The sequence below is a fragment of the Acinetobacter indicus genome (assembly GCF_009914475.1).
GTDB classification, from domain to species: domain Bacteria; phylum Pseudomonadota; class Gammaproteobacteria; order Pseudomonadales; family Moraxellaceae; genus Acinetobacter; species Acinetobacter indicus.
On sequence record NZ_CP045198.1, the window covers coordinates 1,210,004 to 1,440,689 of the forward strand.

The 230,686-nt window shown below is 46.1% G+C and carries 215 protein-coding genes, 3 tRNA genes and 5 pseudogenes (2 of these 223 cut by a window edge); 112 read left to right on the forward strand and 111 right to left on the reverse strand.

The window, feature by feature from the left end; genetic code table 11:
* Nucleotides 1–1,128: the 3' portion of an MFS transporter gene (locus GA693_RS06240; RefSeq protein ID WP_160241222.1), read on the forward strand. It extends 192 nt beyond the left edge of the window; only the last 1,128 of its 1,320 coding nucleotides appear in the window; its start codon lies off the left edge, out of view; its stop codon occupies nt 1,126–1,128.
* 4 nt (nt 1,129–1,132) lie between these two features.
* Nucleotides 1,133–1,768 carry a 2-polyprenyl-3-methyl-6-methoxy-1,4-benzoquinone monooxygenase gene (gene coq7 / locus GA693_RS06245; protein ID WP_005178679.1) on the forward strand — a complete coding sequence of 212 codons (636 nt, stop codon included), beginning with the start codon at nt 1,133–1,135 and terminating at the stop codon, nt 1,766–1,768.
* Nucleotides 1,769–1,937: 169 nt separating this feature from the next.
* On the opposite strand, the gene GA693_RS06250 is transcribed toward coq7, so the two are convergent.
* From GA693_RS06250 to GA693_RS06265, 4 genes are all read right to left on the reverse strand, one after another.
* Nucleotides 1,938–2,375 (reverse strand): 2-amino-4-hydroxy-6-hydroxymethyldihydropteridine diphosphokinase, encoded by a 438-nt coding sequence (locus GA693_RS06250; protein ID WP_005178682.1) that lies wholly within the window; start codon nt 2,373–2,375, stop codon nt 1,938–1,940.
* Nucleotides 2,332–2,712, reverse strand: coding sequence for a dihydroneopterin aldolase (folB, locus tag GA693_RS06255; protein ID WP_016659086.1), 381 nt, complete (start codon nt 2,710–2,712; stop codon nt 2,332–2,334). The genes GA693_RS06250 and folB overlap by 44 nt, the downstream gene beginning before the upstream one ends.
* A gap of 118 nt (nt 2,713–2,830) precedes the next feature.
* On the reverse strand, nt 2,831–4,129 hold the full coding sequence (locus GA693_RS06260) for an ABC1 kinase family protein (RefSeq protein ID WP_016659087.1): 1,299 nt from the start codon (nt 4,127–4,129) through the stop codon (nt 2,831–2,833).
* Nucleotides 4,130–4,188: 59 nt separating this feature from the next.
* On the reverse strand, nt 4,189–4,962 hold the full coding sequence (locus GA693_RS06265) for a HesA/MoeB/ThiF family protein (protein WP_160241221.1): 774 nt from the start codon (nt 4,960–4,962) through the stop codon (nt 4,189–4,191).
* 294 nt (nt 4,963–5,256) lie between these two features.
* Here GA693_RS06265 and GA693_RS06270 point away from each other — a divergent pair, with 294 nt between their 5' ends.
* On the forward strand, nt 5,257–5,757 hold the full coding sequence (locus tag GA693_RS06270) for a pyridoxamine 5'-phosphate oxidase family protein (protein ID WP_005178694.1): 501 nt from the start codon (nt 5,257–5,259) through the stop codon (nt 5,755–5,757).
* A 182-nt stretch (nt 5,758–5,939) separates the two neighbouring features.
* On the opposite strand, the gene GA693_RS06275 is transcribed toward GA693_RS06270, so the two are convergent.
* The 3 genes from GA693_RS06275 to GA693_RS06285 form a co-directional block, all read right to left on the reverse strand.
* A complete protein-coding gene (locus GA693_RS06275; protein ID WP_160241220.1) occupies nt 5,940–7,580 on the reverse strand; it encodes an AMP-binding protein in 1,641 nt (546 codons plus the stop codon).
* A gap of 298 nt (nt 7,581–7,878) precedes the next feature.
* Nucleotides 7,879–9,015 carry an acyl-CoA dehydrogenase family protein gene (locus GA693_RS06280; RefSeq protein ID WP_005178699.1) on the reverse strand — a complete coding sequence of 379 codons (1,137 nt, stop codon included), beginning with the start codon at nt 9,013–9,015 and terminating at the stop codon, nt 7,879–7,881.
* A gap of 178 nt (nt 9,016–9,193) precedes the next feature.
* Nucleotides 9,194–9,964, reverse strand: a complete 771-nt coding sequence (locus GA693_RS06285; RefSeq protein WP_005178702.1) for a 3-hydroxyacyl-CoA dehydrogenase — start codon at nt 9,962–9,964, stop codon at nt 9,194–9,196.
* Nucleotides 9,965–10,123: 159 nt separating this feature from the next.
* Between GA693_RS06285 and GA693_RS06290 the strand changes: the two genes are divergently transcribed.
* From GA693_RS06290 to GA693_RS06300, 3 genes are all read left to right on the forward strand, one after another.
* Nucleotides 10,124–11,143 carry an AraC family transcriptional regulator gene (locus tag GA693_RS06290; protein ID WP_016659091.1) on the forward strand — a complete coding sequence of 340 codons (1,020 nt, stop codon included), beginning with the start codon at nt 10,124–10,126 and terminating at the stop codon, nt 11,141–11,143.
* Between the two features lie 223 nt (nt 11,144–11,366).
* Complete coding sequence (locus GA693_RS06295) at nt 11,367–11,717, forward strand: hypothetical protein (RefSeq protein WP_005178707.1); 351 nt, start codon at nt 11,367–11,369, stop codon at nt 11,715–11,717.
* Nucleotides 11,718–11,866: 149 nt separating this feature from the next.
* Nucleotides 11,867–12,778, forward strand: a complete 912-nt coding sequence (locus GA693_RS06300; RefSeq protein ID WP_160241219.1) for a bestrophin family protein — start codon at nt 11,867–11,869, stop codon at nt 12,776–12,778.
* Here the strand turns inward: GA693_RS06300 and prmC are convergent.
* Both prmC and prfA read right to left on the reverse strand, forming a co-directional pair.
* Entirely contained in the window at nt 12,775–13,602 is an 828-nt protein-coding gene (gene prmC / locus GA693_RS06305) for a peptide chain release factor N(5)-glutamine methyltransferase (RefSeq protein ID WP_075166875.1), read from the reverse strand. The two genes, GA693_RS06300 and prmC, sit on opposite strands and share 4 nt — an antisense overlap.
* Nucleotides 13,602–14,690, reverse strand: a complete 1,089-nt coding sequence (gene prfA / locus GA693_RS06310; protein ID WP_005178710.1) for a peptide chain release factor 1 — start codon at nt 14,688–14,690, stop codon at nt 13,602–13,604. The genes prmC and prfA overlap by 1 nt, the downstream gene beginning before the upstream one ends.
* Nucleotides 14,691–15,048: 358 nt before the next feature.
* Here prfA and GA693_RS06315 point away from each other — a divergent pair, with 358 nt between their 5' ends.
* From GA693_RS06315 to GA693_RS06330, 4 genes are all read left to right on the forward strand, one after another.
* A complete protein-coding gene (locus tag GA693_RS06315) occupies nt 15,049–15,471 on the forward strand; it encodes a glycine zipper domain-containing protein (protein ID WP_005178713.1) in 423 nt (140 codons plus the stop codon).
* A 222-nt stretch (nt 15,472–15,693) separates the two neighbouring features.
* On the forward strand, nt 15,694–16,197 hold the full coding sequence (locus GA693_RS06320) for a glycine zipper domain-containing protein (protein ID WP_045794933.1): 504 nt from the start codon (nt 15,694–15,696) through the stop codon (nt 16,195–16,197).
* A gap of 150 nt (nt 16,198–16,347) precedes the next feature.
* A complete protein-coding gene (locus GA693_RS06325; protein ID WP_005178716.1) occupies nt 16,348–17,343 on the forward strand; it encodes an LLM class flavin-dependent oxidoreductase in 996 nt (331 codons plus the stop codon).
* Nucleotides 17,344–17,563: 220 nt separating this feature from the next.
* Nucleotides 17,564–18,133: an NAD(P)/FAD-dependent oxidoreductase gene (locus GA693_RS06330; protein WP_160241218.1), complete on the forward strand. Its 570-nt coding sequence runs from the start codon at nt 17,564–17,566 to the stop codon at nt 18,131–18,133.
* Between the two features lie 183 nt (nt 18,134–18,316).
* On the opposite strand, the gene ppsR is transcribed toward GA693_RS06330, so the two are convergent.
* The gene (gene ppsR, locus GA693_RS06335) at nt 18,317–19,153 is read right to left on the reverse strand and encodes a posphoenolpyruvate synthetase regulatory kinase/phosphorylase PpsR (protein ID WP_104488923.1); all 837 of its coding nucleotides are present in this window, start codon (nt 19,151–19,153) and stop codon (nt 18,317–18,319) included.
* 155 nt (nt 19,154–19,308) lie between these two features.
* Here ppsR and ppsA point away from each other — a divergent pair, with 155 nt between their 5' ends.
* The 12 genes from ppsA to alr all read left to right on the forward strand — a co-directional run bounded on the left by ppsA (nt 19,309) and on the right by alr (nt 31,902).
* Nucleotides 19,309–21,687, forward strand: coding sequence for a phosphoenolpyruvate synthase (ppsA, locus tag GA693_RS06340; RefSeq protein WP_160241217.1), 2,379 nt, complete (start codon nt 19,309–19,311; stop codon nt 21,685–21,687).
* 66 nt (nt 21,688–21,753) lie between these two features.
* A complete protein-coding gene (locus GA693_RS06345; RefSeq protein WP_075166879.1) occupies nt 21,754–22,548 on the forward strand; it encodes an RDD family protein in 795 nt (264 codons plus the stop codon).
* 297 nt (nt 22,549–22,845) lie between these two features.
* Nucleotides 22,846–23,922 carry a ubiquinol oxidase subunit II gene (gene cyoA / locus GA693_RS06350; RefSeq protein ID WP_104491605.1) on the forward strand — a complete coding sequence of 359 codons (1,077 nt, stop codon included), beginning with the start codon at nt 22,846–22,848 and terminating at the stop codon, nt 23,920–23,922.
* Between the two features lie 3 nt (nt 23,923–23,925).
* Nucleotides 23,926–25,908: a cytochrome o ubiquinol oxidase subunit I gene (gene cyoB / locus GA693_RS06355; RefSeq protein WP_104491607.1), complete on the forward strand. Its 1,983-nt coding sequence runs from the start codon at nt 23,926–23,928 to the stop codon at nt 25,906–25,908.
* 4 nt (nt 25,909–25,912) lie between these two features.
* Complete coding sequence (gene cyoC / locus GA693_RS06360) at nt 25,913–26,533, forward strand: cytochrome o ubiquinol oxidase subunit III (protein ID WP_005178726.1); 621 nt, start codon at nt 25,913–25,915, stop codon at nt 26,531–26,533.
* Nucleotides 26,530–26,859 carry a cytochrome o ubiquinol oxidase subunit IV gene (locus tag GA693_RS06365; RefSeq protein WP_171065104.1) on the forward strand — a complete coding sequence of 110 codons (330 nt, stop codon included), beginning with the start codon at nt 26,530–26,532 and terminating at the stop codon, nt 26,857–26,859. The genes cyoC and GA693_RS06365 overlap by 4 nt, the downstream gene beginning before the upstream one ends.
* A gap of 10 nt (nt 26,860–26,869) precedes the next feature.
* Entirely contained in the window at nt 26,870–27,748 is an 879-nt protein-coding gene (gene cyoE / locus GA693_RS06370; protein WP_160241216.1) for a heme o synthase, read from the forward strand.
* A 298-nt stretch (nt 27,749–28,046) separates the two neighbouring features.
* Nucleotides 28,047–28,436, forward strand: coding sequence for a 30S ribosomal protein S6 (gene rpsF, locus GA693_RS06375; RefSeq protein WP_005178734.1), 390 nt, complete (start codon nt 28,047–28,049; stop codon nt 28,434–28,436).
* An 11-nt stretch (nt 28,437–28,447) separates the two neighbouring features.
* Nucleotides 28,448–28,675, forward strand: a complete 228-nt coding sequence (gene rpsR, locus GA693_RS06380; RefSeq protein ID WP_004719336.1) for a 30S ribosomal protein S18 — start codon at nt 28,448–28,450, stop codon at nt 28,673–28,675.
* Nucleotides 28,676–28,684: 9 nt separating this feature from the next.
* Entirely contained in the window at nt 28,685–29,131 is a 447-nt protein-coding gene (gene rplI, locus GA693_RS06385) for a 50S ribosomal protein L9 (protein WP_005178742.1), read from the forward strand.
* Between the two features lie 209 nt (nt 29,132–29,340).
* Nucleotides 29,341–30,786 (forward strand): replicative DNA helicase, encoded by a 1,446-nt coding sequence (gene dnaB, locus GA693_RS06390; protein ID WP_005178744.1) that lies wholly within the window; start codon nt 29,341–29,343, stop codon nt 30,784–30,786.
* 45 nt (nt 30,787–30,831) lie between these two features.
* On the forward strand, nt 30,832–31,902 hold the full coding sequence (gene alr, locus GA693_RS06395) for an alanine racemase (protein ID WP_160241215.1): 1,071 nt from the start codon (nt 30,832–30,834) through the stop codon (nt 31,900–31,902).
* Nucleotides 31,903–31,972: 70 nt separating this feature from the next.
* On the opposite strand, the gene GA693_RS14940 is transcribed toward alr, so the two are convergent.
* The 6 genes and pseudogenes from GA693_RS14940 to GA693_RS06420 form a co-directional block, all read right to left on the reverse strand.
* Nucleotides 31,973–32,131: a hypothetical protein gene (locus GA693_RS14940; protein WP_267313208.1), complete on the reverse strand. Its 159-nt coding sequence runs from the start codon at nt 32,129–32,131 to the stop codon at nt 31,973–31,975.
* Nucleotides 32,132–32,185: 54 nt separating this feature from the next.
* A pseudogene (locus GA693_RS14945) lies at nt 32,186–32,407 on the reverse strand (BLUF domain-containing protein); the annotation flags it as partial.
* Between the two features lie 96 nt (nt 32,408–32,503).
* The gene (locus tag GA693_RS06405; protein ID WP_005178750.1) at nt 32,504–33,238 is read right to left on the reverse strand and encodes a proteasome-type protease; all 735 of its coding nucleotides are present in this window, start codon (nt 33,236–33,238) and stop codon (nt 32,504–32,506) included.
* Between the two features lie 30 nt (nt 33,239–33,268).
* Nucleotides 33,269–34,048: a transglutaminase family protein gene (locus GA693_RS06410; protein WP_160241214.1), complete on the reverse strand. Its 780-nt coding sequence runs from the start codon at nt 34,046–34,048 to the stop codon at nt 33,269–33,271.
* Nucleotides 34,045–34,647 (reverse strand): alpha-E domain-containing protein, encoded by a 603-nt coding sequence (locus tag GA693_RS06415; RefSeq protein WP_160241213.1) that lies wholly within the window; start codon nt 34,645–34,647, stop codon nt 34,045–34,047. Before GA693_RS06415 ends, GA693_RS06410 begins: the two co-directional genes overlap by 4 nt.
* Before the next feature lie 20 nt (nt 34,648–34,667).
* Nucleotides 34,668–36,218: a circularly permuted type 2 ATP-grasp protein gene (locus tag GA693_RS06420; RefSeq protein ID WP_160241212.1), complete on the reverse strand. Its 1,551-nt coding sequence runs from the start codon at nt 36,216–36,218 to the stop codon at nt 34,668–34,670.
* A gap of 245 nt (nt 36,219–36,463) precedes the next feature.
* On the opposite strand from GA693_RS06420, the gene GA693_RS06425 reads away from it, so the two are divergent.
* On the forward strand, nt 36,464–37,462 hold the full coding sequence (locus tag GA693_RS06425) for a helix-turn-helix transcriptional regulator (RefSeq protein WP_160241211.1): 999 nt from the start codon (nt 36,464–36,466) through the stop codon (nt 37,460–37,462).
* Nucleotides 37,463–37,785: 323 nt separating this feature from the next.
* Here GA693_RS06425 and mnmG read toward each other — a convergent pair whose 3' ends face one another.
* Nucleotides 37,786–39,666: a tRNA uridine-5-carboxymethylaminomethyl(34) synthesis enzyme MnmG gene (mnmG, locus tag GA693_RS06430; protein WP_160241210.1), complete on the reverse strand. Its 1,881-nt coding sequence runs from the start codon at nt 39,664–39,666 to the stop codon at nt 37,786–37,788.
* A gap of 261 nt (nt 39,667–39,927) precedes the next feature.
* Here mnmG and GA693_RS06435 point away from each other — a divergent pair, with 261 nt between their 5' ends.
* The 17 genes from GA693_RS06435 (at nt 39,928) to GA693_RS06515 (ending at nt 60,547) form a co-directional block, all read left to right on the forward strand.
* Nucleotides 39,928–40,287, forward strand: coding sequence for a hypothetical protein (locus tag GA693_RS06435; RefSeq protein WP_045794918.1), 360 nt, complete (start codon nt 39,928–39,930; stop codon nt 40,285–40,287).
* 162 nt (nt 40,288–40,449) lie between these two features.
* Entirely contained in the window at nt 40,450–41,334 is an 885-nt protein-coding gene (locus GA693_RS06440) for a bile acid:sodium symporter family protein (RefSeq protein WP_160241209.1), read from the forward strand.
* A gap of 77 nt (nt 41,335–41,411) precedes the next feature.
* Nucleotides 41,412–42,299: a bile acid:sodium symporter family protein gene (locus GA693_RS06445; protein WP_016659105.1), complete on the forward strand. Its 888-nt coding sequence runs from the start codon at nt 41,412–41,414 to the stop codon at nt 42,297–42,299.
* Nucleotides 42,300–42,416: 117 nt separating this feature from the next.
* Nucleotides 42,417–43,319 (forward strand): 50S ribosomal protein L11 methyltransferase, encoded by a 903-nt coding sequence (prmA, locus tag GA693_RS06450; RefSeq protein ID WP_005178769.1) that lies wholly within the window; start codon nt 42,417–42,419, stop codon nt 43,317–43,319.
* Nucleotides 43,320–43,337: 18 nt separating this feature from the next.
* Nucleotides 43,338–44,207: a DUF3426 domain-containing protein gene (locus GA693_RS06455; protein ID WP_160241208.1), complete on the forward strand. Its 870-nt coding sequence runs from the start codon at nt 43,338–43,340 to the stop codon at nt 44,205–44,207.
* A 368-nt stretch (nt 44,208–44,575) separates the two neighbouring features.
* Complete coding sequence (gene fis / locus GA693_RS06460) at nt 44,576–44,845, forward strand: DNA-binding transcriptional regulator Fis (RefSeq protein WP_001086304.1); 270 nt, start codon at nt 44,576–44,578, stop codon at nt 44,843–44,845.
* A 91-nt stretch (nt 44,846–44,936) separates the two neighbouring features.
* Nucleotides 44,937–46,511: a bifunctional phosphoribosylaminoimidazolecarboxamide formyltransferase/IMP cyclohydrolase gene (purH, locus tag GA693_RS06465; protein ID WP_005178775.1), complete on the forward strand. Its 1,575-nt coding sequence runs from the start codon at nt 44,937–44,939 to the stop codon at nt 46,509–46,511.
* Between the two features lie 155 nt (nt 46,512–46,666).
* Nucleotides 46,667–47,950, forward strand: a complete 1,284-nt coding sequence (gene purD / locus GA693_RS06470) for a phosphoribosylamine--glycine ligase (protein WP_160241207.1) — start codon at nt 46,667–46,669, stop codon at nt 47,948–47,950.
* Between the two features lie 217 nt (nt 47,951–48,167).
* Nucleotides 48,168–48,719, forward strand: coding sequence for a GNAT family N-acetyltransferase (locus GA693_RS06475; RefSeq protein ID WP_075174398.1), 552 nt, complete (start codon nt 48,168–48,170; stop codon nt 48,717–48,719).
* 506 nt (nt 48,720–49,225) lie between these two features.
* Complete coding sequence (locus GA693_RS06480) at nt 49,226–50,095, forward strand: MetQ/NlpA family ABC transporter substrate-binding protein (RefSeq protein WP_005178787.1); 870 nt, start codon at nt 49,226–49,228, stop codon at nt 50,093–50,095.
* Between the two features lie 75 nt (nt 50,096–50,170).
* A complete protein-coding gene (locus GA693_RS06485; protein WP_075174374.1) occupies nt 50,171–51,196 on the forward strand; it encodes a methionine ABC transporter ATP-binding protein in 1,026 nt (341 codons plus the stop codon).
* The gene (locus GA693_RS06490) at nt 51,193–51,888 is read left to right on the forward strand and encodes a methionine ABC transporter permease (protein ID WP_160241206.1); all 696 of its coding nucleotides are present in this window, start codon (nt 51,193–51,195) and stop codon (nt 51,886–51,888) included. The genes GA693_RS06485 and GA693_RS06490 overlap by 4 nt, the downstream gene beginning before the upstream one ends.
* A gap of 273 nt (nt 51,889–52,161) precedes the next feature.
* Nucleotides 52,162–55,728, forward strand: coding sequence for a DNA polymerase III subunit alpha (dnaE, locus tag GA693_RS06495; RefSeq protein ID WP_075174375.1), 3,567 nt, complete (start codon nt 52,162–52,164; stop codon nt 55,726–55,728).
* Nucleotides 55,729–55,757: 29 nt separating this feature from the next.
* Nucleotides 55,758–56,612 carry an RNA methyltransferase gene (locus tag GA693_RS06500; protein ID WP_005178798.1) on the forward strand — a complete coding sequence of 285 codons (855 nt, stop codon included), beginning with the start codon at nt 55,758–55,760 and terminating at the stop codon, nt 56,610–56,612.
* Nucleotides 56,605–57,414 (forward strand): serine O-acetyltransferase, encoded by an 810-nt coding sequence (gene cysE / locus GA693_RS06505; protein ID WP_005178800.1) that lies wholly within the window; start codon nt 56,605–56,607, stop codon nt 57,412–57,414. The genes GA693_RS06500 and cysE overlap by 8 nt, the downstream gene beginning before the upstream one ends.
* A gap of 107 nt (nt 57,415–57,521) precedes the next feature.
* On the forward strand, nt 57,522–58,430 hold the full coding sequence (locus GA693_RS06510; protein WP_160241205.1) for an ABUW_2363 family tetratricopeptide repeat lipoprotein: 909 nt from the start codon (nt 57,522–57,524) through the stop codon (nt 58,428–58,430).
* Between the two features lie 113 nt (nt 58,431–58,543).
* Complete coding sequence (locus GA693_RS06515; protein ID WP_160241204.1) at nt 58,544–60,547, forward strand: esterase/lipase family protein; 2,004 nt, start codon at nt 58,544–58,546, stop codon at nt 60,545–60,547.
* A 75-nt stretch (nt 60,548–60,622) separates the two neighbouring features.
* Here the strand turns inward: GA693_RS06515 and GA693_RS06520 are convergent, their stop codons facing one another.
* Together GA693_RS06520 and GA693_RS06525 are read right to left on the reverse strand one after the other, a co-directional pair.
* Nucleotides 60,623–61,696 carry a maleylacetate reductase gene (locus tag GA693_RS06520; RefSeq protein WP_160241203.1) on the reverse strand — a complete coding sequence of 358 codons (1,074 nt, stop codon included), beginning with the start codon at nt 61,694–61,696 and terminating at the stop codon, nt 60,623–60,625.
* Entirely contained in the window at nt 61,696–61,848 is a 153-nt protein-coding gene (locus GA693_RS06525; protein ID WP_155756624.1) for a hypothetical protein, read from the reverse strand. The genes GA693_RS06520 and GA693_RS06525 overlap by 1 nt, the downstream gene beginning before the upstream one ends.
* A 207-nt stretch (nt 61,849–62,055) precedes the next feature.
* Between GA693_RS06525 and mutS the strand changes: the two genes are divergently transcribed.
* The 4 genes from mutS to GA693_RS06545 all read left to right on the forward strand — a co-directional run bounded on the left by mutS (nt 62,056) and on the right by GA693_RS06545 (nt 66,869).
* A complete protein-coding gene (mutS, locus tag GA693_RS06530) occupies nt 62,056–64,689 on the forward strand; it encodes a DNA mismatch repair protein MutS (protein ID WP_104471029.1) in 2,634 nt (877 codons plus the stop codon).
* A gap of 205 nt (nt 64,690–64,894) precedes the next feature.
* The gene (fdxA, locus tag GA693_RS06535; RefSeq protein WP_005178805.1) at nt 64,895–65,218 is read left to right on the forward strand and encodes a ferredoxin FdxA; all 324 of its coding nucleotides are present in this window, start codon (nt 64,895–64,897) and stop codon (nt 65,216–65,218) included.
* 130 nt (nt 65,219–65,348) lie between these two features.
* Nucleotides 65,349–66,071: a D-Ala-D-Ala carboxypeptidase family metallohydrolase gene (locus GA693_RS06540; RefSeq protein WP_005178806.1), complete on the forward strand. Its 723-nt coding sequence runs from the start codon at nt 65,349–65,351 to the stop codon at nt 66,069–66,071.
* Between the two features lie 132 nt (nt 66,072–66,203).
* Complete coding sequence (locus GA693_RS06545) at nt 66,204–66,869, forward strand: O-methyltransferase (protein WP_005178807.1); 666 nt, start codon at nt 66,204–66,206, stop codon at nt 66,867–66,869.
* Nucleotides 66,870–67,011: 142 nt separating this feature from the next.
* Here the strand turns inward: GA693_RS06545 and GA693_RS06550 are convergent, their stop codons facing one another.
* The 16 genes and pseudogenes from GA693_RS06550 to hrpA form a co-directional block, all read right to left on the reverse strand.
* The gene (locus tag GA693_RS06550; RefSeq protein ID WP_005178808.1) at nt 67,012–67,854 is read right to left on the reverse strand and encodes a universal stress protein; all 843 of its coding nucleotides are present in this window, start codon (nt 67,852–67,854) and stop codon (nt 67,012–67,014) included.
* A 136-nt stretch (nt 67,855–67,990) separates the two neighbouring features.
* Nucleotides 67,991–68,608 carry an acyltransferase gene (locus tag GA693_RS06555; protein ID WP_104473705.1) on the reverse strand — a complete coding sequence of 206 codons (618 nt, stop codon included), beginning with the start codon at nt 68,606–68,608 and terminating at the stop codon, nt 67,991–67,993.
* A complete protein-coding gene (locus GA693_RS06560) occupies nt 68,601–69,200 on the reverse strand; it encodes an IMPACT family protein (protein ID WP_160241202.1) in 600 nt (199 codons plus the stop codon). The genes GA693_RS06555 and GA693_RS06560 overlap by 8 nt, the downstream gene beginning before the upstream one ends.
* A gap of 103 nt (nt 69,201–69,303) precedes the next feature.
* The gene (locus GA693_RS06565) at nt 69,304–70,488 is read right to left on the reverse strand and encodes an HlyD family efflux transporter periplasmic adaptor subunit (RefSeq protein WP_160241201.1); all 1,185 of its coding nucleotides are present in this window, start codon (nt 70,486–70,488) and stop codon (nt 69,304–69,306) included.
* A pseudogene (locus GA693_RS06570) lies at nt 70,485–72,624 on the reverse strand (type I secretion system permease/ATPase). Before GA693_RS06570 ends, GA693_RS06565 begins: the two are co-directional and overlap by 4 nt.
* Nucleotides 72,621–73,988, reverse strand: a pseudogene (locus GA693_RS06575) (TolC family protein). Before GA693_RS06575 ends, GA693_RS06570 begins: the two co-directional pseudogenes overlap by 4 nt.
* 237 nt (nt 73,989–74,225) lie before the next feature.
* On the reverse strand, nt 74,226–74,969 hold the full coding sequence (gene lptB, locus GA693_RS06580) for an LPS export ABC transporter ATP-binding protein (protein WP_075166901.1): 744 nt from the start codon (nt 74,967–74,969) through the stop codon (nt 74,226–74,228).
* Nucleotides 74,969–75,535, reverse strand: coding sequence for a lipopolysaccharide transport periplasmic protein LptA (lptA, locus tag GA693_RS06585; protein WP_005178815.1), 567 nt, complete (start codon nt 75,533–75,535; stop codon nt 74,969–74,971). Before lptA ends, lptB begins: the two co-directional genes overlap by 1 nt.
* Entirely contained in the window at nt 75,525–76,067 is a 543-nt protein-coding gene (lptC, locus tag GA693_RS06590; protein ID WP_005178816.1) for an LPS export ABC transporter periplasmic protein LptC, read from the reverse strand. Before lptC ends, lptA begins: the two co-directional genes overlap by 11 nt.
* Before the next feature lie 40 nt (nt 76,068–76,107).
* Nucleotides 76,108–76,647 carry a KdsC family phosphatase gene (locus tag GA693_RS06595; protein WP_005178818.1) on the reverse strand — a complete coding sequence of 180 codons (540 nt, stop codon included), beginning with the start codon at nt 76,645–76,647 and terminating at the stop codon, nt 76,108–76,110.
* A gap of 3 nt (nt 76,648–76,650) precedes the next feature.
* Nucleotides 76,651–77,628: a KpsF/GutQ family sugar-phosphate isomerase gene (locus GA693_RS06600; RefSeq protein WP_005178820.1), complete on the reverse strand. Its 978-nt coding sequence runs from the start codon at nt 77,626–77,628 to the stop codon at nt 76,651–76,653.
* A gap of 309 nt (nt 77,629–77,937) precedes the next feature.
* Nucleotides 77,938–78,013 (reverse strand) — tRNA-Gly (locus tag GA693_RS06605).
* A gap of 65 nt (nt 78,014–78,078) precedes the next feature.
* Entirely contained in the window at nt 78,079–79,500 is a 1,422-nt protein-coding gene (cysS, locus tag GA693_RS06610; RefSeq protein WP_127798772.1) for a cysteine--tRNA ligase, read from the reverse strand.
* 127 nt (nt 79,501–79,627) lie between these two features.
* Nucleotides 79,628–80,389 carry a lysophospholipid acyltransferase family protein gene (locus GA693_RS06615; protein WP_127798774.1) on the reverse strand — a complete coding sequence of 254 codons (762 nt, stop codon included), beginning with the start codon at nt 80,387–80,389 and terminating at the stop codon, nt 79,628–79,630.
* 10 nt (nt 80,390–80,399) lie between these two features.
* Nucleotides 80,400–81,515, reverse strand: coding sequence for a beta-ketoacyl-ACP synthase III (locus tag GA693_RS06620; protein WP_160241200.1), 1,116 nt, complete (start codon nt 81,513–81,515; stop codon nt 80,400–80,402).
* Between the two features lie 30 nt (nt 81,516–81,545).
* The gene (hrpA, locus tag GA693_RS06625; RefSeq protein WP_160241199.1) at nt 81,546–85,463 is read right to left on the reverse strand and encodes an ATP-dependent RNA helicase HrpA; all 3,918 of its coding nucleotides are present in this window, start codon (nt 85,461–85,463) and stop codon (nt 81,546–81,548) included.
* A gap of 467 nt (nt 85,464–85,930) precedes the next feature.
* Here hrpA and ahpC point away from each other — a divergent pair, with 467 nt between their 5' ends.
* Both ahpC and GA693_RS06635 read left to right on the forward strand, forming a co-directional pair.
* A complete protein-coding gene (ahpC, locus tag GA693_RS06630) occupies nt 85,931–86,494 on the forward strand; it encodes an alkyl hydroperoxide reductase subunit C (RefSeq protein WP_005178834.1) in 564 nt (187 codons plus the stop codon).
* Between the two features lie 156 nt (nt 86,495–86,650).
* The gene (locus tag GA693_RS06635) at nt 86,651–87,127 is read left to right on the forward strand and encodes a hypothetical protein (RefSeq protein WP_005178836.1); all 477 of its coding nucleotides are present in this window, start codon (nt 86,651–86,653) and stop codon (nt 87,125–87,127) included.
* 47 nt (nt 87,128–87,174) lie between these two features.
* Here GA693_RS06635 and GA693_RS06640 read toward each other — a convergent pair whose 3' ends face one another.
* A complete protein-coding gene (locus tag GA693_RS06640) occupies nt 87,175–88,275 on the reverse strand; it encodes a zinc-binding metallopeptidase family protein (protein WP_160241198.1) in 1,101 nt (366 codons plus the stop codon).
* 280 nt (nt 88,276–88,555) lie between these two features.
* On the opposite strand from GA693_RS06640, the gene GA693_RS06645 reads away from it, so the two are divergent.
* Nucleotides 88,556–88,765 carry a KTSC domain-containing protein gene (locus tag GA693_RS06645; RefSeq protein ID WP_160241797.1) on the forward strand — a complete coding sequence of 70 codons (210 nt, stop codon included), beginning with the start codon at nt 88,556–88,558 and terminating at the stop codon, nt 88,763–88,765.
* Nucleotides 88,766–88,789: 24 nt separating this feature from the next.
* Here GA693_RS06645 and GA693_RS06650 read toward each other — a convergent pair whose 3' ends face one another.
* A complete protein-coding gene (locus GA693_RS06650) occupies nt 88,790–89,011 on the reverse strand; it encodes a DUF1653 domain-containing protein (protein WP_005178842.1) in 222 nt (73 codons plus the stop codon).
* A 296-nt stretch (nt 89,012–89,307) separates the two neighbouring features.
* Between GA693_RS06650 and ahpF (GA693_RS06655) the strand changes: the two genes are divergently transcribed.
* A complete protein-coding gene (gene ahpF, locus GA693_RS06655; RefSeq protein ID WP_005179083.1) occupies nt 89,308–90,873 on the forward strand; it encodes an alkyl hydroperoxide reductase subunit F in 1,566 nt (521 codons plus the stop codon).
* 193 nt (nt 90,874–91,066) lie between these two features.
* A complete protein-coding gene (locus tag GA693_RS06660; protein ID WP_160241197.1) occupies nt 91,067–91,411 on the forward strand; it encodes a hypothetical protein in 345 nt (114 codons plus the stop codon).
* Nucleotides 91,412–91,484: 73 nt separating this feature from the next.
* On the opposite strand, the pseudogene GA693_RS06665 reads toward GA693_RS06660, so the two are convergent.
* A pseudogene (locus GA693_RS06665) lies at nt 91,485–92,077 on the reverse strand (IS5 family transposase).
* 198 nt (nt 92,078–92,275) lie between these two features.
* Here GA693_RS06665 and GA693_RS06670 point away from each other — a divergent pair.
* Complete coding sequence (locus GA693_RS06670; RefSeq protein WP_005178851.1) at nt 92,276–93,487, forward strand: YeeE/YedE family protein; 1,212 nt, start codon at nt 92,276–92,278, stop codon at nt 93,485–93,487.
* Between the two features lie 92 nt (nt 93,488–93,579).
* The gene (locus GA693_RS06675; RefSeq protein WP_104988459.1) at nt 93,580–94,281 is read left to right on the forward strand and encodes a VIT1/CCC1 transporter family protein; all 702 of its coding nucleotides are present in this window, start codon (nt 93,580–93,582) and stop codon (nt 94,279–94,281) included.
* A gap of 47 nt (nt 94,282–94,328) precedes the next feature.
* On the opposite strand, the gene GA693_RS06680 is transcribed toward GA693_RS06675, so the two are convergent.
* The 3 genes from GA693_RS06680 to GA693_RS06690 all read right to left on the reverse strand — a co-directional run bounded on the left by GA693_RS06680 (nt 94,329) and on the right by GA693_RS06690 (nt 96,948).
* Nucleotides 94,329–94,847: a hypothetical protein gene (locus tag GA693_RS06680; RefSeq protein ID WP_005178855.1), complete on the reverse strand. Its 519-nt coding sequence runs from the start codon at nt 94,845–94,847 to the stop codon at nt 94,329–94,331.
* Between the two features lie 62 nt (nt 94,848–94,909).
* Nucleotides 94,910–95,689: a TIGR03915 family putative DNA repair protein gene (locus GA693_RS06685; protein ID WP_160241196.1), complete on the reverse strand. Its 780-nt coding sequence runs from the start codon at nt 95,687–95,689 to the stop codon at nt 94,910–94,912.
* Complete coding sequence (locus GA693_RS06690) at nt 95,689–96,948, reverse strand: putative DNA modification/repair radical SAM protein (protein WP_160241195.1); 1,260 nt, start codon at nt 96,946–96,948, stop codon at nt 95,689–95,691. The genes GA693_RS06685 and GA693_RS06690 overlap by 1 nt, the downstream gene beginning before the upstream one ends.
* A gap of 209 nt (nt 96,949–97,157) precedes the next feature.
* Between GA693_RS06690 and GA693_RS06695 the strand changes: the two genes are divergently transcribed.
* The gene (locus GA693_RS06695; RefSeq protein ID WP_127800501.1) at nt 97,158–98,201 is read left to right on the forward strand and encodes an NAD(P)H-dependent flavin oxidoreductase; all 1,044 of its coding nucleotides are present in this window, start codon (nt 97,158–97,160) and stop codon (nt 98,199–98,201) included.
* A gap of 65 nt (nt 98,202–98,266) precedes the next feature.
* Here GA693_RS06695 and GA693_RS06700 read toward each other — a convergent pair whose 3' ends face one another.
* From GA693_RS06700 to GA693_RS06725, 6 genes are all read right to left on the reverse strand, one after another.
* On the reverse strand, nt 98,267–98,857 hold the full coding sequence (locus tag GA693_RS06700) for a hypothetical protein (RefSeq protein ID WP_160241194.1): 591 nt from the start codon (nt 98,855–98,857) through the stop codon (nt 98,267–98,269).
* A gap of 173 nt (nt 98,858–99,030) precedes the next feature.
* Nucleotides 99,031–100,098, reverse strand: a complete 1,068-nt coding sequence (locus tag GA693_RS06705) for an RNA-guided endonuclease InsQ/TnpB family protein (protein WP_160241193.1) — start codon at nt 100,096–100,098, stop codon at nt 99,031–99,033.
* A gap of 173 nt (nt 100,099–100,271) precedes the next feature.
* A complete protein-coding gene (gene dusB, locus GA693_RS06710; protein WP_242898263.1) occupies nt 100,272–101,249 on the reverse strand; it encodes a tRNA dihydrouridine synthase DusB in 978 nt (325 codons plus the stop codon).
* A gap of 273 nt (nt 101,250–101,522) precedes the next feature.
* On the reverse strand, nt 101,523–101,732 hold the full coding sequence (locus GA693_RS06715) for a cold-shock protein (RefSeq protein ID WP_005178879.1): 210 nt from the start codon (nt 101,730–101,732) through the stop codon (nt 101,523–101,525).
* 200 nt (nt 101,733–101,932) lie between these two features.
* Complete coding sequence (locus tag GA693_RS06720) at nt 101,933–102,154, reverse strand: hypothetical protein (protein ID WP_005178882.1); 222 nt, start codon at nt 102,152–102,154, stop codon at nt 101,933–101,935.
* A gap of 175 nt (nt 102,155–102,329) precedes the next feature.
* Nucleotides 102,330–102,406: transfer RNA gene (locus GA693_RS06725), tRNA-Met, on the reverse strand.
* Between the two features lie 439 nt (nt 102,407–102,845).
* Between GA693_RS06725 and GA693_RS06730 the strand changes: the two genes are divergently transcribed.
* Nucleotides 102,846–104,051 (forward strand): DUF1615 domain-containing protein, encoded by a 1,206-nt coding sequence (locus GA693_RS06730; protein WP_160232414.1) that lies wholly within the window; start codon nt 102,846–102,848, stop codon nt 104,049–104,051.
* Complete coding sequence (locus GA693_RS06735) at nt 104,018–104,665, forward strand: HAD-IB family phosphatase (protein ID WP_160241192.1); 648 nt, start codon at nt 104,018–104,020, stop codon at nt 104,663–104,665. The genes GA693_RS06730 and GA693_RS06735 overlap by 34 nt, the downstream gene beginning before the upstream one ends.
* A 503-nt stretch (nt 104,666–105,168) precedes the next feature.
* Here the strand turns inward: GA693_RS06735 and GA693_RS06740 are convergent.
* Both GA693_RS06740 and GA693_RS06745 read right to left on the reverse strand, forming a co-directional pair.
* Entirely contained in the window at nt 105,169–106,263 is a 1,095-nt protein-coding gene (locus tag GA693_RS06740) for a fatty acid desaturase family protein (protein ID WP_075166920.1), read from the reverse strand.
* Between the two features lie 15 nt (nt 106,264–106,278).
* On the reverse strand, nt 106,279–107,349 hold the full coding sequence (locus GA693_RS06745) for a ferredoxin reductase (protein ID WP_156189208.1): 1,071 nt from the start codon (nt 107,347–107,349) through the stop codon (nt 106,279–106,281).
* A gap of 207 nt (nt 107,350–107,556) precedes the next feature.
* Between GA693_RS06745 and fabR the strand changes: the two genes are divergently transcribed.
* Nucleotides 107,557–108,183, forward strand: a complete 627-nt coding sequence (fabR, locus tag GA693_RS06750; RefSeq protein ID WP_228151050.1) for an HTH-type transcriptional repressor FabR — start codon at nt 107,557–107,559, stop codon at nt 108,181–108,183.
* Between the two features lie 20 nt (nt 108,184–108,203).
* Here the strand turns inward: fabR and GA693_RS06755 are convergent, their stop codons facing one another.
* The 5 genes from GA693_RS06755 to GA693_RS06775 form a co-directional block, all read right to left on the reverse strand.
* The gene (locus GA693_RS06755) at nt 108,204–109,004 is read right to left on the reverse strand and encodes an alpha/beta hydrolase (RefSeq protein ID WP_016659144.1); all 801 of its coding nucleotides are present in this window, start codon (nt 109,002–109,004) and stop codon (nt 108,204–108,206) included.
* A gap of 108 nt (nt 109,005–109,112) precedes the next feature.
* Nucleotides 109,113–109,379, reverse strand: a complete 267-nt coding sequence (locus GA693_RS06760) for a PAAR domain-containing protein (RefSeq protein WP_005178913.1) — start codon at nt 109,377–109,379, stop codon at nt 109,113–109,115.
* A gap of 185 nt (nt 109,380–109,564) precedes the next feature.
* Nucleotides 109,565–112,402, reverse strand: coding sequence for an RNA polymerase-associated protein RapA (rapA, locus tag GA693_RS06765; RefSeq protein WP_075166923.1), 2,838 nt, complete (start codon nt 112,400–112,402; stop codon nt 109,565–109,567).
* Between the two features lie 139 nt (nt 112,403–112,541).
* Nucleotides 112,542–113,186, reverse strand: a complete 645-nt coding sequence (locus GA693_RS06770) for an RluA family pseudouridine synthase (protein WP_163145690.1) — start codon at nt 113,184–113,186, stop codon at nt 112,542–112,544.
* 141 nt (nt 113,187–113,327) lie between these two features.
* Nucleotides 113,328–114,026: a phosphopantetheine-binding protein gene (locus tag GA693_RS06775; RefSeq protein WP_160241191.1), complete on the reverse strand. Its 699-nt coding sequence runs from the start codon at nt 114,024–114,026 to the stop codon at nt 113,328–113,330.
* 327 nt (nt 114,027–114,353) lie between these two features.
* On the opposite strand from GA693_RS06775, the gene GA693_RS06780 reads away from it, so the two are divergent.
* The gene (locus GA693_RS06780; protein WP_160241190.1) at nt 114,354–114,986 is read left to right on the forward strand and encodes a hypothetical protein; all 633 of its coding nucleotides are present in this window, start codon (nt 114,354–114,356) and stop codon (nt 114,984–114,986) included.
* A gap of 53 nt (nt 114,987–115,039) precedes the next feature.
* Here GA693_RS06780 and GA693_RS06785 read toward each other — a convergent pair whose 3' ends face one another.
* The gene (locus GA693_RS06785; RefSeq protein ID WP_160241796.1) at nt 115,040–116,248 is read right to left on the reverse strand and encodes an IS256 family transposase; all 1,209 of its coding nucleotides are present in this window, start codon (nt 116,246–116,248) and stop codon (nt 115,040–115,042) included.
* A 226-nt stretch (nt 116,249–116,474) separates the two neighbouring features.
* Between GA693_RS06785 and GA693_RS06790 the strand changes: the two genes are divergently transcribed.
* The gene (locus tag GA693_RS06790) at nt 116,475–117,800 is read left to right on the forward strand and encodes an ISNCY family transposase (protein WP_160241189.1); all 1,326 of its coding nucleotides are present in this window, start codon (nt 116,475–116,477) and stop codon (nt 117,798–117,800) included.
* A 206-nt stretch (nt 117,801–118,006) separates the two neighbouring features.
* Here GA693_RS06790 and GA693_RS06795 read toward each other — a convergent pair whose 3' ends face one another.
* The 4 genes from GA693_RS06795 to GA693_RS06810 all read right to left on the reverse strand — a co-directional run bounded on the left by GA693_RS06795 (nt 118,007) and on the right by GA693_RS06810 (nt 121,372).
* The gene (locus tag GA693_RS06795) at nt 118,007–118,423 is read right to left on the reverse strand and encodes a GlcG/HbpS family heme-binding protein (RefSeq protein ID WP_104499001.1); all 417 of its coding nucleotides are present in this window, start codon (nt 118,421–118,423) and stop codon (nt 118,007–118,009) included.
* Between the two features lie 63 nt (nt 118,424–118,486).
* On the reverse strand, nt 118,487–119,788 hold the full coding sequence (hemL, locus tag GA693_RS06800) for a glutamate-1-semialdehyde 2,1-aminomutase (protein WP_075166927.1): 1,302 nt from the start codon (nt 119,786–119,788) through the stop codon (nt 118,487–118,489).
* 42 nt (nt 119,789–119,830) lie between these two features.
* Complete coding sequence (thiE, locus tag GA693_RS06805) at nt 119,831–120,451, reverse strand: thiamine phosphate synthase (RefSeq protein WP_016659151.1); 621 nt, start codon at nt 120,449–120,451, stop codon at nt 119,831–119,833.
* A gap of 537 nt (nt 120,452–120,988) precedes the next feature.
* Entirely contained in the window at nt 120,989–121,372 is a 384-nt protein-coding gene (locus GA693_RS06810; RefSeq protein WP_016659152.1) for a DUF962 domain-containing protein, read from the reverse strand.
* 236 nt (nt 121,373–121,608) lie between these two features.
* On the opposite strand from GA693_RS06810, the gene GA693_RS06815 reads away from it, so the two are divergent.
* Together GA693_RS06815 and GA693_RS06820 are read left to right on the forward strand one after the other, a co-directional pair.
* On the forward strand, nt 121,609–123,066 hold the full coding sequence (locus GA693_RS06815) for a CYTH domain-containing protein (RefSeq protein ID WP_160241188.1): 1,458 nt from the start codon (nt 121,609–121,611) through the stop codon (nt 123,064–123,066).
* 113 nt (nt 123,067–123,179) lie between these two features.
* Nucleotides 123,180–124,655: a CYTH and CHAD domain-containing protein gene (locus GA693_RS06820; protein WP_160241187.1), complete on the forward strand. Its 1,476-nt coding sequence runs from the start codon at nt 123,180–123,182 to the stop codon at nt 124,653–124,655.
* Nucleotides 124,656–124,677: 22 nt separating this feature from the next.
* Here the strand turns inward: GA693_RS06820 and GA693_RS06825 are convergent, their stop codons facing one another.
* Complete coding sequence (locus GA693_RS06825; protein ID WP_016659155.1) at nt 124,678–125,310, reverse strand: hypothetical protein; 633 nt, start codon at nt 125,308–125,310, stop codon at nt 124,678–124,680.
* A gap of 108 nt (nt 125,311–125,418) precedes the next feature.
* On the opposite strand from GA693_RS06825, the gene GA693_RS06830 reads away from it, so the two are divergent.
* On the forward strand, nt 125,419–125,814 hold the full coding sequence (locus GA693_RS06830; protein WP_005178954.1) for a DUF3144 domain-containing protein: 396 nt from the start codon (nt 125,419–125,421) through the stop codon (nt 125,812–125,814).
* A gap of 124 nt (nt 125,815–125,938) precedes the next feature.
* Nucleotides 125,939–127,006, forward strand: a complete 1,068-nt coding sequence (locus GA693_RS06835; RefSeq protein ID WP_160241186.1) for an amidohydrolase family protein — start codon at nt 125,939–125,941, stop codon at nt 127,004–127,006.
* Between the two features lie 141 nt (nt 127,007–127,147).
* Here the strand turns inward: GA693_RS06835 and GA693_RS06840 are convergent, their stop codons facing one another.
* Complete coding sequence (locus tag GA693_RS06840; protein WP_171502403.1) at nt 127,148–129,910, reverse strand: M16 family metallopeptidase; 2,763 nt, start codon at nt 129,908–129,910, stop codon at nt 127,148–127,150.
* Nucleotides 129,911–130,031: 121 nt separating this feature from the next.
* Nucleotides 130,032–130,859 carry a PhzF family phenazine biosynthesis protein gene (locus GA693_RS06845; RefSeq protein WP_005178958.1) on the reverse strand — a complete coding sequence of 276 codons (828 nt, stop codon included), beginning with the start codon at nt 130,857–130,859 and terminating at the stop codon, nt 130,032–130,034.
* Between the two features lie 135 nt (nt 130,860–130,994).
* Here GA693_RS06845 and GA693_RS06850 point away from each other — a divergent pair, with 135 nt between their 5' ends.
* Together GA693_RS06850 and GA693_RS06855 are read left to right on the forward strand one after the other, a co-directional pair.
* The gene (locus tag GA693_RS06850) at nt 130,995–131,573 is read left to right on the forward strand and encodes a flavin reductase family protein (RefSeq protein ID WP_160241184.1); all 579 of its coding nucleotides are present in this window, start codon (nt 130,995–130,997) and stop codon (nt 131,571–131,573) included.
* 107 nt (nt 131,574–131,680) lie between these two features.
* Nucleotides 131,681–132,859: a YbfB/YjiJ family MFS transporter gene (locus GA693_RS06855; protein ID WP_160241183.1), complete on the forward strand. Its 1,179-nt coding sequence runs from the start codon at nt 131,681–131,683 to the stop codon at nt 132,857–132,859.
* Between the two features lie 6 nt (nt 132,860–132,865).
* Here the strand turns inward: GA693_RS06855 and GA693_RS06860 are convergent, their stop codons facing one another.
* Nucleotides 132,866–133,435, reverse strand: coding sequence for a M23 family metallopeptidase (locus GA693_RS06860; RefSeq protein WP_005178963.1), 570 nt, complete (start codon nt 133,433–133,435; stop codon nt 132,866–132,868).
* A 217-nt stretch (nt 133,436–133,652) separates the two neighbouring features.
* Here GA693_RS06860 and GA693_RS14820 point away from each other — a divergent pair, with 217 nt between their 5' ends.
* Entirely contained in the window at nt 133,653–133,823 is a 171-nt protein-coding gene (locus GA693_RS14820) for a hypothetical protein (RefSeq protein ID WP_168379929.1), read from the forward strand.
* A 288-nt stretch (nt 133,824–134,111) separates the two neighbouring features.
* On the opposite strand, the gene icd is transcribed toward GA693_RS14820, so the two are convergent.
* Nucleotides 134,112–135,368: an NADP-dependent isocitrate dehydrogenase gene (gene icd, locus GA693_RS06865; protein ID WP_016659160.1), complete on the reverse strand. Its 1,257-nt coding sequence runs from the start codon at nt 135,366–135,368 to the stop codon at nt 134,112–134,114.
* A 406-nt stretch (nt 135,369–135,774) separates the two neighbouring features.
* Between icd and GA693_RS06870 the strand changes: the two genes are divergently transcribed.
* Both GA693_RS06870 and paaI read left to right on the forward strand, forming a co-directional pair.
* A complete protein-coding gene (locus GA693_RS06870; RefSeq protein WP_045794865.1) occupies nt 135,775–136,560 on the forward strand; it encodes an rRNA large subunit pseudouridine synthase E in 786 nt (261 codons plus the stop codon).
* 177 nt (nt 136,561–136,737) lie between these two features.
* Nucleotides 136,738–137,130 carry a hydroxyphenylacetyl-CoA thioesterase PaaI gene (paaI, locus tag GA693_RS06875; RefSeq protein ID WP_005178971.1) on the forward strand — a complete coding sequence of 131 codons (393 nt, stop codon included), beginning with the start codon at nt 136,738–136,740 and terminating at the stop codon, nt 137,128–137,130.
* 95 nt (nt 137,131–137,225) lie between these two features.
* Here paaI and GA693_RS06880 read toward each other — a convergent pair whose 3' ends face one another.
* A complete protein-coding gene (locus tag GA693_RS06880) occupies nt 137,226–138,929 on the reverse strand; it encodes a M61 family metallopeptidase (protein ID WP_160241182.1) in 1,704 nt (567 codons plus the stop codon).
* A gap of 179 nt (nt 138,930–139,108) precedes the next feature.
* Between GA693_RS06880 and GA693_RS06885 the strand changes: the two genes are divergently transcribed.
* From GA693_RS06885 to slyD, 3 genes are all read left to right on the forward strand, one after another.
* Entirely contained in the window at nt 139,109–140,419 is a 1,311-nt protein-coding gene (locus GA693_RS06885) for a D-alanyl-D-alanine carboxypeptidase family protein (RefSeq protein WP_160241181.1), read from the forward strand.
* A gap of 128 nt (nt 140,420–140,547) precedes the next feature.
* Nucleotides 140,548–141,834 carry an NAD(P)/FAD-dependent oxidoreductase gene (locus tag GA693_RS06890; RefSeq protein WP_160241180.1) on the forward strand — a complete coding sequence of 429 codons (1,287 nt, stop codon included), beginning with the start codon at nt 140,548–140,550 and terminating at the stop codon, nt 141,832–141,834.
* Between the two features lie 134 nt (nt 141,835–141,968).
* Nucleotides 141,969–142,451: a peptidylprolyl isomerase gene (gene slyD, locus GA693_RS06895; protein WP_005178991.1), complete on the forward strand. Its 483-nt coding sequence runs from the start codon at nt 141,969–141,971 to the stop codon at nt 142,449–142,451.
* A 76-nt stretch (nt 142,452–142,527) separates the two neighbouring features.
* Here the strand turns inward: slyD and GA693_RS06900 are convergent, their stop codons facing one another.
* The gene (locus GA693_RS06900; protein ID WP_160241179.1) at nt 142,528–143,172 is read right to left on the reverse strand and encodes an HD domain-containing protein; all 645 of its coding nucleotides are present in this window, start codon (nt 143,170–143,172) and stop codon (nt 142,528–142,530) included.
* Nucleotides 143,173–143,189: 17 nt separating this feature from the next.
* Nucleotides 143,190–143,969 (reverse strand): peroxide stress protein YaaA, encoded by a 780-nt coding sequence (gene yaaA, locus GA693_RS06905; RefSeq protein WP_005178997.1) that lies wholly within the window; start codon nt 143,967–143,969, stop codon nt 143,190–143,192.
* Nucleotides 143,970–144,104: 135 nt separating this feature from the next.
* Between yaaA and GA693_RS06910 the strand changes: the two genes are divergently transcribed.
* The gene (locus GA693_RS06910; RefSeq protein WP_005178998.1) at nt 144,105–144,737 is read left to right on the forward strand and encodes an alpha/beta hydrolase; all 633 of its coding nucleotides are present in this window, start codon (nt 144,105–144,107) and stop codon (nt 144,735–144,737) included.
* 114 nt (nt 144,738–144,851) lie between these two features.
* Here GA693_RS06910 and GA693_RS06915 read toward each other — a convergent pair whose 3' ends face one another.
* The 4 genes from GA693_RS06915 to pheA all read right to left on the reverse strand — a co-directional run bounded on the left by GA693_RS06915 (nt 144,852) and on the right by pheA (nt 149,829).
* Nucleotides 144,852–145,217, reverse strand: coding sequence for a hypothetical protein (locus tag GA693_RS06915; protein WP_005179001.1), 366 nt, complete (start codon nt 145,215–145,217; stop codon nt 144,852–144,854).
* 96 nt (nt 145,218–145,313) lie between these two features.
* Nucleotides 145,314–147,560: a bifunctional prephenate dehydrogenase/3-phosphoshikimate 1-carboxyvinyltransferase gene (locus GA693_RS06920; protein ID WP_160241178.1), complete on the reverse strand. Its 2,247-nt coding sequence runs from the start codon at nt 147,558–147,560 to the stop codon at nt 145,314–145,316.
* A 3-nt stretch (nt 147,561–147,563) separates the two neighbouring features.
* On the reverse strand, nt 147,564–148,655 hold the full coding sequence (gene hisC, locus GA693_RS06925) for a histidinol-phosphate transaminase (RefSeq protein ID WP_075166937.1): 1,092 nt from the start codon (nt 148,653–148,655) through the stop codon (nt 147,564–147,566).
* A 64-nt stretch (nt 148,656–148,719) separates the two neighbouring features.
* Nucleotides 148,720–149,829 carry a prephenate dehydratase gene (pheA, locus tag GA693_RS06930; RefSeq protein ID WP_005179005.1) on the reverse strand — a complete coding sequence of 370 codons (1,110 nt, stop codon included), beginning with the start codon at nt 149,827–149,829 and terminating at the stop codon, nt 148,720–148,722.
* Between the two features lie 486 nt (nt 149,830–150,315).
* On the opposite strand from pheA, the gene GA693_RS06935 reads away from it, so the two are divergent.
* Complete coding sequence (locus GA693_RS06935) at nt 150,316–150,837, forward strand: type 1 glutamine amidotransferase domain-containing protein (protein ID WP_005179007.1); 522 nt, start codon at nt 150,316–150,318, stop codon at nt 150,835–150,837.
* Between the two features lie 83 nt (nt 150,838–150,920).
* Here the strand turns inward: GA693_RS06935 and GA693_RS06940 are convergent, their stop codons facing one another.
* Together GA693_RS06940 and GA693_RS06945 are read right to left on the reverse strand one after the other, a co-directional pair.
* On the reverse strand, nt 150,921–152,063 hold the full coding sequence (locus GA693_RS06940; protein WP_075166939.1) for an acyl-CoA dehydrogenase family protein: 1,143 nt from the start codon (nt 152,061–152,063) through the stop codon (nt 150,921–150,923).
* A 150-nt stretch (nt 152,064–152,213) separates the two neighbouring features.
* On the reverse strand, nt 152,214–153,563 hold the full coding sequence (locus GA693_RS06945) for a dicarboxylate/amino acid:cation symporter (RefSeq protein ID WP_160241177.1): 1,350 nt from the start codon (nt 153,561–153,563) through the stop codon (nt 152,214–152,216).
* A gap of 40 nt (nt 153,564–153,603) precedes the next feature.
* Between GA693_RS06945 and GA693_RS06950 the strand changes: the two genes are divergently transcribed.
* Entirely contained in the window at nt 153,604–153,834 is a 231-nt protein-coding gene (locus GA693_RS06950) for a hypothetical protein (protein WP_160241176.1), read from the forward strand.
* A 156-nt stretch (nt 153,835–153,990) separates the two neighbouring features.
* On the forward strand, nt 153,991–154,992 hold the full coding sequence (locus GA693_RS06955; protein ID WP_160241175.1) for a glycosyl transferase family protein: 1,002 nt from the start codon (nt 153,991–153,993) through the stop codon (nt 154,990–154,992).
* A gap of 69 nt (nt 154,993–155,061) precedes the next feature.
* On the opposite strand, the gene GA693_RS06960 is transcribed toward GA693_RS06955, so the two are convergent.
* Both GA693_RS06960 and GA693_RS06965 read right to left on the reverse strand, forming a co-directional pair.
* The gene (locus GA693_RS06960; RefSeq protein ID WP_005179016.1) at nt 155,062–155,331 is read right to left on the reverse strand and encodes a YeaC family protein; all 270 of its coding nucleotides are present in this window, start codon (nt 155,329–155,331) and stop codon (nt 155,062–155,064) included.
* Complete coding sequence (locus GA693_RS06965; RefSeq protein ID WP_005179018.1) at nt 155,331–156,239, reverse strand: NAD(+) kinase; 909 nt, start codon at nt 156,237–156,239, stop codon at nt 155,331–155,333. The genes GA693_RS06960 and GA693_RS06965 overlap by 1 nt, the downstream gene beginning before the upstream one ends.
* A 189-nt stretch (nt 156,240–156,428) precedes the next feature.
* On the opposite strand from GA693_RS06965, the gene mrcB reads away from it, so the two are divergent.
* The gene (mrcB, locus tag GA693_RS06970) at nt 156,429–158,831 is read left to right on the forward strand and encodes a penicillin-binding protein 1B (protein WP_104472396.1); all 2,403 of its coding nucleotides are present in this window, start codon (nt 156,429–156,431) and stop codon (nt 158,829–158,831) included.
* 16 nt (nt 158,832–158,847) lie between these two features.
* The gene (locus GA693_RS06975) at nt 158,848–159,402 is read left to right on the forward strand and encodes a tetratricopeptide repeat protein (RefSeq protein ID WP_160241174.1); all 555 of its coding nucleotides are present in this window, start codon (nt 158,848–158,850) and stop codon (nt 159,400–159,402) included.
* Here the strand turns inward: GA693_RS06975 and GA693_RS06980 are convergent.
* Nucleotides 159,399–160,322, reverse strand: coding sequence for a thiamine phosphate synthase (locus GA693_RS06980; RefSeq protein ID WP_005179031.1), 924 nt, complete (start codon nt 160,320–160,322; stop codon nt 159,399–159,401). The genes GA693_RS06975 and GA693_RS06980 overlap by 4 nt on opposite strands.
* Nucleotides 160,323–160,460: 138 nt before the next feature.
* Here GA693_RS06980 and hemP point away from each other — a divergent pair, with 138 nt between their 5' ends.
* Entirely contained in the window at nt 160,461–160,631 is a 171-nt protein-coding gene (gene hemP / locus GA693_RS06985) for a hemin uptake protein HemP (RefSeq protein WP_005179034.1), read from the forward strand.
* 117 nt (nt 160,632–160,748) lie between these two features.
* Here hemP and GA693_RS06990 read toward each other — a convergent pair whose 3' ends face one another.
* From GA693_RS06990 to GA693_RS07005, 4 genes are all read right to left on the reverse strand, one after another.
* Nucleotides 160,749–162,089, reverse strand: coding sequence for a sensor histidine kinase (locus tag GA693_RS06990; protein WP_160241173.1), 1,341 nt, complete (start codon nt 162,087–162,089; stop codon nt 160,749–160,751).
* Complete coding sequence (locus GA693_RS06995) at nt 162,090–162,755, reverse strand: response regulator transcription factor (protein ID WP_005179040.1); 666 nt, start codon at nt 162,753–162,755, stop codon at nt 162,090–162,092.
* A gap of 118 nt (nt 162,756–162,873) precedes the next feature.
* Nucleotides 162,874–163,230: a NirD/YgiW/YdeI family stress tolerance protein gene (locus GA693_RS07000; RefSeq protein WP_005179042.1), complete on the reverse strand. Its 357-nt coding sequence runs from the start codon at nt 163,228–163,230 to the stop codon at nt 162,874–162,876.
* A 110-nt stretch (nt 163,231–163,340) separates the two neighbouring features.
* Complete coding sequence (locus tag GA693_RS07005) at nt 163,341–165,098, reverse strand: GspE/PulE family protein (protein ID WP_016659178.1); 1,758 nt, start codon at nt 165,096–165,098, stop codon at nt 163,341–163,343.
* A 191-nt stretch (nt 165,099–165,289) separates the two neighbouring features.
* Between GA693_RS07005 and GA693_RS07010 the strand changes: the two genes are divergently transcribed.
* Nucleotides 165,290–166,555 carry an MgtC/SapB family protein gene (locus GA693_RS07010; RefSeq protein WP_160241172.1) on the forward strand — a complete coding sequence of 422 codons (1,266 nt, stop codon included), beginning with the start codon at nt 165,290–165,292 and terminating at the stop codon, nt 166,553–166,555.
* Between the two features lie 129 nt (nt 166,556–166,684).
* Complete coding sequence (locus GA693_RS07015) at nt 166,685–167,725, forward strand: hypothetical protein (protein WP_160241171.1); 1,041 nt, start codon at nt 166,685–166,687, stop codon at nt 167,723–167,725.
* Between the two features lie 102 nt (nt 167,726–167,827).
* Here the strand turns inward: GA693_RS07015 and tsaA are convergent, their stop codons facing one another.
* Entirely contained in the window at nt 167,828–168,538 is a 711-nt protein-coding gene (gene tsaA / locus GA693_RS07020; RefSeq protein WP_160241170.1) for a tRNA (N6-threonylcarbamoyladenosine(37)-N6)-methyltransferase TrmO, read from the reverse strand.
* Nucleotides 168,539–168,643: 105 nt separating this feature from the next.
* On the opposite strand from tsaA, the gene GA693_RS07025 reads away from it, so the two are divergent.
* Nucleotides 168,644–169,423 carry a ferredoxin--NADP reductase gene (locus GA693_RS07025; RefSeq protein ID WP_005179053.1) on the forward strand — a complete coding sequence of 260 codons (780 nt, stop codon included), beginning with the start codon at nt 168,644–168,646 and terminating at the stop codon, nt 169,421–169,423.
* A 55-nt stretch (nt 169,424–169,478) separates the two neighbouring features.
* On the opposite strand, the gene GA693_RS07030 is transcribed toward GA693_RS07025, so the two are convergent.
* The 3 genes from GA693_RS07030 to GA693_RS07040 all read right to left on the reverse strand — a co-directional run bounded on the left by GA693_RS07030 (nt 169,479) and on the right by GA693_RS07040 (nt 170,780).
* The gene (locus GA693_RS07030; protein WP_075166949.1) at nt 169,479–169,664 is read right to left on the reverse strand and encodes a hypothetical protein; all 186 of its coding nucleotides are present in this window, start codon (nt 169,662–169,664) and stop codon (nt 169,479–169,481) included.
* 21 nt (nt 169,665–169,685) lie between these two features.
* Nucleotides 169,686–169,940 (reverse strand): hypothetical protein, encoded by a 255-nt coding sequence (locus tag GA693_RS07035; protein WP_016659182.1) that lies wholly within the window; start codon nt 169,938–169,940, stop codon nt 169,686–169,688.
* Nucleotides 169,941–170,159: 219 nt separating this feature from the next.
* Nucleotides 170,160–170,780 (reverse strand): cation transporter, encoded by a 621-nt coding sequence (locus GA693_RS07040; protein ID WP_160241169.1) that lies wholly within the window; start codon nt 170,778–170,780, stop codon nt 170,160–170,162.
* Nucleotides 170,781–170,854: 74 nt separating this feature from the next.
* Here GA693_RS07040 and GA693_RS07045 point away from each other — a divergent pair, with 74 nt between their 5' ends.
* The gene (locus tag GA693_RS07045) at nt 170,855–171,280 is read left to right on the forward strand and encodes a MerR family DNA-binding protein (RefSeq protein ID WP_005179057.1); all 426 of its coding nucleotides are present in this window, start codon (nt 170,855–170,857) and stop codon (nt 171,278–171,280) included.
* Here the strand turns inward: GA693_RS07045 and arsH are convergent.
* From arsH to GA693_RS07065, 4 genes are read right to left on the reverse strand one after another with little or no spacing between them, the layout of a single operon-like run.
* The gene (arsH, locus tag GA693_RS07050; protein WP_104472871.1) at nt 171,261–171,965 is read right to left on the reverse strand and encodes an arsenical resistance protein ArsH; all 705 of its coding nucleotides are present in this window, start codon (nt 171,963–171,965) and stop codon (nt 171,261–171,263) included. The two genes, GA693_RS07045 and arsH, sit on opposite strands and share 20 nt — an antisense overlap.
* Nucleotides 171,965–173,014, reverse strand: coding sequence for an ACR3 family arsenite efflux transporter (arsB, locus tag GA693_RS07055; RefSeq protein WP_160241168.1), 1,050 nt, complete (start codon nt 173,012–173,014; stop codon nt 171,965–171,967). The genes arsH and arsB overlap by 1 nt, the downstream gene beginning before the upstream one ends.
* Nucleotides 173,015–173,017: 3 nt before the next feature.
* On the reverse strand, nt 173,018–173,491 hold the full coding sequence (locus GA693_RS07060) for an arsenate reductase ArsC (protein WP_016659186.1): 474 nt from the start codon (nt 173,489–173,491) through the stop codon (nt 173,018–173,020).
* Between the two features lie 4 nt (nt 173,492–173,495).
* Nucleotides 173,496–173,813: an ArsR/SmtB family transcription factor gene (locus tag GA693_RS07065; protein ID WP_005179068.1), complete on the reverse strand. Its 318-nt coding sequence runs from the start codon at nt 173,811–173,813 to the stop codon at nt 173,496–173,498.
* Between the two features lie 84 nt (nt 173,814–173,897).
* Here GA693_RS07065 and arsC point away from each other — a divergent pair, with 84 nt between their 5' ends.
* The 3 genes from arsC to GA693_RS07080 all read left to right on the forward strand — a co-directional run bounded on the left by arsC (nt 173,898) and on the right by GA693_RS07080 (nt 176,120).
* Nucleotides 173,898–174,326 (forward strand): arsenate reductase (glutaredoxin), encoded by a 429-nt coding sequence (gene arsC / locus GA693_RS07070; RefSeq protein ID WP_005179075.1) that lies wholly within the window; start codon nt 173,898–173,900, stop codon nt 174,324–174,326.
* Between the two features lie 144 nt (nt 174,327–174,470).
* Entirely contained in the window at nt 174,471–175,862 is a 1,392-nt protein-coding gene (trhP, locus tag GA693_RS07075) for a prephenate-dependent tRNA uridine(34) hydroxylase TrhP (protein ID WP_075166953.1), read from the forward strand.
* 3 nt (nt 175,863–175,865) lie between these two features.
* Nucleotides 175,866–176,120, forward strand: a complete 255-nt coding sequence (locus tag GA693_RS07080) for a YfhL family 4Fe-4S dicluster ferredoxin (protein WP_127799989.1) — start codon at nt 175,866–175,868, stop codon at nt 176,118–176,120.
* Between the two features lie 135 nt (nt 176,121–176,255).
* Here the strand turns inward: GA693_RS07080 and ahpF (GA693_RS07085) are convergent, their stop codons facing one another.
* From ahpF (GA693_RS07085) to GA693_RS07115, 7 genes and pseudogenes are all read right to left on the reverse strand, one after another.
* Nucleotides 176,256–177,821 (reverse strand): alkyl hydroperoxide reductase subunit F, encoded by a 1,566-nt coding sequence (gene ahpF / locus GA693_RS07085; protein ID WP_005179083.1) that lies wholly within the window; start codon nt 177,819–177,821, stop codon nt 176,256–176,258.
* Between the two features lie 200 nt (nt 177,822–178,021).
* Complete coding sequence (locus tag GA693_RS07090) at nt 178,022–178,936, reverse strand: hypothetical protein (RefSeq protein WP_160241167.1); 915 nt, start codon at nt 178,934–178,936, stop codon at nt 178,022–178,024.
* 43 nt (nt 178,937–178,979) lie between these two features.
* Nucleotides 178,980–180,113, reverse strand: a complete 1,134-nt coding sequence (locus GA693_RS07095) for a toxic anion resistance protein (protein ID WP_045794839.1) — start codon at nt 180,111–180,113, stop codon at nt 178,980–178,982.
* A 20-nt stretch (nt 180,114–180,133) separates the two neighbouring features.
* Complete coding sequence (locus GA693_RS07100; protein ID WP_005179089.1) at nt 180,134–180,922, reverse strand: hypothetical protein; 789 nt, start codon at nt 180,920–180,922, stop codon at nt 180,134–180,136.
* 231 nt (nt 180,923–181,153) lie between these two features.
* Nucleotides 181,154–181,558, reverse strand: coding sequence for a nucleoside diphosphate kinase regulator (gene rnk, locus GA693_RS07105; RefSeq protein WP_005179090.1), 405 nt, complete (start codon nt 181,556–181,558; stop codon nt 181,154–181,156).
* A gap of 164 nt (nt 181,559–181,722) precedes the next feature.
* Nucleotides 181,723–182,976: a serine hydroxymethyltransferase gene (glyA, locus tag GA693_RS07110; RefSeq protein WP_005179092.1), complete on the reverse strand. Its 1,254-nt coding sequence runs from the start codon at nt 182,974–182,976 to the stop codon at nt 181,723–181,725.
* A 175-nt stretch (nt 182,977–183,151) separates the two neighbouring features.
* Nucleotides 183,152–184,410 (reverse strand): annotated as a pseudogene (locus GA693_RS07115) (alpha/beta fold hydrolase).
* A gap of 272 nt (nt 184,411–184,682) precedes the next feature.
* Here GA693_RS07115 and GA693_RS07120 point away from each other — a divergent pair.
* From GA693_RS07120 to GA693_RS07135, 4 genes are all read left to right on the forward strand, one after another.
* Nucleotides 184,683–185,381, forward strand: a complete 699-nt coding sequence (locus tag GA693_RS07120) for a putative quorum-sensing-regulated virulence factor (protein ID WP_005179094.1) — start codon at nt 184,683–184,685, stop codon at nt 185,379–185,381.
* A gap of 86 nt (nt 185,382–185,467) precedes the next feature.
* On the forward strand, nt 185,468–186,163 hold the full coding sequence (locus tag GA693_RS07125; protein ID WP_160241166.1) for a hypothetical protein: 696 nt from the start codon (nt 185,468–185,470) through the stop codon (nt 186,161–186,163).
* A gap of 216 nt (nt 186,164–186,379) precedes the next feature.
* Nucleotides 186,380–186,730: a hypothetical protein gene (locus tag GA693_RS07130; protein WP_016659196.1), complete on the forward strand. Its 351-nt coding sequence runs from the start codon at nt 186,380–186,382 to the stop codon at nt 186,728–186,730.
* A 132-nt stretch (nt 186,731–186,862) separates the two neighbouring features.
* Nucleotides 186,863–187,153 carry a hypothetical protein gene (locus GA693_RS07135; RefSeq protein WP_005179099.1) on the forward strand — a complete coding sequence of 97 codons (291 nt, stop codon included), beginning with the start codon at nt 186,863–186,865 and terminating at the stop codon, nt 187,151–187,153.
* A gap of 42 nt (nt 187,154–187,195) precedes the next feature.
* Here the strand turns inward: GA693_RS07135 and GA693_RS07140 are convergent, their stop codons facing one another.
* Nucleotides 187,196–187,414 carry a hypothetical protein gene (locus GA693_RS07140; RefSeq protein WP_005179101.1) on the reverse strand — a complete coding sequence of 73 codons (219 nt, stop codon included), beginning with the start codon at nt 187,412–187,414 and terminating at the stop codon, nt 187,196–187,198.
* Between the two features lie 659 nt (nt 187,415–188,073).
* Here GA693_RS07140 and GA693_RS07145 point away from each other — a divergent pair.
* Nucleotides 188,074–188,256 (forward strand): hypothetical protein, encoded by a 183-nt coding sequence (locus tag GA693_RS07145; protein WP_005179103.1) that lies wholly within the window; start codon nt 188,074–188,076, stop codon nt 188,254–188,256.
* Nucleotides 188,257–188,356: 100 nt separating this feature from the next.
* Here the strand turns inward: GA693_RS07145 and GA693_RS07150 are convergent, their stop codons facing one another.
* Together GA693_RS07150 and GA693_RS07155 are read right to left on the reverse strand one after the other, a co-directional pair.
* On the reverse strand, nt 188,357–188,575 hold the full coding sequence (locus GA693_RS07150) for a hypothetical protein (RefSeq protein ID WP_160241165.1): 219 nt from the start codon (nt 188,573–188,575) through the stop codon (nt 188,357–188,359).
* A gap of 548 nt (nt 188,576–189,123) precedes the next feature.
* Nucleotides 189,124–189,200 (reverse strand) — tRNA-Arg (locus GA693_RS07155).
* A 180-nt stretch (nt 189,201–189,380) separates the two neighbouring features.
* Between GA693_RS07155 and GA693_RS07160 the strand changes: the two genes are divergently transcribed.
* The 7 genes from GA693_RS07160 (at nt 189,381) to GA693_RS07190 (ending at nt 195,656) form a co-directional block, all read left to right on the forward strand.
* Nucleotides 189,381–190,316, forward strand: a complete 936-nt coding sequence (locus GA693_RS07160; RefSeq protein ID WP_005179107.1) for an ABC transporter ATP-binding protein — start codon at nt 189,381–189,383, stop codon at nt 190,314–190,316.
* Nucleotides 190,313–191,086, forward strand: coding sequence for an ABC transporter permease (locus GA693_RS07165; RefSeq protein WP_005179108.1), 774 nt, complete (start codon nt 190,313–190,315; stop codon nt 191,084–191,086). Before GA693_RS07160 ends, GA693_RS07165 begins: the two co-directional genes overlap by 4 nt.
* Complete coding sequence (gene queF / locus GA693_RS07170) at nt 191,086–191,901, forward strand: NADPH-dependent 7-cyano-7-deazaguanine reductase QueF (RefSeq protein WP_160241164.1); 816 nt, start codon at nt 191,086–191,088, stop codon at nt 191,899–191,901. The genes GA693_RS07165 and queF overlap by 1 nt, the downstream gene beginning before the upstream one ends.
* A gap of 20 nt (nt 191,902–191,921) precedes the next feature.
* Complete coding sequence (locus GA693_RS07175) at nt 191,922–192,572, forward strand: hypothetical protein (RefSeq protein WP_045795622.1); 651 nt, start codon at nt 191,922–191,924, stop codon at nt 192,570–192,572.
* Nucleotides 192,573–192,878: 306 nt separating this feature from the next.
* Nucleotides 192,879–193,880 (forward strand): lytic murein transglycosylase B, encoded by a 1,002-nt coding sequence (gene mltB, locus GA693_RS07180; RefSeq protein ID WP_005179112.1) that lies wholly within the window; start codon nt 192,879–192,881, stop codon nt 193,878–193,880.
* Between the two features lie 292 nt (nt 193,881–194,172).
* Nucleotides 194,173–194,784 carry a septal ring lytic transglycosylase RlpA family protein gene (locus tag GA693_RS07185; protein WP_005179113.1) on the forward strand — a complete coding sequence of 204 codons (612 nt, stop codon included), beginning with the start codon at nt 194,173–194,175 and terminating at the stop codon, nt 194,782–194,784.
* A 410-nt stretch (nt 194,785–195,194) separates the two neighbouring features.
* Entirely contained in the window at nt 195,195–195,656 is a 462-nt protein-coding gene (locus tag GA693_RS07190) for an Mpo1 family 2-hydroxy fatty acid dioxygenase (protein WP_016659199.1), read from the forward strand.
* A gap of 45 nt (nt 195,657–195,701) precedes the next feature.
* On the opposite strand, the gene GA693_RS07195 is transcribed toward GA693_RS07190, so the two are convergent.
* The 3 genes from GA693_RS07195 to rpsB form a co-directional block, all read right to left on the reverse strand.
* Nucleotides 195,702–196,184 (reverse strand): DUF3465 domain-containing protein, encoded by a 483-nt coding sequence (locus GA693_RS07195; protein WP_075175261.1) that lies wholly within the window; start codon nt 196,182–196,184, stop codon nt 195,702–195,704.
* 65 nt (nt 196,185–196,249) lie between these two features.
* Nucleotides 196,250–197,125 (reverse strand): translation elongation factor Ts, encoded by an 876-nt coding sequence (tsf, locus tag GA693_RS07200; RefSeq protein ID WP_005179118.1) that lies wholly within the window; start codon nt 197,123–197,125, stop codon nt 196,250–196,252.
* A 142-nt stretch (nt 197,126–197,267) separates the two neighbouring features.
* Nucleotides 197,268–198,014 (reverse strand): 30S ribosomal protein S2, encoded by a 747-nt coding sequence (gene rpsB, locus GA693_RS07205; RefSeq protein WP_005179120.1) that lies wholly within the window; start codon nt 198,012–198,014, stop codon nt 197,268–197,270.
* Nucleotides 198,015–198,222: 208 nt separating this feature from the next.
* Between rpsB and map the strand changes: the two genes are divergently transcribed.
* The 5 genes from map (at nt 198,223) to GA693_RS07225 (ending at nt 203,076) form a co-directional block, all read left to right on the forward strand.
* Nucleotides 198,223–199,050: a type I methionyl aminopeptidase gene (gene map / locus GA693_RS07210; protein WP_016659201.1), complete on the forward strand. Its 828-nt coding sequence runs from the start codon at nt 198,223–198,225 to the stop codon at nt 199,048–199,050.
* Between the two features lie 313 nt (nt 199,051–199,363).
* Nucleotides 199,364–200,422: an OmpW/AlkL family protein gene (locus tag GA693_RS07215; protein WP_104473685.1), complete on the forward strand. Its 1,059-nt coding sequence runs from the start codon at nt 199,364–199,366 to the stop codon at nt 200,420–200,422.
* Nucleotides 200,423–200,578: 156 nt separating this feature from the next.
* Nucleotides 200,579–201,793: an MFS transporter gene (locus tag GA693_RS07220; protein WP_160241163.1), complete on the forward strand. Its 1,215-nt coding sequence runs from the start codon at nt 200,579–200,581 to the stop codon at nt 201,791–201,793.
* On the forward strand, nt 201,786–201,920 hold the full coding sequence (locus tag GA693_RS14950) for a hypothetical protein (RefSeq protein WP_005179131.1): 135 nt from the start codon (nt 201,786–201,788) through the stop codon (nt 201,918–201,920). The genes GA693_RS07220 and GA693_RS14950 overlap by 8 nt, the downstream gene beginning before the upstream one ends.
* A gap of 190 nt (nt 201,921–202,110) precedes the next feature.
* Nucleotides 202,111–203,076, forward strand: a complete 966-nt coding sequence (locus tag GA693_RS07225) for a TauD/TfdA dioxygenase family protein (protein ID WP_160241162.1) — start codon at nt 202,111–202,113, stop codon at nt 203,074–203,076.
* Between the two features lie 132 nt (nt 203,077–203,208).
* On the opposite strand, the gene sthA is transcribed toward GA693_RS07225, so the two are convergent.
* Entirely contained in the window at nt 203,209–204,624 is a 1,416-nt protein-coding gene (sthA, locus tag GA693_RS07230) for a Si-specific NAD(P)(+) transhydrogenase (protein WP_005179136.1), read from the reverse strand.
* Between the two features lie 213 nt (nt 204,625–204,837).
* On the opposite strand from sthA, the gene lipA reads away from it, so the two are divergent.
* The 3 genes from lipA (at nt 204,838) to GA693_RS07245 (ending at nt 209,403) form a co-directional block, all read left to right on the forward strand.
* A complete protein-coding gene (gene lipA / locus GA693_RS07235; protein WP_005179140.1) occupies nt 204,838–205,851 on the forward strand; it encodes a lipoyl synthase in 1,014 nt (337 codons plus the stop codon).
* 440 nt (nt 205,852–206,291) lie between these two features.
* On the forward strand, nt 206,292–208,865 hold the full coding sequence (locus GA693_RS07240) for an acyl-CoA dehydrogenase (RefSeq protein ID WP_160241161.1): 2,574 nt from the start codon (nt 206,292–206,294) through the stop codon (nt 208,863–208,865).
* Between the two features lie 151 nt (nt 208,866–209,016).
* Nucleotides 209,017–209,403, forward strand: coding sequence for a carboxymuconolactone decarboxylase family protein (locus tag GA693_RS07245; RefSeq protein WP_005179142.1), 387 nt, complete (start codon nt 209,017–209,019; stop codon nt 209,401–209,403).
* A 13-nt stretch (nt 209,404–209,416) separates the two neighbouring features.
* Here GA693_RS07245 and GA693_RS07250 read toward each other — a convergent pair whose 3' ends face one another.
* Together GA693_RS07250 and GA693_RS07255 are read right to left on the reverse strand one after the other, a co-directional pair.
* Nucleotides 209,417–209,677 (reverse strand): hypothetical protein, encoded by a 261-nt coding sequence (locus GA693_RS07250; protein WP_005179143.1) that lies wholly within the window; start codon nt 209,675–209,677, stop codon nt 209,417–209,419.
* A 434-nt stretch (nt 209,678–210,111) separates the two neighbouring features.
* On the reverse strand, nt 210,112–211,455 hold the full coding sequence (locus GA693_RS07255; protein WP_160241160.1) for an amidohydrolase: 1,344 nt from the start codon (nt 211,453–211,455) through the stop codon (nt 210,112–210,114).
* Nucleotides 211,456–211,691: 236 nt separating this feature from the next.
* On the opposite strand from GA693_RS07255, the gene GA693_RS07260 reads away from it, so the two are divergent.
* The 7 genes from GA693_RS07260 (at nt 211,692) to GA693_RS07290 (ending at nt 222,462) form a co-directional block, all read left to right on the forward strand.
* Nucleotides 211,692–212,204: a tetratricopeptide repeat protein gene (locus tag GA693_RS07260; RefSeq protein ID WP_160241159.1), complete on the forward strand. Its 513-nt coding sequence runs from the start codon at nt 211,692–211,694 to the stop codon at nt 212,202–212,204.
* A 333-nt stretch (nt 212,205–212,537) separates the two neighbouring features.
* On the forward strand, nt 212,538–213,920 hold the full coding sequence (gene ahcY / locus GA693_RS07265; protein ID WP_005179150.1) for an adenosylhomocysteinase: 1,383 nt from the start codon (nt 212,538–212,540) through the stop codon (nt 213,918–213,920).
* Nucleotides 213,921–214,110: 190 nt separating this feature from the next.
* Complete coding sequence (gene metF, locus GA693_RS07270) at nt 214,111–214,947, forward strand: methylenetetrahydrofolate reductase [NAD(P)H] (protein ID WP_016659212.1); 837 nt, start codon at nt 214,111–214,113, stop codon at nt 214,945–214,947.
* 24 nt (nt 214,948–214,971) lie between these two features.
* Nucleotides 214,972–215,688, forward strand: coding sequence for a 16S rRNA (uracil(1498)-N(3))-methyltransferase (locus tag GA693_RS07275; RefSeq protein WP_005179155.1), 717 nt, complete (start codon nt 214,972–214,974; stop codon nt 215,686–215,688).
* Nucleotides 215,689–215,848: 160 nt separating this feature from the next.
* Complete coding sequence (locus GA693_RS07280) at nt 215,849–218,725, forward strand: EAL domain-containing protein (protein WP_035363240.1); 2,877 nt, start codon at nt 215,849–215,851, stop codon at nt 218,723–218,725.
* A 135-nt stretch (nt 218,726–218,860) separates the two neighbouring features.
* Complete coding sequence (locus tag GA693_RS07285) at nt 218,861–221,140, forward strand: NADP-dependent malic enzyme (RefSeq protein ID WP_104488292.1); 2,280 nt, start codon at nt 218,861–218,863, stop codon at nt 221,138–221,140.
* Nucleotides 221,141–221,229: 89 nt separating this feature from the next.
* Nucleotides 221,230–222,462 (forward strand): multifunctional CCA addition/repair protein, encoded by a 1,233-nt coding sequence (locus GA693_RS07290; protein WP_104488290.1) that lies wholly within the window; start codon nt 221,230–221,232, stop codon nt 222,460–222,462.
* Nucleotides 222,463–222,558: 96 nt separating this feature from the next.
* On the opposite strand, the gene epmA is transcribed toward GA693_RS07290, so the two are convergent.
* Both epmA and GA693_RS07300 read right to left on the reverse strand, forming a co-directional pair.
* A complete protein-coding gene (gene epmA, locus GA693_RS07295) occupies nt 222,559–223,533 on the reverse strand; it encodes an EF-P lysine aminoacylase EpmA (RefSeq protein WP_160241158.1) in 975 nt (324 codons plus the stop codon).
* Nucleotides 223,530–224,597 carry a 4-phosphoerythronate dehydrogenase gene (locus GA693_RS07300; protein ID WP_005179168.1) on the reverse strand — a complete coding sequence of 356 codons (1,068 nt, stop codon included), beginning with the start codon at nt 224,595–224,597 and terminating at the stop codon, nt 223,530–223,532. The genes epmA and GA693_RS07300 overlap by 4 nt, the downstream gene beginning before the upstream one ends.
* A 233-nt stretch (nt 224,598–224,830) precedes the next feature.
* On the opposite strand from GA693_RS07300, the gene GA693_RS07305 reads away from it, so the two are divergent.
* Nucleotides 224,831–225,463: a class I SAM-dependent methyltransferase gene (locus GA693_RS07305; protein WP_005179171.1), complete on the forward strand. Its 633-nt coding sequence runs from the start codon at nt 224,831–224,833 to the stop codon at nt 225,461–225,463.
* 69 nt (nt 225,464–225,532) lie between these two features.
* Here the strand turns inward: GA693_RS07305 and cueR are convergent, their stop codons facing one another.
* Complete coding sequence (gene cueR, locus GA693_RS07310) at nt 225,533–225,925, reverse strand: Cu(I)-responsive transcriptional regulator (protein ID WP_005179173.1); 393 nt, start codon at nt 225,923–225,925, stop codon at nt 225,533–225,535.
* 72 nt (nt 225,926–225,997) lie between these two features.
* On the reverse strand, nt 225,998–228,466 hold the full coding sequence (locus tag GA693_RS07315; RefSeq protein WP_160241157.1) for a heavy metal translocating P-type ATPase: 2,469 nt from the start codon (nt 228,464–228,466) through the stop codon (nt 225,998–226,000).
* Nucleotides 228,467–228,618: 152 nt separating this feature from the next.
* Here GA693_RS07315 and GA693_RS07320 point away from each other — a divergent pair, with 152 nt between their 5' ends.
* The gene (locus tag GA693_RS07320; RefSeq protein ID WP_005179178.1) at nt 228,619–228,813 is read left to right on the forward strand and encodes a heavy-metal-associated domain-containing protein; all 195 of its coding nucleotides are present in this window, start codon (nt 228,619–228,621) and stop codon (nt 228,811–228,813) included.
* 151 nt (nt 228,814–228,964) lie between these two features.
* Here the strand turns inward: GA693_RS07320 and GA693_RS07325 are convergent, their stop codons facing one another.
* The 3 genes in view from GA693_RS07325 to GA693_RS07335 are tightly spaced (at most 57 nt apart) and all read right to left on the reverse strand, a layout consistent with a single transcriptional unit that may run on beyond the window.
* Entirely contained in the window at nt 228,965–230,026 is a 1,062-nt protein-coding gene (locus GA693_RS07325) for an NADH:ubiquinone reductase (Na(+)-transporting) subunit F (RefSeq protein WP_160241156.1), read from the reverse strand.
* An 11-nt stretch (nt 230,027–230,037) separates the two neighbouring features.
* Complete coding sequence (locus tag GA693_RS07330) at nt 230,038–230,400, reverse strand: phenol hydroxylase subunit P4 (RefSeq protein ID WP_104511304.1); 363 nt, start codon at nt 230,398–230,400, stop codon at nt 230,038–230,040.
* Nucleotides 230,401–230,457: 57 nt separating this feature from the next.
* A protein-coding gene (locus GA693_RS07335; protein ID WP_075168172.1) for an aromatic/alkene/methane monooxygenase hydroxylase/oxygenase subunit alpha crosses the window boundary here: on the reverse strand, nt 230,458–230,686 show its end. Its footprint extends 1,298 nt past the window's final position; 229 of the gene's 1,527 nt are visible here — the last part of the coding sequence; the start codon falls outside the window, past its right edge; the stop codon is at nt 230,458–230,460.

Genomic DNA, 230,686 nt, shown 5'->3' on the forward strand with positions numbered 1-230,686 from the left:
TATTTTATTTTCTCGGCCACAGCCGGACAAATTGCCGATAAATATGAACGCTCGCAGCTGGTGCGTTATTTAAAACTGCTGGAAATTGCGGTGATGTTACTGGCCACGGTCGGCTTCCTGATTGGCAACTTATGGTTGCTGATGTTTGCCCTGTTTTTAATGGGTACCCAATCGACCTTTTTTGGTCCCATCAAATATGCGATTTTGCCAGAAATCCTGAAACCGAATGAGTTGATGTCGGGAAATGCGCTGTTCCAGTCCGGCACCTCAATTGCCATTCTGGTCGGGATGATTCTAGGCGGCGCGGTGATTTCCCTCTCCGCTGGTAATTTACTCTGGATCAGCCTGACCGTGCTGGCTATTGCCGTGGTCGGTTATCTTGCCAGCCGTTTTATTTTAAAACAGCCGATTGCTGCACCGCAGTTACAGGTGGACTGGAACTTTTTCCGTACCAGTATTCAAACCTTAAAATATGCCAAAAACCTGCCGCTGATTTTTCTGATTTTACTCGGTAACTCCTGGTACTGGTTTTATGGCGCGACGTATCTGACCCAAATTCCGCAGCTGACCCAGCAAAACCTGCATGCTTCTGAAAATGTGGTCAGCTTATTGCTAACTTTCTTCTCGGTCGGGATTGGTGTCGGTTCATTACTCTGTCGTAAAATTGGCGGCACCGAGGTAAATATCAAGATGGTACCGATTGGTGCGGTCGGTTTAACCGTATTTGCGTTTTATCTGGCTGCTACACTGGCCTTTGTACCACCACAAACTGGTGAACTACTGGGCTTAAGCGAAGTCTTTCAGCAAGGCTGGAGTTATTATCATGTGATGCTAGCCGTGACCTTGCTCGGTATTAGCGGTGGTTTTTATATTGTGCCCCTATATGCCATGATGCAGGCCTATTCACCGCGCTCGCATCGTGCCCGGGTGGTGGCAGCCAATAACATTTTAAATGCGATTTTTATGGTTTCTTCAGCCATCTTCTCGATTATTATTTTAAGCGTGCTGCAAATTGACCTTAAAATTCTGTTTTGTATTACTGCTGTTTTAAGCGCCATATTCACCATCTGGCTCTTGTTTAAACTCAAGTCTATGCTTGATACTGCAGCAGCCCCTCTGGAGGATTAAATTCATGCGTCATTACACCGGTCTCGACAAGTTTATTCATTCATTTGATCAGGCCTTACGCAGCCTGGTTCCGGGTGTCACCTCGGCTCAGCGCGATAATCCTGGGCAAAATACTCCAACTCAATTAGCAGTGAGTGAAGCGCGTCATGTGGCGGGATTAATGCGGGTCAATCATAGTGGTGAAGTTTGTGCGCAGGCGCTGTATCATGGTCAGGCACTGACAGCGAAGCTCCCGAATGTACGCCGCGAAATGGAACAGGCCGCCATTGAAGAACAGGATCATTTGGCCTGGTGTGAAGACCGTTTAAAAGAACTGGATAGCCATACCAGCCTGCTCAATCCGGTCTGGTACGGACTATCTTTTGGCATGGGCGCTATTGCCGGAATTGCCGGAGACAAATATAGCTTAGGTTTTGTCGCTGAAACTGAGCGTCAGGTCAGCCTGCATTTAGAAGATCATATTCGTCAATTGCCAGCACATGATGAACGCTCGCGCAAAATTCTGGAACAAATGAACGAGGATGAGCTGCATCATCGTGATACGGCGCTAAATGCAGGCGGGGTTGATCTCCCTGCGCCTGTACGTATTGCTATGACCGGTATTTCAAAACTGATGACCAAGACCAGTTATTATATTTAAGCGTTTTATCTTCATCATGTTTGATGAAAGATTCCAAAAACAGCCTGCATCCTCGCAGGCTGTTTTATCATGCGTGTGCAAGCTTAAGTAAAATCAACACGACCAATTTATCTACTTAATTTAAAAAGCCCGGTATAAAAACCGGGCTTGCTGATAAATCATGTCATCTTCACGCTGAACATTGAATTACAGGAAATGGATGGGGCTGATGAGCAAATGCCGCATTGTGCCACAGCTCGAACATCGGGATTTTTACATCCAGAGCCAGCGGTAATTTTTTCGGATTAAATTGCATTTGCTCCAGGCTTGTCCCCCAAGCAATTAAATCCACATCTAAACTGATTTGATGTGAAGGTCGTACCCGCCCGGAATCTGCTTCTAACTGTTTTAGCAAGGCCAGAATCTGCTCGACACTGTGTTCACTCTTGAGCAGACAGGCGGCATTCCAGTAATCCGCACCAATCCCATCCCGGCACGGAATCAGATAAATCGAGGAACACTGCAAACGCCCCAAACGCGACAGCGCAGCAAATGCCTGTTGAAAATGCTGTTCAGGATGAGAATTACTCGCCAGTGCTAGGGCGAAAATCGTTTCGGTGGCGTTCAAGACGAATTCCTACAGATTGGGCTTGCGGGATAATGGCAGGCTTGCGGATGCTAATCATAATCGATTCAACTGTAGGATAGTGAGCAAAAAGTGCATCCAGCACCAGCTTTGCTGCATGTTCAATCAATTTTGGCTGAGCGGCCTGAATCACTTGCGCAGAAATTTCGCAAATTTCGGCATAGTTCAGGGTATCTTCCAGTTCATCAGAACAGGCAGCCTGCTCCAGACTGCACTGAATGCTTAAGTCCAGCAGCAAAGGCTGGATAATCTGACGCTCCCAGTTAAAACAGCCCACCACTGTTTCGACCTTTAAGCCTTCAATAATAATTGCGTCCATCGGATTACTCGGGCGTGTATAACGTGAATCATCGCCTGCCTGCTACATTAGCATCACGTGTCACTTTGCGATGTAGCAGCAACAGCTTGTTATATAAAAGCTGGGCGATGTCTATAAATTAATGTTTGAGCAGCAGATTCGGGTCCATACTTTGTACCATCTGCAAGCGCTGGTCGGCATAAATGTCAGTATACGGCGCCAGGATACGCATGAAACGGTCAAAGTACAGCATTTGCTTGAACAGCAGCGCAAAATCACGCGGGAAACGGATGCCATGACGTTCACCAACCGCCACCATATCCATCATGATGTCATTTAAATCGGCCGGATTTGAACTGAGGATTTCCTGTGGATCGGCCAGCAGTACACCACTAAACAGACGTTCCAAATCTTGCGCCAGCACTTGGGTGTTAATCTGGGTATCGGTCATGCCCATTTTCAGCATGTTTTCCGCCATCAGCGTGTAGTCGGTATTCTGCAAGGCATCCATAAAGGCGATACAGGCCGTCCAGACTTCAGGCTTCAGCTGCCCGACAATACCAAAATCAATAAAACCGACGCGGCCATCTTCCAGCAGCATCAGGTTGCCAGCATGCAGGTCGGCATGGAAACTGTTACACATCATCAGGCTGCCAAACCAGGTATTCATGGCGGTAATTAACACCTGCGACGGGTCTTTGGCATACTGTTTTACCACTTCAAAATCGGTTAAAGGCACCCCGAAAAGACGCTGCATGGTCAACACCCGGCGAGTGGAATACTGATGATAAACCTTCGGCGCTGTTGCAGCCTGATTCTGGGTCAGGTTCAGATAATTGACAAAATCATCCAGGTTTTTGGCTTCTTCAATAAAGTCGACTTCGCGCACCATACGGACTTTAATTTCTTCGACAATATCAGCCAGAGAGGCGAATTTTACTTTTGGTACGGCTTTTTCCAGCAGCTTGGTGGCCCAGTGCAGCACATTCAGGTCGGTATATAAAATGGTTTCCACACCCGGTTTCTGGACTTTAATCACCACATCTTCGCCCGAGACCAGCTTGGCAGCATGCACCTGGGCAATGGAAGCCGAAGCCAGCGGGGTTTCATCAATCGAGGCAAAAATTTCGCCTAAATCACGCCCGGCGAATTCTGAAGCCAGCACCTGCTGTACATAGCTAAACGGCAATGATGGAGTTTGATCTAAACAGCCCTGAAACTCTTCCACATACTCACGTGGAAACAAAGATGGCGTGCTGGCAATAAACTGTCCCAGCTTGATATAGGTTGAACCGAGCGATTCAAAGGTTTCACGCATCAGTTTGGCGTTGCTGGGTTTTTCAGTCGCATATTTCAGGCCGGCTTTGGCCGCCACGACCGCCGTTTCGCCCATACGCGCCACGGAACGAAGGCCATCTAACCAGATATTGTTTTTCATAATGTCTTCGATGAAATTAAATTTGAGTCAGTGTAGCAAAAAATTGATGTCAGATAGATTTATCTTGCCTGACAGCATGGGCAATTTCGGTCTTTTTCAAACGCCAGCAGGCGCTGTTTTAAACTCAGCCCATCCCAGAGCAGCAGCTTCTGTTTTAACGCAGCAATTCCCAGACCTAAATAGATCAAGGTATGATGCGCCTGTAAACTGGCCATCACATTCGGAGTCGTGGCCAGCACACCAGAATCGGCGCAGCGCAGGCTTTCATTGACCTGATCTTCTTTTGGAAACAGGCATTCATAGCAGGCCGAATCACCTTCTACCATAAACAACTGGCCCTGAAAACCAATGGCCGAGGCACTAATCAGCGCCACCTGATACTGCACACAAACACGGTTGACCAGATAGCGGGTACTGAAATTATCGCAGCCATCCAAAACCAGATCCTGCTGGGCAATCAGTTCGGCGGCATTGCTGTCATCCAGTTTGGCTGTGATGGCATGTACCTGAATATACGGATTAATCTTTTGCAGACGCTTGGCCAGAATGTCGGCCTTATAGAAGCCTAAATCTTCTGCGCTATAGGCAATTTGACGTTGCAAATTACTGATTTCAATCGTATCGGCATCAATGAGGGTGATTTTTCCGACCCCGGCGCGCGCCAATAGTTCGGCACTGCTACAGCCTATACCGCCACAACCGACAATCAGCACATTGGCCAGTTTTAATTTTTCCTGCGCTTCGATATCCCAGCCATCCAGCAAAATCTGGCGACTATATAAATGCATTTCTGCATCGCTCAGTTCCTGCCAGTTATCCTCAAGTGTCACCATTTATCTTCCTGTTTTTTGCTGGCTATAGTGTAATTCGATTGATTTTTTTTAACAGCCTTACCCACTGTTTTTTCGGTGTTCGCCGCCCTTCGTTTTATGTATAACCTCTTGGTCTGGATGATATGTAAACAACTGTCTTGCCTGATGCGCTTTTGTTGAGCGCAGATATTGTTTTACCCTGAATCTGTATGAGTTAGGTGAGACCGCTACGCGAAGCACAAAAATCGTTTTACTCTGCTTGTGAATGAGTTCTTTTGCGTAAAAGCGCATTTACTGACATCAGGAGCAAAGCACATGAACGATCAACATAACCGCGACAAATTATGGGAACTGATTAAAGATGTACGCTTCACCATGATCAGTCACCACACCGAAACCCAAGAAATTCATGCACAGCCAATGACCATGCTCAATTCTGAAAAGCTGCATGAACGTCAGAATTTGTATTTTATTTTGCGTGACAGCAATGATCTGGTTACAGCAGTGACCAGCGGCCGTAACCAGATTGGTCTGGCGTTCTCCAAACCCTCAGACGGGATTTATGTGTCGATGAGTGCACATGCGCAAATCAGTACAGATCGTGCCCTGATTGATCAGCTCTGGAATCCATGGGCGGAAAACTGGTTTAACGGCAAGGATGATCCTTCGGTGCGTGTTCTGGTGGCAGAAGCGATTAGTGCCGAATACTGGAATGTCACCGACAATAAAGTCACCCAGTTATTTAAAGTACTGAAAGGCAATCTGACCGGTAAAACTGGTGAACCCAATTCTGAACACCAGAAAATGGATTTATAACAGCCACATATACGCCTTGAAATAGCCATAAAAAAAAGGCACGCTTTGACCTGTATTTTGCAGATTCTTGCGTGACTTTTTATAGATAAAAATAAAACTGATAAAAATCAATATCAAGAAACCAAATGTAATGACATACAAATTACATAAATTAAATAATTTTAATCGTCTTCTATCTCCTCTTAACTGACTTTTTCCAACAGTATCTGTTTATCAATTTCCTGCTGCTTAAGGATATTGCGTTGAATCTTGCCGCTGGAGGTTTTGGGTAAAGCCTCGACAAATTCAATCTCTTTCGGATAAGCATGTTTGGATAAACGTGAACGCACATAATGCTGTAGTTTTTGTTCCAGTGCCGGACTTGCAGCAAATTGTGCTTTTAGCACCACAAAGGCTTTAACGATTTCAGTACGTGCCGGGTCCGGTTTACCCACCACGGCTGATTCCAGCACTTCCTCGCATTCCAGCAAGGTGCTTTCGACATCAAACGGTCCGACCCGATAGCCCGAAGTTGTAATGACATCGTCTGCACGCCCAATAAAATCAATTCCGCCCAGCTCATTTAAACGCACCGTATCACCGGTTAAATAGTACTGGCCCACAAAGGATTTACGGTTATGTCCGGCATAGCCTTTAAACCACATTAATGGAGATTGTGATTCATCCAGCGCCAGCGTGCCAATTTCACCCGCGGCAACTTCCTGATGCTGTGCATTTAATACCGCAAAACGATGTCCCGGAATGGCATAACCGGCCGAGCCCACTTTTTTGTGATGTTCCAGCGCATGATGATTGGCAATCACCATGCCCAGTTCAGTTTGTCCGTACTGATCGTAAACATTGACCTCGAGATCCTGTTTAAACCAGTGAATAACTTCTGGGGTTAGTGGCTCACCGGCACTGCTGACCACGCGCAAGGTTTTAGGTACACCGGCAAATTTTTCTTTAAAGCCAAAGAACATACGAAAGGCTGTTGGCGAACCGGCCAAATTGCTGACCTGATATTTTTGAATGACTTCCAGTGCATGATCGACACTAAATGGTCGTTCATCCATGATAATACTATGCCCCAGACTGAGCGGCCCGGTAATGCCATAATACAACCCATAGGCCCAGCCCGGATCGGCCAGATTCCAGAACGAATCTTCAGCACGTAAATCGACCGCATGCTGCATATAACCTTTAAAGGCCAGCAAGGCTTTTAAAGGCACCGGTACCGATTTTGCCAGACCCGTAGTACCCGAAGTAAACATCATCAGGAAGTCATCATCAAAGCTGCGCAGTACCGGCTCAAAACTGGCAGAATGCTGATTCAGCTGCTGCCAGAAATCGGCATCACCTGTTCCAGCCGCTTCAGCACCGACGGTTAATATACCAATCTGCTGCAATGAACTGAGTTTGGCGCGTTGCTCGGTATGGGTCACAATAAACCGGGTATTGGCAGCCTCCAGCCGGTGTTCAATCGCTTTCGATTCAAATGCCGTAAATAGCGGCTGATAGACCGCGCCCATCCGCCAGGTGGCCAATACGGTAATCAGCAATTCCGGAGTTCTTGGCAGCAGACCGGCAATACAGTCGCCTGCTTTTAAACCCATGGCCTGAAAATAATTGGCCAGCTTGCCTGAAGCCTCAGCCAGCTGATCAAAGCTCCAACGAGCTGATTCACCCTGCTTACCTTCCCAGATCAAAGCGGTGTGCTGCTGTCCGCAATATCGACCACAGCATTCGGTATAGGCATTCAGCGCCTGTGCCGTTCCCTGTAACTGGGTAGCAATCAGTTGTTCCAAATTAAAATCTTGATAGGCGTCTTGCAACGTTTTCATGGGGGCAACCTCTTATCCTTCGGGGCGATTGATCTGCAAAAACATCCGTATTGCAGGACGTGTTCCTTGTTGTTTTCATGCCATCGGGCTGATGGTCTGCAGTCCATCCGACTGCAGGGTTATTTCTTATACTGCTATTTTTAGATTGTACCCATGCAAAGCGGTCTTCACATGGGAGATGGGTTAGATGATGAATAACATCTTATGCTTCAGTTCAGCATAAGGAGGGCACCACTGCAATTTCCATTGGCCTCAATCGTGATGCCGTGTTTGGACATATTGCTGTATCAACGCCGGTTTAAGACTGGGTCACAGCCCGGGCAATCACCAAACGCTGAATATCCGAAGCGCCTTCATAAATCTGGCTAACCCGAACATCGCGGTAAATCCGTTCTACCGGGAAGTCGGACACATAACCATAACCGCCATGAATCTGGATGGCATCGGAGCAGACGCGCTCTGCCATGGTTGAAGCAAACAGTTTGGCCATCGAAGCCTCTTTTAAACACGGTAAACCGGCATCTTTTAAGCTGGCTGCATGCAAAATCAACTGACGCGCCGCTTCAATTTGCGTGGCCATATCGGCCAGACGAAAAGCCACTGCCTGATGTTGCACGATCTCAACCCCAAAGGCTTTACGTTCATTGGCATATTCCACGGCGGCATCTAAAGCAGCACGCGCCATCCCCACCGATTGGGCAGCAATCCCGATCCGGCCTGACTCCAGATTGGACAAAGCAATTTTATAGCCTTCGCCTTCCTGACCGAGCAGATGATCAGCTGGAATACGGCATTGATCCAGCACAATAGTCGCCGTATCGGAACAATGCTGCCCCATTTTGTCTTCTAAACGCGATACGATATATCCGGGGTTCTCGGTCGGGACCAAAAAGCAGGAAATGCCTTTTTTGCCAGCAGATTTATCGGTCACAGCAAAGACCAAAGCCAGCTGGGCGTGTTTACCGGTGGTAATAAACTGCTTGGTGCCATTTAATATCCAGCTGTCACCATCACGTTCAGCCTTGCATTCGATGGCACTAGCATCGGAACCGACTTGCGGTTCGGTCAGGCAAAAACAGCCTAACCATTCACCGGTCGCCAGTTTGGTCAGATAATGCTGTTTTTGCGCTTCAGTGCCATAACGCTGAATGATGCCGCACGGTAAAGAGTTTTGCACACTCACAATCGTCGAAATCGCACCATCTCCTGCGGCAATTTCCTCTAAAGCCAGCACCAGCGAGATATAATCCAGACCGGCACCACCCCACTGTTCCGATACAGTCATACCCAGTGCACCTAAAGCGCCCAGCTCTTTCAGTTCCTGTGCCGGAAACTGTGCGGTTTTATCGCGTTCGGCTGCGGTCGGTTTCAATTTCTCCTGCGCATAGCTACGCATCATGTCCTGAACCATTTTTTGTTGTTCATTTAAAATCATTGCTTTCTCGTTCTCATTACGTTGGATTCGGCTGAAGTACGCTGGCTGATCTAAAAACTTGGGGGATGGTCTAGCTGCAGCATCAGCACGACAACCAGACCAGATGGGTTTATCTTATTTTTATTTACTTAGGCTATTTATTTAACCCAGCAAAGGGCTGCTTTTTTAAGCATTGTACTTATTTAGGCTGCATCCGGATCGCACCATCCAGACGAATCACCTCACCATTCAAATAGCCATTTTCAAAAATCTGTCCTACCAACTGGGCAAACTCATGTGGCTTAGCCAGACGCGGTGGATATGGCACCATCTGCCCCAAAGCATCCTGCACATGCTGTGGAAAGGCTTTCAGCATTGGTGTTTCCATAATCCCCGGTGCAATGGTCATCACGCGGATCGATTCACGGGCCAGTTCACGCGCTAGCGGCAAGGTCATCGCCACAATCGCACCTTTGGACGCAGAATAGGCCGCCTGACCAATCTGTCCTTCATACGCCGCCACTGAAGCGGTATTGACAATTACACCGCGCTCTTCTTCACCAGCTTGCAGTTGATATTTGGCCATCAGCTGCGCAGCAAAACGAATCATGTTAAAGCTGCCACTGACATTAATGTCCAGCACTTTCTGGAACATGCTTAAGCTATGTAAGCCTTCTTTGCCCAGCACTTTGGCTGAAGGTGCGATGCCGGCACAGTTGACCAGACCATTTAACTGGCCATAGTGCTGCTCAATCTCGGCAAAGAATTGCTCTACCGCGGCTTCATCGGTCACATCCAGCGCCTTAAACTGGGCTTTTTCACCCAATTGCTGTGCCATTTGCGTACCCAGCTCCTGATTCATATCGACCAGAATGACATTGGCCCCCTGCTCCACCAGATACTGTGCAGTAGCAGCGCCCAAACCAGATGCACCACCGGTAACCACACATACTTTTCCTTGAATCTTCATTTTATTTTCCCAAATAGTTTTGTTATCAATGACACATACTCGACTTAAGATGCAGAGTAATCAGACTCCAGCTTGAGTACAATTTCCAAATACAGCATCCTGCATGATGCCTTTGAACAATAGCATTTTTAACATAATTTTAAATTGAATAGACACGCGATGACGCCATCCCATTTGCATTATAGTAAAGGCACCATTTCTATTGCACTGGTGCATGAAGCACTGCAAGCCGCCCAGCAGCAAGGGGTGGAAATTCACTCCATTCTGACCCGGGCCGGTATTCCGCTGGAGCTGATGCATTCGGCCAAAGCGCGGGTGTCGGTGCTGCAATATGGGCAGCTGTGGATTGCCCTGGCCGATGCCATGAATGATGAGTTTTTTGGTATGGACAGCCATCCGCTGCGCCGTGGCAGTTATCGTTTATTGTCCAAATGGGTCTACTCTGCCGATACCATTGAAACCGCACTGAAAGAGATTCTAAAGTTTTTCAACCTGATTCTGGATGATCTGCGCGGGGAACTGCAGCTCAACAAAGATGCTGCTGTGCTGACCCTTCATGATCGGGCGCAGCCCAAAGCCATGTTCAGTTATGCGACTTATTTAATGCTGGTGCATAGCCTGATCTGCTGGCTCAGTGGACAGCGCATTGCCATTCAAAAAATCGAACTAAAATGCCCGGCTCCAAGCGATGATGCAGATTATCGGGTGCGCTTTTGTGAAAACATTCGCTATGAACAACCCGACAACCGAATCTATTTTGATGCGCAGGCTTTGGGTCTAAAAATCAAGCAGGATGAGCGCAGCTGGAAACGCTTTTTACAGCAAACCCCGTATAACCTGCTGGTGCGTTTTAAAAATCCGCATGCGTTAAGCACGATGATTCGCAAACAACTGATGCAGCGTCCGCCAAGTGAATGGCTGGAACTGCATGAACTGACCCGACAACTGAATATGTCAGGCGCCACTTTTCAGCGCCGTTTAAAACAGGAAGGTACCAGCTATCAGCAACTGAAAAATGAAATCCGCCGCGATACCGCGATTGAACTGCTCTCGAAAACCGAGCTATCGCTACAAGATATTAGTGAACGGCTGAATTTTCATGATCCAAGTGCCTTTCACCGAGCCTTTAAAAAGTGGACTGGCTTAAATCCGGGGGCCTACCGGCAGAATCAAAGCTAGCCGTTATTTATGCTGATATTTTTAACTCAGAACTTTTAAATATAAGTTGCAATATGAAGCACTTGGCATTTCAAGTGCAGTATTTGAACCGGTCATTCATCGTAACAGCATTGCCAATCACACCAAAATAGATTAATTTTCACTCAATTTATCGCATAGATTCTATGCAATTTTGGCTGTAATCCCTCCTCCTCCTTGTTGTACTCCATCTTTAGAGGTTCCCATGCTTAAGATGATTGATGTGCTTGCACAAAATCTGGTTCAAAATTTTAATCACGCACTTTCTACTCCTTCAGAGCAACTTGATGAATTGCTGAATCAAGGCATTCTCAACACCTCTGAAGATCAGTTACGTAATGCGATGGCGGCATTTTTTGATCGTGAAGATGCGCTAGAAGCGGCACAAGCCTTAGATATTCCTCAGGAAGATCTGCACGCCTTACAAGCAGGCTTAGCACTTAAAGATGAAAACCTGAGCGAAACGGCAAAAATTGTAGCGCTGTGTCTGGCTTTAGAAACCGATAGCCTGGCTCAGGTGGAAGTATCTGACTGTCTGCAAGATTATCCAATGTAAATCTTGAGCAGTTACCCAACGCCTTATTCAAGTGACGCTACGGCGTCACTTTTTTTGACTGGATTATACTGAATCATCCCAACGTATACGGCTTGCATTGCCTTGTCCGGCTATGGAACACTACGGCTGAGCATCCGCGCAGAAGCACTATGATTATTCGGGATAAAAGCAACAGTTTCGCATTACTTTTTGCATGGTCAGGCACCATCTTGCCCAAGGTCATGCCGGCCTTAATGATGGTGGTGTTCATTTCCACCGTGCTGGTCTATCTGTCCTCGCATCATTATGTACAGGCGCCGGCCGTGCCCGCGATTGGCTTTACCATTTTCGGGGTTATCCTGTCGATTTTCCTCAGTTTCAGAAATACTGCCAGTTATGAACGCTGGTGGGAAGGCCGCAAATTATGGGGGCAGCTGATTGCCACCTCACGCCATCTTACCCGTGATTCCTATGTGTTGCCGCCCGCCGAACGTCAGGTGCTGATGTATCGGGTAATGCTGTTTAGCAATTTACTGAAAAACCGGCTGCGCACCCAGAATGAGCCGATTGATTTTTATCATAACAAGGTCAATTTAAGCCCGGCCGATTATCAGGCGCTGTTTGGGCATATTAATGCCGCCCAGTTTATTCTGGAACAGATTCAGAAAGATCTGGTCAAGGCCCTGCACAGCGGCGAACTGTCAGATATTGTCTATCATGGCCTGAACAAGCACATTATCAGCTTAGGGGATATTCAGGCCGGTTGTGACCGGATTCTGACCACGCCGTTACCTTTTTCGTATTCGGTATTGCTACACCGCACCGTGTACTGTTTCTGCTTTATTCTGCCTTTTAGTTTAGAGGCGAATTTAGGTATCTGGACCCCCATTCTGGTGGGATTGATTGCCTATCTGTTTTTGGGCTTGGATGCCTTAAGCGAACAGCTGGAAGAACCGTTTGGCCTGCAAGACAATGACCTGCCACTGAGTGCCATGGTCCGGCTAATCGAACGGGAAATGCTGAGTGCCTTGGGTGAAGAATTACCTCCGGCCATTCAGGCGATTAAAGGCAACCTGACTTAATCGCCGAGTTGGCCGATAGTCACCCGATCATTACCGCCATAATCCAGAATGGTGCGTACCGCAACAAAACCGGCATCGTTAAAGATATTTTGCACAGCTACTGCCTGATCATAACCATGCTCTACAGCAATCCAGCCTTGCGGTTTTAACCAGTGCTTGCCTTGCTGAATAATAATCTCAAGATCAGATAAGCCCTGCTTGGCCGCCACTAAGGCCCGTTCAGGTTCGGTGGCCAAATCTTTCATATGTACATCATCAGCCGCAATATACGGTGGATTCGACACAATCAGATCAAACCTCGGCTCGGCAGGAACGCCTAAAGCAGCAAACCAGGCGCCCAGCTTAAACTCTACCCGCTCCAAGTTATGCGTCTGCGCATTTTCTTTGGCAACCGCCAGAGTCGGCGGATAAATATCGGTTGCAGTCACCTGCCAATCCGGACGTTCCGATGCCAAGGCCAAGGCAATCGCACCGGTGCCGGTACCCAAGTCGATAATCGCCGCTTGTGCCGGTAAATCCAGTTGCAAACAGCTTTCTACCAGTACTTCGGTATCTGGTCTTGGCACCAGGGTATCTGGTGTGACTTTTAAATCCAGTGTCCAGAATGGCTGTGAACCGGTGACATAGGCCAAGGGTTCACCTGCTTCAATCCGGGCAATACCCGCAAGATATTGCTGTTCCTGTTCTGGGCTTAGCTCACGATCGGCCTGATATTTCAGCGCCAAGGCAGATAAACCTAGAATATGCTCCAGTAGCCAGAGATTTTCCTGACGTTCGTAGCTGTCTGCTACGCCACGAATGGCCAGTGCATCGGCAATTTTCATTAGCCACCATTTTGCTGGGCAAGTAACGCCAGCTGATCGGCCTGATATTCACGGTGCAGGCTGTCCAGCAATTCGGTTAAATCACCTTCCATCACTGCATCTAACTTATATAAAGTTAAGTTAATACGATGATCGGTCATCCGCCCTTGCGGATAGTTATAGGTGCGAATACGCTCGGAACGGTCACCGGAACCGACCAAGTCACGACGCATTTCCGAAGTGGCAGCATCTGCTGCAGCACGTTTGGCATTTTCCAGACGTGAGGCCAATAAGGCCATGGCTTTGGCTTTGTTCTTGTGCTGCGAACGTTCTTCCTGACATTCCACTACCGTTCCGGTTGGAATATGGGTAATACGCACCGCAGAGTCAGTTTTGTTGACGTGCTGACCACCGGCACCCGACGCGCGGTAGGTATCAATACGTAAATCTGCCGGGTTAATATCCACCGTGGTATCGACATCAATTTCAGGCAAAATAGCCACGGTACAGGCGGACGTATGTACACGGCCTTGCGATTCAGTTGCCGGAACACGCTGGACACGATGTGCGCCACTTTCAAATTTCAGGCGGCCATAGACCCCGTCACCATTAACCAGACAAATCACTTCTTTATAGCCGCCGTGTTCGCCTTCGTTTTCTGACAGCACTTCAATACGCCAGCCTTGAGATTCGGCATATTTGCTGTACATGCGGAATAAATCGCCGGAGAAAATTGCTGCTTCATCACCACCGGTGCCGGCACGAATTTCCAGATAGGCCGAGTTGGCATCATTCGGATCTTTAGGAATCATCAGGATGTTTAAATCCGCTTCCAGCTGTTCAATCAGTGCCTTGTTTTCCTTGATCTCTTCCTGCGCCATCTCTTTAAAGTCAGGATCGGACAGCATTGCTTCAGCCGTTTCAATATCGGCTTCGGCCTGGGTATATTTGCCCCAGACTTCGGTAATTTCGCTCAGGTCATTGTGTTCGCGCGACAGCTGGCGAAAGCGTTTGTTATCGGAAATGACTTCAGCATCGGCCAAGAGTGCTGTTAATTCTTCGTGACGGTCAGAAAGTTGATCTAATCGTAAACGTAACGATTCTTTCATTGTGCAAATTATCTCAATATACAGGCTGTCGCCCTAATTCAATAAGGCCAGCGAAATCAAAAAATTGCCATAGTTTAACGATTCTGGCCAGCAAATAACATCTTTATTCGTAGCAGAAACTGCGTGGTTGATGGCCAAATCCGGCAAATACGCTACAGCGTGCAAGAGATGCATCCTGCCTCTTTCAATTTAAAGTCTGGGCTGCCGATAAAATCGACAGTTTTAATACAACTTATACAAAGCCGAAACCAAAGCACTGAATTATGAAGGTGCCTCTCCATATTTGCAGGGAATCCTTTTGTTACATTTACTGCCATCAAATGACATTAAAAAGTCCGCTCTTGGACATGGAGTGAATATGAAACTCAATGCTGTTTTATTAAGTGCAACGCTTGCTGCCACTTCTTTCATGACGGTGAATGCACATGCTGACAATGCGACCCGTGTAGCTGCAGCCAGTGCCTTAGGTAGTGTCGCAGGTACAGCCTTAGGTAAAAACATGGGCGGTACCACGGGTGCAACCATTGGTGCGGCTTTAGGTGGTGCAGGTGGCGCAGCTGTAGCCAGTAACAAACGCCATCGTACTGAATCTGCCATTGGCGGTGCCTTAGGTGGCGGTGCGGGTTATACCGTGGGTCAGAACATGGGCGGTACGAATGGTGGTTATATTGGTGCAGCGCTCGGTGCAGCCGGTGGTGCAGCGCTGGGTAACAAGATTTCCAAAGATAAAGAATACGACCGTTACCAGGAACGTAAATGGAAGAAAAAACGTCGTCGTTAATTCTCCCCTTGTAAAAAAGCATCTTCAGGATGCTTTTTTTACGCCTGGGATTTCATTTTTTCAGTAGATGGATGAGGAGGCAATTATGAAGAGATTCGACAGAAAAATTACACAGCGTTGACCAAAATTAGCATTTTGACACCTGTGCCCTCCACGATCTTTTCTCAAAGTTTTTCTACATTAAAGTCAAGACAAATTGAATGTGCTCTTTGGAGTGTAACCATGAAGATCAACAAAATTTTATTGAGTACAGTACTGGCCAGCTCAGCGCTTATGATGGGTACAGCACACGCCGACAACAACACCCGTGTCGCAGTAGGTTCCGCTTTAGGTGGTGTGGTCGGTGCAGCCATTGGCCAGCAAATGGGCGGCTCAACCGGTGCGTTAATTGGTTCTGCCTTGGGTGGTGCCGGTGGTGCAGCAGTCTCTGCCGATAAACGTGACCGCAATGGTGCAGCCATTGGTGCCGCTTTAGGTAGCGCTGGTGGTTATAGTGTCGGTAAAAACATGGCCGGCAGCAATGGTGGTTATATTGGCGCAGCCTTAGGTGGTGGTGCAGGTGCAGTGTTAGGTACCAAAGTCAGCGAAGATCGCCGTTATGATGACCGTTATGACCGTCGCTACGACAGCCGTGGCTACCGTTACAACGACTATCGTTATAATGACCGTTACCGCGGTGATAATGGCCTGCATCTGGGTCATTATAAAAACGGGAAACGCCGTTAATTTCAAAGTTCAAAATCTGAACCTATCACAAGCACCTTCGGGTGCTTGTGTTGTTTTACACGATGAAACCTTATATCGAAAAAAAGCGATATACAAACATCGGGACACAACGTATGCTGTGAGCCATAGATATGTGAATAGAGAACGCCAATGCGCAGTTTAAAAGACACACAATTTTCCATTCTGGAACTGGCACCGGTTCGTGACGATAAAACCATTCAATTTTCCCTGCATCATGCGCTAGAGCTGGCGCAACGGGCAGAAAAACTGGGCTATGCCCGCTTCTGGCTGGCTGAACATCATAATATGGACGGCATTGCCAGCTCGGCCACAGCGGTGCTGCTCGGCTACATTCTGGCCAACACCCAGACTTTAAAAGTCGGCTCTGGCGGGATTATGTTGCCCAACCACGCCCCTTTAGTGGTGGCAGAACAGTTCGGTACACTGGCTACACTCTATCCGGACCGGATTGAGCTGGGTCTTGGTCGTGCGCCCGGCACCGATCAGACCACCATGCGTGCCTTGCGCCGTGGCCGTCAGGAAACTGAAGACCAGTTCCCGCAAGATGTGCTGGAAATTCTGCACTATTTCAAAGAACCTGAACCGCAGCAACGCATTGTAGCGACGCCGGGACAAGGCACCCATGTTCCGGTCTGGTTACTCGGTTCCAGCCTGTTTAGTGCCCAGCTGGCAGCCCGATTGGGTCTGCCCTACTCGTTTGCCTCACATTTTGCGCCGCGGATGCTCGGTCAGGCCATTCAGCTGTATCGGGATAACTTCCAGCCGTCTGAATATCTAGATCGGCCTTATGTATCGATGGGCGTGCCAACGGTCGTGGCGGCCACCGATGAAGAAGCGCAGTTTTTGGCCACCAGTGCCTATCAGCGGGTTTTAGGTTTAATGCGTGGTCAGAGCCTGAAACTGAAAGCGCCAGTCGCCAGCATGGACGGTTTATGGTCACCGGCTGAAAAAATGTCGGTGGATAACTTCTATGCCATGGGTCAAATTGGCTCACCTTCGACTGTTAAAGCCGGCTTAGAACAGTTGTTGAGCCGTTATGAGGTCGATGAGTTTATCTTTACCTGTGATGTCTATGACACTGAAAAACGTCTGCAAAACTTTGACTACCTGATGCAGCTCAAATAAGTTTCATCGAGCTGTAATGGAGCCTGTAAACCGTGTGGATTTACAGGCTTTTTTTATTGTGACGGTGAATCTATTCTCGCCCCATCCTGCACTGATATTTTCGTCACCGTGACCGAAATGACTGGCCAGATAGTTAAAGCGCTTTACCTTCCAGCAAGAGCTGACTAAAAATAGAGTAAAACATCTAAATTGATAAAACCAAGAATGAAAGGATGCCCTCATGGTCGTTAAACAGCAGGATACCGGCAAAAGCGTTTTTGAAAATTGTGCAGCAGACTTTCATGCCTTTCAGGGGCTTTGCATCAGTGCCAAAGACAGCAAACAGCATGACTTCAGTCAACGCAGCGTGGTGATTATTGGTGCCAATCAGGACAGTGTCTCGCAGCTGGACAAAATTGCCCAGGTCGCCAGTCAGGTTAAAGTCTTTCAGATTGAACCGCATTTTGTATTACCGAGTACCGAACGCGGTATCCATCGTTTAATCAGCCATCCACTGGTATTTAAAAACCGCCGGCTGTTTAACAACCGGGTCAAGAATATTCTGGCCTTGCGCTTTTTAGATGCGCAGGTGGTAGATACCTGGCTAAAACGTCAGCTAACCCCGAATATTGCCGATACCCAGCACGCCTATTTTAAATCGGACAGTTATTATGCTGCGCTGCAACGTGACAACTGCCAGTTAATTACCTGGCCCATTGCCCGAATTGCAGAACACAGTATTTATACCATTGATGGCAGTGAATATAAGGTCGATGTGATTATTACGACTCACCGTAATCCGGAAAAGTAAATACAGGTACAAGTAAATTAAAAGAGCGGTAAATTAAGAGAAAAGTGTTATTAATTTTCAAGCCGATGAGAGCAATGGATGAAACAGGATTTTAGGCCGATTTTTTAGTTTTTTAATTTATTTTCAGTCTAATATCCACTGGAATACTGCAGCCTGTAGTATTCCAGCTTTAACAACAATTACTTAACCAATACGACGTTTTAGACCGGTCATTTGCAGGACACGGGTGGAAATTTCTTCAATCGACATTTCAGACACATTCAGGTATTTAATACCTTCAGAAATATAAATGCCTTCAATGGCACGTAATTCCATCTGGCACTGGTTAAAGCTGGCATAACGGCTATTGGCTTTACGTTCGGTACGAATTGCCACCAGACGCTCGGCATCAATCATCAAACCGAATAATTTATGTTTGTGTGGACGCAGCACAGCTGGCAAACGGTTATCATCCAGATCTTCTTCGGTCAGTGGATAGTTGGCCACACGTATACCAAACTGTAATGACAAATAAATCGAGGTTGGGGTTTTACCAGAACGGGATACGCCAATGAGAATCAGATCAGCTTTGTCATAGTGACGGGTACGTGCGCCATCATCATTGTCCAAAGCAAAATGTACCGCATCAATACGTGCCTTATATGACTCAGAATCTGTCACTGCGTGAGTTTGTCCAACCAAGGTGGTTGGTGGTGTACCCAATTCCTCTGAAAGCTTGCTAATTAAGCCTTCGAACACATCTAGGTTAATCGCTTTTGCAGTGTTAATAATGTCACGCACATATTGATCTACTAGCGTGTCAAAAACCAAAGGCAGTTGACCATCTTGCTGTGCACGCGCATTAATCTCAGTCACCACATTCATTGCCGCTTCTTCAGACGTAATATAAGGATGAATGTGAATATCAAAGTCTACATTTGGAAATTGCGCTAAGAGTGAATGTCCAAGGGTTTCAGCTGTAATTGCAGTTCCATCGGAAATAAAAAAAACACTCCGCTTAATTTGTTTACCTTCGGACATTAAAATTCTCCTTAAACATTTGTCTTAGTGCTATATAATCTTTATAGTAAACTGATCTTACATGACTGTCGCTTAGTTAAATCAAAAAGCTAAGCATATTCAATATAATTTCATGCCAAGATAGTGATTAATACTGCAAAAGTGGAGTAATAACTTTGGAAGCGCGCGTAATTGGTCTAGAAAAATTAGGGAAACACGACGTTGAGCTCGTAGGTGGGAAAAACTCATCTCTGGGCGAAATGATCAGCCATTTGTCTAATGCTGGCGTCTCTGTACCAGGTGGCTTTGCGACAACGGCTCAAGCTTATCGTGAATTTCTCGAGCAAAGTGGCCTAAACGCTAAAATTCAAGCCGAGCTTAAAACGTTAAATGTAGATGACGTCAATGCTCTTGCTGAGACAGGCGCAAAAATCCGTCAATGGATTATCGACACTCCGCTTACGGCAGAACTTGAAAAAGAAATCCGCGATGCTTTCGCAGAACTTTCTAACGGCAACCCTGACATCGCGGTTGCCGTTCGTTCATCTGCTACCGCAGAAGATTTGCCAGATGCTTCTTTCGCGGGTCAACAGGAAACTTTCCTGAACATCCGTGGCATCGACAACGTCCTGATTGCCATTAAAGAAGTATTTGCCTCTTTGTACAACGACCGCGCAATTTCTTACCGTGTACACCAAAACTTTGACCATGATGTTGTTGCCCTGTCTGCTGGCGTACAACGCATGGTGCGCTCAGAAACAGGTGCCGCAGGTGTAATGTTCACCCTGGATACAGAATCTGGTTTCCGTGATGCAGTCTTTATTACGGCTTCTTACGGTCTGGGTGAAATGGTGGTACAAGGTGCGGTCAACCCGGACGAATTCTATATCTCTAAGCCACTGTTAAGAGCAGGTAAACACGCAGTTCTACGTCGTAACCTCGGTTCTAAACACCAGAAAATGATTTATGGTGAAGAAGGTGCGGCTGGTAAATCTGTGGTTGTGGTTGATGTTGAAAAAGCCGACCGTCAACAGTTCGCCTTAAACGATCACGAACTGCAAGAACTGGCAAAACAGGCGTTAATCATTGAAGAGCACTATGGTGCACCAATGGACATCGAATGGGCCAAAGATGGTGATGACGGTTTAATTTACATTGTTCAGGCGCGTCCGGAAACAGTGAAAAGCCGTCAAAACGTGGGCACCATGGAACGCTACCTGCTGAAACAACGCGGCACTGTGTTGTGTGAAGGCCGTTCAATTGGTCAGCGTATCGGTTCTGGTAAAGTTCGCATCGTAACCTCGATTAAAGAAATGGACAAAGTCCAAGACGGTGATGTACTGGTTTCTGACATGACCGACCCGGATTGGGAACCAGTGATGAAACGTGCCGCTGCCATTGTCACGAACCGTGGTGGTCGTACCTGTCACGCTGCGATTATTGCGCGTGAATTAGGTGTTCCTGCAATTGTGGGTTGTGGTAATGCCACTGAAGTCTTGACTGACGGTCAGGAAGTGACAGTATCTTGTGCTGAAGGTGATACCGGTTTCATTTACGAAGGTGCTTTAGATTTTGAAGTACAACGTAACTCAATCGAGTCGATGCCTGCGCTGCCGTTCAAGATCATGATGAACGTGGGTAACCCGGACCGTGCATTTGACTTCGCGCAAATTCCAAACGAAGGCATTGGCCTGGCACGTCTTGAGTTCATCATTAACCGTATGATTGGTGTGCATCCAAAAGCACTACTGAATATTGACAGCTTGCCACGTGAAACACGTGCAGCCGTAATGGCACGTACTGCGGGTTATACTTCTCCAGTTGAATTCTATGTGGAAAAACTGGTAGAAGGTATTTCAACGCTGGCAGCCGCGTTTGCAGACAAGCCAGTCATCGTGCGTATGTCTGACTTCAAATCAAACGAATATGCCAACCTGATTGGCGGTAAGTTATACGAGCCGGAAGAAGAAAACCCGATGCTAGGCTTCCGTGGTGCAAGCCGTTATGTATCAGACAACTTCCGTGACTGCTTCGAGCTTGAATGTCGCGCACTGAAAAAAGTCCGTGATGAAATGGGCTTAACCAACGTACAAATCATGATTCCATTTGTACGTACTGTGGCTGAAGCGAAACGTGTGATGGAACTGCTGGCACAAAATGGCCTGAAACGTGGTGAAAATAGTCTGAAAGTGATCATGATGTGTGAATTACCAACCAACGCCCTGTTGGCTGAGCAATTCCTTGAACACTTCGACGGTTTCTCAATCGGTTCAAACGACTTGACCCAGTTAACCCTTGGTTTAGACCGTGACTCAGGTATTGTTTCTCACCTGTTTGATGAACGTGATGCAGCGGTAAAAGCCCTGCTGTCGATGGCGATTCATGCTTGCCGTAAAGCGGGCAAATATGTCGGCATCTGTGGTCAAGGTCCATCTGACCACCCTGACCTGGCAAAATGGCTGATGGAACAAGGGATTGAATCTGTGTCGCTGAACCCAGACTCAGTATTAGACACCTGGTTCTTCCTTGCTGAAGAAAAAGCTCAACAAGCTTAATAAAACATGTTAAAAAAGACCCAGTCATTGGGTCTTTTTTATTTATAGATTTGAGATTTAAACTTTATGCAGATTTACTTGGCACGAAATAATCAACAAGCCGGTCCATATACCCTGGAGCAAGTAAACCAGATGCTTGCCAGCCAGCAAGTGTTACTGACAGATCTTGCATGGCATCAAGGGATGACAGAATGGAAAGCTTTAGGTGAGCTCACCCAAGGTAAACTTGTATATCAACCTGAAGGCTACGAGCCTGCGCCGGCCGCACCGGAAGCATCACCGTTTCAGCAGCCGCAGAATACTGCCAGCTATAACAATTCAAGCCTGAACCAGCCGCAAGCAAAAGCCACTCAAACCGAACTGGCCTCTATCGGCACCCGTGCACTGGCGAAAATTATTGACCTGTTGCTGTGGTTACCGGCTGCCGCCATTCCATCTTTCTTTTTAACGCAGGACCAGTTTGGTCAACTGTCTGAACTGCAACAGAAAATGCAGTCAGCCACCAGCTCTGATCAGGCCGTGCAATTACAGTCAGAACTGTTTCGCCTGATTCCTGCCGATGCCTGGCAAATGATGGCTATTTACCTGCTGATTATGCTCGGGATTCAGGCGTTTCTGCTGGCCAAAAGTGGACAGAGTATTGGTAAACGTTTAACCAAAATCAAGATTGTCGATGCTGAAGACCACAGCAAAGTAGGCCTGACCCGCGTATTTGCCCTGCGTACCCTGGTTTTCATTATTTTGAATCTGTTATTCATGCCGTTTATTACAATTGCCGATTATATCTTCGCTTTGGGTGAAAAACGTCAGACCTTGCATGACAAACTGGCCAAAACCAAAGTCGTAAAGCAAGAAAAATAAAAGATCAAAAAAGGGATGAAATTTCATCCCTTTTTTATTCATTACATTGATATACAAATAAAAATATTTCGTAAAAAAGTTAATTCCGAGTGACAGAATCGGTTTTTATTACAGTCATTTAAAGCCGCTTTTTGAGTAGCTTAGTTTGTCGATATCAGGCATAATGCCCTACAACGTAGCGGTGTATCATGATTGACAAGGATTTTTGCGTCAAAAAAATACTTATCAATCATGCGACACTATAATCGCTATCCCATAATTAAATTAGGGAATGGGACTCTTCACCGAGGTTGTAAAATGAGACAAACGATTTTAGCTGTATTGTCTTTATCTACGATGGCTGCACTCTTAACCGGGTGTGGTGGTGATATGGTACTTCTAAACTCGCAAGGTCCAGTTGCTGAAGGTCAATCGAACCTGATGATGACTGCGATCTACTTGATGCTATTAGTGGTGATTCCTTCAATCATCATGGCATTATGGTTTGGTTGGAAATATCGCGCATCAAATAAAGATGCAGACTATAAACCAACATGGGCACACTCTACTGCGATTGAAATCGTGGTTTGGGGTATCCCGGTTATTATTATTGGTATTTTAGCTTGGTTAACTTGGTGGGGTTCCCACAAGTATGACCCATACCGTCCAATCGAGTCAGATAAGGCTCCATTAACTGTTCAGGTTATTGCCGAACAATTCAAATGGATCTTCATCTACCCAGAACAGAACATTGCGACTGTTAACGAAATCCGCTTCCCAGAGCAAACGCCGGTAAGCCTTCGTTTAACATCTAACTTTACAATGAACTCGTTCTTTATCCCTGCATTGTCTGGTCAGATTTATGCAATGGCGGGTATGCAGACTCACCTGAACATATTAGCGAACAGCACTGGTCAATACCGCGGCTTCTCGTCTAACTACTCAGGTTACGGTTTCTCTCAAATGCGCTTCCTTGCTCACTCTGTAACTGAAGCTGATTTTGATCAATGGGTAACTGCGGTTAAAGCCGGACAAGGCACAACGATCAATCCTGAAGCTGTTCAAAAAACAGTTCTAGATCAAGCTGAATTTGCATCTTTACGTGACGGTAACCGTTCACAGAAACAAATTGATGCAATGGTTCGTAACGCGAAAACAGAACTAGAGAAAAAACTTGCTGCAACTGCTGAAGCAGAAGGTCCTTATAAGACTCAGCCACATCCTGTGACTTATTACTCTTCTGTAGAGCAAGGCTTGTTTGAATCTGTGATCAATAAATACATGAGTAACTATCATGGTGCAGACCATTCAGCTCAAGCTGAAACTGCGCTTGAAGCGCCTGCTTCAGAAGCTCATGTAAACGTTGAACATGCGACTGCTTCTGTAGAGGAATAAGACATGTTTGGTAAGTTAGGACTAGATGCAATTCCGTACGATCCAATCGTACAGGCTACAGTTGTAATGATGATCCTGGGCGGTCTCGTTCTTGTTGCGGGTATTACCTACTTCAAGAAATGGGGTTACCTGTGGAATGAATGGTTCACATCTGTAGACCATAAAAAAATTGGTATCATGTATATCATCGTGTCTGTGGTCATGCTGCTGCGTGGTTTCGCCGATGCGATCATGATGCGTCTTCAGCAATTCCTTGCACGAGGTGGTGGCGAAGGTTATTTACACCCTGAGCACTACGACCAGATCTTCACCGCACACGGTGTGATCATGATCTTCTTCGTGGCAATGGGTCTTGTAGTAGGCTTGATGAACATCTCTGTACCTTTACAGATTGGTGCTCGTGACGTTGCCTTCCCATTATTAAACTCTTTAAGCTTCTGGCTGTTCGCTGGTGCTGCGGGTCTAATCATGGTTTCACTTGCAATTGGTGAGTTCGCTGCAACAGGCTGGATGGCTTATCCTCCACTGTCAGGTATTGAATACTCTCCAGGCGTAGGTATGGACTACTACATCTGGGCATTACAGATCTCCGGTTTAGGTACGCTTCTAACGGGTGTTAACTTCTTCGTTACCATCATCAAGATGCGTGCGCCTGGCATGAAATTAATGGACATGCCGATCTTTACCTGGACATCTTTATGTACAGCGGTACTGATCATTGCTTCATTCCCAGTGTTAACTGCAACAATTGCAATGTTAACGCTTGACCGTTACTTCGGTTTCCACTTCTTTACAAACGACATGGGTGGTAGCCCAATGTTGTATGTAAACCTGATCTGGACTTGGGGTCACCCTGAAGTTTATATCTTGGTATTACCAGCATTTGGTATTTACTCAGAAGTTGTTGCGACGTTCTCTCGTAAAACGTTGTTCGGCTACAAATCAATGGTGTATGCAACTGTAGCAATTACTGTATTGTCTTTCGTTGTATGGGTTCACCACTTCTTTACCATGGGTGCAGGTGCCAACGTTAACGCGTTCTTCGGTATCATGACCATGATTATTGCGATCCCGACGGGTGTGAAAATCTTCTCTTGGTTATTCACCATGTACAAGGGCCGCATCACCTACACAACTCCAATGCTGTGGACACTTGGCTTCCTAGTGACTTTCGGTATCGGTGGTTTAACAGGTGTATTAATGGCAGTTCCACCAGCGGACTTCCTGGTACACAACTCTTTATTCCTGATCGCTCACTTCCATAACGTAATTATTGGTGGTGTAGTATTCGCGATGTTCGCAGGTATCATTTTCTACTGGCCAAAAATGTTTGGTTGGAGACTGAATGAAACTTGGGGTAAAGCTGCATTCTGGTTCTGGTTCTTAGGTTTCTACTTTGCGTTCATGCCGCTGTATATCCTTGGTTTCATGGGTATGACGCGTCGTCTGAACACATATGACAACCCAGATTGGGACCCATATGTCATGATCGCGATGGTGGGTTCGGTAATGATTGCCATTGGTATTGCATGCTTCTTGATGCAAATCATTGTTGGCTTCTTGCAACGTAACCAGCGTCTTGACCACACTGGCGACCCTTGGGATGGCCGTACCCTTGAATGGGCGACTTCATCTCCTGCTCCGTTCTATAACTTTGCGCATCTTCCAAAGATCAATGGTATTGATACTTTCTGGACTGACAAAGAGAATGGCGTAGCTTACGCGAAACCAGCGAAGTACGAAGACATCCACATGCCAACCAACCGTGCTGCGGGCTTTGTGATTGCTATGTTTATCACAGTAATGGGCTTTGCACTTATCTGGCACATCTGGTGGTTAGTAGTTGTAACGTTTATCGCGTCTATCATTTCGTTCATCGTGAGCTCGTTCACGAAGAAAGTGGACTACTATGTTCCTGCAGCAGAAGTAGAACGCATTGAAAACGAACGTTATGCCTTACTTGAAAAACACTTGAAGAAGGACTAAGACAATGGCTGAGGTACTTCATCACGACAACCACGGACACGATGAGCATCATCATCACGATGATACTGACATCACTGTCTTTGGTTTCTGGACTTACTTGATGAGTGACTTGATCATTTTCGGTACACTCTTCATTGCATTCGCTGTATTAAGCAGCCACGTTCCAGTTGGTACTCCAAGTGCAAAAGATCTTTTTGGCGAGTCTTTAGGTTTCGTTTTAACTGAAACCTTCGCCCTGCTGATCTCTTCAGTAACCTTTGGTTTTGCAGTTCTGGCTGCATACAAAAAAGATGTTGCTAAAGTTTTAACTTGGTTAGGCATCACATGGATCTTCGGTGCGATCTTTATTGGCATGGAACTATATGAGTTCAATCATTTAGTTCACGCTGGTCATGGCCCAAGCGTTAGTGCGTTCTTATCTGCGTTCTTTACTTTAGTTGGTACGCACGGTATTCACGTTACTTCTGGTCTGGTATGGATGATCGTGTTAATGATTCAAATCAAGAAATATGGTTTGACTCTACCTAACATGCGTCGTCTTGCTTGCCTAAGCTTGTTCTGGCACTTCCTTGACATCGTATGGATCTGTGTATTCAGCGTCGTTTACTTGATGGGAGTTCTATAATGGGTCACGATCACAACGCTGCTGGCGCATCACACGGTAACTTCAAGCAGTACTCTGTTGGCTTTATCCTGTCTGTTATTTTAACCGTTATTCCTTTTGGTATGGTTATGGCAGGTGGTTTTAGCCGCGGTCTGCTGGTCACAGTTATTGCGATTACTGCGGTTGCTCAGGTTCTTGTACAGTTAGTTTACTTCCTGCACATGAACTCGTCTTCAGAACAACGCTGGAACGTGATTGCGTTTATTTATACAATCCTCTGTATCGCTATTCTGTTAGTCGGTTCAGTATGGATTATGAACTACCTTCACTACAACATGATGATCTAAACTGGTTGTCATGCTGAAAAAGTATTTATTCCTGACTAAGCCAGGAATTCTCTTCGGTAACTTCGTTACCACTTTGGGTGGCTACTTTGTAGCCACTCAAGGTTCTGTAGATTTCCTTCTCCTGCTTCTTACCCTTCTGGGCACTACCCTGGTAGTGGCATCTGGATGTGTGGTTAATAACGTAATTGACCAAGACATCGACCAAAAAATGCAACGTACACAAAATCGTGCGATGGTAAAAAAAACCATTTCAGTTCCGGTTGCTTTAGCGTTTGCTTTAGTACTGGGTGTACTGGGTTTTAGTATTTTATGGTTTGGGGTAAATGCGTACGCTTTCCTTTTTGCCGTGATTGGTTTTGTAGTTTATGTCGGCTTTTATAGCTTATGGACCAAACGCACCACCATTCATCAGACCATTATTGGTAGTATTTCGGGCGCAAGCCCACCGGTTATTGGTTATACTGCGGTTGCAAACCAGTTTGACCTGGCTGCCCTGCTTATTTTTCTGGGCTATGCACTGTGGCAAATGCCGCATTCCTGGGCGATTGCCATTTACCGCTTCGATGACTACAAAAATGCAGGTATTCCAATTTTACCTGTGGCGCGTTCTGTGTATCGCACCAAAGTAGAGTCGCTAATTTATGTGATTCTGTTTACAGTGGTCATGAATGCCTTATTTGTATTTGGATATGCCAACTGGTTATATCTGCTGATTTTAAATGCCCTGTGTATTTACTGGCTGTACATTGCCATCCTCGGCTTTAAAGCAGAAAATGATCAGCTGTGGGCAAAGCGCTTTTTCCTGTTCTCTGTAATTTTAATTACCGTGATCAGTTTAAGCTTCAGCATTACTGCGCAAGATCCTGCAAATTCAATCATCCTCTTTTAAAAGATAGAGCCCTCTCTATCTTTTAAGATGGGACTCCCCTTCTGCTTCCGGTTTTCTTTTCTTCGATCTCTTTTTTCTGATTTATAGATACTTACTCTCTATTAGTAAGCTTATTACCATAATTCCCCCACCTCACTCTTTTGTTGAAATAAGTGATCAAGCTCTTTGTTCAATGGCTTGTATTTCGTTAGCAAAAGCACTAAAATTCACGCTTCGCAATTTTGCGACACAACCCTGGTTGTGACTCCTTGCTTCTGGCTATTTGGTCAGGGGCTGCATAAACCGTAAGGAGCTGACAATGCGTCACTACGAAATCGTACTTTTGGTACACCCAGACCAAAGCGATCAAGTTGTGGGTATGGTAGAACGTTACCTGACTCACATCAAAGAAGCTGAAGGTCAAATTCACCGTTTAGAAGATTGGGGCCGTCGTCAATTGGCTTACCCAATTAACAAAATTCACAAAGCGCACTACATTTTAATGAACGTTGAATGTGGTCAAACGACTCTTGATGAACTTGAAGAATTGTTCCGTTATAACGACGCGATCCTTCGTAGCTTAATCATCCGTCGTGAAAACGCTATCACTGAAGAGTCTTTACTGGCTAAGAGTGCTGAAGAAAAACGTGCGCGTAAAGCTCAACGTGAAGAAGCACAACAAGTTAACCAAGACTCTGCTGAAGCATAAGGAGAACATCAATGGCACGTTTTTACCGTCGTCGCAAGTTCTGCCGCTTTACAGCTGAGAACGTTACGTACATCGACTACAAAGATATCGATACTTTAAAACAGTACATCACTGAAAACGGCAAGATCGTTCCTAGCCGTATTACAGGTACTAAAGCTCGTTACCAACGTCAATTAGCGCTTGCGATCAAACAAGCTCGCTACTTAGCGTTGATCCCTTACACTGACAATCATAAGTGAGGTTGAGCTGTGGATATTATCTTATTACAACGCATTAAAAACCTTGGTAAATTAGGCGATAAAGTATCAGTTAAAGCTGGTTACGGCCGTAACTTCCTTATCCCTCAAGGTAAAGCAGTTGCTGCGACTGAAGCAAACACTGCTGCTTTTGAAGCTCGTCGTGCTGAACTTGAGAAGCAAGAAGCTGAAGTATTGGCTGCTGCTCAAGCACGTGCTGACCAACTGAACGAAGTAAATATCGTAATCACTGCGAAAGCGGGTGACGAAGGTAAATTATTCGGTTCAATCGGTACTCGTGACATCGCTGACGCGTTAACGAACGCTGGTTTAGAAGTAGACCGTTCAGAAGTTCGTTTACCAAACGGTGCGCTTCGTCACACTGGTGAATTCAACATCGCAATCCAATTGCACCATGATGTTGTTGCTGAAGTTCTCGTTACTATCGTATCTGAGTAATTTCTCGCAAGAAAAAAGGGCATGCCTTGGCATGCTCTTTTTTTATTTCTGTAAAAATCTCCTCACCTTTTTGTAAGCCATCCGTTCTTAAAATCTGCTCGCTTTTTTTGCCAGAGCGCGTATGATTTGTGGTTACACCGTTTATTGAATTCATGCTATAAGACCACCGGTTTTATTTGGTATTCATCGTATTAAAATCAGGGAATTATATGTCACAGGCGCTGGCCAACACCAAACCAACTCCAGTCAAAACAGAGAGTTCCAGCAACGATTCCGGTGCACTCAAAGAGTTTCGCACCCCGCCGCATAACCTGGCCATTGAGCAGGCCGTTCTGGCTGCCCTCATGACCGTGGCCGAATCACTGGAACAGGTCGGAGATGTATTACAGGAATCCGATTTCTACGCCACGCGACACAAATATATTTACCGTGCCATTGATACCCTGGCCAAAGAAAACTCCCCTTATGATGCCGTTCTGGTCAATGACTGGCTGATCAAGCACAATCTGCTTGATGCCATTGGTGGTGAAGAATATCTCATGCAGCTGATGGCCGATTCACCATCGAGTTTCTATAACCTGGAAACTTATGCGGCTAAAATTAAAGAGTTTTCGACCTTAAGAAACATGATTAAAGTCAGCTCGGAAATTCTGCAAAATGCCTATGACACCAAAGGCCGCACTGTCAGTGAAATTCTAGACCTCGCTGAAACCAATATTTTCCAGATTGCCGAGCAGCACAATAACAACAAGAAAAATGCCGGTCCGAAAGCCATTAATACCGTCGTGGCCGATGTCTTCGACAAGTTAAATGAACTGTCGCAAATGGATGGCAACATTACCGGTCTGACCACCGGCTTTGTCGAGCTGGACAATAAAACTTCGGGGATGCAAGCTGGCGACCTGATTATTGTTGCGGCCCGTCCGTCAATGGGTAAAACCACCTTTGCCATGAACCTGGTTGAAAGTGTACTGTTCAATAACGACCTGCCGGCGCTGGTTTACTCCATGGAAATGCCAGCCGATTCAATTGCCATGCGTCTGATTTCCTCGTATGGCAAAGTGCATCAGGGGAATTTACGTTCCGGCAAACTCAGCGGCGATGAATGGTCCAAAGTCACCGGCACCATTTTACAGCTACAAGAAAAGCATTTATATATTGATGACTCATCAGCACTGCCTCCAACCGAAGTACGTTCGCGTGCGCGCCGGATTGCCAAACAGCACGGCGGCAAACTCGGCTGTATCATGGTCGACTATTTGCAGCTGATGAAAGTACCCGGCATGGGCGATAACCGTGTCGGCGAGATTTCAGAAATTTCGCGTAGCTTGAAAGCCTTAGCCAAAGAAATGCAGTGTCCGGTCATTGCCCTCTCCCAGCTCAACCGCTCGCTGGAAAACCGTCCCAACAAACGCCCAGTAATGTCCGACCTTCGTGAATCGGGTGCGATTGAGCAGGATGCCGACTTGATCATGTTCATTTACCGTGATGAGGTCTATAACAAGGAATCTAAAGAAGCCGGTACTGCCGAAATTATTATTGGTAAACAGCGTAACGGCCCGATTGGCACCGTGCGTCTGGCGTTTGAAGGCCAATACACCCGCTTTAGTAACCTTTCCCCTGAGTTTTATGCTCAGTACGATGATGATGAATAATTCAGCCATCATTGCCTTTCCATGACCCTGTAGGAGTAAATAAGGGTGCGCCAAGCTACAGTTTATATTGATCGCGCTGCGCTTCAATATAATTTAAACCGTGTCAGACAACTTGCCCCAACTGCCAAAATTGTCAGTATGGTCAAAGCCAATGCTTATGGACATGGCGTTAAAGACTGCTTAGCAGCCTTACAAGACAGCGATGCCTTTGGTGTCGCCTGTTTACAAGAAGCACTGGAAATTCGTGAACTGGGGTTCCAGCAACCCATCACCCTGATTGAAGGCGTGTTCACTAAAGATGAAATGCCAATTGTCATTGAACGGAATATCGAGATTGTGGTGCATCAGCCTGAACAGGTTGCATGGCTCATTGCACATAAAGATGCCTATATCTCTAAAAACCTGAAAGTCTGGGTTAAGCTCAACAGCGGCATGAACCGTCTGGGCTTTAAACTTGAGGTGATTAAAGAGGTCATTCAGCAATTAAAATCGGCTGGTTTTACCTGTGTTCTAGCCATGCACTTCGCCAATGCAGATGCCGATCATCCACTGAATGATGAACAGATCCGTCAGTTTCTGGAAGTGAAAAACGACTGTGCCCCAATTTTAGCTTCGTGCTGTAATTCTGCCGCCATCTATAAATATCCGGAACTGCATTTTGACTTTGTCCGTCCCGGTATCATGCTTTACGGCGCAACCCCGTTTGCAGATCGAGATATTCATGCGCTGGATTTAAAACCGGTGATGACCTTTAGCGCAGAAATTATTGCCTTAAATGAGATTCAGGCCGGTGAACAGGTTGGTTATGGCTCGACCTTTACTGCCGATAAAGCTATACAACTGGCTATTGTGTCCATTGGCTACGGTGATGGTTATCCACGTGCCTTCTTTGCGCAGAATTTTGTCGCCATTAACGGCCAAAAAGCAGTGGTAGTCGGTCGTGTTGCCATGGATATGATTGCTATTGATGTAACGGGATTGGATGTTCAGTTAGGCACGGAAGTCGAACTTTGGGGCAAGCAACGATTAGTGGATGATGTTGCTGCAGCCAATGGCACCATTGGTTATGAGCTGTTGTGCCGCTTAACCCAGCGTCCGGACCGTAAAATTATTTAATCTGCTCGATTAACAAAAGAACCTCAATGGAGGTTCTTTTTTTATTCTTTTTATAACGCAGGCAGCAGATTTAAGCCACCTCATCTACCACCGAATGATTTAGCGCCTCATATAGCACCTGAAGCAATCCATCAACCTGTGTGGCATTTAATTGATGCAGTAAAAATTGCGCATGACCGAGTTGCTGAAAATAGGCTTTGATCTCGCTATTACGCATCACATATTTCATGGCCCAATCCTGAAAACGCTGCTGGGCAACATGATTCTCGGTAAAAATTTGGATATTCTGATGACGCGGATCACCAACAATCCCGGCAAAAATTTCCTGAACGGCCTATTCATCACCTTGCAGACATTGAAAAAAATAACCCTCTGCATAGCACAGCACACCCGATACCTGATGCTGGGTATTAGCATTGCGCGCTTCGATCAGAATATTGCGTAAATCTTGCAGTAAATTTTCAGCCGTCGAGGTACTCTGGCTGGCATAGCAAAGCTGAAACATATTCAAGTCCTCATCATGATCTGTACGAATATTTTTTGATTTTCTTAAGGATTTATCATTCAAGGAAAACTTGATTAAAATAAAGGGACTGAGCTTTTAAGTCAAATAATCTTCGGTTGGCACCGGCAATTCCTGCAACCCGCGTCTTAAGGTATCGGACCACTGCTTGCTGATATATTCAAAGTACGGGTCTTCTTCGCAAATACGTTTGCCCAAAGGAATATGCAGGCTGTCTTTATGATAAACCATACAGTCCAGCGGCATACCCACGGACACATTGGAACGTAAAGTGGAATCAAAAGAAATCAGGCCGCAGCGTAAGGCATCTTCCAGCGACATATCATAGCGTAAGGCCCGGTCAAGAATTGGTTTGCCATATTTGCTTTCTCCAATCTGGAAAAACGGCGTATCACGCGTGGCGCAAATAAAATTGCCTTGCGGATAAATATGATACAGCTGCATCGGCTCGCCTTTAATCTGCCCGCCCACCAGCAAATTGCAATAATAATTATGCTGCTCGTCTTTATCGTCGGTAACATCCTGAATGACTTTTTTCAGCAAACAACCCACCAATTCTGCCACTTCAAACATGGTTTTGACACTATATAAATGCGGTTCCTGGTTTAAAGTCAGATGATTTTTTAAATGACCGATGACTGCCTGTGTGGTCGCTAGGTTGCCCGAGGTCTGAATGGTAATCAGGCGCTCGCCTTCCACCCCAAAGGTATACAGCTTGCGAAATACCGAAATGTGATCGACCCCGGCATTGGTACGCGAATCACTAATAAACACCAGACCATCTTTTAAACGCAGCGCACAGCAATACGTCATAGCATTATCCTTTTAATTGTCATCCATTACTTAGCAGGCCAGAACCTGCACCATGGTCTGCATGTGCTCGATGCCGCCTTTTTCTCTTACGCCACGGACCGGCGCCACATCCCAATAATCCCGCCCGACGGCCAGATAGACATGCGAGTCTGGCTGAAAAGCTAGATTGCTGACATCAAAACAGTACCAGTGCTGTTCTAAAAATATCTCTACCCAGGCATGGCTGGCAAGATGTGAACTGTTGCTGCTATATAAATAACCGGAAACATAACGTGCCGGGATGCCTAAAGATTTACACATGGCAATCAGCACATGGGCATGGTCCTGACAGACGCCCTGTTTGGCCTGAAAGGCTTCAATGGCGGTGGTCTGCACCGAAGTTTGGGCCGGACGGTATGGCATATGGCTTAAAATCGCTTCTGACAAACGGATCAGGTTGTCACGATTCACCTGCAACACATACTGCCGTGCAAAACACTGCATTTCAGGGCTGCACAGCGTGCTGGCTGTTGGTTGTAAAAATAGATAGGGATTCAGCTGATCTTGCAGGCCCCATCGCATCTGCGGACGCAACTCGACAATGCCCTGCGCCATAATACTCAGACTTTGATAGCTAAAGCGCTGGGTGCTGGTCATCCAGATATTCTGAAAAGCATCCTGTTTAATCTCGGATTCCCCTGGCACACTAATCGCCCAATGATGAACCTGTTGATGGGCATTGTTCGGCGGGGTCATTTTAATATATTGAATACTGTTACAGGCCGGTGCCGAATAATGATAATGGGTCTGGTGATTAATCATGAGCCTCATGCATCGGCCTCGAACAGTTGCTCGATATGGTCACTAAACTGGTAAAAATGCATGCTGTCGGGCTGCTGCTTCAGCTTCATCCAGATTTCGGGTAAAGAATCCCAGCCGGCTTGGGTCAATAACCCTACCACCACTTCAATATAATAGACCGTGCCCTGAATATCCTGCTTTAAGCGCAATTGCCGGTCCAGTTGCTCGAGATGCTGGCCCAATTTAAAGAACAGAAAAATATCAGATGCTTCAGCTTCTAAGACTTCATGACAATCTCCAACTACATCACAGATATAGGCCGGATTTTCTTTGGCATTTTTAATGTACTGGTTTAATTCGGCATAGGCATGTGCCGACAAGACCCCGCGTAAATCCTGAATATTATCTTTGGCATACTGAAACTGCTGATGAAAAGAGGCGGGCTGTTCCGGATTTAGAATCAGCTCATTTAAAGATGCCGCATCAAAGGCTGGCAAACAGAAGGCGTGTGCATACTGCAAGGCATCATCATTATATTTAAATGGAAACTGACTGCATAAATACTGGATGCGGGTCAAATAACGACCCAACCAGAAAATCTGCTGTGCATTACGACTCAGTAAAATCACATGATTCTCCTTGGGAGTTGTTATGAATGTAAGGGATCAACCACCCAGGTATCTTTAATGCCACCACCTTGAGATGAATTGACCACCAGCGAACCGGCCTGCATGGCTACACGGGTTAAGCCACCGGGAACAATTTCAGTACGATAAGGCGAGCTGAGCACAAAAGGACGTAAATCAATATGCCGTTCGGCAATGCCCTGTTCGGTTAAGGTCGGACTCACCGACAGATTCAGGGTCGGCTGGGCAATGTAGGCTTGCGGTGCGGCCAGAATTTTCATTTTAAACTCGGCCAGTTGCTCCTCAGAGGCTTGAGGACCAATCAGCATGCCATATCCACCTGAACCTTGTGCTTCTTTCACCACCAACTGTTCCAGATGTTCCAGCACATAGGCCAGATCATCTGCTTCGCGGCATTGATAGGTCGGGACATTATTTAAGATTGGTTGTTCACCCAAATAGAAATGAATCATTTTATCGACATAAGGATAAATGGATTTGTCATCGGCCACCCCGGTTCCCGGCGCATTGGCGATGACGACGTGATGCAGTAAATAGGCCGACATCAGGCCCGGTACACCCAAGGTGCTGTCCGGTCTGAAACAGAGCGGGTCTAAAAATGCATCATCTACCCTGCGATAAATTACATCAACCTGCTGTTTGCCCCGCACCGTTTTCACATAAACCTTGTCATTTAATACAAACAGGTCACTCGATGTTACCAAAGGTACACCCATCTCACGGGCTAAAAATGCATGTTCATAATAGGCACTGTTATAGCGCCCCGGGGTCAGCACCACAATAAAAGGCTGATCGACATAGGCATTTTCGGCCAGAATTTCTTTTAAAAGCTGCGGATAATGCTCGATGCCCTGAATATTATTCTGCTGATACAGCTCTGGAATCAGTTTCTGGCTAATCTTGCGGCTTTCCAGCATATAAGACACACCCGATGGCGTTCTTAAATTGTCTTCCAGCACAAAAAATTCACCGTGCTGATCACGAATAATGTCAATGCCACTAATCTGACTATAGACCTTACCCTTCAGACCATGACCAAGCATATGTGGCTGATAGGCTTCGTGGGTCAGCACCTGCAGTTCCGGTACGATACCGGCTTTTAGAATATCCTGTTGATGATAAATATCATGTAAAAACAGATTTAGCGCCCGGGTACGCTGGGCACAGCCCAAGGCCACTGTATTCCATTGCTGCCGGGCCATAACCCGCGGAATAATATCAAAAGGAATGGTGCGCTCGGTGCCTTCCTGATCGCCATACACGGTAAAGGTAATTCCCTGATACAGAAAATGTGCTTTGGCGGCATCATTCAGTGCTGTCAGTTCTTCTAAACTGTGCTGGGTCAGCCATTGTTCGATTTTCTGCGCGGCACTATCGGCAAGGCTCTGTTCGCCCGACAATTCATTAAAAAATTCAGATTTCAATTGTTCGAATAATACAGATGATTTTTGCTGCGGCAGCGAAATATCGGTCACCGAGACCTGCACCCGCTCTAAAAGATGGTCTGATGTTATTGTATCTATTGAATTTGTATCTTGATTTTCTTTCAGCATACAAACCTCATCATTGTTATCCTTTCTAATTTTATATAAGCAATTCCAGTGCCAATAATTGTGACTTGGTATTCACTCTTTCTTTATCGCCGATCTCTAGAGATAAAACAAATCTTATTTTGCTTCATCTTGTATCAATTTATCGCCAGACCTCGTGCCTGCCACTTGCCAAAAAGCATGACATTTCTTATTGTGTGGACTATAGCCATGTACTCTCCAATATTTATCTCAGCGCTGATTCCAATATGTCGACACAAGAAAAAGAAACGTCCAATAGCCTCTATCGCCAGTGGCAAATCCTGTCCCGCCTTTCTACCGGAAAATGGATGGGTACCCGTGAATTACAGGAAATTCTGCAACGTGAAGGCATTGATATCAGCCTGCGTACCATCCAGCGCGATTTAAACCAGATTTCGCAGCGCTTCCCGATTGAAAATAATGGCACCGTCCCGCAAGGCTGGCGCTGGCGCTCCGATGCACCGCTACAAAGCCTGCCGCACATGACCAGCTCACAGGCAGTCACCTTTATGATGGTGGAAGAACATCTCAAACATCTGTTACCACCTAGCCTGATTGAGGAAATGACTCCGTGGTTTGATCTGGCACGGCGCAGCCTGTCGACCCAGAACAATGTCCGCCAGTGGATTAACCGGGTGCGGATTGTGCCGGCCATTCAGCCGCTGATTCCGCCAGTGGTCGATAAAAGCGCACAACAGGCCATTTATGAAGGCTTATTGCAGGATAAACAGCTGGAATGTGTTTACCATCCACGTACCACCGCTTCGGAAGAAAAGACCTATATTCTGAATCCGCTGGCGCTGGTACAAAAAGGTGCAGTGATTTATCTGATTTGCACCCGACACGACAAAACCGATATTCAGACCTTTGCCCTGCATCGCTTTAAATCGGCGGAGGTATTAAATTCCCGCGCCCTGCATCCGGTTAATTTTGATATTGATGCCTATATTGAATCCGGCGCGCTGGGCTTTAGAGTCGATTACAGCAAGCCGACTGAAAATATCGAGTTGAAACTGACCATGTCAGAAGCCGATGCACATTATTTTGAAGAAACCCGTTTAAGCAAAGACCAGCAGATTATCCAGCTGGACAATAGCTTGTATCAGGTCATTTCCAATGTGCCGTTTACCTCGCAACTGGTGTGGTGGCTGCGCAGTTTTGGCAAAAAACTGGTACAGATTGAGCCGGCAGAAGTGTCTGACGCTGTGCATCAAATCAATGAATAAAAAAGGTCCCAAGTCTGGGACCTAACATTTACTTATTTTCTTTTCAATTTTGTTGTTATCGCTGCTGATTTTAGGGAAGTTGAACAGGATGCGATTGCCGTTAGCATGCCAGTTCAGCCGTATTATAACGAATGGTTTTTAAGGTCATCGTGCACTCCTCTCTGTTTGGATAAGATCACTGTAACGGCTCCAATATCATCTGTGAAATCATAAGATCTGCAGCTTAAATCTGTTTTTTCTTAACCTCAATTTCCACTTTATTTATTCAGCACATAAAAAAGCCCGCGATCTCAACCGCGGGCTTTTTCACAAATTAGGATCTTTTAAGCAGATTTACGGTCTTGGGCATTTTTACGAATGGTGATCATCACCAATTGAACTGCCGCAGGAGTCACGCCTGGAATACGACTGGCCTGTGCCAGAGTTTCCGGCAATACCTGTTTCAGCTTCATGGTGATTTCACGCGACAGACCAGATACGCCGTCATAATCAAAATCAGCCGGGATTTTGGTTTCTTCCAGACGTTTCATCTGCGCTACATCTTCATGCTGACGGTTGATATACCCTTCGTATTTCACCGCAATTTCAATCTGGTCACCGACTTGCTGCGATACTTCTGAACCAGTCAGTTCGGCAATTTGCGCAAAAGTGATGTTTGGACGTTTTAGCAGGTCAATTGCAGAACACTCTTTAGAAAGGTCTGCACCCGTCATTTCAACGAATTTTTTACCCATCGGGTTATTTGGCGCAGCCCACAAGTGCTGTAAACGGCCTTTCTCACGCTCAACTGCATCCATTTTTTCACAGTAAGCATTCCAGCGTGCATCATCCACCAGACCCAGTTCACGGCCAATCGCGGTTAAACGCTGATCTGCGTTATCTTCACGCAGCATTAAACGGTATTCGGCACGTGAGGTGAACATCCGGTACGGTTCTTTGGTTCCCAAGGTAATCAGGTCGTCAACCAGTACGCCCATATACGCTTCATCACGTTTTGGCGTCCACTGTTCCTGATCCCAGGCACGGCGTGCAGCGTTCAAACCTGCAAGCAGACCTTGCGCACCGGCTTCTTCATAACCAGTAGTCCCGTTGATTTGACCAGCAAAATACAGGTTATTAATGGCTTTGGTTTCCAAAGTGAATTTCAACGCTTGTGGGTTAAAGTAATCATATTCAATCGCATAACCCGGACGCAGAATATGGGCATTTTCCATACCACGGATTGAGCGTACCAATTCAAACTGCACATCAAAAGGCAGTGAAGTTGAAATACCGTTTGGATACAGCTCGTGGGTATCTAAGCCTTCAGGCTCCAAGAACACTTGGTGCGAATCTTTGTCAGCAAAACGGTGAATTTTATCTTCAATCGAAGGACAGTAACGTGGACCTACCCCTTCAATCACGCCGGTATACATTGGCGAACGATCCAAACCACCACGAATAATGTCATGGGTTTTTTCATTGGTATGGGTGATATAACAGTTAACCTGTTCAGGATGCATCGAGGCATCACCCATAAACGACATCACTGGAGACGGGAAATCCCCCGGTTGTGGGGTCATCACCGAAAAATCAACTGAACGTGCATCAATACGTGGTGGTGTACCGGTTTTTAAACGGCCCACTGGCAGTTGTAATTCACGTAAACGGTGTGCCAGAGAAATAGAGGGCGGATCACCGGCACGGCCACCGCTTGATTTTTCCAGACCCACGTGGATCACGCCACCCAGAAAGGTCCCGGCAGTCAGCACTACCGTTTTGGCATCAAAGCGAATGCCCATTTGGGTGACCACACCTTTTACAGTATCGCCTTCAACAATCAGGTCATCTGCTGCTTGCTGGAAAATATCCAAGTTTGCTTGGTTCTCAAGCGTTTCACGAATCGCGGCTTTATAACGAACCCGATCAGCCTGCGCACGTGTGGCACGCACTGCAGCACCTTTACGCGAGTTCAGAATACGGAATTGAATCCCGCCTTTATCGGCAGCCAGCGCCATCGCACCGCCCAAGGCATCAATTTCACGCACCAGATGCGATTTACCAATACCACCAATGGCCGGGTTACAGCTCATCTGCCCCAAAGTCTCAATGTTATGAGTTAAGAGCAAGGTTTGTCGGCCCATACGCGCCGCAGCCAAAGCCGCTTCCGTACCCGCGTGACCGCCGCCGATAACAATGACATCGTAAACTTTAGGATAATGCATAGTGGTAAATTGAGAGATAAAAAGAAATGACAGAATATTATAGCAAAAGCCGGCGTATAAGTTGACAGATTAAGTCAATTTTATTTGGATTTTCTCGTGGTTTTTCACCTGATTGATTGGCTGGCAATGTAAATGAACGTTGCAGATATACTGCAAATAAAAACATTTCATATTAAAAATTAACCAGATATAGGTTGTTTTATTTTGATTATTTTTTATCCTAAATCATGTACTCATTACAAACAAGCACAGGTACGAATTATGAATAAGAAGATACTCCTCTCATCCATCCTCTGCGGTTTATGTTTATCTCCATTTGCAGCTGTACAGGCAAATGACAAAGTTGAAAAAGTGTACGATTCACAGCGCTATCAGAATGTCTGTAAAGGCAAATCTCAAGGTGCTGCGGTCAGCTTTGCCTATCGTGGCATTATCTGGAACGGTACCTGCCAGCCACAGTTCTTCCCGGCAGACAGAAAACTCGATATTCAGGGTGATGAAGCTGCACTGTATACCACCTGTGGCCAAGACATGAATGCAACCACGGCAACCATTTCCGGTGCAGAAGTTCGTGGTAAATGTGCCCTTGGATTTACCCCGCCGCGTCCTGCTCAAATGTAAACTCCAACCCGATTCACATCTAGCCAAAATACGTGAACTCAATCAAGAAAACAGCCATTTATTACCAAGTAAATGGCTGTTTTTATTATTTTTATGGTTGATTTAAAACTCAACTCAATTACACTGAAACTGGGGAAAATAAGAATTAAATAGGATGATGCCATGCAAAGCGGCATTTTTACCTTCTTTCTACCGCTAACCTTGGCGGTATTAATGATGGGTTTGGGCTTGCTACTCAGCCCTAAAGATTTTATTCGGGTCAATCAGCAACCGAAAGTCATTTTTATTGCCTTGTTTACCCGGCAGGTCTTGCTGGTTGGACTGGCATTTATTCTCTGCCTGTTTTTAGAACTGCCTCCTTTGCTGGCAGTGGGGTTAATGTTGCTGTCAGCTACCCCTAGTGGTTCCACCTCTGCCCTGTTCAGTTATGTCTATAAAGGCGATGTAGCCCTGAATATTGTCGTGGTCGCCATCAATTCGGTGATGGCCATTTTAACCCTGCCTTTTATCATTAGCATTGCCATGCGCTATTTCATGGCCGATCAGACCGAAATCAACATGCCAATTGAACGGATTGCCTATACCTTCCTGCTAATTTTAGTACCAGTCTGTCTGGGAATGGCCATTCGCTCGTCTTTTCCAGAGCTGGCCAAACGGCTGAGTAAACCGATTCGGCGCATGTCGGTATATTTTATTTTTGCCCTGTTCTTTTTCGCGCTCTTTCAGGAGCGCTATCAGCTGGCGCAGTATATGGAACAGGTTGGACTGGCCACCGCCCTGTATGCTTTTGTCAGTCTGGTGGCCGGTTATGTGCTGCCACAGCTGATGGACATTTCCGAACAGCAGGCGCGCTCCTGCGGTTTCTTTATGAGTATTCATAACACCGCGCTGTCTTTAACCCTGGCACTGTCGGTACTACAAAGCACCCAGATTGCCATTCCTGCCGCCATTTACACCATCTTCATGTATATGTTTGCCTTGATCTTTGGACATTTACTGGCTAGACGAATGCCGTTAAATTCGGTAAAACAGAAAGTCATAGAGTAATTTGAATAAACAGTAAAAGATATTTTGCATGAAGCAACTGTCTTTTCTCACAAGGATAAATTTGACAGGAAGGTCATATGGATTCAGGCATTATTACCGTTATGCTGCCCTTGGCGCTGGCCATTATTATGGTTGGGCTGGGGCTGGAACTCACGCCCAAAGATTTCGCACGCGTTACCAAACACCCCAAAGCAGTCCTGGTCGCACTATTTTGCCAGCTGGTATTGCTGGTCGGGATTGCCTTTTTATTATGTAAAATTCTGGCACTACCGCCGTTACTGGCCGTCGGCATGATGCTGCTGGCTGCTTCGCCGGGTGGCAGTACCGCCAACCTGTTCAGTTATTTATTTAAGGGCGATCTGGCGCTCAACATTACCTTAACCGCAATTAACTCGGTGATTGCAGCACTGACCTTACCCATTATCGTCAATTTCGCAATTGCCCACTTTTTACAGGCTGACCAAAGCATTGGCCTGCAATTCAGTAAAATCTTGCAGGTATTCGGGATTATTATTGTGCCGGTGATTATTGGCATGTTAATTCGTCATTATGCCCCGCGACTGACCGAGAAACTGAACAAGCCCTTACGGATTTTTGCAGTGATCTTTCTGATTTTAATTATCATCGGGGCTATTGTGCAGGAGCGACACAATATCCTGAATTATATTGGTGATATTGGCCTGGCTACCGCACTGTTCTGTATTTCCAGTCTGGTGATTGGTTACTTCGTCCCACGCCTGTTTGGGATTAATAGCGCCCAGGCCCGTGCCAGTGCCTTTGAAATTGGGATTCATAACAGCACGCTTGCCATGACCATTGCCTTAACCGTTATGGCCAGTTCAACCGTGGCCATGCCGGCGGCAGTCTATTCTATTTTCATGTATATCTTCGCCGCCATTTTTGGCATGTTATTAAACCGCTTTGTGCCGATTGCCGAACCCAAGCCTGTGGTGGCAAACAGTTAAGTATTTTTTTCACCCAAGGATGTCGCGCTGGCATCCTTTTTATTTTGTACATTGGTAGGCGAAACCGATTGCCTTCCGCTACAATATCCTTTTGAAAAAACAAATTAGGTTATTCCTGTGAAGTGGTTACAAATACATATTACTGTTGATCAAGCTCAAGTCGACTTTACTGAAACATTACTCAGCTCACTTGGCGCCGTGAGTGTAACGCTGGATGATGCTGAAAATCAGGACTTGCTTGAACCACTTCCAGGCGAAACACCGCTGTGGAACAAGGTGATTGTGACCGGTATTTATGCACAGGACGAAAACGAAGAAATTGATGTGGCTGCGCTGGAAACTTTCATTCGCACTCAACTGCCAGATGCACCAATGCGTAGCGAATTCCTGGAAGATCAGGTCTGGGAACGCTCATGGATGGATTATTACGAGCCAATCCAGATTGCTGAAAAATTCTGGATTGTACCGGAATGGCTAGAGCCCCCTGAAGCAGATGCGGTGAATATTAAACTGGATCCGGGTCTGGCCTTTGGTACCGGTAACCATGCCTCAACGTTCCTGTGCCTGCAATGGTTAGGTAAAACCGATGTTAAAGATAAAATCGTCATCGACTATGGTTGCGGTTCTGGCATTTTAGGTGTTGCTGCCCTACTTTTAGGTGCGAAAAAAGTCTATGCCACTGATATTGACCCACAAGCGGTTTTAGCCACCCAGCAAAATGCTGAATTGAATGGCGTACTGGATCGTCTGTTTGTCGGTCTGCCTGAAGAGTTTAATGAAACCTTAAAAGATCAGAAAGCCGATGTACTGGTTGCCAACATTCTGGCTGGCCCGTTAATGATGCTTGCGCCTGAATTCGCAACTTTAACCAAATCTGAGGGAGAGTTCGCACTTGCAGGTGTAATCGAAGAGCAAGTTGCTGAAGTTTCTAGTGTTTATTCTGAATTTTTTGATATATTAGAGGTCGAAAAACGTGAAGAAAACTGGTGCCGAATTTCCGGGAAGCGCCAGCCGCATTAATCAACCTCTATAGATCTTATGAGTGAAAAGCAGACCAAGTGCCCCGAGTGTTTAACCACCTATAAAGTTTCTGTTGCACAGCTTACAGTGGCTCAGGGCATGGTTTGCTGTCCCAAATGTGCCTCTACCTTTAATGCACTCTCGCATCTGGTGCAGCCAAAGCCTGCGCCAACCCAGCTCGAATACAACGGTTTTACTGGTGGACAGGTCAGTTCGCCGGTTCTGGCCGATCATGGTCTGGCTTTTGACGACACACATGAAACCCATCTGCTGGATATTTTTGACCGTAAGGTTGAACATTCCAATATTGATTTAAAGACCTACTTAAATAATCTGAATTATTTCAGTACCGAACCGATTGCCAGTATTCCTTCGATGAATCTGTCTGAAAATGAACTGCAGCAAGAACGCAAGAAACATGGTGCGGGCTATTACACGCTGTGGGGTATTGTCAATTTTAGTCTGGTCGGTTTGCTGATTTTCCAGATTCTATGGTTTAACCCGAAATTCATGAACAACAGCCCTGCCCTGACTGTGGCTTTTAACGGGGTCTGCCAGCTGTTTAACTGTGAAACCTTTGAAAAGCAGTACAGCCTGATTTCAATTAACCGTGTGCGGGTGAAACGCTATGACCATGAACATACCTTGTTCTCCGGCGAGCTGATCAATTTTCATGACAAGAGTTTGGTATTGCCAAAACTGAAAATCACCTTAAAAGATGATAATGAAGAAGTGGCGTCCTATGTACTCGAACCGAAAGAGTATTTAATTAAAAGTCTGGCCAGCATTGAGCGGATTCCAAAAAATACCCCATTCAAGTTTCAAATTCAGCTGCCAGTGACCCGAAAAAGCTTTGATACCTATAATTTAGAAATTATCAAGCCTTAAAAATTAAAAAAAAATGTAAAAAAAGTGCAGTTTTCTTGCTCACTTTTTCTAAGACAATGGTATGATACGCGCCACGTAAGCTTAGTGCTGCATACTCCTCAGTAATTCAAAACAAATAGAAACTCGCAGAATGCGCCTTATTTTCAATAACGCGTATTGAGCAGGTTTTTTCGTTTCGATTTTTGGTCTGTAACAATTATTAATCTATTGTTACGCTTATTTTTCGACCAGCGCTGTGAGTTGTGGCAAGCTAAATGTTCCAGTTTTAGAACTCTCGTTTTAGGATCTAAAACGGGGTTCATTTATTTATAGACCACATTTATATATCACTTTACCCAAGTGATATCTGATTTTTCGGATTAATTCGCATGAATAGCAAATCTCCTATTTTTACTGCACAATCTGATGTCGCTCTTCGTATCCACGTTGATCGCGCAGTTCGCCATTACTTTGCTCAATTGCAAGGCGAGCAACCTTCTCAGGTGTATGACATGGTGCTAGCAGAAATGGAGAAACCTCTTTTATCTGTAGTTCTAGAATATACACGTGGTAACCAGACACGTGCTGCCGAGATTCTAGGCTTAAACCGTGGTACTTTACGTAAAAAGTTAAAAGCTCACGGTTTAATGAGTGAATAAATGATAAAATGCTCGCGGCTTTCGTGGGCATTTTTTTTAACCGCATTTTGCTAATGTTTTAATCTGTTTTTTGATAACTGTGACGAAAATCATGACTATTAAACGCGCTTTAATCTCTGTTTCTGACAAAACTGGAATTGTTGAATTTGCACAAAATCTAGTGGCTCTTGGGGTAGAAATTTTATCTACAGGCGGTACATATAAGTTGCTTAAAGACAACAATATCGCTGTAGTTGAAGTTTCAGAGCACACCGGTTTTCCAGAAATGATGGATGGTCGTGTAAAAACTTTACATCCTAAAATTCATGGCGGCATTCTGGCTCGTCGCGGTCTAGACGAAGCTGTAATGGCAGAACACAACATCGATGCAATCGATTTGGTGGTAGTGAACCTTTATCCATTTGCAGCAACGGTTGCAAAACCTGACTGCACCCTGCCAGATGCGATTGAAAACATCGACATCGGTGGTCCAACCATGGTTCGTGCTGCGGCGAAAAACCATGCGTCTGTCGGTATCGTCGTCAACGCATCTGACTATGCGACTGTTATTGCCGAGCTTAAAGCTGAAGGCAGCCTGTCATACGCAACCCGTTTTGACCTGGCAGTGAAAGCATTTGAACATACTGCACAATACGACGGCATGATCGCATCTTACTTAGGCGCTCGCGTAGGTAAAGAACAAGGCGAAGCAGACAAATTTGCGCGTACGTTCAATACACAATTGAACAAAGCACAAGATTTACGTTACGGTGAAAACCCGCATCAATCTGCTGCATTCTATGTAGACCCAGCGGCAACTGAAGCATCTGTTTCAACAGCTAAACAGCTGCAAGGTAAAGAACTTTCTTATAACAACATCGCCGACACTGATGCTGCGCTTGAATGCGTGAAATCATTCGCGAAACCTGCTTGTGTGATCGTAAAACACGCCAACCCATGTGGTGTTGCGGTATCTTTAGACGGCATTCAAGCGGCTTACGACTTGGCTTATGCAACCGATCCTGAATCTGCATTCGGTGGCATCATTGCATTCAACCGTGAATTAGACGTTGCAACTGCACAAGCCATTGTTGACCGTCAATTCGTTGAAGTGATTATTGCACCAAGCGTTGCTGAAGGTGTTTTGGACGTGACTGGCGCGAAGAAAAACGTACGTGTACTGGTCTGTGGCGAATTACCAGCAATTGACGAACGTGCGCCACAAATGGACTATAAACGTGTCAACGGTGGTTTGCTGGTGCAAGACCAAGACTTGGGCATGATCACCAAAGATGATCTTAAAGTGGTGACCAAACGTGCTCCAACCGAGCAAGAAATTGACGACATGATCTTTGCCTGGAAAGTGGCGAAATACGTGAAGTCTAACGCGATTGTGTATGCGAAAAACCGTCAAACCATCGGTGTGGGCGCAGGCCAAATGAGCCGTGTAAACTCTGCGCGTATTGCAGCAATTAAAGCTGAACATGCAGGCCTCGTGGTTGAAGGTGCAGTGATGGCATCTGACGCATTCTTCCCGTTCCGTGATGGTATTGATAACGCTGCGAAAGCAGGGATCAAATGCATTATCCAGCCGGGTGGTTCTATGCGTGATGAAGAAACCATTGCAGCAGCTGACGAAGCTGGTATTGCCATGGTGTTCACTGGCATGCGTCACTTCCGTCACTAATTAACTAAATTAATTAGAAGTCGTATTTAATCATCCCCCTAAATCCCCCTTTGTAAAAAGGGGGACTTTTCGCGTAAGAGAACAGTGTTTTTCGCGATTCCCCTCCCTTTCTTAAAGGGAGGTTGGGAGGGATTCAATTTTGAGGGATTTTTTAAATGAACATTTTAGTTTTGGGTAATGGCGGTCGTGAACATGCATTGGCATGGAAAATCGCACAAGATGAAAAAGTTGCTAAAGTTTTTGTTGCACCAGGCAACGCAGGTACAGCAACCGAAGCTAAATGTGAAAACATCAATTTAAGCATTTTAGACAATGCGGCGATTATCGACTTTGCAAAAAACAATGCGGTAGATTTAATCGTGGTTGGTCCTGAAGCACCGCTGGTCAATGGTGTGGTGGATGCTTGCCGTGAAGCAGGTTTAAAAATCTGGGGTCCAACCCAGTTTGCAGCGCAGCTTGAAGGCTCTAAAGCATTTGCCAAGCATTTCTTAAAACGCCACAACATTCCAACTGCATTCTATGACGTATTCACTGAAGTTGATGCAGCCAAAGCCTTTGTTGAAAAAAATGGTGCGCCGATTGTGATCAAGGCGGATGGTCTTGCTGCAGGTAAAGGCGTAATCGTGGCGATGACCAACGAAGAAGCATTTGCAGCCATTGATGACATGCTGGCAGGCAACAAATTTGGTGATGCCGGTTCTCGCGTAGTCATCGAAGAATTCCTTGAAGGTGAAGAAGCATCATTCATTTGTATGATTGATGGCGACAACATCTTGCCAATGGCCACTTCTCAAGACCATAAACGTATTTTTGAAGGCGACCAAGGTCCAAACACAGGCGGTATGGGTGCCTACTCTCCTGCGCCTGTGGTGACTGCAGACGTATTTGAGCGCGTGATGAAAGAAGTAATGCGCCCAACCGTTGACGGTATGAAAGCAGATGGTCACGTATACACCGGTTTCTTGTACGCTGGCTTGATGATTGATGAACAAGGTCAACCAAAGGTAATCGAGTTTAACTGTCGTTTCGGTGATCCTGAAACTCAACCAATCATGATGCGTTTAAAATCATCTTTGGTTGATCTGGTTGAGGCTGGTATTGCAGGTAACTTGCCAGCAGAAGCTGAATGGGATGAGCGTAAGACTGTCGGTATTGTTTTAGCATCTAAAGGCTACCCAGAAACGTCTAGCAATGGCGATGTGATTTCTGGTCTAAACACCGAAATGACCGATGCCAAAGTGTTCCATGCCGGTACTAAAGCCAATGAAAATGGTGAGATTGTCACTGCTGGTGGTCGTGTACTTTGCGTAACTGCACTAGGCAACACCATTGGTGAAGCACAAGCAAAAGCTTTAGAACTTTGCCAAAAAGTAACCTTCGACGGCGTTCAATATCGTAAAGATATTGGTTACCGTGCGATTGCGCGTGAAAATGCTTAATTCTCTCTTAGATTGATTAAGTAAAAAAACCCCGCTGAGTGCGGGGTTTTTTATGCTTCGAAGGTTTCCCTCTCCTCTCAGGAGAGGGTCAGGGAGAGGTGAAAACCCTCACCCTAAAGGCAGAAGGGATTTCATGTCTTATCTCATTACGGAAATTATCATTCTTTTCTTGATAAATGCATTTATGATGCATCAAGAGCTTATTAATCGTTTTAACATGAAAATCCACCTGCAAACCCCTCGCCTGATCCTCCGCCAATGGCAAGACAGCGACGCTGCCCCATTTATCCAAATGTGTGCCGACCCTGAAGTCATGCGTTATTTCCTCAATCCCTTGACCGAGCAGCAAAGTCTGGCTTTTATGCAACGCATCCAGAATTTTATTGCCACACACGGCTGGGGCCTGTTTGCTGTCGAACTAAAAAGTAGCGGTGAATTTATCGGGTTTATTGGTTTACATCAGCATCTAGAACACTATGATTTTGCCCCATGTATTGAAATTGGCTGGCGACTAGCCAAGCAATACTGGCACAACGGTTATGCCACCGAAGGCTCAAAAGCCGTACTGGATTATGCTTTTCGTGAGCTACAGCTGGACAACGTAGTTTCCTTTACTACCGTGCTCAACACGCCCTCGGAAAAAGTCATGCAAAAAATTGGCTTAAGCAAAGTCAAAACCTTTGCGCATCCGCTGGTGCCGGCAGATCATCCTTTACTCATGCATGTGCTCTATCAAATTGATCGCCAAAGCTATCTGCAAGCGCATTAAAAATCTCAAGTTTGGATGAAAACTGTCATAGGATTGAAGGAAATAATCATTATAAAGATCTATCATCCTACCCCATCTGTGCTATATCTATTTTTACGATTTAGATTGTATAATTTTTTATATAAACATCTATAAGATTTTTTCATAGATTTAGCCCTTTCAATTCAAAATAGTAAATTGATTTATTTATTCTTTTCTTATTTTATGAACTTTACTTATGAAAGAATACGGCTAAAGGTCTAGTTTCTATACACTATTTTGTATATCAATTTATTGTTATGATGTAGACCATTTTTTCGCTATCTTCTAAAAATAAAGTTTTCAATTACATGGCTTTAAGCGCTTTTAAAGTCAATTGAAAAATACAGCAGATAGCTGAAAGCCTAAACGAATTCGCGCACTGGATGGACTTGAATCTCGCCTCTTTCGGCTCAAGTGAAATCCCGGCGCTTAAAATTATCAATAAAGTAACAGCTTGGCTGCTTCACTTTATTTGGGATGGACACATGAAAAAGTTCCTTGGCCTGGTTCTAGGTCTTTCTGTTGGTTTAGCTGGCTGTGCAAAACAGGAAACGCCGGCAACTGACGCCGCACAAACTGATGCTGCAACTGTACAAACCGTCACCATGGCATCTACCGGTTCCGATGCTGACATCTGGCGCTATATTGCGACTTTGCCTGAAACTGAAGCGGCGGGTATCAAGCTGGAAGTAAAAAACTTCACCGATTACGTTTCAATGAACACCGCTGTGGCAAACAACGAAATTGATGTGAACGCATTCCAGTCTTATGCTTATCTGGTGGCTTACAATGCCAACAATGAGCAGAAGATTGCGCCGGTTTCGACCACCTATCTTGAGCCAATGGGTATTTACTCAAGCAAAGTGAAAAAAGTGGAAGAGTTCCAGAACGGCGCGACCATTGCTATTCCGAATGATGCAGCCAATGAAGCGCGTGCCCTGCTGTTATTGCAATCTGCAGGTCTGATCAAGCTGAAAGCAGACTTCTCTCCTGCAACGGGCACTCCAAATGACATTACTGAAAATGCCAAAGCAATTGTCATCAAGCCAATTCAAATGGCGACTGCAGTTCGTGTTAAAGATGAAGTGGATGCCATTGTGCTAGGCAATACCCTAGCGATGGAAGGCGGTTTAAACGTACTGAAAGATTCAATCTTCTACGAACCAATTGACCAGAGCACCAAGCTGAACGTCAACGTATTGGCAGTTGCAGAAGCACGTAAAGATGACCCGATCCTGAAAAAAGTCGGTGAGCTTTATCACACTGAAGCGGTGAAACAGTATGTAGATCAAAACTTCGGTGGCACAAAAGTTGCGGTAAATAAACCTGTCAGCTATTTAACTGAAACCAATTAAGCATATAATGCTGAGTTAACAAACAGGCAAAGTGTACTTTGCCTGTTTTTCATTTTTGTACAGTTTCTTGACGCTATGATCGAATTTAAGAATATTTCCAAACATTATCAGCTTAAAGGCCAGACCATTCGCGCGCTGGATCAGGTCAATCTGCAAATTCCAGATGGCAGTATCTTTGGAATTATTGGTTATAGTGGTGCAGGAAAAAGTACCCTCATTCGTCTGATTAATTTGCTGGAGCGCCCGAATGAAGGTCAGGTAATCATCAATAACACTGACTTTACCGCTTTAAGTGCCAAGGCGCTGCGTCAGGAACGTGCCAATATCGGCATGATTTTCCAGCACTTTAACCTGCTGCAAACCAAAACCGTAGCGGCCAATATTGAAATGCCGATGAAACTGCTCGGCTGGTCGGCGGCAGAGCGTGAAAAACGCCTGAATGAACTGCTCGAATTTATTGATCTGAAACATAAAAAAGATGCCTATCCAGATGAGCTGTCTGGCGGTCAAAAACAGCGGGTCGGGATTGCCCGTGCCCTGGCCAATCATCCTAAAATCTTACTTTGTGATGAAGCCACCAGTGCGCTGGATCCGCAAACCACGCAATCGGTGCTGGAACTGCTAAAAAAAATTAATCGTGAACAAGGCATTACCATTGTCATGGTCACCCATGAAATGGATGTAATTGAATCAGTCTGTGATTATGTGGCCGTTATGGAACATGGCCAGGTGATTGAAACCGGTTCTACCCTGGACATTTTTAGCCAGCCGCAGCATCCAACCACCAAGAATTTTATTCAAACCGTGCTGCAACAGCAGTTACCGGTGAATATTTTAAACAATCTGGAAAACCAGAATCAGCACAGTATTTACTGCCTGAAATTTTTAGGGAAATCGGCGCAGGAAACCGTGATTCAGGCAGTAATTAAACAGTTTGATTTAAGCCTGAATATTTTATTTGCCAACATGACTGAAATTAATGGCGCGGTGATTGGGCAGATGTTTATTCAGTTGCTAGGGGACCCGGCCATTATTCAGCAAGCACTTCAGTTCCTCGAACAAAATGGGGTTCAGGTTGAACAAGCAGGAGTACAAGGATGAGAGATTTAATTGTCCAGTGGCTCACCAGCCTGACCGCGCCGTTCTGGAAAAGCGCCCTGTCGATGGACCAGTTTGTCACAGCATTACAAGAAACTTTCCACATGGTGTTTTTTGCCATGCTGTTTGGCTGTATCTGGGGCTTTATTCAGGGGATTACCCTGGTCGCCACCCGTCCGGGCGGTATTTTACCAAACCGCACGATTTATCATGGCCTGAACCCGATTGTAAATGCGCTACGTTCCCTGCCATTTATTATCCTGTTAATTGCCGTTATTCCTTTAACCAAGTTTCTGGTCGGTACCTCAATTGGCACCTGGGCTGCCATTGTCCCGCTGACCATTTATGTCGGTCCATATATTGGCCGTCTGGTGGAAACCTCATTGCTGGAAGTGAATGAAGGGATTATTGAGTCAGCACAAGCCATGGGTGCGACACCGCTGCAGATTATTTTCAAGTTTATTTTGCCGGAAGCACGTAGCTCGCTGATTCTAAACCTGACCACCGCCACCATCAGCCTGATTGGTGCAACTGCAATGGCCGGTGCCGTCGGTGCCGGCGGGATTGGTGATCTGGCGATTTCTTACGGTTACCAGCGTTTTGATACCAGCGTGGTGATTCTGACCGTCATTGTACTGCTGATTCTGGTGCAAATTGTGCAGATGCTGGGTGAATGGCTGGCTAAACTCAGATAAGGGTTCACCTCTCTATTCTCTATCCAAAGCGAGATAGATTACTCGTCCTCAAATCAATCACCCTCTACGGAGGGTTTTATTTTGGCTGTTAATCACCCTCATAGCAGCCCGGAAACGCCGGTTTTCAGCCCATTCAGATTACTGTTCAAGTGATGAGAAACCAATCCGCTACGTTGGTTTACATATCTAAAACTTCGCCATTTCCCCTTAATTTCAAACTGAAAGCCAAAATCCCGTGCTAAAATGTGCAGTGGTTTTTGCAGGGACTGATTTATGCACTTTGTTCATCTTGGTATTCATACTGAATTTTCGATTACAGAATCTATCGTACGTATACCTGATTTAGTCAAAGCCGCAGCCAGTGAAGAAATGCCTGCCCTGGCCATCACCGACCTGTCCAACCTGCATGCCGCCGTCAAATTCTATGGCAAATGTCTGGGCAAAGGCATCAAGCCGATCATGGGTTCGGAAATCCGCCTGAATGATGCCGAACATCGCATGACCTTACTGGCCATGAACAATCATGGCTGGCGTAATCTGACCGAAATCGTGTCGCGCGGTTTTATTGAAGGCCAGCAGCTGGATATTCCCTGCGTACATAAAGACTGGGTCCTCGAGCAGCATGACGATTTAATCGCCCTGCTCGGCATTCACTCCGATGTCGGTAAAATGCTCTGCACCTCGAACCCGCAAAAAGCCGAACCTTTACTTGAAGAATGGATTGCCAAGTTTGGCAACCGGGTTTATCTGGCCCTGACCCGCACCAATCGCCCGAATGAAGAAGACTTCATTTATGAAGCGGTCCAGCTGGCGAAAAAATATAATATTGGCGTGGTGGCACATAATGATGTGCACTTCATCAGCCGTGAAGATTTTGAAGCGCATGAAGCGCGCGTCTGTATTGCCGATGGTTATGTCTTGGGCGATAGCCGCCGTCCGAAAAACTACAGCCCGGAGCAGTATTTTAAAACCGCCGCAGAAATGACCGAGCTATTTGCCGATATTCCGTCTGCCATTGAAAACACCTATCACATTGCCAAGCGCTGTAATGTGACGCTGCAACTGGGCAAATACTTCCTGCCGGATTACCCGATTCCGGAAGGCCATACCATTGAAACCTTCTTTGCGCATTTATCCAAGGAAGGTCTGGAAGAGCGCCTGAACCATCTTTATCCGGTAGCGCAGCGCGATGAAGACTGGCCTGAAATCCGCAAACCGTATGATGAGCGGATTGAATACGAAATTAATATTATTAACTCGATGGGATTCCCGGGTTACTTCCTGATCGTAATGGACTTCATTCAGTGGTCGAAGAACAACGGCGTGCCGGTCGGCCCGGGTCGTGGTTCGGGTGCCGGCTCGCTGGTGGCGTACAGTTTAAAAATTACCGATCTGGATCCGCTGCGCTATGAACTGCTGTTCGAACGTTTCCTGAACCCCGAACGTGTCTCGATGCCCGACTTTGACGTCGACTTCTGTATTGCCGGCCGTGATCGCGTAATTGACTACGTGGCTCGTACCTATGGCCGCGATGCGGTATCGCAGATTGCCACCTTCGGTACCATGGCCGCTAAAGGCGCGATTCGTGACGTGGCCCGGGTTTTGGGTAAATCTTATGGTCTGGCCGACCGTATTTCCAAAATGATTCCGACCAAACCTTTGGGTCTGAGTCTGGAAGAGTCGCTGGCGGCTGAACCGCAGTTAAAAGATATTGTCACCAATCCGGGTAACCCGGACTATGACGATGCTTCTGAAATCTGGGAAATGGCATTAAAGCTCGAAGGCATTACCCGAAATACCGGTAAACACGCCGGTGGTGTGGTCATTGCACCGACCAAAATTACCGACTTCTCTGCGGTACTGTGCGATGCCGATGGCACCGGCCGGGTGGCCCAATACGATAAAGATGACGTTGAAGCCGCTGGTCTGGTCAAGTTCGACTTCCTGGGGCTGCGTAACCTGACCGTAATTGAAGATGCGGTGCAGAATATTAATAAACGGGTTAAACCCGAGATCCCGCTGGATATTGCCCATATTCCGCTGGATGACAAAGATGCCTATTTGGTCTTTGCCAATGCCAATACCACCGCGGTATTCCAGTTTGAATCCGTGGGCATGAAAAAGATGCTGAAAGAAGCACGCCCAAGCAAGTTTGAAGAAATTATTGCCTTCGTATCTTTGTATCGTCCGGGTCCAATGGACCTGATTCCGGACTTTATTCACCGTATGCATGGCGGTGAATTTGAATACCTGCATCCGCTGCTCGAAGGTGTACTGGAACCGACTTACGGCATTATGGTGTATCAGGAACAGGTGATGCAGGCCGCACAGTACTGTGCCGGCTATACGCTTGGTGGTGCGGACTTGCTGCGCCGTGCCATGGGTAAGAAAAAACCCGAAGAAATGGTCAAGCAGCGTAAAATCTTTATTGAAGGTGCGGCCCAAAAAGATATTGATGAAGCCACCGCCAACCATATTTTCGACTATATGGAAAAATTCGCCGGCTATGGTTTTAACAAATCACACGCCGCTGCCTATGCGTTAGTGGCCTACCAGACCGCCTGGCTCAAAGCCCATTACCCGGCCGAGTTCCTGGCTGCCGTCATGTCCTCGGAAATGCAGAATACCGATAACGTGGTGTTCCTGATTGATGACTGCCGCCACAATGGTCTGGAAGTATTACCACCGTCGGTGAATATGTCGCTGTATCATTTCCATGCCACCGATGACAAAACCATTGTGTATGGTTTAGGCGCAATTAAAGGCGTGGGTGAACAGGCCATGCAATCGGTGATTGATTCGCGTATCCAGCAAGGACCATATAAAGACCTATTTGATTTCTGTCACCGGATTGACCTGAAAAAAATTAATAAACGGACCTTAGAGGCCCTGATTCGTGCCGGTGCGCTAGACTGCTTAGGCATTGAACGTTCCAGCCTGATGGCGCAGTTACCAGAAGCGGTGCAAGCCGCAGAACAGGCCCGTTCTAACCGTGAAACCGGGATTATGGACCTGTTTGGTGAAGTCGAAGAAGTGCAGCGCAAACCGGCCAAACCGGTTAAACCGTGGTCCGATGAAGTCCGCTTAAAAGGTGAAAAAGATACTTTAGGCCTGTACCTGACCGGCCACCCGATTGATGTATACCGGGCTGAGCTGAAATCCTTTATTCCGGCGCGAATTAATGAACTGAGTCCGACCCGCCGTGGGGTCACCACAGTCTTTGCCGGACTGGTGCTGGATGTGGCCAACTTCCCGAACCGGGTGGTGGTGACCTTAGATGATGGCACCGCACGAATTGAAGTATCAGCCAATCACGAGCGTTTCCAGCGCTTTAAAGACATCATCCAGGTTGAAAAAGTGGTGGTGATTGAAGGCGAAATTTATGAGCGCGAAGGTTTTGACCGTCCAATGGGGCGTCTGACCAAAGCCTTTAGCCTGAATGAAATCCGTCAGAAACGGGCTAACAGTATCAAGATTACGCTATCTGCCGAACATGACAGTAAAACGCTGAGTCGTGATGTACAGCAGATTTTGATGCCGTATACCAATATTGATATGAGCACGCATATTCCTGTGATTCTGTATGTAGATTATGGTTATGCCACTGCTGAACTGCATTTAGGCGTGCAATGGAAAGTCGCGCCAATGGATGAACTGCTGATCAAGCTACGTGATTATTTTGGTAAAGATGCTCTGCATATCGAATATCAGGTGAAATCTAAAGCCGCCCAAGCGGTTGCGCATGAGCCCAAGCCTGCCCACGTTCCGGCACCTCCAGCGGACATGAGCATGGATGATGCGCTCGATTTATATCAGGCCGAAATGGGTCAATATTCTTAATTTAAAATTTTCTTTATTCTGGACCTTGTATGAGTCAAGTCGACAATGCTGCCTTGTCAGCACATCTCTCCCATGTGCGTATTGTCATGGTCAATACCACTCTGCCCGCCAATATCGGCAGCGCCTTACGCGCCATGAAAACCATGGGCCTGTCCAAACTGGTGCTGGTCGCACCGAAGACCTATCCGCATCCGGATATTGACGCACTGGCGGCCGGTGCCACCGATCTGATTGAACAGATTGAAATTGTCGACACCCTGGAACAGGCCATTCAGGACTGTCATCTGGTGTTTGGTACCAGTGCGCGCAGCCGCACCATTCCCTGGCCGCTGCTGGATGTCCGCCCGGCTGCGGAAAAAGCCATGCAGGCCGTCACGGCATCGCATCAGGAAATTGCGGTGATTTTTGGCCGTGAAGATCGTGGTCTGACCAATGAAGAACTGGCCCTAGCCAATTACCATGTCACCATTCCGGTGAATAGCGATTACGGCGTGTTAAACGTGGCCCAGGCCATTCAGATTATCTGTTATGAAATGCGGATGGCAGCCATGGCCCGGGTAGAACAGCAGCCAGACCCTAAAGCCACCATGCAAGTTCTTGATGGTATCGAAATGGAATGGGATGAACCTTTAGTGACCCATGCCCAGATGGAACAGTTCTATCCGCATATTGAAAAAATGCTGGCCGAGATTGAATTTATGGATCCGAAAAATCCAAGATTATTACCTTTGCGCTTGCGTCGGCTTTTTGGACGTATACAATTAGATCGTATGGAATATCACTTATTACGTGGCATTTTTAGTCGCGTACAGGCATTGAATAACGGTTCATGGAAAAAATCATCAACAACATCGACACAGGACGAGGATCAAGATAATGCTTAAACAGCTCAAAGAAGATATACAAGCTGTCTTTGCGCGCGATCCTGCTGCACGCAATACCTTGGAAGTCTTAACCACCTATCCCGGCATTCATGCCCTGATCATGCATCGGGTTGCACATGAACTCTGGAACAAAGACTGCAAGGGTTCGGCGCGCCTGCTGTCTTCATTTAGCCGCTTTGCCACCGGTATTGAAATTCATCCAGGTGCGAAAATTGGTCGCCGTTTTTTTATTGACCACGGTATGGGTGTGGTGATTGGTGAAACAGCCGAAATTGGCGATGACGTAACCCTGTATCATGGCGTGACCCTTGGGGGGACCACCTGGAACAAAGGCAAACGTCACCCGACTTTAGAAGATGGGGTAATTGTCGGTGCTGGCGCGAAAATTCTCGGGCCATTTACCGTGGGTAAAAATGCCAAAGTCGGTTCCAATGCAGTGGTAACCAAAGCGGTACCAGCCAATACCACTGCGGTCGGCAATCCGGCACGTTTTATTACCAAAGATCAGCCAAAAGATGAAGCCGAAGCACGCCGCCGTGACTATGCCGAAAGCATCGGTTTCCAGCCGTATGCGGCTACCCAGGATCAGTCTGATCCGATTCTAGACGGTATGCGGGTCTTGCTCGACCGTATTCAGCACAATGAAAAACGCATGAATACCTTATGTCAGCGTCTGTCTTTACTCGACCCAAGTTTTAAAAAGCAGCAGCAAAACGAACAGCCATTTAGTGCTGAAGAATTAAAAATTATTGAAGATGTGCGCCGTGAATGTGAAGCACAAAGCAGTCAGTCCAAAGCTTAACAACACGGTAACAGCAAACTTCTTGCCTTCTCTTGCATGTTCGTCACAGATTTTTTAGACTGACGAACATGCTCAGCCATTTTAAAATAAATTAACGGATGAATATTATGACGCTTAAGCCTTTGGCATTTGCTCTGATTGCGACCACTTTAGTTTCAGCCTGTTCCACTGCACCAAAACAACAAAACCCAGCCAATGCACCAATTGTGTTTACCGAGCCTGATCTGACCCCTCCATTTTATGCTTTAAATCCGTTTAATTATGATGCACCTCCTCCATTTGAACTGAACCTGCGACAGGCTGCGGCCCAGCCAGTGACTAAAATGGAAGTAACTGCCCCGGATAATCCATCGAAAAAAATTACTTTAGACACCAACCGTCTGATTATTCCGACCATCAACAACAACCAGCGCAGCTTGAAGTTTGCGGTGCTGGCCGGTGAAAATGAAATTGACATCACCGAAATTGATGACTTTTTACAGATGGTCGAAGGTAAAGCACGTCACTATCCACCACGTTTTACTGACCGTCAGGAACGCCGCGGTTTTGAAGCTAAACTCAAAGAAGTCACCCAACAACTGGACAGCCTGGCGGTACAGGAAAATGCCTCTTTTGATGTGCTGATTCGTGCCTTTAAAGCCAGCGTAATGGCACGTAACCTGGACTTAGGTTCAATTTATACCACCCGTTCTCTGGCTTATGCGCAGCGCATCCTGAAAATTAACAAGGAAGATGCCGAAGCCAATTTCTGGTTTGGTTTTGCCCTGTCTGAAGGTGGCGGTCATCGTGAAGCAATTTCTTATTTAGATAAAGCCATGAAGGCTGGCGTACAGGAAGCCTATCTGGCTGCTGCCAACAACTATATTGCTTTAGAGCAGAAGAAAAATGCGGTACAGACCTTGAAAAACTACAAGATCAAGTATCCGCAAGAAGCAGCTGTGGCCGACCGTTTAATTACTGAAATTGAAAAACAGGGCCGCTGGAATGTCTGGCAAATCATGACACCGAAGGCTTAAGCCCGGTGCAAGAAAAAATAGGTCATGTTAGATGGCCTATTTTTTTGTCAATTGAAAAAACCAAGAAATTCAGTATGATTAAAAAAAACTTATAAAATACGATGCGAATTCACATGACCACTATGACGTATAAGATGATGCTGGCCACCGCGCTCAGCAGTTCCATTCTCGTTGGCTGCCAAACGGTCAGTGTTAAACAGCAAGCATTAAATGTCAGCATTGCCAACGAGCGGGAAAGTATTTTATCTCGTGACCGATTGAGCGAGGCCAGCCTCAATGTCTTGTCCATGACTGGCCGTGAAGCGCAAATCTGTACCGAAAACCCGAAACAGTGTATTGATGAACTGAAGCAGATTCCGGAAATTCTGGATGAACAGCTGCTGTCCACTGCCAGCGAAGTTTATCTGGCCAAAGCCATGCAACTGGCCGATTCTTCCAATTGTAAAATCGGAATTTTAAGCAAACACCAGTCCGAAGAAAAACAGCAATTACAGCAGCAGAACTATCAAAAATGCCTCGACCAGCAGCTGTTTATGCTGGATAAAAGTATCCGTTATAGCTATGCCTATATGTTCAAAACCGAACGGGCGCCCCAAGACCGGATTTTTGACAACCGTCAGGTACAAATCCGCGACTTTTATAATCAGGCCATTGCCAAACTGGTGTCCAGCTATACCCTGCGCTATCAACCAGATGTGGTGGCCAGCCAGATTCAGGTCGGTGAAAGTACCTATCATATTGACTTCAATTATTTTCCAACCTTAAAACAGCAAAAAATCGAGCAGTTAAGAGCCACCTATGACCTGAACTTTTCAGGCTTGCGTTCCATTACCCGTCGTGATGGTTTTGGCTCGGAATTTCTGGTAATTCTGCCGGAGCAACGCGCAGATCAGCCAGAGAAAGCCCGTTATATTATTGATCCTTTAAGCCATCGTTATCCAAACAATCAGAATCCGAATATCCATCAGGCCCGTTATCTGGCGGCAACCCTGGTGGCTGAACCGCAGCAGTTTGGCAATGTAGAGGATATCCTGAACAAGGATTTTCGCCTGCGCGCCTATGATCCCTATAAATATGAACAGGCCCGCATTGCCAATAAAAACTATCCGCTGGCGGCTAATTTTTCTGCGCCTTATGGACTGTGGCTGGCGGAAAATAATCTGCTGAAATCGGCTTATCTGTCACTGATTGACCGTGATGACAAGCTGACCATGCCGCATTTATATTTTCTGGAACCATATAATCCGAATAAAAAAGTGCTGGTTTTGGTGCATGGTCTGGCCAGTAGTCCGGAAGCCTGGATTCGCTTAACCAACGATATTATGGGTGATCCAGTGTTACGCGAGCATTATCAGGTCTGGCAGGTGTTTTATTCGACCAATATGCCAATTATTGAAAGCCGTTTCCAGATTCATGCCCTGCTGACCCAAGCCTTCCAGCAGGTCAACCCTAAAACCGCAGCAAAAAAAGATGCGGTGCTGGTCGGCCACAGTATGGGCGGGATTATTGCCCGACTCCTGGTCAGTGATGCCGATGTATCCAAAGAAGCCATGTCGATGATGAGTGACCGGCAACTGGCCAAATATCGCCGTATTCCCGTGATTCAGCAGCGCCTGATTATGCAGGATATTCCTAATTTTAACCGGGCGATTTTCTTGGCCGCTCCGCACCGCGGTACCGAATATGCCGACCGCTGGTTTACTAAAGTGGCGCGTAAAATTATCCGTTTACCGGGGGCATTTTTAAATGCGGCCACCGATTCGCTGTTAAATGAAGATCCGAGCCTGAAAGATCTGGTCAATGAACTGGATAAGAGTCTAATTCAAAATGGCCCGAGCGATTTAAGCCATCAATCCAAATTTATTGCCTTAACTCAAGATATTCAGCCACGTAAAGGACTGAAATATCATAGCATTATGGGCAATACCAGTCAGAGTAACGACCCTGCTCTCATCACCGATGATATTGTGGCCTATGAAAGTGCACATCTGAAACAGGCCCAGTCTGAAAAAATTATTACCGGCGGCCACTCGATTCAGGAAACCCCGGAGGCGGTATTAGAACTGCGCCGGATTTTACGCTTACATTTGCAGGAGCTGGGTTTATATAAACCTTAACCTGCCAATAAAAAACCGAAGCCTTCAACCGCTTCGGTTTTTTATCTCTGGAAGATGGCTACATATTGCCACATATTAAAGTGTGGCAGGAGGCAAACCGGCATAAGCCTGCAGCAACAGCTGCTTTAATTCATCATCGTCATATTCACGCGGATTATAATACGGCGAATCACAAATCATCCGGGCAATGTCCGCCGGGGCGTGTTCCGGTAACCCTAAGTCTTTTAAAGCCAGAGGAATCTGCAGGCGCTGGTTTAATTGATAGATAAAACGGCCCAGCTCCTCCCGACTGTCAACACCCAGTGCAGCGGCCAGTTGATCCATCGCCTGTACATCGGCATGGCGGTTATAGTGCACCGAATAGGCCAGCATAATCGCGTGGGTTTGCGCATGAGGCAGGTTAAAGGTGCCCCCTAGGCTATGACAGATTTTATGGTGAATCGCCATACCGACCGAACCCAGACAAATCCCAGCCAGCCACGCGCCATAGCTGACCTGTTCACGCAGTTGAATATCGTTCGGATGCTGTACCAGTTCCGGTAAAGCGGTGGCCAGACAGCGAATCGCCTCCAGCGCCATCAGGCTAATCACCGGATTTTTATTTTCTGCATACAAAGCCTCCACCGCATGCGCCATGGCATTCATGCCCGAACAGGCAGAAATCTCTGCCGGCAGATTCAGGTTAAGCGCTGGATCATAAATCACGATTTTCGGTAACACCTGTGCAGCTTTGCCGGTGGTTTTCAGCTGATTTTCCGTAATACCATATACTGGGGTCATTTCACTGCCCGCATAGGTGGTCGGAATTGCTACAATCGGCAGATGGGTGTTCAGAGCAATGGCTTTGGCTAAACCAATAGCCGAACCGCCACCAAACGCCAGACAGCAATCCACCTGCAATTCTTGGGCGGCCTGAATCGCCTGTCGTGCGACTTCTACCGGCACGTGCATTACCGCATGTGCATAAACCGTAACGGTCAAATCACCAAGTTGCCGGGCCAGCTGCTCAGCGGCCTTCTGCTGGCCGGGCGTGGCAATCAGCAGAATCTTGTGATAACCGGCCTGCTTGAGAATATCCTGCGTGCGCTTGGCTTCCCCCGCACCAAAATACACCTGTACTGGCAAAGCCTGATAATAGAATTTGGGCATCATGGGCTCATCTTCATGTTGTTCTTTACCCCAGTATAGAGTGCCTCTCCTGCTGCTTCGAGCGCATTGCTGCAACGCTGCTTTCCATATTTCCTGGTCTTCTCTGCTGCAATCTTCATCAGCTGTATTGCTCGCTTAATTTTCTCCGCCATAAGCTGCTCAGTTTCAGCACAGATTTTCCAGAATCGGTTTTTTCCGCCTAGCTAAATTTGTTAAGATGAAGCGCTTGTTGGGTCGTCAACAGCATCGACGTGCAGGATTTAAACACGATGTTTTACCTGCTCCAGCTGGCCCAAATGACATCCACGCGGTGAAAGCCATTCCAACACCCATGCGTTAATTGAAGGAACTGAATGTACATGAACATGCAAGAAATTGTGGCTGACTTATCTTCGCATACCCCGATGATGCAACAATATTTAAAAGTGAAGATGCAACATCCACATTCTTTAATGTTTTATCGAATGGGTGATTTCTACGAATTATTTTTTGATGATGCGCACAAGGCGGCCAAACTGTTAGGCATTACCCTGACCCATCGCGGTAAGGCCAATGGCCAGCCAATTCCGATGGCCGGCGTGCCCTATCATTCTGCCGAAGGTTATCTGGCGCGACTAGTCAAAAAAGGCGAAACCGTGGTGATCTGCGAGCAAATTGGCGAGGTAACTGGCAAAGGCCCGGTGGAACGTGGCGTAGTACGGATTATTACCCCCGGCACACTCACCGACGATGCCCTGCTCAACAGCTATCAATCTTCCAATCTGGTCGCGCTCTGTTTACAGCAGAACCAGATCGGGATTGCACTGCTAGATTTAAGTGCCGGTATTTTCAAGGTCCAGCAGCAGGAGTATCAACCGGAACAGCTGGCGATTGAACTGTCGCGTCTCATGCCAAGCGAAATTGTGGTCGATGAAGATATTGTCGATCCGAATATCATCGAGTCTGTTAAAAAACAGCTGGATTGCCCGGTTACCAAACGTCCAAATGTCGATTTTAACCTGAATAATGCCCAGAAAACCCTGTGTGACCAGCTAGGCGTAGCTACCCTATCTGGCTTTGGGATTGATCATTTGCCTTTGGCCAAAGCCGCCGCCGCCGCCTTGATTCACTATGCCAAAGAAACCCAAAGAACGGCGTTGCCGCATATCCGCTCGATTCAGCTGGAACAAAGTAGCGATTTTATTGCGCTAGACCCGGTGACCCGGCGTAATCTGGAACTGATTGAACCTTTATTTGAACACGGCACCTCACTGTTTCAGCTGATTAATGACTGCCAGACCGCGATGGGTGGTCGTCTACTTAGCCGCACCTTAATGCAACCGCTACGTGATACCGCACTGCTGGATGCAAGGCTGGATGCGACCGAAGCGATTTTAACCGGTTATCACGATGCACCAATTCGTCTGGTACTGAAAGAAATTAGTGATATTGAACGTGTGCTGAGCCGGGTCGCTTTAGGCAGTGCGCGCCCACGTGATCTGGTGCAGCTGCGTCAGGCCTGTGCCCAGATTCCGTATTTACGTCATGCCGTGCAGCCGATTGTCAGTGCCGGCCAATCCAAATATTTACAACAGCTGAATGAAGAACTGGGCGATTTTCAGGGCCTTTACCAGCGTTTAATGGCGGCCATTGTGGAACAGCCACCGGTGTTGCTGCGTGATGGTAATGTCATTGCCGAAGGCTTTGACAGCGAGCTGGATGAGTTACGTCAAATCCGTGATCATGCCGGCCAGTTCCTGATTGATCTGGAAATTCAGGAGCGTGAACGTACTGGCATCAACACGCTTAAAATTGGCTATAACCGCGTTAGTGGCTACTATATTGAACTGTCCCGTGCGCAGGCTGAACAGGCACCGGAGCATTATATTCGCCGTCAGACCTTAAAAAATGCCGAGCGTTATATCACCCCAGAACTGAAAAGTTTTGAAGATAAGGTATTGTCGAGTGAATCACGCGCGCTGGCACGGGAAAAAATGCTGTTTGAAATGCTGCTGGATGAGCTGCGTCAGGACATTGGCAATTTGCAGATGATGAGCAGCGCCATTGCCCAGATTGATGTGCTGGCCAACTTTGCCCATCAGGCCCGCCTGAAAAACTGGACCCGTCCGGAATTTTCACCGGAAATTGGAGTCAAGATTGTCGCCGGCCGTCATCCAGTGGTGGAAGCCTTGAGCAAAACCGCATTTACCCCAAATGACACCACACTGGATTTTAACCATCGTATGGCAATTATTACCGGGCCGAATATGGGCGGTAAATCGACCTTTATGCGCCAGACCGCACTAATTGCCCTGCTTGGCTATTGTGGCAGTTATGTGCCGGCTCAAGCTGCGGTGCTAGGTCCGATTGACCGGATTTTCACCCGGATTGGTTCGGCCGATGACCTGTCTACCGGTAAATCAACCTTTATGGTGGAAATGACCGAAACCTCGCAAATTCTGCATCATGCCACCAATCAGTCACTGGTGCTGATGGATGAAGTCGGCCGTGGCACCAGTACCTATGATGGCCTGTCCCTGGCCTGGGCCTGTGTGCTGGATTTAACCAAACGGATCAAATGCTTATGCCTGTTCGCTACGCATTATTTCGAGCTGACCGAGCTGGGCAAAGAATCAGGTATTGATAATTATCATGTTACGGCCAAAGAACTCAATGGCAACCTGATTTTACTGCATAAAGTCCAGCAGGGTCCGGCCAGCCAGAGTCATGGTTTGCAGGTGGCCAAACTGGCCGGTATTCCTGCCAATGTGATTAAAGAAGCACAAAATCGCCTGAAGATTCTGGAAAAGCAGTCACATCAGTCGGTACAAAAATCGGTCCAGCATGATTTATTCAGTGAACCGGTGGTAGAAACTGAAGTGATTGAACGGATTGTCGAAGTTGAAAAACCATCACCGGCCCTCGAAGCCTTACGCCAACTGGATGTCGATAATCTCACCCCACGTCAGGCTCTAGAGCAATTGTATGCCCTGAAAGAGCAGCTAAACGCCTGATTCAAGACTTGAATTTCATATATGGAAAGGCTCTCATTTGAGAGTCTTTTTCATTTATAAGTTTTTTTGATGGTTTTATAGCACTTTTATCAAATTTAGTAGCACTGTCTATATCAAATATCAGTAAAAGCAATTGTTAGTTCACATCATTTTTGCCTAAAATACAGCTTAGTTATTAGAACCATATTTTTAGGTAGCTGTCGCCATGACATTTGTTGTCACTGAAAACTGTATTAAATGTAAATATCAAGACTGTGTAGAAGTATGCCCTGTAGATTGTTTCTATGAAGGTCCAAACTTCCTGGTGATTAACCCGGATGAATGTATCGACTGCGCACTGTGTGAACCTGAGTGTCCAGCCAATGCGATTTTCTCGGAAGATGAGCTACCAGAAGGTCAGGAAGTATTTATCGAGCTGAATGCTGAACTGGCAGAAAAATGGCCAAATATCACGCAAATTGGTGAACAGCCTGCTGACCGTGAAGAATGGAATGGCAAGCCGGACAAATTACAATACTTAGAAAAGTAATTTTAAAAAGATCAGCAAAAGCTGATCTTTTTTTATACCTAAAACACACATTTGATTGCAATATTTTCAATTTTTACCGAAGCTTTTAGATTAGAATGCTTAGGATTTTAGTAAACGTTTGATTTGCATAATGACGCAATTTCTCAAGGCGGTGCTCTCGCTCAGCATCGTGCCCCTGATCATGCTCGGATGTACAACCACACCGCAGAAAGGGAAAACGATTCATTCGCCTGATGGAAAACGGATTTATATCCCACAAGAAAAAATCAGCTATGAACGCAAGGTCGCACCAAAAGTGGTGCCCTATGCCTATAACAGCTGGATTGCCGTGACCGATAACCTGCGCCAGGTCCGCGAATATGAAAAATTCCTGAATGCTGAAGGCGTCGGCAATATTATTCCAAGTTTTGAATTACTGCGCACCGCACGTGACTGGCAAAAATGTGGCCGCTCGCAATACATGGTGCCCAACCGCGAATTATGGCGCAATCAGATTCCAACCTTAAAAGTCTTTAAATATCTGGTTGCCTCCAAAGTCCTGACCGATTTTGAAGTCACTTCAGTCTATCGCGATTTACCGCTGAACCAGTGCGCCGGTGGTGCCAGTTCCTCACGGCATTTATATAATTCCGCTATTGATTTCCGGATTGGGCCGGAATTTCCACAGCCGCAAGATTATGCCTTTATTGAAAATACCAAGTTCAGACTGTGCCAGTTCTGGACCCAGTATGGTCAAAGCCTGAATATGGGCTTGGGACTGTATGCTTCAGGGCAAATCCATATTGATACGCAGGGCTATCGTACCTGGGGACCGGATTTAAGCCGCTATTCGTCAATGTGCTATTACGAATAAATCCGGATCTGAATACGGAGGTGCTGCGGCACCTCTTTTTATGTCTATTAATTCTGCAACTCTCCCGATAAAAATTGCACTCTAGGGGGAAAAGTTTAAAATGCATGCATTGCAACAAAGGTGCCCCCGACTATGAAACAAATGTGGACCGACCTCGACCACTACATCGAAACACATTTAATTCCTGAAGATCCGATTCTGACCCAAACCTTAAAACATACCGATGATCGGGGGTATCCGGATCACCTTGCTGTTGCGCCCAACCAGGGCATGCTGTTACAGATGTTAATTCAGATGAACGGCTGTAAACGTATTCTGGAACTTGGCACCTTTGCCGCCTATAGCACCATGTGGCTGGCGCGCGCTTTACCGGAAGATGGCTATATTCTGACTATTGAAGGCCGTGATGCACACGCCGCCGTGGCGCAGGAAAATATTGATCAGGCCAAGCTGAAACAGACTATTGATTTGCGTGTTGGCCGCGCCGCCGATATTTTAAAGAGCCTGCCGGCTGATACTGCCCCGTTTGACTTTATTTTTATTGATGCCGATAAACAGAGCTATCCGGAATATCTGGAACTGAGCCTGAATCTGTCACGCTCCGGCACCTTAATTTTCCTGGACAATGTAATTCGCGCCGGTGACATCATCAATCCGGACAATCACAAGCCTAGCATTGAAGGCATTCGCGAGATGTTTAAGCTGATGCAGGAGCATCCACGTTTATTGTCCTCAACTGCCTTGCAAACGGTAGGCAGCAAAGGGCATGATGGCTTTGCCTTGGCCATCGTTAAATAAGGCCCAAACAGAACAAAAAACACACAAAATAATATTTATTTTATTTTTTATAAACTTACATATACTGTCCATATAGTTATCCACAATAAATGCGGATAACCTTGGACAGTAATTCATCAGATGCGTGTAAGATATTTGGGCTTTATTTCACCACCAGTAACGGCACATTCGAATTCCGGAAAATGGTGGTGGTAATACTGCCTAAGAAAAACTGATGGATTTTGCTATGACTAAAGGCCCCAAGCAAAATTAGCTGAATACCATGTTCACGCTGATAATCCAGAATATTCTCCGCCACATCGCCATAACGATATTCCACCACCACATCTAAACCAGCGGCTTTTAAATACTGGGTCGGCTCATTCAATATTTCCGGATGATCACCCACATACAGCAAATGACATTGCAGCAGACGCAGCAAATCACTTTGGGTGATGCGCTTCATGATTTTTAAGCAGGTTGGTGAATATTCATAAGCGAAAATAAAACGGGTTGGCGGTTTAAACTGCTCGCCCACCGTCATAACGGCACAATTGGCCCCGCGGATAAAGTTTTCGACGTTACTGCCCAGGGCTTTATTGCGTTCGGCGGAACGCTCCCCAACCCGGCCGATGACCGCAATATCATCTTCTTGCAAGACATTAAAACTTTGTTCAAGAAAATCTCCTTTTTCCTGAATCTGGGTCGGCACGATATTATATTTTTGCTGCACCATCTCGGAAATATGACGCAGCAGATTATTGCTATATTCCAGCGCAATGTCGCTCTGCTTCTGTTCCAGCTCGGCCAGTTCCTTCAATAACATGGCATTGCTTTCAAAACCAATGACCCCGCTAATTTCACCTAAGTGATAACTGGCCGGATAATAGTCCAGCACCTGTAACAGCACCAGTTCCCGCTGGGTCTGCTTGGCTATCCACGCTGCGGCTTCCGCGAGTGCATTGATACAGGGTGAAGAATCAATACAGGCAATTACTCGTTTCATTGTCGCCTCTCTTGTTGCCTGTCTGCCAGGCTTTCGTTTTAATTGTTATCTAAAACTTAGCATAAGTCCTCAGCGGATGACATGACAAAATGTAAATAAAACACAGACATTTGAAGATAGAGAGCTATGTATGAGATTAATCACGATAACGAATCAAACGTGCCGGATTCCCCGCGACAATGGCCCGGCTTTCAATATCTTTGGTGACCATACTGTGCATGCCGACAACCGCATGGGCGCCAATTTTAATACCATCCTTAACGCCGACATGAGCACCCAGCCAGACATCGCGTTCAATTTCGATGCCCTGCGAACGCACCGGCTGCTGGTAAATCGGCTGAGCCAAATCCATGCCATGATCAAAGGCATATAAATGGCAATAGGCGGCAATACGCACCTGATCGTGAATCTTAATCCCGACCCGACCACCATCTAGAATACTATGATGATTAATCGCCACTTCACTGCCAATATGCAGCGGACCATGCAAGGTACAATCTGCAGCAATAAAAGTATTATCCCCGATGCTAATTTTACGTCCCGGTTCGGCAAAAATATGCGCCAGCGGTGAAATAAAGCAGTTCTCGCCAATTTCTACCGTTTCCATCTCCATCAAATAGGCCTGATAGTCTTTTTGCCAGGCTTCGGCCCAAACCCGGTTTTTCGGTTTCAGCGACCAGTACAGCCATGGCATATAATTCAGCCGATGTTTATGCTGTTCCCGATATTTCAGCAAAGGATCATGTTCAGTCATCTGCTGGCTCCTCCATGACTTTGAGCTGTTCCCGGCCGCGGGTAACGTCCTGAATTTTTAAGGCCAAAGGCTCAATCTGATGCACCTGTAATAAGGCATTGACCTGCACGCCATCTGCCCCATACTGTTCCTGAAACTCGATATTCTGGCTATTCAGTTCATATTGAAAAATGGCCCATTCATTAAACTGGCACTGAAACTCGACTTTTTTCTTTTCAATCAGTTCAATTTTTTCTGCCAGCAGCAGGCATTGCCCGGCACAACCGCCATAGGCACGCACTAGGCCACCGGTGCCAAGTTTAATCCCGCCATACCAGCGATTGACCAGCACCAGCACATTGGTCAGCTCATTGCCTTCAATAGTGGCCAGAATAGGCCGGCCGGCAGTGCCAGAAGGTTCACCATCATCATTAAAACGTACCTGATGGCCAATTTTCCATGCCCAGCATTGATGGGTGGTGGTCAGGTCTTTATTGGCTGCCAGAAAATCTTTAACCGCCTGTTCATTTTCCACCGGCACGGCAATGGCCTCAAAACGGCTCTTTTTAATGTCTTCTTCAAAGCGAACAAGGGAGGCAATGGTAAATGGCATAACACAGCTAAAATGTAATAATCTTTGAAATTATATCGTGTTTTCAGGCAAGTTTTGGCAATAAAAAAACTTCCCAAACTGGGAGGTTGAGTTGAATTGACGATTAACGCTCGCGTAATGCTTCCTGGGCCTTGTTAAACGGTTTAATCAGATAATCCAGTACGGTTTTAGAACCAGTTTTAATATCGACCGTGGCCACCATTCCGGGGGTAATACTGAACTGCTGGCCAGATTTATTGGTCAGTTTATCGGTATCAGTCCGGATATAGACCCGGTAATAAAACTGGTCCTGCTTGACTTCATCACGGATGGTATCCGGTGAAATCACCGTGACCTTCCCCTTTAAACCGCCATAAATCGAATAATCATAGGCGGTAATTTTGACCAGTGCTTCCTGGTCTGGGCGAATAAATGCAATATCCTGCGGCGAGATACGCGCTTCAATTAATAACTGTTCATCTAAAGGCACAATGGTCATTAACTTGCCATTTTGCGGCACGACCCCGCCAATGGTCATCACATCAATTTCCTTGACCACACCCCGTACCGGCGACTTGAATACTGTGCGGTTCAAAGTGTCGGACTTGCCACATACCACCTGTTGCTGGGTCTGTACATCGGTACTGGACTTGGACAGCTCTTCACGCGCTTTGACATAATACTGGTTACGAATATCATTCATCTGGTTGCGCAGGTCATTGGCCTCGCGTTTCAGACGCAACACTTCCACCTCACTGGCCGCACCTTTGGCCACCAAGGGTTCGGTCATACGCAATTCCTGCTCGACCAGCACAAGAGCCTGACGTAAACCGGCCAGCGATTCTTCCAGATTAGCCCGGCGCGAATCGTATAAAGCGGTTTCCTGCTGTACCAGTTTGGGCTCTTTTAACACTTCTTCCGGAAAAACCAGGGGTGTGCCATTTACTTCAGCGCGTAACCGGGCCGAAGTCGCCAAGGAAGATACCAGCAAAGATTCCGATTCCCCCACATTAGAAGCAAACCGGGTCGGGTCCAGCTGGGCCAGCACCTGCCCACGGTTAACAATTTCCCCTTCGCGGACATTCAAGGTGGTGAGAATCCCGCCTTCTAAGGACTGTACCACCTGCTCTTTCGAAGATGGCACCACTTTACCAGTGCCGGTAGATACTTCTTCCAGCTTGAACAGCCAGGCCCAGAGTAGCAAAACTGCCAGTCCAATACAGATAATCCAGATAAACAGACTGGCTTTAGGTAAAGGTGGCTCCAGCTCGGTCACCTGCATTGAACGTTTGCTTAATTGTTCACTCATGACTTCGCTCCTGCCATCTGACGTGGTTGAGATGCAGACTGATTAAGAATCTGGTCTCGTGGCCCGTCCATCACAATTTTCCCATCATTGACCACAATAATCCGGTCCACCAGCTCTAACACTGCACGGCGATGGGTGGTCACCACCAAAGTCCGGTGCCCAAGCCACATTTTCAAATGATCAATCAACTGTTTCTCGGAGACATCATCAATTGCAGCCGTTGGTTCATCCAGCAATAAAATATTCGGCTGACGCAGCAGCAAACGGGCCAGCAACAAGGCCTGTTTCTGGCCACCAGAGAACCCCACACCACCTTCCAGAATCAGATGGTCCAGCCCTTCTTTCTTTTCCTGCACAAAAGCCAGCGCACCAGTAATTCGAAGTGCCTGCAAAATATCGTCATCATTGGCCAACGGTGCACCCAAGGTCAGGTTTTCCCGCACTGTGCCAAAAAACAGATGTGCATTCTGATTCAAGAGGCCCATATCACGGCGTACATCAGCAGGATCAATCAGACCCAACTCTACGCCATCGAGTTTAATTTTGCCCTGATTCGGGGTTTGCATGCCGGAAAAAAGCTGCAACAAGGTAGATTTCCCGGCACCATTCCGGCCCAGAATAGCAATTTTTTCACCGGCTTTAATTTCGAGCTTGGGCACCATCAAGGTTGGTTTAGGATCATCTTCGCCATATTTAAAGCTGACCCCGCTTAATTCATAATGACCATTTAACACCGGACGATGAATTAAGTGGCTATGTTCCGGCTGATCAACCGGTTTTTTCATTAATTCATCCAGTCCCTGTTTCGCCACTTTGGCCTGTTGTAAACGGCCCAGCACGCCGGCAATCTGTGAAATGGGCGCCAGCATCCGTGAAGATAAAATTGAACAGGCCACCAGAGCACCCGTGGTCATTTCCCCATCCATCACCGTAAAACAGCCCACCAGCACCACAATCGCAAAGGTTAGCCCCTGAATTTTCTGGGTCCAAGCCGTCATCACCCCAACAATTTTACGCTGACGCATGGCAATATCGGCGGAAACTTCATTCATATGATTCCACTGATTCTGGAAGCGGGCTTCGGCGCGTAATAACTTGATGTCTTCAATGCCCTGTACCGATTCCACCAGCATGGCATTGCGGATTGCGCCTTCACGCATCCCCTCGTTGGCCAGTTTAGCCAGAGGCTTTTGCGCCAGAATGCCCGGAATAATCATGAGCGGTACCACAATCAGCATGACCCAGAACAGGTTCCCACCAATCACCCAGAACACGCCAAGGAACAGCAGGAAGAAAGGCAAATCAGCGATTGCAGAAATGGTGGTCGACGTCACCAGTTCACGCACCCCTTCTAGTTCACGGATTTGTGAAATAAAGGTCCCGGTCGATTTGGAGCGTTCACTGTTTTTAATCCGTAGCGCATGCCCATAGACCCGGTCTGAAATACGCAGATCAGCGCGCTTGCCGACAATATCGGAGAGATAAATCCGTGCGACCCTTAAACTAAACTCGAAAATGGCCGCAATCAGCACCCCGCCTGCCAATACCCACAAGGTTGGAACCGATTGCGCCGGAATTACCCGGTCATAGACATTCATCGAAAACAGGATGGTGGCCAGTGCCAGAATATTGGCCATCAGGGATGGCAAACATTACATCGATATAACGTTTCCAGTCCCGTAGCACAATTGACCAGAACCAGTTATCTTCATAGGGTTTGACATATTCATCTACCCGCGCATCGGGAACCGATTTTTCCGGGCGCAGGATATAGACATGCCACACATGCTCCGCCAAAGTATCGCTGGCCAGCGTTTGTGATAAACCCTGATCGCCACTGAACTGAATGCTCAGGTTGCCTTCGACATCGACCTTGTCAATTACGCCCACCTGACCATCCTGGAATTCAACCAGTACCGGCAAACGCCAGGGATTGATCACCTCGGCGCTAAAGTCGGTTTTGCGCAGACTTAGGCCCACCTGACGGGCGATCAGATTTAAAATATCATCAATGTTCTGGTTCGGATTCCAGTCCAGCTGCAAGCGGATACGTTCTGCGGATGGTTCAATCCGGTAATGCTTGGCAATGCTCAGCACTGCTTGAAGCCACGGTTGATAATTTATTTTAGTACTCATGGCTGAACTTCAAACCCCTGAATGGATATATGGTTTAAATCATAAATATCGCGTGTCCGTCCGGTAATGGAGATATAGCGCGCAATGGCGGCTTAAATATCAAAACGCGTATTTTCAATTTCCTTGGCGGCACTATGAATTGCCTGTTCGGCATTCAGTAAATCGACAGCTGAGCGCGTGCCTAATTTATATTGTTCCTGATACAGCTCTTTGGTCTGGATGGTGGTGGCCTGACGCTTGACCAGAATATTCATCTGGCGCTGCTTGTTCTGGATTTCTTCACGCAGCATGCGGGTTTCATCCAGCACCTCTAGATACACACTATTGACCCGTGCCTTGGCCGCTTCTTCTGCATAACCGGCCGCCCGGGTTTGTGACGCAATTGCGCCGCCCTGATAAAAGTTGCTATTGGCTTCCAGCATGATCGAATTATAGAGGCCATCATCTTCATTGTTATTTGGATTACGACCATTGATGGCCTGACTTATAGAACCTTTCACATTTAAAGTGGGATAGGCACTTAAACGTGATTGCTGCTTGCGTAATTTGGCCACTTCAACTTCAGCCTGAGCAGCGATTAGTCCGGGAATCTGCTGAAAAACCGGCTCTGAATATAATTGCGCCTCTTTCACCAGCCGCTCTGGAATCTGCCAGTTACGCTGATAAACCTCAAACCCGACCAAGGTGCGCAGCTTTTGCTGAAATTGGCGCAGCTGGGTTTGTTGCACAATTAAATTGGCTTCTGCAGCTTCCAGATTGGAACGGGCCTGAATCGGGTCGGCCTGGGTACTAATTCCGGCCTCGGCACGTAAATTGGTGATTTCCGCAATGCGGGCAATCCCCTGAATCTGCTCTTCGGCAATACGCGTAATTTCCTGATAGCGTTTGATATTAATCATGGCATTGGCAGTCTGGTAAGCAATATCACCAATACTGACCAGCACATTGGCCTGCTCTGCGGCTAAACGGGCTTGTTCCAAGTTGACACTGCTTTTGACCTTGCCGAAATCATAAAGCATTTGCGTGGCATTCAGGCTCAGCAGCTGACGGCCACGCTCGCCTTTGGTCAGGTCTGCTGTGGAAATGGCCTGGGAAATTTCAGGATGACGCTGAACAGCGGTCCGAATGGTGTCATTAAAACTCAAAGGCTGTTGCACAGAGGATCGGGCTGATGCCGCTGTTTCTGGAACAGATGATGCTGGTACGACCCGAGGCATTTCCTGAATGTTTTGTGTATCGAGCTGAAACTGGCTCAGTTCACTAATACGGACACGATGAAAATTCTGGTCAGATTGGGGGCTAAAAATAGAGGCAAAATGCTGTTTTAAAGATGAATCTTCATGCGTGGAACTTTGTTCGGCCATCGACGGTTCCGTCAGACCACTGAACAATAAGATTCCCCCAAATAGCATATACTTAACTTTATTTTTTGGCCTATTACGGCTCTTGTATTACTCATCATTATAATTAAACGAATACGATGAAATATTTTGTGAAAGTTTAATGCTTTTTTAATTTAATTTTTTATATTTTTTCAACTTTATGACATTTAACAGATAAAACACACATCACAGCGAACCATGATGTGTATATTTTAATAACTACACCCTAAAATCTTCACCTAGGTAGACCTGTTTCACAGTTTCATTTTCCAGAATTTCCTGTGGGGTTCCTTCGGCAATCACTGCACCTTCACTGACAATATAAGCACGCTCACAAATTGCCAATGTTTCGCGCACGTTATGATCGGTAATTAATACACCAATTCCGCGATCTTTAAGGGTGCTAATAATATCTTTAATATCCCCGACAGAAATCGGGTCTACCCCGGCAAAAGGTTCATCCAGCAACATGAATTTCGGATCGGCAGCCAAAGCACGGGCGATTTCTGCACGACGTCGCTCACCCCCCGATACACTCATGCCCAGTGAATCTTTAATATGGGTAATTTTAAAGTCGGCCAGCAGTTCGGTTAAACGTTGCTGACGCTGCTGCTTGTTTAAGTCTTTACGGGTTTCCAGAATCGACATGATATTTTCAGCAATGGTCAGTTTTCTGAAAATTGACGCCTCTTGTGGCAGGTAACCGATGCCTTTGCGCGCACGTTCATGCATGGCCAGGTCAGATAAATCCAGTTCATCCAGATGAATTTCCCCCTTGTCCATACGCACCAGGCCAACCACCATATAGAAGCTGGTAGTTTTACCTGCACCATTTGGGCCAAGCAAGCCGACAATCTGGCCACTTTGCATACAGAAAGAAACATCTTTCACCACCCAGCGCTTACTGTAGTTTTTGGCCAGGTGTTTGATTGTCAGAGTTTGTGGCTGTACGACCTGATCCATTAATCGCGTGCTCCCGGGAATGATTTTGAACTGGATGGTGGAATCACAATCTGTACGCGACCTGAAGATGATCCGGTGTTGTTTGGCGTACCAATGGCTTCAATATCGCCTTTGTTCATACTATAACGCAAGGTATTGCCGCGAATACTGGCCCCATCCTGCTGTAAAAATGCCCCGCCCGACAAAGTAATAATACCGGTTTCCGCATTGTAGACAATTTTCTGCGCCTGACCTTTGGCCAGACCTTTATTCGGGTCAGTCTTTTGCTGGAACTGTGCCGGACTACCATTGGCGGTAATGGTGCTGATTTCTTTTTTACTGTTCAGATTGGCCACAATTGAATTGGCCTGCAAACGCATTGTGCCCTGCTCGATAATCACATTACCGGTATAGGTGGTAATACCGGTACGCTCATTAAATGTCGCACGGTCAGCCACCAGGGTAATTGGCTGGTTCCGGTCTGAAGGCAAGGCCCAGGCTGTAGCTGAGGACAATACTGCCAAACCTACAAGCGCGGCTTTCTTCAGGAAAGTACGAGGTGTTGCAAGCTTCGGATTAACGTTCATATGTTCCTCGAATATTAAAAAATTCGTATTGACCATCATTCAAATTGGCTTTCAGTCCTTGGCTTACAAATTCAGCTTGTGGAGACTGCACCATCACCTGTTTATCGGTTTCAATTTCCCGACTGTCCGGATAGCCCGTCAATTCTGTCGTCTGCAGTTCTAATTGACCTTGCGCTAAGATTTTGGTGGCACGCACCTGGTCAGATAACACCACTTTTTCATTGTCATTATAGCCATGCGCCTGCTTGGCATAAAAAGTGGCATCAACTTTCCCTTCTTTATACATCGACGCATTCAGGTTCTGTAATTGAGAGGTCTGCTTTTGCATATCCTGCTCTAAACGGTCAACCTGAGCGCGAACATATAAATTCCCCTGTTCATCGGTTTGAGTCAGGTTAATCTGCTCCGCCGTATAGGTCATACTTCTGGAACCCTCGGTATCCAGTTTATTGCCTTTACCGCTGTAATAGTAATAACCACCACTTACAGCTGCAATTGCAATCGCAGTAATATATAAAACTCGGGTATCCATAAGTGGGGTTTTAACTCAACTCAATCAGAGGAATATCTTATTAATGAGGGATCGCGGTATACTTTTCAAGTAACTGTTCGTATACGCCTTTTGACATTAGGATCATATCGCAGATTTCACGTACCGCACCGCGGCCACCCTGCGCCTGAGTCACCAGATCAGCACGACGACGCACTTCAACATGACCATTCGGCACCGTGACTTTCATCCCGGCAATGGCAAAGGCAGATAAATCTGGCCAGTCATCGCCCATATACAGACAGTCTTCTGGTGCCAGATTCAGCTGGGCACAGGCTTCACGTAAAGCTACGCCTTTATCTTCACGGCCCTGATAAATCAGGTCCACACCCAAGGCATTCATACGTTTTTCAACAATATGGCTGGTACGCCCGGTAATGATGATGACTTTCACCCCGGCCTGCTGCACCAGTTTCATGCCCAGACCATCACGAATATCAAAGTTTTTAATTTCATCACCGCTATTGGTTAAGGTAACAAAGCCATCACTTAAAATACCATCGACATCTAAAACCAAAGCCTCAACGTGACGTGCCTGTTCCAATAAAATATACGATGCCATTTTTTAATTTACCCCGGCCTGAATCAGGTCATGCATACTGATCACACCAATCACCTGATGTGCATCATTGACCACTACAAATTGATTAATTTTTTTATCGCGTAACTGTGCCAGTGCTTCAACCGCACGGGCTTCCTGAGAAATGGTCGCAGGCTGCTTGATCATGACTTCAGCCACCGGCAGATGAATATCAAAGCCCTGCTGTTTGTCGATTAAACGGCGCAAATCACCATCAGTGAAAATTCCCAATAAGGTGTCCTGTTCATCCACCACCGTGGTCAGCCCCAAACGCTTGTCGGAAATTTCATACAGCACTTTGTTCATTGGGGTTTCTGGCGCGACTTTTGGCAGCTCGGCGCCGGTATGCATTAAGTGTTTGACATGCAACAGCAAGCGTTTACCCAAAGCACCCGCAGGATGGGAACGGGCGAAATCATCTGCGGTAAACCCACGCGCATCAAGTAAGGCCACAGCCAGTGCATCCCCTAAGGCCAATGTTGCGGTGGTGCTCGAGGTCGGTGCCAGACCCAGTGGGCAGGCTTCCTGAATGTTCCCTAAAGTTAAAGCCACATCGGCATTTTGTGGCATTGGGCCGCTGTCATCTCCGCTGATGGTAATTAACGGCACTTGCAGATGTTTGATGAGCGGCATCAGCATCATGATTTCATCACTTTTGCCAGAATTGGAGATGGCAATCAGCACATCACCCCGTACCAGCATGCCTAAATCGCCATGTCCTGCTTCGCCCGGATGCATAAAGAATGAAGGTGTACCGGTCGAGGCAAAAGTCGCCGCCATTTTACGGCCAATATGCCCGGATTTCCCCATACCGGTGATCACCACACGGCCTTTACATTGCAAAATAATTTCGCAGGCGCGGCTAAAGCGCTCATCAATTTGTGTGGCCAGTGTTTGCAAAGCTTGTTCTTCTATACGCAAGGTACTGAGCGCCACACCTTGAAAATCAATCGGGTTTGACATGTTTTCAGAATTCAAATTTTTAACCTTCGTTCAGGGCTGAACGGTCTTCATTCAAGCAGAAATTAATTTTCGCAATTTTAGCATATCTATGCAAATGTCACGTTTTTAAATGTATAAGATTTCACACGATTTCTTCATGATTCCGCCTGTTGCTGATAAACCACAGCACAGGAAGATGGTGAACATGAGTCTCATTTTTTAGCTCAGGCAGTTAAGCTAAGTTTGAGTGTAGATAATGGATAATGTTTCATATCTGGATAAAAACGCATAAAAAAAGCCTCAATCATTTGACTGAGGCTTTTAAAATTTTGGAGCGGGAAACGAGACTCGAACTCGCGACCCCAACCTTGGCAAGGTTGTGCTCTACCAACTGAGCTATTCCCGCAATATGGAAGTGCATTATAGAGAGTTTCATACAACTGTCAACTCTTTATGCTTCCAAGTGGCGATTTAATCAGCACGACGCCAAACGGTACCTTGACGGGTATCTTCCAGCACTACGCCCTGATCGAGCAAAGACTGACGGATTTCATCGGCACGGGCAAAGTTTTTGTCTTTTTTGGCATCTTTACGCTGTTGAATCAGATCTTCAATCTGTTCTTCAGATAAACCAAGTGCATCCTGGCCAATGTCTGACTTCAGGAATTCATCGACATTGTGCTGTACCAAACCAAGAATATTGGTCAGATGACGCAAGGTAGCATAGAAGATTGCTGCCTGTTCGGCATTTTCTTCTTTCACCGCGCGGTTCAGTTCTTTATTGACTTCAAACAGCACTGCAATCGCTTCCGCGGTATTAAAATCATCCCGCATTGCGGTATTAAAGCGTTCGACCAATGTGTCATCTAGCGTTTCTAACAGCTTGTCGCCATACACGGCCTGATAGGCTTTAAATGAATGATAGAAACGGGACAGCGCCGTCTTGGCTTCTTTTAGTGCTACATCCGAGAAGTTCACCGGACTACGATAGTGTGAAGACACGATGAAATAACGGATCACTTCCGGATGGAATTTCTCCATCACATCCCGAATGGTGAAGAAGTTGCCGAGCGATTTTGACATTTTCTCGCCATCGACATTAATAAAGCCCACATGCATCCAGTAATTAACATACTGCTCACCGGTAGAGGCTTCAGACTGGGCAATTTCATTTTCATGATGCGGGAACATCAGGTCTGAACCACCACCATGAATATCAAAATGATTGCCCAGGCAGCAGGTCGACATCGCCGAACATTCAATATGCCAGCCCGGACGACCTTTGCCCCACGGTGATGGCCAAGCCGGTTCATTTTCTTTAGCATGTTTCCAGAGCACAAAGTCAAATGGATGTTTTTTCTCTACTTCGACATCGACACGCTCTGAAGCACCAGCCTGCATATCTTCCAGTTTACGACCGGATAAACGGCCATATTTTGCAAATTTTTCAACCTGGAAATAAACATCACCATTTGAAGCCGGATAAGCGGTGCCCTTGTCAACCAGATTGCCAATCATGTTTTGCATCTGGTCGATATAGTCAGTGGCACGCGGTGCTTCATCCGGAGCCAGACAGCCAAGGTTTTCTGCATCTTCATTCATGGCCTGAATAAAGCGGTCGGTTAAAGCGGTAATACTCTCGCCATTTTCATTGGCACGTTTGATAATTTTGTCGTCAATATCGGTGATATTGCGTACATATTTGACTTTCCAGCCCTGACTCCGCAAGAAACGGATGATGTAGTCAAATGCAACCATGACACGCGCGTGACCAATATGACAGTAGTCATACACGGTCATACCGCAGACATACATGTCGATCTGTCCATCGACGCGTGGCACGAATTCTACTTTTTTGCGCTGCTCTGAGTTATAGAGAACAAATGGTTGCATAGCTGTTCAAAAGACTTCAAATAAAAGGATGGTTCATCTTAACCTAAGCATTATTTTTCATAAAGTTTTCTCGTTATTTTTATCAAAAATCACTTATGCGGGCTTAAACTCAGGCACAACCCGGCTATTATGAGGATGAGTGCCCAGTTGAACGGGCTTTTAGCTGCGCTAAGCTCTGGTAAATTTGCTGAGCGATTTCCTCTCGCAGCGTGGTCAAATCTTCAGAACCTAATCTCTGCCCGACCTCTACCGGTGGCAAAAACTGAAAATAAAAAGGTACCCGCTTGGGAATCAGGTGTTTCGGTAATGATGGAATCACATCGCCATGACGTAATAATTTATCCAGTTGAGGGACTTTGAGCAGTTTCTGAAACAGACGATGCTGCACCACGGTTCTGGCATCAAAACCAAACTCGAAAATATCATCAGGGCCAAAGGCAGCAAAAGGAATAATGTCGTACTGAAATTCCTGTGCCAACTGTAAAAAGCCGTAGCGCTGTTTCCAGATCAATTGATACTGCTCACCCGGATGTTTCAGCACTTCACGTCCGCCACCCGGAAAGACCAGAATCGAATAGCCCTGCTGCATCAAGGCACGCACATATTCACGCTGGCCATCGACTGCGCCGAACTTTTTGACAATATCGCGCCAGATTGGCAAATAAAAGTGGCTATGGTCAGCAATACTAACCACAGCCACCTGATGTTCATTGAACAAATAATCAATAATGACGGGGGCATCAAAAATCCCGTAAAGGGAATGATTGCCCACATACATGGCAGGTCGGGATGCATCAATATATTCACTGCCTAAAAAGGTCGGCGTGAAATAGCGCTTAGATAAGGCGCTCAGCGTCTTGATCCATTTTGCATCATGCTGGACCTGCAATCTGTACTCCTTAAACCACGTGTTTTTGTACCAGGATACAGCCCACCGAGTAGCCGGCACCAAATGAACATAACACGCCATATTCGCCATCATTCACTTCATGCGTAGTACGATGCAAGGCAATGATGACCCCGGCAGATGAAGTATTGGCAAACTCATCAAGAATAATTGGCACCAACGCCGGATCTGCTTCCGCAGCCGCTTTACCAACCACCAGTTTCAGAATCAGTTCGTTCATGCTGGCATTGGCCTGATGCAACCAGAAACGTTTTACATCGGCTGGTGCAATCGCATTTTTCTCCAGCTGCGCGGTAATCATTTTCGCAACCAGTGGACACACTTCTTTAAAGACTTTACGGCCGTCCTGACGGAAACGCTTGTCATCAATATCGGCATTTTCAGACAGATTCAGGAAACCGAAGTTGTTACGGATGTTGTTCGAGAACTGGGTAAATAACTGAGTGTCCACAATTTCAAAACCGGTTTTGCTGTCGGTGTCTTCAATAATTGACGCAGTGGCAACATCGCCAAAAATAAAGTGGCTGTCACGCGAACGGAAATCATTGTGTGCCGATGTAATTTCGACATTCACCAGCAAGACACGGCGCGCACCGCTTTTAATGGCATCATACGCCTGTTTTAAACCAAAGGTTGCTGCTGAACAGGCCACGTTCATGTCATAGGCATAGCCCTGAATCCCGAGTGCAGTCTGAATTTCAATGGCCACCGCCGGATAGGCACGCTGCATATTCGAGCAGGCCAGAATCACCACATCAATGTCTTCAGCCGTGACACCGGCATTTTCCATTGCCTGTTTGGCTGCAATTACGCCCCACTCGGCCTGAAGCGAGATTTCATCATCAGCGCGTTCTTTTAAATGTGGACGTAAACGGTTTGGATCAAGCAGACCGGTTTTCTCTGACACGTAGCGACGTTTCACGCCAGAGGCTTTTTCAATAAATTCTGCACTTGAGCCACGGCGTGCTTCTAACTCGCCCGCTGCAATTTTGTCAGCATTGGCCGAGTTATACTGTTCCACATAAGCATTTAAACTTTCAACTAACTCTTCATTGGTAATGACATCTTCAGGATGGAATAAGCCCGTACCGGTAATGCGAATGCCCATGTAAAACTCCTTTTTGAAATTCTCTCTATCTTAACCGATTCCCAGCTTTTCCCATACTTTTTGTAGCCGGTTTGGCGAAATTGGCATCTTGGTCTTCATTGGCTGCGAGAATAACGAGATGCGCAATTCTTCCACCATAAAGTACAATTCTTTCAAGCGGCTGTCATTTTTAAACTTGAACAGTTTGTCCATCCACGGGTCAATCTGCACAATGGCGGCATCATCACGTTGCAGGTTATTCGGCAAACGTTCCAAACGCAGCACCAGCGCTTTCAGATAACGTGGATATTCGCTCCAGACGTCTGCTGGCTTGTTATACACGAAATCGGCCAGGTTCATGAGGTCCAGCTGATCTTCAATATCATCCATATTTTTGGCAAAGACCGACTCATCCAGCATCAGCAGTTTACGGCGGATATCCTGCCATTGAATATAAATCTCATTAAAGCTGAACAGCGCTTTCTGTCCATGACTGAGGAATGATTTTTTTACCTCAAGTAGCAGCGTTTGGAACTGTTCAGCGTTGACTGGCAAGTCATCAATTGACATCTGCAAGGTGGCATAGACCAGCATCTGTTCCAGCTGTGCTTTATCGCCCAACGGAGAATAAGCCAGCGCCAGCGGTTTAGAAATCTGTTTTTTCAGCTGGCGGATTAAATCGCCCAGCTGCATATGAATCAGGCGAATCACGCCGGCCCGATGCTGTTTAATTGCCTCTGCCTGATCATTAAAGGTTTGAATCACCACACCAGATTCATCTTTCTGTTCCAGCGCAGCAAAGTCTTTGGTCGGTACCAGCGCCTGATACTGCTTGACCACCACGCCAGTGACTTTTTGCGAGGCTTCAAACACAAAGTTGTCAGGGAAGGTTTTAAATTCACCTTTCAGCTGTTTCACCGGACTATGGGTTTCGGTGCGGCAGCGGGCTTTCAACTCACTCAGGTCACGGCCCTGTTCGATGACCCGGCCTTTTTCATCAATCACTTTAATAAACGGCAGCAGATACTGATCGATCCGTTCAAAGCTAAAGTCTTTTTCAGTGATCTGTTCGCCGCGCAGCTGAAAAGCTAGGAAGCTGAAAATATGCTCACGCAGATGTGTCGCATCAATTCGCGCAGTCAGTTTGCGCGCAGTATCCGGAATTGGCACCAGGTTACGGCGTTTATCTTTCGGTAAGGCTTTCAGTAGCGCTTCAATCAGCTCTTCACGCCAGCCCGGAATCCCCCATGACCAGATATTTTCATCGACCTGTGGCAGGGCCTGAACCGGAATTTTTACCGTTGCGCCATCTTCATCATGGCTCGGATCAAAACGGTAGCTGGCCGCCAGACGCAATTCGCCATTACGCAGATAATCCGGGAATTGCTGCGTGGTCGGGCGATCATTCAGCCACAAGGCATCATCATCAACAAATAAATAACGTGGCTCTTTCGGCTCGACGGTCGCGCGCCAGTCTTCAAAAGAACGGCGGCTGGCCACATCTGTCGGCACTTTTGCGGCATAGAACTGATAGATGGTTTCTTCATCTACCACCAGATCGCGGCGGCGCAGCTTGTCTTCGACCCGCTCCACTTCTTCCAGTTTGAGTAAATTATGCTTTAAGAACGGCGGCATAATTCCCAAGTTACCGGTAGTCAAGGCATCGCGCAGGAAAATCTCATGCGCCGCCGGCTGATCGACCTTTTCATAATTCACCTGACGTTTCGGTTCGATGATTAAACCAAACAGTGAAATCTGATCATAAGCATTGACCACCCCGGCTTTTTTCGACCAGTGCGGCTCAAAATAATGATGTTTTAACAGATCACGCGCCGCCAGAAGAATCCACTCCGGCTCAATTTTGGCCAGGGTTCGCAAATACACCTGTGAGGTTTCCACCATCTCAAAGGCCATCACCCACGGGGTATTGGTCTTATGCAAGGTTGAGGCTGGGAAAACCCGCGCTTTTTGCTGACGCACCGCCATAAACACATTACGTTCATCGGTTTTATTGGCAATAAACGATAACAGTCCGGTTAATAAAGCCCGGTGCAGATTTTCATAACTGGCTTTCTTTTCATTGAAAGACAGTTTTAAACCCTGTGCCAGATCGACCAGCTGCTCATGGGTTTTCTTCCATTCACGTAAACGCAACCAGCTCAGGAAATGATTACGGGCAAAACTGCGGCGCTTGTTTTCACTCAAGTCACGATTGGCCAGCAAGGCATCCCAGAGTTTGAGATAAAACAGGAAATCGGAATCGGCTTCACGGAACAAGGCATGTTTTTGATCGGCCTGCATCTGTTTGTCGGCCGGGCGTTCCCGTGGGTCCTGCACCGCCAGTGCCGCCACAATTACCAGAATTTCATTTAAGGCACCAAAATGTGCCCCACCCAGAATCATTCGTGCCAGACGTGGATCAATCGGCATTTTTGCCATTTGCTGGCCAATTTTGGTTAAGGAATCTCCCCCAACCCCTCTTTTAGACAGAGGGAGATTATTATTTTCGTCAGTCGCTTTAGACGGATTCGCTTTCTTCTCCGTCATTGCGCCAAGCTCAATCAAAAGCTTGCGACCATCATTGACCAGTCGATGATCTGGGGGCTCGATAAAATCAAAATCTTCCAGCGAACCGAGGCCCAGACTTTGCATCTGCAAAATCACCGAAGCTAAGTTGGTGCGTTTAATTTCCGGTTCGGTAAATTCCGGACGGCTTAAGAAATCTTCTTCCGAATACAGACGGATACAGACACCCGGTGCAATACGGCCACAACGGCCTTTACGCTGGTTGGCTGCGGCTTGCGAAACTGCTTCAATTGGCAGACGCTGTACACGTGAACGATAGTTATAACGTGAAATCCGGGCAAAACCACTGTCAATCACATAGCGGATATTCGGTACAGTTAACGCCGTTTCCGCGACGTTGGTAGCAATAATAATCCGTCGGCCACCGCCCGATGGATTAAAGATTTTCTGCTGCTCGGCCAGGGCCAGACGTGCATATAGCGGCAACACTTCCGTATGGCGCGGGCCATGCTTGATTAAGGTTTCCTGTAATTCACGAATTTCCTGCTCGGTGCTGGCAAACACCAGAATATCGGCATGTTCAGGATGACCTTTTTCCTGTGCATCGGCAAAGCATTCTTCCACCGCCTGCACCACTGCACGCGGCAGGTTTTCTTCAAAGTCATCAAACTCATCATCATCACTGCCGCCAATGCTCAGTTCGGAAATGGGACGGTAACGTACCTCAACCGGATAGCTGCGCCCTTCGACTTCAAAAATCGGCGCGCCATTAAAGTAATTGCTGAAACGGTTTACGTCCAAAGTCGCTGAGGTAATGATGACTTTGAGATCTTTACGCCGTGGCAACAGCTGCTTTAAATAACCCATGATGAAGTCAATATTCAGAGAACGTTCATGCGCTTCATCAATAATAATGGTGTCGTATTTGCTTAAGTAACGGTCATTGGCCAGCTCTGCCAATAAAATACCATCGGTCATTAAGCGGACAAGCGAATCCTGCGAGCCCTGTTCATTAAAACGGACTTTAAAGGAAATGGATTCACCAAGTTTTTCACCGACTTCTTCGGCAATCCGCTGCGAGACACTGCGCGCGGCCAGACGACGCGGCTGGGTATGACCAATCAGACCGGTTAAACCGCGCCCGGCCAGCATGGCAATTTGCGGCAACTGGGTAGTTTTCCCCGAACCGGTTTCCCCCGCCACAATAATCACCTGATGTTTTTGAATTGCCTCAACCAGCTTGTCGGCATACTGGGTGACCGGCAAATCCTGATTCAGTTTGATGTTTGGAATACGGCCCAGGCGTTCCCGAACTTTCAGATTGGATTTTTCAAATAGCTCAGAATATTGTTTTTCATTTGCATCTTTTCCTTTACGCAGTCGATTTAAACGATGACGGTCACGCGCCATAACGAGTTGATCTACATTTAAATGACTCTGCACAGAACAAGATTCCTAATTTAAATAAAAAAATATCAATCGGCTATTTTACGCTGTAATGACAACCAGCGGAAGAATCCGCCCATGAAATGAACGAACAGACCCTCCAGCCTGTCTGCTTTTACAGCGAATCCGCTGTCCGCAAACTGAGTACGGTGGCTTCTAGATTGTGACGATGACGAACATTTCCAAGCAGTCTGCCTAAAAATAAAAAATATTTTTGCTTTACCCTTGAATTTTACCGAGCTTGACATCATGTTTGATGAGGAATGAAAAAGGTGTACTTTTTAATTGTCATGTGGTCATCATATTTTTCGGCTACATAATAATACACACCGCCTGAATATGGCTTAAACAATCATCAATTCGGTTTTTCCGATGGTGGTAATGTAAAAATACCATTTCAGCAATAAAGCAAATTTCTATAATCTAATTGAAATTCAAAACAAACCTCAATCATGGAGACAATGATGAGCTTAATTAATACTGAAGTTAAACCATTTAAAGCAAATGCCTACCACAACGGTCAATTCGTTGAAGTAACTGAAGCTGATCTTAAAGGCAAATGGTCAGTTGTATTCTTCTACCCAGCTGACTTCACTTTCGTTTGCCCAACTGAGCTTGGTGACCTTGCTGACAACTACGCTGAATTCCAAAAATTAGGCGTTGAAATCTATGCAGTTTCTACTGACACTCACTTCACGCACAAAGCTTGGCACGATTCTTCAGAAGAAATCAAAAAAATCCAATACGTAATGGTTGGCGACCCAACTTGGACACTGTCTAAAAACTTCGAAGTATTAATTGAAGCTGACGGTCTTGCTGATCGTGGTACTTTCGTCATCGATCCAGAAGGCAAAATCCAGATCATCGAAATCAACGCGGGTGGTATCGGCCGTGACGCGCAAGAACTTCTTCGCAAAGTAAAAGCTGCTCAATACGTTCACGCTCACCCAGGTGAAGTTTGCCCAGCAAAATGGAAAGAAGGCGACGCAACACTTGCTCCTTCAATCGACCTAGTTGGTAAAATCTAATCTGTATTAGATTAAACTGATTGAAAAAAACCACGCTTGATCGCGTGGTTTTTTTATTGATGCGCTTACATTTTTACTCAATTTTAGCTGCTGTAGATTCTTTTTATTTTCATCTGCGTTGATTAAGCTACTGAAAAATGCGCTATGGATAGACCGATGAAAACCCTATTAATTGCAGCCTTATTCACCACCCTGTCCCTGCCGGCCTGGGCTGATGTGCAGTGTAGCGGCAGCTTAAAAGATCGTTCGATTTCCGACAATATTTTCGTTGGCAAGCAATGCACCTTAATTAATGTGCAGGTCGATGGCAATGTCATGCTGGCCGATGGTGCCAAAGCCATTCTCCGAAACAGCCATATTGATGGCAATCTGGAATCCAAAGGCCGTTTTGCACAGCTGGTGGCGACCAATAACCGCATTGAAGGCAATATTCAACTGGAACGCGGCAAGCTGACCCAGCTGCACAATAACCGTGTAAATGGCAATATCCAGCTCAAAAACAATCGGGGTACGCTGAATATTAGCCGTAATCAGGTCGATGGCAATCTGGAATGTGAAAATAACGCGACACCACCGGTGGGTGGACGTAACACGGTACAGGGCGATAAAACAGGACAATGCCGCCGTTTATAAGGTGGGATGATTTTATGATAGATGAGGGTTTGATGATGGATCAAGCATTAACCATCTACAGGAATTGGATTGTCCGAAACTGGCGGCAAACCATGGATCACCTGATGAATCAGTTGTAATTTTTCCATCACCTTCGGACTAATCACAAAGGGATAAAAATCTTCCTGCCCCATACTCCGATTCACACTATTCATGGCAAAAGCCACTGGCAACCAGGCCTGAAAAATCTCGTTAAAGTCGGTCAAAAAATACGGATTTTCACGTTGCTTGAAGTACATAAAATGCTGCTCTTCATGCACAATTTGCGGATGAATACTCATGCCAAAAGAAGTTGCCGTTTCCAGCACATCAACAATATGTAAATAATGCGCCCAGCTTTCCGCCCAGTCTTCCCACGGATGCATGGTGGCATAGGCACTAATATAGGCATCCATCCAGTTGCTTGGTGCGCCGTGCTGATAATAGTCCTTCACCGCCTGCTGATAACAGGCGCGCTCATCTCCAAACAGTTGCCGAAAGCGTGCCAGATAATCACTGTTGGCCACCAGAACCTCCCAATAATAATGGCCAATTTCATGCCGGAAATGCCCCAGCAAAGTCCGGTACACTTCGGCCATATTCTGCTTGGCCATCATCCGCTCGACATCATCGGCTTCGGCAATATTTAAAGTAATCACCCCGCTGGCATGGCCGGTCATGACTTTGGGAGCACGATCATCATTCGGATTGGCCTTAAAGTCGAACACCAGCCCACGTTCAGGACTTTCCAGCTTGCTCAGTAAAGGCAAATTCCAGCGCAGCAAGGCATAGACCAGGCGATGCTTGGCCAACTCGATTTTTTGCCAGCGGCAGTAATATTGCGGCTGGTTTAAATCCGGGATAATCCGGTTTAAACGGCAGGCCGGACAAAACTGCTCCGGACTGTCAAACGGAATAATCCAGTTACAGACCTGATGCTGATGATTCTGGCAAAAACGGTAAGCCTTTTGCGTGACCGCTTCAACAAATTCCCCTGCCCGCTGACCCGGTTGCAACGCCAGCATATGCATATATTGCGCATCAAAACCTAAATGATGCTGGCACACGGTACACTGGGTATTGTCGAAATAAATCGGATGCTGACAATAACTGCACTGAAAAAGTTGCATGAGAATGGCTCAGTCGATTGTTTTTATTACAGAGATGCCGCTCAGCTTAGAAGATTCTGATTTTTCTGAGTGTAGTTTTTTGCAGTGAATGTTTAGTGTTGCTGCAACCGTGGTGCAGATTGTCCCCATACGCTGCGCTTTGACCGGGAGTGTTGGCACACAACACTCGACTTTCGCGGATAAAGTTGAAAATTCTTACAAATCAGTAATACATCCGGCTCTGCATTTGGCATATGGTCAAACTATAACGATTCCAAACACAATAAAGGAGGAATGGCTAATGGAAACTGTCCTGACTGTAACCTTCTGCAAATACAATACCTCAACACGCTACTTAAAAATATTTTATAACAATGGGTTGGCAGAGCTTTATCATCCTGTGCCAGAATTTATCTATAACAATCTGCTACGCAGTCATGATAAAGCTGCTTTTGTGCAAAAATATCTGGAGTACGATTTACACTTTAACAAGATCTCGTTGCGACCTTGAATTGAGGTGCAGCAATTTCACCTCTCACATCATTTCCTGAACCAGTTTAAAACGCGGTAATTCACGATCATCTTCCAGACTGATCGATTCGGTAAACATGCTCAGTGGTCGAACCCAAATGGAATAATCACCATATAAACACTGGTAGACCACCAGCTTTTCCTCGGTTTCACTGTGCGTGGCCACATGCAACACCTGATACAACTGCCCTTTATAATGCTGATAAATGCCTCGGCTTAAACTCATCTTGATACTCACCTTTGTAATTTTAAATGCCATTGCTCAGGATAATGCCTAGTTTTAGTCACAAATAGCAAATCTTTGATTTTCTTATTGTCAATTCTTGAAAATTCCAGTGACAAGCCACATCTTAGAAGATAAAGCCATACATTTTTATGTGCAACTTCCGCATAAATACATGATTTTTATTATTTGATTTAAAAAACCGATTGTTTTGATAAAAACAAACCGTTTCACCAATTAAATATTTTCTTCTATCATGTCTTTATCAAATACATTTTACTCCTCTGGAGACGTTAGCAATGTTAGATCAAAATACTACAGCCCAATTAAAAGCCTTGTTAGAACGCCTTGAAGGTCCAATCGAATTAGTGGCCACTTTAGATAGCTCTGACAAATCAGACAAAATCAAAGAACTGGTAACTGAAATTGCCGCCCTGTCTGATCAGGTGACTGCACGCTTCGATGGTAACAACAAACGTGCACCAAGCTTTGGTGTCGCCAAAGCCGGTGAGCAACCGCGTGTATTCTTCGCAGGTTTGCCAATGGGCCATGAGTTCACCTCTTTGATTCTGGCATTGTTACAAACTTCGGGCTATGCACCAAAAGTGTCTGATGAAGTATTAGCTTCTATTAAAGACTTGGGCATCCAATCGGACTTTGATGTGTTCGTATCGTTAAGCTGTCACAACTGTCCAGATGTAGTGCAGGCATTGAACCTGATTGCGATTTATAACCCCGGCACTACTGCTACCATGATTGATGGTGCTTTCTTCCAGGATGAAGTGGAAGAACGTAAGATCATGGCAGTACCTATGGTATTCCAGGACGGTAACCACATCGGTCAGGGTCGTATGACACTGGAAGAAATCATTGCCAAATTGGATACTAACTCTGCAGCCAAAGAAGCAGAAAAGCTGAATGCCAAAGCTGCCTTTGATGTACTGGTGATTGGTGGTGGTCCTGCTGGAAACACTGCAGCGATTTATGCAGCACGTAAAGGCATTAACACCGGTATCGTGGCGGAACGTTTTGGCGGTCAGGTGATGGACACCATGGACATTGAAAACTTCACTTCAATCAAGAAAACCCAAGGTCCAAAATTCGCAGCCGAAATGGAAGCACACGTACGTGAATACGGCGTCGACATCATGAACCTGCAACGTGTATCTGACATTAAAGGTGCAGATGAAACAGCCAACGGTTTAGTTGAAGTGACCTTGGAAAACGGTGCCAAGCTGGAATCGAAAACTGTGGTGCTTTCAACCGGTGCACGCTGGAGAGAGATGAATGTCCCAGGTGAAGCAGAATACCGTACCCGTGGTGTGGCGTATTGCCCGCACTGTGATGGTCCTTTATTCAAAGGCAAACGTGTTGCAGTCATTGGTGGGGGTAACTCGGGTGTAGAGGCCGCAATTGACTTGGCCGGTATTGTTGAGCATGTAACCTTAGTAGAATTTGATACCAAATTACGTGCCGACCAGGTATTGCAAGACAAGCTAAACAGCTTGCCAAATACCACAGTGATTAAAAATGCGCTTTCGACAGAAGTGGTCGGTGATGGTTCACAAGTGACAGCGCTGAAATATAAAGACCGTGCAACAGATGAAGAGCATACGGTTGAACTGGCAGGGATCTTTGTACAGATTGGTTTATTGCCAAATACCGACTTCTTGAAAGAAACAGCAGTTGAGCTGAGCAACCGTGGTGAAATTGTGATTAATGACCGCAACGAAACCAACGTCAAAGGTGTATTTGCGGCGGGTGACTGTACTACAGTCCCATATAAGCAGATTATTATTGCCACAGGTGAAGGCGCGAAAGCATCGTTGTCTGCCTTTGATTACATCATCCGTTCGGGGCAATAATTCTGCTGAATTAACTCTAGAACACCACAAGCCTATAGCGTGCACTACGCTATAGGCTTTTTTTGTATTTCATTTTCTTACATTTAATCAACAATTTGTTATCTATTGCCAGATCGGAACTGGTTTATATTTTTGAATATTCACTGCTGTTGTGGATATTTGCCTTGAGAATAGAATTAAAAGGAATATGACAATGAATAAATTACTTGTTGCTTTAGGTCTTGCTGCTACCGTTGCTTTAGTGGGCTGTAACCGTGATCAGGCGCCTGAAACAGGTGCAACCACTGGCGAGCATCTGGAAAATGCTGCTGAACAGGCAGGTCATGATATTTCCGGTGCTGCTGAAGAAGCTTCAGCTGAAATGGATGCTGCAACGGATGAAGCTGCTGCAGAGTTAGATCAGGCCGCGGATAATGTTGCTGCGGCAACCAGTCAGGCTTGGGATGAAACCAAGGAAGCCACCAAAGATGCAACTGCAACCGCAGCCGGTGCTGTTGAACAAGGTGCTGCGAACGTGCGTGAAGAAGCCCAGCAATAAAATTCACTTCCTCGCTAAAAGCTCCCTTCCGGGAGCTTTTTTATTATTCATTTTACTAGGATCTGTTGACATTTCATAATGGTAGCCAAATAAAGATACAAGCTAAGGCAACAGAATTTTCATAGCTTTGCTTTAGCTTGTCATAGCGTGTGGCAATTCCTCTAAATTGCTTTAATCTAGCAAAGGCATTCTCAATTAAGTGCCTGATTTTATAAAAATACCAATCCACATGATCATTATTTGAAAGTGTATTGGATTTCTTGGGAATATTAGCTTGAGTCCCCGTTTTTTCTATCTGTTCTCTCAAGGATTCAGAGTCATAACCCTTATCGGCACAGAGAATTTCTGTCTCGTGCAGGTCTATATTGTTAACTAATTTCGGTGCCACTTTTACATCATGGGTCGTACCATCCTCTATCAAAAACTGAACAGGGTTCCCATGAGATTTAATAACTTATTATCTTTCGACCACCGGGAAAATTTCTTGAATATGGAGTTTGGCTTTCCGAAGGCAGCAGGTAAATCCCGCCACGGGCAGCCTGTACGGATTCTATAAAGAATAGCTTCAATAAAATTTCGAAGATTTTGTTTGAGATAAATACGAAAATTACGGAAAATGTTTTCTAACTTAGACCAGTGTTGATCAGTCAACATTGTACGAGGCATAGCGAGGAGTAGATTTGGTTTGGCGATTAAATTCTACTTTCTCGCTATTTTTTTTGCACAGTAAATGTCAACAGACCCTAATATTTGAAATTAGAAATTTCAAATTAAAAATAGCTTAAATGACTGTTTCTGTCAGGTTAAAAGTTTAAATTTCCACTAAAATACTCAGGATTCTGATTTCTCTCCCTGTTATTGTCTATGTCTATTATTGCTGCAAAAGCCGACCGGTCGAATCGCTCGATCTGGGTCGCGCTGGTGTTATTGTTTATTGGCTGTATTGGCGCCTATCAGGTGGTGGGCATTAACCAGGCACTATTATTCCTGATTGGTGGTGCACTGGGGATGACCCTGTACCATGCTTCTTTTGGTTTTACCTCAAGCTGGCGGGTGTTTATCAAGCAAGGTCGTGGTCGCGGTCTGCGTGCACAAATGATCATGCTTGGTCTGGCAGTACTGCTGTTTTTCCCAGCCTTAGGTGCAGGTGAACTGTTTGGCAATCCGGTCAATGGTTTTGTTAGCCCAGTGTCAATGTCGGTGATGATTGGTGCCTTTATTTTTGGTATTGGCATGCAGCTCGGCGGCGGCTGTGCTTCTGGTACGCTGTATACCGTGGGTGGTGGTAGCGCACGCATGCTGGTAACACTGGTATTCTTCTGCTTAGGCTCACTGATTGCCACCACGCATTTAGACTGGTGGTTTAACCTGCCGCATCTGGCACCTATTTCACTGGTCACCAGCTTAGGTGTGATGCCGGCGTTATTGCTGAACTTTGTGCTGTTTGCCCTGATTGCCTTGGTTACCGTATGGTATGAAAAGAAACGTCATGGCAGTCTGGAGGTTGAACCGGCTGCACAGTATCAGGGCTGGAAACGCTTCTTACGTGGCCCGTGGCCGTTGGTGTGGGGCGGTATCATCCTGACCCTGCTGAACTTCGCTACTCTTGCGTTGGCTGGACGTCCTTGGGGCGTAACCTCTGCGCTGGCCGTCTGGGCCGCCAAATCGGCCAGTTTTGTGGGTGTTGATGTAGCCTCCTGGAGCTACTGGCAGCAACCAGCCAATGCCAAAGCACTGACAGAGTCGTTATGGTTTGATATTACCTCGATGATGAACTTCGGGATTATGCTCGGCGCCCTGCTGGCAGCCAGTCTGGCCGGTAAATTCGCACCGAACTTTAATATTCCAAAACGCTCGCTGATGGCAGCGATTGTTGGCGGTTTGCTGTTAGGTTATGGCGCACGCCTGGCTTATGGCTGTAATATTGGCGCCTATTTCAGTGGTATTGCCTCTGGCAGTTTACATGGCTGGCTGTGGCTGGTATTTGCCTTTATTGGCAATGGCATTGGGGTCAAACTGCGTCCATTCTTCTTCCCGGAAGAACGCCCACAACCGGAAAAGCTGACCGGCTGTTAATTCCTGACTCGCTGTTAAAAAAGCCCCAAAAGTTGGGGCTTTTTGCATCTCTGGGTTAAGATAGCCGCATACAATAAGAAATCAGGCGGGCTATGAGTTATTCACATCATCATGAAAAACATTATATTTTAAGAACGGGCTGGTTACGTGCTGCGGTGTTGGGAGCCAATGATGGGATTATTTCGGTGACCAGTCTGGTGATCGGGATGGCGGCCAGTGGTGCTTCCAGCCAGACCCTGCTGATTACCTGTATTGCCGGCCTGATTTCAGGCGCTAGTTCCATGGCTGCCGGCGAATATATTTCGGTCAAATCCCAGGAAGATATCGAGCAGGCTGATCTGCACATGGAATCCAGAGAACTGCGTAAAAACCCCGATCTGGAACTAAAAGAACTGACCCATATTTATACCTTGCGCGGCCTGACGCCTGAGCTAGCGCATGAAGTGGCGGTACAGCTGACCGCCAAAGATGCCCTAGCCGCCCACGCCCGCGATGAAATCGGCATTCATGAAAATACTGCCGCCAATGCGGTACAGGCGGCGGCATCCTCGGCGATTGCATTTTCTTTAGGGGCGCTGTTGCCTTTACTGACCATTGTCTTTAGTCCGGTGGATTATCTGGACCGAAGCATTGTGATTGTAGGTGTCTTATCGCTGGCCTTACTCGGTGCCCTGTCCAGCTATTTTGCCGGCACCTCCATGCTCAGAGGCAGCTTGCGGGTCACGGTCTGGGGCGTGGTGGCCATGCTATTCGCACACTGGATTGGCTCGTTGTTCCATGTCACACCTTTATAAAAAAACCGCCCAGCAAATCGGGCGGTTTTTTTACCTTAGGGCTGTGTTTACTGTAAAGCCGCTTTCAGGTTACAGCCATAATTCATGGTTTGCTGCACCTGACGATAGCTGGTATAGCGGTTTAAAATAAAATCATAAAAATTGTCGGCATTGGCAAAATTCTGCTTTAAATTTTCCTGTTGAGCCTGGGGCAGCTGGATCTGATCAAGCAGTTCCAGATTATAATGTCCGAGACGATACATCTCGGCAAAATAGCCATTCATCATATCGCAATAGCCGGCTTTGGTCGGCTTTAAGGCGGTACTGCTGACCAGATGCTGGTTCAAGGTCATCAGATTATCGGCATCTAAAGGAAACTGCTGGGCAAAGGCAATACTTTCCAGCTGCTTAAACTGCTGAAAATCGGCTTCCAGTTGACGGTTTAAGGCACTAAAGCGCTGCTGTAGCTGCTCTGCACTGGCCACCTGGTACTGTTCAGGCTGGACCTGTACCTGCTCTGCCTCATGTGGTCCACATGCTGTCAAACCTGTTATTGTGAGCAAAACAGCCCCTACATACCCCTTCATGCTTTTACCTTTTCCACGATACAACCCGGGCATTATACTGATGAAACCGGCCGGGATGAAAGTTAGAGCGACTTTTCATTCATATAGCGCCAGTAACGTTTCGGTACATACTGAATATGCAGCTTCATGTTCTGCCGTGCCTGAATATTGACGCTGTGAAAATAATCTTTCCACAGCTGGTTATATAAAAATTCTTCAGCATCCAGCTCGATACTAAAGGCCTGACTGTGGCCACTGCCCAGCTGGAGATCCAGCTGCCGGGCATTCATCTGAACCTGATGCACATCATCCAGATCATAATAAATGCCGTAATCACGCTGTTCGTCATAAATCAGCCAGCGCTGATCCTGATAACGCGCCTTAAAATGCCGCTCGATCAGCGGTAATACATTAAAATCTGGCCGCACCAGACTTAAGAACAGACCATCCTGACATTTTTTAAAGCGTACAAAAGCTTCCATGCGATGTTTTTCCCGGCCCACCTGCTTGGCCCACTGTGCCATGCCCAACACCGCCGGATGGCCATAATTACCATCCACCGCATGGCCGTGTTGAAAAACATAAATGCAAAAATCAAACAGATGCTGAAAGGCCTGTTCCTGCTCCGACAAAAAGCACAGATAAAACTGACGCAAGCTGCCGGGCTGGATTTTCTGTTTCAAGCCCTGCCAGACCCGCTGCCCCTGCACATCCTGTGAAGACACGACAATAAACTCATCAAACAGGCCATGCTGGGACTGCGGATTGGCGGTAATGTGTACATCAAACTCTTGAAAGCGAAATGCCCGAAACACACAGCAAAGCAAGCCGGTGAGCGTGCCATCAAAGCAGTAGGTGGCCATTAAAAAGCAAAGCCCAGTTGTGGCGAGAGCTGCTGCTGATATTTGGATTGCCCCGACTGTAAAATCTGCTGGCGAATCTGCTGCGCTGGCGGCTCTTTTTTAAATTTCGGGCTGTCGGCACAGCGAATAAAATGCTGGGCACGGTTATAGGCCACGCCCATGCGTTTTAGCTGATCTATATGAATGTGCCCAAACCGGCGCGCCTGCACAATTTTCTGCGCCGAACGCACGCCTATACCCGGCACCCGTAAAATCAACTGGTAGTCGGCACGGTTGATATCTACCGGAAAAGCCTCTGGATGACGCAGTGCCCAGCCCAATTTCGGGTCGACATCCAGGTCTAAATTGGGATGTTGATCATCCACCAGTTCATGCGCAGCAAAACCATAAAAACGCATTAACCAGTCACTTTGATAGAGCCGGTTTTCACGCAGCAACGGCGGCGCTGAACCGACAGCGGGCAAGGCCTTTTCCTGTGTATTAATTGGAATATAACCAGAAAAATAAACCCGTTTTAGCTTGAATTCTTTGTAGTGCCGATCGGCCATCATAATAATGTCTTGGTCGGTTTCATTATGTGCACCCACTACCATCTGCGTGGTTTGTCCGGCCGGAACAAACTTCGGTACCGATTTGATGATTTTCGATTCATCTTTCAGTTGAATCAGGCGATCGCGGACAATACCCAAATCCTTCTGCACTTCGGCATGACTTTTTTCCGGGGCAAACTGCTGTAGTCCGGCTTCGGTCGGCATTTCCAGATTAATACTCATCCGGTCAACATATAAACCAGCTTCGGTAATAATTTCCTGAGATGCGCCGGGAATGGTTTTTAAATGAATATATCCATTAAAGTTTTCTTCCAGCCGCAGCTTTTTCACCACCTGTAACATTCGTTCCATGGTGTAATCGGCCGATTTAAAAATACCGGAACTTAAAAACAGCCCTTCAATATAATTACGCCGGTAAAAATTTATGGTCAGGTCAACCACTTCCTGTACGGTAAAGGCCGCGCGTTTCACATCATTGGAACGCCGCGACACGCAATAGGCACAGTCATAAATACAGACATTGGAGAACAGGATTTTAAGTAGCGAAACACAGCGCCCATCTTCGGTATAGCTGTGGCAGATGCCATTACCGGTATTGCCCAGCCCTTTATCTGTATTTTTGCGCCGACTGCCACTCGATGAGCAGGACACATCATATTTGGCAGCATCGGCTAAAATTTGCAGTTTTTCACGGATACGTTCAGACATGCGTTTCAGCAGAAATTAGGAGATAAGCTGATTATAAAAAAGCGAAAATACTGCGCCTAGCAAGCCGATGCGTTAGCACGACCCAGCTTGTCGCAACGAATGTAACTGCTGTGTAAAAACCGGCAGATTATTTAAAAAATAAATAATGATTATGATTTGCTAATTTTGTTCAGCTTGGGCAAAGTGTAGGAAGAATAAGGAGAAATCGCATGTCTATATTGGAACAGCTCGGCATTAAACATCCTATTTTTTTAGCGCCGATGGCCGGTGTTTCGACACCTGAACTGGCTGCCGAAGTTTCCAACCAGGGCGGCTTGGGTTCACTGGGTTTAGGGGCCAGTTCAGTGGCGTCTGCCCGAGAACAGATTTTAAAAACCCAGGACCTGACCGACTGCCCTTTTCAGGTCAATTTCTTCTGTCATCAACCCGAGCCGCTGGATGAAGCTGCGGCTCAGGTCTGGCTGGATTATTTAAGTCCGCATTTTGTCCATTATGGCGTAGCGCTGCCGATCCAGCTCAAAAATCTGTATCCTAGTTTTTTAAGCAATGATGATTATCTGAATCTGGTGCTGGAAACCCGTCCTCAGGCGGTGAGTTTTCATTTTGGTATTCCGCACGCGCATCAGATTCAGGCGCTAAAACAGGCCGGGATTATCACCATGGTCTCTGCCACCAATCTGGCCGAAGCACAAGCCATTGAAGCGGCGGGTATTGATATTATTATTGCCCAAGGCGTAGAGGCTGGCGGTCATCGTGGCCTGTTTAATGCCGCTATTGATGGCGGTATCCGCACGGTAGATTTAGTGACTTTACTGACCCAGCACTGTCAGATTCCGGTGGTTGCGGCTGGTGGAATTATGAATGGTCAACATGCACAACGTGTCATGAACCTTGGCGCAGTCGCGGTACAGCTCGGGACCGCCTTTGTGCAATGTAAATCTTCCAATGCCAATGAGGCGTATCGCAAGGCTTTATTTAGCCAGAGCTGTACCCAAATTACCGATTCAATTTCCGGCCGTCCGGCACGTGGTCTGGTCAATCAGTGGCACCGTCTGGTGGATACGCCAAACCGTCCGCCGGTACCGACCTATCCGTATACTTATGATATTGGCAAGCAGTTACATGCCGCAGCCAGCCAGCAAGGCGAACAGGGATTTGGCGCATTCTGGGCCGGTGCCAACGTGGGCCTGATTCGTGACATGGAAGCCGGTGATTTAATTAATCAACTGGTGCTGGAAATGACCAGTCACTAAGCGAGAACAATAAAAAACATCTCCGCGGAGATGTTTTTTATTGGCCTGATAGTGTCTTGAATGCTTTAACGGGTGACACGTTGCCAGGCATCTTTGGCTGCAAATTTTGCTTCTTCCCAGTTCAGACGGGAATCGCCTTTCATCTGTTCCCATTTGGTGCGCAGTTCTGGCTCGGCCCGGTCAAAATCGACATTTTGTTCATATAAAGGCCGGTTTTCATAGCCCAGACGATAGGCGCCGCGATAATCACGATCATAGTCGACATCGGCATAGACACTGCGGGTTTCATTATAATATGGACGGTTCTGGTACTGATCACGCCAGTACACATCTTCTGCAGTCGGATCAATCGCATCGGCAATTTCATTACCGGCCAATCCACCGACCACACCACCGGCAATACCGCCCACTACGGCACCGACCGGTCCAGCTGCAGCACCCACGGCCGCACCGGTTGCCGCGCCCCCTAATACACCGACACTGGTGCCAACAGGATGATCGCCTGCTTCATTCATATCCGGGACACGATTGGTGTCCAAATCTGGACGTGCATTGACATCGGTCGGGTCGACATTTAAACCCTGGCTTCGTTCTTGTGGTAATTCTGTTGAGGTCTTATGGCTAAATTGAGTCACAGGACGATTAGTATTGGTCATGTTGAAACTCCCTGGATCATTGTTATTAACAAGACTGGAATATCATCTTGCCAAGTGAAGACTTACCTAGCATAGAGCAAGCCAAGCCCTGCAATGTCCAAGTCCTGTCCGTGTTCAGTGAGCGTATGTTGCCCTGTGTTCAGGTCTGTAGAGATTGTAAACGGTTGACATCCTCACCCACCTGAAAGGAGGGTGATTCCTACTGCTAGACGCTTATGCCCAAGCGCAAGTATGTTCTTGGCGGAGTTTAAATCGCGTTGATTTACACTTCCGCATTCACATTCCCATACTCTTATTCGCAAATCTGCTCTACCTTTCGGACTGCTTGCGGTGATTGCACCGCAGCTCGAACAGGTTTGGGTTGTGAATCTCTCGTTGACTTCCTCAAACATGACCCCTGCGTTCTCGCATTTATACTTGAGCATGGTTTTGAGTGTTGAAAATCCTGTATCTAAAATAGATTTCGCCATTTTAGTTTTTACAAGTTTGTTCGCACTTAGATCACCAACGACAATCAGTGCATTGTCTTTCACCAGCTGGGTGCTAGCCTTGTGCAAATGGTCTTTACGACAGTTTGCAATCTTGGCGTGTAATGCACGGACACGCTTTTTATTTCTCGCTCTCTGAGCAATACCGAGCTTTTGCTCGTATTTTCGATAGAACTTGGGATTACTGATGACTGTGCCATCGGAACAGGTAGCAATATCTTTTAAGCCTAGATCAATACCCACGGCTTTTGTGGCGGTAGGTTTGTTTTGTTTGGGTGAATCAACCACTAAGCAGACATACCAACGTCCACGACTATCCTCTACAAATGAGCCTGTTTTAATGCTGTATTTCGATAGTCCGTAACTATCCCATAGCTTGAATTGATGCTTGCCATACTGAACGTATCCATCGGCGTATTTAATAGCGACCTTTTTAAAGGGTATCCAACCTAGTGATCTTCTTGCTGATTTCTTATTACTGACACGCCATCTCAACTTTGATTTTGTGAACTGTTTTCTGCGAGTGACCAATTCTTCTGTTACAGCCTGAATGGTTTGGCTATGAAGATTACATTCCTTTGATGCGCCTTTCGTGTATTTAGCAATATCGTATGCTGAAAAGAATTGTTGTTTGCGCTGTAGGTGTTTGAAACACAAATCATTGACATAGTTCCAGACAAAATTAACTTCAGATGCCAATTGGTCTAGCACCTTACAATGTTTGTCTTTTATACGTAATTTAAGTGTTTTCATGGGCTTATATTAGCTCATATTAGGCTTAATATATTGTTTTTTAGCAATTAAACGACATTTCATGTCGTGTCGCTTATATCTCTGACCTGAAAGACAGAGGTTTACGCTCCATTTGATAAAGTCGGGGATAAAAAATGGCGCTCTGAAGCGCCACAATTATGATAGATATTTAATTATTTGGTTTCTAACAGATTCACCTGCTCAACCTGCACATCACTCATGATGTTGCCATGTTCTAACAGTTGATTAAAATAGTTTTCCACCACCTGATACTGCTCGGCCGTGCTTTCCACACGGTACATATTCTGGCGGAATTCATTGCTAGAACGCAGTCCTTTGGTGTACCAGGCAATATGTTTACGTGAAATACGGCAGCCTGAATATTCTCCATAAAAGCTATAAAGTTCAGATAAATGCCCAAGCAATACCTGTTTGACTTCTTCAATACTCGGTGCAGCCAAATGTTCACCGGTCGTCAGATAATGGGCAATTTCACGGAAAATCCAGGGACGGCCTTGTGCCGCACGGCCAATCATAATCGCATCTGCACCGGTATAATCCAGCACCATTTTAGCTTTTTCCGGACTGTCGATGTCGCCATTGGCAATCAGCGGGATATTCAGCTCGGCCTTAACCTGCTTGATTAACTCATAACGCGCCGTGTTCAGGTACATATCTTCACGGGTACGGCCATGCAGGGCCAGTGCGGCAATACCGGCCTGTTCCGCACGCTTGGCCACACGCAGAATATTTTCCTGACCGTTTAAAAAACCGAGTCGGGTTTTTAAGGTTACCGGCACATCGACTGCTTCTACAACTGCATCTAAAATCCGGGCGACCAGATCTTCATCTTGCAGCAACGCCGAACCGGCCAGCTTATTACATACTTTTTTGGCAGGACAGCCCATATTAATATCGACAATCTGTGCACCATTGGCCACCTGATAACGCGCAGCTTCGGCTAGGTCAGCCGGATCGGAGCCGGCAATTTGTGCAGAAATCGGCGCGATTTCGCCATCAAAATTGGCCCGATACAGACTTTTTTTGCTCATGCGCAAAGTCTTGTCCGAGGTCATCATTTCACTGACTGCATGGCCTGCGCCAAAATATTTGCACAGCGTTCTAAACGGCCGATCAGTGACGCCTGCCATTGGTGCCACCCACAGCTTTCGCTCAATAGGACGATCAAACAGTTCTTGAATGACAGGATGTGAACTCAATGTAGGAACCTCGGGAAACAGAAAATGCGCAGCGAATCTTTCAGATGGGAGAAAACTGGATACGGCGCTAAAAACCGGGCTAGTTTAAAGCCTTCTGACCAAAATTTCTATGCATCTGTACCGACCACAGCACATCTGTTTTTAGCAGATGCTAAAAAAACAAAAGCCCATCAGAAGATGAGCTTTTTGCAGCGAAACCGGCAATTAGATTGCAGTAATACCGCTGGCCTGGTCGCCTTTTTTACCCGCTACGATGGTAAATTCAACGCGCTGGCCTTCATGTAAAGTTTTGAAGCCCTGGTTGGTAATTTCGCTGTAATGAGCAAAAACGTCCTGACCTGAATCTGCCTGAATAAAACCAAAACCTTTAGTTTCATTAAACCATTTCACAGTACCAGTAACTGTATTTGACATAAGATAATCCTGTATTAAAAAACTTTTAAATTGGTCATAGATAAACCAATAATTAACTGGAAAATGACTTTGAAACTAAAAATCTGATACTACGAAGGATATTAAAAAACGACGGAGGGAAAAGATTTGCTGAAACAATAGTAATTCTTCTAGTTAAGGACCACTATACAGACTTCTGTTCTGAATGCAATAAAAATAAATTAATTCAATTTATATAACTGATTTAAAGCAATATAAAAACTTTTACCATCCAGGTTAAATTCCACCTGCTGGCCGGACTGAAGCTCAATCATTTTACCGACTTCCACCCAGATAAAACCCTGGCTCGAGCGCTGCTTCTTTTTCAGCGGCATTACTTTTACAAAAATTTCCTGACCATTGACCGCAGTGGCCAACTGCCAATTTTCTACATTATTCAACATAACTGACTCATTATATGAGCTTAGGTGATCATTTAAGAAAGCTGTTCCATTTTATTAAAATTTCATCTTTCAAAAATCGGATAAAAACACAATCAAATTTGATTATTTTAAACTTTTCACTGTCCCAATTCTCACAATTATGGACAAATATTCAATCACTATAAGCATTAAAAGTTGGATGCGGGAGCCGGATTTGAACCAACGACCTTCGGGTTATGAGCCCGACGAGCTACCAGACTGCTCCACCCCGCAAAGGAGAGTTAGCTTTATACGCCCTATATTTGCTAAACACAAGGTTTATTTAAAATATACACTAAAATAACCACGGTTCTACGCTAAAATAATTCCCTTTATTTTGAGTAGAAAATTTTGGAATTATTAAAAAACAACAGATAATATTTTAAAAACAATTCAGATGATTTTATCCAGCATCACCCTTATTTATTTAAATTTTTTCCTTAAAATAACAGAAGATCATCAAATTAAAATCAGCGCTTTATTTTGAAATAGAATTTAGTATCTAACCCTACAGTATCCGCTTTTTGAGCCACTCAATTCTCTGGCATCTTGCAGATAAAAATTGACAGTGCAACGTAGGCCGTATACATATATATTCACACTTGTATAGCCGAATTTCTGTATACTTCATCTGCCCTGTAGGCTGACCCGTCTGGACCGAGTTTTCCTGTTTATGAAACACACCTTCCTGTCATCTGTAATCAAACCTTTAAGCCTGATTGCGTTATCTTTAAGTTTAGCTGCCTGTGGCGACAGCGCCTGGTGGAATAAAGGCGATGAGCCAAGTCTAGATGCAGATCAGATCAAACGACTAATTCCTTCCCGCGTGAAAGATCGTGATTCATGGGCCAAAGATATTTACGATATTAGTGAACAATTGGGCATTCCGCAGACCAAGGAAAATATGTGCACCATTGTCGCCGTGGTCGATCAGGAATCCAACTTTGTTGCCGATCCACAGGTCTATGGTTTAGGTGAAAAAGCAGTTAAAGAAGTCCAAGAACGTTTAGACGAGAAATTTAAAGATAAACTCGGTGAAGCCATTGGTGGCACCATTGCCGGCTATTTTCAGGATGTACTGAAAAACCATCCAAGCCCGGAAGATAACTATTTAAGCCAGATGCGCCGGGTCAAAACCGAACGGGAACTGGATGAACTTTATCGTGAAATTTTTGACTATATGGCCAAGCATTATCATGTGTCGGCCCTGACCGGCGCCGCCAAGCTGTTTGGTCAAAATATCGGAGAAAAGCTGAATCCGATTACCACCTTAGGTTCAATGCAGGTGCATATCAGTTATGCCAAGGAACATAAACGCCAAGGCGGCAATATTGCAGAATTACGCACCGATTTATACAGCCAATATGGTGGCCTGTATTATGGTATTCACCGCCTGATGATGTATCCGGCTGATTATGATAAACCGCTATATCGCTTTGCCGATTATAACTCGGGCATGTATTCCAGCCGCAATGCCGCTTTTCAGAGCATGCTGAATGATTTAACCGAAGCCGAATTATCTCTAGATGGTGATTTACTGCTCTATAGCAAAGATGGCGGTGTTCGCAGTGCCAAGAGCCAATCTGAACGCGAGCTGATTAGTGTTTTTGCCAAACATAATATTGTGCTCACCCCACGTCAAATCCGCTCCGATCTGAAAAAAGAAAAAGAGCAGGATTTTGAAGATACCGCCTCGTATCGCGCCTTATTAAAACTGTATCAGGAACAAACTAGCAAAGAACCATTTTATGCGATAATGCCAGAGGTGGTAATTTCCGGGCCAAAACTCAGCCGTGATTATAATACCAACTGGTTTGCTACTCGGGTCAACGGGCGATATACCACATGCATGCAAAAAGCCAAAAATATAAAAATCTAGCCTTATTCGATTTTGATGGAACCCTGTATGAGCATGACAGTTTTACCGGCTTTATTTTCTACAGTCTGGGCAAACGGCATATTCTCAAGCGTGGACTGATCACCCTCCCCTGGATTATGGCTTATTATTTAAAGCTCTATCCGGCGCATAAAATGCGGCCCCGACTATTTAAGGGAATGTTTAAGTCGGTACCGCAGCATCAAATTAAGGAAAAAGCAGAAAGCTATGCAGCACAATTGGTTCAAGCTTTAAATCCGAAATTACTCAATCAACTACAAAAGCATCAAGCCCATGGAGATGATATTGTGTTGGTCTCTGCTTCTATTAATATTTATTTGGAAGCGGTATGTGAGTTATTAAATATTGATTTAATCTGCTCTCAGGTGGCTTTAGAGAACTCTATCTTTAGCGGTGAATATTTAACGGCAGATTGCAGTTTATATGAAAAGAAACAACAAATTATAAAGCGTTATGATTTAGAGCAGTACAATGCTATTTATGCTTATGGCAATAGTTATGAAGATGAGCCAATGCTGAATATGGCAACTTATCCTTATATGGTGGGCACAGATCAAGCTTTACCTGAAGTGACGCTCTATAAAAAATTAGCTTGATTTTAGAAAAGCAATAAAAAACCCACAATTTATTGTGGGTTTTTAGTGGATTGGGGTTACATGTAGCGGATGCCGCCAATATTAAATACCTTTTTATAAACAGGGATATAATTCCCTGCTTCATCAGCATTGCTTAATTTCATACGGCTTTGTTGCATAAATATGTAAGCATCTGATTTAAATAAATTTAATTTTGGATCAAAAAATAATCAAAACTTTTAAAATCATATAGTTATGAAATCTTTGTGCAACAAAGCCCTTATACTCACATAGAGTATATAAGCTTAGATATCATTGTACTTATCAAGTAGTTGGCATAAATGCTCAAAGTTAATCATTTATGTGAATTATTTTATAAAGAATTAAAAAAATCATACCAAATAACCTTTTTCTCCAGATTTCCGAGTTGGCTGCTTTGTTTTTAGTTTTTATGGCTCTTTCTATACAATAAAAAAGGCAATTTCCTATAAAAATTGCCTTTTTTCTCTTAACGCATTTTATACTTATTTTTTAAACGGAAACGCATACTTGGCAATCCGTTTCAGTACACTGCCATATTGTTTAAACAGGCTGGCATTGTTGTAGTGCAAACCATATTTTTCACATACTGCCTGTACTTTTGGCGCCATCTGACGGTAACGGCGTGCCGGCACATCCGGATATAAATGGTGTTCAATCTGATGGCTTAAATGGCCAGTCAGAATATGGAACGCTTCTGAACCGGTCAGGTTAGAAGAACCGCGAATCTGGCGCATATACCAGTGACCACGGCTTTCATTTTTCAATACCGATTTTGGGAATACCTCAACATCTTTGGTGAAGTGACCACAGAAAATAATACTGAAGGTCCAGATGTTACGAATCCCGTTGGCCACCAGGTTGCCAGTGAATACTGGTAACGCAGCAGGACCAGCAATCAGCGGGAAGAACACATAGTCTTTAAACAGCTGTTTAGAGATTTTGCGCTGTAAAGGTTTCCACTCTTCTTTCAGCTCAGCCTTGGTTTTACGGCCCATCCACACTTTACCAAGTTCCAGGTTTTGAATCGCAACACCCCACTGGAACAGTAAACAGAATGGAATACTGTAAATCGGTTGTAGCAGATGACCCGGTTTCCAGCGTTGTTCTGGAAACAGACGTACCAGACCATAGCCGATATCATCATCCATACCTTTAATATTGGTATAGGTATGATGCTTGTAGTTGTGGGTTTGACGCCAGTTTTCAGAGGTACCGACAATATCCCACTCATAGGTCTGACCGTTGAATTTTGGATCGTTCATCCAGTCATATTGACCGTGCATGACGTTATGGCCAAGTTCCATATTTTCCATGATTTTGGCAAAGCCGAGCAGACCAGTACCCAAAATCCAGGCTGGCGGGAACCAGCCAGCAAACAGGCAGGCACGACCCGCAATAGAAGCATAACGGATGGTTGAGTATACACGGCGGATGTATTTGGCATCTTTTTCGCCTAAATCATCCAGCACTTCCTGCTTGATGGCGTCTAATTCACGCGCCAATTCATCCAGTTCTAATTGGGTTAATTCGCGGTTTTTAGGATTTTTAAAATATTCAAATTTGACTGGCATATTCATAGTGAGTGTACCCGCTTATAAGTCAATAACTAAGTCTGTTTGTGCCGAATTCACGCAAAGCTTGAGCAAATTACCCGGTTCAGTGTTTTGCGCACCATTCACCAGATTTTTGGTCGAGCCTTCGACTTTGTTGCAGGCACATTTATTACAAATTCCCATACGGCAGCCATGCTTCGGTTGAATATTCTGCTGCTCCAGGCTGGTCAAAATAGATTGGCCTTTGGGAATGGTCACGGTTTTATTCGATTGGGTTAAGGTCACCTGCACAAAACCAGCTTCTTCATTGAGCATTGGGCTCATGCTAAAGGCTTCAGTTTTTAATTGTTGTGCATGCGCAAACAGTTCTTCTACCCGTGCAGCAAAACCCGATGGACCACAGGCATAGACTGCGCTCTGTTCAATCTGCTCAAGGGCTTGCAGATGGCTTTCATTCAGACGCTGTGCCGGTGTTTCCCCTGCCTGGGTATAAAACACGTCAAAGCTAAAGTGTGGATATTGTGTCGCCCATTGTTCAAACTGGGTTTTAAAAGCAACATCGGCAAAGGTTTTTACCCAGTACATCAGTTTAACCGGGGTCTGCTTTAATTGACCCGATTTGGCCAAAGCATCGACCAGGCTATACATTGGGGTAATACCACTACCGGCAGCCAGCAAAATGAGTGGCTGTGTCGCTTCAGGCAACAACATATCGCCATAAGGCTGGCCAAATTCCAGAATATCGCCCACATTGGCCTGATTGACCAACCAGCTGCTGACTTTACCCTGATCGACTTTTTTAACGGTTAACAGCACATGCTGAGTATCCAGTTGCGTCAGGCTGTAGGTACGCTCATAGCGAATTCCTTCAATGGTGACAAAGACCGGGTGATGTTGGCCCGCCTGTCCAAGCTGGAATTTCTGATTGAACTGCACCATCAGGCTGACCGTGTCCTGCGCGGTCTGCTGCTTTTGCACAATCTTGCCCAATGCCTGATTCACAGACCACAACGGATTGATTTTTTGTAACCAGAAGTTTGCCGAGTACGGATCAACAATCGCACTCGCAAGAGATTTGAGGGGAGATTTCGACTTTTCGATAACGTGCATAGCCTACACCACGCGATGAATTCTCAATTATTATACACATGTATATATATTTGTATATACGCTTGTATTGTTTCTATTCATTTCACAAGTTCACACACAACGGCTATACTACTGAAAAGCCTTTCAGCTCTGGACCCTATGACTCAGCCTGCCATGAAAATAAGTAATGATGTTCTTGCCCAAGATGTTCCCAACATCCGTGAACCCATGACGGTGCGTACGGTCGGCAGGAAAGCGACCATTACCAAGGAAGAGCTGTTTCAGGCTGCACTGAATCTGATCGGACCCCAAAAAAGTATTGCCTCTTTAAGCCTGCGTGAAGTCGCGCGCGAAGCCGGTATTGCACCGAATAGTTTTTATCGTCACTTTAAAGATATTGATGAGCTGGCCATTGCCCTGATTGACCGGGCCGGCCATGTGCTGCGTCAGATTCTGAATCAGGCACGTTTAAAAGCATCCAAACAGAACAGCATTATCCGCACCTCGGTTGAAGTCTTTATTGAACAGCTAGATGCTGATGAAGGTAATTTAAGTCTGCTGTTGCGTGAAGGCTATACCGGATCGACGTCTTATAAGCAGGCAGTGGAACGTCAGCTGAACTATTTCCAGCAGGAACTGAAAGATGACCTGATTCGTCTGGAGCGTTTGAATAACAGCAAACTGTCCCATCCGGAGATTGTTTCTTCAGCCATTACCCAGCTGGTGTTTAATATGGGTGCCAAAGTGATTGATATGCCCGCCAATGAACGTAAAATCATTGCCGAGCAAACCATGATCATGATCCGGATGCTGCTCGAAGGCGCACGCCATTTAGATGAAGCACAAATCCGTTAACTGGATTTTAAACTGCTTATTTAAAGTGTTGATCGAATCCGCTGCTGCACATCGCGTGCGCTCTGCTCAGGAGATTCCAGCGGGAACATATGCCCACCCGCTACAACACTAAACTCAATGCCATATATCTTTTTTAGTCCCTGCGGGAAACCTTGCTTATAAAAAGCACTCTGCTCTGCCGTGATTAAATGCACCGGTAAATTTGGGGCTTTACGCGGCCAACGCCACCACCAGCTTGGTACAGTTCTAAAAATATCTGCCTCGACCTGTTTTGGAATCTGTAAGCTGATGCCGGCCTCATCTTCTCTAAGACCATGCCGGATAAAATCCTGAAAACAGCGCTCATCAAACTGTTTAAACAAGGCATTGCCACGTAACTGCTGATAAGCCTGCTCACGGCTAGACCAGGCGTCTTTACGTTTCAGACTCAGCCCGGCCGGGGTTAAACGGTCAATCTGTTTTGAACCCAGCTTTTGCAATAACTCGAATATCGGCGCTGTTTTACCAATCACAAAAGGCGGGTCCATTAAAATCAGCTGGCTAAATAAATCTGGCCGTTGATAAGATGCCATCAGCAACACCAGCGCGCCAAAAGAATGCCCCAAACCGACCACTGCCTGTTTTGGTGTTTGTAACTCGATATCGGCAATGACCTGCGCCACCAGTTTTTCCCATTTTGGCTCAACCGGATAGTCCGGATTCAGGCCAATGACCGGAATATATTTCAGCTCAATATCGGCATCAAAATAATCAAAAAAGGTCTGATAGCAAGGACTGGCGATGCCATTGGCATGGGCAAAATAAACAACAGTTTTGGTCATAAAGGTATTTGAAGCAGATAATCCATTTTGCAGGAGGTAATTTTAATTTTTGCTGCGATTCTCAAGATTAGCCAGGCTGGTTCAACACTCTACGCCTGACCAATATATTTATTTAGCCGACACCACCAGATTCTGGCTAGGCAAGAAAGTTGCGCCGCAGGTGGTTTTATCACCAACAATCACCACACCACGCCCTTTGACCTGGGTGGTTGGATCGGCCGCAATGGCCGCTACTGTAGTTTTACATTTTGGACAATAATGCTTCATGCCATTTAAATGCACGGCAATGCCATTAATAACAAATGAACTTTCACATTCAGCAACCACACCGCCATGTGAAGTTTTAGAGCCTAAAGTGACTAATGCTTTACCCATCGTTGTTATATCTTTTAAAAATTTGGCTCATCTTAGCATGAACATTTTACCGGACTCTAGTGCACTGATCGCCGGGCTGTTCATGTCCGGCAAATCAGTATTAAAAAAGCACCCTTCAAATTAGACTAAAAGTGTCCAACTTTCGGGGTGCAGTTCAGAAGGTGCTTTTCTAAAAATTACGACTGTTATGGTTTAACCACCACCATCACCTGAATCGCTTCCGGGGTAACCGCAATACCGTCAAGCAGGCTTAAACCTTCTTTTTGCAATTTCTGCAAACGGCTGATTTCATCTTCACGGATGCTTGGGTTAAATTGCTTCAGATACGTTAGACGGTCAATTTCATATTGCCATTTCGCGCCATACATTTCTTTGGCCTGCTCTTTTAAGCCCGGCAAGGCAGTTTTGGCAATGTCCAATGCCTGTGCATAACGCTGCTCAATCACCTCGCGGCGTGCTTTTACCACCTGACGGCAGCTATTGCCATCTAAATGATGTAAATACGGTTTTAAGATTTCAGGGGCAATTTTTTGCGACAGATCCTGACCTTTTTCACTCAGCAATACACGAATCAATTGCTGCGGCAAGCTTGATGGCAGGTTCAATGCTTTTGGTGCAATCACATCAACCTTGAACCACACTTCCAGCAGCACCGAACCTTGCGGTAATGCAGCTGACTTTAACACCGCCACATTGGTACTACCAAAGCTTTGGGTATTGATCATTTCCATCACGCTTTCGGTAAATGGATGTTCCAAAGTCAGATATTGTGCATCTTCGCGGATTTGAGCCTGATCACGATAGAAAGTCGCAGTCATGCCCTCTTCATCTAAAGTCAGACCTTGTACCTGCATCTGGTCTGTTGGCTTGATGATGACTGTGCCATTGCTTTGTTCATCAAAGTCGATGTTGGTTGAAGCCATAAAGCGCTTCATGAACATTGGCAAGGTAGTGTTGTCATCATAATCTTCCAGCGCCTGGACAATTTCCTGCGCCACCACCGGACGGCAAGAGTTGTATTCCAGTAAACGGTCACGGCCTTCCTGCAGTTCAGCTTCCAAGGCTTCGCGCTGTACGCTAACCGCTTCCAGCAATTCTTCAAACTGCTGGCCTTGATCTGCCAGTAAGCAGTCTTTTAATTCAACAATGAAGTTTTCCTGCAAAGTCTGCGCCGTTGGGGAAATATTGCTGAAAATATTCAACGCTTCGTTATACCAGCGGAACATGCGCTCTTGCGCCGTACCAAGTAAATACGGCACATGAATTTGAATCCGATTTTCCTGACCAATCCGGTCTAGACGGCCAATTCGCTGTTCCAGTACGTCCGGGTTCGCCGGTAAATCAAATAAAATTAAATCCGATGCAAACTGGAAGTTACGCCCTTCTGAACCAATTTCCGAACAGAGCAGGATTTGCGCACCATAGGAATCTTCTGCGAAATACGCCGCCGCCTGGTCACGTTCCAGCAGGCTCATACCTTCATGGAACATCGCAGTACGAATACCGGCGTGTAAACGCAGTGCATTTTCTAGCGCTTCCACCACCGGACCACTACGTGCAATCAGTAGCACTTTTTTGTGTTTTAAATCGCTGCGCAGCTTTTCCATCAGCCACATTACACGCGGATCGGTTTCCATCCACGCACCATCAAGCTGGCCTTCTTCTGGCCACATCTGTTCACGCAACTTGCCCTCTTTGGCCCAGTGGTCTGGGGCTGGCAGTGGTGCTGGCTGACAGTCACGGCCCGGGAAGCCCTGAATCGCTTCACGGGTGTTACGGAATAAAATACGGCCGGTACCATGACGGTCTAACAGTTCATGAATGGCGCGGAAACGCTGTTCCGGATGGTCTTCAATGCGATGACCGAGCAAGCCTTCCAAAGCAGCCAGATGACCTTCTTCCAGTGGCATGTCGGACATCAGCACTTCGGCAATTTTGGCTGTTTGCTGATATTGCGCTTCTTCATCCAGGAAACGGTCCAACGAACTGAAACGTTGAGGATCGAGCAGGCGTAAACGGGCAAAGTGACTTTCAACACCCAACTGTTCTGGGGTTGCAGTTAAGAGCAACACACCGGCCGTTTGTTCAGCAAATTCTTCGACCAGATCATAACGGTCATTGCCGCCTTCTTCTTCTGACCACATCAGGTGATGCGCTTCATCAACCACCAGTAAATCAAAACCAGCTTCAAGTGCCTGCTCACGCAGATCTTCGTGGTCAATCATCAGGTCAATAGAAGCAATAATACATTGCTCGGTCAGGAACGGGTTTAAATCCGGGTCATGTTCTTTAATTGACGCTGTACGGGTCAGATCAAATAAAGAGAACTGCAGGTTGAAACGGCGGCGCATTTCAATCATCCACTGATATTGCAGTGAATCTGGCACCAAAATTAAAATACGTTCAGAACGGCCGGTTTTGAGCTGCTGATGAATGATCAGACCGGCTTCAATGGTTTTACCCAAACCCACTTCATCGGCCAGTAATACACGCGGTGCAAAACGCTTACCGACTTCGTGGGCAATATAGAGTTGATGCGGAATCAGGCCAACGCGTGAACCAATCAGGCCACGCAGCGGACTGCTGTGCATATTGGCCTGCATCAACAGCGCTTCAATACGCAGGTCGTACCATTCTTTATAGTCAATCTGGCTGGCCAGTAAACGGTCTAAGGGTTTAGACAGCTGGATTTGCGCGCCAATTCGGGTTTCATTCAGCGATTTCTGTTCTTCTGAACCATCTTCCAGCTGACGTACCACGTTATAACGCACCACGCCACCGCGATCTTCCAGACTCTGAACCGTCCATTTCAGGCCTTCCTGGTCCTGTACTTCATCGCCCGCATTAAACACGATACGGGACAAAGGTGCATTGTTACGTGCATAGACACGGGTTTCGTCACTCTTGGGGAATAAAATGCTGATTGAACGTTCATCTACATCAATAAGAACGCCTAAGCCCAGTTCTGTTTCTGTATCTGACAACCAACGTTGACCAATAGCAAACTGCTGCAATTTTTCCACCTTTTTCTAGAAGTTAGGACTGTCGCGTTATCACTCAAGGACTGCTTGCCATTTGAGCAAAATTTGACATCGTAAAGCAATATATTTTGACATAAAGCCCACCAAAAAGTGAGCTTAAATTCATGAGGATATGTTTCCCTTAAAACGGCACCGGGCAATTAAACTCCAGTGTTTCTCCCGTTTGAGGATGTTGAAAACTTAAATACGCCGCATGCAAACACAGGCGTGGAGACAGCTGTTGCTGCTCTGGCGTGGCATATAAGGTATCGCCAATAATTGGATGACCCAGATATTGCATATGCACCCGCAGCTGATGCGAACGGCCGGTAATTGGAATAAGTTTGACCCGCGTAACCGCCTGTCCATTTATTTCAAACTGTTCCAGCGCCTGCCAGTGGGTAAGCGCCGGTTTCGAATGAGAAGGATCGGCCATATGCAACGGCGGACGGGTTGGATCATAGACCACCGGCACATCAATGGTGCCTTCGCCGTATAGATGCCCGGCCACCACTGCCTGATAATGCTTATCGGTCTGGCGTTCCTGAAACTGGCGTGAAATCTTGTTTTGCCCCAAGCGGCTAAGACCAAACACCAAAATACCTGAGGTGTCACGATCCAGACGATGAATTAACAGGGTTTTAGGCTCAATGGCGACCAAACGGCTGATCAGGCAGTCTTGTAAATCTGCTGTTTTTCCTGGCACTGTGAGTAAGCCGGCCGGTTTATGGATGAGCATAAAATCTTCATCTCGATAAATCAGGTGTTCGGTTAGAAAATTACTCAAAGTACACTTCCAGGCTGATCGCGAAAATAAGGCGGCAATGATAAAAACCTTGCACCACAATTACAATGCAATTTGCGCAAATTGCAGACGTTTTTTCCGATTTTGCTGAATAAAAATGTCAATTTTCTGAAAATGGCAAATTTAGTCCGTTAAAATCTGCAGCAATCCGTGTAGTGTGGGTTTGGACTGCATATCTTCATAGCGAATATTGGCGCCATTGGCACGCCATAAACCGACCAGACTGACCATACTTACCGAGTCCAAACCATAGTGACGCAGATCTTCATGCGGGTCGATATCCAGCGCATCCATATCCAGCTGTTCGGCTATGGCCAGTAAAATGCCTTTGCGGGACAGGATATATGCCAAGGGCGCACTGAGACTCCAAAGCCGGTTCAGGCTATAGCTAGTCAGATGATGCAGCCCCTGCTGGGAGATATTTTCAATCCATTGGATATGCTGCTCCTGATTGGCCAGTAGAATCGCATCATCCACCACACAGAGCTGTTCGGTCACGCTATACAGATGCGGTAAAATCTGTTTTAGCATCGGAGTGATCTGCCCGGCAAAAATCAGTTGTGGATGGGTTGAAGCGTATTCACCCAACTGCTGCATGCCTTGCAGGACATCATCGCCATAGAGATCGACAATAGGAATATCGAGGGCTTTGGCTTTGTTGCTGATCTGGATCAGATGAGTCATCAGGTCGCTGTCCTGTATACCTACCATCATCCTTAGGTTTTGCAGTCCTACCAGTACCAAAACAGATTCATTTGATGCAAGCTGCCATTTGGCTTGAGATGGTACGAGTTGGATTTTTTTGGGCATGAGGTACAGCATGGAAGGCTCTTATAAATACAAAATAGCATGATGATTCATGCTATTTTAGTTTAGCATCGATTTAAAAAACACTTTGATTTCACAGACGTTTATTGTTCTAATTTCGTATAATCGCCATTATCTTAAATAAGCATAATTCAATACGGCTTTGTTGCACAAAGATTTCATAACTATATGATTTTAGAAGTTTTGATTATTTTTTGATCCAAAATTAAATTTATTTAAATCAGATGCTTACATATTTATGCAACAAAGCCATTCAATACAAGCAATTGATCGAACTATAGATTAATTTAGGTAGTTAAATCATTAACCCTATTTGAAACAATGAAAATAAAAACTTACTCTTCTAAAGGCTTTATCGGAGTTTTATTGCTCATAATATTTATGGCATGGTTTGTACTTAAATGCATTCCTCTATCAGAGCAAGAACAAAATGCAAAAATTAGTAGCAAAATGGAAAGACAACGGCTTCGATTGGCTCAAGAATTTGATAGGTACACTCTAGAGGAACAAGCACGATTGCCAAAATATGATTCCCGTAAATATGCCCTAATTAAACGTAATAGCAGATTCTGGTTAATACCTAGAGAATATTTTAGTGATAATGGTTTTCATATAAGGTGGCCAAATACGGTAAATAGGCTACTAAAAAGAAATTGGGAAAATAAATCTAATAAAAAATACCCTATTGTGCGAGTCTTGATGGAGTCACGACAATTTAATGCATCTACAGGTTATGCAGGTAATGATAAATTTCTAAATGTAGAGCCATGCAAAAATGGAAATGATTGGTTTATTTGGAATGGAATAAATGTTCGGATATACCCGAGTGATGTACCTAATCTTTCAGATAGGCAGCGTTTAGATATATGTTTAACAGTATTGAAAATACTCAATGAGGAAATAAAGGAAATAAAGGAAATAAAGGAAATAAAGGAAATAAAGGAAATAAGTTAATTAACTTTAAGATTGAGCCTGTAAATAATTTTGTGTAATTGCTTTTGATCAATTTAAAGGTGATTGCTTAAGCGGTCACCGAATTCAATAATAAAGCGGCTCATGGCTAAACGCCAGTCGCGAATAGGCATATTCCACTTTTTAGACGCTGCATCAATTGCCAGGTAAATCACTTTACGTACAGAATCATCCGTTGGAAAGACTTTACGCTTTTTGATCGCCTGACGTATTACGCTGTTTAATGATTCGATCGCATTGGTGGTATAGATGGCTTTGCGTATCTCGGCTGGATAAGCAAAGAAGGTATTTAGATTCTCCCAGTGTGTACGCCAGCTTTTGCTGATCTGTGGGTACTTGTCATCCCATGTTTGGGCGAATTGATCCAAGGCCATCAAGGCTGCCTCTTCAGTAGGTGACTGATAAACGGCTTTTAAATCCTGAGTCACCGCCTTGTAATCTTTCCATGATACGTATTTCAAGCTGTTACGCAGCATATGGATAATGCACAGCTGGATATGGGTTTGCGGGTATACGCTGTTAATGGCATCAGGAAAGCCTTTTAGTCCATCCACACAGGCGATCAGAATATCCTGCAACCCTCGGTTTTTAAGCTCAGTCAGGACATTCAGCCAAAACTTTGCACCTTCATTCTCAGCCATCCACATGCCGAGCAGTTCTTTCTGTCCATCAAGATTAATGCCTAAGGCAAGGAATACAGCCTTGTTGATAACACTGCCATTATGACGGACTTTAACTACAATACAGTCCATATAGACGATGGGATAGAGTGCATCCAGCGGACGGTTTTGCCATTCAGCGACTTGCTCCTTAACAGCATCTGTCACCCTGGAAATAAGCGTTGGCGATACATCAGCATCGTACATTTCTTTGAAAGTAGCCACGATTTCACGGGTAGTCATGCCTTTGGCATAAAGGGATAGAATTTGGCTATCCATTTGCGTGATACGAGTCTGATTCTTTTTAATTAGCTGTGGCTCAAATGTGCCATCACGATCTCGTGGTGTGGTGATCTCAATCTCACCATCATCGCTCAGCACGGTCTTACTGGAATAACCGTTACGAGCATTTGAACCGTTCTTACGAGCATTCTTTTCATGTCCGAGATGTTCGGTAAGTTCGGCATTGAGAGCCGTTTCAACAGTGAGTTTAGTCAACAATCGGGTGAATTGATTGAGATCGTCTTCTGTTTTGATTCCTTTAGCAAATTCTGCTGCAAGGTCTTTTAGTTTTTGTTCGTTCATCATGTTGCCTGACTCCGTTGTGAATATGAACATAGCAAATTCAGGCAATTACACAATTTAATTTACAGTCTCTTAAGATTTCCTTAAATTAACATAATACACCTTATACGAAATTCTTCTGTAACTCCAAAATAGAAATGTCCGGTTTCTCCAAAGTAAAAATGTCCGCTTTTAGAATATGCACTTTTGCAATTTTCTTAGCGGACGGTTTGATATGTTGGTGTCTATGTCGGATAAAGAACTTAAACGATTGTCGGTCTTGCAGGAAATCTGCGATCAACGCATAACTCAATCCCAAGCTGCTCAGCTACTTCATATTTCAGAACGTCAGATCAGACGCTTACTGCAGAAATACAAAGCCCAAGGTCCAGCTGCATTAGCCCATGCCGGTCGTGGCCAAATCAGCAATTCTAAACTTCCTGAAGAACTCAGACTCAAGTGCCTCAATATTGTTTCTGACCAACTCCATGGTTTCGGACCCACTTTAGCGCATGAAAAGCTCACCACCGTACATGGATTCGATCTTTCAGTAGAAACCCTGCGTTCTTGGATGATTGCAGCTGACTTATGGATGCCTCGATCCAAGCGCCTGAAACGACCGTATCAGCCTCGTTACAACCGGGATTGCTTTGGTGAACTGATCCAAATTGATGGCTCACACCATGACTGGTTTGAAGGACGCGCTGCTAAATGCTGTCTGCTGGTGTTTATCGATGATGCTACAGGAAAATTGCAGCATTTACGCTTCTGTGAGTCAGAATCAACCTTTGACTATATGATTTCAACACGCTTATATGTCGAACAGCACGGTAAGCCTTTAGCGTTTTACAGCGACAAACATTCAGTCTTTAGAGTGAATCAAAGCAGCAAGAAAGACACCAAGATTACCCAGTTTGGACGTGTACTCAGCACCCTGAATATCGATATCATCTTCGCTAATTCACCGCAGGCCAAAGGCCGTGTGGAACGGGCCAACAGAACCCTTCAGGACCGTCTGATCAAGGAGATGCGCCTGAAAGGCATCTGTTCGATTGAGCAAGCTAATGTCTGGCTACCCTGCTTCATTGAGCAGTTCAATCAGAAGTTCGCCAAGATGGCTTTTAATCCTAAGAATCTACATCGGCCTATCATGGAAACAGCCGAAGAGTTAGATGATATTTTTACTTGGCGTGAACCTCGCAGAGTCACGAATAGCTTGACGATTACTTATGATAAATGCGTCTATCTGCTGGAAAATAAAGAAGAAAACCAGAGTCTCATGGGTAAATATATTGAATTTCTAGAATACCCAGACGGTACGGTCGCCATTGAATATCAGGGAAGAAAAATCAATTACAGCATCTTCGATAAATTAAGTCAGCTGAACCAGCGAGAGATTGTTGAGAATAAACGTTTGAGTTCAGTCTTGGCCCATATCCAGCAACAGCATGAAGAACTAGAACAGCAAAACAAACGAAGTCGTTCTCAATCTATGCCACGTAGACGAGCACAGAAAACAGCAATTCAACAACAAAATCTGAATCCTGTGCTTGACTTGGAAATGTCTGTATAGGACATTTCTATTTGGTTATTAGGTAGGACATTTCTACTTGGGAATAACATCTTCTGATTTCCTTTTTAAATCATAATTTTATTGTATATAGGCAAGCCCAATCATTAGCGATTGGGCTTTTTAATTCATATTTAACGTTCCACGCTTCATTTTGGTACAACTTTGGATGAATTTATTGAGTTGAGCTAATCAATTTTTTTCTTGAATTAACTTTGCTGTGCCACAAACTTCTCAATCGCTACCCGTGCAATCTCCGCATCTTCAAACGACTTCACACCCGACACACCCATCGCACCGACGAGCTGCCCTTGATACATAATCGGTTCACCACCTTCTAGCATCCCTGAAAATGATTCCATGGTCAGGAAGCCCATCTGACCGCCTTTGATAATATCTTCAAACAGTTTGGATGCATGGCGACTCATGGCAGAACATTTGGCTTTTTCGATGGCTAGATTTGCAGTCATTGGTGCTGCCCCATCCATACGTTTCATGGCCAGTAAACTGCCCGTTTCATCCACCACGGCAATACTGACATTAAAGTTATGCTGTATCGCATATTGATGCGCTTCATTTAATAGAAATTCAGCATCACTTAAAGTCATATAATGTTTGGTTTTCATTTTGATCTCGAATTAACTGAAGCTTCCCTCTCCTTTTAGGAGAGGGTTAGGGAGAGGTCAAATTTACGCTTTCATCTCAGCAAAAGTGGCTTTTGCCGCCTGAATAGTAAACTCGATATCTTCATCGCTGTGCGCGCTTGAAATAAAGCCGGCTTCAAATGCAGATGGTGCCAGGTTCACGCCACGCTCCAGCATGCCGTGGAAGAATTTACGGAAAGCATCGACATCACATTTCAGCATCGAGTCAAAGCTGGTGATATCGTCCTGATCGGTAAAGTACAGACCAAACATCGCGCCCACTTGCTGGGTTTTAAACGCAATACCGGCTTCATCTGCCGCTGCCTGTAAACCGGCCAGCAGTTTTTCCAGTTGTGTACTTAATTTTTCATAGAAGCCTGGCTCACGCAGATGTTTAAACATCTCGATACCGGCACGCATCGCCAGCGGGTTCCCCGACAATGTTCCGGCCTGATACACCTTACCCAGTGGTGCAATACATTCCATCACTTCGCGTTTACCACCGAAAGCACCGACCGGTAAGCCGGCACCAATGATTTTACCCAAAGTAGTTAAATCTGGAGTAACGCCATAATGCGCCTGCGCACCGCCTAAGCCGACACGGAAACCGGTCATCACTTCATCAATAATAAACACCGAGCCATGTTCATCACAGACATCACGAATGGCTTGCAAGAAACCATCAATTGGCGCAACCAGGTTCATGTTACCGGCAACCGGTTCCACAATCACCCCGGCAATTTCTGAACCAAACTTGGCAAAGCATTCTTTTAAGGTGGCAATATCGTTATATGGCAGGGTTAAGGTGTGTTTGGCAAAATCCGCAGGAACACCGGCAGAGGTCGCTTCACCCTCACCTTTGGTTAACAGGCCAGAACCGGCTTTCACCAGTAATGAATCTGAGTGACCGTGGTAACAGCCCTCAAATTTCACGATCTTGTCACGGCCGGTATAACCACGTGCCAGACGAATCGCGGTCATGGTCGCTTCAGTACCGGAGTTGGTCATACGCACCAGTTCAATTGATGGCATGATGTCACAGATAATATCGGCCAGCGTCGTTTCATGAACGGTTGGCGCACCAAAACTTAAACCGTCTACCGCAGCATCCTGCACCGCTTTAATAATCGCTGGATGGGCATGACCCAAAATCATTGGCCCCCATGAACCAACATAATCGACATAGCGTTTGCCATCTACATCGTATAAATATGCGCCTTGGGCTTTTTCAATAAAGACCGGCGTGCCGCCTACACCATTGAACGCACGCACCGGTGAGTTCACGCCACCTGGAATATGTTTGCTGGCTTGTTTAAATAATTGTTCTTGCTTTGGAGATAGGCTCATGAATCGACTCAACTCAAAATAAAATCAGACAAAAATTTCGGCTTAAACCGCCTTTTTAAATAGTTCAGACCAGTCATATACGCGTTGAGCAACGGTATGCATCGGACGACCTAATATATCACTAATCACCGCACAAAGGTCTGCACCGGCATCAATCACCTGCTGACCATTTTCAACGGTTAAACCACCAATTGCGCAGATGGGTACATTCAGTTTTGCTTTGGCCTGCTTTAAGGTTTCCAGACCGATATTGCCGGCTTCCGGCTTGGTATCGGTGGCGAAAATTGCCCCAAATGCCACATAGTTAGCGCCATCGGCAATGGCCTGCTCTGCCAGCTCAAGTGAATTGTTACAGCTGCGGCCAATCAGGACATTCTTTGGTAAACGTGCCGCGGCTTCGACAATTGAGCCATCATCCTGACCCAAATGCACGCCGACACCATATTTTACCGCAGCCTCCAAATCATCATTAATCACAAATGGCACTTTGTACTGTGCACACAATGATTTCATATATTCAATTTCATAAGCCTGATCTTCTTTTGCCACCTTTTTACGGCGATATTGCAAGACTGCAACTTCATAGGTCGCCATTGCACCTTCAAGTTTGGCTAAAAGCAGTTCAATCGGATCATCATTGGTAATTAAATATAAGCCACGCATTTTGCCTGCCTGAAACACCTCAAAAAATTGGCTCTCATTATTACATAGTTACAGCTCAAGAGCAGGCCTTGCCTGTATTTTCGCTGATGCTTTGTTTCAGTTCAGATTTTTATGCAAAATCCCTAGTATTGGGGATAGAGTCAGCGCCGGTTTCGGTATTTACTAAGACTCACAATAATAACGATATAAGTTGTTGTTTTTTATTTTTTTATATCAATAACAACCAACGTGCATTCATGGTCTCATGGACGTACTAGAATTTGATGCCAGGACGCATTTGGGGAAATGTGATCAAACGCTAGCACGTCCACACTCTTTTGACTCTCTTCATTCTTTTTATTTCAATGATTCCAGCTATAAAAAAAGCCCGGAGAAAGGTCACTCCAGGCTTGGAAAGTTAAAAACTGATGTCATCAAAGTGTCATACACTCTGCATTGCTTCAATTAATAGAACATTCACTCTACAATTTCAATGAATTTTTTGACCATTCATCTTATTTTTGACCGAAAGTTTTAGTTTTGCTCGAAAAATGAAGATTAGCTGTCAATTTTATCCAGTGCGCGGTCTTTAAGACTCAGGTTGCCGCGCAGAATGTCGGCAAACATTCGCCAGTCAGAAATAAAGCTATACAGCGGCTGTTTAAAGCTGGCTGGCTTGTTTTTTTCAAAGAAAAAATGACCGACCCAGGCGCAGGCATAACCAGCCACCAGTCCATAGACAAAGTAGCGTGGCTTCCGCTGCCTGACCATTTGCGTCAGGCAGATCAGGCCGATACCACTGCCCAGCATATGCAGACGCCGGCTCATGATATTGCGGTGTTCGGTTAAATAAAAACGATAAAACTCGTGATAATTTTGAATTGGACCTTGAGGCGTGTCATCCGGTTTTTTTGCCCATTCGGTGTTGAGGGGTGCGTTCATATTCATCATCCTGATGCTTTGTTCTTGCTCAAATTACCGCATTTTCTGTACAAATAAAAGCCACTTTGTTCGCGCTATTTTTCTGGCTACTTTTTTCAGGACAGATTTTGGTTACAATCAGAAGCCTTAAACAATGAACGCCTTTTCTGGACGCTTGATAATAATTTGGTATAGCGGCGTCATCTGCCAGAAAGCTACTTTTTTGCTGTATTGCTCAATTTTTTAGGACCAATTGAATGACCGAGATTGAATTAAAATTTCAAATTCCTGATGCGCGCCGTAACGCCTTACTTAAAGCGCTGGATCCTAAGAAATCTGAAAGCATTTCGCTGCAAGCCCGATATTATGACACTACCGATCGCCTGCTGGCACAGCATGGTATTGCGCTGAGACAACGCTTGGAAGGCACGCGCTGGGTGCAGACACTAAAAGCCGGTAAAACCCATATTGAACGTTTTGAACATAATCATGACCTGGGCGAACTGCAACAGCCACCTGCGCTTAATTTAAGCATTTACGATGCCGCTCCTGAAGCCAGACAGCTACTAGATACAGTCCTCATGCAGACTGAAAGCCCGCTGCAACTGCAATTTGAAACCGATATTACGCGTACTTCGCGTGTTATCCAGCTAGATGAAGTGGAGATTGAAGCCAGTTTAGATGTGGGCTGTATTCGCAGTGGTGAACGTGAATATCCCGTCCATGAAATTGAGTTTGAATTAAAATCTGGTTCGGTGCAGGCACTGCTGGCCTTCTGTTTTGAATGGGTCAAGAAATACCAGCTCTGGTTAGATGTGCGCAGCAAGGCCGAAATGGGCAATTTGCTGGCTTTAGACTTACAAGTCAGCCCGCCGCGTCTGGCTGAAGAATTCCGTTTAAATAAAAAAGCCTCAGCCGATCAGAATTTAAGACTGTTAATTGCCCAGCAATTGCAGCATTTACTGCCGAACATTGCGGCTATTTCAGCGGGTGTTAATGAAGCCGAGCATATTGTACAGGCGCAAAATGCACTGAATCAGCTGTATTTAACCGTGCATTTGCTCAAAGATTGGAGTGTGTCTATTTCGGAAAAATGGGCCAATCAGTTACTGGCGTTTAGACAGCAGTTTGACCAGCTGCAACATTTAGAGCACATGCAAAATACCCTCGGCACCTTTTTGCAGAATCCAAATACCGCCTCGAATCTGGCCAAAGATATTTTATATGCTAAAGAGAAACTGGCCAATCTGGTGAAATCGACCCAGAATGTACATCATTATCTGGAACTGTTGATGTTTAGCCTGGATGAAGATGCCTCCCACCCTGCGCAGGATTTAAAACAGGCCGCCCAGCAGACTTTGCAGCATCAATATAAACTACTGCAAGAACAGTTAAACCAGACCAGCCAGACCGATTTTGACAGTCTGGATCAGCTGGCGCAGAAAATTAATGCCCTGAAATTTATTTTCCCGGTACTCACCACGATCTATGATGTTAAAAACCTGCAAAAGTACAGCAAAGCCCTGAACGATGCCCAGCTGGCCGCGCAGGAATATCAGGTTCTTTCCTCCGCTGCGCTGTATATCCAGCAAACCGAGCTGGAAGCCAGCGACTGGTTTGTACTCGGCTGGCTGACCGCAAAACAGGAAGTCCATGCGCAAGCCTTGCTGGATGCCACCGAACAATTCCTGGTGAGTCGCAAGTTTATTAAGTAAGTTCAGCCACTCCCCGCTCCGGCCAGACAAAAGAATACGCTTTATGGCTACTTTTTATGCATGGCTTGGCCTATAGTAAGGTCAATCAAGAATAAAAATTGCAGGAGTTGGTTATGGCGGAAATCGAACTGAAATTTCAGGTGCCGGTGCATCAGCGCCGCGCCTTTGAAAAAGCCATTGCCAAGAAAAAAGCCGTGCCAATGCAGCTGTGGGCCAAATATTATGACAGTCCTGAGCAGCAGCTGGCACAGCATGCCATCGCCCTGCGTCAGCGTCTGGAAGGTCAACGCTGGTGTCAGACCTTAAAAGCACCGGGGCAGCATCATTTTGAGCGTTTTGAACTGGAACTGGCCCTCGGCCCGGATGAACCGGAGCAGCTGGATCTAAGCCTGTATCAGGAACATAAACAGGCGCAAACCTTGCTAAAACAGGCGCTGGAGCTGAAAAAGGCCGATTTAAAAAATACCGGTCTGGAGCTGCAATTTGAAACCGATGTGCAACGCCTGATTGTGCTTGAACAAGTCAAAGACAGTGCAATTGAACTGGCCTTTGATCAGGGCGAAGTCCGCACACCAACAGCACAAAGCGATATTTACGAAGTCGAGTTTGAACTGAAACATGGCGATGTCAGCGACCTGATTGATTTTGTGCAGCCATGGGTAAAACGCTATCAGCTCTGGCTTGATGTTCGCAGCAAATCACAGCGCGGTCAGATGCTCAAGAATCAGCAGGACATCTTGCCCGTTCAACATCAAACACCTTTTAGCCTCGATAAACATGACTCCAGTAGCCGCGCGCTGGCCAAAATTGTCAGCAACTGTCTGACTCATTTATTGCCGAATGCCACGGCGATTGCCGACAATCATTATCAGAGTGGTCATGTGCATCAGGCCCGTGTGGCCATTCGCCGTTTACGCAGCGCACTGAAAATCTTTGGTCACTGGTCCGAACAGGTACAACCCGAATGGCAAGCGCAATTGGCAGAACTGTTCCGGCAACTTGGTTCCACCCGCGACCGCGATGCGCTGAGTGAAAGCCTGATGCCACGTCTGGCCAAGGCCGGCTCTCCCCTCGCAGAACTACCGGCAAGTAGCGAAAGCAGCGATGAAATTGATGCACTATTTCGCGCGCCAGAAACAGTGCGCCTCTTGCTGGAGCTGCTACAGTTTAGCCAGTGCACAGCACATGAAGATGATCAATCGCTGAAAAAACAGGTACGGAAACAGCTTGCAAAAATGCACCGGCAAATTTGTCAGGATGCCGTGCAGTTTGAACATCTTGACAGTGAACAGAAGCACCGCACCCGCAAACGAGTCAAACGCCTGCGTTATTCAGTCGAGTTTATTGCCTCTTTATTTGAAGCGGATGCCGTCAAACAGTATCTGAAAGCACTGAAACCGGCACAGGAATCTTTGGGGCAGTTTAATGATCTGGTGGTGGCCGAAGCCCTGTTTCAACATGAGGTTCAGCAAAACCCACAGGCCTGGTTTGTTCTGGGCTGGATTGCTGCCGAGCAAAAGCATGTTCTGGCCGAAGCCCAGCAGCATTTGCTGGAATTTACCCGCAGCAAAACCTTCTGGTCGGACTAAAGCCCAGCACGGAGATAATCATTTAGCGGTACTTGCCAAATACCTTCCAGGTCCCGTTATCGGCCAGCGGATCATGATAACTATCGCTCCGCTGCTTGCGCGGTTTTTCCCGGGCATCCACCAGCTGAAAATGCGGTTCGACACTCAGCACAATACCGTTGACATAAAAACGGGTGCGGGTGTATTCACTTTGCCCATGCTGAAACACATAGGTACGCAAATCAATAAACTCACGGTGTGCCACCAGTGCTGCGCTGTCGTCACTCTCCAGCCACTGTTTCATCGCCAGCATCTGCGTAGCATCAAACTGGCCGCACTTTTCCATCAAGCTGGCCAGACCGCGAAAAGTTTTTGATTCTTTGGCCCGGGTTTTATTAATCCGGATTCGGTCAACATGAAAGAAAAATAAAGGCAGGTTTAAGTGACTTGGCAGATGAATGGCATCCAGCACTTCATCTTCCATAAAGGGCTGAAACAGCTCTTGTGCCCGCTCAATCAATCCGGACCATTGCTGGAAATAGGCTTCAACTTCAGCCGGATTGCCATAATAAATTGGCAGCCCTTCTACATTGGCCAGATGTGCCGGCGGCCAGATGTTTTGTCGCAGCAGCGCAATATCACTTTTTAGACTTTGAACCGCAATTGCATCTTGCATCGTGATTCCTTTTTCTTGCTTAGGCTATTTTTAGAGTAAGACAAAGGTTTAGTTTCTGCAAGGCTTTGCCTATAATTATTGTTTATGATTTTAGCTTAGGAAAAATTCATGGTTCAAAAGATTGAAGCAACCGATGTTACCGAAGAAGAAGCGTTAAATGCTGCTTTCTTTGAACGTGCTGATGAATTTATCAAACAGGCCAACGAATTTTGTCGCGTCGAAAAAGGCTCACAGGAACAACCAGCGGAAAAACGCGGTCAGGTCAGTGCTGCCATGTTGTTCGGCACGGCACGTTTTAATACCTGGGTCGCAGCCAATAACTTCAAAGATGGTGAGGAAATGCGTGCTGCCAAAGATCAGGTCATGTCCTACATTTTGCAGCAGTTCCAGATGATGCTGGAAGACAATTATGATGAATACTGTGAACAGTTCGAGAACTATTTACGTTTCCGTCGTAATGAAGAATTTCACAGCAATAAACACAAACATGATCACGATCATTAAATTGCTAAAAAAAGTCCACCCTGTTGGGCTTTTTTAATGTCATCTTTTCGATAAATACCCTTTTCTTTTTTGCAGACTTGGCTTTGAATAAAATAGACATCTTCAAGGATCAAACCAACCTGCTATGCAAAATCTTGGATTTGCACTGATTGATGCGCATATTCATCAATGGGACCCGTATAACACACCACACAGCGCACGCTTGGCGGTCAAGCTGCTGGGGAAATATCCACGCTTACTGGATAAAACCATCCGTACGCTAAAATCCAAAGCGCTGATTGACACCCTGGGACATACCCAGCATGTCACTGCCCCCTATTTGCCCGAGCATTATTGCCGCGATGTCGGCTTTTATCCGGTTGAAAAAGTGGTGCATGTGGAGGCCAGCTGGCATGACCACAAAGGCAAAGGTGTGGTTGGAGAAACCCGTTTTATTGAGTCGCTGGATTTTACCAAAAATGGTATCCAGCTGGGTGCAGTGGTGGCCACGGCCGACCCGCGTGACAGCCAGTTCAAGCAGATTCTGAAAATGCATCAGAAAGCGGCGCCGCAACATTTTCGCGGGATTCGTAAAATGGCTGCGGTTCATGAAGATAAAGACATTTATGCCTGGGCCGATGATCCGCATTTATACCGTGACAAAAAATTTCTGAAAGGCTTTGAACTACTGGCACAGCATAATTTAAGTTTTGATGCCTGGGTCTATTCTAGCCAGCTGGAAGATGTGATTGCCCTGGCAAAACAGTTTCCGGAAACCTCAATTGTGCTGGATCACCTCGGTACACCGGCCGGTCTGTTTGGTCCGGTCGGCTCGCATACCGGTATTACCCAAACTGCGCGCGACAATATCCTGTTTCGCTGGCAGGAAGACCTGGCAGAACTGGCGCGCTGCCCGAATGTCTATACCAAATTGTCCGGGCTGTTCATGCCGGTACTGGGTCATCAGTTTCATCAGCAGCAACGGCTGGCCTCAAAACAGGAAATCATTGATTTAACTGCCCCGCTGATTCAGCATGCGCTAAAAAGTTTTGGTATGTATCGGGTGATGTTTGGTTCCAATTTCCCGATGGATCGGGTCAGTAGCGACTTAGTCACGATTATTGATGCCTTTAGCGATGTGGTGGCGACGTATCATCCGCAGGCATTAGCGCAGGTGTTCCATGATAATGCCAAACAATTCTATCGGCTCTAATTCTCTATGATAAATTCACCTCATACTTACTCATAGCACCTATAAGGATTGCTGGCAGATGGGATCAGTGCCAACATAACCGGCTTCATAAAAATCTCCCGTTTAGGGAGATTTTTTATATGAATGATCTGTAATCAGCACTTATTTTACCGGCTGACCATATTGATCAGCCATGACTTCGACCCAATGTTGCGGCAGCAGATATTTCTGGACCACCGCATCAATATCGGCTTTGCTGAGTCGGGCAATGGCCTGATCACGTTTTTCCCGATACGGTAAATCACGGTCAAGTTCCAGCTGTGCCACCAGCATCCGGTGAATACGGCGCTCATCTTCCAGCGCTGTGACACGCTGTTTCAGAATGTCAGCCTTGGCCGCCGCTACTTCCTGTGCAGTCACGCCATTTTTGCGCAACTCCTGAAAGACTTTATGTACCGCCTGCGACAACTGCGCCGCTTTACCGGCAGTATAGTTGGCACTCACACTGAGGGCACCGGAATTTTCAAAGCTGCTTAAACTGAGCGAACTGCCAAAACTGTAGACCAGCGCATTTTTTTCACGCAGCTCTTGCGCCAGACGTGAGGTCAGTTGTGAGTCCCCTAAAATATGACTCATGACCATTAATGCGGCTGCATCGGGATGATCATTTCCCACGGGCAGGGTCATCACGCCCTGATAACTGCCAAACTCACGCTGTTCGGACAGTACATGCTGTTTTTGCGCCGCATAGCTGTTATACGGCACGCTTAAACGCTGATACGGCTGTGCTCCGTTCCAAGTGGCAAACTGCTGTTGCAACAGCTTGAGAACCGGCTTGGCCTCATAATCGCCGGTAATGGCAATCCGGGCATGATCCATGGCAAAAAACTGCCGATACAGCTGTTTGACTTTCTCATTGCTGGCCTGGGTCAACTGCTGCTTGGCAAATTCCGGCTCGAAGTGATAACGCAAATCTCCCGGCTGATAACGCTCGATCAAACGTGCCATATTTAAGGCAGCCACGGTTTCCGGCTCGGTATACGGCCGGTCCAGACTGGCCAGACTTTGTGCCTTGATCAGATCAAACTGGGCCTGTTCAAACAGCGGCTTTTTCATGATTTCCAAGACAAATCTGAAAAACTCATCAAATTTATCTTTTTTGGCCACAATCGAAATGGCCACGCCATTGCTATTGGCCTGTGCCGAAGCTGAACCACCGGCGTCAATGGATTTGTCGGCAATATCCTGCAGGCTGTACTGATCTGAGGCACGCAGCATTAAATAGGCCATCAGGTCAATAATCTCGCCCTGATTAAACAGCGATTTTTCATTGCCAAAATCGACTATAATGGTGGCGTAGGTTTTATCGTCCCGGGTCGAGGTGGGAAACAGTGCATATTTCATGCCATTGGCCAGTGTGCCACGCTGGATTTTGGCTTCAGTCTGGCTTAAGGCCTGTTTGGATGTGTGCAGATACTGCTGAATTTCCTGCTCATAGCTGCTGATGTCTTTGAGTGGCTCGGCCTGTACATCCATTTGATCGAGGGTTTTCAGCGGTTCAGCAGCCTGCTGTTGCTGGGCCTTTTTCTGCTCTTCTGGTGTCGGCTGAATATGCCCGCGCATACGATGTTCAGGAATCAGGAATTGCTGTAAACGTGTATTGACCTGATCCACCGTTAAGGCCTGTAATTCCTGTTGATGGACAAAATACTGTGCCCAGTTGCCCTGCTCCGATACCACATAATCACTTAGCATACCGGCAAGAGCACTGGCATTGCTAAACAGACTGTCCTGGCTATTACGAATCAGGGTTTTGACCCGGTTCAGCTCGGTCTGATTAAAATTTTTGCCCTGCTCGACACCCTGCTGCAAGGCAGTTTCAACCTGCTTGGCATTATGAGTCGGTGCATACAAGGCACCCATAAAGACCAGATTAAAATCCTGATCCAGCCAGGTGGTCGATTGCACCATGGTGCTGATACCGGTTTCAACCATGCCCTGATACAAATGCCCGCTCGGCTGCATGGTGTATAAATACGGCGCCAACGCCAGAGCGGTTTTATGCTGGCCGTTCTGACCATTTAAATAGATATTGAACTTGGCCAGCTGGCTGCCTTTTTGCACTAAAAAATCCCGGTTTTTGATGGTACGGGCATCCAGCACTGGCACCTTGACCTGTGCCGGAATCTGGCGTTTGGCCAGCGGACTAAAATGCTGATCAATCTGCTTGAGTACCTGCGCTTTATCAAACTTGCCGGTCAGCACCATCACGGCATTATTCGGTGCATACCAGTTACGATAAAAACGCTGCAATTCCGGCATCTGAATCGACTGCAACTCATTCAGATCACCAATCGGTAAACGGCCCAGATACTGGTTGCCATAGGCCGCTTTCCAGACCTGATCCATTAACACCGCATAGGGCTGATCCATACGCACTTCGCGTTCACGCTTCACAATCGCAATTTCTGCCGGCACAAATTTTTCTTGCAGCACCAGCTTGTCCATACGCTCGGCTTCAAGATAAATCATCTCATTAATGGCTGTCTGATCTGGGCGGATGGTGTTCAGATATTTGGTCGAGTAGTAATCGGTGCTGGCATTATTGCTTAAGGTGTACTGGTTTAAACGGCGCTGGAATTCATCTCCCGGGACATTCTGGGTGCCTTTAAACGCCAGATGTTCCAGTAAATGCGCCATACCGCCTTTGCCTTGGGGATCATTCAGGGAACCGGTAAAGTAGATGGTACTCATCACCACTTTATTTTCTTTGGCATTCGGCGCCAGAATCACCCGAAAACCATTATCCAGCCGGTATTCTTCAATCTGCTGTTCAGATTTTACCAACACCGGCTGGGCAAATGTCGTAGCCCCCACACCCATGATCAGCAAAGACAGGCTGAGCTGTTTAAACCGCATTAACATAATTTTTTCAATACCTTTTACCTGCTGCAGCCGCTTGCATGACTGCAGCATTAAATTGTTTGTTGTTGTGACTTATGTTTGAAAATCACCGGCATACCCAGCGTGATTTCCCTGTTCTGTTTTAATCTAAAAATAACTCGGCCACCAGATATAATTTGGCATAACCGGAAATTTCAATACGCTGCTCTGCTTGTAAGGCACAGTACAGCATTCCACCTCGCGCCGAAGCCTGATAAGCCACCAGTTCAGTTTTGCCGGTTTTTTCTGCCCATAACGGCGCCAGACCGGTATGCATGGAACCAGTCACCGGATCTTCATCAATCCCTTTATGCGGGGCAAAGTAGCGAGCAATATAGTCATAGTCCTGAGAGGGCGCGGTCAAGGCCACATCTAGGTCTGTCGCGGTAATTGCGGTGCTGACCTGATGCAGCTCTGCAATCTGCCGGATTTTGGCCAGATCGGGCTGGGCGGCTAACACTGCCTGCTCAGATTCCAGTACCAGAATATAGGCCTGTGCATTTAAATAGACTTCCTTAACCGGCTGATCAATCACATCCAGCAATTGCGCCGGAAATTCATCTTGCAGTACCGGCACACGGGTTGGAAAATTCATGCGGATTTTGCCATCATCATCTTGCGTGACAATAAAAAGACCTAAATTTTTGACATGAAAATGAATGGTTTTGGCGCGGGTATAATCCTTAAACAGTACAAAGCTGCTGGCCAAAGTGGCATGGCCGCAAAAATCGACTTCAACTGTGGGGCTAAACCAGCGAATCTCGAAATTTTCAGCATCCATCGGCTTGACAAAGGCAGTTTCGGAAAGGTTATTTTCCAGTGCAATATTCTGCATTAAAGCGTCATCAAGCCAGTCTTCGACCACTATTACTGCGGCCGGATTTCCCTTAAATAATGCTGTTGTGAATGCATCAACCTGATACATTTTCATGAATCTGTCTCCCGCTGTATTTTGTGCTTTTTCCCAAGCATGCATCAATGATATAAGTTTTAACACCCGGTACAATGCAGAATTGTTGTTTTCCTGCATATCTCTGGAATGATCTCTGATTGAGGAATAAAAAATATGACGCTCCCTGCTGATCTGCAAACTGTACCTTTGGAAAAGGCCTATCGTTTGATTAATCATGGTCCGACCGTGCTGGTGTCTGCGCAAGATCAGCAGGAAACCGATGTCATGGCTGCAGCCTGGGCCTGTGCGCTTGAGTTTAATCCTGCCAAAGTTACGGTAGTGCTGGATAAAAGCACCAAAACCCGCGCCATCATTGAACAGTCAGGTTATTTTGCCTTGCAAGTACCGACCTTAAAACAGCTCAAGATGGTGCATCAACTGGGAAGCATCAGCCTGTTTCAGGAGCCGAACAAGCTGGACCGCTGTGGGGTCGAGCTATTCCAGTTTGAGCATTCTCCTGTGCCGACAGTGGCCGGATGCGCCGCCTGGCTGATCTGTGAACTTATTCCGGAGCCGCACAACCAGCAAACCCATGACCTGTTTATAGGCAAAGTCATTACAGCCTATGCCGATCAGCGGGTATTTCGTGACGGGCACTGGTATTATCATGAAGTGGCCGATGAATGGAAAAGTATCCACCATATTGCCGGCGGGCATTTTTATAGCATTGGTCAGCCGGTTTCAGTGGAATAAACAGTTGTTAGATTAGCAAACAAATTGGCCAGATCAGCGCGCAACTGTAATAGCCCGCGCGCCATACAACAATATTTTACGCATAATAAAAAGCGCAAGGAATCTGCATGGATGCACAGCAACGCCGCCTCAGCCTGTTTTTACTGCTGGCCACCTGTTTAGGTATCGGTATTTTTCGTTTTTCTTATACCGCCTTATTACCCAGTACCCGTCTGGTTTTTGAATGGAGTAGCGAGTTTGCCAGCCTGTTAGGCAGCGCCAATTTACTCGGTTATTTAATTGGTGCGGTCTGGGCCATGCGCTTAAACCGGCAGCTATTAAGCTGGATTCAGGCCGCGGCCTTTCTCGGCAGTTTAAGTTTATTCTGCTGTGCGTTCGCCGGTTTTGAGGGCAGCTGGTATCTGTTCTGGCGAATATTGTCCGGCATCTGCGGTGGCTGGCTGATGATTCTGGCGCCGAGCGTGGTTGCGCAGCACTGTGAATTGCAGCATCGGTTTAAAATTAATGTGATTGGTTTTAGTGGCATCGGACTTGGTGTGCTGCTCGCCACATTATTTTTGCCCTATTTAGATCATATCTCCACCTCAAGCGCCTGGCTGATTTTATGTGCCTTTGCCGTGCTGTGCAGTCTGGGTTTAATCCTGCTCAAACCCAAAGCCCTACCGGTTAACATCCAAAGCCAGCCTCAAAGCGCTGCTGCTGTGCCCATCAATAAAAAGGTCTTTGCCAGCCTGCTCTTGGTGTATAGCTGTAGCGCGTTTTCCTATGTACCACACTCACTCTTCTGGATTGACTATTTAAGTCAGGTGCAACAACTCAGCCTGTTCTGGATCAATAGCCACTGGATTTTATATGGCCTGGGCAGTGCCTGCGGAGCGGCCTGTGCCTATTTTCTGGCAAAACAGCTCGGCAATTTCAAAGCCCTGAAAATCCTGTATTGCCTGTATGTGGCGGCCATTTTAGCGGCAATCGCCCCTTGGTCAGTGATGACCTTTCTGTCTTCCTTTTTTACTGGCCTGCTGAATCCGGCGGTGGTGTTTCTGACCTCTTATACCCTGCTCCAGCTGTATGGACTGGCCTATAAAAAGTTATGGGGCATGGCCACTTTATGCTTCGCCAGCGTGCAGCTGATAGGAGGCTTAAGCTTTAGCGGCTTACAAGTCGCCGGCTGGTCTTATCCGCAGCAGTTTTTACTGGCCGGTGCGGTTCTGGCACTGGGAAATCTATATTTTATTTGCAGCCTGCCGGCCACCAAAACACCGGTTTCCACAGCCGAGGTAAACTGATTTAGCTTATTCATCGGTCAGCTCTTGTACCAAATAGGGATAAGGATTCACGGCGCCTTGACCACTGAGATAAATCCCATAATGCAAATGTGGCGGTGTATTTTGAGCATTGCCGCTATTACCGACATAACCAATGATTTCACCGGCTTCAATCCAGTCGCCTTCCTGAATCTCCGCTGCATAATCCTCTAAATGTGCATAATAATGATGGCTTAAGCCCGGACCAATCACCCAGACCACTTTACCCCCAAGGTTGTTGGTGCCCACCCGCGATACAATTCCAGCCGTGGTTGAGCGTACCGGCGTGCCGCGTTTGGCAAAAATATCAGTGCCTTCATGCCGACGCCCTTCACTGCGCGCCGCACCCCAGGTATCACTGATCTGCCTGGCCTGCACACCTTCTACCGGGACCGGTAAAGGCGCCATGAATTCCTGCTGTTGCAATTTCAGATACAGCATCGGATAGCGCATACCGGCGGCATCACCCGAAGGCGGTGGCTGACAGCCGACCAGCAGCACACTCAAACTTAAGCCAAGCGCCAGACCGGCGAGCCGTTTAGAAATCAAGATATTCATGGCACTTGCATCATCAAGGGATGACTTGATCTTAAGGTCTGCTCAGGGGTAGATAAAACACGGTTTTTGTACAGGTTTTGCTGATCTGGGTTTGGAGATGATTCCTCTGCTGCTTTCCGATCTAGATCGTCATGGGCTATATAGATATGACAAAGGCTCTCATCATGAGAGCCTTTGTCAGTAAATCAATTTAAAAACCTATCTGCGCCTTTAGGCGATGAAAAAGTTTTTAAATTGGGGGTGCGACATCATTGCTGACGTTGGTTTTTCTGTTTTTGATTTTGTTGCTGAGGCTGTTGCTGCTGTTGACGTTGATTGTCATTCTGCTGCTGATTTTGTTGACGTTGGTTTTGCTGATTCTGTTGATTCTGCTGGTTTTGTTGATTAGCCATTTCATATCACTCCTGTATCAGTTCGATATGTCGCACAATATGTACAGGTATTACTCTACCGGGTTTTGTTTTTTGCCCAAGTCATAAGCTGTATCAAATTGCCTCAATGTAATTGGGCACAGGATTATCCATTACAAATCAAGTGAAAATAGTTTTACTATTTTACCTTAGTCACCCAAAGCATGACTGTGGTTACTTGTCATTACATTGACACAAATGGATGAGAAGATAAGGCATAAAAAACCCGCGTTAAACGCGGGCGGTTGCATCAAATAGATAGCGTTTTATTGGTCCATCTTGTCAATAATCGCCTGACCAAACTCAGAGCAGCGCAGCAAGGTGGCATCTGGCATCAGGCGTTCAAAATCATATGTCACCGTTTTGGCTGCAATCGCACCGGATACACCCCGAATAATCAGATCGGCCGCTTCAGTCCAGCCCATATCGCGCAGCATCATTTCCGCAGACAGAATAATCGACCCCGGATTGACCTTGTCCTGCCCAGCATACTTTGGCGCAGTGCCATGGGTGGCTTCATACATATGAATTGCCCCGCCAATATTGGCTCCCGGTGCAATGCCAATCCCGCCGACTTCTGCCGCCAGTGCATCGGAAATATAATCCCCGTTCAGGTTTAAGGTGGCAATGACCGAATAATCTGCCGGGCGCATTAAAATCTGCTGTAAAAAGGCATCGGCAATTACATCTTTAATCATAATCTCTTTGCCGGTTTTCGGATTTTTCAGCTTCACCCACGGCCCGCCATCGAGCAATTCGCCGCCAAAACGCTCCAGCGCCACTTCATACCCCCATTCCTTAAAGGCGCCTTCGGTATATTTCATGATGTTGCCTTTATGTACCAAGGTCACACTCGGCTTGTCATTATCAATCGCGAACTGGATGGCTTTACGCACCAGACGCTGAGTGCCTTCTTTGGAGACCGGTTTAATCCCAATACCACAGTTTTCTTCAAAGCGGATTTTGGTGACACCCATTTCCTCTTTCAGGAATTTAATGACTTTTTTCGCTTCCGGTGAATCGGCTTTCCATTCAATCCCGGCATAAATATCTTCCGAGTTTTCCCGGAAAATCACCATATCAGTCAGTTCCGGATGTTGCACCGGTGAAGGTACGCCCTCAAACCAGCGTACCGGACGCACACAGACATACAGGTCCAGTTCCTGACGCAAGGCCACATTCAATGAACGGATCCCACCACCAACTGGGGTGGTCAGTGGACCTTTAATCGACACCACAAATTCACGCAAGACCTCAAAGGTTTCTTCCGGCATATAAGTGCCATAAATCTTGTTGGCCTTTTCGCCGCAATATACTTCCATCCATTCAATCGCACGTTTGCCGCCATAGGCTTTTTGTACCGCCGCATCCACCACCGCTTTCATAGTCGGGGTAATATCCACCCCAATCCCGTCACCTTCAATAAAAGGGATAATCGGATTGTTCGGCACATTCAGGGATAAATCTGCATTTACCGTAATTTTGCTGCCATCTGCAGGCACGACGATTTTCTGATAACCCATAATCCTTGCTACTCCCTGTGATTGGTGGGCGGGCAAATCCATACTATTCTTGCCCGGCACCGGTCTTTTTTGGCTGTCTGCTTAATTGTATTTTTAACTCGATGATCTTTTCAGTTTAATCAAAATTTAACCAGCCCGGGATTTATAAGGGAAATGGCCTTATTTCTGTGCTTAATAAATCGGCATATATCCTGTGGCATCTCTCAGCAAGTTTTACATTTCCAATCAAAATCATCTGCTCAGCTTTGCCATAAAGTTCAGGCAGATCAGACAGAATCTGCTATAGTAGCCGGATATTGTGGACCTTCTTTTTGCTCATTGTCACCCTTTCTCTCCCATGCCGGGTTTTATTACAGTTAGCATAAGAATCACACCCAGATTTTTTTATATTTTTTAGCAGGTTACAGTGAAAATAGTTATTCTTAACAAGCCTTATGATGTGCTGTCGCAGTTTCGTCCCGATGAAAAGCACCCAACCATGGCCGACTTCATTGACGATCCGGATTTGCGGATTGCCGGTCGTCTGGACATGGATTCAGAAGGTTTAATGTTCCTGACCGATCATGGCGGTTTAAACCAGTTTATTACCAACCCGGCCAATAAAAAGTTTAAAACCTATCTGGTCCAGGTCGATGGTGACATTACCGAAGAAGCGCTAGAACAGCTGCGTAAAGGTGTAGAACTGAATGATGGCATGACCTTGCCGGCCAAAGCGATTAAAGTGGCTGAACCGGAGTGGTTATGGGAACGTCATCCTCCGGTACGTTACCGCGCTTCGGTGCCGACCTCCTGGGCTGAAATTTCAATTTGTGAAGGCCGTAACCGTCAGGTGCGCCGCATGACCGCTGCGGTCGGCTTCCCAACTTTGCGTTTAATTCGCACCAAAATCGGTTCGATTGATCTGGTTCAGCTGGGCCTGCAACCGGGTGAAACCCGTGAAATTGAACCACTGCTCTATAGCGACTTTAAAGATGTACCAGCCGAACAGCCGTATCGCTCACGTTCTTATGTGAAGAAACCGGGCGGCACTGGTGGCAAACCGATGCAGAAAAAAGTCAACAAAGATGGTACCGCCAAGAAAAAATCCGGCACACCACGCATCTGGCAAATGGAAGAAGGTGAAAAGCCACGTCGCAAGACCAATGGCACCACCCGTCCCAATACCAAATCACGTGGTCGTCGTGCCCGTTAATGAGACTTGCATCTGCTCAGCTAAAAAAGCTGTTGCAAAGATGCGTTGAATAGACGATGAAAATAAGGCTCCAACGGGGCCTTATTTTTTTGCTTGTATTTTCAGCATCACAATGCTATTTATGATTCACATAATTTTAAATTTAAAATAAAACGTATCTTAAAAAAGGAGTCTGCTATGGATCAGCAAGTTAATCCCATGTTTCATCAGGACCGATTAATGCAGCATCTGGGCGCCCATTTGGTGTCGTTTGGTGAACACAGCGCACAGATTGAATTAAAAATTACCGAGCAGCATTTACAAGGCCATCAAACCTGTAACGGTGCGGTGATTTTTGCGCTGGCGGATGCGGCTTTTGCCATTGCCTGCAACACCGGCGAACATCCGGCGGTGGGTCAGCACTGCGGTATTCATTATTTAAAACCGGGCCTGCTCGGCGATACCCTGACTGCGGTGGCAGAACATAAGGCCAGCAGTGGCCGCAGCGGCATTTATGATATTCGGGTCACGAACCAGAAGCAGCAGATTGTGGCGGAGTTTCGCGGTACTTCCCGCCTGATCATCAAATAAGGTGTGATTACGATAGGGTTTATGACGATAGATCTGCATAAAAAAACCGATGCCTGAGCATCGGTTTTTTATAGTATAGATTTCAGACTGTGATTTTACACTTTTAACCAGCGATCCAGTTTGGCCTGATCTTCAACTTTTAATTCAACTTCAGTCAGTTCAGAACCTGCTGCATTCACTTCAAACTGCATCAGTTCATCACGGCGGAAAGCATGTACTGTAAAGCTGCCGCTCTGTTTGGCATACTGTTCGATCAGTTTGCTGCTGGCTTTGAGGCCATCAATGGCAATGATTACATCATGCGCCGACAGACCGGCTTGCGCTGCCTGACCATCACGGCGTGCGGCCTGTACCAGTACGCCTTCCGGTTTATCGGCCAGTTTTAGCCCCAATGGCAAACGCTTGTCATTTTTTAAGCTGTAGCTCAGACCAAATTCCGGGAACAGCTGATCCAGCGGTAATTCTTCGGTGGTGTTAATCAGATGGTTAATCTGCTCAGCCCAGCTATCGCCGGTTAATTCCTGACACAATTCATAAATCGTGCGCTCATGCACCTGAATGCCCTGCTGCGCATTGTCATACAGCTTGCGCATTAACGCATCCAGACTGGAACCACGCAGACGTAAACCGAGGTCCAGACACAAGGCCACCAGACAGCCCTTGTTGTAATAGCTGGTGCCGGCATGGTTGGAGTTTTCATCCTGGCGGTAGAATTTCACCCAGGCATCAAAACTCGATTCAGCCACGGTTTGAATTGCCCGACCCGGATTTTGCAAATAACGGTCAATCTGCGCTTTTAATAAAGCAATATAAGACTCCTGATTAACCACACCGCTGCGTAATAAAATCAGGTCATCATAATATGAGGTGAAACCTTCAAAAATCCACAACAAAGAGGTGTAACCTTCCCGGTTCAGGTCATAATTGACAAAGCTGTCCGGACGGATAAATTTCACCAGCCAGGAGTGGAAATATTCATGGCTGCACAGCCCCAGAAAACGCTGATATTCTTTCGACGGCTCTTCCGGCTCATTGGCTTTTGGCAAGTCATCGCGCGGGGTAATCAGGCTGGTACTGTTTGGATGCTCCAGACCACCATAACTGTTCCCGGTCGCCATGGTCATAAAGGTATAATCCTGAAACGGTGCAGAACCGAACAGGGCAATTTCAGTGGCGCAGATTTTTTCCAGGTCCTGCTGCATTCTCGCAGCATTCATGGCATGTTTGCCCGACACCACAAATTCATGTGGAATGCCTGCTGCATCAAAACTAAAACGGGTCTGCTCGGCCAGCTCAAACGGCGCATCAATCAGTTCGGCATAGTTTTTGGCTTTTAAGGTATAACGCCCTTTCACCAGACTTTTGGCCACCAGTCCGGTCGCCAGCTGGAAATGTTTCAGTTCGTTTGGCAGGAATACTTCGACTTCAATCGCTTTATCTTCCTGACCTTCCAGTCCTAAACAGGCACAGGCCGGATTGACATATAACCGGGTCTGATCAACATAGGCACCACGCACCGACAGGTCGTAGGCATAAACATCATATTCCACCGTAATCAGTTCATGATCGGTATTAAACAAACGCCATTTGTTCTTTTCAAATTTCTGGATTTTTAAAATACGCCCGGCTTCATCATAAGCCTTGACCGCTTCAATATGTTTGGAAAATTCACGAATCAGATAGCTGCCCGGAATCCAGGTTGGTAAAGCTAGAACCTGTGTCGGATTGGCCAGAAAGCGCAAAGTGACATGAATAAGATGCTGACGATAATCGTCAAATTCGATTTGATAATGCAACATAATGGGCGATATAAAAGATCAAAGAGATAACTTATCAATTAGCTTAACATTTTTTTGTCATGCAATGCGCAGTCGTCTTCATTGTCGAAAATTATCGCTAGTCAGGCGGCAAAAAAAAGCATAGCATGCCTAAAATTTTTATGTTTATGACCAACGGACTGGTTAAAAAAGGAATCCCCTTGAAACGTGTCATCTACCTGATTGCGCTGCTGTGCTGGCTATGCAGCTCGCTTGCGCATGCCACCTTATTATCTTTTAATCCTGAAACGGTTGAAGCAGAAGCCTGGACCGTGCTTGATCCACAATCGGGTCAGGTCATTGCAGAACACAATAGCCAGATTCAGCGCGCCCCGGCCTCGCTGACCAAGATGATGGTGGCCTATATTGTGCTCAAGGACATTCAGGCCGGCAAGCTGAACGTGGCAGATGTGCTGACCGCAACGTCGGTGGTGAAACAGGTGATGTGGGATGAATCCCAGATGTACCTGAAAGAAGGTGAGCAGATTTCTGTTGATCAGCTGCTAGCTAGTTTAATTGTGATGTCTGCCAATGATGCCGCCCTAACTCTGGCCGAACGGATTTCTGGCAGCGTACCGCAGTTCGTGGCACGTATGAATCAGGAAGCACAGGCCTTGGGAATGCAGCATACCCATTTCCAGAATCCGTCCGGGATTACCATGCCGGAACATTATTCTACCGCGGCCGATCTGGCCCGTCTGGCACAGGCGGTCGTCAATGACACTCCGGATTATCTCGCTTATTCCAAACAGACCAGTTTTACCTATAACCAGCGTTATCACCGTGCCACTAACATTCTGCTCAAACAGGACCCGACGGTGGATGGCTTGAAAACCGGTTATACCCGTGCCGCCGGTTATAACCTGGCGCTGACGGCCAACCGTCTCACCCAGAATTTTGACGATCCGAACCGGCGTTTAATTGTAGTGGTTTTGGGTGCAAAAAGTGCATTTAAGCGCGCTGAAATTGCCCAACAGCTGATGAACATCAGTTATGCCTATACCCGCAACGAAGTGGCTTTAAAAAACAAACAGCTGATTGCTGAATTGCCGGTGGTGAAGTCAACCCTGAAAATGTTCAAGGTCGAAGTGCAGCAACCGAAAATTGTCACCACGTCTTTATATGGCGAAAACAGCGCGATTGATTTAACACAGTTTGATGTGACCCAGCAGCGCCTGTTTGTTAACGATACCTTCGGTCAGACCCGACTGATTGAACCCTTAACCCAAACCAAAACCCATTTGAATGTCGAGCTGAAAGAAAAGTTACTGACGGCCCCGCTGGCACAGGTGATGCAGCTGGCCACCGTGCATGTTTATCAGAATAACCGCCTGATCAATACCATTCATCTGGAAGAAGAAGTACATATTGCCGAAGCCAGCCTGTTTGAAAAACTGCTGATCTGGCTAAAAAGCCTGTTTAGCTTTTCCTCCAAGGATGAAACCGCAACCAAAACTTATCCGCTGGTTTAATCCTGTGAACAAGCACAGTGGAAATGCTACATGATGTAAGTTGTCGAACAATCTGAGCCATTTTCCTGATGGGAAGATGGCATAAATTGAGCCTGTTCTTGCATTAAAAATAACAATATAGGTTCATCATGTCAGCATTACATCGTATTGTGATTGTCGGTGGCGGCGCCGGCGGTCTGGAGCTTGCTACCCAACTCGGTCATCGTCTGGGTAAATCGGGCAAAGCACAGATTACTCTGGTCGATCAGAAACTGACCCATATCTGGAAACCGCTGCTACATGAAATTGCAGCCGGCACGCTCAATCCGCATCAGGAAGAAACCAACTATTTTGTGCATGCTGCCCAGCATCATTATCAGTTTACATTAGGCACACTGGTTGGCATTGACCGGACCCAGAAAAAAATCCAGCTGCAGGCACCGCAATTTTCCAAAAAAGAGCAGCCACCGAAGCAGATCGACGTAGACTATGACACGCTGGTGCTGGCGCTGGGCTCTACTTCCAATGACTTTCATACCGAAGGGGTGAAACAGCATTGTCATTTTCTGGACAGCCTGCCTCAGGCCACGGTGTTTCATCAGGACCTGCTGCACCTATATTTAGAAGCCCAAAATCAGCCGCAAAGCCGCGCCCTGAATATTGCCATTATCGGTGCCGGTGCCACCGGTGTTGAACTGGCGGCAGAGCTGTATCAAGCCAAACAGACCTTTGCCCAATATGGTTTAAACCGGATTGATCCGCAACTGGTTCGGATTACGCTCATTGAAGCCGCCGACCGGATTTTGCCGGCCCTGTCACAGCAAATTTCCCGACATACTCAAGCCCAGCTGGAGCGCTTTGGCATTGAAGTGCTGACCCAGCATCGGGTGGCCAAGGTTGATGAAGAACAGGTTTATTTTGCTGCAGGTAATCCGCTAGAAGCAGAAATTAAAGTCTGGGCTGCCGGAATTCAGGCCCCGGAAATTTTTAAACAGTGGGATGATTTTGAAAAAGATCATCTGCACCGTTTAAAAGTCTATGCCACCTTACAGACTTATACCGACCCCAACATTTTTGCCTTTGGCGATTGTGCCCATTGCCAGCCCAAAGCCGATGAACCGGTGCTGGGTCCGCGTGCGCAGGTGGCCAGTCAGCAGGCCAGCTTTCTGGTTCGTGCCCTGAGCCAGCACGTGAATGGGAAACCACTGCCGATGTTTAAATTCTCCGACAAAGGCTCGCTGATTTCTTTAAGCCAGCATACGGCCGTGGGTGAATTACTCGGTCGGGTCAATGTACAGGGCATAGTCGCCAAGTCGATGTATGTGTCTTTATACCGGCTGCATCAGGCCACCATTCATGGCTATACCCATGCCGGGGTGCTGACCGCCAAAGATATGCTCGGCAGAAAAATTGGCCCTAAAATAAAATTGCATTGAAATTTTATCGACTGCCCCAATATCTGGGAAAATGTCATAAAAAAGCCAAATGTGAGTTTTTTGAGTAAAAGTATTCAACAAATTTGCCTTTTCACTTTATGATGTACCCTTAGAAAACTAAATGGATCTATAACATGACTGCTATTGCAAATGACCTCGTGGTTTCTTTCCACTACACATTGACTAACGCAGAGGGTGAAACTCTCGACCAATCTCAAGGTGAACCACTTGCCTATTTGCATGGTGCGGGTAACATCATCCCTGGTCTTGAAAAAGCCCTAGAAGGTAAAACTGTGGGTGAAAAATTCACTGTAAACGTACCTGCTGCTGAAGGTTATGGCGAATACAACCCTGACCTGGTTCAAGAAGTTCCAGCGCAAATGTTCCAAGGCGTAGACAGCATTCAGCCTGGCATGCAGTTCCAAGCACAAACTGATGATGGCGTACAGATCGTAACGGTTAAAGCAGTTGAAGGCGAAAACGTAATCGTTGATGCAAACTTCCCGCTTGCTGGTCAAGACCTGACTTTTGAAGTTGAAATCGTAGAAATCCGTGAAGCGACTCAAGAAGAGTTAGACCACGGTCACGTACACGGTGTTGGCGGTCATCACCACTAATCTTGTGACAAGATGGAAAAGGCAAAGTCTGACTTTGCCTTTTTTTATGCCTGAATTTTAGTGGGTGAATAAACCATCACGATGCTGATTCGCCCGTTGTAGACAAAGCCTGGGCCAGATTGTGTTTGGCCTGTGCTTCATAATGCTGCTGGAAATACCGGGTCTGATATAGCGGTTGCATCTGATAAAACTGCATCAATACCGCACGGCGCTTGTGCTGATAAAGATTCTGCTCGACCCAGGCATATTCCTGATGAATCTGTTGCTGATATTCAGCAAAACGTACTGGCGGCGCAGCCAGAATTGCCAGATCAATATCCAGCAAGGCATTTAAATCTGGCTCATCACTAGGCTGATGCTGCCGGGTCGCGAGAATCCAGCGGCTCACGGTTTCCAGTTGTGCTGCCGTTAAAAAATCTGCACATAACTGCTGGCACAATGTCGCACTTTGTGCTTCATTGTCCTGCGCTTTAGGATGATAGACCGCATCATGAAACCATAACGCCAGCTCGACCAGCGATGGTTGCTGCAACTGTGTGCGAATCTGGTCGAAATGCTGCAGACATTCCAGAATATGCTGCACGCCATGATAGTGCCGCTGCGGCTCACTATAGGCCGCCAGCAGCCGCGCATACAGCTGCTGCGTCTGGCAGCGATTCAGCGAAAACTGCTGAGCGCAGCGTTGCCAATACAACTGAAAATCAGCAAGTTCTGATTGCATGGCACGCACTCCCCTGTTTATGCGGCTTGCTCATCTCGCTTAAACACCAGCTCACCTTTTAGGGAGCTGTCAGCATCGAAATAATAGCCATCGCTATTAAAGCCTTTTAAATCTTCAGCACGTTCAATTTTATTTTCGATGATATAGCGCGCCATCAAACCACGGGCTTTTTTGGCATAGAAGCTGATGACTTTATATTTGCCATTTTTCTGGTCTAAAAATACCGGCTTGATGATTTCTGCCTGAATCTTGCTTTCTTTCACCGATTTATAATATTCATCCGAAGCGATATTCACCAGCAATTCAGACTTGGCCGCAGCCAGATCTTCATTGATCAGATCAGTAATGATGGTGCCCCAGAATTCATACAAATTGCTGCCACGCGGATTTTTCAGCTTGGTACCCATTTCCAGACGATACGGCATCATTAAATCCAGCGGGCGCAATAAGCCATACAGACCTGATAACATACGCAAATGTTGCTGTGCGTAATCAATGTCCTGATCCTTCAGGCTATAGGCATCCAGACCGGTATAGACATCGCCTTTAAAGGCAAACAGCGCCTGACGCGCATTGGAAAAATCAAAATCGGCCTGCCAGTCGCGGAAGCGTTCTACGTTTAAATTGGCAATTTTTTCGCTCACACTCATTAAATTGGCGATTTCTGAAGCAGATAGCGTACGACTAACGTCGATAAGTTCTTGTGAATGCGCTAATAGTCTTGGTAAGGTGTGGCTGTCGGTGGGTAATGCAGATTCATAATCTAAAGTCTTAGCAGGAGAAATTAAGGCGAGCATACACATCCTGATCAAAAAGTGGTTAAAAAATAATTAATCAAACTATAACAGTCAGCTTATTTTAATGCCAATCTGTGTTTTTCCTAAACATAATCGGTAAAATAATCGATTCTCCTGCCATTATTCGATTATCTTATGTCCGAGCAAATTTTCATTCCAGGTCCTGTGGGTCGAATTGAAGTTTTCGTAGATTATCCCCAGGGTGAAGTGAAAGGATTCGCGGTTGTCAGCCACCCCCATCCATTGCAAGGCGGCACCCCGCAACACAAAGTTCCTGCATTATTAGCACAAATGTACCTAGAGCGCGGCTGCGTGGTATATCGCCCAAGCTTCCGTGGTTCAGGCCAGAGTGAAGGTGTGCATGATGAAGGCTTTGGCGAAACGGACGATATTCTAGAAGTCATCAAATATGCGCGCAGCCAGCACATTGGCCTGCCGTTCTATGCCGGCGGTTTCAGCTTTGGTGCGCATGTGATGGCAAAGAGTTATGCAGCGCTACCGGTTGAATTACAGCCAAAACAGACCATTTTATGCGGCTTGCCGACTGCGACAGTAGCTGGTGTACGTCACTATGTAACTCCTGAAATTAAAGGTGACATCCTGTTTATTCATGGCGAAGCCGATGATGTGACCCTGCTCTCGGACATGATTACTTGGGCCAAACCACAGCGTCATCTGGTTACCATTTTACCGGGCGCTAACCATTTCTTTACCGGCTATTTAAAACAGCTGCGGATTGCAATTACCCGCTTCCTGGCCTTAGGCTAAAGACAAAAACCCATCTGCTGATGGGTTTTTTTATGGGAGGAGATCAGTGACGGTACTGTTAATTTTAAAATGGATACAGACGAAATGGCTTCGCAATTCCAACCTGGGATTGTTTTAATTTTTCCATTCAAAGGCCGTAAAGTTTTCATCCTGTTTTAAGGTCTGCTCGACCGCCTGGGCCAGCTGATTTAGCAAGCTTTGCGATTCAATCCGGTCAAACCAGTCCTGCTCTTCTTCCGGATAAGACAGGATTTCACACACCAGTCGTCCTTCGGCATCGCGGCTTTCACAGCTCACGCTTAAGGGCAAAGGATGATCTTCCACACTAACCGCAATTTGTGCGCCACTTTGTGGCAGGGTTTCAAAGCCGTGCTGGTTTAACTGTCGGGCCAGCAAATCTGCCACATAGTCCTGGGCAATCTTACAGTCCTGTAATTCGGCCTTGTTATCACATTGTGCGGTAAACTGGAGTGTTTTCATAAACGACCCTACTGCTGTTCTTGTTGTATATTTAGCATAAGCAATATAAAACAAACAGCCAAGCAAAAGCTTGGCTGTTTTGGGTTATTTTTCTCTTTATTCGGTCACTTCAATCTGCAGACCGGCCTGAGCGGTCAATTGGGTAAAGGTCGGGAAGCTGGTCGCGACCGTTTCTGTACCCACAATTTTAATTACTTCCGAGTTACGTAAACCGGCAATCGAGAAGCTCATGGCAATACGGTGGTCATGATGTGACTCAATTTCACCGCCGGTGAACACAGGCGACCAGTCACCTGCTTTGCCCTTGCCTTCAATGATGATGCCATCTTCAGTTGGGGTACAGTCAATGCCCATGGTTTTCAAGCCATCTGCCATCACCTGAATCCGGTCAGATTCTTTGACGCGAAGTTCAGCTGCACCAGTCAATACAGTCTGACCTTCCGCACAGGCTGCTGCAATAAACAGCGCCGGGAATTCATCAATCGCCAGTGGCACCTGATCTTCCGGAATATGAATGCCTTTTAAGGTACGGCTGCCCTGAATACGAATGTCGGCAATCGGTTCACCACCGGCAATACGCTCGTTGGATACAGTAATATCTGCACCCATTTGTTTGAGGATTTCAATCACGCCAGTACGGGTCGGGTTAATGCCCACAGCTTCTAAAGTGACATCGGCATTTTCAGTAATGGCCGCGCCCACCATAAAGAACGCTGCAGATGAAATATCTGAAGGCACCTGAATATTGGTTCCCACCAGTTTACCGCCGCCTTGCAGGGAAATACGGTTGCCTTCGGTTTTCACTTCATAACCAAAAGCACGCAGCATACGCTCGGTATGGTCGCGGGTTGGTTCCGGTTCAGTTACTGCAGTTTCACCTTCGGCCCACAAACCGGCCAGTAAAATTCCTGATTTCACCTGTGCAGAGGCCATTGGTAAATCGTACTGAATGCCTTTTAACTGCTGGCTGCCCGTAATTGACACCGGTGGCGTACCACGCTCACCTGTGGTCTGGATTTGTGCACCCATTTCACGTAATGGCTTGGCAATACGCTCCATTGGACGCTTGGACAAGGATGCATCACCGGTCATCACCGAATCAAAGGCCTGCGCCGACAACATGCCTGACAGCAAACGCATGGAGGTGCCAGAGTTCCCCATATACAGCGCGCCGACTGGAGCTTTGAGGCCCTGCATCCCCACACCGTGAATGGTCACTTCACCATTTTTTGGGCCTTCGATGCTGACACCCATATCGCGAAAAGCCTGCAAGGTCGCCAGTGCATCTTCACCTTCCAAAAAGCCGGTGACATGGGTGGTGCCTTCTGCAATTGCACCAAACATGATTGAACGATGTGACACAGATTTATCACCTGGCACAGTAAATTTACCCTGGAAATTTTTAGAGCCCGGTAAAATCGTAAATTGTTGTGTCACTTTATTGTTCTCCATCAACGGTTTTTTGGCCAGCATATGATTAAAATGCTGACGCGCTGCTTGAGCATGTCCCAGCAGGCCCATTAAAGCCTGCGAGTTTTCCTGTTCGATCAGCTGGCGCAAGATTGCCAGCTGTTGTTCAAAGCCATCGACTGCATTCAAAATTGCCTTTTTATTGGCAAAGAAGATGTCGTGCCACATTTGTGGATCACTGGCTGCAATTCGCGAGAAATCACGAAAGCCGCCTGCAGCATAGCGAAAAATATCTAAATTGTCTTCCCTGTTGGCCAGTTGCTCCACCAGGTTAAATGCCATTAAATGCGGAAGATGACTGGTATGTGCCAGCACTTCATCGTGCTTGTCCACATCCATACAGATCACTTCCGCTTTGGCTGCTTCCCACAGATGAATCAGTTTATTGACCGCCCAATCCGCACTGGTCGGTAATGGAGTCAAAATCACTTTATGATTGGCGAATAAATCGACCTTACCGGCATGGACCCCGGTATGCTCGGCTCCAGCAATCGGATGCCCCGGCACAAAACCGGCAGGCAGTTGTTCACCAAAAACCGCTTTGGCTGCATCGACCACATTGCCTTTGGTACTGCCGACATCGGTCAGGATTGCATCAGGTTTTAAATACGGTTTAATCTGCTGCAACACATATTCGGTGGCACGTACCGGTAAGGCCAGTACCACCAGATCAGCATCTTTCACCGCCTCGACCGGATCGCTATAACCGGCAGCAATTAAACCCAAGGCTTTGGCATCTTCTAGCGTTTTTTGCGAACGGGTCGATGCCACTACCTCATGAGCCAGCTGTTCAGCCTGAATCACACGCGCCAGACTTGAGCCAATCAGCCCAAGTCCAATAAAAGCGACTTTTTCAAACAGGGGTTGCGTCATGGCTTATGCCTTTGCGTCCAGACCTAACACCTTCGCCAGTGCAGTCAGGAATTTGGCATTTTCTGCTTCTGTTCCAATCGATACACGAAGATGGTTTGGAATACCAACCGGACGTACAATCACGCCTTCTTTGAGCAAGGCATTGAAGGTTTGTGCCGGATCAGCCTGTACATCAACCAGAATAAAGTTGGCACGTGAAGGCACATAGTTCAGGCCCAGTGCCTTAAAGCCCGCTTCCAGCTGCGCCATACCAGCCTTGTTCACTTCACGTGATTTTTCGATAAAGGCTTCATCTTTCAGCGCTGCTACAGCTGCCACCATAGCTAAATGGTTCACGTTAAATGGCTGACGGATACGGTTTAAATAGTCAGTCACCTGTACAGAGGCCAGAGCAAAACCAACTCGTAGCGCTGCCAGACCATAGCACTTCGATAAAGTACGGCTAACAATCAGATTTGGATACTGATCCAGATACTTCAGGCTGTTGAAGTTTTCCGGGAAGTATTCCACATAGGCTTCATCCAGCACCACAATTACATTGGCCGGTACTTTTTGCATGAAGGCTTCAAATTCAGCTTCTTCAAACCAGGTGCCGGTCGGGTTGTTTGGGTTGGCAATGAACACCAGCTTGGTGTTGGCCTGAATAGCCGCAGCCATCGCGTCTAAATCGTGTGAAAAACCTTTGGCTGGCACTTCAATGGCCTGCGCATTAATGGCCTGAGTCACCAGCGCATAAACCGCAAAGGCGTGCTGGCTATATACGATTGAGTCCTGCTCGGACACAAAAGCGCGGGCAAACATTTCCAGCAGGTCATTTGAACCATTACCCAAAGTAATCCGTTCATGACCAAAACCAAACTGCGCTTCAATCTGGTCTTTTAAAATAAAACCACCACCATCTGGATAACGACCAATTTCTGCCAGCTCGGCAGCCACAGCCTCTTTGACTTTGTCTGAACAGCCCAACGGGTTTTCATTGGATGCCAATTTCACAATATCGGTAATACCCAATTCGCGCTCAAGTTCACTGATCGGCTTACCTGGTTGATATGGCTTTAACTTAGAGATGCCTTCATTGGCTGGGACAAACGACATTTTTTACTTCCAGATTTACAGGTGAAAAGCAGCCGCATGCAGCGCACACGGCCACCAGAGAATTTTATAAAACTGCCGCCGGATAAGAGCCGAGTACACGGACTTCTTTCACCAATGGACGGATTTCTTCAATCGCAGCTTTAACATTGTCTTGCTCAATATGACCTTCCAGATCAATAAAGAACACATAGGCCCATTTTTCAGGTAAAGCCGGACGGGTTTCAATACTGGTTAGACTAATGTTGTGTTTGGCAAATGGCGCCAGAATTTCCAGCAAGGCACCGGCACGGTCATGTGCAGACACCAGCAATGAAGTTTTGTCATTGCCGCTTTGTGGCACTTTCTCACGGCCAATCACCAAGAAGCGCGTGGTGTTTTCCGGGTTGTCTTCGATATTGCTGTGCATGATTTCAAGATCATAAATGGTTGCCGCAATTTCAGAAGCAATGGCCGCAGAATGCCATTCATTACGAATACGGCGCGCCGCTTCACCATTGGAACTTAAAGCCACACGCTCCACCCCAGGATAATGCGCATCTAGCCATTTACGGCACTGTGCCAGCGTTTGCTGGTGAGCATAAATCTGTTTAATGCTGTCTTTACGGGTATTTGCAGAAATCAGGAACTGATGATGAATCGGCAATTCAACTTCGCCAATCACATTCAGATTTGAAGTTTTAAAGCAGTCTAAGGTATGGTTCACCACCCCTTCAGAGGAGTTTTCTACCGGCACCAGACCATAATGCGCACTGCCCGCTTCCACTTCACGGAAGACTTCATCAATGGTTTGTAAAGGGCGCACCAGGGCATCATGACCGAAATGCTTGAGTACCGCAGAATGGGTATAAGTCCCAACAGGCCCCAGGAAGGCAATACTTTGCGGTGCTTCCAGTGCCAGACAGGCCGACATGATTTCACGGAATAAACGTGCCATGGTCTGGTCCGACAATGGGCCTTCATTGCGATCCATAACATTACGTAAAACTTGTGCTTCACGTTCCGGACGGTAAAACAGCGGATTCTCTTCAGCGGCAAATTTGGCTTTGGCCACCGCTTCTGCCAATCGTGCGCGACGGTTAATCAGTTGTTGAATCTGCATATCAACAGAGTCAATTTCCTCACGAATATTGTTCAGGTCAAGAGAAGTCGTTGTGTTTTGATCGTCGTTGATCATTGTTATGTCGCCCTTCATAAACGGTATGCAAACAGTATAACAATAGTTAGCTTTCAAATGTTGCGCAATACAACTTTGATTGATTCAGTCTTAAAAACAAACAGTTGGTTAAACTCTCTGCAACTTGTGAGACTGTTTATCAATTGAGCAGCTATGGCTCATGAATAATTCTGAACAAGTCACGACGCTTTGCCTGTTTTTCCATCCAGAGTGTAGCGAATTTAAGCAGATGAAACAGGGCCTTTTTCCAATCAGCCGATAGCTTTTGCATCTGAATTCGATGAATAGTGATAGGATTTTGCAAGTTTATTGCGTAAACTGAACAGGCGTCATAATTACTTACATAGAAAATTACGCCCATAAATATTGAATAAAATTCCAGAAATTTTAACTTGAAAAAGAAATAAGAAAACTGGTTACAAAGCAGCAATGAAATTTTGCTTTTTCCCCTTTACTCTTTTATTTAAAGCAATTCGGAGAATAATAATGTCAAAAAGAATCGCGGTGCTGATTACCCATGATTATGAAGATGCAGACTATCCAGAATTGATCCACGCCTTCCGTGCAGCGCGGCATAGCGTGGTAAATGTTGAAAACAAGGCCGGCAATATTGTCTATGGTTATCAACGGCGCAGCTCGGTAACCATCGACCAAAGTATAGATGATGTGACCATTCATGATTTTGATGCGCTGCTGATTCCCGGCGGCCAATCTCCGGCACAACTGCGTGATGATTTACGTTTTGTCGATTTTGTCCGAAACTTTGCCAATGCCCAGAAACCAATTATGAGCACCTGTCATGGTCCGCAACTGCTGATTCATGCCAGTGTGGTCAAAGGCCGGCGCATGACCAGCATTGCCCCGGTGATGCTGGAGCTGATGGATGCCGGCGCCGTGTATTTTGATGAAGCGGTGGTGAATGACAATAACCTGTATATTTCCTCACGCTCACCAGCAGACTTGCCGATCTTTATTCGGGAAAGTCTGCATGTGCTCAGCCTGCATTAAAATAGTCTCAGAAACACACCCACCAAAAAACACCCGCCCAGTCGATGCTGGCGGGTGTTTTCATTTAGTCTGATGTATAGAACTTAACGGCCCAATAAACCGCGCGCCACAATCTCTTTCATAATTTCATTGGTACCGCCATAAATCCGCTGGATACGGGCATCGACAAAGAAACGAGAAATTGGATATTCAGTCATATAACCATAACCACCAAACAGCTGCAGTAGCTGATCGGCCACTTTCATCTGCATATCGGTCGAGAAGCTTTTCAGTGCTGCCGCGGTTTCAACATCCAGTTTGCCCTGCATATACAGCTCGACATTCTGGTTATAAAACGCAGCCGTGGCCAGCTCATCAATTTTAGCCTGTGCCAAAACAAAACGGCTGTTCTGGAACTGGCCAATTTTCTGACCAAAAGCCTGACGTTCCTGGACGTATTGCGTGGTGATGTCAATTGAACCACGGATAGCGCCCAAGGCGGTGGCGGCAATCGCGGTCCGTTCACGTGGTAATTCCTGCATTAAATAGGCAAAGCCCTGTCCCGGCTGGCCCAGTAACTGTTCTTTGGGTACTTTCACGTTATCAAAGAACAATTCCGAGGTGTCCTGAGCGTGCAGGCCAATCTTGTCGAGGTTGGTGCCTTTTTTAAAGCCATCCAGATGGGTATCGACCAGCAATAAAGACACACCTTTGGCGCGTGCCTGCGGATCGGTCTTTACCGCCAGCACCACCAGATCGGCATGTTGGCCATTGGAAATAAAGGTTTTAGAACCGTTTAAAATATAATGATCATCCTGCAAAATGGCATGACTGCGCATGGCTTGCAAGTCAGAACCAGCACCCGGCTCGGTCATACCAATCGCACCGACCACTTCACCGCTAACCATTTTTGGCAGCCAGTACTGTTTCTGTTCTTCTGAACCAATATTTAAAATATACGGCGCAGCAATTTCTGAATGACAGGAAATACCGGTAGACAGTGCGCTATAACCAGCACGTGCCGATTCTTCCACCAGCATCAGCGAATAATGGGTCGGTACGCCATAGCCGCCATACTGTTCCGGTACATCTACACATAAAAAGCCGTTTTCACCCAGCTGGTTCCAGACCGAGCGCGGCATAATTCCTTCCCGTTCCCACTGTTCATAATGCGGGGCAATCTGTTCACTCATAAAGCGGCGGAAGTTGTCACGGAATAATTCTAAATCTGCATCATAAGCCAGCATAGTCGATCCTTGTAGGGTACATTCTTGTTTTACATTCAGCCCCATGCTATGCATTTTTAAGCGTACTGTCATGGCTTTGCCCGGCTTTTTTATTGACTGCCAAGTAATAAAAAAAGGAAGCCGAAGCTTCCTTTAGTCACCGCCCTGCTGTTAAGCCGAAGCAGATTGCTGGCTTTGTTCTGCCATTTTGCGGTCAATTTCTTCCGGATTATTTAATGCATATTGCAGCTTTTCCTGATCTAACTGACCGACCCATTTCGCTACAACAATGGTCGCCAATGAATTACCCACCAGATTGGTCAAGGCACGCGCTTCAGACATAAAGCGGTCAATACCCAGAATTAGCGCCAGACCGGCCACCGGAATATGACCCACAGCCGCCAGTGTTGCCGCCATCACAATAAAGCCTGAACCGGTCACCCCTGCTGCACCTTTAGAGGAAATCAACAGCACCAGCAATAAAGTAATCTGATGATGCAGTTCTAAAGGTGTATTGGTGGCCTGAGCAATGAAGATTGCCGCCATGGTCAAATAAATCGAGGTACCATCCAGGTTAAAGGAATAACCCGTTGGAATGACCAGACCCACCACCGATTTTTCACAGCCGGCAATTTCCAGTTTCTTCAACATACGCGGTAATACCGATTCTGAAGATGAGGTCCCCAATACAATCAGTAATTCTTCGCGAATCATGCGGATCATTTTCACGATACTGAAACCAGTCATACGCGCAATACTGCCGAGTATGATAAAAATAAACAGCACACAGGTCAGGTAGAAGCAGATAATTAACTGCGCCAGTTGCGCCAGACTGCCAATCCCGTATTTACCAATGGTAAAGGCCATCGCACCGAAAGCACCAATTGGCGCAACTTTCATGATCATGTTCACAATGTTAAAGAACACATGCGAAATCTGGTCAATCAGTTTCAAGACCGGCTTACCTGCTGGCCCTAAACGGTGTAAAGCAAAACCAAACAGGATGGCAAACATCAGCACCTGCAGGATTTCACCCTGGGCAAAGGCACCGACCACGGTATTTGGAATGATATTTAACAGGAACTCGACTGTAGATTGCGCTTCACCAGTTTCTACATATTTTGAAATACCGGTGGTATCCAAAGAAGCTGGATCAACGTTCATGCCAACGCCTGGTTTCCAGACGTTAATCACCACCAGACCAATAATCAGGGCGATGGTAGAGACAATTTCAAAATACAGTAATGCCACGCCACCGGTTTTACCCACCGATTTCATGCTTTCCATACCAGCAATACCACTCACCACGGTACAGAAAATCACCGGCGCAATAATCATTTTGATTAAACGGATGAAGCCATCACCTAAGGGTTTCAGCTGCTCACCCAGACCCGGAACATACTGTTCCACGCCATTAATAATTTGTGTGCCACTAGGAGAATAATGACCGACGAGAATACCTTCAATAATTGCAATAATCACCTGAAAGTACAGGGATTTATAAATAGGCTGTTTGGCCATAACAGATCTACTTTTGTTCTTGTCCAGAGGACAAATACCCTTGATTTTTTACCCACGACCTGTTCTGCCTGTTTTTAAAACAACAGGCATACGCTGCCTTGAGCCATGGCTCAAAACATTCAACGCTTTATTTTCATCGGCAAAAATCGGACTTACTTTGAGCCGCCAAAATAAACAGGCTCAAACGCAAAAGCGGCTTTTAGAACAGGAGATGAGTAAAAATAAAAAACAATATAAAACGCTGCGAATTTTACCTAAAATTCAAATGTAGTGCTGCTAAAAACAGCGAGAACTGGCCAACTTTAAAGCAGAAACAGCTTAGACATTAGTCTAAATCCGAGCAAAGCATACGGTTTTTAAAAAACCGCAAACATGTGTATATTGTGGGAAGCGACCGGCGCCATTTATTTGAGATTCAGGCAGTTACATGAGCACGAAAAGAAACATTTATAAAGACGTTGAACATCCTTTTGCCCAGTACGTGCGTATTGTGGGAAAAGGCAAAAATGGTGCACGTTCCCTCACCTATGAAGAAGCCTATCAGGCCTTTTCCATGATCCTGAAACAGGAAGTACTCGATGTTCAGCTCGGTGCTTTTTTGATGCTGCTGCGGGTCAAGGAAGAATCGGTCGATGAACTGGCCGGCTTTGTTCAGGCCACCCGTGACCAGTTGCAGTTTAAAGCTTTAGATGTAGATCTGGACTGGTCCTCCTATGCCGGGAAACGCAAACATTATCCGTGGTTTTTACTGGCCGCGCTGACTCTGGCCAAACAGGGTTTTAATATTGTCATGCACGGCGCTGCTGGGCATACCATTAACCGGGTCTATACCGAACAGGTGCTGGAATACTTAGGCTATCCAATCTGCCAGTCAGATACGGAAGTCGAACAGCAATTACAGCAGCGTCATTTTGCCTATCTGCCTTTAGACGTGATTTCTCCGGTGCTGGCCGATTTGATTGCACTACGGAATGTAATGGGCCTGCGTTCACCTATTCATACTCTTGCCCGGCTGATTAACCCCTTTAATGCCAAAGCCACAGTACAGGCCATTTTCCATCCGGCCTATCGCAGTTCCCATCAACAGTCGGCGTTTAAACTGGGCTATCTGAACAGTGCGGTGATTAAAGGTGAAGGCGGCGAGTTTGAACGGAATCCGGATGCCAAAACCTTAATTTGTGGCATTCGTAACGGCGAGCTGTATGAACATGAATTGCCAAAGCTGACCGACAACCGCAGCCCGATTGAAGAAGAGCTGGACCTGGCGGTATTTAAAGCCGTCTGGGAAGGCCAGCAATCGCATGAATATGGTGAAGTGGCGGTGGTGGAAACCATGGGCATTGCGCTGTATACCATGGGCGTCTGTGACAGTTTTGCAGCAGCCATGGACAAAGCACAGCAGTTCTGGGCTGCGCGTTTAAATGCTTAAGCCACGAAAATAGCCAATAAAAAAGGTAAGCCGCGGCTTACCTTTTTTGTATGAATCTGCTCTTAAAGTTTAAATAAACTTGATTGGCTGGAAATCTTCATTTTTGTGATGATCATCATCACATTGTTCACCTTCTTCCTTGGTGCCACGGTCGATATAACCGCTACGTTCAGTTTCCGGTAAATGCTGGATTTCCCAGGCATACACGGCCTGCATACAAATTTCGCGCTGCTCTTTGGTCAACGCCACACCATTCGGCCATTTACCAATCTCTACCGCGGTTTTTAGACGACCAACAATTTCAGGATTGAGTACGGCCAGCATCTGTTCAATATTCATCATAAATCCTGCTGTTGCAAAGAATCAAAATCTTGGTTCCAGCCGAGCTTGGTACGACATGCCATATAGAAATCATAACCCGGTGGATGAAGTAGGTTTAACTTATAGGGATGCTTGCGGATATGCAAACTGTCCCCGACACTGAGTGAAACACTGTGCTGACCATCGGCACTGACCATTGGCAAGACACGGTTTTCACGAATCTGTATTTTAATTTCACTTTGTCCACCCACCACAATCGGGCGTGAAGACAAGGTATGCGGATGCATCGGCACCAGCACAATCGCATCCATACTCGGATGCACAATCGGGCCACCACCAGACAAGGCATAGGCGGTAGAACCAGTAGGCGTAGATACAATTAAACCATCACTGTGCTGACGATAAACATACTGACCATCAATATTCAGGTCAAAATCAATCATGTGTACCGATTTACCGGAATGCAGCACCACATCATTTAAAGCCACTGCTTCATAAATGACTTCACCTTTGGAGCGCACTTCCATTTCCAGCAGGAAACGGCGGTCCAGCTGAAACTCGCCTTTTAATACCTGATCCAGCTTGAAGATGACTTCCGTGGGTTTAATATCGGTCAGGAAGCCTAAACGGCCACGGTTTACCCCGATGACCGGCGTATTGTATTTGACCAGCGCGCGCGCTGCATGCAGCAACGAGCCATCACCGCCGACCACAATCACCAGATCAACCACTTCGCCCAGCAAGGCGCGGCTGACGGTTTGGGTGTTCGGATAAGGGACCAGTTCTGCTGTTTCTGCATCAAATACCGGATGCAGGCCTAAATTCAGCAGATGATCATGAATTAAACTGAGCGTTTCTACGACCGAAGTTTTGCCAGGACGTCCAATCAATCCGATATTACGAAAGTTCTTGTGTGAAATTTGCACCTACGACATCGCTCCGCTACGATCCGTTGACTATAATAGCACTAACCCGAATGTTTTAAAAAAACTTTAGAAATCTGAATCCAACCGTTTTTTCTCCTCGATTGGCCGCTTCATTCACAGATTAAATATTGCAAATTATGTAAAAGCTTCGCATGATTAGCCTAATTTCTTAGGGTTTTATTGCGATTTATGAAGTCTGAACGTGGCATAGGTATTATTGCACTTCTATTTTGTATACTGGTGATTGGGGCATTTCTGGCATTAAGTATCTACCTGATTCGATTAGATAATATTGTTAGAGATAAATTTGAAGGACAGCGCTGGGACATTCCAGCCAAGGTCTTTGCTCGTCCGCTGGAAATCTATACCAATGCACCGCTCAATAAAGCCGATTTCGTGCAGGAATTAAAACTTTTAGGCTATAAAAGCGCAGAAAGCTATAACAAAACCGGCAGCTATGTCGATGCGGGCGACACCTTGTTTGTACATACCCGCGGCTTCGATTTTGGTGAAAGTGTTGAACCGGAACAGGTGCTCAAAGTCAGCTTTGCCAATAACCAGATTGCTGAAGTCAGTGCAACCAAACCATCGACTACCGGTATTGCCCGTTTAGAGCCCATGCTGATTGGCGGGATTTATCCGCAGCACAATGAAGACCGGGTGCTAATTAAACTGAACCGGGTGCCAAAACCGTTAATTGAAGCCTTAATTGCCACCGAAGACCGTAATTTCTATCTGCATCATGGGGTGTCGATTCGTGGGACTGCGCGTGCTATTGTCAGTAATATCACCGGCGGTAAGCGTCAGGGCGGTTCGACCCTGACCCAGCAACTGGTGAAAAACTTTTATCTGACCCCGGAACGTACATTAAAGCGTAAAGCCAATGAAGCGCTGATGGCGATGCTAATTGAGCTGCATTATGACAAAGATGAAATTCTGGAAGCCTATTTAAATGAAGTGAACCTGGGTCAAAACGGTAACTATTCTATTAATGGTTATGGTCTGGCCTCACAGTTCTATTTTGGTCTGCCGCTGCGTGAACTGAATATTGCCCAGCAGGCTTTCCTGGTTGGTCTGGTGCAGGGACCGTCTTTATATAATCCATGGCGTAATCCGGAAGCGGCCGAAAAACGCCGTAATATTGTACTGAACAATATGCTGGTGATGGGCTATCTGACGCAGGAACAGTATGAAACCGAAACCGCGCGTCCGTTAAATGTGATTGCCAAACCGACCATGGGCCCTGCCCGCTTCCCGGATTTTCTGGACATTGTGCGTCGTCAGTTACGTGCTGAATATCAGGAAGGTGATCTGACCAATCAGGGACTACGGATTTTTACCACTTTAGACCCAATTGCACAGACCAAAGTACAAAGCGCATTTAAAGAATCAGTAAACCGTCTGGCCAATGCCAATCCGCGCCGTTTAAAAGATTTGCAAGGGGCGGTGCTGGTGTCCCATCCTGAAAATGGTGAACTGGTGGCTGCAGTCGGTTCTACCCAGGACTTTACCGGCTTTAACCGTGCGCTGGATGCCAAGCGTCAGGTCGGCTCGCTCTTGAAACCGGTCATCTATTTAAGCGCACTAGAATCGGGTCGCTATAACTGGGCCAGTCCGGTACAGGATACCGAAATCAGTATTCCATCTGCCGGCAAGTCATGGACACCGCGTAATTACAGCGGCAGCGAACATGGCGTAGTCCCGATGGCGCAAGCGCTGGCCAATTCCTATAACCTGTCGGCGGTACGTTTAGGTCAGGAATTTGGTCTATCAACCTTCCGTAACCATCTGATTAAATTTGGCGTCAGCAGCGAAAATATTCCACAGTATCCGTCCATTTATCTGGGCGCGGTCGATTTATCACCTATGCAGGTGATGAATATTTATGGCAACTTTGCCACCGGTGGGTTCCAGTATCCAACCAAAGCCATTCGCGCGGTGGTCGATTCTAATGGTCGTCTGCTCGAGCGTTATGGCCTGTCAGTACAGCAGACCATTGAACCGTCTGCGGCCTATATGCTGAATTATGGCCTGCAACAGGTAATGAGTGCAGGAACCGGACGTGCAGCCTATAACAGCCTGTCCAGCGATTTAAAACTGGCCGGTAAATCGGGCACCACCAATGATACCCGCGACTCCTGGTTTGCCGGTTATTCGGGTAACTATTTAAGCGTGGTCTGGTTAGGGCTGGATGATAACAAAGTCACCGGTTTGACAGGTTCATCGGGTGCCCTGCCGGTGTGGAGCAATGTGATGCGTCAGCTGCGCCAGAAGCCGGTGAATCTACGCCAGCCGGACAGCGTACAGTGGCACTGGATTGACCGTGACTCTGGTCACTTGTCGGCTCAAGGCTGTGCTGGTGCGATGTATATTCCGATTTATCGCAATCATGTGCCGCGTCAGGCCACCGCCTGTGGTTTACCGCATTATCAGGTTGAGCCGGTTTACAATCCGGATACCGAATATTACCAAGCTGTACCTGAAAGCAGTGACAGTATCGAGAATTATATCCAGGAAAGTGAAGCCGAGATGGAAAGACAACTTTCCGAAAATGATGCACGCATCATTTCAAGCGGCAGTTATACGCAATAAGTGGACCCTTAATTAAATGACCTTGAAATATCTGATCTTGGGGATGGGACTGGCTGGACTGGTGGGCTGTCAAAGCCTACCGGAATCCAAGCCGGCACCGCAACCGGACCAAGAAAAAACGACTGAACGAAAAACCATTCGCACACCCACCGGCGTGGTGATTCATCCTTATGAACAGGAAGAAATTCAGCGCAAGAAATTACAGGTCGTGGTTCCTGAACAAAAAGTACAGCAGCGTTTTGAAGATGGCCGCTCTTTACCAGCGTTTAAGAAACTGATGCAGCAGACCCAGACGGCTTATCGTCAGGGACAATGGGCGCGTGCCGAAGCTGCCGCCTTACAGGCACAGCGTCTGGCACCGCAATCGGCTGAAACCTATATGTATTTAGGGCTGGTGGCGAACCAGAAAAAACAGCCGAAAAATGCAGAAGCCCTGGCCCGCCGTGGTCTGAGCTATGCACAAACACCGGCGATGAAACGCCAATTATGGCTGATTATTCAAAAAGCCGGCCAGCTACAAAACAATAACCGTACCGTGCAACAGGCACAGCAAGCGCTGAAACAACTTTAGGCTGAAGCGCTATCCAACGCATCCATAAAGCGGATCCCGGCAATACCATAGGCATGGTGTTGCTGGGCCTGCGCCAAGTCCTGCCGATGCATCCCGCCTAAGGCAAACACCGGAATATCGACCTGTTTGGCCCAGTTCTGAAATTGTGCCCAGCCTAATGCCGGAGTATCCGGATGGCTGGCTGTTGGCAGCACCGGACTTAAAATTGCAGCATCACAGCCAATATTCTGCGCATGTTGTAAGGATTCCAGATCATGACAGGCAGCAATATAACGCTGACCGGCCTGCAGGCTGCCCTTGTGCAATTGCAGACATTGTTGCTGCTTTAAATGGATGGCAGCGACCGAGACCTGCTGCACGCTATTCAGCTGCTTCCACAGTTCCAGATTAACAATTAATGATTTTAAACAGCCAATATTCTGCTCAGCCAGTTCAATACTGCGTTCCGGTGCCGGTGCGACACGCCAGTACAGCAGTTGCTGGGTATCCGGGGTATCCAGACAGTTTAAGTCTTCACTAATTTTGATACATTCAGGCCAGTAGAGGCGTTGCAGCATACGCTGGTTGGCTTGCGGGAAATTCAAACGAGCCAAATCCTGCCGTTTATACCAGGTCCACGGTTGCTGGATGTCTGAGAGCAACGCCGCCGGCACAAAGGCATGGAACACATGCAAATTGACAATCACATCTTCATATTCATGCCGGATAAAATCAAACTCATGCCACTGGATCAGGTCAATGCCTACTTCTTCGCGCACTTCACGGCGACAGGCCTGCACTGGCGTTTCATGCTGCTCTACCTTGCCGCCGGGAAATTCGTGCTTATTGCCCTGATGCTGTTTGGCTTCGCGCCAGCCGACCAGGACCTGGGTCTGATGCAATAAAATCCCAATCGCGATATGTAGATGTGGCTTTGACATGAAACGTCCTGTTTTTGAAATATGAGCAAGTGTAAGCAAATTTATACTTTTTATAAATTCCCCAAATCAAGCGTTGACAGATATATTTGATAATGATTATCATTTATATCGTTCAACATACACCACGGAGTCGAAGGAATGAACGCACCATTTAGCCTGTTTAGCCGTAATGCAGATCAACAGTATGCCTTACCAATGTTACATTCTAATAACCTGTTTGCTCTCGGTCGTGAAATTCGCATCATGCATGCCGGAGAAGAATACCGCCTACGCCTTACCCGTAATAATCGCCTTATTCTCACCAAATAAGAACAACATCTGAATAATAATAATCGTGGGAAGCAGCAGTATGAATCAGCGCATACTGCTTTTTAACTGCCCATGCGTATCTCAAGATTGAACTCAATGTTGTTATTTTCGATTTTGTTATTTTTGCTTCACACCGGGCAAACTCAGTTCCACCAGTAAACCGCCTAAAGCTGAACGGCTAAACTGCAATTGGCCCTGATGCAGGCTGATAATCTTTTTACAGATCGAAATACCAAGACCACTGCCTTGGGTTTGTGTGCCCAGCGCCCGATAAAAACGCTCACCCAGACGTTGTAACACCTCATCACTGATCTGTTGACCATTATTTTCAATACACAGCTGCACCTGTTCAGCATCACCATTGATACTGACCACCACCTCACCCTGTTGCGTGGCATAGCGGATGGCATTGTCGATCAGGTTACGGATACAGGTATATAGCAATTCCGGATTGGCCTGAATGATCGCCGGTTGTAGCTGCAAGCGCGGTTTAATCTGTTTTTCCAGACTAAACGGTGCCAAGGCCTCGAGCACATCCAGCACCAGCTTTTGTAAATCAACCTCGGTTATAGGCAAGTCTTGTAGATGTGCCGGGTCTAAACGCGCCAGTAATAGCAGATTCTCCAGTACCTGAGTGCCGCGGTTGACATCGCGTTGAATCTGGGCCAGATCTTCCGCTAATTGCGGTTGATCCTGATATTTGCGTTTTAACACCTGCAAACGCATTTGAATGGCAGAAAGCGGCGAACGCAGTTCATGCGAGGCGTCAGAAGTAAAACGCTGCTCGGCTTCTAAAGAATGTTCCAGCCGGCTAAGCAAACGGTTTAACTGCTGCACCATCGGCTGTAATTCCAGCAATTCTGGCTGGGTGCTTTGTACCGGACTCAGATCCTGCACATGCTTTTGCGCAATTTGCGCAGATAAGGCCTGTAAAGAGCGGAACTGTTTATGAATGGCAAAATGCACAATGCCCCATTGAATCAGCCACAGTAAAATTAAAATCGCGGCATAGCCCAGACCGGTGGCCCAGATTTCCTGAAAACGGACATTCATTTTCTGGGTCATCAATACGCTTAAGTCATCATCACTGGCCACATAAACACGCCATAAACGCTGATTCGCCCAGACAAAGGAAAATCCCTCTTCCTGCTGTGTGATCGTAGCTGGTGCTAAGGGAAAATCTTCTGTTTCGGTCAAGGTCTGCTGGCCCAGTCGCAGCTGATAATGTATCTTGAACTGTTCAGTGAGTTCATCGACCTGCTCGCCAGCGCCACTGCTAATATCCTGCAATAACAGCATATCGGCCGCTTCATCCATGATTTCATCTTGCAGCTGCATGGTCTGATAAATTGACACGGCAAACAGCAGCACCAGTGCCAGCAGGCCGGCAATCATCGAACTCAGTACCGAGGTTTTGACCAGGGTTTTCTGTAAAGAAACCGCACCCGTTTGCTTCATTTACGCCTGTTCCTGCTGCATGCGATAGCCCAAACCGCGAATGGTTTTAATTAAATGGCTGCCAATTTTTTTACGCAGTTGATAAATAAATACTTCAATGGCATTGCTTTCAATTTCATCACCCCAGGCATACAGCGATTCTTCCAGCTGTTCCCGGGTTACGACATGCTCGGGCTTTTGCATTAATTTATACAGAATCTGGAATTCCTTGGCGGTTAAATTCACCGCGTGGCCATCTTGGGTTAAGGTTTTGGCTTGAGTATCTAACAGCAAATTGGCAAAACGGATCTGATGATCGGGCTGGGTCTGCCGGGTACGTAACTGGCTGCGTACCCGTGCTGACAGTTCTTCCAGACTAAAAGGCTTGACCAGATAATCATTGGCGCCTAAATCCAGTCCATCGACCCGGTCCTGAATGCTGTCTTTGGCGGTAATAAAAATCACCGGGGTATCCAGCTGTTTGCGGCGCAAGGCGGTCAGGATTTCATCGCCGGTATTGCCCGGCAGGCCACGATCCAGCAGCACGCAATCATAGTGATGCTGTTCAATGGCCAAAATGGCATGATTGCCACGCTCGACCCAGTCGACGTTATAACCGTCCATTTCCAGCCAGGTTTTAATACTTTCTGCCTGAGAGGCGTCATCTTCTGCCAGTAAAATACGCATTGGTTCTACTCTAGCTTTTTTTACATCATGCCTGATTTTTCACAAGATTCAAAAAAACCACATGCATGGAGCATGTGGTTTTGTGTGGAGCTGCAATCAATCTGATTAAAAGGTCGGCTTAGAAACGAACCTGCTCGACATCAATTTCAACACGTTTAGAAGGTTTATAATCGATGTCCACTTCACCGGTAATCACTACTGGAGTTTTGGCAGAAATCGCTTTACCATTCCACAGGTCATCATCAATATCTACTGTGATGGTGCCAGTGCTGTCACGGAACTGGTATTTTTCATCACCAATGGCTTTTACGATATAACCTTTCAGCTGGACATTGCTGTCATCTTTCATGGTTAACGCCTGTTTCACCGTGGTTGCTTGCGCCAGTGCAGACTGGTTCACTGCGGTATCTGCAACAGCAAATGTAGTTGCGCCCACTAGACCTGCGGTTAAAAGTGCTTTTGAAAATAGGTTCATCTGTCTTTCCTCATTCAGTGTTGTTCGTTTCGATGTAGTCATTAAAACAAAGCAAGATGAGCTGAATCTTAAGATTTCCTCATATTCAAAAATTTTTCACTTTTTTGATTTTAGTTTAAGGGCACCACCCGCAGTACTTCTTCCAAGGTGGTAATACCGGCCATGACTTTACGCGCCCCGGCAATCCGCAGCGGCTCGATACCTTCTTTTTTGGCCTGCTGGCGTAACTGAGTCAGATCAGCATTGGCACCTATCAGCTGTTTGGTGTCCAGACTCAGCGGCATAAACTCATAAATCCCGATCCGGCCTTTATAGCCGGTCTGACGGCAGGCTTCACAGCCCACCGGCTTATAGACTTTTTCCGGCATCTCCATGACATAGTCAAACGTCAGATGTTCCCATTCATTGGTATTAATCATGCCTTCCTGTTTGCAATGCGGACACAGCTTGCGCACCAGACGCTGCGCCAATACCCCCAGAATGGTGGCTGCAGTTAAAAAAGGCTGCACACCTAAATCATGCAAACGGGTCAGACTGGACGGCGCATCATTGGTATGCAAGGTCGATAACACCAGGTGACCGGTTAATGCCGCCTGAATGGCCATATTGGCCGTATCCTGATCACGAATCTCCCCAACCATAATAATATCCGGGTCCTGACGCATCAGCGCGCGCACGCCATCGGCAAAGCCCAGCTCAATGCCCTGATTGACCTGCATCTGGTTAAAGCTCGGCTCAATCATTTCAATCGGATCTTCAATGGTACAGACATTGACTTCATCGGTGGCCAGCTGCTTCAGTGATGAATACAGCGTAGTGGTTTTACCGGAGCCGGTCGGCCCCGTGACCAGAATAATACCATGACTATGACTGGTCAGACTTTGCCAGCCCTGTAACAGACGTTCTTCAAAACCAAGCTGCTGGAAACTGCGTACCAGCACTTCCGGGTCAAAAATACGCATCACCAGTTTTTCACCAAAGGCTGTCGGTAAAGTGGAGAGACGCAATTCGGTTTCCTGCCCTTTGGGAGTACGGGTTTTTAAACGGCCATCTTGAGGTTTGCGTTTTTCTGCCACATTCATGCGACCGAGAATTTTAATCCGTGAAATGACCGCAGTTAAGGTATTGGCCGGCATGTTATAAATGGTATGTAGTACGCCATCAATCCGGAAACGGATTTTCCCCTTGTCTTTACGTGGCTCCAGATGAATATCACTGGCACCCTGTTCAAAAGCAAACTGCAGCACCCAGTCCACCAGTTTAACAATATGCTGGTCATTGGCATCGGGGTTTTGGGTATCGCCCAGCTGTAATAAGGCTTCGACACCTTTATTTTCACGGTCATGTGCTGCGGCTTTTTGTGAACCACTGACCGCACGACTGACCTGATAATATTCTACCAGATAACGCTGTAACTGCTCTGGACTCAGCAGCACGCGCTGGATTTTACGCGGCAATAAACTGTGTTCTAAATTGGCGACCCAATCGGTCATAAACGGCTGATCGGTGGCAATGAACACCGCATCGGGCTGAATCTCTACCGCCAGAATTTTATTGCGCAGGGCAAATTCCTGGGACATCACCGCGGTTAAAGCGGCCACATCGGCCTTTAATGGATCAATCACATAAAAAGGCAGCTCGGTCTTTTCTGCCAGCCACTGACATAAACGGTTCAGTGTCAATGTGGTTTGGGGATGTTGCTGATCGGTCAGGTTAAAATGCGCAATCCATTGCAACGGATGCCATTTCAGCTGCTCACGCTGGCGATGCGTGGTCTGTACCAGCATTTTATCGCGTTCGCTGATCCGGCCATCTTTTAATAATTGCTCTAAACACCAGGTGGTATCAATTTCAAAATTAAAATTCATTGTTTTTGTTCCCCCAACATCAGCACACTATAGCAGAGTTTATTTTTCCCGCCTGCCTTTGCCACTGGAAAATCTGATGCAGATACGCATCAAGCGCAGCTCCTGCAAATTAAACATACAGTTCCGCATAGCAATCTTCACAGAATCAATTATATGATGGAGACGTCGCCCCACTGCCGCGGGATATAAAGATGGAATTTTTAACTGCCCCTTCAATCTTGAGTACCTCTTTTCAGGAGCTGATGACTATGCTTGCAGCCGCACTTGGCTGTGGCCTGTTAATTGGTCTGGAACGTGAACGCAGCAAGCACAATGAAGCCAACCATCATTTTGCCGGGGTGCGCACCTTTGCCGTGTGTGCCTTGCTCGGTGCGATCTGCTTTTTGCTAGGGCCAGTTTTTGGCATTGTCGGGGCCGTGATTATTGGCGGAGTTGGGCTGTTTTCGCTTAAAAATCAGGTTGAAGACCCGGGCGCAACCACCGAACTGGCCTTTATTATGACCTATTTTATTGGCGCGCTCTGTTTGTGGAATATTCCATTGGCGGCCGGTCTGGCGGTTATTTTAACCGGCCTGCTCATGACCAAACACCTGATGCACGGCATTGTCAGCAAATGGATTACCGAAGCAGAGCTGCGTGATGGTCTGTTCCTGCTGGCACTGGTCCTGATTGCCCTGCCTTTGACCCCGGATACGCCCTTATGGGGCAATGTACTTAATCCTTATGTGATTTTAAAATTAGTAACTCTGATTCTGGTAGTTCAAGCTTTGGCACATATCGCTAAACGTTTCTTCTCGACTAAAAATGCCTTGATATTGTCTTCAATTGCCTCGGGTTTTGTTTCCAGTACAGCCACTATTGCTCAATTAGGGATACAGGTGCGCAAAGGTGAAATGGATGCAAAATCCAATGCTGGTGCTGCCCTGATGTCCTGCATTTCGACATTAGTTCTATTGTTTATTGTAGTGGGAGGCGTTTCCTGGGATTGGCTAAAAATTCTGCTCCTACCTTCATTGGTGGCTATGCTTATTCTGGCTGCATGTGCATTTGTATTATTACATAAAGCTGAACCTGCTAAAAATCAGGAGTCTCCAGAATCTTCTGATAGTAAAATGTTTAGTCTCAAAGAAGCTGTGATTATCGCTGCTGCATTAACCCTGATTCAGGCTGGAGTTTACGGTCTGGAAATATTACTGGGCAATGCTGGTCTTCTTGCTGGTACTTTATTTGCATCCTTATTTGAAATTCATGCCGCAATGGCAAGCGTGGTCATTCAAGGAGATCCATCCAATACCCGGCTGATCTATGCCCTGCTTTTGGGGCTGGGCGCACATGCTGTAGCCAAGTCAGTCAATGCTGCTGTAACAGGTGGTTTCAAATTTTCCCTGTACTTTGCGCCAGTACAGATTTTGCATATGGCGGTGTTGATTGGTATTTTGTGGTGGATGGTATTTTGATTGTTAAGTATATTTAAATAGTTAATTTTTATATATTTTGCAAATTTAATTTTTATATTTATTCGCTATAATTAGTCTGCTTTATTTTAAAAAACAATTTTATTACTACGATTTTTTATAGGGATTTTTATGAAATTTAAGAATTTATCACTCGCAATTTTTAGTGCATTCATGCTAAGTGCTTGTGGTGGGGGCTCCTCTTCTTCTGATTCAAACCCTGGAACTGGAACTGGAACTGGAACTGGAACTGGAACTGGAACTGGAACTGGAACTGGAACTGGAAATACTACCCTTACAAAACCTGACTTCCAACAATGGTCATCATTCTATATTGATGAATATTCCGACTCGGATCTAAATTATGAAATTGAACAGCTAACCTTTGATCAAGGGAATGTCTATATTAAAGTTGATGAGACAACAGGCTGGGATGAAAGTGAAACTTTCTATCTAACTGAAAATGGATTATATGATCACGGTTCTACACATGCGACCTATGGCAAATTGCAAGGGACTATTACGGCTAATGCAACCACTTGGAAGCAAGTTCCATATTCTCCAATTAATTCCACAGGATTAAGCAGTACACTTACATTCAAGGTCTTTGATATTAGTGGTAAAAATATTGCTCAAATCCTCAGTCCAGAGCATTATATCAATTTAAAATATAATTTACTCGATACCTACCCTATGGGAGAAAAAGGGGAAGATTTTTATCGAGCACTTTCTAATTCAACCTTCCCTACCGGATCTACTTGTATTCAATTCCAAACTATTGATAACTCACAAAAATATATTGAGTTATATAAATATTCACTTGAAGATTATGTACAAGATTATTTGAAACTTGAATGGGCTGATATTTCAAAAGACAATAAATATGCCAAACATACTTTTAAGGATGCTATAGCATATCTAGATCTTAGAGAAGATCAGCAATGGGGATTAGCTGAATATAAGAGCAAATATTATGAAGTTGATTATCATCCAGCTGGAGAAGAATACAATATCAAAAATATTTTAACTGCATCTAAAGCACTGGTTAATTCAGCATCTGCTCAGGACAAACCAGCTCTACAGGAATATGCAACTTTACAAGAAAATGCATGCACTTTATTTAATAATACTGCATCTGAAGAATTAAGAAAGCAAATTAAAAAATACTCGTAACAACTTGATATAAAGTACTTCGAGTGCTGTATCTTAATATTAAATAGGAACTCCAATTTAGTTGAGGTTCCTATTTTTAAATCAGTATTTCATTTTAAAAATTCAAAAAATTAACTGATCGACTACGATATCAGCTAAAGTAACTTTAAATTTCACATCCAAGTCCGCAAACTTCATTCCATAAACCCGGTTCTCATCATCCTGATATGCCGGCCTAGGATCGAGAGATAAAACGGCTTCAAGTTCTTCTAGCAATTGAGCAGATATTTTTCCTTTTTCTAATAATAATTTTTTTTGCTGTTCAGCGTCCTTACTCCAAATCACGGGCTTACGTGATGGTTCGTCCTGAGCATAACCGCTTTGCGCATCAATCACTGAATCCGAATATTGAATATAAGGTTTAATATCTACAATCGGAGTACCATCTAATAAATCACTGCCATTCACATATACACGTATCGATTTCCCTACTTTTCTAACTTCTTTAAGCTTTACCACAGATAAACCAATGGGTGCAGGACGGTACATACTACGTGTCGCAAACACCCCGATTTTCTGGTTTCCGCCTAAACGGGGTGGACGAACCTGAGCACGGAATTTTGTCTGCTGCTGGTTTTTATTGTCATGAAATTGCCACAGCAACCACAAATGACTAAATGCTTCAATGCCCTCAAAGGCCAGCAAATCGTTATAAGGTTCCAGCATGTCAATATAGGATTCAACCTGAACCAGATTCGGCTGCCGCGGGATGCCAAACTTTTCTTTATAAGGAGATTTCATAATCCCGATAATGGGCAAGGTCAGATCAGTCATAATCACTTTTTTTGATAAGCTCAATTAAATATATTCAGTTTATCGAGTATGAATTTAGATTAGAATAGCAACCTGTTCTAATTTGATAATTTATTGAGACCTTTAATGGCTGCTTTTAACGTCGAAAAGATTACTCACGTCCACCACTGGAATGACACTTTATTCTCTTTTAAAACGACTCGTGACACTGCACTGCGTTTTAAAAACGGTCAATTTGTAATGATCGGTCTTGAAGTGAATGGTAAGCCTTTGATGCGTGCATATTCGATTGCAAGTGCCAACTATGAAGAAGAGCTGGAATTCTTCTCGATTAAAGTGCCAGATGGTCCATTAACCTCGATTTTGCAAAAAGTTAAAGTGGGCGATGAACTGCTGGTTTCTCGCAAACCAACCGGAACTCTGGTACTCGATGACTTAAATCCGGGTAAAAACTTATACCTGCTGTCTTCAGGTACCGGTCTTGCACCGTTCCTGTCGGTGATTCGTGATCCGGAAACCTATGAACGTTTTGAAAAAATCATTGTTGTTCATGGTACACGTTATATTTCTGAACTGGCGTATCAGGACCTGATTCTAAACGAAATTCCAAACCACGAATTCTTCTCGGAACTGGGCGCGAAAGAAAAACTGGTTTATTATCCAACGGTAACACGTGAAGATTTCCATACTCAAGGTCGTGTCACCACTGCAATTGAATCTGGTCAATTGTTCGAGAAAATCGGTTTACCACGTTTTAACCCGGAAACTGACCGCGCGATGCTGTGTGGTAGCCCAGCCTTCCTGGATGATGTTGCTGCGCTGCTTGATCAACACGGATTAAAAGAATCACCACGTATGGGCGTTTTAGGCGATTACGTGATTGAACGTGCATTCGTGGAAAAATAAGCTTTTCCAGAACTAAAAAAACCGGTCAGATTGACCGGTTTTTTATTTCTCTAATTTAGCGAGTGCTACGCCCTTCCTGATTAGCACGCCCTTCACAGTGAGCACCACCGCCAATAACAAAACCTGTTTGTGCTTCACATGAACCGATCATACGGCCATTTGAATCATAGGTCGTCACTTTTGAGGCACAACCTGTCATTAAAATAGCAGCAGTTAGCGTGATTAAATTAAAAAATTTCATGATATTACCCCTCTAAAAAAATTAATCGTGTTGCAATGTAATCTGGTTGGACTTCGGCACAGACGGTAATAGACCGGTGTGTTCATCAATTTTGGAATAATCTACGCCCTGTAAATTTGCCCCACCATAACAAACGGCTTTTGCACCTAAAATAAAACCTTGTGTCGCCACACAGGAACCGATCAAATTTCCTGCGGTATCATAGGTCATAACTTTAGAACTACATCCCGCCAATGCCACGAGGCTGACGATAGAAAACAATTTAATTAGTTTCATTAAACCCTCAATTCACAAATACTAAAAACTCAGTAAATAATTTGAATTATCTTTTAAATACATAAATTTATGCTTTATTCTAATAATATGTTAACTTTTGTAAATAGCTTTTTGCATCAAGATGAAATTTTCTTTTTTGAATAAAAATCTGTCATGGATCAACAAAAAAGCGATCAACGCCTAAAATTACTCGCGTTGATCGCTTCAGTTATACTCCTATTAAGCGGAGGTGGTCGCACTCATCTGTCTCTCCGCCCAGGCTTTTTTAATCACCTGATAGCCCGCAGTTAAACCCAGCCCCGCCATAATCACCGCGACAATAATATCCGGCAATAAACTGCCCGTTCCAAATACACCGACCGCAGCCAGAATCACCGCGACATTGCCAATTGCATCATTACGGCTACACAGCCAGACCGATTTCATATTGGAATCGCCATCACGAAAGCGATACAGAATCACGGCTGCCACCACGTTGGCCACTAAAGCCAGTCCACCAATTACCCCCATGGTAATCGCTTCCGGGGGAATGCCCTGCATATAGTTATAGACCGTTTTGGCCAGCACCAGACAGCCAAATGTGGCCATGGTAATACCTTTTAATAAAGCCACGGTGGCACGCCAGTACAGACTCATCCCCAGCACAGCCAGTGAAATGGCATAGTTGGCGGCATCGCCAAAGAAATCCAGCGCATCGGCCCAGAGTGCTGCCGAATGGGCATACATCCCGCCAAACAGTTCCACCACGAACATCAGCAAATTAATAATCAGGGCAATCCAGAGTGCAGTACGAAAACGGCCATCGGGTGTGACCGGTGCAGGCTGACATTGACAGGCCATAAAGCCTCCTGTTGCATTTTTCTATGACTGTATTATGCTCATTAGAAACTATGGTCTAACTCCAAGGTCAAGTCATGGCACATTATCTGATTCGGGATTTGGTTAAAAAAACCGGTCTGAGTGCAGACACGGTGCGTTTTTATGAAAAGAAAGCGCTCATCCAACCCACCTTAAGGGCCGAAAATAATTATCGTTATTATGATGATGACACCTTAAAACGGCTGATTTTTATTAAACGTTGCCGCGCACTGGATTTATCCTTAAAGGAAATTGAAACCCTAATTGCACTGGAACAGCAGCCCGATCAGGACTGTCAGGCGGTAAATGAACTGCTTGATCATCATTTAGTACAGATCGAAAGCAAAATTGCCGAGTTACAGCATTTTCAGCTGCAACTGCAGCAATTACGGCAGTCTTGCAATGCCCGAACCACTATCGACCATTGCCAGATTTTAAAACAGCTAGAGGCCGATGAAACGCCTAAATCGACTTCTGATTAACCCGTTTCGACAGTTCCGCAGCCGATTCCTTGCGCTCGGAATAACGGTTGGTCAGATAGCTGGCCTGACCGCGAGTCAATAAAGTGAACTTGTACAGCTCTTCCATAACATCGACAATCCGGTCATATAAGGAAGAGGGTTGCATGCGTCCGGCTTCATCAAACTCCAAAAAGGCTTTCGGAATTGACGATTGGTTCGGGATGGTGATCATCCGCATCCAGCGCCCTAAAATACGCATCTGATTCACCGCATTAAAGGACTGCGAACCACCACTGACCTGCATCAGCGCCAGAGTTTTACCTTGGGTCGCACGAATGGCGCCAGCAGCCAGAGGAATCCAGTCAATCTGTGCTTTCAGAATAGAACTCATGGCGCCATGACGCTCCGGGCTGCACCAGACCATGCCTTCTGCCCAGGCCAGCAATTCATGCAATTCCTGAACTTTAAGATGTGAAGCATCGCCATCTTCCGGCAATGGTAAACCTTTGGGATGGAAAATTTTAACTTCGGCGCCAAAGTGCTCCAGAATCCGGCCGGCTTCCATCACCGCCAAACGGCTATAAGAGCGCTCACGGTTTGAACCATAGAGCAATAAAATTCGCGGCGGATGTGGCAATACTTTGGCCTGAACCTGCTCAAAACTCGGCTGTTCAATTAAGTCTACATCAAGATTGGGAAGTGACATCATCCACCTGTTCCATCATAAAATTTACGTTTCAGCCACAGCGAGACACTCACTAGGGCAATTAACACCGGCACTTCCACCAGCGGGCCAATAATGGTGGTAAATGCCACCGGCGAGGCCAGACCAAAGGTTGCAATCGCCACCGCCAAAGCCAGTTCAAAATTATTGCCGGCCGCGGTAAAAGAAATGGCTGTGGTACGCGGATAGTCATTGCCCATCCACTTGCTCATCAAGAAGCTGACAAAGAACATCAATACAAAATAGATGGTCAATGGAATGGCAATGCGCAGTACATCCATAGGTAATCCAACCACATCGGCCCCTTTCAGGCTAAACATGGCGACAATGGTAAACAGCAGCGCCAGCAGGCTAAGTGGACTGATTTTGGGAATAAAACGCTGCTGATACCAGTCCAGTCCTTTGTTTTTCACCAGAATCAGCCGGGTCAGAAAGCCCAGCAAAAACGGAATGCCCAGATAGACCAGCACCGCATGGGTAATGGTCCAGAAACTGACATCAATCACCTGACCGGCCACACCAAAATAAGGCGGTAACACACTTAAGAACAACCAGGCATAGGTACTGAAAAACAGAATCTGGAAAATACTGTTAAAGGCCACCAAGGCAGCGACATACTGGTTATCACCACAGGCCAGATCATTCCAGACCAGTACCATGGCAATACAGCGCGCCAGTCCAATCAGAATCAGGCCAGTCATATATTCCGGATAATGCTGCAGGAAAATCAGTGCCAGTGCGAACATCAAACACGGTGCAATCAGCCAGTTTTGTACCAGCGACAACAGCAGCGTGCGTTTATCCTGAAAAATCTGCGGTAAAGCGGCATAGTCCACTTTGGCCAGCGGTGGATACATCATCAGAATCAGGCCAATGGCAATTGGTAAATTGACATTGCCCATACTCATCTGGTCCAGACTGCTCGACACCTGCGGGAAATACACCCCAATGCCAATTCCGAGTGCCATGGCAATAAAAATCCACAGCGTCAGATTGCGGTCTAAAAAGGAAAGTTTGCGGGTGCTGGCCATGACTTACTCGATATGGGAAATGTTGTTGATGGCAGCAATCAGTTCGGGACGGGTCATCTGCTCAGGCTGTAACGCAAACAGTGCATCCAGACGCTTGTTGATATGCGCGACTGTTTCTAAAAAGGCCTGCAACTTGGCCGCTTCCGGCAAATCCAGATGCGATGGATCGGCAAGTCCCCAATGCGCTTTAATCGCGCCGCCCAAATACAAAGGACAGGCTTCTTGGGCAGCCGCATCACATACGGTAATCACCACATCGGGCTGATACTGCTCACAGTCATCAATACTTTTACTGGAGAGCCCTTCAGTCGACAGGCCCAGATTTTCCAGCGTCTTTAACGTCAGTGGATGGACACGACCGGTCGGTTTGCTGCCGGCGCTATAGGCTGTCCAGCCTTCTGGAGCACGACTGTTAAATAACACTTCAGATAAAATGCTGCGGCAGCTATTTCCGGTACATAAGAAGAGGAATTTCATGGTTTTACTCACAATAACTTGAAAGCGTTGCTGTCAGCGAATTCATCGGACTGACATCTTGCTCCGCGATAATATTCAGCACACTCACTGCCCACTCGGGTAAATCTGGATTCAGGCGGTAATACACCCACTGCCCCTGACGCTGGTCCAGTAAAACCGATAAATTTCTCAGCAAAGCCAAATGACGGGAAATTTTAGGTTGGCTTAAATTTAATGCCTCGGTCAGCTCGCAGACACAAATATTCTGTTTGGCCAGCACCAGTTTCAAAATATCCAGACGGGTCGGATCGGACAGGCATTTAAAAAAATCAGTTTGATTCATACAGCTTCCCCATATTTATACTTGCGAATATACGCATATCCATATATAAAAGCAATATTCCTCTTTTACCTGAGTTTTAGCACTATGGCGGCTCCAATTAAAATCTTTCACAATCCTGACTGTGGCACTTCGCGCAACACTTTGGCCTTAATCTGTAATACCGGACAAGAACCTGAAATTATTGAATATTTAAAAAATCCACCAACAGCCGAAGTGCTGGCCGACATGATTCAGCAGGCCGGTTTAAGCGTACGCGAGGCGATCCGTCAAAATGTAACGCCGTATGAAACCTTGCAATTGGCCGAGCGTGATCTGAGCGATGCAGAACTGATTGCCCTGATGGTACAACATCCACTGCTGATTAACCGTCCTTTTGTGGTGACTGAACGCGGCGTTAAACTGTGCCGACCTTCTGAACTGGTACTGGATTTACTGACCCAGCCGCAGCTCAAGGCCTTTCGTAAAGAAGATGGTGAACTGGTGATTGATGAGCACGGTCAGCGTGTCAATTAACCGTTTTTCCTCTCGCCTGCTGCCGCTCATCTCTCAGCGCTAGCAGGCTGAGTGCCTGATAATCCCGAGTTTTTTACTAGGTTGAATCGAAAAATTTTATCCCTACAATAAAGCCACAATTTTTTTATGCCTTTTTGATTGATCATGCATCTTCATCCCGTTACCGAACTTCTCTCTCCTGCCGGTTCTTTAAAAAATATGCGCTATGCCTTTGCCTATGGAGCAGATGCCGTGTATGCCGGGCAGCCGCGTTATAGTTTGCGTGTCCGGAATAACGAGTTTGATCATGACAATCTGGCTATTGGCATTAAAGAAGCACATGAATTAGGCAAAAAATTCTATGTGGTGGTCAACATCCAACCGCATAACTCCAAACTAAAAAACTTTATCCGTGATCTTGAGCCAGTCGTGGCCATGCAGCCTGATGCACTAATCATGTCCGATCCGGGCCTGATCATGATGGTGCGTGAACACTTCCCACACATGGACATCCACCTGTCGGTACAGGCCAATGCGGTCAACTGGGCTACGGTCAAGTTCTGGAAAAATATGGGTCTGACCCGGGTGATTCTGTCGCGCGAACTGTCCATTGAGGAAATTGAAGAAATCAAAACCCAAGTTCCCGATATGGAAATTGAGGTCTTTGTACATGGTGCCCTGTGCATGGCCTATTCCGGCCGTTGCATGCTGTCAGGCTATATGAACAAACGCGATGCCAACCAGGGTGCCTGCACCAATGCCTGCCGCTGGGAATACAAAGTGCTGGATGCCGCCGAGGATGAAACCGGTGATGTAATTCCGGTAAAAAATCTGGACGCAGGCTGTTGCTCGCAAGATGCTGATGCGCTCCACATGCAAGCCCAGCACCAGTTTAATGAACCGGTACTGCTGCAACGTAATGAAGAAGATATGTTTGCCGCCGAAGAAGATGAGCACGGCACCTACTTCATGAACTCCAAAGATTTGCGTGCGGTACAACACGTAGAACGTCTGACCAAAATTGGCGTACATTCACTGAAAATTGAAGGCCGTACCAAATCCTATTTTTACTGCGCCCGTACCGCACAAATCTACCGTAAAGCCATTGATGATGCTTTAGCCGGCAAACCGTTCGATCCATCCTTGATGACCCAGCTCGAAGGTCTGGCTAATCGCGGTTATACCGAAGGTTTCCTGCGCCGCCATGTGCATAGCGAATATCAAAACTATGAAAATGGTTCATCCAGTTTTGATCATCAGCAATTCTGCGGCGAAGTGCTGGAGCGCAATGGCGACTACATTAAAATTGATGTCAAAAACCGTTTTGTCGTGGGTGATTCTTTAGAACTGATGACCACCAAAGGCAATATCAGCTTTATTCTCACCGAAATCAAAGACAAAAAAGGCAATTCAATTGAGGAAGCCAAAGGCTCTGGTCATATTGTGGAAATTCCGGTCCCGGCTGATGTCGATATGCGCTATGCCCTGCTGATCCGTAATTTACCTAACTCCACTGCTGATATTTCAGCATCATCCTTGGCCTATCAGGCAGGTTAACTCATGGCGCTGCTGATTACCGATAAATGCATCAATTGTGATATGTGCCTGCCGGAATGTCCGAATGATGCCATTTATGAAGGCGACAAAATCTACGAGATTGATGTCAGCCGCTGCACCGAGTGCGTCGGTTTTTATGATCATCAAACCTGTGTTGCGGTATGCCCGATTGAATGTATTGTGCCGCATCCTGAGCATCGGGAAAGTCAGGAAGAACTGACTGAGAAGTTCAAGCGCTTAAACTTGCTTCATCCCTAAAACTGGGGTACAACAAAAAAAGGAACTGAGCTGTTAGCGATCTCAGTTCCTGTAAAAAAACAATAACTATTTTTTGATATTTTACCGCATATAGGGCCTGGGTATTGGGGAACTCAGGCCCTATTCTAATTCTGCTTACTGTCCAGAACGGATGATGTAATCAAAGGCAGATAACGATGCTTTCGCGCCTTCACCTGTGGCAATAATAATCTGCTTATATGGGACTGTAGTACAGTCACCAGCAGCAAATACACCTTTGACGTTGGTTTCGTTGCGGTCATTAATCACAATTTCACCACGGTTGCTCAGCTCAACTGCTGTTTCTTTCAAGAAATCGGTATTTGGTAACAAACCGATCTGTACAAAGATCCCCGCCAGTTCAACCGTATGCTCTTCATCTGTTGCACGGTCTTTGTATTTCAGCGCTGTCACTTGTGAACCATCACCCACGACTTCTGTTGAAAGTGCATTTTTGATGACAGTCGTGTTTGGCAAGCTGTTTAGCTTGTCTTGCAATACCTGGTCGGCACGTAACTTGGTATCAAACTCTACTAAGGTCACATGCTCAACAATACCCGCCAAGTCAATCGCCGCTTCTACACCCGAGTTACCCCCACCAATGACTGCAACACGTTTGCCTTTGAATAAAGGACCATCACAGTGTGGGCAATACGCCACACCACGGGTACGGTATTCTGCTTCACCCGGAACGTTCATCTCTCTCCAGCGTGCACCGGTTGAAAGCACCACAGTTTTCGATTCCAGCTTGGCACCGTTTTCCAAGGTCACTTCAACTAAACCGTTGGCTGTTTCATCTGCACCTTTAATGTCAGATACACGTTGTAGGTTCATGATGTCGACACCGTATTCACGTACGTGTGCTTCCATTTCAGCGGCAAATTTTGGACCTTGGGTTTTCTTGATTGAAGTGAAGTTTTCAATGTCCATGGTGTCCATCACCTGACCGCCAAAACGTTCCGCCACGATACCGGTGTTAATGCCTTTACGTGCTGCATAAATCGCTGCAGTGTTTCCAGCAGGTCCACCACCAATCACCAGTACATCAAAGGCAGCTTTGGCATTCAGCTTTTCTGCTTCTTTGGCTGCAGAGTTGGTATCCAATTTGGCAATGATTTCTTCCAGTGTCATACGACCCTGACCGATGTGATTGCCGTCCTGGAACACCATCGGTACCGCCATGATCTTACGTTCTTCCACTTCATCCTGGAAGAATGCACCATCAATCATGGTGGCAGTAGTGCCGGGGTTGTAAATCGCAATCAGGTTCAATGCCTGCACCACATCTGGACAGTTGTGACAGCTTAACGATACAAACACATCAAAGTCCGATTGGATGCCCAAGTCTTTAATAGAAGCTAATACTTCATCAGACACTTTTGGTGCATAACCTGAAGTTTGTAACAATGCCAGAATCAAAGAAGTGAATTCATGACCCATTGGCAAGCCTGCGAAGAATACACGTGGCTGTTCACCGGCTTTGGCGACACCAAAGCTTGGTGCACGTTTGTTGTTGCCATCGAAGCGTGCAGTCACCTGATCAGACAGGGCGGCAATTTCAGTTACCAGTTCTTTGATTTTGTCTGATTTGTCAGAGCTATCTAAAGTGGCCACTAATTCGATTGGACCTTCAAGGCGTTCTAATAAGGCTTTTAATTGGGCTGTAGTATTTTGATCTAACATTGCTAACGTCTCCTAAGGAGTCAAATTTTTCAATACTGCTATCATAGGCCAAATTTAAAAATAGATAAAACAGTTTGTTTTTATATTAATGATCGTTTTTATAAATCATTATCTTTTATGGATAGATTAATCTAAATTGTAACAACACGATAAAAATCATCTACCAGAAAAAGACTCCCACAGGAGCCTCATCATCAGCATTAAAAAATCCGCTGCTCAATTCTTAATGCTCGCTTTTTAAAACTCTGTGCCAACACAAAGAAAATCAGGCTGAAAATGGCCGACACAATCGCCGCTGCAATCACCAGAATCTGTACAAACTGGCTTAAACGCTCAGCTTGAACCACCTGTTTATTCACGCTTTCTGCCATTGGGGTCAGGGTTTTGCCATAGACCTGTTGCTGCATTGACCAGAGCTGTTCCGGTTTAAAGCCATACTGAATAAAATCCGGATTCTGCTGCTCGGCCTTCACCAGATTCAACACATGCGGAATGGCTGCGGCTTTATCCGGTGGTTGATGCAACAAAGCGGTTTGCGCCAGCAAATAGGATTTGACGGGTGTATCCAGCGGTGCATCTGCCAGATAACGCGCCAGCTCACTTTCTGCCAGCTGCTTGTCATAATAGACAATTTTTTGCTGCGCATCATAATCATCATTTTTCAGGTCATATTGCAGATAGGTCAGACCTGACCACAGCACGATAAAGGCAATTAGCCAGCCGACAAACTTCAGGATAAAAGACTGAAAGCGTACATAGAAAAAGCGGATTTTCTTAAGAAAATGCACCACAAAAAAGGCGCCAATAAACGACAGCAATAACTTTAGAAACAGCCAGCCAAACCAGGACAACAGCCCCAGAAAATAATCCGGTTGCTGTTCTAAAATTGCCAGGTTTGCATCGACACTTAAGGGAATGTGCAGCTGTTCGACCTGTGTGGTCAGGCCAAAAAAGCCATAGACAAAATCTTGCTGTACAAAAAAAGCAATAATGGAGGCAATAAACACCGTGCTGGAAGTAATACCCAGCACCATCAGATTGCGCTGACGCTTTTTCAGCGCCAGCACACCGCTATTGATGTGCTCGGTCGGTACCGCATAATCATCTAAGGGCAATGTATTCTCCTTACGTTTGCAATACTCCCGAGCCAGAGTTTACTCAGGAAGGATTGGAACCGCTCGAACTTGATTCAAGCACCAGATGATTCAGGTTATCTTGCAGCACACGTAAACGCGTGGTTGCTTCGGCACGCTTTTGCATTCCCTCTTTTTGCACCTGAATCACATCATTGACTGTTTTAATGAGGGTGTTTTGCACATGTTCAAGCGTTTCAATATCAATCACTGAACGCTGGTTGGCTTTGGCGGTATCGACCGAGTTCTGATGTAACAGGTCGGCATTACGGCGTAGCAGCTCATTGGTGGCATCATCAATACTGTTGGCCAGCTGCACACTGTTCTTTTGCTCATTTAAGGAAATTGCCAGACTAATCTGGTTTTTCCAGGCCGGTAAGGTAATGTTTTTAATTGCATAAAACTTGTCGACCAGCATCAGGTTATTGGACTGGATAATCCGGATCATTGGCAGGGTCTGCATGGCCGATTGCTGCAACACCTGTAAATCACTGACGCGTTTTTCCAGATTATTGGCCAGATGATTTAAATCATAAACTTTCTGGGTGGTACTCTGGTCCTGTTCCTGGGTGGTTAACTGGCCAATCTGCTGCTGAATTTCCTGCTGTTTGAGCTGACCAGCGGCAATATAAATCCCTAGCTGTTTATATTCTTCCTGCACGCCTTCAAACATTTTATCCAGGGTATCGACACGGGTTTTTAAGCCGTTTTGCGAGGTTTCAATTTCCTTGACCAGTACATCAATCTGTTCTTTGGTGCTGTTAAAGTGCTGGTCAAAATTCTGCTTGGCACCTTTAAACTTGCTGATCAGGCTGCCAAAAAAACCGGAACTTTTCGATTTGTTGAGAATACTGCTGGTATTTAACTGCTGCGCCACCTGTACCACCTGATTCAGCTTTTGCCCGGTCGCATCCAGATCTTTATTCTGCACCAGATGAAGCAGTTCATCAGTATAAGTCGAAGTTTTGGTGGCAATATTTTTCCCATATTCCGCCACCGAATTATGGCTTAAGTCGGCCAGTTCTTTACGCGCGGCCATGACCTCATTGAAATCGGATGGCTGCAAGCCAATTTCCTGTAAATTGAGCGCCTGGAATTTCTGCTGATTTTCTTCGGTTGTGGCTTCCACCACGGCATTTACCTGTTCAGGATGGGTCATACGTCACCTTATATTTGATTCTATTTAGAGCTGTTTTCGAGTGATTTTTTTAGCGTTTTAATCAGATTTTCCCGACTATTATCAAGCTTTTCCAGCTCACTTGTCGAGCTGCTTTGCTGACTTTGTTTGACATGATATTGCCAGGCCGGAATCAGCACCTGCTGCGCTTCCTTAAACCGGTCCAACAAGGTAAATGACAGCTGCTGGCTCAGCTGCATCTGGGTAATGGCAATATCATTACTCGCCTGCAGTGTGCGCAGTGTATTTATTTTTTTAGATAATCGTTCCGAGAAGTTATCTAAAGGATGTTGATGTTTCACAAAACTTGGATATTCAGTCAAAAATTCTTCAGCGGCGACAATATGCTGCGCCATCTGCTCTCTTAAGCCACGTAACTGCTGAAAACGCGCTTGAGATTTCTGAATTTCGATCTGTAATTTCTGGCTTAAATGATTGGCCTGATCGAGTAAGCGGTCCAGCTTTTTATAATATTCCACCTGACTGGAACCATATTCCAGATCAATCCCCAGCCATTTTTGCAGCGCATTAAATTTGCGTTTTTTCAGATATTTTTTGGAATCCGCCAGCATGCGGATCAATTCTTCAATGGTTTGACTGAGCTGCTGGGTCATGTGCGGATCAACCCCGTTTAACAGCACTGCCTGCGACTGAATGAGGGCATCAGCATAATGATTTAATTTGTACTGGTCACTTAATACCGGCACCAGCTCATGACGCTTGATCGAGAGAATGGTATCCCGGTTCAGCTCCAGCTCTGTTAATGGTTCTAACACATCTATTTGCGGCATAACATCATCAGCTTGATCAAATCATTTTTTATACTAAGACTTTTATATAAAGCAAGCTGTAACTTTTTGCAAATGCAGTAAAAGCGGAATATTTAAAATTAACAATATTTTACTGATCAATGACAGAGAGTGAATCCTCTCCTTTTCGCGCATACTTATCAAATTTTTAAGCCAAACTGCAAAGACACAAAAGCCCTCAACTGAGGGCTTTAATTTTTCGCGCAGCGGAGATTATAAATAATCACCTTCACGTTCCGGCTGATACAACACTTTATCAATACGGACTTTCATAATATGACCATCCGGTTGTGGCCATTCAATTTCCTGCCCTTCAGCCAGCCCTAAAATAGCCGCCCCGACAGGTGCCAGTACATTGACCTGGCCTTTATCGCCACGGAAGTCATGCGGATACACCAGCGTAATTTCGGTTGGTTCCGGGAAAGGTGCAATGGTCACCAGCACGCGGGCATTCATAGTCACCACATTGCTTGGCACATCTTGCGGTGCAACCACTTCGGCACGCGCCAGCTCATCTTCCAAATGTTCCATGGTCGGGGTAAGTTTAGACTGATGTTCAAGCATGGTTTCTAAACGGTGCAAGTCTTGTTCAGACAAAATAATTGTCGGTTTATCCATTCTTTGTTCCTTTATCATTATCAGCCAAAAATAAAAATAATTGATCTATTTCACAAGTGCTATGCAACTGTTATAGCAGAATTTAATCCGGCTGAATAATTGCAATTTTTTTTTAGCACCTATAAAAAAAGCTCCCTTGAGGGAGCTTTTTCTCAAGTGCGGGCTTATTTCGCGTAAACCGGGAATTTCGCGCAAACAGCTTCAACTTTTGCTTTGACATCAGCAATTACAGCTTCATCCCCTTTGCTGTCTAGGATGTCAGCGATCCAGCCAGCCAGTTCACGTACTTCAGCTTCGCCGAAACCACGTGTGGTTACTGCTGGTGTACCAATACGGATACCAGAAGTGACGAATGGAGAACGTGGATCGTTTGGTACAGAGTTTTTGTTCACAGTGATGTGAGCAGCACCTAACCAAGCATCCGCATCTTTACCGGTGATGTCCTGTTTAATTAAAGATAACAGGAACAAGTGGTTTTTCGTACCGCCAGATACCACATCGTAACCGCGTTCGATTAACACTTCAGCCATCGCTTGTGCGTTTTTCACAACTTGTTGTTGATAGGCTTTGTATTCAGGCGCCATTGCTTCTTTAAAGCAGATTGCTTTTGCAGCAATCGCGTGAACCAATGGACCACCCTGGTTGCCTGGGAACACAGCAGATTGTAATTTCTTCTCGATTTCTTCGTTGGCTTTAGCCAGGATTAAACCAGAACGTGGACCACGTAGTGTTTTATGGGTAGTGGTTGTAGTGACGTCAGCAATTTGTACCGGGTTCGGGTAAACCCCTGCAGCAACCAGACCAGCCACGTGTGCCATATCCACAAACAGGTAAGCGCCTACTTTGTCTGCGATGTCACGGAAACGCTGCCAATCTACGATTTGGCTGTATGCAGAGAAACCAGCAACGATCATGCGTGGTTTATGTTCTAAAGCCAGACGTTCAACTTCTTCATAGTCGATTTCGCCAGTTTCAGGGTTTAAACCGTACTGAACCGCGTTATATGTTTTACCAGAGAAGCTAACTTTTGCACCGTGAGTCAAGTGACCACCGTGAGCCAGGCTCATACCCAAAACTGTGTCGCCCGGGTTCAGTAATGCTAAGTAAACTGCAGAGTTTGCTTGAGAACCTGCGTGCGGCTGAACGTTAGCATAGTCAGCACCAAAGAGTTCTTTAGCACGGTCAATAGCCAATTGTTCAATAACGTCTACATATTCACAACCGCCGTAATAGCGTTTGCCTGGGTAGCCTTCTGCATATTTATTGGTCAGTTTTGAACCTTGAGCTTCCATTACTGCAGGTGAGCAATAGTTTTCTGAAGCGATTAGCTCAATATGCGCTTCTTGACGCGCATCTTCATTAGAGATTGCTTGAGCTAAATCTGGATCAAAGTCAGCAATAGAGATATTGGCAAACATTAGCGAGGTCCTATTCATGTAGGGCTTTTAAGCCGTGCTAAGATTGGTGCATATTGTAACATGAACTTTATATTTTTTACCCATCAACTTTAATCAGTTTTGCATAAAAATAGCCCATGTTTTTATAAAAACATGAGCTATATCATTAATTCTATCTTTACCGGAATTGAAAAAATTATTGGGTAGGCATGATCGATTTCACATCTGCCACAATCTCATCCCAATTATCGACATATACAGAGCCATGATCCCATTTCTGATCTATAGGTAAGTCCTGATCGGTGACGTAATGAATTTTAGTTCCCACCCCTTGAGCCGACTGAACTAAGTAATCGGTAACTTGTTTCGGGACAGTTGGATCTGCTGTTCCTTGATAAATAAATATAGGCGTACTGATTTTCACTTTTAACGGCTGTGAGCTATTAGTTAAGAAATCTTTAACTTCAGGGATGGTCGTCATGAAATTCGGTTGAGTACGCGGATAACCATCCAATTTTCCAACCGACATCACATGCTCTAGCATTGGCTGAGCTATACTCCCACCTAATGTTTCATAACAGAGAGACTCTGCCTGAGCAGCAAGTTGATCTGTTGGCGGTACAAATATTTCAGAATATTGCAAGGTTGGAGCAGTATTTTTTAACCCCGCAGCAATTAGAGCAGTAAACGTATCTAATGGTGCAAGTGTCTGTACTTTCTTTATTACATCTTGCTCTTGAGCTGCTTTTTGTTCACCACCCGCCAATACCAAGGCTAAATTTGATGCAGGTGCGATAGCTATGGCACCTTTATAATTTAACTGCGCCCGTGAGGCATACTGTGCTGCACCTAAAGCCGCATGCCCCCCTGTGAATGCCCAACTACACTCCATCGCGTTTCTGCCGTATTACCCAAAAGTTTGCTTGCAGCGACAACAGCATCTGTAATCGAATACGCCGCACTTTTTAAATTTAAGAATGGATGTGATTCTTTACCGCTTGGTTCACCTAAACCTTCATAGTCGGGTGCAACAACGGCGTAACCTGCAGCCAATAATTTAGCAATGAAGTATTCATTTCCTTTTAAACCTTGACGGCTCGGCGCACACGCGTCTGCCACACCTGTTGTGCCATGCGCCCAGACCACAATGGGCCATCCACCAGCCAGTTTAGGCTGATTGGGTTCAAACAGCAAGGCCGTAGCTTGTGTTTCCTGCCCATTCACTCCTAGCATTTTATACGTCATCAAGGTTTGTGAAGCACTAACCGACTGTAAGACCATATTCGCATTGGAATCCTGGTCTAAATAAAGTTCAGCTTTTCCTACTGGCTGGCTAATATTATGCTTCGGAATACCATCATCAATGATGACTGCGCTGTTGTCATTGTCATCATTACATGCCGTTAAAAATAAACTGCTGCTGGCCAACGCCACGCTAAGCCAAATTTTTCTCATCTGATTATCCTTATACAGGTATTATTCTAAAGTTGCGTCCTTCGCAATTTTCACTTTTACGCTGTTTGCTGCGCTCAGGCAATATCAGTGCAATTAATATATAAGTGTATTGTATTAAAATAGAGTCACTTATCTTTAAAATAGAGTCACTTATCTTTAAAATAGATAAGCTGAACGGCCCACAAATGCCGATTATTCGCCCGACAGCCCTGTAACTTTCAACATGATAGTGTTAGATTGCTTTTTAAATCCCTTAACAAGCGAATGAGCACATGCACGCGATTATTCTCGACACTGAAACCCATACCCTGAATGGTTATCCGATCGAAGTTGCCTATGCGCCCATTCAATTACAACAGGGCAAAATCAGCCTGGATAAATCGCAAATTTTTGACCAGTTTTATCAGGTCGATGAACCGATTTCCTATGCCGCGATGGCCGTGCATCATATTCTGGAATCCGACCTGATTGATCAGCCGCATTACACCAGCTTCTGCCTACCTGAAGAAACGCTGTATATCATTGGTCACAATATTGATTATGACATTCGCGCTATTCAAAAATGCGGTGTTGATACTTCTCATATTAAGGCGATTTGTACCCTTGCTCTGGCGCGTCTGGTCTGGCCCGATGTTGAAGCACACAACATTTCTGCCTTAATTTACATGATCAGCAAAGGCAGCGAAAAAGCCCGCGATATGATTAAAAAAGCCCATCGGGCCGATATGGATATTATTCTGACTGCCAATATCCTGATGCATATTGTGCATCATCTGCAAATTGACAGTATTGAAGCCTTATATGCTGCATCTGAAGACGCCCGTATTCCACGTGTCATGAGTTTTGGTAAGCATCGCGGTACGGCCATTGCCGATTTACCAAATGATTATATCCAATGGTTACTGCGTCAGGATGAACTTGACCCTTATTTAAGAAAAGCCCTTGAGAACGCCAACATCGTCACACTCTAAGCCCAACAATGTCATAAACCCTTAATATTAGTGTAATTTTCATTCTTTATAGTCAGCCTTAATTTATTTGGGGAATAAATTAAGGCATGATTCATTATCATAAAACACAGTTGGGCATTGACGCCCTGCAACAACGCCAGCTGCAATTGAATGCACGTCAACGCCGTCTTCTGGTGCTAATTGGAACCGAAGATTTCGAGCAATTGGGCGACCAGTTTAAACAGCGTATTGCCACGCCAGAATTAATTGAACAATTACTGGAGATGGGTTTAATCAGCTCTGCTGCGACCGAGCCAGCTGAAGCAGAAATTTTGGTGCCAGCTCAAGCCGAACCGCAAAGTGAAGCAGTCTCTATCCTACGTTCAGAAATTAAAACCACCTTAAATACGCCGGTGCCAAAACTGGTGGAAAAATGGGTCGAACATATTATTGCCCCGTCTTCAGCGGCCAAAGTGGCTGAAGCCGAACCCGCTCAGATTGCTCCAGAAATTCCAGTCCTGGAAATTGAAGTACCACCAGAAGTGGAACCAGAGCCAGAACCGCTGGTTGCCTTGAGCTTTGAAGACACCAAGCAATTAATGGCTAGCTTGTTACAGCGCTATTGTGGACTAATGGCCAAGCAGCTTATTCTCCGCATTCAGGCCGCACCAGATATTCGTAGCCTGAAACTGTGTCAAATGCAGTGGATCACCGAATTACAGGAATCGCGTTTGCCACCAAAAGAACTGAACCATGCTTTACAGCAAATTAACTTTTCGCTGCAGAGCCTGCAAAGTGCCTGAAGATTCATATAATTTTGCTTTGCTTTAAGTCTTTTTTCATCTAAGAATTTTCTTTATATGCGCTAAAAACCTTTATAAATAGCGGTTATTGTTCAGCTTTTAGAAAAATAATTAAAAATAAGCAATCCTTTCTTAAAACACTAAGACTTAAGACCAATAGTGAGATTGGCCACAGCACGGCATAACAACAGCTCTGTATTCTGTTGGGAATGAAGCATGTCTGCCCTGCACTACCTGCAATTTGAACCCTTTGATAATCCGATGCAACTCAGCAAAGTCGGAAACTGGGTCATCACCTTTTTAAGTCCTAAAGACGAACTCAAGCAGATTCAGCTGGCCATTACCCATGTCATTCCACGTCAGGTTTCTGCACAGTTACAGCCCCGCCGTATCATCATTCACAGCACCGAACATGAACAGCGCTGGCTGATTCAGGCGATTGAATGCTTCGACAGCACCCGCAATCAGGAAATCATCCTGAACGCTGCAGATGAAACCGCCCAACAGATGCTGCGCAGCATTTTACAGGAATTTCATAAATACGATGTTGATGTCAGCCTGATTTAAAGCGGTTAGAGTGAAATCATCACCTGTTTTGAAGTCCTTGAAGATCAAGCATCGCTTTTTACAACTTTATGCATGCAAAATGGGCACAAGTCTTTTAGAATCAGGTCACTTATAAATAAAGAGTAAAGACGTATGAGTCGGCATATTCCTAAGTCTGCGAACCTCACCGCCTTAACCATTTCTCATTTTTATCCGAGCTTGGATCAATGTTTACATGCCTTGTTTCATTATCATCAAGGCCCACAATTAACGCTTAAAAATGATCCGGTATCTTCGCAGCATGTCTGTGTACAACAACGTACACAAGGTCGTTTGAAAAAAGAAATCCGCTTAAATAAAACAGAAGTTGAGCAGGCCAATAAAAATCGTCTGGCGCTTTATCAACTGTTGGCGCATGTGCTGAATCAGTTTGAAACCGCTTAGGCCAGCTTAAAACAAGAAACTTAGCAAATGCTAAGTTTCTTTCTATTCAATAATTTTATAAATATTATTGCTCTTCTGGCTTTCAAAAAATAATTCAATACTTGGCAGGATAATTTCATCCTCGACAATAATATGGTCAATTTTCTTAAATAACGGCAATTCAGCTGTTTTGGCATTTTCAGCAATCTGACGCAGCTGTGCTTTGGCATCATAACGGTGCTGATACTGATCTTCTACTTTAATATCAATTAATTGGCTCATGGTTATTTCCTCTTATCATTGGTTTTCTTGAAGACAATTTGTTATAGCATAGCTGATTCAAGTTTGACTAAACAGAGTTGTTAATTTGTTTGACAATGTTAATTCTATGCTTTATTAGGTCATTACAATTAAAAATAAGTGATTGATTTTTATAGTTTAACATTTTATCCGGTTTTTCTTATTCTTAACAATTTGCTCAATGTGACGCTCAATTCATCATTATTTTAAGCAAGAAAAAGCTCGCATTGCTGCGAGCTTTTTTATGTTGGAAGGCTAGTGCTAGATCTATTGTTTGAACCGGAGTTACAAACTCAACAAGCTGTCATTGATCCGTCCAACTACATCGTAGCGTCTTTGTTTTGCGACCTACTGTAGGTTCACTATAGTCCCCTTCGGCTTGGATTGGCAAGCCTTCTAACATTTCTCAGCATTTGTATAGCAAAAAGACTATTGAACAAAACTTAATCAGGCTTATTATATTGCTGTCGTGAAGTTCAGCCTTATTTTTTCAGCGCATCTGCTCTCATTTTCACCCTGCTCTATCGCTAGATTGATAGCAAATAATCGCCGGCAACAGAATGAAACATAAGTCTTTTTCTAAATTCTGCGTTATCCGTTATAGTGGACTTGAGACATTAAATTAAAAAGAGGAATTGAAGATGCAAAAATTTATTATTCTGTTTGCATTCTGCCTGTTTGCAGTTTTAGGTCTAGGTTTTATCGTGTATCAATTCTTGAGCAACATGCCAAGCGTCGAGTACTGGATTATGCTGTTAATTCCAGCCTTCGCAGTTCCTATTTTAACGGCCCTGATTGTGTATCAGGAACCGAATCATCCATAATGAATAAGCTAGATACGACTCATTGATCCCCTATTTATCAAAAGGACGCTCAATTCAGCGTCCTTTTTCTGTGATTATTTTTCTTGGATTATGTCTAGCTTTACTTGAGTTGCACCGGATCTTCGCTGGTCGATTCAATGATGTAATCAATATTTTCAACCAGGTCTTTATTAAACAGCCTGACTTTTTCCCGCGCATTGGCATATTCGAAAAACAGACCCTCTACAATTGCTTTTTCACGCGATTCTGTCATGCCAATTTCATGATCATTCGGCACAAAATAGACTTCTTCAGGAATTAATTTAACGATATAACCCATTGTTCTGACTCTTATGGTGTTTTAATAATTTACCCTGCGATATTTATAGGCTGAAAAATCGCTTCCGGCTATGGCGAATTCATCCGACAGTTATGCTTATTTTTGATATGCCATCTCAACGTCAGTCATATAAAGAAAAAATATTTTAAAATCATATAGATTATTTAAATTTAGGTGCTTCTATATCTCACTAAACTGATCTGATGTAGTGACGAGATTTTTCTGATTAAACAGATTTTTTATTCAGCCTTTCTGTCCTCATGTAAAGCTTAAAGCGGATGTTTCTGTTTTGCCGGTGATGAGGCTGTAAAAACCTAAAAGTGATATTTTTTAATCAGAACAAAGATAAAAATACAAAGAAAATGCAGTCCTATGACTACTTTTTAACCACAGATAGAAAGGCAAACCAATAAGCATTGCCCTTCGATGATGGTTCAGCATTCGTTATTCAAGCCAGATTATGGAAAGGATTTTGGTTCAAAACTGAAGTAAAGAATTTTAAATGATTGAATCTTGGTAATTTTTATAGTTTTTTATTGATCAGAATTTGGTGCGCCCGGCGGGAATCGAACCCACGACCCCAAGCTTCGGAAACTTGTACTCTATCCAACTGAGCTACGAGCGCGCGTCGCACATCATAACAAAAAAATGCACAAGGTAAAGCAACTATATATAAGTTCTTTATTTTTATGCTTATGCTTTAAGCAATCGTTCCAAATATACGATGCAGAATTCCCGGTAGATTACTTGGTTTATTGGGCAATATCGCTCACAATAGCCTCTCCCTACACCATGCGAGATTTTCATGACTGATGCATTGACGTTAAGAGACTTGTCTAAAACCTATCGCAATGGGTTTCAGGCCTTAAAAGGTATCAATTTGACCGTACCTGAAGGTGAATTTTATGCGCTGCTGGGTCCCAACGGTGCAGGCAAATCTACAACGATCAGTATCATTAGCTCCTTAACCAAGAAAACCTCGGGCACCGTGGAAATTTTTGGCCACAATCTGGATACCCATCCCTCTCAAGCCAAACAGTGTCTGGGCGTGGTACCACAAGAGTTTAACTTTGGTCATTTTGAAAAAACCTTTGATATTCTGGTGACCCAGGCCGGTTATTACGGTATTCCCAAAAAAGTGGCGCAGCAGCGCGCCGAACTGTATTTAGAAAAACTGGGGCTGTGGGATAAACGTGCCACGCAAGCGCGAATGCTATCTGGCGGGATGAAACGCCGCTTGATGATTGCCCGCGCCATGATGCATGAACCGAAATTGCTGATTCTGGATGAACCGACCGCCGGGGTCGATATCGAACTGCGCCGCTCGATGTGGGATTTCCTGATTGAAATGAACAATAGTGGCACTTCCATTATTCTGACCACCCACTACCTGGAAGAAGCGGAAATGCTGTGCCGCCGGATTGCCATTATTGACCGCGGTGTGATTAAAGAAGACACCACCATGAAAGGCTTCCTGAACCAGCTGAATGAAGAAACCTTTATTTTCGATCTAGTTCAGCCGATTCAGCCCATTCATCTGGATATTATCGGGGTACGTTTTAATCTGGTCGATCCGCTGACCCTGGAAGTGACTATGGACAAGGCCCATACCGTGAATGAGCTGTTCCAGTTACTGGAATCACAAGGGGTACAGGTGCGCAGTATGCGCAACAAGGCCAATCGTCTTGAAGAATTATTTGTGAAGATGGTAGAGAAAAATCTTGCAGGAGTCGCGCAATGAACTTTAATCAATTAAGAGTTGCGCTGTATACGCTGGTTCATAAGGAAATCCGCCGTTTTATGCGGATCTGGCCACAAACCCTGTTACCACCGGCCATCACCATGAGTCTATATTTCGTGATTTTCGGTAATCTGGTCGGTTCACGTATTGGGGAAATGGGCGGCTTTAGCTATATGCAGTTTATTGTGCCCGGCCTGATCATGATGGCGGTCATTACCAACAGTTATGCCAACGTCTCCTCTAGTTTCTTTAGTGCCAAATTCCAGAAAAGCATTGAAGAACTGATCATGAGTCCGGTGCCATTACATGCCATTTTGTGGGGCTATGTGCTGGGTGGAGTATGTCGCGGCGTACTGGTCGGCATTATTGTGACCTTAATGAGCCTGTTTTTCACCGACCTATACATTACCAACTGGTTTGTGACTATTTATACCGTACTGATCACTTCATTATTACTGTCTTTAGGCGGTTTTATTAATGCCGTTTATGCCAAATCATTTGATGATATTTCCATTATTCCAACCTTTGTGCTAACACCGCTCACCTATTTAGGTGGTGTGTTCTATGCAATTAGTGCATTATCGCCGTTTTGGCAAAACCTTTCTTTAATTAACCCTGTAGTGTATATGGTCAACGCCTTCCGTTATGGCATTTTAGGACATAGCGATGTCAACGTGACCGTTTCCCTAGGCGTGATTACATTATGCTGTGCTGTGTTATATGGCATTGCCTATCATTTACTCTCCCGTGGTTCAGGAATGCGTGAATAATGAGCGTAGAAAATTCTTTATTGGGTAAAGACACTCAGTACCCTACAACTTATCAACCTGATGTGCTGTTTCCGATTGCGCGTGCTGAAGCGCGGGAAAAATATGCGCATGTGGCTGGTATTCAGCAAGGTAAAGACTGGTGGCATGTCTTTGAGATGTCCTGGTTAAATGCAGCCGGCGTTCCGCAAGTTGCTATTGGCCGGATTCACTTGCCTGCCACCTCACCAAATTTAATCGAGTCGAAATCTTTAAAGCTGTATTTCAACAGTTTGAACTTTAGCACCTTTGCTTCAACAGACGCGCTGATCAATACCGTCGAGCAGGATTTATCAGCCGCGGCACAGGCACAGGTCAATCTGGAACTGTTATCTGTCGATGATCTGGCAATTAGCCATCCTGAAGGCATATGTATTGATGACTTAAGCCCGACCCGACTGGAAAATCATCCGGATGCGTCCTTATTACAGCACGATGCCGAGCAAGACGAACAGGTCGAAGTGCAACTGTATTCACATTTACTGAGAAGTAACTGTCCGGTCACCAGTCAACCTGACTGGGGCACAGTTTTTATCCGCTATCAGGGTAAAAAACCTTGTTATCGCAGTATTTTGGCTTATATTATTTCTTACCGTCAGCATAACGGTTTTCATGAGCAATGTGTTGAACAGATGTTTGCCGACATCTGGCAAAACCTGAATCCTGAAAAACTGATGGTGTATGCCACCTATACACGTCGTGGCGGATTAGACATTAATCCATGTCGTGTATCGGATTTAACATGGATGCCTCGCCCTATTCGTTTAGCGCGACAATAAAAAAACATTGAGGTTAACAGATGCCATTTTTTGGTTTTATTCCTTCCGAGGAACTTTTAAATACCATTCAAACTGCGCAGCAGAAAAAAAATTCAAGCGAACCGCTGTATCCATTACGTGATAAAACAGCATTAATGATTAATGATGAAATCATTGATGCCATTTTAACCGAGCTTGTCCGCCGTTTCCCGCCAAGTGACAAACGCGATACTGCGGAAAAACTGGCCGGTTATGTCAAATCCACCGTAGCGGTGTTACTCAAGCAATTGTTGAGTAAAGCCCCGAACGATGTGGTCAAGCAATCAATTGAATTTTCTGAACGCAGCCTGTTTAAAGATGCAGACGGCAACACGCGTGTCGGTGAAAGTTTAGATGCCAGCCTGGTGACCAATCTAAAAAACACCTATGCCGAAATTAAAGCCGGCAATGACATTAACAAGTCTGCTTTGGCCGAGTTGTATAAACAGTTTGCTGAAGCTACTGTGCGTCATTTTATGAATGACTTTAATAAAACCCTCGATTTGGGCATGATCAAACGTAAAGCAGCTGATATTGGCTCAGCTGCGGTTATTAAAGCTGTACATATTGCGGTGGATAAAATTATTCCAAATCTGACCAAAGATGAACTGGTCGCGCTGGCGGAATATCACGACACCCTGTTTCATGCATAAGTAGAAACACCTTCAATAAACCTGACTCCGGTCAGGTTTTTTTATGCCACTTTTCCCGCAACATTTCTCTATAAAGGAGGGAGGATGAAGCCCCGGTTGAACTTTGTTACAAACAGCGCGCATTTTTTAGACAGGCTTTGTCACTTTTTGTATATGCGCTTGCCTGTAGCGCCAGAATGAATGTTATCTTAATTGCCTGTGTGAACTGTCTTTTTAAATCGACACTTTTGCTCAACCTGTTTTAATTTTTAAACACCATCTGCTTTTTGTCACTAAATTGATAATACATTGGGAAATTGAACCAATATGTTGAATCGTTATTTCTATAAAAAATTACAGCGTCTTTCTTTACTTGTTGGTGCTCTTTCCTTATCCAGTGTTGTTCAGGCCAATGACTTCCTCAGCCATCCGGACTATCCGAACTTTAAGCAAAAAACCATGCAGCAGTATGGGCTCAGTTCCGAGCAGATTGATCGTGCCATGAGCGGCGCCAAAAATCTGCCGAATATTATCAATATCATGAATCGTCCCGGTGAAAGCAAACCGTGGTATGCCTATAAAACCAATTTTCTGGCTGAAAGCACCATTCAACGCGGTGTGCGTTTCAAACAGCAATATGCCGATACCCTGAATCGTGCTGAACAGCAGTTTGGCGTGCCACAAGCGATTATTCTGGGGATTTTAGGTGTGGAAACCGGTTTTGGTTCCAATAAAGGCTCTTTTATTACCCGGGATGCGCTGGCCACTTTAGGTTTTGGTTATCCACGCCGGGCCGAATATTTCCAGAGTGAACTGTCTGCGCTAATTGCCTGGAGCTATAAAGATGGTGTTGCCACCCATTCTGTGGTCGGTTCCTATGCCGGTGCAATTGGCTATCCGCAGTTTATGCCAAGCAATATTCCTAAATTTGGCGTCGATTATGATGGCAACGGACATATTGATTTAAGAAATTCAGCAGTAGATGCGATTGGTTCGATTGCCAACTATTTGGCCCAACATGGCTGGCAGCGTAATCAGCCGATTGCATTCCCTGCCCGTTATAGCGGCTCAACTCCAGATGCCGTGATTGCCAAAGATCTAACCTTGCCTACCCCGTATGGTGTGCTGAAAAATCAGGGCATCAGTCCGCTGAATCCGATTGTGAAAATTGATGACCTCGATCTGGTCAATGTCATTCAATTACAAGAAAATTATGGTCCAATTTATTACATCACCTATCCAAACTTTCAGGTGATTACCACCTATAACCGCAGCCGTATGTATGCCACTGCACTCTGGTTATTGGGTACTGAAATTGTCAGTCGATAAGAACTTATTTTTACTCAAAAGTTACAAAGTCAAGATTTTTTTACGAGATTTTGCGCACAAAACCGGCTTTTCACATACATTGTTACAATATTGGTTATTATTTAACCAAAAGAGGTAAAGGTTTGGTATTTTTTGTCGTTATTTCCGTGTAAAGACTAGACACCTTTAGTAAACGATGAATATTATCCATTTCGTCAAATATGGTTGCAAAAGTGAAATAACAGGCATGATGTCTGCTATATCAACCACTTAGGGTTGATTCACGGCATCAAGCTGCAGGAGTTTTAAACATATGCATTCTTCAATTAAATATTTACTGGCGCTGTCGACGGTATTTACCTTAAGTCAGTCGCAAGCCGAAATGGTACAGTCATCATCGTTCAATAACGACAATGAAAGTTCTAGCCTGGCTGCCCGTGTGCTGAACAAAGAAGCACAAAGCTTTAATACTCACTTCTCTAATTTAAATAGCCTTTCAATTACAGAACGTTCTGGCGATAAAATCCGCCGCGAAACCATCGCTGCAAAAATTGAAATCCCAGAAGAAGAGCCTTCTGTCATTGAAAAGTTAAACACCGTAGCATCGAATACTGTTCGTAAGTTCAGCCAGACTGGTATGGCTTCCTGGTATGGTCGTCAGTTCCACGGTCGTAAAACTGCCAGCGGCGAAACATTCGACATGAACGCCATGACTGCAGCACACCGCAGCCTGCCACTGAACTGCTATATCCGTGTGACCAACAAGAACAATGGCAAAAGCGTAATCGTTAAGGTTAATGACCGTGGTCCATTCCATGGTAACCGTGTAGTTGACTTATCTTACGGTGCTGCGAAACGTTTAGGCATTACCAATGCCGGCGTAGCCAAAGTCAGCATTGAACGTGTAGATGGTCCAAACTCCTAATACCCGTTTAAGCTCCTGCACCATATGACCCAAAAGCCACCTCAGGTGGCTTTTTTAATGCCCAAATTCAGGGAAAGACGCTTACTTCCCTATCCATTTTTTGGATTTTAAATACGCTGATCTGGTCATCAAAGTGAATGATCTGTTCTAAAAATACAGATTTTCATTCATTTCCACGCTTAGCGTGCTTTTCATCCTTTTTGAATCCTTAGGTAGCTTTTTATTTTTTTCTGCGCTTAAAACGCATCCTATGCGCATTTAGCCCTATTCCTTTATACAGGAATTTCCCTATTTCCCTCATTTTGAGATTTTCAGGTATTTTTGCCGGCCAATTTTGACCGTTTTCTGTTTCTCGTTTATAGTGAGAACATTCTTGAAAACTCAGAAAAATAATGCAAAAGGAGTGCTGCATGAAAACAATTTCAGAATGGCTGGATGAATATAGCGAAAGTCATCAAAACAAGACCAATAAACTGATTCACTGGGTCTGTGTACCGACCATCTATTTTTCCATTATTGGCATCATTGCGCATTTCAGCGCCCTGCTTACTGCCCTGTTACTGGTGCTGGCCTTTATTTTTTATGCACGCCTGGATCTGGTACTGGCCGTAGCCATGGCAGCACTGACTCTGGTGATGGCCTGGTTAATCTGGATTTTACCGGTTGGTGTTGGTTTTTATATTGCGCTGTTTGTTTTTGCCTGGATTGGACAGTTCTATGGCCATAAGGTCGAAGGCAAAAAACCATCGTTCTTTAAAGATCTGCAATTCCTGCTGATTGGACCGCTCTGGTGTATGGATGCCTATTTAGGCAAGATTTTACCATCCTGGAAATCTCGCCAGCACACCACGCATCTGGATGTCCAAACCTAAAGACGCTTACACATCAGGAAGCATTTTGCTCCAGTGCTGGAGGGCTTATTGATAGATGCTTCCCTGATGCTTTAACCAGCCATCAACATGGCGTTTTTGCGGATCATGATGGGTCCAGTGAATCACGCCACCTTTGTCGGTATATTCATATTCACCAAAGAACTCGACAGTATCGCCTTTTTGCAGACGGTCGATGCGTGGAGCCAAATCAATATTGTGGGCAACCAGCAAGGTTTGCCCATTGCCAAGTTCCAGAATAAAACGCTGATGGCGCGAACCTTCATTGTCATCACTTAACAGAGCCACTACTGTACCAGTAGCTTGTACCTGTACATCATTTTTTCGTTGCTGAAAGGCTTGGGCAATTTTGGCGGTATCATCCTGAACGGGAGCTTGAAGTGTGGTTTCAGACTGCTGTTGAGTGAAGGTATTTGAACCGGAGTTTTGCGGTTGTAGGTCGATACCTAAATAAGCCGCAACCAGCAGCGCAATTACTGCGCCAATGCCCATATTGGTTTTCTTCGACATTGTTCTTCCTGTTGTTGTCTTGGTCATAAAAAAAGCCCCGAAACGGGGCTTTTTCGCAAAATAAATTATTTTGCAGCAGCTTGAGCAGCAGCAACTTCTTCTGCGAAGCTCATTTCTGCTTTCTTCTCAATACCTTCACCTACTTCGAAGCGAACGAATTGAGCAACAGTTGTGTTAGCAGCTTTCAATGCATCAGCAACTTTCTTCTCGTTGTCGATTACGTACATTTGACGCTCAAGAACAACTTCGTTCAGGTATTTTTCAACTGAACCAGTTACCATTTTTTCAACGATGTTCGCTGGCTTACCAGATTCGATTGCTTTTGCTTCAGCAATTTCTTTCTCTTTCGCGATCAGCTCAGCAGGAACCTGTTCAGCAGTTACTGCAACCGGGTTGAACGCAGCAACGTGCATTGCAATACCTTTACCAGTTTCAGCTTCACCTGTGTAAGCAACAACAACACCGATTTTCAGACCGTGTTTGTAAACTGCAAGGTTTTCACCTTCAATGATTTGCGCACGACGAACCTGGATGTTTTCACCAATTTTTTGAACAAGAGCAATACGCGCTTCTTCAACAGTTTGGCCATCTTCAAGTTTCAGTTCAGCAATTTTTGCAGCGTCAGTTTCGCCAGCAGCAAGTGCAGCAGCAGCAACTTTCGCAGAGAAGCCAGCAAAGTTTTCGTCTTTAGCAACGAAGTCAGTTTGGCAGTTTACTTCTAGAAGGATTGCTTTGTTACCTTCTTGAGCGATTGTGATCGCACCGTCAGCAGCAATGTTACCTGCTTTTTTAGCAGCTTTTGCTTGACCAGATTTACGAAGGTTGTCAATCGCTAATTCGATGTCACCACCCGCTTCTGTCAAAGCTTTTTTACATTCCATCATTGCTAAACCAGTACGGTCACGCAATTCTTTAACCATGCTTGCAGTAATAGCAGTCATGTGAATCTCCTAATTCGGTAGAAAATGAATTCTTTTTAGAACAGAAACGGCCCAGAGGATACTCATGGGCCGCCTGCATACATGACGCTTACTTTGCCACCATCACATGTCGCAAAAATGACAAGCTTGCGTCAAAAACGCATTAAGCCTCAGAAGCTGGAGCTTCTTCGCCTTTCGCTTGAGCATTTGCTTGGGTTTGAGCGTACTCTTTACCAGCAATGATCGCATCAGCCATAGCAGAAGCGTAAAGTGTTACTGCACGGATCGCATCGTCGTTACCCGGAATAACGTAGTCTACGTTGTCTGGGTTAGAGTTTGTATCAACGATACCGATTACAGGAATACCTAGGTTTTTCGCTTCTTTGATCGCGATTGCTTCGTGGTCAACGTCAATTACGAATAATGCGTCAGGTAAACCACCCATGTTTTTAACGCCGCCTAAAGCACGTTCAAGTTTTTCCATCTCACGGCTACGCTCTAAAGCTTCACGTTTAGTCAGCTTAGCGAAAGTACCGTCAGTGGATTGAGTTTGAAGATCTTTTAAACGGTTGATAGATTGGCGAAGTGTTTTCCAGTTCGTCAACATACCACCTAACCAACGGTGATCTACGTATGGTTGACCAGCGCGTTGAGCTTGTTCACGGATGATGTTAGAAGCAGCACGTTTAGTACCAACGAACAAAACTTTGTTCTTTTTGCTTGCTAATTGGTTAGCGAAGTTCAAAGCATCATTTAACGCAGGAACAGTGTGCTCAAGGTTGATGATGTGAATTTTGTTGCGCGCGCCAAAGATGTATTGACGCATTTTTGGGTTCCAGAAACGAGTTTGGTGACCAAAGTGCGCGCCAGCTTGTAGAAGGTCGCGCATGCTTACGTTGTAATCTGCCATTTTCTTTACCTTAAAGTTTGGGTTAGGCCTCCATATATCCGCATTCTCCACCCCAAAGGGCACCCAGAGTAATGTGACGATATATGTGCGGATTTTTGTTGCCCCATCGCACAATGCCCGCGAAATTTATTCACGAAAAAGCATTTGATAAAATGGGCGGCTATTTATACCATAGTCACATATAAATTTCCAAAAGTTTTTAGAGATCATGAACAGTACTTATCAAGCGCCTCGTCGATTAATTAAAACCGCAGATGAAATTGAGAAAATGCGGGTAGCGGGACGACTGGCAGCGGAAGTTTTGGATATGATCAAGCCACATATCAAACCGGGTGTAACCACACTTGAGCTTGATACGATTTGTCACGATTATATTGTCAATGTACAAAATGCCATTCCAGCCTGCCTGGGCTATGGTGCAGCCCCAGGTCGTCCGGCCTTCCAGCATACCATCTGTACTTCGGTAAACCACGTGGTGTGTCACGGTATTCCATCTGAAAACAAGACATTGAAAAAAGGCGATATCCTGAATATTGATGTCACAGTCATTAAAGATGGCTACCACGGCGATACCAACATGATGTATGTGGTGGGCGGCGAAACTTCTATTCTTGCCAACCGTCTATGCAAAGTAGCACAGGAAGCTATGTACCGCGGTATGGAAGTTGTAAAACCAGGTGCGACCATTGGTGATATTGGCCATGCCATTCAGAAATATGTCGAATCTGAGCGCTTTAGTGTGGTGCGCGAATATTGCGGTCATGGCATCGGTACCACTTTCCATGATGAACCACAAGTGCTGCATTATGGCCATCCAGATACCGGTATGATTTTAGAAGAAGGCATGACCTTTACCATTGAACCAATGGTAAACGCGGGTGTTTGGCAAACCAAATTACTGGGCGATAAATGGACTGTGGTGACCAAAGATCACAAACTTTCAGCGCAATATGAACACACTATTTTAGTGACTAAAGACGGTCTGGAAGTCCTGACTGCACGTCCTGAAGAAGACCTGTCACGTTTCCAGTCTTAAGCTGTCATTGGCGTAAAAACTAAAAAAATTGTCAGAAAGGTCACATTGATGTGGCCTTTTTTATCGCCTAAAACTTCAACTTAAAATAAATAAATCAAATACTTATATCAATATTCAGGTTTCATCCCTAAAAACCGTATTACCATTTCTAGCTACACAAGTCATAAATAAGTCACAGAGCAGCAAAGTTATTTCAAGAATGTTACAAATGTAATAAAACAATCTTCTTCAAAAACAACAGTCTTGCTTTATCTAACTATTAAATAATGGCCCTTATAAAAACGAGCAACAAATTGGACATGGAGTCCCTTATATGAAGAAGACCTTATTATTTGCCAGCACGCTGTTGGCCTTACCTGCTGTTTCTTATGCCTCACCGTATTTTAGCCTGCAAGATGGTGATGGTTTTAAACGTTTTTCTGTATCAGTGGGTGCTTTACATGTGATGCCACAAGGTAAAGCGCAGCCATTCAAAGTTAATACTGCTGCCTATGAAGGAATACAGTCTGACGTTGGAGAAATTTCATCGCAGGCAGTCATTGATAACCGCGTAGAAAATTCATCTGGTTTAGCGAATTGGTTAATTGATTTAATTAATGGCATCAATCCAGATAGTACCTTACCTGCGTTCATGAGCGGTACAGCACAAGTTTATGGCCTAGAGAACTGGACGAATCCAGGCACTGGATTAGAGGCTGATGATGTTACCACTTTAGGCATTATGACCAACTATTTTTTTACCGATAATATTTCGTTTGAAATGAAAGCTGGCATTCCACCTAAAGTAGACTTACAAGGTAAGGGAAAAATATATGCTCCATTCAGTGCTATAGCTTCCCCACTTGTGGGCTCCATTGAGTTAGACAATGATATTTTTATTACGGATTTAGAAGCACATGGCCCTGCCGCTTCAGCTCGGGCATGGACGCCTGCTTTTGAATTTCAGTATCACTTTGGCAAGACTGGCGTAAATAAATTCCGTCCTTATGTTGGCGTAGGCTTAATGTATGCTTATTTTAATGAACTGGAAATTAATCCACAGACTGAAAAAGACCTGATTGCTGCAGGACATATGATCGCTAATATTCTGGATAATAAAGCCGGAGCATCACTAGATGGGTCACCGAATGACAAAGCCAATCCTAAAGTCAAAGTTGAAGCAACAGATGCCTTTGCTCCAGTAATCACAGCAGGCTTTACTTATGACTTTAATGAAAAATGGTTTGCGGTTGGTTCGCTGTCCTATGCACATCTGCAAAATGACACCACCATTACCGTGACCGATGCCACACATGGCGAACTTATTCGTTCTAAGGCCGATATTGAAGTGAATCCGATTCTGGCCTATGCCGGTATTGGTATCCGTTTCTAGGCTTCAATTTTTTAGTCCATCATCAGGCAGCCTTTCGGGCTGTCTTTTTTGATGCAGCCATAAAAAAATTTTATCTTTTATTTAATTTTTATTCTATCGCCTCCCGCGCGGCAATCTACTAACATAAGCAGGTCTTTCCTGGCTGCCGGACTTTTTATGTCAGATACCCGTTTTTCCAAAGCCCTGATTTATATGCTGATGGGAAGTGCCATTATTCTGGCGCTGTCATTGGGGGTACGACATGCCTTTGGCCTGTATCTGGTGCCAATGAGCCATGAATTTGGCTGGGGGCACAATGTCTTTAGTCTGGCCATTGCCATGCAAAACCTGATCTGGGGTGCGGTACAACCAGTTACCGGCGCCTTTGCCGACAAATATGGCAGTAAAATTGTGGTCGCCGTTGGTGGTGCCTTATATGCACTGGGTTTATTGCTGATGGCGGTCAGCTCGACTGGCTGGCTGCTGAATTTAAGTGCCGGTTTAATTTTAGGTCTGGCGCTCTCTGCCACCTCTTTTCCGATTTTACTGTCTGCAGTTGGCCGGGCTGCACATCCTTCAAAACGTAGTCTGGCGATGGGAATTGCCAGTGCGGCAGGTTCTTTCGGTCAGTTTATTATGCTGCCGACCACACTGCTGTTATTGCAGAATTTAGGCTGGAAAGGTGCACTGGTGGTTAGCGCCATTCTAATGACCTTGCTAATTCCTTTGGCATGGACTTTAAAAGCACCGATGTATACCGACCCGAATGCAGCGACCACCAAACCGCAGCCGGCGTTAACATTTAAGCAGATTCTGGTGATTGCCAAAAACCACAAGCCATTCTGGTTTTTATCTTTGGGCTTTTTTGTCTGCGGCTTTCAGGTGGTGTTTATTGGTATTCATTTGCCGGGTTATTTAATTGATCATGGGTTTAATGCCACCACTGGTACCATCTTCCTGGCTTTAGTCGGTTTATTCAATATTGTCGGCACCTATACGGCTGGCTGGCTGGGCGGCCAATATTCCAAACCGCATTTACTGATGTGGCTGTATGGCTTGCGTGGTCTTGCCATTATCGCCTTTTTACTGTTACCGCTCAGTACTTGGACAATTTATGGCTTTGGTGTCATTATGGGACTGTTATGGTTATCGACCGTGCCACTGACCAATGGCATTGTAGCCAATATGTTCGGGGTGAAATATCTGACCATGCTCAGTGGAATTGTATTCTTCACCCATCAGGTTGGTTCGTTCCTCGGTGGCTGGCTGGGTGGCCTGAACCATGACTTAACCGGTAACTATAATGCCATCTGGATGTTCTCGATTGCGCTAAGTGCTTTTGGCGTCTGGGTACATTTCTTTGTGAATGAACAGGCGGTGGTGCATGACTAATTCAATGTCGCTGTTAAAAATTCTGATTGGCCTGTGCATCATCAGCTTTTTTATTTTATCGCTGCTGTTATGGATGAAAACCCCGCAGCTGTTTGAATACTTTAATCAGGCGTTTTGTGCACATTAATGTTTAAAAAACCGCAGCATCAACAGCAAATTCAGTTATTTGGTTTGCTGTTTTAATTAAAAGAATATAAATCATATATTTAATTATTTTTATAGCCTTTTCATAAGTTTAGAATTTCTTCTGATTTTATTTGGCCTGCGGTTTTTTCTAAATTTTCTTGAGGCAATAACACTGAGAGAAAAATTTAAACATGACCAGTCTGACCCCACTTTCCCAAGCCATTCACCATGCACCGCGCTGGCATCAGGCCAATCAATTTCAGGACGGCAGCGAAATCCGTATTGTTCCACACACTGACCAAGCTCTTGGTGCGGTGGTGTATGGATTAGATGCGCGCAAGGCTCAATCGGGTGAAACCATTTTCCGGCTGAAACAGGCCTTGGCAGAACATTTAGTTTTAATTTTCAAACAGCAACAGCTGGATGATTTACAGTATCTGGCCTTTGCCACCTATTTCGGTTCAATTTTCCGTCCCGCTGCCGACACGCCTGTACTGGCCGCGCAGGATGATAGCGGTGTACCACCCGATATCGTGCCTGTTTCCAATGCAGTAGGACAAGGCGATTATACTGGTCATGGTGAATTAAGCCCGCATGCCGATCATCAATGGACACCGCTGCCCTCCTTTGGCTCTTTGCTCTATGCTATTGAACTGCCACAAAATGGTGGCCAGACCAGCTGGATTAATACCATCAAAGCTTATAATGCCCTAGATGCCGACATTCAGGCACATATCGACCAGCTACAATTAATTACTTACAACCCTTTTGTTCGCCGGCAGAAAACCCAAGCCTCGTCGCAAGACGGCGTTTATGGCAACAGTCCGCTGTATCGCTTTAAAGATCAACCGGTTTTAAGCCATGCCTATCCACATCCTTTGGTGCGCACCCATCCAGAATCCGGGCGTAAAGCTTTGTGGCTCAATACCCATACCGAAGTGGAACTGGAAAACTATGACGATCAGGCTGGTAGCGAACTGATTACCCAGTTACGTGCCCATCTGCTTCAATCAGAATTTGCCTATGAGCATCAGTGGGAAGTCGGTGATATTGTGTTCTGGGATAATCAGGCCACCCTGCATTCCCGCCGTCCATTTCCGGCCGAACAGCGCCGTCTGTTAAAACGTATCAGCCTTGCCGGAAGCCGACCTTTTTAAGCAGGAACTGAACTAGAGATACTGAATATGCACCCGTGTTCAGGACTTTGACTGCAGGATATTTATCCTTTTCATCCAACCATAAAAAAACCCGCAAACTGTGTTTACGGGTTTTTCAGTATGAGCAACCGCTTAGAACAGACGGTTCATACCATTTAAGGTCGCCACACGATACGCTTCTGCCATCGTTGGATAGTTAAATGTGGTTTCTACAAAATACTTGATGGTATTGTTCGGGCTGTTCATTACCGCCTGACCAATGTGAATAATTTCTGCCGCGTTATTCCCGAAGCAATGTACACCCAATACTTCTAAAGTTTCACGGTGGAACAGAATTTTCAGTTCACCAACCGTATCACCGGTAATTTGCGCACGTGCCAGATGACGGAAAGAAGCCTGACCCACTTCGTACGGAATTTTTTCTTCAGTCAGTTCCTGCTCGGTCTTACCAATTGAAGAAATTTCCGGAATGGTATAAATACCGGTTGGAATATCAGTCACCGGTGCCACATTTTCTTCGCCACTCATGTTGGCCCCTGCACAGCGACCCTGGTCATAGGCAGCAGACGCCAGAGATGGCCAGCCAATCACGTCACCAGCAGCGAAAATATTTTCTACTTCAGTCTGATATTGCTCATTTACCGTCAGCTGACCGCGGCTGTTTGGTTTTAAGCCAACATTTTCCAGGCCTAAACCATCGGTATTGCCTGAACGGCCGTTACACCACAAGATGGCATCGGCTTTGATTTTCTTGCCACTTTGCAAATGCAGTACCACGTGATCATCAAAGGTTTCTAAATGATCAATCTGCTCATTGTGACGAATCAACACACCCTGTTCACGCAAGTGATAGGACAAGGCATCGGAGATTTCATCATCCAGATAGCTGAGCAATTTATGCTGGGTGTTAATCAGGTCGACTTTATGGTCCAGACCAATGAAGATCGAGGCATATTCACAGCCAATGACACCGGCACCATAAATGATGATTTTCTGAATCGAGAAATCCAGATCCAGAATCTTGTCTGAATCGAATACACGTGGATGGTTAAAGTCTAAAATTTCCGGACGATACGGACGCGAACCGGTTGCAATCACCAGCTGCTTAAAAATCAGGGTTTCCTTAATGCCTTCCGGACTGAATACCAGCACGGTATTTTTGTCCTGCACATAAGCACGACCGTGATAGATATCAATTTTATTGCGGTCATAGAAGCGCGAGTGGGTATCGACCTGCTGCTGAATCACTTTATGTGCATTACGCAGCACCTGTTTCATGGTGAACTGTTTCCAGTCGCCCACTTTCTGGAACATCGGATCACGCTGGTAACGGATAATACTGGATACCGTCTGACGCAGCGCCTTACTTGGGATTGTGCCCACGTGAGTACAGTTACCGCCGAGTTGCTCACGCATATCCACCACAGCAACACGCATGCCTGATTTGGCAAGTTTCATTGCTGCGCCTTCACCTGCAGGACCAGAACCTAGGACCACCGCATCATATTTAACGAAAGTTCCGGCAACCACCTCTTTTTTACGTGGCATTCAACGCTCCTTAAACTAATCTATTCTGTTTATATCTCATATGCATATTATGACTGAAAACATCATGATTTTCTGTATTTACCTAGCATATATTGCGTGATAGCCACATTTTTTAAATGAATATCGTTTTTTTCCTATTTGCACCCAAGTCCGTTATAATGGAGGCGCTATTTTTCGAATATCTCCCCCGTCAAAACAGTGGAAAAGTTGAATATGTCTGAAAACCGTAAACCAGAACAGGGTGTTAAACTTCGTGGCGCAGAAAAGGTCGCTCGTATTCCTGTAAAAGTTGTGCCTACGGTTGAAACGCCGCGCAAACCGGACTGGATTCGGGTCAAGATGGCGGCGCCAGAAGAAGTTCAACGGATCAAATCGACACTGCGTCAGCAAAAACTGCATACCGTTTGCGAAGAAGCAGCCTGTCCGAACCTGCCAGAATGTTTTGGTGGTGGTACTGCAACCTTTATGATTATGGGTGATATTTGTACCCGTCGCTGTCCGTTCTGTGACGTTGCCCATGGTCGTCCGAATGCACTTGATCCGGATGAGCCGCGTCATATGGCAGAAACCATTGCCAACTTGGGCCTGAAATATGCGGTCATTACCTCGGTAGACCGTGATGACCTGCTTGATGGCGGTGCACAGCATTTTGTTGACTGTATTAAAGAAGCCCGTGCCTTAAGTCCGAATACCCTGCTGGAAATTCTGGTTCCGGATTTCCGTGGCCGTATGGATATTGCGCTGCGCATTATGACTGAATGTCCGCCAGATGTGTTTAACCACAATATTGAAACCGTGCCACGTTTATATAAAGCCATGCGTCCGGGTTCAGACTATCAGCACTCTTTAAACCTGCTGAAAATGTTTAAAGAATATTGCCCGGAAATTCCAACCAAGTGTGGCCTGATGGTGGGTATTGGTGAAACTGAAGAAGAAGTGATTTCATTATTGGATGATCTGAGAGCACATGATGTAGATTATGTGACCATTGGCCAATATTTACAGCCATCAAAACAGCACGCACCAATTGACCGCTTTGTAACACCAGAAGAATTTGAGCGTTATGCAGAACATGGCCGCAAACTGGGCTTTAAAAATATCTGGTCTGCACCAATGGTGCGTTCAAGTTATTTTGCAGACCGTCAATACTACGGCGAGCCAGTTCCAGCAGTACGTCGCAAGACTGATCCTGCCAAGAAAATTAGTGTACAAACCATCGAAGCATAAGCTGAGAAAACAAGGCCCCGGATTCGGGGCTTTTTTACAAGGTCATCTTTTACTTAAATTTTTACATCGTCCTCGGATCAGAATTTTTAGCCCAGAGAGATCATCTATTTCCTCTTAGACCCAAAGACGGCTCGTCTTTAAAAAAATACCCTATTCAAATCAGAAATAAATTTCTATCCTTCTTTGACCTAGCTGCTAAACCCTTACTTATCTTCACATTTCGTTGCGCGTTTTTACTTGAATGGTGATCATTTTTCAACCAATCTTCATCCATAGAGTTTGTTTTTAGCAATCGTTTTGATGGTCTTGATATTTAAAAAAACGATACCGAAGTTCCAAGAACAGCCTTCACCGGATGACTTCAGACAAAATGAAGCAGCATTTCTTTCATTTTTCCTTGCAGGCACGGTGATGCTGTAGCAGCCGGGAGAAATACAATAATGCTTTTTATACTCAGTATCGTCATTCTTGTTTTTACACTGTGGGCGATTTTCTATTTTCAGCTGTCGCGCAACAGCGGTGCCATGACCCTGATCGCGGTCAGTATTGTCTCTGCCTTTATTAATCCCTGGTCCTTAATTTTAGGTATTCCGTTAATTGTGCTAAGCATAATTGTGATGGTGGATGCCTTGCGCATGAAAATCATCACCCAGCCCGCCTATAAGGCTTTGTCACAAGCCATGCCGAGCATGAGCAGCACCGAGCGTGAAGCGCTGGATGCCGGCACCAGCTGGTGGGAAAAAGAGCTGTTTATGGGCGCACCCAACTGGGATACCTTTGAGCAATATCCCTATCCTACGCTCAGTGCGGAGGAACAATCCTTTTTAGACAATGAAGTGGAACAGCTGTGCAGCATGCTGGATGAATGGGAAATCCATCATAAGCACAAAGATTTATCTCCTGAAACCTGGCAGTTTATTAAAACCCATGGATTTTTGGGCCTGATTATTCCCAAGGAATACGGCGGCAAGGCTTTCAGTTCTTTTGCGCAAAGCCGGATTATGAGCAAAATTGCCTCACGCTCCCTAACCGCCGCGGTCAGCTGTATGGTGCCCAATTCCTTAGGCCCGGGTGAGTTGCTGCTGCACTACGGTACCGATGAGCAGAAAAAACGTTACTTGCCCGGTCTGGCCAAAGGCGAAGAAATTCCCTGCTTTGGGCTGACCAGCCCGGAAGCCGGCTCCGATGCCGGTGCCATCCCCGATACTGGCGTGGTCTGCTATGGCCAGTTTGAAGGCCGGCACGTACTGGGTCTGAAAATGAATTTCTCCAAACGATGGATTACATTGGCACCCATTGCCACCGTGATTGGTCTGGCTTTTAAACTGTATGATCCGGAAGGCTTACTCGGCGATAAGACTAAAACCGACTACGGCATTACCTGTGCGCTGCTGCCGGCCAATCACGCCGGAGTGAAAGTCGGGCCGCGCCATCATCCCGGTTCACCATTTATGAATGGCACGGTCGAAGGTCAGGATGTGTTTATTCCACTCGACTGGATTATCGGTGGTGTGGAAAATGCCGGTAAAGGCTGGCGCATGTTAATGGAATGTCTGGCCGTCGGTCGCGGGATTTCCTTACCGGCACTGTCAACCGCTGCCGGGGAAATGACCTATTTAAATGTCGGTGCTTTTGCGCGAATCCGCCAGCAATTCAAGTTGTCGGTGGGGAAATTTGAAGGCGTACAGGAAGTCACCAGTGATATTGCCAGTGAAACCTATATGCTGGAAGCCTTTCGCTATCTGGTGACCTGTGGACTGAATCAGGGCGGCAAACCTGCCGTGATGACCGCGATGGCCAAGTACTATGCCACAGAGTCTATGCGCCGTGTGGTTAATCATGGTATGGATGTGGTCGGTGGCCGCGCCATCCAGTTGGGTCCACGGAACTTTCTGGCGCTGACCTATCAGGCCATTCCAGTTTCCATTACCGTTGAAGGGGCCAATATTTTAAGCCGCTCGCTGATGATTTTTGGCCAGGGTTCGATGCGTTGCCATCCGTATTTGTATGAAGAATTACAACTGCTACAAGCCCCTGATAAAGATGCCGCGCTGACACAATTTAATGAACTGTTCTACCATCATCTCGGTTATACCTTTAACCGGACTGCGCGCGCATTTGCCTTTGGCTGGTTTGGCGGTTCATCCGATGCTCCGCAACAAGCCGATGAATTTAGCCGGCCTTATTACAAAACCATCAACCGTTTTAGTGCGGCCTTTGCCCTGACTGCCGATATGTGTCTGGGTTTATTGGCCGGTGATATTAAACGCAAGGAAATGCTGTCCGGACGCCTGGCCGATATTCATGCGCAGCTGTTTATTGCCACCGCCATCTTAAAATACTATGCACATGGGCAAAAAACCGCAGATGAGCAACTGCATGCGCAACTGGCTTTAGACAAAGCACTGTTTAATGCACAAGAAGCCTTCTTTGGACTGTTCAATAATTTCCCTATGCAGCTGGCGGCTGGCGTCGTGAAATTGATCTGCTTCCCGTGGGGCCGTGCCTTGCAGCCACCAAGCGATCAGCTGAAACGTGATGTGGCCATGAGCATGATGCAGAACAATGCTTTTCGCCAGCAGCTGAAACAGCATGTTTTCTATAACACGGACCCGGACGATGTCTTTGGCCGGATGGAAAGTACCTTCCAGAGCTTAACCGAGATTGAACCGCTGTGGGATCGCTTTAAAAAAGCTGAAGCCAAAGGCAGTTTTGATGGCCTCAGTTTTGAAGAACACATTGCCGATGCCCTAAATACCGGCGCGATTCAACCCGAAGAAGCTAGCCAGCTACTCAGTTATAACGCGCAGCGCTTTGACAGTATTTTGACCGATATTTTCGATATGCAGCTGGAACAGACCCTGCCACTAGACAATCCGCATTTAATTGAACCTTTAGGTGTCGATACGGAAGCTCATCCTCCGGCAACTTCAGCAGAACCGAAAACCGGTGGCACCGCACAACTGGCCACAGATCATCATAAAGAGGATCCGGAACCGTTTATCCGTTTTTAGTTATATGCTGAATATTGAATAAAGTGGCTTTCGGGCCACTTTTTTATGGACTGGAAATGACACTTCTGACAGGCATTCTACGACCATCTTCCAATAGTATAGACTGCATAAGCCGTTAAGCTACATCGAAAACAATATTGAGGGAAACAAGATGTCACAACAAGATTATGACAATGGTTTAAAAGTACGTACAGAAGTCATGGGTGAAAGTTTTGTGAAACGTGCGCAGGACAATACCGTGCCGTTTACCCAGCCTTTGCAGGACTGGATTAATGAACATGCCTGGGGTTCTACCTGGCAACGTGAAGATGTATTGCCGCGCAAATATCGTTCACTGGTGACAATTGCCTTTTTAACTGCGCTCAAAAGCCCGACTGAATTAAAAGGTCATGTACGCGGGGCTTTAAATAATGGCGCGACAGTGGAAGAAATTCAGGAAGTGCTGCTACATAGCCTGCCCTATTGCGGCGCACCGGCTACGCAAGAGGCCTTCCGTGCGGCGTTAGAAGTCATTCAGGACTATCAGGCCAACGCGTAAATTTCGGACGAGTTTAAATCCAGTACACATTAAAACTGTAAAAGAATTCACTGACCTCAAAACGCACCTGATAACCAAGCTGGGTCAGTTCGGCGGAGAGATTACGGATTTCTTCCAAAGGCAAATGTTTGGGCAATACCGTAAATACTGCAGTGTTGCCCTGCTTGGCATTCTCTTCAATTAAACTGGCTAAACGCGCTTTATACAGGTTGATGTCCAGATTGGCATGCGCCGAAAGCACTTTTGCATCTTCTGCGGTTAGAAAGTTCACCATTTTTTTCTTCTCTTTTTTTGTTCCGTTGTATGGGTCTAACTTAAAAAATGCTACGGCTCCGCTCAACTCTATTTTTGTAAGTAATTTAAATTAAAGATGAATTGGTTTACATCGACTGCTGTTATCCATCCTCTGATAAATCAAAAACTCCCTTATCCTGGTTTTCTCTCTAAGTCATAACAGACGCAAACAAGGAATATTTAATCTTCATTTTATAATTAACGCATGATCAGGTTCTGAGAGGTAAAAGAGATTAAATAACTTAGGCTATTTTGATATATGGGTTCCGTTAAACTTCCATCGTTATTACCTAACTCTCTCCTGCTCAATTTTATATTTCAAAGCGGATATTTGATTGTTCTATCTATGAGTCATAAAAAACGGAGCCGATCTGCTCCGTTTTTTCGCTCTTGGGATTTATATATTCAAGAGTATTATTTTTTCGCCTTCCATGCACTTTGTACCTGGCTGGCAACTTTTGGATAATCCAGAATAAAACGCATATGCGACTCTACCCCGGTTTTTAAGGTTTTATCATCGACAATAAAGTACGGGTTATGGTTCGGTGCGGCTTTACTCATATCCTGATCAGCCGGTGTCGCACCCAGGAATACAAATAAAGATGGCATCAGCTGGCCATAATAAGAAAAGTCTTCACTGGCGCTCTGGTTATGTTCTAAAACATGCGCCTTACCTTCACCCGCGGCCTGAATTAAAGATGGCGCCATCAATTCAGTTAAGGTTTTATCATTGGTGGTGACCGGCGCATACGGTGAAATTTCCACTTTGGCTTTTACATCATTGGCTTGCGCGGTGTGATCAATCATGGTTGGCAGGTTTTTGTAGATGCTTTGACGGATATCTTCATGATTGGAACGAATGGTTCCGATCATCGAAACCTGTTCAGGCAAGATATTACCACTGGTACCACCCTGAATCTGCCCGATACTGACCACGCCCATGCCTTTACTCAAGTCGGCACGGCGCGACACCATGGTCTGTAAATTCTGGATAATATCAGCCGCGGCGACAATAGAATCACGTCCTTTCCACGGCATTGAACCATGTACCTGCTGACCGGTTAAAGTCACTCGAATATTGTCGGCACTGTTTAAAGCCACACCATCTTTATAGAAAATATTGCCACTTGGCATACCTGCCATCACGTGCATCCCAAAAATCACTTCAGGTTTTGGATTATTCAGCGCGCCATCGGCAATCATTTTACGTGCACCGACCTGATCACCATTCAGGAAGTTATCAATATCGGCACCACCTTCTTCCGCAGGCTGAAATACAAAGACCACGGTACCGGCAATTTTATCTTTATTCTCTGCCAGTGCCTTGGCCGCACCTAACAGCATGGCAGTGTGGGTATCATGTCCGCAGGCATGTGCGACCGGTGTTTCTGCACCCTGATAAATACCTTTGGCTTTACTGGCAAAAGGCACTTGGGCTTTTTCTTCCATCGGTAAGGCATCCATATCGGCACGCAAGGCCATAATCGGGCCCGGTTTTGCACCTTTTAATACGCCAATCACACCGGTTTTGGCAAAGCCTTTTTTCACTTCAATGCCGTAAGAACGTAATTCTTTTTGCACCAGTTCCGACGTTTTAAATTCCATATTGCCAAGTTCAGGATTGGCGTGAATATGATGACGCAATTGAATGGTATGCTGCTCGACTTTTGTAGCGGCATCATCCACCCAATCTGCAAAAGCAAACTGAGAGATACTCATGGCTAACCCCAAGCTAAGACAGGTTTTAGTGAGCTGCATGGAAACTCCATTTTTATAACCGTTTAAAATCTTATCTTCGGAGAATTTAGGGTTAAAATACAAGGCTATTGTTGTAATTTTATATAGTCATTTGCACTATACTTGATATTTTAAAAGTTGAAAATTACCACAATTTAGCGAGCAATTTTGCGCTATGACTCAAAACATTTCATTTCAGATTGGCTTTTTTCCGGCAGACCTTTTAGGCTTATAGCAAATATTTTCTGGATATGACCATGTCGGACGCCATCACTGTTCCTCCCGCCCTGATTAACCGTGCGCTTGCAGGCCAAGCCGATGCCCAGTTTGAGCTGGCTGAATTGTATATGCAAAGCGAGCATGAAGATGACAACCTGCTGGCTGAAGAATGGGCCTTAAAAGCCGCTGAAAATGGTCATCTGGAAGCCATGTACTGGTTGGGCGAAGGTTATACCGTCTATGCCAAAGACGTGCAGGAAGATGATCCTGAAGATTCCAAAGCTCACTTTGAGTTAGCCTATTACTGGTTGAAACAAGCAAGCGAACAGAAACATGCAGGCGCAATTCTGGAGCTGGCTGGCTATTATCGTCGTGGGAATGTGGTAGAAAAAGATATTCCGACCTCGGTAAATTTGGTTCAACAAGCCGCTGAACTGGGCGATGCACAGGCCATGCGTGATTTGGCCTGTATTTATGAACATGGCCTGGGAGTCGAAATTAATGAAGCACAGGCAGATTACTGGGCCGAAAAAGCCAAAGCTGCCGAGTAACCCACTCAACCCGATCAAAAGCTCATCAGATGATGGGCTTTTTTATATTGATGCATGGAGATAGGCGCTGGATTAGCCGGAATTTCTAATTGTTTTGGAGATCAAAGAACACTACAGCGAGAAACCGGAACAGTTTAGCCAGATATTCAACAATTTCAGATTGGAACTCTGGGCAATTTCCAAGTACAATACTGCGCTAGTCGAGGGATGCTGCGACGTTTTACAGGTACGAAATGTAAAAGCGCTAGGCTCGACCATCGGTCAAACATCCGCTTTGATCAACAACGGCATCCGCGAACTGAATGATCAATTGTTTTTATTAAGGAGATCGTGATGAACGCGGTTAATGCTTCATTTACTGATTACAAAGTAGCAGACATCACTTTAGCAGACTTCGGTCGTAAAGAAATCAAACTTGCAGAAGCTGAAATGCCAGCCCTGATGGGTCTGCGTAAACGCTACTCTGCGGCTAAACCACTTGCGGGCGCTAAAATCCTGGGTTGTATCCACATGACAATCCAAACAGCAGTTCTGATCGAAACTTTGGTTGAACTTGGCGCTGAAGTACGCTGGACCTCTTGTAACATCTTCTCGACTCAAGACCACGCTGCTGCTGCCATTGCTGCGTCTGGTGTTCCTGTGTTCGCTTGGAAAGGTGAAACTGAAGAAGAATACGTGTGGTGCTTAGAGCAACAAATTAACGTGAATGGCACGCCTTGGGATGCCAACATGATTCTGGACGATGGCGGTGACTTAACTGCACTTGTTCACGAAAAATACCCAGAAGTTTTGGCGAAAATCCACGGTATTACTGAAGAAACCACCACAGGTGTACAACGTCTGCTTGAAATGTGGAAAGACGGTTCTCTGAAAGTACCTGCAATCAATGTAAACGATTCAGTAACCAAGTCTAAAAACGACAACAAATACGGTTGCCGTCACTCACTCAACGATGCCATCAAACGTGCAACCGATATGCTTTTATCTGGTCGTCGTGCGCTGGTCATTGGTTACGGTGACGTAGGTAAAGGTTCTGCGCAATCACTTCGTCAAGAAGGCATGATCGTACGTGTTTCTGAAATCGATCCTATCTGTGCAATGCAAGCCTGCATGGACGGTTATGAAGTGGTTTCTCCATACAAAAATGGTGTTCAAACCGGCAAGAAAGAAGACGTTAACGCTGACCTTCTTTTAAACACTGACCTGATCGTAACAACAACGGGTAACTACCACGTTTGTGACGCTGCCATGCTGGATACATTAAAAGCAGGTGCTGTTGTATGTAACATCGGTCACTTTGACACTGAAATCGACACCAACTACCTACGTGGTTACAAGTGGGTTGAAGTGAAACCTCAAGTTCACCAGGTGTATCGTTCAGAAAATGAAAACGATTACCTGATCCTGCTGTCTGAAGGTCGTTTAGTGAACCTGGGTAACGCAACAGGTCACCCATCACGCGTGATGGACGGTTCATTTGCCAACCAGGTTTTAGGTCAAATGCACTTGTTCGCTGAGAAATTTGCTGATCTTCCTGAAGATCAAAAACAAGCCGCGATTCGCGTTGAACTGCTTCCGAAGAAATTGGACGAAGAAGTTGCAGCTGCAATGGTTGCAGGTTTTGGCGGCGTTCTGACGCAATTGACGCAAGAACAAGCGGACTACTTAGGTGTAGCGGTTGAAGGTCCGTTTAAATCGGATGCTTATAAATATTAATTAGCCCTCACCCCATCCCTCTCCCATAGGGAGAGGGTGAACTCTCAAATCATTTACATTACGAGTTTTACTTGTGAAATTTAAGTAATTTGAGCCAAGACTCTGCGTTATTCAGTAATGAATACTCCTCTCCCTTTGGGAGAGGTCAGGGAGAGGGTGAATAAAAAGTATTTATAAAAAGGATTTCAACATGTCAAAACAGATTCCGATTTCATTCGAGTTCTTCCCAACCAAAACTGATGCCGGTGCAGAAAAACTCAAGACCGTACACCAAGAGCTTCAGCTTTTAAATCCAGAATTTTTCTCGGTGACCTATGGCGCTGGTGGTTCAACTCGTGAACGTACCTTATCGACCATTAACGACTTCAATGGCAAAGGCACACCGGTTGCGCCTCACCTGTCTTGTATTGGTGATGACAAAGCGCGTATTGCCGAATTGCTGGACCTGTACAAATCACAAGGTATTGACCGTATTGTGGCACTGCGTGGTGACTTGCCATCCGGTCAGGTTGGCTTGGGTGAATTGCCATATGCACAGGATCTAGTCCGCTTTATTCGTGAACATTCCGGTGATCATTTCCATATTGAAGTGGCTGCCTATCCGGAAATGCACCCACAAGCGGAAAGCTTTGATAAAGATATTCAGCATTTTGTTGAAAAAGTAAATGCCGGCGCCAATGCAGCCTTAACGCAATTCTTTTTCAATCCGGATGCCTACTTCTACTTTGTTGAGCGTATTCAGCAAGCCGGTGTCAATATTCCGGTGGCGCCGGGTATTATGCCAATTACCAATGCCAGCAACCTGATTCGCTTTGCCGATAGTACTGGTGCTGAAATTCCACGCTGGATTCGCAAGCAACTGGCGACATATGGTGATGACACGGCATCGATTAAAGCCTTCGGTCATGAAGTGGTGCTGAAATTCTGTGAACGCCTGATTGCAGGTGGTGCGCCAAGTCTGCACTTCTACACCATGAACAATACCGAGCCTACCCGTCAGCTTGTGACTGATCTTGGTTTAGCCTAATTTTCTTTTTGCGAGTTGTACTTTATGCCACGTTTTTATATTGAAGCTGAATTAACGGTTGAGACGCAGCTCGCGCTGACCGAAACCGTGTTTCACCATTGGTGTAAAGTACTGCGCGCACAAGTGGGCGACACAGCCACCCTGTTCAATGGACAAGGTGGCGAATATGAAGTGACCCTTACCGACGTCCAGAAAAAAACAGCAACGGTGATGGTCAACAGCTTTAATCCGGGCAACCGTACACCTAAATTCAAGGCCCTGCTCGGTCAGGTCATGAGTAAGGGCGACCGGATGGATTATGCCATTCAAAAAGCGGTGGAACTCGGCGTTTCCGAGATTCAGCTCCTCACCTCTGAACGCTGCGAAATGCGTCTGAAATACGACCGTGACCAGAAAAAACTGGATCACTGGCAAGGTATCGCCATTGCTGCTTGTGAGCAATGTGGTCTGAATATTGTGCCTAAAATTCTCCCGCCGATGTCGCTGGAAAAATGGCTCGATACCGATCTGCCAGCCACCAAACTGGTATTAGCACCCAACAAAGATGAAGTGAATGTCTTACACAATGCCACGCCAGAACTTGCCCTGTTAATTGGGCCTGAAGGCGGCCTGAGCGAGGCTGAAATCAGTAGCGCAAATACGAAAGGTTTTGTGAACTGGTGTATAGGCGAGCGCGTGTTAAGAACTGAAACTGCACCCGTGGTCGCACTTTCTATTTTAAATTTTAACTTCAGCGTGTAATTCGTCTTATTTTTAGCTGAATGCTGAGTCAGATGATTGCTTTTTTAAAGTTTACTGACTAATCTCAAAATATTATTTTACAATTTCACCTAATATCAGGTTATTCATAAAATAAAATAGATTTTTACATACTCTGTAATTTATAGGGTTTTGGGGATATATGTCAGACCATCAGGATGAGCTCATGGAGCAGTATTTGTATGCTGCCCAAATCACCAATACAATCCGGCTGATGCGCTTCTTTTTGCTGAGCATCCTCATTCTCTGTTTTTATATTTATTTTATTTTTCACTACTCTTTTAATTTTTCAACTTTCGCGTTTAATGCCTGGTTCCTGCTGAGTGAACTGGGGCTGGCCGGCTGCCTGTTCTTTAATGAAATGCGCTTTAAGCCCGGTCAATACAGTATTCAAATGGCACATCGCTGGATCAAGCTGGTATGCCTGCTGGTTGGTATTAGCCTTGGTATTGGCATTGCCCTGCTGTACTATTTCCTGCCGAAGTACAGTCTGGAGATGAGCACCTATCAGGCCATTATTCTGGCGGCTTTGCTGGTGATTATTAGCCAGACCTTTGCCCTCACCTTTTTAACCCAGCGCCTGAGCTATTTTTCGCTGGTATTTATTCCGGCCATTGTGCCGTATTTAATTTCCCCACTGTTCTTTAACAGCAACACCGAACCGCTGTTTTATCTGGCCACCAACTTTGCCTTAATCTGTCTGCTGATTTGTGCCAATACCTCCATGCACATGCATCGCCGGCTATCTAGCGTCTATTTCAAGAATAATCAGCTGAAAAAACAGGCCGAACAGCAAGTGGCCTGGACCGACCAGCTATGCCAGCAACTGCAAACGGAAATGAACCGCTCCAAAGACATTGAGCAGCAGTTGCAGTTTAATAACCAGATGCTGGAACAGAAAGTGAAAGAGCGGACCTTTGATCTGGAGCAAATTCATAAAGCCCTGCAAGATCAACAGGCCAATCTGGTGCTGGCGCATGAAGTGGCCGGGTTAAAACCATGGGATTGGGACATCAAGCATCGCCTGATTACCCTGACCAATGAACACCAGCAGCTGAAAATGTCCGGCTCCAAAGCCCATCATCACAAACTGCAGCAACTGATTCACCCGGATGATCTGGCGCATTTTCGTAACACCATGAAGCAGCATCTGCGTGGCCAGACCGACCGCTATGAAGTGACCTACCGGGTACAGCAAAGCAATGGCAAATGGGTCTGGGTACATGATGTTGGCCGTGTGATTGAGCGTGACCCCGAAACCCGGCGTCCATTACGCATGGTCGGTATCCGCCGTGACATCCATCAGGAAAAAACTGATCAGGAACGCCTGAAACTGACCGCCAGCGTACTACAGCAGGCAGCAGAAGGGATTTTTATTCTGAATGAGGACCTGCGTTATATTGAGGTCAATCCGTGCTTTGAACAGCTGACCGGCTTTAGTCGCGAGCAGATTATTGGCAAACATCTGTTTGATATTGCCAGCAATTACAAATCACGGCAGCGCAGTATGCACAATGCCATTGTCAAGCAACTGCTCAAAGAAGGCGAATATGATGGCGAAATGGATGAAAAATACCTGTCGGGCAAAGAGCTGACCATCCGCCTGCACATGAATACCGTCAGCAATGAGCAGAACCGCTCTACCCATTATGTCGGGATTGTCTCGGATTTAACCGAGCGCCGCCGGCAGGAACAGCGCCTGTCCTATCTGGAAAATTATGACACGCTGACCGATCTGCCTAACCGGTTTTATTATAATTATCAGCTGCATCAGTATCTGGTGTCCCATCAGGATTCGATTAAACAACTGGCGGTGATTCGTCTGAACATCGACCGGTTCCGGGTGCTGAATGAATATTTAAGCCATAATGGCGGCGATGAACTGCTAAGACAGGTGGCACAGCGTTTACGCCTCATTAATGCCGAAGCGCTGTTGGTGGCGCATTTAAATGGCGATGACTTTGCCATTATTTATGAGCTGTCACATATTCGCCCATCGGTGCAGCAGCATTGCGAACGTATTACCAAAGCCTTCTCGGCGCCGTTTAATATCCAGGGTCAGGACCATATTATTACCCTGTCGATGGGCGTGTCTTTATATCCTGAACATGGCCGGCAGCTGGATTATTTAAACAACTGTGCCGAACAGGCGCTGTCGGAAGCCAAGCGTCTGGGTGGCAATACCACCAAATACTATTCGCTGGAAACCACCAAGCTGTTAGAGCAGGACGTGCACATTGAGCGCGATTTACGTCAGGCCATTAAAAATGATGAGCTGATCGTCTATTACCAGCCAAAAATCAATTTCCATGATCAGCAGGTCTCCGGTTTTGAAGCCTTGGTACGCTGGAACCATCCGGAAAAAGGCCTGATTCCACCCGGCTTATTTATTCCAATTGCCGAGCAAACCAGCCTGATTTCAGAGATTGGCCATATCGTAATTCAGCAAACCGCCAAGCAGATTCGGGACTGGCAGGCACTGGGCTTTGATAACATCCGGGTTTCGGTCAATATTGTGGCGCAGCAGCTACAACGCGGACATTTGCTGGAAGATATTGATGAGGCGCTCAATACCTATCATATTTCCGGTGAAAGCCTGGAACTGGAAATTACTGAATCGTCGTTGCTGGAAAATACCGACGAGGTCAAATATATTCTGGAAGAAATCAAGAAGCGCCATATTCATATTTCGCTGGATGATTTTGGTACCGGTTATTCTTCCCTCTCTTACTTAACCGATTTTCCTATAGATGTTTTAAAGATCGACCGCAGCTTTGTGTCCAAGATTGGCCACAGCAAGCAGGAAGCCATTGTCAGTGCCATGATTGCCATGGGCAAAGCCATGGGCATGACCATTGTCGCTGAAGGTATTGAAACTGAACATCAACTTCAGTACCTCAGAAAGCTCGATTGCGACATCGCCCAGGGCTTTTTATTCTCCAAACCGCTGCCACAACAGGATGCGACCCGCTTCCTGAGTGAAAAAATGCAGACACCACTTATTGTTAGTGAATCTTAATCTATAGCTTAAACTTCTAAGTTTGTTCTAAAAATGCGCAGCTTTGACTGTGCTTAGTGCGTAAGTAATGGTATATTCGAGCAGATTTAGCACAAACCGCCAGCATCGCTGGACACAGTAACATACGAGATTCAGATGGACGATCAATCATTAAAACAGCAGGCTTTGTATTATCACGAATTTCCTACTCCAGGTAAAATCAGCGTTACCCCAAGTAAGCAGCTGGTCAACCAACGTGACTTAGCGCTTGCATACTCACCTGGTGTCGCGGCACCATGTTTAGAGATTGAACGAGATCCTTCTACTGCAGCACTGTATACAGCACGTGGCAACCTGGTTGCCGTGGTGAGTAACGGTACCGCTGTACTAGGTTTAGGGAACATCGGTCCTTTAGCGTCTAAACCGGTTATGGAAGGTAAAGGCGTTCTGTTCAAGAAATTCGCCGGCGTCGATGTATTTGACATCGAAATCGCTGAAAATGATCCAGACAAAATCGTTGATATCGTTGCTGCACTCGAACCAACCTTTGGCGGGATTAACCTTGAAGACATCAAGGCACCAGAATGCTTCTACATTGAGCAAAAACTGCGTGAACGCATGAACATTCCGGTGTTCCATGATGACCAGCATGGTACGTCAATTATCGTCGGTTCTGCGCTGCTGAATGCGCTACAACTGAACGGCAAAAACATTGCCGAAATCAAGATTGTGGCTTCAGGTGCCGGTGCTGCTGCCCTGTCGTGCCTGGACCTGCTTTGTGCCCTGGGTGCGAAAAAAGAAAATATTATTGTGGCGGACTCACGCGGTCTATTGACCACCAAACGTGAAGGTCTGGACGAGTCGAAAAAACGCTACGTACAGGATATTGAAGCAACCCAACTGGCCGATGTAATTGCCGGTGCCGATATGTTCCTCGGTCTCTCTGCTGCCGGTATTCTGACCAAAGAAATGGTCAAGCAGATGGCGGCTAATCCAATCATCTTCGCTCTGGCTAACCCGGATCCGGAAATTCTGCCTGAACATGCCCACGAAGTACGTGATGATGTGATTATGGCAACTGGACGTTCTGACTATCCGAACCAGGTGAATAACGCGCTGTGCTTCCCGTACATCTTCCGTGGTGCGCTAGATGTCGGTGCAACCACCATTAACGAAGAAATGAAAATTGCCTGCGTACACGCGATTGCACGTATGGCGCACATAGAAGCAGATGCGGCATCCTATGGTGAGAAATCTGCTTCATTTGGTCGTGACTATTTAATTCCACGTCCGCTTGATCAGCGTCTGATTCTTGAAATTGCTCCAGCGGTTGCCAAAGCAGCGATGGATTCAGGCGTGGCAACACGTCCAATTCAGGACTTCTCGGCTTATCATCAACGTCTGTCAGAGTTTGTATATAACTCTGCGTTTATGATGAAACCAATTTTTGCGCAGGCGAAAACCGATCCGAAACGCATTGCCTATGCAGAAGGCGAAGACTTACGCGTTTTACGTGCAGTACAAATTGCAGTGGACGAAGGTCTGGCACAACCGATTCTGGTGGGTCGTACCGCGGTTATTGAAGCGAATATCAAGAAACTGGGCTTACGTCTGGAACATGGTGTGAATATCACTATTGTTGATCAGGAGAAAAACCCGGATTACGAAAAATTCGCTGATGATTACTACAGCATCATGCAGCGTAAAGGTGTAACGCCTGAATATGCGCAGCGTGAAGCACGTCGCCGTTCGACTCTAATTGCCGCAATGCTGGTGAAACACGGTCTGGCTGACGGTATGTTATGTGGTACTTATTCAAGCTACGACATTCACTTAGACTTCGTCAGCAATATTATTGGTCTGAAAGAAGGTCACAATACTTTCTTCACTCTGAATGCGCTGATGCTGGAAGATCGTAACCTGTTTATTGCCGACACTTACATCAACCGTAATCCGACAGCTGAACAGCTGGCTGAAATGACCATTCTGGCCGCTGAAGAAGTACGCCGTTTTGGTGTAACACCACGTATTGCCCTGCTGTCGCATTCAAGCTTTGGTTCAGACCAGAACGATGCCAGCGCGCAAAAAATGCGTAAAGTGTTTGATATTCTGTCTGAGATTGCACCAGAACTTGAAGTGGAAGGTGAAATGCATGGTGATGCGGCACTGGACGAAAATATTCGCCATTTCGCATTCCCGAACTCACGCTTCAAAGGTTCAGCTAACCTGCTGATTATGCCGAACCTGGATGCAGCCAATATTTCGTTTAACCTGTTGAAATCGACTTCAGGCAGCAACGTGACCATTGGTCCAATCTTGCTGGGCGCAGCGAAACCGGTACATATTTTAACGCCAACAGCGACCACCCGTCGTGTGGTGAATATGACTGCGTTAACCGTGGCAGAAATTCAGCAAGCGGAACAAGACGCGCTATAAAAACTGAATGCCGAGTGAAAAGCTCGGCATTCTGACTTGAGAAAACCTCTATTCTGTTGCATGATGACCTCAAGAATAGAGGTTTTTTCATGCAAGTTTATTTAGTAGGCGGTGCGGTGCGAGATCATTTGCTGGGGCACCCCTATCACGAAAAAGATTATGTGGTTGTCGGGGCAACACCCGAACAGCTTCTGGCCCAAGGCTATCAGCCCGTGGGCAAAGACTTCCCTGTGTTTTTACATCCTGAATCAAAAGAAGAATATGCACTGGCCCGTACCGAACGTAAAGCCGGTCAGGGCTATCATGGTTTCGAGTTTTATACTGCACCCAATGTCACGCTGGAAGAAGATTTAATCCGTCGTGACCTGACCATTAATGCCATGGCCATGGATGAAAACGGCCAGGTCTATGATCCTTATGGTGGACAGCAGGATCTGGCGCAAAAAGTGCTGCGTCATGTTTCCGACGCCTTTGTTGAAGATCCATTACGTGTACTCAGAATTGCCCGTTTTGCTGCGCGTTATAAAGCGCTGGGCTTTCGTGTGGCCGATGACACCCTGACCCTGATGCGCACGCTGGCAGCATCTGGCGAGCTGGATACCTTAACCCCGGAACGAGTCTGGAAAGAAACTGCACGCGCCTTGCAGGAAGATCATGCCGATGAATACTTTGAAGTGCTGCGTCGCTGCGGTGCCTTAAAAGCCTTGTTCCCGGAAATTGATGCCCTGTTTGGGATTCCACAGCGCCCGGAATATCATCCGGAAATTGACTGCGGCGTGCATACCTTAATGTCCCTGCAACAGGCCTGCCGCCAGAATTACAGTCTGGATGTGCGTTTTGCCGTGCTGGTGCACGACTTGGGCAAGGCCCTGACCCCAGCCGATGAATTACCGCGTCATATCATGCATGAAGAACGTGGTATTCAGCCGGTTACTGACCTGTGTGACCGCCTGAAAGTGCCGACCTATACCAAACAGCTGGCACTGGCGGTGTGCAAGGAACATTTAAAATGCCATCAGGCCCTGACCTTGAAACCGGGCACCTTATGGCGTCTGCTACAGCGTCTGGATGTGTTGCGTCGCCCGGAACGGGTAGAAGCCTTTGTTCAGGCCTGTGAATGTGATTCGCGTGGCCGTTTAGGCATGGAAGATCGGGACTATCCGCAGGCCGATTATGTGCTCAAAGCCATGCAGGTGGTGCGCGGCATTAAAGCGCAGGATTTACCGCCTGAGATTAAAGGCCCGGATATTGGTGAAATGCTGATTCAGCGCCGTATTAAAGCCATTGAAGTGCTGAAAGCAGAATATACCGCTGCAAGCTAAAATTGAGTCATAAAATTAAAAATACCCGTGCTATACACGGGTATTTTTATTTCCTAGGGATGAACCATCCCCTGCGCTGATCTGGATCAACCTGCCTTAAGACTGCTCGGCCGGAAAAGTAATTACCTGTTCCAAACGCATCTGCTGGGTGGCAACCATCAATAAACGGTCAATACCCAGCGCAATACCTGAACATGGCGGCATCTGAGGCAAGGCACTGAGCAGATATTCATCAAGTGGCATCACATGCAAGCCCAGTTTTTCCCGCTCCTGATTGTCGGCTTCAAAACGGCCACGGAGCACCTCGGCCTCAGCCAGTTCATCATAGGCATTGGCCAGTTCCAGCCCTTCAATGTACAGCTCAAAACGGGCGGCAACCAGTTCGCCATCTTCATCGACACGAGTTTTGGCCAGTGAGGCCAGTTCCGGCGGGAAATCGGTCAGGAATACCGGCGTGTCAAAGCCCAGACTAGGCTCAACCATATGCGAGAACAACAGGTCGATATAGCCCAGACGATCATCACCTAAATCGAGGCTTAGCCCGACACGCTGACAGCAGGCTTTCAGTTCCTGCAATGTCGCTTGCAGCGGATTCAGATCCAGCCGATCCATAAAAGCATGTTTATAACTCAGTACCGTTGGACGTACTTCACCAAAACGCTGTGCCAAGGTCAGATTGAGTAAATCGGTGACTTCAAACATCAGCTCTTTCAGGCTAAAACCCGGGCGATACCATTCCAGCATGGTAAATTCGCTATTGTGTTTGCGGCCATGCTCATCATCACGAAACACCTTGCAGATCTGGTAAATCGGGCCACTGCCACTGGCCAGCAGGCGTTTCATGGCAAATTCAGGCGAAGTTTGCAGATAATGCGTCTGCTGCTGGCCCAATACATGACGCTTGGCCTGTACCGAGCTTAAATGTACATCGGTGACACCGGCCTGCGACAAAATAGGCGTTTCCACTTCCAGCACTTCGCGCTCAGCAAAAAACTGGCGAATCTGGGCGTACATCTTGGCGCGGGCACGCATGGCCTCAAGACTACAGGTCGGCTGATAGTTCAGGCTCATGCGGCTGGCCCTCCATGCGCAGCCCATTCACGGCGCAGCGGATAAGTCTTGCGTAAATGGTCAAAGGCCTGCTGATCGACCTTGCCGTCTTTTAAGCAGGCACGTAATTTGGCGTCATCGGCGGCAATATCATACATCTGTGGCAGATGCTGTTGCAGTGCGGCTTTTAACGGCTGACCACTAAAATAATCGCTGCACGGCGGCAACTGGTTTTCAAAGCGTTTATGTGCCACTTGCCCAAAGACTTCACAAAAAGCGGCATAAATCATTTGTGTGCCGCGGGCTTTGCCTTCCAGACTGTAACCGGCAATATGCGGCGTTACCAACGTGACCAGATGTAATAATTCGGCAGAAATTTCCGGTTCATGCTCAAATACATCCAGCACCACCGCACGCCCGGTCTGCTGGATATCGGTCATTAATGCCTGCTCTGCCACCACCGGACCACGCGCTGAGTTAATTAAAATTGCATCCGGCTTCATCTGGGCCAGGGTTTCGGCATTGAACAGATGATAGGTCGGATACGGACCGGTTTTGGTCAGCGGCACATGAATCGAAATGGCATCGGCCTGAGCCAATACGTCTGCCAATGCCAGTTGCTGCACACTTTCACGTTGCACCAAAGGATCATAAGCCACCACTTTCCAGCCCAGCAGTTCCGCCATTACCGCCAGACGCGAACCGACATTGCCCAGTCCGATAATGCCCAGACAGAACTGCTGGCCTGCTTCCAGTAAGGCTGGACGCACATGCAGTAAGGCGGTAATCACATATTCGGCAACCGCCTGTGCATTACAGCCGGCGGCATTGGACCAGCGAATCTGCTGCTGTTCCAGCGCGGCAATATCCAGATGATCGGTACCAATGGTGGCACTGCCCACAAAACGCAGCTTGCTGTGCTGGATCAGTTCGGCATTGACCTTGGTTACCGAGCGCACCAGTAAGGCTTCGGTATCGTGCAGGTCCTGCGCAGTTAAGGTCCGGCCCGGACGATGGGAGATTTCACCAAACTCGGCAAAAAAATAATCGGTAAAGGCCAGATTTTCATCGGCAATAATTTTCATAAGGCAATCCAATGCTTTGATCTGTCCATGATAACGCCTGAAGGCCCTGCGGATGAAGCGCTATTGCAGTAAATACACTGAATATTAACCGCAGCAAAGCCGGCCCATCAGGCTTCACCCAAATACAACTTGCCGAAGCCGAATAAAACAATATATGTTTTTATAATATGTTATAGTCAAGGCCAGTCTTAATCTTCTCCCCCGTTTATTTTTAACCAATGAAGGGCCTGCATATGACACCTCGCTTTAGCAATCCATGGGATGAACGCTACCACAGCACCGATCATTTATATGGCGAAGCGGCCAACGTTTTTATTCAGCAGATGGCCCAGCAGTTAGCGATTTCTGGCGCTACGCTGGGCATTGCTGAAGGTGAAGGCCGTAACCTGATTTATCTGGCCGAGCGCGCCCGTGAACAGCAACTGCCATTTGCCGGACTACTCTGGGATTATTCGACTGTTGCGCTTGAAAAAGCCCAAAAACATGCCCAGGCCAAACAGCTGACCTTGGACACCGCCGCGGTGGATTTAAGTCAGGTAGAATGGCCGGAAAACCAGTTTCAGCATGCGATTTGCGTGTTTGGTCATGTCAATCAGCCGACCCAGCAGAAATTACTGCACGGCGTGCGTCATAGCCTGAAATCCGGTGGCTGGTTCATTGGCGAGGTCTATTCCAAAGCACAACTGGCCTATGCCACCGGTGGCCCGGGCAATCCTGACATGCTGTATGATCCACGTGATTTTCTAGAGATCTTCCAGCAAGATCATCTGCTGCATTTCTTTGTCGGTGAAGTGGAACGTCATGAAGGACAGCTGCATCAGGGGAAGTCGCATGTGATTCAGTTTGCCATTCAAATCCGTAAATAAAGCATAAAAAAGGAGGATGAATCTGCATTGATTCATCCTCCTGCAATTCGATTCCTGCTGCTTACTGGCTTATCCGCCTTTTTCAATCTGGTCCAGAATGGCACATTCCGCGCTGTGATTGCCCTGACAATGCTGCGCAGATTGCTGCAACAAATTGACCATGTCCTGTAAACGCTGGATTTTCTGGTTCAGCTCATCAATATGTTTTAAGGTCAGCGCTTTCACTTCTGCACTCTGGCGGCCGCTATTTTTCCACAGCGAAATCAGTTCTTTCATTTGCTCGGTAGAAAAGCCCAGCTCGCGGGCATGACGGATAAAATTCAGGGTTTTTAAATCCTGCTCGGAATAGACCCGATAACCGGCAGCACTGCGCTGGGCAGCCGTGAGCAGGCCGATACTTTCATAATAACGGATCATTTTGGCAGAGATGCCCGACTGCTTTGCGGCTTGACCAATATTCACATGCTTCTCGCTCAATACGGCGGTTTAAGACCTGCCTCCGATCTTAAACCGAAAATGTCCTGACGCCAACGGCTATTGCAGCGGCGCGGCAAAGCGCTTCAGGCGTAAAGCATTGCCCAGCACAAACACGGATGACAGTGCCATTGCGCCTGCAGCAAACATCGGCGACAGTAAAATGCCCCACAGCGGATACAGCACGCCGGCGGCAATCGGAATTAAGGCCACGTTATAAACAAAGGCCCAAAACAGGTTCTGGCGGATATTGCGGATAGTGGCCTGACTTAAAGCAATCGCATTGGGAATGCCTTTTAAACTGCCGGACATCAGCACCACATCGGCGGCTTCAATGGCTACATCGGTACCGGTGCCAATGGCCAGCCCGACATCGGCCTGTGCCAGCGCCGGGGCATCATTAATCCCATCGCCGACAAAGGCCAGACGGCCATATTGCTGCTGCAATTCACGTACGCTATCGACTTTGCCTTCCGGCAGAACTTCGGCAACCACAGTATCAATTTTTAGCTGCCGGGCAATCGCTTCGGCGGTATGCCGGTTATCGCCGGTGATCATTGCCACTTTTACGCCCAACTGATGCAAGGCTTCAATCGCGGCAAAGGTGCTGTCTTTGATTGGATCGGCCACGGCAATGATGGCCGCCAGTTGATCCTCTACCGCCACATACAGTGGTGTTTTTCCCTCCTGCCCCAAACGTACCGCAACCTGATCAAAGGCTGTGGTACTTAAACCCAGCTGATGCATATAACGGTCGGCCCCGATATACAGCCATTGACCATTGACCTGCCCTTTCACGCCGGACCCGACAATCGAATCAAAATCGCTCACAGCTGGTAAAGATAAGCCTTGTTGCTGCGCGGCTTCGACAATAGCAAAGGCAATCGGATGCTCCGACTTGGCTTCTACCGCCGCCACCCAGCTTAATAATTGCGTCTGCTCAAAACCGGCCTGTACATGAAAATCGGTCAGTTGCGGCTTGCCTTCGGTTAAGGTGCCGGTTTTATCCACCGCCACCACCTGCGCTTCCTGTAACAGCTGCAAGGCTTCGCCTTTACGGAACAGAATGCCCATTTCTGCCCCACGTCCAGTGCCGACCATAATCGAGGTTGGAGTGGCCAGCCCCATAGCACATGGACAGGCAATAATCAGCACCGCTACAGCATTGACCAGACCAAAGGTCAGCGCCGGTTCAGGACCAAAAATCAGCCAGACCAGAAAGGTCAGCACAGCCATTAGCATTACGGCTGGCACAAACCACATGGTGACTTTATCGACCAGCGCCTGAATGGGCAGTTTGGAGCCTTGCGCCTGCTCGACCATGCGGATAATTTGCGCCAGCACCGAATCTGCCCCCACCGCAGTTGCGCGGATGCTCAGGCTGCCATTCTGGTTGATGGTGCCGCCCACCACGGCGCTGCCTGCCATTTTTTCTACTGGCAGCGGCTCTCCGCTAATCATCGATTCATCGACATAACTGCGGCCGTCCAGCACTTCCCCATCCACCGGAATCCGCTCTCCTGGGCGGATATCGACCTGCATACCCGAGCTGACTTCAGCCAGCGGCACTTCCACACTTTGGCCATTACGTACAATGCGGGCGGTTTTTGGCTGCATGCCGATCAGGTGCTGAATTGCCTGCGAGGTGCGGCCTTTGGCTTTGGCTTCAAAATAGCGTCCCAGCAAAATCAGGCTGACAATCACCGCGGCAGCTTCAAAATAGACATTGACCGTGCCTTCCGGTAACAGCTGTGGCATAAAAGTCGCCACCACCGAAAAGCTGTATGCGGCCAGGGTTCCGACTGCCACCAGCGAGTTCATATCCGGCGCGAAACGCAGCAAGGCCGGAATGCCTTTTTGATAAAAACGCCGGCCCGGAAATAGCAATACCAGCGTGGTCAACACGAACTGCAACAGCCAGCTCGGCATCTGCCCGATCTGATGCATGACCCACATATGAAAAGCCGGAATTAAATGCGAGCCCATTTCCAGCACAAATACCGGAATGGCCAGCACCAGGGAAATTATCAGATCACGTTTTAATTGCTGCTGCTCGCTGGCTTTCTGATCCGCCTGTTCAGTGGTGGTCGTGGTCTGCAGCTGGGCATCATAACCAGCCTTACGGATGGCCTGAATCAGTTTATCGGCACTGACCGTAGTATCGGCTTCGACCCAGGCCTGCTCAGTGGCCAGATTGACATTGGCTTGCTGCACACCCGGCACTTTTTTCAGGGCTTTTTCTACCCGCGCCACGCAGGAGGCACAGGTCATGCCATCAATTGACAATTCGATGGGTGCCGCGACGACCACATCATAACCGGCACGCTCAATGGCTTTGACCAAAGCGGCCCGGTCAAGTGGTGCGGAAGATTCCACCACGGCCTGTTCGGTGGCCAGATTGACATTGGCCTGCTCGACCCCATCCACTTTTTTTAAGGCTTTTTCCACCCGGCCTACGCATGAAGCACAGGTCATGCCCTGAATAGACAATGTTTCACGAAAAACAGCAGATGAATTTGAGATGCTCATGCCCTACCTCGGCCAATACCCGGATTTCGCTACAGCATACAGATTGACATCATGGGAAGGTCAAGTCTCTGCGCATAAAAATTTGGCTTGACCTTCCCATCATGACAAGCTTTAAACTGAAAGCATCTTCACATGACTCATGGAGCATCTTAATGAAACTGCATATTGCCAATATGACTTGCGGCGGCTGCGCCCGCGGTGTGACAGCCACCATTCAGGATGTGGACCCGAATGCCAAAGTTGACATTGATCTGGACAGTAAAATCGTGACCGTTGACAGCAGTGCCAGCGTAGATCAGCTGGTGGCGGCGCTGAATGAAGATGGTTTCCCGCCAGAAGTGCAATAATTTCCAGGCACTCTCAAAACCGCTAGCGTTTATAAAATCGCCTCCGTGATGCGGGCATCAGGGAGGCGGCAAAAGACGAATGACCTATAACGGACAACGTGACATGCAATAGGTCATTCGAAACCGGACAAAAAACAAAACACGCTTAAACTTAAATATGCTTAAACAGCGCCGAACGGGCCGAACCGGATGCCCCATCGGCCGCACTCAGGAAGCGTTCGGTGTGGATGTCACGTTCAAACAGGCGGCTTTGCATTAAGGTTGAAATCGCGGCATCAATCATCACCGGTGGACCGCATAAATAGGCTTTGTGACCACTGCATTTGTGTTCAAAATAATCCGCCACTGCTTCATGTACATAGCCGTTAAAGCCGGTCCATTGATCTTCCGGCTGTACGGCATTCAGCGCCGGAATATAACGGAAGTTCGGATAGTCCTTGACCAGCTGCTCAAACAGTTCGCGGTTATACAGTTCGCTTAAATCTCGCGCGCCCTGGAACAGGTAAATAATCCGGCTATCGCCCTGTTCCAGCAAGTCCAGAATCATGGATTGTGGGCTGGATAAACCTGAACCGCCGGCAATAAAGATCACGTCCTGATCATCGGATTTACGTACAAAGAATTGTCCATACGGCCCGGACAATTGCAGTTCTTCACCCACACTCAGTTGTTCATGTACATAACGGGTGGCTGCACCGCCTTCGACCTTACGGATATGCAACTCGATAATACCGGCTTCACTTGGCGCATTGGCAATCGAGAAAGCGCGCGTGCCTTCAACACCCGGAAACTGGATATTGATGTATTGCCCGGCCTGAAACTGCATTGGACGGTCAATCTGTAAACGCAGCCCTTTAATGGTCGGTGACAGGTCTTTTATTTCCAGCACCGTGGCCTGATAATCTTCCACCAGATAGCCCATGAAATCTTCATCTTCATCGACATCGGCTTCAATAATCATGTCAGATTCCGGTTTGCAGCAGCAGGCCAGCACCTTGTTTTCTTCGCGTTCGATATCCATTAAAGCAAACGGCGATGCTTCACCGACATCATAAAAACCGTCCGTAACCTGCACTTTACAGGTGCCGCAGGTGCCATGCCCGCAGGCAAAGGGTAACCATACGCCCTGACGTAAGGCGGCATCGAGAATGGTCTGGTCTTCTTCCACGTCAATGGTGGTGCCAATCGGTTCAATGGTAACTTGATAACTCATGCGCTTTCTCCTTAAACATGGGCATCCTGATAGCCTTTTAGTTCCGGGCTGACAAAACGCAGCAGGGATTTGTGGTCAAAGCCTAGCTCGGCCAGTGTTTTGGAAAAATCGGTCTGTAAAGGTTCATGGTTTAACACAAACTGCACCGTTGACCAGTCCAGCTGCTCAAAGTCGGGATGCTGATGAAAACCGGCCTGAATCTGCTGATCGATCAGATCCTGCAAGGTCTGCTGCGGTGACACCACAAAGGCATGAGCCGCACAATATAAGGTGTGATGATCCCAGCCAATATACAACAGCATGTTGTCGCCATAGTGATGCTGGGCATCGCGCGGTTCGAATTGATAATGGTCTTGAATTGCACGTACAGTCATGAGAAATCTCCTAATTCCTTGAGCGGGTCATTGGCAGCAATGACCCAATTCCATTTTTTATGCGGCGTCGCCTTTCCATTTTTTCCAGCGCTGCTGATCTGGCGAGCCTTCAATGTCCAGGTTGTCTGCACCGACATTGAAGTGATAATAATCACGCAGGATGCTCTCCAGATCTGGCCCGCCACAGTTGCCCTGTAAAATCTGGTTCACTGGCAGCCAGGCCTGAATATATTTTTCCGGTTCACGTTCAAAGATGTCGTGGCAGCCATCGGAACAGGTGTGATAA

Excerpts from the sequence above, each read along its gene's own strand:
- GA693_RS06265 (WP_160241221.1), bottom strand. The coding sequence starts at position 4,962 with ATGGTGACACTTGAGGATAACTGGCAGGAACTGAGCGATGCAGAAATG.
- ahpF (WP_005179083.1), bottom strand. The coding sequence starts at position 177,821 with ATGTTAGATCAAAATACTACAGCCCAATTAAAAGCCTTATTAGAACGC.
- GA693_RS06795 (WP_104499001.1), bottom strand. The coding sequence starts at position 118,423 with ATGAAAACCAAACATTATATGACTTTAAGTGATGCTGAATTTCTATTA.
- mltB (WP_005179112.1), top strand. The coding sequence starts at position 192,879 with ATGTTGAATCGTTATTTCTATAAAAAATTACAGCGTCTTTCTTTACTT.
- GA693_RS06525 (WP_155756624.1), bottom strand. The coding sequence starts at position 61,848 with ATGGCGGAGAAAATTAAGCGAGCAATACAGCTGATGAAGATTGCAGCA.
- arsB (WP_160241168.1), bottom strand. The coding sequence starts at position 173,014 with ATGGCCAGCACCCGCAAACTTTCCTTTTTAGACCGCAATCTGACGCTG.
- cyoB (WP_104491607.1), top strand. The coding sequence starts at position 23,926 with ATGTTTGGTAAGTTAGGACTAGATGCAATTCCGTACGATCCAATCGTA.
- GA693_RS07250 (WP_005179143.1), bottom strand. The coding sequence starts at position 209,677 with ATGGTGAACTTTCTAACCGCAGAAGATGCAAAAGTGCTTTCGGCGCAT.
- GA693_RS07005 (WP_016659178.1), bottom strand. The coding sequence starts at position 165,098 with ATGAATTTTAATTTTGAAATTGATACCACCTGGTGTTTAGAGCAATTA.
- GA693_RS06940 (WP_075166939.1), bottom strand. The coding sequence starts at position 152,063 with ATGCTGGCTTATGATGCAGATTTAGAATTATTCCGTGACAACTTCCGC.
- GA693_RS07320 (WP_005179178.1), top strand. The coding sequence starts at position 228,619 with ATGAAACTGCATATTGCCAATATGACTTGCGGCGGCTGCGCCCGCGGT.
- paaI (WP_005178971.1), top strand. The coding sequence starts at position 136,738 with ATGGATCAGCAAGTTAATCCCATGTTTCATCAGGACCGATTAATGCAG.
- GA693_RS06855 (WP_160241183.1), top strand. The coding sequence starts at position 131,681 with ATGGATGCACAGCAACGCCGCCTCAGCCTGTTTTTACTGCTGGCCACC.
- GA693_RS07245 (WP_005179142.1), top strand. The coding sequence starts at position 209,017 with ATGTCACAACAAGATTATGACAATGGTTTAAAAGTACGTACAGAAGTC.
- GA693_RS06285 (WP_005178702.1), bottom strand. The coding sequence starts at position 9,964 with ATGAAGATTCAAGGAAAAGTATGTGTGGTTACCGGTGGTGCATCTGGT.
- GA693_RS06915 (WP_005179001.1), bottom strand. The coding sequence starts at position 145,217 with ATGAAAACACTCCAGTTTACCGCACAATGTGATAACAAGGCCGAATTA.
- GA693_RS07185 (WP_005179113.1), top strand. The coding sequence starts at position 194,173 with ATGCATTCTTCAATTAAATATTTACTGGCGCTGTCGACGGTATTTACC.
- GA693_RS06540 (WP_005178806.1), top strand. The coding sequence starts at position 65,349 with ATGACGCAATTTCTCAAGGCGGTGCTCTCGCTCAGCATCGTGCCCCTG.
- GA693_RS06435 (WP_045794918.1), top strand. The coding sequence starts at position 39,928 with ATGAATAAGAAGATACTCCTCTCATCCATCCTCTGCGGTTTATGTTTA.
- icd (WP_016659160.1), bottom strand. The coding sequence starts at position 135,368 with ATGGGTTATCAGAAAATCGTCGTGCCTGCAGATGGCAGCAAAATTACG.
- GA693_RS06900 (WP_160241179.1), bottom strand. The coding sequence starts at position 143,172 with ATGCAATCAGAACTTGCTGATTTTCAGTTGTATTGGCAACGCTGCGCT.
- lipA (WP_005179140.1), top strand. The coding sequence starts at position 204,838 with ATGTCTGAAAACCGTAAACCAGAACAGGGTGTTAAACTTCGTGGCGCA.
- GA693_RS07030 (WP_075166949.1), bottom strand. The coding sequence starts at position 169,664 with ATGAAATTTTTTAATTTAATCACGCTAACTGCTGCTATTTTAATGACA.
- GA693_RS06315 (WP_005178713.1), top strand. The coding sequence starts at position 15,049 with ATGAAACTCAATGCTGTTTTATTAAGTGCAACGCTTGCTGCCACTTCT.
- fabR (WP_228151050.1), top strand. The coding sequence starts at position 107,557 with ATGACGGTGCGTACGGTCGGCAGGAAAGCGACCATTACCAAGGAAGAG.
- GA693_RS14940 (WP_267313208.1), bottom strand. The coding sequence starts at position 32,131 with ATGAAATATGTGATGCGTAATAGCGAGATCAAAGCCTATTTTCAGCAA.
- GA693_RS06960 (WP_005179016.1), bottom strand. The coding sequence starts at position 155,331 with ATGAATATTGAACAGATGCTGGCCGTACTCAATCCTGAAATTGTTGGT.
- GA693_RS07135 (WP_005179099.1), top strand. The coding sequence starts at position 186,863 with ATGAGTCGGCATATTCCTAAGTCTGCGAACCTCACCGCCTTAACCATT.
- GA693_RS07060 (WP_016659186.1), bottom strand. The coding sequence starts at position 173,491 with ATGAAATTCCTCTTCTTATGTACCGGAAATAGCTGCCGCAGCATTTTA.
- epmA (WP_160241158.1), bottom strand. The coding sequence starts at position 223,533 with ATGAGCCTGAACTATCAGCCGACCTGTAGTCTTGAGGCCATGCGTGCC.
- map (WP_016659201.1), top strand. The coding sequence starts at position 198,223 with ATGAACAGTACTTATCAAGCGCCTCGTCGATTAATTAAAACCGCAGAT.
- arsH (WP_104472871.1), bottom strand. The coding sequence starts at position 171,965 with ATGTCACTTCCCAATCTTGATGTAGACTTAATTGAACAGCCGAGTTTT.
- sthA (WP_005179136.1), bottom strand. The coding sequence starts at position 204,624 with ATGCCACGTAAAAAAGAGGTGGTTGCCGGAACTTTCGTTAAATATGAT.
- GA693_RS06705 (WP_160241193.1), bottom strand. The coding sequence starts at position 100,098 with ATGAAAACACTTAAATTACGTATAAAAGACAAACATTGTAAGGTGCTA.
- GA693_RS06620 (WP_160241200.1), bottom strand. The coding sequence starts at position 81,515 with ATGGGCATTCGCATTACCGGTACGGGCTTATTCCATCCTGAAGATGTC.
- GA693_RS07285 (WP_104488292.1), top strand. The coding sequence starts at position 218,861 with ATGGACGATCAATCATTAAAACAGCAGGCTTTGTATTATCACGAATTT.
- GA693_RS06840 (WP_171502403.1), bottom strand. The coding sequence starts at position 129,910 with ATGTTAATGCGGTTTAAACAGCTCAGCCTGTCTTTGCTGATCATGGGT.
- GA693_RS14950 (WP_005179131.1), top strand. The coding sequence starts at position 201,786 with ATGACTAATTCAATGTCGCTGTTAAAAATTCTGATTGGCCTGTGCATC.
- GA693_RS06600 (WP_005178820.1), bottom strand. The coding sequence starts at position 77,628 with ATGTCAAACCCGATTGATTTTCAAGGTGTGGCGCTCAGTACCTTGCGT.
- cyoA (WP_104491605.1), top strand. The coding sequence starts at position 22,846 with ATGAGACAAACGATTTTAGCTGTATTGTCTTTATCTACGATGGCTGCA.
- GA693_RS07045 (WP_005179057.1), top strand. The coding sequence starts at position 170,855 with ATGGCACATTATCTGATTCGGGATTTGGTTAAAAAAACCGGTCTGAGT.
- GA693_RS07145 (WP_005179103.1), top strand. The coding sequence starts at position 188,074 with ATGCAAAAATTTATTATTCTGTTTGCATTCTGCCTGTTTGCAGTTTTA.
- lptC (WP_005178816.1), bottom strand. The coding sequence starts at position 76,067 with ATGGATACCCGAGTTTTATATATTACTGCGATTGCAATTGCAGCTGTA.
- mnmG (WP_160241210.1), bottom strand. The coding sequence starts at position 39,666 with ATGCATTATCCTAAAGTTTACGATGTCATTGTTATCGGCGGCGGTCAC.
- GA693_RS06975 (WP_160241174.1), top strand. The coding sequence starts at position 158,848 with ATGACCTTGAAATATCTGATCTTGGGGATGGGACTGGCTGGACTGGTG.
- GA693_RS06345 (WP_075166879.1), top strand. The coding sequence starts at position 21,754 with ATGCAGATTTACTTGGCACGAAATAATCAACAAGCCGGTCCATATACC.
- cysS (WP_127798772.1), bottom strand. The coding sequence starts at position 79,500 with ATGCAACCATTTGTTCTCTATAACTCAGAGCAGCGCAAAAAAGTAGAA.
- GA693_RS06320 (WP_045794933.1), top strand. The coding sequence starts at position 15,694 with ATGAAGATCAACAAAATTTTATTGAGTACAGTACTGGCCAGCTCAGCG.
- GA693_RS07035 (WP_016659182.1), bottom strand. The coding sequence starts at position 169,940 with ATGAAACTAATTAAATTGTTTTCTATCGTCAGCCTCGTGGCATTGGCG.
- GA693_RS07040 (WP_160241169.1), bottom strand. The coding sequence starts at position 170,780 with ATGGCCTGTCAATGTCAGCCTGCACCGGTCACACCCGATGGCCGTTTT.
- ahpF (WP_005179083.1), top strand. The coding sequence starts at position 89,308 with ATGTTAGATCAAAATACTACAGCCCAATTAAAAGCCTTGTTAGAACGC.
- GA693_RS07305 (WP_005179171.1), top strand. The coding sequence starts at position 224,831 with ATGACACCTCGCTTTAGCAATCCATGGGATGAACGCTACCACAGCACC.
- GA693_RS06850 (WP_160241184.1), top strand. The coding sequence starts at position 130,995 with ATGACGCTCCCTGCTGATCTGCAAACTGTACCTTTGGAAAAGGCCTAT.
- GA693_RS06560 (WP_160241202.1), bottom strand. The coding sequence starts at position 69,200 with ATGCCATTTACCATTGCCTCCCTTGTTCGCTTTGAAGAAGACATTAAA.
- GA693_RS07130 (WP_016659196.1), top strand. The coding sequence starts at position 186,380 with ATGTCTGCCCTGCACTACCTGCAATTTGAACCCTTTGATAATCCGATG.
- GA693_RS06555 (WP_104473705.1), bottom strand. The coding sequence starts at position 68,608 with ATGACTGAACATGATCCTTTGCTGAAATATCGGGAACAGCATAAACAT.
- dnaB (WP_005178744.1), top strand. The coding sequence starts at position 29,341 with ATGTCACAGGCGCTGGCCAACACCAAACCAACTCCAGTCAAAACAGAG.
- GA693_RS07315 (WP_160241157.1), bottom strand. The coding sequence starts at position 228,466 with ATGAGCATCTCAAATTCATCTGCTGTTTTTCGTGAAACATTGTCTATT.
- GA693_RS07025 (WP_005179053.1), top strand. The coding sequence starts at position 168,644 with ATGGCTGCTTTTAACGTCGAAAAGATTACTCACGTCCACCACTGGAAT.
- GA693_RS06815 (WP_160241188.1), top strand. The coding sequence starts at position 121,609 with ATGACCGAGATTGAATTAAAATTTCAAATTCCTGATGCGCGCCGTAAC.
- GA693_RS07275 (WP_005179155.1), top strand. The coding sequence starts at position 214,972 with ATGCCACGTTTTTATATTGAAGCTGAATTAACGGTTGAGACGCAGCTC.
- GA693_RS06660 (WP_160241197.1), top strand. The coding sequence starts at position 91,067 with ATGAATAAATTACTTGTTGCTTTAGGTCTTGCTGCTACCGTTGCTTTA.
- ahpC (WP_005178834.1), top strand. The coding sequence starts at position 85,931 with ATGAGCTTAATTAATACTGAAGTTAAACCATTTAAAGCAAATGCCTAC.
- GA693_RS06730 (WP_160232414.1), top strand. The coding sequence starts at position 102,846 with ATGAAACACACCTTCCTGTCATCTGTAATCAAACCTTTAAGCCTGATT.
- hemL (WP_075166927.1), bottom strand. The coding sequence starts at position 119,788 with ATGAGCCTATCTCCAAAGCAAGAACAATTATTTAAACAAGCCAGCAAA.
- metF (WP_016659212.1), top strand. The coding sequence starts at position 214,111 with ATGTCAAAACAGATTCCGATTTCATTCGAGTTCTTCCCAACCAAAACT.
- GA693_RS06280 (WP_005178699.1), bottom strand. The coding sequence starts at position 9,015 with ATGATTTTAAATGAACAACAAAAAATGGTTCAGGACATGATGCGTAGC.
- rpsB (WP_005179120.1), bottom strand. The coding sequence starts at position 198,014 with ATGGCAGATTACAACGTAAGCATGCGCGACCTTCTACAAGCTGGCGCG.
- GA693_RS06860 (WP_005178963.1), bottom strand. The coding sequence starts at position 133,435 with ATGAATATCTTGATTTCTAAACGGCTCGCCGGTCTGGCGCTTGGCTTA.
- GA693_RS07255 (WP_160241160.1), bottom strand. The coding sequence starts at position 211,455 with ATGCAGCTCACTAAAACCTGTCTTAGCTTGGGGTTAGCCATGAGTATC.
- GA693_RS06955 (WP_160241175.1), top strand. The coding sequence starts at position 153,991 with ATGAGCACGAAAAGAAACATTTATAAAGACGTTGAACATCCTTTTGCC.
- GA693_RS06675 (WP_104988459.1), top strand. The coding sequence starts at position 93,580 with ATGAGTTATTCACATCATCATGAAAAACATTATATTTTAAGAACGGGC.
- GA693_RS06720 (WP_005178882.1), bottom strand. The coding sequence starts at position 102,154 with ATGTTGAATAATGTAGAAAATTGGCAGTTGGCCACTGCGGTCAATGGT.
- GA693_RS07095 (WP_045794839.1), bottom strand. The coding sequence starts at position 180,113 with ATGACCCATCCTGAACAGGTAAATGCCGTGGTGGAAGCCACAACCGAA.
- prmC (WP_075166875.1), bottom strand. The coding sequence starts at position 13,602 with ATGAAAATTGCCGATGCACTGGCCATTCGTGGCGTAGCAGACAGCTAC.
- GA693_RS06405 (WP_005178750.1), bottom strand. The coding sequence starts at position 33,238 with ATGACGTATTGCTGTGCGCTGCGTTTAAAAGATGGTCTGGTGTTTATT.
- GA693_RS07140 (WP_005179101.1), bottom strand. The coding sequence starts at position 187,414 with ATGAGCCAATTAATTGATATTAAAGTAGAAGATCAGTATCAGCACCGT.
- dusB (WP_242898263.1), bottom strand. The coding sequence starts at position 101,249 with ATGGCAGGCGTCACTGATCGGCCGTTTAGAACGCTGTGCAAATATTTT.
- ahcY (WP_005179150.1), top strand. The coding sequence starts at position 212,538 with ATGAACGCGGTTAATGCTTCATTTACTGATTACAAAGTAGCAGACATC.
- GA693_RS06410 (WP_160241214.1), bottom strand. The coding sequence starts at position 34,048 with ATGAGGCTCATGATTAATCACCAGACCCATTATCATTATTCGGCACCG.
- GA693_RS07190 (WP_016659199.1), top strand. The coding sequence starts at position 195,195 with ATGAAAACAATTTCAGAATGGCTGGATGAATATAGCGAAAGTCATCAA.
- rpsF (WP_005178734.1), top strand. The coding sequence starts at position 28,047 with ATGCGTCACTACGAAATCGTACTTTTGGTACACCCAGACCAAAGCGAT.
- rnk (WP_005179090.1), bottom strand. The coding sequence starts at position 181,558 with ATGGATAAACCGACAATTATTTTGTCTGAACAAGACTTGCACCGTTTA.
- GA693_RS06935 (WP_005179007.1), top strand. The coding sequence starts at position 150,316 with ATGTCAAAAAGAATCGCGGTGCTGATTACCCATGATTATGAAGATGCA.
- GA693_RS06475 (WP_075174398.1), top strand. The coding sequence starts at position 48,168 with ATGAAAATCCACCTGCAAACCCCTCGCCTGATCCTCCGCCAATGGCAA.
- GA693_RS06910 (WP_005178998.1), top strand. The coding sequence starts at position 144,105 with ATGTCCGAGCAAATTTTCATTCCAGGTCCTGTGGGTCGAATTGAAGTT.
- GA693_RS07065 (WP_005179068.1), bottom strand. The coding sequence starts at position 173,813 with ATGAATCAAACTGATTTTTTTAAATGCCTGTCCGATCCGACCCGTCTG.
- GA693_RS06520 (WP_160241203.1), bottom strand. The coding sequence starts at position 61,696 with ATGCCCAAATTCTATTATCAGGCTTTGCCAGTACAGGTGTATTTTGGT.
- GA693_RS06300 (WP_160241219.1), top strand. The coding sequence starts at position 11,867 with ATGATTATTCGGGATAAAAGCAACAGTTTCGCATTACTTTTTGCATGG.
- GA693_RS06295 (WP_005178707.1), top strand. The coding sequence starts at position 11,367 with ATGCTTAAGATGATTGATGTGCTTGCACAAAATCTGGTTCAAAATTTT.
- GA693_RS06500 (WP_005178798.1), top strand. The coding sequence starts at position 55,758 with ATGAGTCAAGTCGACAATGCTGCCTTGTCAGCACATCTCTCCCATGTG.
- glyA (WP_005179092.1), bottom strand. The coding sequence starts at position 182,976 with ATGTTTGCCAATATCTCTATTGCTGACTTTGATCCAGATTTAGCTCAA.
- GA693_RS07100 (WP_005179089.1), bottom strand. The coding sequence starts at position 180,922 with ATGCCGCAAATAGATGTGTTAGAACCATTAACAGAGCTGGAGCTGAAC.
- GA693_RS07165 (WP_005179108.1), top strand. The coding sequence starts at position 190,313 with ATGAACTTTAATCAATTAAGAGTTGCGCTGTATACGCTGGTTCATAAG.
- GA693_RS06595 (WP_005178818.1), bottom strand. The coding sequence starts at position 76,647 with ATGGCATCGTATATTTTATTGGAACAGGCACGTCACGTTGAGGCTTTG.
- GA693_RS06510 (WP_160241205.1), top strand. The coding sequence starts at position 57,522 with ATGACGCTTAAGCCTTTGGCATTTGCTCTGATTGCGACCACTTTAGTT.
- trhP (WP_075166953.1), top strand. The coding sequence starts at position 174,471 with ATGCATCTTCATCCCGTTACCGAACTTCTCTCTCCTGCCGGTTCTTTA.
- GA693_RS06635 (WP_005178836.1), top strand. The coding sequence starts at position 86,651 with ATGAAAACCCTATTAATTGCAGCCTTATTCACCACCCTGTCCCTGCCG.
- GA693_RS06290 (WP_016659091.1), top strand. The coding sequence starts at position 10,124 with ATGACGCCATCCCATTTGCATTATAGTAAAGGCACCATTTCTATTGCA.
- GA693_RS06490 (WP_160241206.1), top strand. The coding sequence starts at position 51,193 with ATGAGAGATTTAATTGTCCAGTGGCTCACCAGCCTGACCGCGCCGTTC.
- dnaE (WP_075174375.1), top strand. The coding sequence starts at position 52,162 with ATGCACTTTGTTCATCTTGGTATTCATACTGAATTTTCGATTACAGAA.
- GA693_RS06650 (WP_005178842.1), bottom strand. The coding sequence starts at position 89,011 with ATGAGTTTAAGCCGAGGCATTTATCAGCATTATAAAGGGCAGTTGTAT.
- GA693_RS07225 (WP_160241162.1), top strand. The coding sequence starts at position 202,111 with ATGACCAGTCTGACCCCACTTTCCCAAGCCATTCACCATGCACCGCGC.
- tsf (WP_005179118.1), bottom strand. The coding sequence starts at position 197,125 with ATGACTGCTATTACTGCAAGCATGGTTAAAGAATTGCGTGACCGTACT.
- GA693_RS06890 (WP_160241180.1), top strand. The coding sequence starts at position 140,548 with ATGTCAGCATTACATCGTATTGTGATTGTCGGTGGCGGCGCCGGCGGT.
- GA693_RS06820 (WP_160241187.1), top strand. The coding sequence starts at position 123,180 with ATGGCGGAAATCGAACTGAAATTTCAGGTGCCGGTGCATCAGCGCCGC.
- GA693_RS06835 (WP_160241186.1), top strand. The coding sequence starts at position 125,939 with ATGCAAAATCTTGGATTTGCACTGATTGATGCGCATATTCATCAATGG.
- GA693_RS07280 (WP_035363240.1), top strand. The coding sequence starts at position 215,849 with ATGTCAGACCATCAGGATGAGCTCATGGAGCAGTATTTGTATGCTGCC.
- GA693_RS07260 (WP_160241159.1), top strand. The coding sequence starts at position 211,692 with ATGTCGGACGCCATCACTGTTCCTCCCGCCCTGATTAACCGTGCGCTT.
- GA693_RS07195 (WP_075175261.1), bottom strand. The coding sequence starts at position 196,184 with ATGTCGAAGAAAACCAATATGGGCATTGGCGCAGTAATTGCGCTGCTG.
- GA693_RS06715 (WP_005178879.1), bottom strand. The coding sequence starts at position 101,732 with ATGTCAAATACAGTTACTGGTACTGTGAAATGGTTTAATGAAACTAAA.
- GA693_RS06740 (WP_075166920.1), bottom strand. The coding sequence starts at position 106,263 with ATGAATATGCCAGTCAAATTTGAATATTTTAAAAATCCTAAAAACCGC.
- GA693_RS06545 (WP_005178807.1), top strand. The coding sequence starts at position 66,204 with ATGAAACAAATGTGGACCGACCTCGACCACTACATCGAAACACATTTA.
- GA693_RS07000 (WP_005179042.1), bottom strand. The coding sequence starts at position 163,230 with ATGAACCTATTTTCAAAAGCACTTTTAACCGCAGGTCTAGTGGGCGCA.
- hemP (WP_005179034.1), top strand. The coding sequence starts at position 160,461 with ATGAACGCACCATTTAGCCTGTTTAGCCGTAATGCAGATCAACAGTAT.
- lptB (WP_075166901.1), bottom strand. The coding sequence starts at position 74,969 with ATGGATCAGGTCGTACAGCCACAAACTCTGACAATCAAACACCTGGCC.
- prfA (WP_005178710.1), bottom strand. The coding sequence starts at position 14,690 with ATGAAAGAATCGTTACGTTTACGATTAGATCAACTTTCTGACCGTCAC.
- GA693_RS06780 (WP_160241190.1), top strand. The coding sequence starts at position 114,354 with ATGAAAATAAAAACTTACTCTTCTAAAGGCTTTATCGGAGTTTTATTG.
- GA693_RS07240 (WP_160241161.1), top strand. The coding sequence starts at position 206,292 with ATGCTTTTTATACTCAGTATCGTCATTCTTGTTTTTACACTGTGGGCG.
- GA693_RS06565 (WP_160241201.1), bottom strand. The coding sequence starts at position 70,488 with ATGAGTGAACAATTAAGCAAACGTTCAATGCAGGTGACCGAGCTGGAG.
- GA693_RS06690 (WP_160241195.1), bottom strand. The coding sequence starts at position 96,948 with ATGTCTGAACGTATCCGTGAAAAACTGCAAATTTTAGCCGATGCTGCC.
- yaaA (WP_005178997.1), bottom strand. The coding sequence starts at position 143,969 with ATGCTCGCCTTAATTTCTCCTGCTAAGACTTTAGATTATGAATCTGCA.
- GA693_RS07150 (WP_160241165.1), bottom strand. The coding sequence starts at position 188,575 with ATGGGTTATATCGTTAAATTAATTCCTGAAGAAGTCTATTTTGTGCCG.
- GA693_RS06420 (WP_160241212.1), bottom strand. The coding sequence starts at position 36,218 with ATGCTGAAAGAAAATCAAGATACAAATTCAATAGATACAATAACATCA.
- GA693_RS06425 (WP_160241211.1), top strand. The coding sequence starts at position 36,464 with ATGTCGACACAAGAAAAAGAAACGTCCAATAGCCTCTATCGCCAGTGG.
- arsC (WP_005179075.1), top strand. The coding sequence starts at position 173,898 with ATGGCGGCTCCAATTAAAATCTTTCACAATCCTGACTGTGGCACTTCG.
- GA693_RS07220 (WP_160241163.1), top strand. The coding sequence starts at position 200,579 with ATGTCAGATACCCGTTTTTCCAAAGCCCTGATTTATATGCTGATGGGA.
- GA693_RS06645 (WP_160241797.1), top strand. The coding sequence starts at position 88,556 with ATGGAAACTGTCCTGACTGTAACCTTCTGCAAATACAATACCTCAACA.
- GA693_RS06685 (WP_160241196.1), bottom strand. The coding sequence starts at position 95,689 with ATGGCCACCTACTGCTTTGATGGCACGCTCACCGGCTTGCTTTGCTGT.
- GA693_RS06810 (WP_016659152.1), bottom strand. The coding sequence starts at position 121,372 with ATGAACGCACCCCTCAACACCGAATGGGCAAAAAAACCGGATGACACG.
- purH (WP_005178775.1), top strand. The coding sequence starts at position 44,937 with ATGACTATTAAACGCGCTTTAATCTCTGTTTCTGACAAAACTGGAATT.
- GA693_RS07080 (WP_127799989.1), top strand. The coding sequence starts at position 175,866 with ATGGCGCTGCTGATTACCGATAAATGCATCAATTGTGATATGTGCCTG.
- GA693_RS06990 (WP_160241173.1), bottom strand. The coding sequence starts at position 162,089 with ATGAAGCAAACGGGTGCGGTTTCTTTACAGAAAACCCTGGTCAAAACC.
- GA693_RS06735 (WP_160241192.1), top strand. The coding sequence starts at position 104,018 with ATGCATGCAAAAAGCCAAAAATATAAAAATCTAGCCTTATTCGATTTT.
- GA693_RS07015 (WP_160241171.1), top strand. The coding sequence starts at position 166,685 with ATGAAATTTAAGAATTTATCACTCGCAATTTTTAGTGCATTCATGCTA.
- GA693_RS06945 (WP_160241177.1), bottom strand. The coding sequence starts at position 153,563 with ATGGCCAAACAGCCTATTTATAAATCCCTGTACTTTCAGGTGATTATT.
- GA693_RS07215 (WP_104473685.1), top strand. The coding sequence starts at position 199,364 with ATGAAGAAGACCTTATTATTTGCCAGCACGCTGTTGGCCTTACCTGCT.
- ppsR (WP_104488923.1), bottom strand. The coding sequence starts at position 19,153 with ATGTCCGAAGGTAAACAAATTAAGCGGAGTGTTTTTTTTATTTCCGAT.
- hisC (WP_075166937.1), bottom strand. The coding sequence starts at position 148,655 with ATGTCGTTTGTCCCAGCCAATGAAGGCATCTCTAAGTTAAAGCCATAT.
- GA693_RS06700 (WP_160241194.1), bottom strand. The coding sequence starts at position 98,857 with ATGACCAATACTAATCGTCCTGTGACTCAATTTAGCCATAAGACCTCA.
- GA693_RS06695 (WP_127800501.1), top strand. The coding sequence starts at position 97,158 with ATGTCTATATTGGAACAGCTCGGCATTAAACATCCTATTTTTTTAGCG.
- GA693_RS06825 (WP_016659155.1), bottom strand. The coding sequence starts at position 125,310 with ATGCAAGATGCAATTGCGGTTCAAAGTCTAAAAAGTGATATTGCGCTG.
- cysE (WP_005178800.1), top strand. The coding sequence starts at position 56,605 with ATGCTTAAACAGCTCAAAGAAGATATACAAGCTGTCTTTGCGCGCGAT.
- GA693_RS06270 (WP_005178694.1), top strand. The coding sequence starts at position 5,257 with ATGAACGATCAACATAACCGCGACAAATTATGGGAACTGATTAAAGAT.
- GA693_RS07325 (WP_160241156.1), bottom strand. The coding sequence starts at position 230,026 with ATGAGTTATCAAGTTACCATTGAACCGATTGGCACCACCATTGACGTG.
- thiE (WP_016659151.1), bottom strand. The coding sequence starts at position 120,451 with ATGCGTGGCTTATATTTAATTACCAATGATGATCCGATTGAACTGCTT.
- GA693_RS07330 (WP_104511304.1), bottom strand. The coding sequence starts at position 230,400 with ATGACTGTACGTGCAATTCAAGACCATTATCAATTCGAACCGCGCGAT.
- coq7 (WP_005178679.1), top strand. The coding sequence starts at position 1,133 with ATGCGTCATTACACCGGTCTCGACAAGTTTATTCATTCATTTGATCAG.
- GA693_RS06880 (WP_160241182.1), bottom strand. The coding sequence starts at position 138,929 with ATGTTGCATTATCAAATCGAATTTGACGATTATCGTCAGCATCTTATT.
- GA693_RS06330 (WP_160241218.1), top strand. The coding sequence starts at position 17,564 with ATGGTCGTTAAACAGCAGGATACCGGCAAAAGCGTTTTTGAAAATTGT.
- GA693_RS14820 (WP_168379929.1), top strand. The coding sequence starts at position 133,653 with ATGAAAAAGTTTTTAAATTGGGGGTGCGACATCATTGCTGACGTTGGT.
- pheA (WP_005179005.1), bottom strand. The coding sequence starts at position 149,829 with ATGATCAACGACGATCAAAACACAACGACTTCTCTTGACCTGAACAAT.
- GA693_RS06760 (WP_005178913.1), bottom strand. The coding sequence starts at position 109,379 with ATGGGTAAAGCATTAGTCACTTTAGGCTCTAAAACTTCACATGGCGGT.
- GA693_RS06455 (WP_160241208.1), top strand. The coding sequence starts at position 43,338 with ATGAGTGAAAAGCAGACCAAGTGCCCCGAGTGTTTAACCACCTATAAA.
- GA693_RS06785 (WP_160241796.1), bottom strand. The coding sequence starts at position 116,248 with ATGAACGAACAAAAACTAAAAGACCTTGCAGCAGAATTTGCTAAAGGA.
- cyoC (WP_005178726.1), top strand. The coding sequence starts at position 25,913 with ATGGCTGAGGTACTTCATCACGACAACCACGGACACGATGAGCATCAT.
- GA693_RS07010 (WP_160241172.1), top strand. The coding sequence starts at position 165,290 with ATGGAATTTTTAACTGCCCCTTCAATCTTGAGTACCTCTTTTCAGGAG.
- GA693_RS06755 (WP_016659144.1), bottom strand. The coding sequence starts at position 109,004 with ATGACCAAAACTGTTGTTTATTTTGCCCATGCCAATGGCATCGCCAGT.
- GA693_RS07120 (WP_005179094.1), top strand. The coding sequence starts at position 184,683 with ATGCACGCGATTATTCTCGACACTGAAACCCATACCCTGAATGGTTAT.
- slyD (WP_005178991.1), top strand. The coding sequence starts at position 141,969 with ATGACTGCTATTGCAAATGACCTCGTGGTTTCTTTCCACTACACATTG.
- GA693_RS06845 (WP_005178958.1), bottom strand. The coding sequence starts at position 130,859 with ATGAAAATGTATCAGGTTGATGCATTCACAACAGCATTATTTAAGGGA.
- queF (WP_160241164.1), top strand. The coding sequence starts at position 191,086 with ATGAGCGTAGAAAATTCTTTATTGGGTAAAGACACTCAGTACCCTACA.
- fis (WP_001086304.1), top strand. The coding sequence starts at position 44,576 with ATGAATAGCAAATCTCCTATTTTTACTGCACAATCTGATGTCGCTCTT.
- mrcB (WP_104472396.1), top strand. The coding sequence starts at position 156,429 with ATGAAGTCTGAACGTGGCATAGGTATTATTGCACTTCTATTTTGTATA.
- GA693_RS06260 (WP_016659087.1), bottom strand. The coding sequence starts at position 4,129 with ATGAAAAACAATATCTGGTTAGATGGCCTTCGTTCCGTGGCGCGTATG.
- GA693_RS06745 (WP_156189208.1), bottom strand. The coding sequence starts at position 107,349 with ATGCACGTTATCGAAAAGTCGAAATCTCCCCTCAAATCTCTTGCGAGT.
- lptA (WP_005178815.1), bottom strand. The coding sequence starts at position 75,535 with ATGAACGTTAATCCGAAGCTTGCAACACCTCGTACTTTCCTGAAGAAA.
- tsaA (WP_160241170.1), bottom strand. The coding sequence starts at position 168,538 with ATGACTGATCTGACCTTGCCCATTATCGGGATTATGAAATCTCCTTAT.
- purD (WP_160241207.1), top strand. The coding sequence starts at position 46,667 with ATGAACATTTTAGTTTTGGGTAATGGCGGTCGTGAACATGCATTGGCA.
- cyoE (WP_160241216.1), top strand. The coding sequence starts at position 26,870 with ATGCTGAAAAAGTATTTATTCCTGACTAAGCCAGGAATTCTCTTCGGT.
- GA693_RS06920 (WP_160241178.1), bottom strand. The coding sequence starts at position 147,560 with ATGACGCAACCCCTGTTTGAAAAAGTCGCTTTTATTGGACTTGGGCTG.
- GA693_RS07125 (WP_160241166.1), top strand. The coding sequence starts at position 185,468 with ATGATTCATTATCATAAAACACAGTTGGGCATTGACGCCCTGCAACAA.
- folB (WP_016659086.1), bottom strand. The coding sequence starts at position 2,712 with ATGGACGCAATTATTATTGAAGGCTTAAAGGTCGAAACAGTGGTGGGC.
- GA693_RS06775 (WP_160241191.1), bottom strand. The coding sequence starts at position 114,026 with ATGCTGTACCTCATGCCCAAAAAAATCCAACTCGTACCATCTCAAGCC.
- GA693_RS06640 (WP_160241198.1), bottom strand. The coding sequence starts at position 88,275 with ATGCAACTTTTTCAGTGCAGTTATTGTCAGCATCCGATTTATTTCGAC.
- GA693_RS07175 (WP_045795622.1), top strand. The coding sequence starts at position 191,922 with ATGCCATTTTTTGGTTTTATTCCTTCCGAGGAACTTTTAAATACCATT.
- GA693_RS06325 (WP_005178716.1), top strand. The coding sequence starts at position 16,348 with ATGCGCAGTTTAAAAGACACACAATTTTCCATTCTGGAACTGGCACCG.
- GA693_RS06440 (WP_160241209.1), top strand. The coding sequence starts at position 40,450 with ATGCAAAGCGGCATTTTTACCTTCTTTCTACCGCTAACCTTGGCGGTA.
- GA693_RS06480 (WP_005178787.1), top strand. The coding sequence starts at position 49,226 with ATGAAAAAGTTCCTTGGCCTGGTTCTAGGTCTTTCTGTTGGTTTAGCT.
- mutS (WP_104471029.1), top strand. The coding sequence starts at position 62,056 with ATGAACATGCAAGAAATTGTGGCTGACTTATCTTCGCATACCCCGATG.
- GA693_RS06445 (WP_016659105.1), top strand. The coding sequence starts at position 41,412 with ATGGATTCAGGCATTATTACCGTTATGCTGCCCTTGGCGCTGGCCATT.
- GA693_RS07290 (WP_104488290.1), top strand. The coding sequence starts at position 221,230 with ATGCAAGTTTATTTAGTAGGCGGTGCGGTGCGAGATCATTTGCTGGGG.
- GA693_RS06830 (WP_005178954.1), top strand. The coding sequence starts at position 125,419 with ATGGTTCAAAAGATTGAAGCAACCGATGTTACCGAAGAAGAAGCGTTA.
- GA693_RS06980 (WP_005179031.1), bottom strand. The coding sequence starts at position 160,322 with ATGTCAAAGCCACATCTACATATCGCGATTGGGATTTTATTGCATCAG.
- GA693_RS06485 (WP_075174374.1), top strand. The coding sequence starts at position 50,171 with ATGATCGAATTTAAGAATATTTCCAAACATTATCAGCTTAAAGGCCAG.
- GA693_RS06680 (WP_005178855.1), bottom strand. The coding sequence starts at position 94,847 with ATGAAGGGGTATGTAGGGGCTGTTTTGCTCACAATAACAGGTTTGACA.
- GA693_RS06790 (WP_160241189.1), top strand. The coding sequence starts at position 116,475 with ATGTCGGATAAAGAACTTAAACGATTGTCGGTCTTGCAGGAAATCTGC.
- rpsR (WP_004719336.1), top strand. The coding sequence starts at position 28,448 with ATGGCACGTTTTTACCGTCGTCGCAAGTTCTGCCGCTTTACAGCTGAG.
- fdxA (WP_005178805.1), top strand. The coding sequence starts at position 64,895 with ATGACATTTGTTGTCACTGAAAACTGTATTAAATGTAAATATCAAGAC.
- GA693_RS06275 (WP_160241220.1), bottom strand. The coding sequence starts at position 7,580 with ATGAAAACGTTGCAAGACGCCTATCAAGATTTTAATTTGGAACAACTG.
- GA693_RS07160 (WP_005179107.1), top strand. The coding sequence starts at position 189,381 with ATGACTGATGCATTGACGTTAAGAGACTTGTCTAAAACCTATCGCAAT.
- GA693_RS07300 (WP_005179168.1), bottom strand. The coding sequence starts at position 224,597 with ATGAAAATTATTGCCGATGAAAATCTGGCCTTTACCGATTATTTTTTT.
- GA693_RS06995 (WP_005179040.1), bottom strand. The coding sequence starts at position 162,755 with ATGCGTATTTTACTGGCAGAAGATGACGCCTCTCAGGCAGAAAGTATT.
- GA693_RS06670 (WP_005178851.1), top strand. The coding sequence starts at position 92,276 with ATGTCTATTATTGCTGCAAAAGCCGACCGGTCGAATCGCTCGATCTGG.
- GA693_RS06515 (WP_160241204.1), top strand. The coding sequence starts at position 58,544 with ATGACCACTATGACGTATAAGATGATGCTGGCCACCGCGCTCAGCAGT.
- GA693_RS06550 (WP_005178808.1), bottom strand. The coding sequence starts at position 67,854 with ATGAAACGAGTAATTGCCTGTATTGATTCTTCACCCTGTATCAATGCA.